This window comes from Salibacterium lacus (assembly GCF_042684865.1).
In the GTDB taxonomy this organism is placed as follows: Bacteria; Bacillota; Bacilli; order Bacillales; family Marinococcaceae; genus Salibacterium; species Salibacterium lacus.
The window spans coordinates 275,165-501,593 of the sequence record NZ_JBHUML010000002.1; the positions used below are offsets into that span (position 1 = coordinate 275,165).

The following is a 226,429-nucleotide window of genomic DNA, read 5'->3' on the forward strand; positions in this document are numbered from 1 at the left end:
GATAGTGAAGTCATCGGACGCGGTGTAGCACCAGCGGTCGGGGATGAAATCGCAGTCAGAACCGGGGTGAGATAATGAGAGTAGAATTAAACGGAACAACCGTAGAAAATTATCGCACCGGTTCTCTCCGGTTGCCGGATGAAATCAACAGCCGTCCGGGTGGAAGTATCACCTTCATCCGCAACGACGAGAATTTCACGGTACGGGGCGGGGAATTGATAGCCGTCTATGACGAGGATGAGGCCCTTGTCTACTCCGGTTACATCTCCCGTCCACGCCGCCGTCCGGCGTTGCATGGTGTAACGGCAGAAATCACCTGTCAATTGCTCGATCAAAACGCCAATCTCGACCGGCGGACAGTCGCTGAAACGTATGTGGAGTGGCTCGGTAGTGACATTGTGCAGGATATCCATACCCGATATTTGGCAGATGAGGGTATCACCATCGGAGAAATTGACATCCCGTATGACAACACTGTCCAAAAGGCGGTGTTCAACTATGTGTCAGTGATGAATTCCTTCGATGACCTCGGCGACCTTTTAGGCGCCAATTGGTGGGTGACGCCGAACAAAGAACTGTACTTTGTCTCCCGTGACAACATGAAAGCACCGTGGAGCGTGGACGAAGAAACGCCGTATCAGGGGCTGGAAATTGAAACAGACTTGAAATCCTACCGAAACCGGCAGTATCTGCGAGCGGGGCAGGATCAAACCGACCTCCAAACGGAGCAATTTAAAGGAGATGGCGAAACACAGACTTTTACAGTCGGGTATGAATTGGCGCTGGAACCTACCATCAAAGTAAACGGTGTAGAAAAAGAGGTAGGCATCAAAGATGTGGAAGAAGGCAAGCCCTGGTACTGGAACAAAAACAAAGACAAAGTCGTACAGGAAAAAGACAACACACCTTTGTCATCCAGCGACACGCTCACGGTGGACTATGTGGGGTACTATCCTATCATCGTAGTAGCAGAGGATGCCGAAGCGATTAGCGATATGAAGGAGAAGCAGGGCGGAACAGGCATCTACGAGAGCGTGGAGGAAAACAACAACATTGACGACTCCGACCTTGCTCTCGATTTCGCACAAGGGAAACTTAGAAAATTTGCACGTATTAATACAAAAGTGCGATTCCGAACGTTTGAGCGCGGACTGAAAGCTGGTCAAATCATCCCTATTCATCTCCCCATTGAGGATTTGGACGGGGATTTTTTAATCACCAAAGTCAATGTGACGTCAAAGTCAGATGAATTTATTGCCTATGACGTGGAATGCGTGGATGGTGAAGACGTCGGAGGTTGGGAGAAATTCTTTAAAGACTTAGCCCAGCAGAATAAGACGTTTGTGATACGTGAAAATGAAGTGTTAGTCCGATTGGCGACCATGAGCGAAAAGTGCGGATGGGGCGAGGATATAGGATACACTTATTATGCTTGTCGATTCCCTAGCACGTCATTGTATCCAGCGAACGACTTTTATCCATGTTAGTGAGGTGATGTTATGGATTCAGGCTGGAAAGGAACATTTGAAGTGCAAATCATGCGAGGCGACAAAATGGAAGTTGAACGATTCCCGAACCTTATCACGGACGCATGGCTGAATACATTACGGGATGCCAGCCTCGGTGATATAAGTAATTTAGAAATCAAATATATTGCTCTAGGCGCTGACGGTGGAAGTACACTCACTTTGGAAGAAAGCAATACGAAACTCGGTGACGAGCAATTCCGCAAAGAGTTTACGAAAATTGAGACAACCGGAACGGGAGAAATCAAGCGCACGGTAAACATCAACAGCGCAGAAGCCAATTTCCATATTAAAGAGATTGGGATATTTGCAGGGAGTGACGCAACAAGCTCGTCTGATACAGGTATTATGGTGGCTAGAGTGTTCTATGACCGCAACAAGGACGAACTGGAAAGCATTAATATCGTCAGAACAGATACAGTAGGGAGGTTATAAAATGGCTTATACGAAAACAACATTTCAGAATCAAGGCCCTCCTGCGATTAGTGCGGAGGAGTTAAACAAATTTGGACAAGGAATTGAAGAAGCACAATACGAAGCTGAACAAAGAATTCCTGTTATAGGAAGTTATACAGGGGACGGCAGTGCCGGTCGGTCAATAGTGGTAGGATTCCGTCCAAAGTTCTTGTATATTGTAAACACTAGTATCGCTTGGGGTTGGGTTGCGATTGATGGAGCAGGAGAGTTTCTTGTTCACGAGGCTTCCGGAGGGCATGCTTACGGGAATAACATCAACCTTACATCTAACGGGTTTGATGTCTACTCAGAAAATATAGATGCTAATAACAACGGTGATGTTTATTATTATTGTGCGATAGCGTAAAAGAAGGAGGTGATTTAATCAATGATAATTAAAAGCAACAAAAGTTTTGAACTTAATTCAGCTTTTCCTGATTCAGATTGGTATAATGAAGGGAATTATATTATAGATGAAACGAATCAAGAAAATCAAGATTTGATACAGAAAATAAAAGAACATGCTCCGTACATGGATTTAATTTTAGAAAATGACGAAATAATTGATATTAAACCAACCGAAAAACCAATCAAACCGGTTAAAAATCGTAAAATAAAAGAACTATCTTCAAAATGTAAAGAATCAATCGTCTATAACTTTGTAGCTTCAAATGGAAACGGATACCGTCTAACGATTGAAGACCAGCTAAACATGCAAGGACAAAAAAGTGAGTTAGACGATGACGGAACGATAGAAGAAGTTGATTGGATGACCATAGACGACAGTAATGTCACGCACACAAGGGATGAATGGCTAACCATTTATAAGGAAGCCTTTCAGCACAAAAACGACAGCATCTTCAAAAATAAGCAATTACGCGATCAAGTGAGAGTGTGTGAAACAAAGGAAGAAGTAGAGGCGGTGGAATGGTAATGGAAGTTATTTTCTCTCGAAACACTTCCTTGTTGTCACGTTTAATTCAACGATTCACCGGTGGTAAATGGAGTCACAACGCTATCAAAATAGACGACTATCATATCTTAGATTCTCGGTTTCCGAAAGGCGTACAGATACGACACTTTGACCTAAAAGATTACGAGGTTGTAAAGGTTATGGGAAATGCCGACACGGCGATAAAGCATATTGAGAAGCGTTATGATGTGCTGAAATTCTTGTGGTACGGAATCCGGTATGGCGACAAGCCTTGGAACAACCCAAGTCAGATGATATGCAGTGAGTTGATTGCAGAGGCGGCTCATGACAGTAACTTAAAAGGCAAAACGCCAAACGAACAATATAAATATCTCATTAGTGAAGCGTACTCCAGCGAGTAGGCTTATTTTTATGTAGAGAGATAGGAAGGGGGCTAACCTTGGATGAAATGCAGAAACAGAAGGAGATGGAGGAAATGAAAGAATTTCTGAACATGCTCACGGAGGTGAAAGTCTCACTAGCGGAACTCAATGGCAAGGTCGATCAGATTACAAACATGAAAGAAACTGTGGAAGAAACAGCCAAGGTTGCCCAAGAAGTGCAGTACAAAGCCGCAGGAAATGAGAAAGACATTTCAGACCTGAAAACGAAAGTGGACGAGAAAGCGTCCAGGCATGAGGTGCAGCGTGTCATTAAAGAGCGTGAGAATTGGCTCCGCAATCTCCCGGCGTGGGTGGCATCTATCATAGCTTTTGCGGCGCTCTTTCTACAATTTCTGATTCCATAACTAAAGGAGAGATAACATGGCAACCGTACAAGACTTGAGAGAGCAGACACCGAAACGGTCCGGCCGCCGCAGCGTATCAGCCATCAAAAGAATAGTCCGACACCATTCAGCGTCTCCGGGCGGTGATTTTTTTACGTTTTGGAAGAATACTTGGAGCAAGTTCACCCCGTCATGGCAGACCGGAGGATACCACGAAGTCATACTCCGAGACGGCACCGTGCAGGTCTGCTACCGGCCGACGATGGTCACCAATGGCGTGGGCGGTAACAACAGCTACACGTACCACATCTGCCTGGTCGGGAATGGTTCTTTCACGGACGCCCAGGAGAAAGCATGGGATGAGCGTGCCCGCTATGCAATGGAACGTTTTGATCTTGATATCAGCGACATTAGAGGTCACAACGAGATGCCGGATACAGCCACTAGCTGTCCAGGAATCGACATGGAGAAGGTACGCCGGGCGCTCCGGTCTGGCCAGTCACTCGGCGGCGACAAATCATCTTCTGCAGATCTGCTCACCAATGGCGACCAGGGCGATGACGTGAGAAAGCTCCAACGGGATTTGATGGCCGCTGGCGAACAGCTGCCGCGCTATGGCGCTGATGGTGATTACGGATCCGAGACAGAAGATGCCGTCAAAGCATTTCAGGCGCGACACGGACTGACGGTTGACGGCAAGGCTGGGGAAAAGACGCTGGCTAAATTGGCAGACGTGCTGGACAGTGAATCAGAGACGTCAGGCAGTACAGAAAACGTACCGCATGACTCACATGAGGAAGCATGGACGTGGGCACAGGAACAAGGCCTCCTGAACGGCGAAAAGCCGCAGGAACCAATCACGAGAGAACAGATGGCTACGGTGATGAAACGATATTCTGGAGAGGATGATGAAAATGAAGCGTAAAGATATTAAGAAGTTGGCCGCACCTATCGGGTTGATTGTAGGTGCATTGGCATTTAGCTTTTTCGGAGCCGATCAGACCACGGTGAAAGAGGGAGTCGAGACGATCATTATTGCCGCTACCGGTTTGGCTGCCGCATTTATGAATCCCGATAAAAAGGAAGAACAGCCGAGTGAGGGTGAAGGGGACTATGAATCGAAGCAGCAGAAGGATGTGAGCATATGAATAGCTACATTTATTCTTACCACATCCTATCCACCGGAGAGCGCAGCAGGTATGGCATTCCAGCATCCAGTCAGGAAGATGCCGACGCTCGTATCCGCGAGGCGATTGCAGACATCGAATTCACGGAGCCGGAGGACGTACAGGGCATCACGCTCGATCGCACCATCACAGAAGATGAGAGTTTTTTCGAGTGTGAGGGCTGTACGTAACGGGGCAGGGCATCCCTGCTCCTACATAAAAATACAGACCGCCCATCTGGACGGCCTGCTATCTTACCCATGTACGCTTCCCCTCCTTAGTATACCGCATTATGCTACAATAGCAACAGGAGGGATAGCATGTACTTTGCACTCATTGCGCCAGCCGGGCACATTACATACTGCCACGGAATCGAACAGGCCACGCGGCTTATACTGGTCGGATATCGCATACTTGGCAGCGGCGATAACATCAGGGAATTGACCCGGTGGTTTGCTGATTAATTACAATGGAAGAAATTCGATGTTTCTTTGACCACATGAACGACCACGCCATGAGCCACCATAAGAAGAATCGATACACTCCCAAAAAATCATGAAAACCTTGAGAACCAGCCTTTTTAACCTTTAATTAGATTCTCCAAACCACGTTTGATTCATGCAAAAATAAATTTGAAGTGTATGGTTACTGCTCTTCCTGCAGTGCAGGAGCTAAGGTGTAATGCTGGATTTTGGCAGAGTGCCGGCTGATTGTCCGGGCATACTAAGATTGCTCTTTCTTTTCATTTGTTCGAAAAGAGCTGATTATGAAGAGCAGGGAGGGGCAGCAGCATGGACGAAGGTCGCCCGAGCCAGCAGGACACTCAGACGATGGCAGCACAGGAAAGAGAAAAGGGTCCTGATGATGTAGAAATCGCTGAGGACGATTATACAATGGAAACAGCTTCTGAAGTAGCTTCCCCGGGTATTGGAAGCCGGTCCAATCTGAGCGGTACAGAACGGGAAGAACAGGAACAGTACGAAACGATGGAAGCCGATATTACGGATCATTCGATTGGGAAGGGTCTGGGCGTGACAGCCCTTATCCTGAGTATCTGTTCTTTGTTTTTCCTCCCGGTTTTCACCGGCGGCGCCGGAATCATACTCGGCATCTTTGCTGTCAGAAGAGAGGCGGCAGCTTTAGGATGGTGGGCTGCCGGTCTCGGTGCTTTTTCCATCGCCGTGACGGTATTGTTTGCTCCATTGTTTTAACGACAGGTGCCTCTGGTGCTTATAAACACAAAAAAGCTGTTCCGATGCATGCATCGGAACAGCTTTTTAATATGGTGCTGCATGCTTGTTATACTTGTGTTTCCTGGGCCGCATAATGCTCTTCAGCAATTTTATCGACTTCTTTTTTCAATTCGTCCACCATGGTTTCCTCAGGGACCTTACGGATGATTTCGCCGTGGCGGAACAGGAGGCCTTCTCCTTTAGCACCGGCGATACCTATATCAGCTTCCCGGGCTTCTCCGGGACCGTTTACTGCACAGCCCAGTACGGCAACTTTCACAGGCGCTTTGATGGTGGAAATGTATTCTTCCACATCGTTTGCGATACTGATCAAGTCAATTTCGATACGTCCGCAAGTCGGGCACGAAATCAGTGTTGCAGCGTTTGAAGCCAGCCCGAATGTTTTTAGAAGTTCCCGGCCTACTTTTACTTCTTCGACAGGGTCGGCACTAAGCGAAATACGAAGCGTACTGCCGATACCTTTACTCAGGATGGCCCCGAGACCGGCTGAACTCTTAACAGAACCGGCAAACTGTGTGCCTGATTCGGTGATGCCGAGGTGAAGCGGATAGGAAAACGCCTGAGCTGCTTTTTCGTAAGCTTCAATAGCCAAATGAACATCGGACGCCTTCATGGAAACGACAATGTCATGAAAATCCAGTTCTTCGAGGATTTTGATATGATGAAGGGCGCTTTCCACCATGCCGTCTGCTGTCGGATATCCGTATTTCTCCAGGATATGGCGTTCAAGGGAACCGGCATTCACGCCGATTCGGATCGGTATCTGTTTGGCTTTTGCTGCTTTGACAACTTCTTCTACTTTTTCACGGGTGCCGATGTTCCCCGGATTAATCCGTATTTTGTCGGCGCCGCCTTCAATGGCCATCAGTGCCATGCGGTAATCGAAGTGAATGTCCACAACGAGAGGGATGTTGATCTGCTTTTTGATTTCCGGTATAGCTTCTGCTGCCGGAATATCAGGGCAGGCGACACGGACAATCTGGCAGCCCGCTTCTTCGAGGCGGTGAATTTCATTTACAGTTGCTTCAACGTCATCCGTTTTTGTTGTTGTCATGCTTTGTACTACTACCTGGTCGTTTCCCCCGATTACGAGGTTTCCGACTTTGACCTGTCTTGTTTCTGTGCGATGGGTGATTTGGCTCATGAATCCATTCGCCCCTTTTTCCTAAAGTATATGTCATTTTGAGTATCGGTCTTCCATCATTCATTTTAATCAGGATCAATATTCATTCTATCAGCGTTTTGAGCGATTTGGCAAGCAAAGGGGTTCAAGTAAGCTCATTCCTGCTTCCGGCTGTAAAGGGGGAATTCATAGGGCCTGTTCACCTGCATACGATCCGGGGAAATGCCGTCATTTAATTGTTTGAAATCACGGGTTATTATGTCGACAGAAGCGGGAAGCACTCCATCGTGCAGTTTTTTTGTGATGGAAAGTAAGGTCTGCCCGGATTCGACTGTAACTTCTACAGCATGTCCGTCGTCTATATTATCTGAAGGTGCAGGCTTGTCCTTCCCGGAACCTGTCAGAGTGCCTTCTGTTAAATCATAATAAACAGAAACGGAGAGTAAAATAAAAAGAATAAAGAACAATGTTTTTTTCATGATTATGCTCCTCCGGGTAGACGATAAAATGATTTAGTGTAATGATATGCATAAGAAATTCCGTTCAGAACGATAGTGAACAATCTATCCAAATAATAAAGGAGAATGGTATATGAAAAGGGTGAACATACGAATCGTGTCAGCTTTGGCAGCACTTATGCTGGTACTAACACCAATGTCTGTTTCAGCTGCCGAAGGGGATGTTATCGTTACTCTCGGAGAGGATTTAAGCGAGCAGCAGCGCAATTCGCTTCTGGAGGAAATGCAGGTTGATGACAGTGCGGAAATCATTACGGTATCCAATGAAGAAGAATACGAATACCTGGGAGAATATCTCGGAGACGAAATCGGAAGCAATGCCCTTTCATCTTCGAAAATAACCATCGCTTCGGAAGGGGATGGAATAAGTGTAGAGACAAATAACATCACCAAGGTGAGCGAAGGAATGTACGCCAATGCCCTTGTTACCGCAGGAGTGGAAGACGCAGAGGTATATGTTACAGCACCGACTGCTGTATCCGGAACCGCGGGATTAACCGGGTTGATTAAGGCGTATGAAACGCAGACCGGAACCAATATTTCCGAAGAGCAAAAACAGGTAGCTAACGAAGAGATGGTTAAAACCTCGGAACTCGGGGAAAGCATTGGAACCGAAGAGGCCACGGAGCTTATTACACGGATTAAAGAAGAAATCAGCAATCAAAATATTGAAACCGAAGAAGATCTGCGCAATCTAATTGAACAGGTGGCAGGTGACTTGGGAGTATCATTGACAGAAGAAGAAATGAACGGTCTCGTCTCTTTGTTTGAGCGCATGCAGAATCTCAATATTGACTGGGATCAGGTTCAGAGTCAGATATCGGATATCCGAAATAATCTTGATGAATTCTTGAACCGCGAAGACACGCAGTCTTTCATCTCAAGTTTTCTTGACTTCATCAACCAATTGATCGACTCGCTGAGCGGGTGGTTCGGAGGAAATGAAGAAAACGCATCCTGACATCCAACGTGATGAGTTTGGGACAAAAGCACATGATGCGGCAGATAACACGAATGTTCCGGGTCACTAATCAAAAGCTGTATAGCAGCGGAGCCAAAATGCTTTGACTCCTGCTCAGAACAGCACGAGTCACGGGGACCCCGCAGGATNNCCGCCCTTGTGCTCTGGAGTAAAAGCAAAGCATTTTGGCGTAGCGGCTTGTCTCAGCAACGAAAAATACCGAACGATTTTTTGAAATCGTTCGGTATTTTTCTATCTTATAGAAGTTTTGTCTCAGACTCTTTTTTATCATTGAACTTTTACTTTATGAGTGAAAAATACGGCAGAAAAAGGTAGAATGGAATTGAAACGGTTTAACTGATGAAACGTATAATAGACATCAAGCGATTCCGCAGTTTGGACTTTTTGCTCAAAAAAGGAGCTGATGAATATGGATTGGATGCAGTTACCCAGTATAGGGTTTCTTGTCGTTTTTTTAGGAACTCTTTTCTTGATGGGGGAAATGCTCGTTAAAGCCAAAGGGTTATTCGCCATCCTCGGCGTCGCATTTATGAGTTTGTTTTTCACCTTTCATATTGACGGCGGGGGCAGCATGTGGATTATCATCCTTTATCTTCTCGGTGTAGCATTAATTATTCTGGACGGGAAAGTAATCAGTGACGGCACTATTGCCCTGTTTGGGGCTCTGCTCATGGGACTCGGCCTTGCTGTACCGACTCCGTCTATAACATATGGCATTTTGGTCGTGTTTGGTTATATTGCCGGGTTGTTCTCTTCAGGACTGTTTTTGAAAGTGTTCTCCAGCCGTAACCTGTGGTCGAAAATCACGCTGAAAGACCAGCTTGGAAGTGAACAGGGATACAATTCGATGAACGATTCCTATAAAGAGCTGGAAGGAAAACCGGCTAAAACGTTAACGCCGTTCCGCCCGACGGGAACGATTATTGTAGCAGGCAGGCATTATAGTGCAACAAGTGGAGATCAATGGCTTGATGCAGATGAAGCGGTCACGGTTGCGGCTGTGGACGGTACCAAAATTTTGGTACGCCGCCGGGAAGAATATGAAAAAGACAGCGAATGAGAGGTTTTCTCATTGCTGTCTCTTTTTTTTAGGCACGGGCAGTCTGCTGTAAACGACAGCCAGCCATACAAAGGCGGTGAACCAATAAAGGATATTCTGCTGATAATCCGGAAAACGGCCGGGAAGCAGGTTAATGATGGTCAACAAAATCGTCGGCATCGTCACGGCGTAGGCGGAGATAATCCAGATCTGACGGTAGGGAAGCGGCACAGGAGACCGTCTGCGGATAATAAGACCGTATACCGAGAGAAAGCAGATGCCGATGAATTTAAGTGCCGTGTTGAATAGATACATTAACAGTATCGTCACCGGAATGAACAAAAAGAGAAGCCCGTCCGCCCCTTGGATCAATGAGGTCATATCTTTTTTGGGTATCGTGAACCCTTCGGCCATTCTATAGGCAAAAGAACGCTGTTCCATGCTGGTGTTAATGACAAACTCATTTTCCAAAAAAGCAGTAACCTTATCCTGTTCTTTTATATGCGTCACTTCGCTTTGGGAGAGAGTGCCGCCGGGATCAAATACGATACGCCTGCTGTGATCATCCGTTATGTCAACAAAAGAAGAATCACCGGCCTGAATGTCTCCGCCGCTGATGGTGAAATCCGGCATACTGTCGTGAGTGAGGGCTGATTCCAGCTGATTAATTCCTCCTGTTATGGACAAAGTAAGAGTGATGGCAGCTGGTATACTTGCTGCTATCATGAGAAAAAAAATGTAACCGATTGTTCTGCCGATTCCCTTGAAACGAAAACGGCCGATATAGACAACCGAATAAAGACTTTTAATAAATGTTTGAAGGATCGTCATGATGTCCTCCTTTCTTTCCACCTGTCTCATTTTATCTTAGTCCGTACATTCTAAAAACAAATAATATAGATTTCTTTACAATTCTTAATAAAATCTTTACAAAAACTAAATGACATTAACGAAAAAATAAAGTAAAATACAAAAGGTTTGTCAGTAAAAGGGGATTTTTAATTTATATAACTGAAGGGATGAGAATGATTGGAAATTGATATTCAGACGATCATTTTTACGTTTTTAGGTGGTCTTGGAATCTTCTTGTTCGGTATTAAATTTATGGGGGACGGTCTTCAGAAAACAGCCGGCGACCGGTTAAGGGAAATACTGGACAGGTTTACAAGCAATCCACTGATGGGTGTTCTTGCAGGAATTATTGTGACCATACTAATTCAAACAAGTTCCGGCACGACGGTGCTTACAGTCGGTCTGGTCAATGCAGGATTTATGACCCTCCATCAGGCTATAGGTGTCATAATGGGCGCCAACATCGGGACAACGGCGACGGCTTTTATCATCGGCCTGGACATTGAAGCTTATGCACTACCGATTATGTTTGTCGGTACCGTCATGATATTTTTCCTGAAGAATAAAAAAGCCAATAATATCGGCCAGATCTTCTTTGGTTTTGGTGCTATTTTTTACGGTTTAAAATTAATGGGAGACGGCGTAGCGCCGCTTGAAGGATTGGAGTCATTCCAGAACCTGACGGTGAACATGAGTAACAACCCGATACTCGGCGTTATAATCGGTATTGGATTTACTGTGGCGGTGCAAAGTTCTTCGGCTTCCATTGGATTGCTGCAGGAACTGTATCAACAGGGAACCATTATGCTTGATGCGGTGATGCCTGTTCTTTTCGGTGACAATATCGGTACAACAATCACAGCAGTATTTGCGGCTATCGGCGCGTCCGTTGCAGCGAAACGAGCCGCCTTTGTACACGTTATTTTCAATTTACTCGGAACGACAATTATACTTATTCTGCTCGCGCCGTATACATTGTTTATGGAGAACATGCAGGAGTGGTTGAATCTCAATGAGCGGATGACAATAGCATTTGCGCATGGCATATTCAACGTTTCAAACACGCTGCTGCAGCTGCCGTTTGTCGGACTTCTTGCCATTCTAGTAACGAAGCTCATTCCAGGAAACGATACGGAGATTGAATATAAAGCCCGTCATCTGGACACCAGCTTTATTGAGCGTTCACCGGGTATTGCGCTGGGGCAGGCCAAATCAGAAACGCTGCGGATGGCTGAATTTGCCGAAAAAGGGCTGACAGAATCTCTGCAGTATCTGAAAACGAAACAAAAACGTCATTCGGAACTAACCATACAATTTGAAGAAGCAATCAATAATCTTGATAAAAATATAACGAATTATCTTGTCCTGGTATCAGAGAAATCTCTTTCTGATGAAAACTCAAGAATGCATTCCCTGCTCATGGACACAGTGCGCGATATTGAGCGCATCGGCGATCACATGGAGAATATGGTGGAATTGGTGGATTATCAGCTCACCAATAAAGTGACGTTATCCGAAGAGGCGCATAAAGATTTGGATGAAATGTTCAACCTCACAATAAACACGCTCCAACATGCGATTAAAACACTTGAAAATGATGATGTGGAAGAAGCTAAAGAAGTCGTGAAACAGGAAGAAGAAATCGACAAACTGGAACGTAAGCTTCGTAAAAAGCATATTCTCAGGCTGAATGAAGGAAAATGCTCTGGTTCGGCAGGGATCGTTTTCGTCGATATTCTAAGTAACCTGGAACGAATCGGCGATCATTCGGTCAATATTGCTGAAGCTGTCCTTGAGGAACAGGAAGAATCATAAAACGAAAAGAAAGCTTGAACAAAAATGATTAGAAGATAAAACATTTCCGGACGATTCAAAAAAGAATCGTCCGGAAATATTGATTTAAAAGGATAAAAAATCATCTTGACCCGCAGGTTGCAGCGTGATATGATAATTACTGTCGCTGTGAAGAATGCGGACGAGATGGTACATATTCCACAGTAGCTCAGTGGTAGAGCTATCGGCTGTTAACCGATCGGTCGCAGGTTCGAATCCTGCCTGTGGAGCCATGAGGCGGTGTAGCTCAGATGGCTAGAGCGTACGGTTCATACCCGTGAGGTCGGGGGTTCGATCCCCTCCACCGCTACCAATTAAATTTAATATGATGAACATCAAAAGCATTTCCATGTTTCATATGGCGGTTGTGGCGAAGTGGTTAACGCACCGGATTGTGGCTCCGGCATGCATGGGTTCGACTCCCATCAATCGCCCCATTCTTTTAATGAATCGGCAAGGCATGCGGACCCTTAGCTCAGTTGGTTAGAGCAAACGGCTCATAACCGTTTGGTCGTAGGTTCGAGTCCTACAGGGTCCACCACCTTTATCTTTTCCGCTTGGGAACGGACGCTTTTTTTGTTTACATGGAGGAATACCCAAGTACGGCTGAAGGGGACGGTCTCGAAAACCGTTAGGGGCTTTGCGGCCCGCGAGGGTTCGAATCCCTCTTCCTCCGCCATATTTAAATCAACTGTAAAAAACATGTTTACCCGTGCCGCCGGGGTGGTATAGTACGAATGGTGTTCAAAGGAGCACCATTCGTTTTTGTTGAAAAGACAAAATGAATTTGGTAACGTTAGAATTGTCGGACAGATATTCAAGGTTGCACGTCTGAATGCCGTTGCATGAAGACTGCGTGACAACACGAATCAGCAGACACATAAATTTTTGAAGGAGGAGTTGCATTATGGCTAACCATCAACTACCAGAACTACCTTACGCTTTTGACGCTCTTGAACCTCACATTGATGAAGAAACAATGAAAATTCATCATGGGAAACACCACAATACTTATGTGACGAAGCTGAATGGTGCGCTTGAAGGTCATGACGACCTGGCAGACAAGGATGTTAATGAACTGATCAGTGATTTGAATGCTCTACCTGACAGCATCCGTACCGCGGTAAGAAACAATGGCGGCGGTCATTCCAACCATACTCTATTCTGGCAGATCCTCAGCCCGAACGGCGGCGGTGAACCGGAAGGAGAACTTGCAGACGCTATTAAGAACAAGTGGGGAAGCTTTGAAGCATTCCAGGAGGAATTCAAAAATACCGCACTCGGTCGTTTTGGTTCCGGCTGGGCCTGGCTCGTTGTTAACAATGGTGAACTTGAAGTGCAGAATACACTGAACCAGGATTCACCAATCATGGAAGGTAAAACACCGATTCTTGGAATCGATGTTTGGGAACACGCTTATTACCTGAAGTATCAGAACCGTCGTCCGGAATATGTAGACGCGTTCTGGAACCTTGTTAACTGGGATGAAGTAGCGAAACGCTATAAAGAAGCTAAATAATAAGTGAACCACATGGCTGTCCTTATAAAAGGGGCAGCCTTTTTTTGGCTTCTCCCTGGGAGACAATTTCAGCCCAATCTTCGTTATGCAGAGTGCTTTTCAGAATAAACGGATAAGACGTCCCGCACCGCCTTATTTATTGAATAGGCTGCCGCCGCCCGCGGCACAATACAGAGAAGGGCGGTGGGGACATGTTACGTTCGATTACAAAAATGTTTTTAGGAAATGTTCCGGTAACCAAAAATTTATTGATGCTTCTTGTCATCGGAGGATTATATGCTGTATCCATTGCGCTGTCCAATACATTCGTCAATATTTATTTATGGAAGCAGTCCGGGGAAATCCGTGACATAGCACTATATCAGCTGGCTTCTGTCTTGTTACAGCCGCCGGCTTTTCTTCTGGCCGGCTATATAGCAAAAAAAGCAGATAGAATCTACACGCTGCGGGCCGGTGTATTTATTTTAACGGCTTTTTTTCTTGCCGTACTGATGGCTGGAAAAAATGTTGAAGACCTTCTTCTTTTTCTCGGGGCACTTCTCGGTATTGGATTTGGGTTTTACTGGCTTGGATACAATGTGCTCACATTTGAAATAACAGAACCGGAGACAAGAGATTTCTTTAATGGGTTTTCCGGGTTGTTAACATCTTTTGCCGGCATGATCGGTCCTTTAAGCGCAGGTTTTGTCATTACCTGGCTGCCTGAATCACGAGGGTATCAGGTGATATTTTTTCTTTCCTTCTTCCTGTTTATGATGGCTGTCCTGCTCAGCATGAAAATGAAACACAGGCATGCAAAAGGTCCGGTATACTTTAAAAAGGCAGCTGGAGAAATAAGAAAAAATAAAGACTGGAGAAAAATCCTGTACGCTCATTTTATGCAGGGGAGCCGGGAAGGTATTTTCGTGTTCATCATTATTTTGTGGGTGTACACAGCGACCAACAGCGAACTTGCTCTGGGAACATACGGCTTTGTGACATCTGCTGTATCGTTTCTTGGTTACTTTCTGGTGGGAAGGTTTCTCAAACCGGTTTTCCGAAAACATGCCATTTTCATCGGTGGCGGATTACTCGTTGTCTCAGTGTTTATTATTGTGTTTCACCCTGTTTTTCCGTTGTTGATAACGTATGGAATTGTGATCTCGGCGGCTTATCCGTTGATGCTGGTTCCCTACGTATCGCTCACATATGATGTGCTTGGAAAGGCTGCTGATGCCGGCGCACTTCGCATAGAATATCTGGTTACAAAAGAGTGGTTTATTAACAGCGGGCGGGCTTTTTCCATCATTTTGTTCCTGGTCGGGACCGCTTTGCTTCCTGATCGTATTATTATTCCGGTACTCATGGTAATAGCAGGAGCCGGACACTTTGCGGCTGCGTGGTGTATCAAAAATATTGATACGTCCTTTATTGTTGACAGGAAAAAAGTGAATAGCGGCATGCCGGAAAATGGAGGAGGAGACTCGGTGACATGAGTTCTCCTCTTCTTTTTACCCGCGTCAAAGTGTGCTAAAATGTAGTAATGTACAGAACGGTTACATAAGAAAAGGGAGAGGAATACAGGTGGGAAAAACGAAATCAGGAAACAGACACGTCCCTTTCCGCTTAAATCTGTTATTTTTTGCGGTATTTCTTTTATTTTCACTGCTTATTTTCAGGCTCGGTTATATTCAGATTGTGCAGGGTGATCAATTTGAAACTGATCTGGAGGAGTCTTCTTCAGAGCAGCAGGCCCGCATCGATGCCCCGCGCGGTTTAATGTACGACCGGAACGGAAATATCGTCGTGGATAACGAATTGGCGCTTTCTCTCACATACACGAATAAACAGTCCGTCTCGACGGACGAAAGACTTGAAATAGCAGATGCGCTCGTTGACCTCATTTCCATTGAAACAGATGAAAACGAAACCCTGAATGATAAAATCGACAAACGGACAAAACAGGATTACTGGATTGCCACGCACCCGGAAGAAGCCAAAAATTTAGTAACAGATGAAGAGCAAGCGCAAGCCGAGGAGGAAGAAGACGAGAACGCGCTGTATGACCTTCAGTTGAGCCGTATCAGCGAAGAACAGTTATCGTCTCTGGATTCCGAACTGAAACAAGTGTATATCTGGGGACAGATGGTCAGCGGTTATTATGATACCCCGTACCGTATTAAAAAAGACCTTTCCCGCAACGAAGCCCATCAAATCAGTGAACGGCTGGATGCTCTTCCGGGAGTCAATATTTTACGTGATGCCCAGCGTCAGTATTTGTATGATGATGCATTTCCTGATTATTTCGGCAACATCGGTTCTATCCCACGTGAGCAGCTGGATCAGTACCTTGCTAAAGGATACGCGCGCACAGACGAAGTGGGAACAAGCTTTCTGGAACAGCAGTATGAAAATGATCTACGCGGGAAGAAAGGCACCGTAACGAATGGGAATTCAACGAACGGACGACGGGGAAATGATCTTGTCCTCTCGATTGATATGGCGTTGCAGCAGGAAGTGGATACGATTTTGCAGGAAGAAGTAGGTTCGCTCTCCGGCGGTTTTATTAACAACCCCAACGCATACATCGTGATGATGGAGCCGGAAACGGGAGAAATTCTGACGGCGTCGGGCTATCAGGATCAATTAGGTATCACCTCAAAATCCTATGAAATGGGATCTACGGTGAAACCGGCAACGGTTATGACCGGTCTTGAAACCGGTGCAGTTACGCCGCAGACGACGATTGTCGATCGGCCGCTGGATCTTGCAGGAGCAGAACCTATCAGCTCTGTTTATAATATGGGTCCGGTTAATTATTACGATGCCATCGTTCAATCTTCCAACATTTATATGTCGTATGTAGCGATGAATATGGCTGGATACAGCCCCGGGACCGGTCAGAGTTGGAGCAGCTCAAATTACAAACAGGCGTATGCCACGCTCCGCTATTACTATTCCCAGTTTGGACTCGGAGCGGAAACCGGTATTGATTTACCGTCAGAATCGACGGGGATTACTGGTCCGACTAACACTCCGGGGAGACTGCTGTATTTAAGTTTCGGTCAGTTTGATACGTATACACCGCTGCAGCTTGCCCAGTATGTATCAACAGTTGCAAACGACGGATATCGTATGCAGCCGCGTCTCGTGAAAGGAATCAGACAGCCCAACCCGGATAAACAGAAACTCGGCGCGGTAAAAAAACAATTTGAACCCAACATTATGAATAAGCTGGATATTGATAACAGCTATATTGACAGGGTCCAGGAAGCCATGAGAGGCGTTGTAAATCAGAGCAGAGGTTCCGCACACTCGGAATTTAACGGCGCGGAGTATGCAGCAGCAGGCAAGACTGGGACCGCTGAAGTTACGGTTCGGCAGCGGAGTACGGGAAATTCGATAGACGGTATTAACCAGGCCTTTATTTCCTACGCGCCGTATGATAACCCGGAAGTGACAGCGGCTGTAGTAGTGCCGGGACTTTATGAGAGTTCGGACGTTGCAAAGGTTATCGGAAGAAGAGCACTCGACGCTTATTTCAATCTGAAGGAAAATCCTCAGGCTCCTGCGTCCGAAGAAACGCAGGAGGAAAGCGAAACAAACAATGAATAATAAAAACGGCAGTATCCCGAAAAAAACACGGGAACTGCCGTTTTTTAAGTTGTAATTTGATTAATTATTTCCTGAGCGCTCATTGTACTGTTTACCTTGTATTGTCCAGGTCTGATTGATGATGCCCGGCCGCTGCTTTGCAGTTTCTGCTGAAAAGCAGACGCTTCCTCCACCATCTCCAGCTGCTGTAAAAGGGAAGCCACGTCACCACTTGTCATTCCCGGTTCGATATGTAGGATGGCCGTTATTTCGTTTGTTTCCTCCTCTTCCGGCGGGGTGTTTTCTTCCTGGATGGTACTGTATTCTTCCTCCGTCATAACGACGTAACCATCCGATTCCAGGGAGGCAATGTGCTCCTCTGTGTTCCATGTGCCGGAACTTGTTTGTTCTTCAGCCTGTTCTGTGCTTTGGGCTGAGCTTTCCGTTTCGTTCTGACCGGGCTGAAGGAGAAAATAGGCAGCAGCTATGCAGCAGGCAGCCCCGAACCATCCAATAGAAAAAATCTGCATGCTTTTTCGATTCAACGTTGTCCCTCCTTATCACGCATTTCGGACAGCAGCTGCTGCACTTCATCAGGTTTTAATTCCATAACGGCTGCAATATCTTCGATACTCCTGTTCTGCTGATACAATTGATAGGCTTCGCTCACCAGTTCTTCTTTGGAATGACGCCGCATCGAAGGAGCAGAAGCCGACAATAGTTCTTCTTCGAGAATGCGGAGCCGCTGTTTCACCTGATATATATCTCCCATTACCTGCAGAGACCTCTGTTCCACCTCGTCGTTTCGCTCTTTTTGTTTATCTCCCGCTAAAAACGAAAGGCCGAACAGACACACACTGAGTAGAATGGAAGAGAGAATAATCCATTCCATAAGCTTCCTCCTTTCTATGAATCATGTGAGTCACATTATACATGCTTGACTTCGTAACGAGAATGCTTTCCCCTGATTCTGCTATTTTCTTCACATAGACGCTTGATACGTTTCGTATTATTTGGTAACATAAATAGGTATGAATAGAGATTAACAGTTGAGGAGGGAGAACCATGCGTGTACAAGTAACAATGGCCTGCACCGAAACAGGTGATCGTAACTACATTACGACAAAAAATAAACGAAAAAATCCGGAACGCATTGAACTGAAAAAATTCAGTCCGCGTCTAAATAAGCACACCCTGCACAGGGAAACCAAGTAAGCAGTTGGAGAGATTATCTCCTCTGCTTTTTTCTGTATAAAGGAGTGTTGCAGTATCAAAGGTCTTTGTTTTTGAAGGGAGTCACTTGTAAAGGTGGAAGAATGGTGGACCAAAAAAAAGAGATCCGGCGGCATATCAGAGACCAGTTCCAACATACAGCGCCTGCAAAACGATACCGGGAGAGAAATTACATATATCAGCAGCTTTTTCGTTCTTCTTTATGGAAGGAGTCTGCCGTCATTGCACTTACAATGTCGACGAGAAATGAAATTGACACAATGCCTGTTATTAAACAAGCCTGGCAGGAAGGTAAGCAGACGGTCGTACCGAGAGCGGATCCGGCAGAAGAATCCATGACGTTTTATCATATCTCATCATTTCAGAAAACAAGACAGGAATTCGCGGGAATATGGGAACCGGAGCCGGATCCTGAAGCCTTCGTTCCACCCTCTTCTTTTGATTTCATTATTGTCCCGGGCATGGCGTTTGATAAAGAAAAATACCGTATTGGATTCGGCGGAGGATACTATGACCGTTTTCTTCAGACCGTCGATGCACCGACTTGTGCCTTGTTGTATTCTTTCCAGTTATTTGATCGCATTCCTCACGAACCCCACGATATTCCACTCGATTTTCTCTGCACCTGGGAGGGAATATTGTAGTGCACGGACACATAAAACAGCCGCTGATGCAGAGAATAGAGAAAAAGGAGTGGCTGAATCATGACAGGAAGCACAAAACTCATTCTCGTGCTGCTGGTTGTTTTGTTACTGACCTGCATGCCGAAATCGTTCATGCGTGGACTCCGTAGAACAGCTGTCGCAGCAGTACTGCAGATTCCCTTTCTGCGACGTGCATTGCTTGGTGCCTTTTTACACTAAAAAGGGACACACAAAACATTCAGCTTATGAAGAAAACCCTCGCTGCAGTGAGGGTTTTCTGTGTATAGGACAGGATGATACAAAAGTCGTCTGTTTTTCCACAGCACATAATGGTTCGATAAGAAAACGCTGTACTGCTATAATGAAGAGGAGTGGAGGGAATATAATGTACTGGAATACGATATGTTTTGATCTGGATAACACACTCTTCAGTCACGAAGATGCGTTTGAACAAGCAGTACAACATACGTTTTATACCATGTATCAAACAAACAGAACCGGGGACCCATTTGCAGAAGTTGATGTAAAGGACTGGTTCCGGACGTTCAAATATCACTCGGATCTATTTTGGGATTATTACGAACAAAACGATTGGACGCATGATGAATACCGCCGAAAAAGGTTTGACGAAACGATGGAAGCCTTCTCCCTGCCCTGCCAAAAAGGAGATGCAGAACGATTCCATGAACAGTATGAGAAAGTAGTCGCTGATTTCTGCGTTCCTTTTGAAGGAGTATATCACTTGCTGGATCGTCTTCAAAAAGAAGGAATCCGTCTTGGGATTATAACGAATGGAAGAAAGGTAACCCAGCGGGAAAAATGGAAAAAGCTGCATCTCGATACCTATATTCCGGAACCTCACCTCATTGTCTCCGAAGAAGCGGCTGTGGAAAAGCCGAAAAGAGAAATGTTTGATTATGCTCTTCAGCAGCTTCCCGGCGAAACGGCTGGATGCGTGTTCATCGGTGATTCCTGGGAACTGGACGTAAAGGGAGCTGTTCAGGCTGGCTGGGATGCGGTATTTCTTAACACGAGAGGGGAGCAGAGAACGACAGATGATTCACCTGCTGCAGAGCATGAGTCTTTTCAGGAAACCGCTCATTACCTGCTGCGCACCCTCCGTTTGAAAGGATGAACTGTAGTGGAGCCGATGCATCGATATTGGAAACTGATTCATCATCTGGTTATAAAAGAAGATGCGAGAATTATTGAAATCAGTAGAGACAAAAAACAAATATGGCTTGAAACAGGGAAAAACAAACAAAAAGCAATCGTCCGTCTTGCCAGGATTGAACACGACTGGATGAATCAGGTCGAAAGAGATGTCAAAGAGGCGGGACAGGAGTATGAACGTATTAAACGGATGATTCTTGGACGAAACATCCCCTTTTATAGTATTTATGTAACCTCATATCCGCCTGCTGATCTGACCGGTCCTTTGAACAGTTACCTGAACACGCAGAACAGCGGCCGGTTTTATCTTCTTTGCCGGGATCCATCCGGCCGTATTGCTGAATCGGAAGAACAGGTGCTCAATGACCTTGGAGCCCGTCTATCCTGGGAGCCCGCATTAGAAGATGAGTATTCCCACGAGGAGTGGGGCAGGTATTACAGAGCCATGGTAAAAGAAAAACAGGAGAAGCTGGAGAACGAAGACCGATCTCTTCTTCTTTTTACAAAACCGAGAGCGGTCTTCTTTTTTCTTGCTGCCATCGTTTCTGTGTTTACATGGATGGAGCAGACCGGAGAAAGCACCAACCTCGTTACGCTCATTGAATTCGGTGCAAAGTATAACCCGGCACTTCTTGAGGGAGAGTGGTGGCGGATTATCACATCTATGTTTTTACACATCGGGATCTTTCATTTAGTTATGAACTCCCTGGCTCTCTTTTACATCGGTGGAGCGGTGGAGCGGATGTACGGAACGATCCGCTTTATCATTATTTACATGACGGCCGGAGTATTTGGTTCCCTTGCAAGTTTTGCGTTTAATGATCAGGTGTCAGCCGGCGCATCCGGTGCGATATTTGGCTGCTTCGGGGCGCTGTTGTATTTTGGTATGATCCACCGTGCCCTGTTCTTTCGTACGATGGGACTGAATGTCCTTTTTATTCTGGGTCTTAACCTTGTCTTTGGTTTTGTCGTTCCCGCGGTTGATAACGGAGCACACATCGGCGGTCTGGCCGGAGGTTTTCTGGCATCTGCGCTGGTACACCTCCCAAAACACAGCCGCACCTTAACCCAGCTTCCTTTTTTACTGGTTATCCCGGGACTGGCTGCAGGGCTTTTATGGTACGGTATCGTGAACGAAGACAGCCAGGGTTCTTCGATGGTTGAAGTCCAGCTGGCCCAGCAGTATCTGGAACGAGATAATGTGGAAGAAGCAAGGCAGATTTTAAACGATGCTGAAAACGGGGACAACAATGCTTATGTTCCGTTTGTTCTCGGGAACACTTACATGGCCGAAAACCAATACAGGCAGGCAGTGTCGCGTTTTCAGGAAGCTGTCTCCATCAATGAGGAGCTTGCCGAGGGCCATTATAATCTCGCTATTGCCTATTCAGAGCTTGGCCAGTGGGAAGAGGCAGAACAGTCTTTGAACAGATCCAGAGAGCTTGGTATTGAAAACCAGTCGGACGACGTGGACGTGGAAAGCATCGAAGACAGAGTACAGGCAAATCTTCCTTAGGTGCTGCTGTAATGAATATAGAGGGACAACGTTTTCCGTTTTTTATCCCAGCTCAGGAAGGGCATAACCTTTTTTCTTTGTTTCTGCTGTGATGCAGTTACGTCTACTATCGTGTGGTAAACGTCCTGCCACGCCTTTTCTGCGGTGTCTGGAGACAGCCCGCTGACAGAAGGAGTCATGTATTTTTTCCAATCGGTCAGCGGAAACAACCGGAAAGACTCCGGCAGATCGGCACTATCTTTAATGAATCGTTTCACGTGCTGTTGCTGCTGTCTGATAATGGTGTCCATCATCTTACCCGTTCTTTTTTCCTCTTTGGAGTCCGCAATGGAAAAGGAATGTAAATCCGAAATCGGGGTGTCAAGCACATACAAAGAGTTACTGCTCCAGTCATAGGTATAGACTGGGGCATTTTTCATACCGTAAAACCCGGTGAGGTCGTATCTGCCTGAATCTTCAGAAGCAGTCTGTTTAAGCACAGTAATATCACTCTCGTTTTCCGACCACGCGGCGGCGCTGTCTTTGACGTATCCATCTTCCATTAAAATAATCTGTGCCTGCTGTTTGTCAGCCGGTACTTTGGTTTCAAGTGTTCCTTTGGATTCCAGTACATATTCATCGTTATCCAGTGTGTGGTGGATGGTAATTGTTCCTGCGTTTTTACTGAAATGATGATCCGGACGTTCGTAGTGTAGTTCCTCGTGCTTTTTGAAGAGAGAGGCATGCGTTTCAGACGCACCCGGTATCAGGAAAAGAACAAGGAAAACGCAGATCCATTTTTTCATATGGGCATGCTCCTGACTATCGGAGAAAGTAAACGGCAGCCGTTCCATGCAGGAACAGCTGTTGTTTTTTAGTATCTGCAGAAATGGAAAGCTTCATTCCCTGTTTTTGTGCATGAATACCTCTTCTGTCGGAGACAATGACCGTTAAGGGGGGATAACGATGACCGATCACAGCATTCCAGTGTCCCGCAGGATCGCTGAAAACAAATCCTATTTGGCTTCGGAACTGGCAGTTGAACAAAATTTCGATATTATTGAGCTGGAACTGGAGTACAACGGCATTGAAATGGCGTTGTACATGGTGGACGGATTTGTAAAAGATCAGGCGATGACACAAATTCAGCGTGAACTGGATCATCTTCCATCATCCAGGCAGAAAAGCAGGGTTATCCAATCGTTAATTACCTCAAGAATTCCCTATGTGGAGCTGGATACAAGTAAAGATCTGAATGAAGTCGTGAATCAGGTATTATCCGGTCCTGCAGCCCTCGTCGTGGACGGCGAAGAAGAAGTTATATTAATAGACACCAGGGAATACCCGGTCCGGTCACTTGAGGAACCGCAGACCGAACAGGTTGTCCGGGGGGCTAAAGATGGTTTTGTCGAGACCATCATTTTTAATACAGCGTTAACGAGAAGACGAATACGCGACCGCAATATGCGGATGGAATACCAAAGAGTCGGAAAAAGATCGCTCACAGACGTGTGTGTCAGCTACATTGCTGATATTGCTGATGAAAAAATGGTGGACCGTATCCGAAAAGGCGTTCAGGACATATCCAGTGACGGGCTTCCGATGGCGGACAAGACAGTGGAAGAGTATCTGTTTGGTCAGTATGTCAATCCCTATCCCCTCGTACGCTACACCGAAAGGCCTGACACAGCTGCGGTACATCTGCTCGAAGGACACGTACTGATTTATGTGGACGGTTCTCCAACGGTAATGATCGTGCCGTGTACGTTTTGGCACCATCTTCAGCACGCAGAAGAATACAGGCAGAAACCAATTGTTGGTACGATGCACCGCCTCGTCCGTTATATCTCCGTTTTTGTATCCCTTTTTCTCCTGCCGCTGTGGTTCCTGTTTGCCGCAGATCTTTTAAGCCCTCCGGAATATATTGATTACCTCGGAGTGGAAAAAGAGGGAAAAGTCCCGCTTATTTCACAGTTCATCATTGCCGAAGTGGGAATTGAAATGCTGCGGATGGCAGCGATTCACACACCTTCGGCATTAGCTACGGCGCTTGGTATCATTGCAGCTATATTAATCGGACAGATTTCTATTGAAGTCGGCCTGTTTTCTTATGAAGTCGTGTTATATCTTGCTGTAGCAGCGATTGGGTCGTATGCTACACCGAGTTATGAATTAAGTCTGGCGAATCGGATCTGGCGTTTTTTGTTTCTTTTGGCTGCGGGGGTTTTTGGAGCACCCGGCTTCACGGCCGCGGTCACCGTCTGGTTTTTATTTCTCGTTACGCTGCGGCCGGCCGGTGTCCCGTACCTTTGGCCGCTGCTCCCATTTTCCGCAGCTGATTTAGGCGATATTTTTAAACGGAAACCGATCCCTTTGAAAAAAAAGAGACCATCCGTTACCGGCAAAGGGGATCCGGATAGAACGGCCGGGGGATAACAGAAGAGTCCCGGTTTTGGCGGAATGGACCGGAAAAGGTGGACATAAGATAGAGATAAAAGTTGTCCAGGGGAGGGTCCTATGTTTATTTCGCTGTTGGAATTAACTGCGGTGGGTATGGCTTTTGGTGCTGCAGCGATGTATAATCTACACCACCAGAAGCGGATAATGATGCTGATTTTTCTGTTATTTGTCTGTACATTTTATATAGGTCTGCTTACAGCAGGGTTTTCCTGGCTTCGGGCTGCTGAAGCAGCTTTTCTTTTTGACGTGCTTCGTTTTTTGACAGCTGCCTCGGCGGCTGTATGTGGATGCATGTTTTACCTGCCTTATTACGGTTTTTTTCATGCCCGCTCGGGATATTTGTGGCTGGCGCTGACGATGCTTTTTATGTATACAGGCTGGCATGCGGGGCACTGGGCTTCCTCTTTTGTGACAGGAATGCTTTTGATGTTTTTATTTGCAGCAGCCTATGTGGCCGGTAACACGGTGCAGAGTATTCTTCATTTTAAAATGAGGGGGCGGTTTTTCGTTCCGTATATTCCGTTTGCAGGTCTGCTTTTCTTTTCTTTGATTATGTTGCTATAATAGACATATGAATACGGACTTTCAAACTCTCGCAGATATTAGAAAATGGCTGATACAGTTTCGCACCGTCATATATACCAAAGACCGCCGTATGGACCTTGAACTTCTCGAAGAAGAAGTGAAAGGGGCGCACGAAGCTGGATTGATGGACAATAAGGATTATACGAACGCGCTGATGATCATTAGAAAAGAACGTAACCAACTGGACTAATGGGAGACAGGAAGGATGGGGAGTTTGGCATATGAAAGAAAAATATCTTCTCGGTATCGACGTCGGAGGAACATCAGTAAAAATCGGTCTTTTCACAGAAAGTGGACAACAGAAGGAAAAGTGGTCGATTGCAACCAATAAAGACAATAACGGAGAACATGTTCTGGAAGATATCGCCCGATCCATCTTGAGAAAATGGAAGGAACACGGGGTGACTGCAGCAGATATGAAAGGCGCCGGAATCGGAGTACCGGGTTTTGTTGATGTAAAAAAAGGGATGATTCATTTCGCAGTAAACATCGGCTGGATTGATTATCCTGTCACTTCCATCCTGTCGGATCTGCTTGAGATTCCGGTCGCTCTTGATAATGATGCGAATCTTGCAGCCGCGGGTGAATACTGGCAGGGAGCGGGAAATGATGCTGTCGATGTTCTGCTTTTAACACTTGGAACCGGAGTCGGCGGTGGTGTCATCGTAAATGGCGATATTTTGCATGGCGTGTCGGATATGGCAGGAGAGATTGGTCATGTAACAGTCATCCCTGAAAACGGTGCCCCCTGTAACTGCAAAAAGACGGGCTGCCTTGAAACCGTATCGTCCGCGACCGGCATGGTTCGTATGGCAGAAGAAGCAGCAGAAAAAAATCCGGATTCCATGTTATACATAAAGAAGCAGCAGGAACCGTTAACAGCTCAACTTCTTTTTGAATGTGCAGCTGCCGGAGATCAGACGGCAGATGCTGTTATCGATTTGTCCATGCACTACCTCGGAATGGCAGCCGGCAATGCAGCTAACGTCCTCAATCCTCAGAAGATTGTTATAGGAGGCGGCGTCTCGGCTGCCGGAGAGCAGCTTTTAACACCTCTGCGTTCTCATTACGCTGTACATGCTCTGCCAAAAGTGGCGGAGCATACAGCCTTTGCTGCCGCCGAACTGGGAAATGATGCAGGAATAATAGGTGCTGCATGGCTGGCCAAGCATAAAGCGGCAGCCGGCACTCTATGACTCTATGAAACAAAAGCGAAAAAAACATAAAGCATTGAAGGAGAAGATGGAATGACTGATTACCGCACAGAAAAGGATTTCCTTGGAGAGAAAATGGTCCCGGGCGAGGCTTATTACGGTATACAGACCATCCGCGCAAAAGAAAACTTTCCAATTACAAATTATCCGCCGCATCCCGAGCTGATTAAAGGGTTCGGTTATGTAAAAAAAGGGGCTGCCATGGCAAACAGGGATGCGGGAATGTTGAACCGCAATATTGCTGGTGCGGTTATTGAAGCATCAGAGGAAGTCATTGAAGGGAAATTTAATGACCAGTTTATTGTCGATGCTATCCAAGGGGGGGCAGGCACTTCTTTCAACATGAACGCCAACGAGGTCATCGCCAACCGTGCGATTGAAATACTCGGGGGTCAAAAAGGACATTATCTCATGGTCAGCCCGAACACTCATGTTAATATGGGTCAGTCCACCAATGATTCCTTTCCGACGGCCATACATATTGCATGTCTCCATCTGGCCAAAGGACTGACAACAGCCCTGGATCATCTTCTCCAGACCCTGAAGCAAAAAGAAACAGAATTCGATGATGTGATCAAAATGGGGCGCACCCATTTACAGGATGCGGTTCCAATCCGTCTCGGCCAGGAATTCAGCGCATACCGCCGGGTACTGGCACGGGATTTGAAGAGAATCAGGCAGTCTGTCGATCACCTTTATGAAATCAACATGGGAGCAACAGCTGTGGGAACCGGACTGAATGCCAATACAGACTATATTTCAAAAGTTCCCCAGTACTTATCGGAACTGACCGGTTTCCCGTTTTACAGCGCCGAAAATCTTGTGGACGCAACGCAGAATACAGACGCTTATACAGAATTATCCGCTGCTTTGAAAGTACATGCCATCAATTTGTCGAAAATGTCAAATGACCTCCGTCTTATGAGTTCCGGACCGCGCACCGGGCTGAACGAAATTAACCTCCCGTCCCGACAGCCCGGATCTTCGATTATGCCGGGAAAAGTAAATCCTGTCATGTGTGAAGTTATCAACCAGGTCTCCTTTCAGGTGATTGGCAATGATCACACGATAAGCCTTGCTTCAGAAGCCGGACAGCTGGAGCTGAATGTCATGGAACCGGTACTCGTATTCAATCTGCTGCAGTCCTTGTCTGTTCTTCAGAACGGGCTGAATGTCTTTCGTGAACACGGTGTCAGCGGAATCACGGCCAACATAGAGCACTGCCGCAGCCTTGTCGAGAGAAGTGTCGGCATCATAACCGCCATTAATCCGCATGTTGGGTATGAAACAGCGTCGCGTATTGCCAAAGAAGCGATTGACACCGGCAGAAGCGTCCGGGAAATCTGTTTGGAACGTGATATCTTAAATGAAGAAGAGCTGGATAAAATCCTGGATTCCAAAGAAATGACGAACCCGGGTATTGCTGGATCAGAGTTTCTGTAGCCAAGCCGGGAGCTTCAACAAATATGTTCCGGTTCAGAAGGGAAAGGGAAAAGAATGTTCAAAGGAAATAAACTCGTTGTCCTCCTGCCGATTACGTTAATGATTTTTCTCTTCATAGGCGGCGGGTTTTACATCAATCAGGCAGAAGAAGTGACAAATGAAAATCTTTCAGAAGAAGTACAGTGGGAAAGCACGCTGGAACCAGGCGGGAACGGCGCCAGCCTGACAGCCTCGTGGGAATGGGGGCATATGCCGAGTGACGGACTTCACGGAACGGACTATATCGGAATCACGTTTCTAAAAGACAATGGGGATCCTGTGAGCGGAAGCCAGGTGGAGAACGCAGAACTTCTCCTTCATCTAAATGATGGAAATGAAAGGAAATTAGAGCCCGAAGCCACGTCAGACGGAGTTCTATTTGCTGTACCTAATAAGATGGAAGAGAATCAGACAATTGGCAGCAGCGGAACGATAAACGTTCGTACGAACTCAAACCTGCAGAATAAACGGGTGGTTATCAGCTACCTTCATACATGGGAAGAACACGGTGGTCTGGAAACATCGAATACCCGCTTTTTTGATCCTTCTTTTCACGGAGATAACAGCAATTCATTCTACTGGGTGATTGAAAACTTTGTCGAACATAATTCAGATGCAGCAGAAAAGGAATCTTCATGAAAGGATTATCGTATCAAAACGGAGTTATTTTTATCGGAAGAGAACACGCCGGGTGGGCGGAATGGAACAAGGACGGACCGGCAGCAGCTGTGATTCCTTTGACCTTTTCTTCCATTACGAATATGCTGCTGCATGTTTTTCGTGCCATGCCTTTGTGGTATAGGAGTATTGGTGCCCTGCTTATGTGTTCCGTTATTGTGCCGTTTGTTTTGCAGTTCTTCATCGAAGCTGCAGTTCCGGGCCTGCCTTTCTACGGCTTATTGTACTTTCTGATGGGAACCCATTTCTTTTTTCCAAAGGAACTGCGTCAATTTCACGGAGCGGAGCATAAGATTTTCAGTTTTAAGGGGATCAAAAAAGGGCGGAATTTGTACCGCATCAGAAGATCCTTCATCACAAACCGTTACTGTTCAACAAACACAGTGGTTCTTTACTTTTTATTGACTGCGGTCGGGTTTTTGGTAACACTGCCAGGGCTTTCATGGATGACGGGACTTGCAGCTGCATCCTACACGGCCTTTCCGTTATCTATGGTACTGCACCGAATCATACAGCTTCCTTCCATGAAGAGCATCCGATATCCGGTACTGTTCCTCTCATACATGGTGCAGCGCCGTATTTCTTGCGCGGAACCGGACCGCCGTCATCTCCGGACCGCACTGGAAGCTTACAGGGCACTGGCAGAGAAGGAATTTCCGCACGTACTGGAAGAGAAAAAACCTGATCCACCAAAGGAGGTTGATCAAATGGCAATCGTAGATATCACAGTTGTCCCCGTAGGAACAGCGTCAACCAGCATCAGTGAAGATGTTGCTGCCATGCAGCAGGTGCTTGATAACCATTCGGAAAAAATTAATTCTCAACTCACGCCTATGGGAACGGTTCTGGAAGGGAAACTGGAAGATCTCTTATCCATTGTAAAAGAACTCCATGAGATTCCGTTTCAGCGTGGTGCCGCTCGTGTATCCACCAACATCCGGATTGATGACCGGCGCGACGCAGAAAATCACAATATAACGGAAAAACTGACATCGGTGGAAAATAAACAGTAAAATACTTCAGAATGCGCCGAATGAATGGGAAGCAGAAGTGTCTTCTGAATGAAGGCAGCTGCATCCCGCTCCATAGAAAGTGCAGGAACCGGACGCAGCGATTGGACCACAGCACAGGTCTGACAATATAAACGTTTTGTAAAGGAAAGATACAGCATAACAAATCCGGACGATGCCGCATTCCATATCGGAATGAAAGAACGTCGTCCGGATTTTTGTATCTATGTCTTTTTTTATATGAATCATAAGCATGGAATAGAACAAAATGTATGTAAATGGCTGGGATGGCAGGGTTCGAACCTGCGAATCACGGAATCAAAATCCGATGCCTTACCGCTTGGCTACATCCCAGTGTCAATCATTAGGATAAGCAGAACAGTGAAATACTATGCAAAAATTTTTTTGAGAAAAAGAAGGGATTTTGTAAAACATGCAGAATAATAATATTATGTTAATAAAAAGGAAGGTGACAATTTGGACAATATGGAACAGGAAAGCCGGCGTTTAATCGAGCAGGCCCTGCACCTGCATGCTACCGATATTCATCTGCAGCCGGGCAGGAAAAAAACAAGTTTATTCTTCCGGATTCACGGACGCTTACGCCCGGTCAGCAGTATGAGTATACGATATGCTGAACGATTGACCGCTCATTTCAAATTCCGGGCGGGCATGGACATAGGGGAACAAAGGCGTCCGCAGAATGGATCGCTGTTACTTAAAAACACAAGTCCCCCGGTAAATCTCCGCTTCTCCACATTGCCGGCATTCCAACGGGAAAGTCTGGCGGTCCGGCTGCTTCCGCAGCATGAATTTTTCCAACTCTCCTCTATATCTTATACCTCCCGAGTAACATCCTATTTCTCTTCTCTTTTAGAACAAAGACAAGGTATGCTGATTTTGACCGGACCAACCGGTTCGGGGAAAACGACAACGCTGTATGCATTTTTACATGAACTGGCCGGACGCGGGGCCCGAATCGTCAGTGTGGAAGATCCGGTGGAAATACAGGATGAGTCGTTTATTCAGACGGAAGTCAATGAAAAAGCCGGCTTGACGTACCGGGAACTGCTGAAGTCTTCTCTCCGCCATGATCCTGATGTTTTGATGATTGGTGAAATCCGCGATGAGCATACCGCTGCCATGGCTGTGCGGGCGGCTTTGACCGGCCATCTGGTGTTGACGACCATGCATGCAGGAACGGCACAGGGGGCCGTGCAGCGGCTGCAGGATTTAGGGTGCCTCTCCACTGATTTAAAAGAAATTCTTCTCTGCGTCACGTCCCAGGAACTTGCACCACGTTATTGTCCTCTGTGCAAAAGTCAGCCCTGCTCCATTTACTGCACCCATTACAGGCACACCTCCCGCACCGCTCTTTTTGACATATTAGCAGCAGACGAACTGCATCAATGCCTGAGCGGGCACGCGTCCTCCGTGACAATCTCCAGGAACAACCAAAGGGTCAAAGGTTACAGCCTGGGTCTGTTTCAGCCGGAATACAGAAAGGAGCCGGCTTATGTTTGAAAGGCGCGGGTGGGCGAAAGAAGCCAGATCTGATTTTTTAATGAAAACCGGCACATTACTCGAGCAGGGTTATCCTCTTGACCAGGCGCTCCAGCTTATCTCGTGGGAACAACCATACAATATAAAAGAAAAAGTACTGCAGATGAGTGAAGAACTGCGAACAGGCACCGGTTTTCATGAAGTGCTCCACCGGCACGAATTTCCCGCAGATGTGGCGGCGTACGTTTTCTTTTCGGAACAAGGAGGTTTTCTCTCCGACGGACTGAAAGGAGCAGGGGAGCTGTATCAAAAAAGAATAAAAATCCGGGGTTCGATGCAGAAACTTCTGCGCTATCCTGTTGTGTTAATGTGGATCCTTTTTATGATTGCTGTTGTTATGGTGAATTATTTGTTTCCCTCATTCCGCCTGCTTTTTCAGTCGCTGGATATGGATTTTCCGGTGCTTACCCGGATGATGCTGCAGCTGTTTCAGTACGCGCCGTATGCTGCGGCCATGCTGCTGCCACTTATGTTGACGGGTTTCATCTATTACATGCGCCGTTTCCGGCATTTTACACCTCAGCGCCAATACGCCTCTTTGTACCGCCTTCCATGGATAAGTTCCTACCTGAAACTTTTTCTTACCTATTATTTTTCTCTTCAGTTCAGCAGCATGCTGAAAGGAGGTGTTTCGATATACGAAGTCTGTCTTGTGTTTGAAAAACAGCACCATTTTCCCTTTTTCCAAATGGAAGGAAGCCGATTGAAACAAAAGCTCAAGGAAGGGAAAACATTGTATACCGCTGTGGAGGAATCCGGCTGGTACCGCGGTGACATGAAATATGTCATTCAGCACGGCCAGGTTTCCGGGAGATTGGCAGAAGATCTCGCATTTTACGGGGAACGGATGCTTGAAGTCCTTGAGGAACGGATAAATAAAACGGTAATGATACTGCAGCCGGTCCTGTTTCTGATTATAGGGATGATTATTCTGGGGATGTTCCTGTCCGTGTTTCTTCCCATGTTTCAATTAATGAGTTCCATGCAGTAATGTAAAACATTCATTAGCAGGGGCCGATTACTCCTGCTGATGATTCACCGGAGTATCGGCAGCCATCATTTTCCGTTCACAGAAGTGAAAATGTGAAAGCCGCTTACTACGGAATCATACAAAGAAAGAAGGAAAAAGAATGCTTCGTTCCCTGACCATCGTTTCTCCGCTGCCATTTGAATCAAAAATCGTCGAACTGGAGAAACGGCTGCAAGCACTTGAAAGCAATAAGGAAGAAGATATCATGACTCTGCTTCGTGTCCTGAATACCAAAACGACAGAAAGAAGGGGAAATGCATGAGAAAACATATCCGAAATGAGTCCGCTTTTACAATGATAGAGATGATGGTGGTTCTTCTCATTATAACCGTTCTTCTACTCATTGCCGTACCGAATATGGTGAAAAATAACGACGTGGCACAGTCGAAAGGATGTGATGCGACGGTCAATCTCCTGGAAGCCCAGGCAGGCGCATACAGGGTCGAACATGAAACCCCGGCATCATCGCTTGCTGATTTAAAAGAAGGAGGATACGTGGAAACCATCACATGTCCTGACCAGACGGCGCTTACGTTGAATGAGGACGGTACTGTGACGAAAGCAGAGCAGTGAAGGATGTCGTATCGGCAGAACAGGGACACACGTTCGTGGAAATGATCCTTGTACTGGCTGTCCTTTCCATAATGACAGCCGTTCCTGTTCTGCACCTCCATACGATGCATGATAAAAAACAGGTTGACTATTTTCTGGAAGTGCTTGAGGAAGATTTACGCACGGCTCAGCAGCTGGCCTATGCCGATCAGGAATGGATTTATTTTCAGGATACAAAAGAGTCTTATTACATGAGGAAAGGCTCGTATTGGGAAGCCCCTCTTCAAACGCGGGAGCTTCCTGAAGGGGTATCGTTCCAGCGCAGTACTATGACATTTGATGATATCGGCTTTAAAAGCAATGGAAACGCAAGAAAGGCCGGAACAGTGTTTATACAGACTCCGCATACAAGTTATAAACTTGTCGTCCTGGTTGGAAAAGGGAGGGTCTACATTGAACAAAGATGAAAAGGGTTTTACTTTAATGGAGGCCGTAACAGCTTTAGCGGTCCTTTCGCTGTTCTCGCTTATTTTCCTTCCGGTTTATCAACGCAGCATGGAGGAACAAAAAACGGTAAATGAAGAAAGAACGGCTCTTTATCTTTTGGAAAAAGAGGCGCTTACATCCACTTATTATCGACCGGGTGTCGAGACAGGAGACCGGGAGGGGATGTATAAATGGTCCAGGCATTCAACGCCATCCGGCACGAATCTCTGTCTGCAATGGGAGGGAACAAATGGCCGTTTTTATGAAAAATGCCTGTTCTTTCTTTCGTAATCAAAGCGGCATGACACTTATTGAAGTGCTTTTATCACTCAGTATCCTGTTCATCTGCTCGGCAGTGATTGTGCAGGTTCTGCCGTTGTGGGAAAAACGGGAGACCACCTCCAACCAGGAAATACAGATCTTTTTTCAGCAGCTCCAGGAGGATATGAATTATGCTTATGAACTGGAGACAAAAGAAAACGGCCTGATGCTTAAAGAACACCGAAATGAGCGGCAGTATAGTCTTTCCAACGGGCGGATTATCCGTAGAACAAATGGAACCGGCTACGAAATCGTCCTTCAGAATGTGAAAGGCTTCTCAGCTGAAGCTGCCCCATACGGAGCCGAGGTATCCGTTGTAGACAGGCAGGGGAGGACGTGGCAGGGGGTTATTGGGAAAAGACCGCTGACAGAAAAGGAGCATGTGTATTGGGTGAAAAGGGAACCGTAATGCCGATTCTTCTGATTATCTGTTTTCTGTTTTCGTCTTTATTATTTGTTGAAGCGGCGGTTTTTGTTAACGAGAAGCAGAGTGTGTCTAAAGAAGAACAGGTGCTTCAGCTGGAATGGCTCCTGCGGAATGGGGAACAAAAGTGGAGAAGCGAAAAAGAAAATGGGGCGGAAAACGAAAATCAGACGTATCGTTTTCCGGGTGGATATGTAAAATGGCAGGAGGTAGTGCTTTCCGATGCACGTATCCATCTGACATTCAAGGCGGTTACAGCGGACGGACACGAAAGGACGCGCTCTTATTATATTGAACCGCGCCAAAAAGAAACAGAATAAAACAGCCGCAGACCGGTTATCCTTAAAAAGAATATTCATGCATAAAGCACAAAGCAGAAAGGGAGGAAGTCTGTGACACCTAACCCATTTTTAAAGTATCTCATCATGGAAGCGGTCGAAGCATTGGAAACGAGAATCGGCAGTGGAAAAAAAGAGAAAATACGGCATGGTTTCCGGCCGGAGCGTATTGGATTCCGGTGGTTTGGACTTCTTCCGCTTTCGTTTAAAGTGGCGTGGCAGAAACGGAGAAAACCATAAGTGCCGTTCACACAAGAGCAGGAAAAACGTTTACAACGATTACATCCCTCGTATATAATATGGTTAGTTATCATCATCCGAATGTTTTAGGATTCTGACAGGGGGGGAAGAATATGGACCGCATGTACCGAATGCTTGGGTTTTGGACAGCTGTATTCGCTGTATTGTTTTTTGTAGGTGATATGTTCAATATGGCCGTGCTGTTTTTTGCTCAAACAGCTTTCTTTGTAGCACTGGGATACATGAAATTGACGGAGCGGATGTACATTTACATTTTTGGAGCCTATTTGACATTATTTTTTGTCAGCTTCACGTATTACTCAACCTTTATCATGAATCCGGGCTTTCACTAGATACAACGGAGAGGTCCGGAATGTACATACCGGTAACGAGGAGAAGCTGCCCGTGGGATAGGGCAGCTTCTTTTTGAACTATAACGGGTTGTATGAAGCGCCGTGTATTTACGGGGGGGCAGGACGCTCTGTGCTTTTCTTCTTAACGGTGCCTCCCGGTTGTTAAAAACCATTCAGGAACGGGTTGCTGTCCATTTCCGCGCCGATCGTTGTCCATGGACCGTGACCGCAGGCAACATAAGTTTCTTCCGGCAGTTCAAGCATTTTATCATGCAGGACATTCAGCAGCTGTGAATGATCTCCCCCCGGCAGATCCGTCCGGCCAATAGCCCCGGCGAACAGCACGTCGCCGGAAAAAACGGTCTGTACGGGTTCGCAATAAAAGGAAACACTGCCCGGCGAATGTCCGGGGGTTTCCATTATTTCAAAAGAAAACGGACCGGCTGTAAGAGTGCCTTCTTCTGTGATCAGATGATCCGCTTTTGAAGCAGACACCCCGCCGTTCAGAAAAAGGGAGGACCCGTTTTTCTCCGGGTCTGTCAGCCAATCCGCTTCTTTTGTATGAACGTATACCGGAATGTCATATGTGTTCCGAACTGAATCAACAGCGCCGATATGGTCAAAATGCGCGTGTGTTAAAAGCACAGCTCGCGGTTGCAGCCCGAGGGAACGGATTTTACCGTGAAGCACCTCTTCATCTCCGCCGGGGTCAAAAACAACCGCTTCTCCTTTGTCATTATACAGCAGATAGCAGTTAGTCTGAATGGGTCCTAAAGGTATGGTCTCCCAGTTCATGCTCTCATCCTCCATTTTTAATCTTTTATTTGGGGGTATTTTAACATAATTCGGTGGAAAAAAGCTTAAATTAATGGATGCATGTCTTTAGGAAAAAAGGTATAATAAAATCAACATGAATGTAGAAATGAGACTTATTCGATACCTCGGTTATCGAACAGAAGGGGGATTTTTCATGGCTTTTGGAATTACCATGCTCGTTGTTGCCATCCTCTGTGGTGTCGCAACCGTCCGTGAAATAAAAAGAAGGAACTTTTTGGGATTCGGATTCGCCGGATTGTCTCTGCTTGTATTCGGATGGTTCTCCATCATGACAATTTTTATAAGCGGAGCCCCGTCAAGCTGACTGATGGACAAAGGCTGGTATATTAAACTTTTGAAGAACAACAAAACGCTTCCGGTTATCATTTCAGATAATTGGAAGCGTTTTGTTTGTTCTGCCCATGCGGGGATTGATATCCATCTTTATAGGGACTAAAAGGAGGATTGGGACAAATAAAACAGACCGCTGTTGCTGATATCTATGTGCACCGATGGATGATACCTGCTGCGTATATCGTCTTTTTCCTTTTCATAATCCTCCCAGGTAGAGGATACAGCTTGATTGTAGGCATGAAGCAGCGCCAGCTCTTCAAGCATCTTTTTTTCCGCTTTTTCGGCCCAGTCATCAGGGTGATCATCGACAAAGCGGCGTGCTTCATTCTTAATCCGCCGGAGGCCGCTTTCCACCTGAATAAGCGAAGCCATCGGAAAGGAGTGATCTGCAATGATAGGTTCAAGACTTAGCGGCTGCAGGTTTTCCATCATATTATAAACGAGCTGCCCGTGTATGAGCTGCAATCCGTAAGACATGATTTTATCTTTGCGTTGGTGGGAAACAAAGGAGAATTTTACATTAACAACGAGCCAGGGGTAAAGGGGAGCCGGAGTCTGCTGCGTTTCGTGATGTTCATAGAGTAGACACCATATCCCTTTGCTTCGGGCGGATTCAAAAATTTGATGCAGCCTCGGCGTCCCGACGTGCAGCCATTCTCCTTTTTCCGAGCGTTCTTTTGGTTGTTCCGTGAAAAACGTGAGCGTCATCGGTTCCGGTGTTCCTCCTGTTTTTTTAACGTAATGCCAGTAAAAAGGCCGGTTCATCAACTCCCGGTCCAGCGCTTCTGTCAATTTGATCTGGATGGAGTGATTGGAGCGGTGCAGAATAGAAGCCCCGTTCGTTTCAAAATACCGGTGAATATACTGCAGCAGATCCTCCCCCAAAGTGGTTACCCTCCTTTTTGTCCGGATTCATTTTCCATAAGTGCATAGAGATGGTTCAGCTTCACTTCCATTTCACGTTCGGATTCCGAGTGCTGCATCGTGTCGGTGATATACTGCTCCATTTCTTCGCCGAAATCAGAATCCAAAATGGTGTCCAATGTACCAATTACATTTTCAAACAAGTGAATTTTTTCGTACAGTAACGCAAGAACATGTTCTTCAATGGTCTGCCGGACAGCCATGTTGTAAATCTGCACGTCTTTTTCCTGTCCTAACCGGTGAAGCCGGCCGATCCGCTGTTCGAGCCGCATCGGATTCCAGGGAAGGTCATAGTTGATGATGGTACTGCTGAATTGAAGATTGATTCCTTCACCGCCGGCCTCTGTGGCAATCATTACTTTGGCGCGGTCCCGGAAAATCATCTGCATCCATTCTTTTTTGCTGTGCCCGAAACCACCCCGGAAAGGAACCGATAGTATACCGTATTGCTTGAAAAACCATTGCAGATAAAGCTGGGTCGAGCGGTACTCGGTGAAAAGAACCACTTTATCCTCTGTACTCTGGATAATGTCGAGTGCTCTTTGAGCCTTGCTGTTGGTGTCAATGTTCTGAATGTTTTCCAGAAGACTGGTGAACGTCTCTTCAGAAAGCTCTTCTTTTTCGTACATGTTCGCAAGCGTTCCATATGCCGCTTCTTTACTGCTGCAGGATTCCCGCAACAGCGTTACCGAAGTGAAACCATGAAACGGTTCTCCGTTTGCTGACGACAGGTTTTTCAGGGAATCGTAGAAATCCTGTTCCTGCGGGGTCAACGAAATATAAACGGAATGAACCTTCCGTTTCGTCCATGATATTTCCGTTTCTTCCCTTCGGTTTCTTACCATCACCTGCTGTACAATATGCTTCACTTCCTGTTCTCCTTTTTCTTTGAACAGCCGCTTAAATTCTTGCTGACTGCCGAGGAGACCAGGCTTTAATAGATGAATTAAATGAAAAAGTTCGGCGGGATTGTTCTGCACCGGGGTTGCCGTCAGCATAAGACAAAATGTTTTTTTTACGAGTCTTGCAAATTCATAGTTTTTGGTTTTGGGATTCTTTAACTTATGAGCTTCATCGAAAATAACCATATCATAGTCCTGATTAAGTACGATATCGCGGTGCGGGGGCTGTTTGGCTGTATCGATGGAGGCAATCACCACGTCCGCTTCCTCCCATACATATGTTTTTTGCTGCACAGCAGCAGGAATCAGGAATTTGCTCTGCATTTCCTGTGCCCATTGTCCGGTTAACGAAGCGGGCACGAGAATCAACGCCTTTTTAACAAGACCCCTCACCATGTATTCCTTTAAGATCAGTCCTGCTTCAATGGTTTTACCGAGACCGACTTCATCGGCAAGAATCGCTCTGCCATCCATCTCTTCCAGTACCCGTTTCGCTGTTTGTTCCTGATGTGGATAAAGGTCCACTCCCGTAATATGACGCAGGCACAGCAATCCGTCAAAGTCGGGTACCGCCTTCCACTGTTCAGCCTCATAGGCAAGCTGAAACTGCTCCCAGGAAGAAAGCTGTTCCGTTGTCCGGATAGTATGAGGAAACAACTCCCAATCCGGATGAAAGTTTAGTTCCGCCGTCATAATATTCGTTCTCCTTTTTTGGAACATCGTTAAGGGTAGTTATGTTCAAACGGAAGTAATTTTATGCATCGCACAGTATAGAGGAGAGGGATATACAAAAAAACGAGTCTGGGACAAAACGAAAACAGGCGCAGGAAAACACGAGTGTCCTGCGGCGTTGTACAGGAGCCGCTTGGCAGCGGAGTCAAAAGGCGCCGGCTCCTTCTTTTTCCTGCTGAACGCAGCGTAGATTTGTTCTCGGGTGACGTTTACAGGGGCACGAAACCCTCTAAAGTGCTTTGTGAATCATGCCTGATGACGTTTGGAGGGATACCGTATACATTAAAGTGCCTCAGGCGGCAGGCCGAACGACGTTTACGGGGACGCACAACCTCTAAAGTGCCTTCGGACCATTTCCAAGAATGTCCGTCCACCCAGCCTGAACGACACATACAAACTCCTCCATGTTCTACAAACCACCGTACACCGCCTCTGTCCTTATGCTATGGAGGGAAAGCGAAGGATGCCGGCACTAGCGGTGTATGTTAAAAACAAAGAATGCCGGACGATTATTTTAAATCGTCCGGCATTCTTTGTGTTTTTAAAGCTTTTGTTCCAGACTCTTTTTAATGATGCTGCACTATTTTTTCTGCTTGATCTTTCCCGTCCATTTTTTGAACCCTTTTTTTAACTGATAAATATCACTGTTTCCGGCTTTTTTACGAATAATACGGGCGGCCTGGCGGCTTCGTGCACCCGATTGACAGTATAAATAGACAGGCTGATCCTCCCTGATTTCGTTAATACGCTGCTTCAGCTGGGACAGCGGTAGATTACGGGCGCCCAGAATATGACCGCCATTGTATTCACGAGGTTCCCGGACATCAAGCAGCTGTGCTTTCCGGTATCCTTTAATAAACTCTTCCTGTGTCAATTCTGTTAAGAATCCCGGTTTTTTGAAGCGCCGGAACAGAAGTACGATCAGGACAACAAGCAAAATTCCCCATAAGGTCCATGTTAACGTCATTCCCACTCCTCCTTTACATGTACAAGACTACAAGGTGTATTATAATAAGGATTGCGTGTGTAAGCAAAGTTTAATTCTTTCAAAGCCGGGAAACTTTTGATTCATCCCTGAAATTGTTACACTATTTATACAGAAGTGAAAAGTTTCCAGAGAAAGCGGGGGAGAACATGACAAAAGAAACATGGTACTTCATAGACTCCGGCAGCTGCCCTCCGGCATGGAACATGGCAATGGATGAGATGTTGATGCAGTGGCACAGTGAAGGCAGTATTCCACCTGTTGTCCGGTTTTACGGCTGGGATCCGGCTACACTGTCTGTCGGTTATTTTCAAAAAGTACATAAAGATATTGATTTCGACGCTGTTCAAAAACACGGACTTGGCTTTGTAAGACGTCCAACGGGAGGCCGTGGTGTTCTGCATGATAAAGAATTGACCTACAGTGTAATCGTGTCCGAAGATCATCCCGAAATGCCGGAGACCGTTACGGAAGCGTACCGCGTAATCTCTGAAGGCATTCTGGAAGGGTTCAGGAAACTTGGACTCCATGCTGAATTTTCCATCCCGCGTACGAAGGAAGAGGAAGAGTCTCTGAAAAACCCGAGGTCGGCTGTCTGTTTTGATGCGCCGTCGTGGTATGAACTCGTGGTGGAAGGAAGAAAAATAGCCGGAAGCGCCCAGACGAGACAGAAGGGTGTCATTTTGCAGCACGGTTCGATTCTTCTCGAACTCGAAGAAGACAAACTGTTTGATCTGTTCAAGTATTCAAGTGACAGAGTAAGAGAACGGATGCAGAAAGGGTTTAAAAAGAAAGCTGCTGCCATTAATGAGCTGACCAGCGCAAAGGTAACGATGGAACAGGTTTCAAAGGCTTTTCATGAAGGATTTGCCGACGGATTGAACGTGAACTGGGAGCCTTACACGTTAACCGAACAGCAGGAGAAACTTGTGCGTGATTTGGCCGCTGAAAAGTATGACACCGATGAGTGGAATTACCGGCGCTGAGAAAGGGAAGAACATAGAAGCTGAAAAAAACCGGTTTCTCAGAGGAGGAAGCCGGTTTTTTTCGTAAGTGAAAATTAAGAGAGCTTCCTTTCCTGAAAAGACTGTTGCAGCTGATCGGTCAGGGAGCGGGACGGCAGTGTTTTTTCCATCGTACCTGATACGTGGTTGACGGGAACGATCTCATGACTGGTGCTGGCAATAAACAATTCATCTGCGTCCTGGAGGTCTTCGAGTGTAAAAGCTGTTTCTTCGAAGGGAATCCCCTTTTCGATGCAAAGTTTTTGAATAAACTGCCTTGTGATTCCTTTTAGAATATAGTTATCTGCAGGATGGGTATAAATGACCCCGTTTTGCACCATAAAAACGTTTGTGGAAGAGCCTTCTGTTACCGTATGACCGCGGTGAAGAAGCGCTTCATGGCATCCATTGTCCTCCGCGCTTCGTTTGGCCATGACATTGCCGAGCAGGTTTATCGTTTTAATATCACAACGAAGCCACCGGATATCTTCGACAGCCCAAAGCGTGATTCCCTCTTCCTGCAGATGGGAGGGAACGTCTTCTTCTTTTGTGAATGCGGTGATGACAGGTATCATATCTCTTGAATAGAGGTGATTTCGTTCCTGTACTCCTCTTGTCATCTGCAGGTAAATGATTCCGTTATGCACGTGGTTGGCTTCAATAAGAGTCAGCATATCCTGCATGATGTGTTCCAGGGGTTTAGGAAAAGGAAGATCCAGTTCAGCGGCGCTTCTTGCAAAACGTTCGAAATGTTCATCCCATAAAAAAGGTTTTCCGTCATACAGGCGGATGACTTCATAAATCCCGTCCCCAAAATAATACCCCCGGTCCTGCAGGTGCACCCCGGCTTCTTCCTGCGGGGTTAATTGATCATGTGCCCATACATACTGCATCATTATGTCCTCCTGTTTCAAGTGTTCGTATGCATCAACTGTAACACATATTGCTGCAGAAGAAAGAAGGCGGCGCATCCTGTTTTTTTCTTTCTTCCAATCCCGGCTTTGTCCTTGGCTCTACGTTGCTGTATACTGAGAGGGAAACGTAATGATCCATGTAAATGTTTTGGACGTATTGGAGGAACATTCATGCCTACACCAAGTATGGAAGATTACCTGGAACGTATATATAAATTGATGGAAGAAAAAGGGTACGCGAGAGTGTCGGATATCGCTGAAGCTCTGGAAGTGCATCCCTCTTCTGTGACGAAGATGGTCCAGAAACTGGACAAGAAAGAGTACCTTGTGTATGAAAAATACAGGGGGCTTGTACTCACGGCTAAAGGAAAAAAAGTCGGAAAACGGCTTGTTTACCGGCATGAACTGCTGGAAGATTTCCTTCACTTGATCGGCGTGGATGAAACCTTTATTTATAATGATGTGGAAGGCATTGAACATCATTTAAGCTGGGAGGCAATCGATCGTATCGGCGACGTTGTGCAGTATTTCCAGGAGAAGGAAGAAAGAGTGCAGATCCTGAAAGAAGTCCAGCGGAATAACGAACCCTGATGCTGTATCCCGGGTTCAACCGTGAAGCACCGCTGTGTTTTGTTCTTTTCACAATTATCGTTCAGAGCCCATACGATATCATCACAAGTATGAGTATAAAGGGTGAACGGTATGAACATAGACGGTGTGTTTGCCGGCGGTGGAGTAAAGGCTTTTGCTTTTATCGGAGCGCTTCAGGAACTTGAAAAAAAGAGGTATACCTTTGAGCGTACAGCAGGAACCAGTGCGGGAGCTTTAATGGCAGCCCTGATCCAGGCGGGATACACGTCCAAAGAACTACGGTCCGTCTTTATGCCGCTGCAAAGCTCTACCATTGTGGAAGAGACGTTTCTCAACGAACGTTTCCCATGGATTTCCTGGATTTCGGTGTACTGGAGAATGGGGCTCTATAAAGGCGATAAACTCGAGAAATGGATTTATGAACTGCTTGCCGCTAAACGCATTTATACGTTTCAGGATCTTCCTGAAGGTTCATTAAAACTTATCGCCTCGGATCTGACAGAGGGACGTCTCCTGATACTGCCGGATGATCTTCCGAAATACGGAGTTGATCCCAAACGTTTTCCGGTGGCACTCGCGGTCAAAATGAGCTGCACGCTTCCTTATATTTTTCAACCTGTTAAATGGAGGACGAAAAAAAGAAACGTCCACATTATTGTGGACGGCGGAATTCTCAGCAATTTTCCTCTTTGGCTCTTCCGGGATGAACAGACCGGCCAGTGCCGGAGACCTGTGATTGGTTTTCAGCTGTCTCCTTCCCTTCAGGATGAACAGCCGTCTCCTAAAATCAAGAATGCACTCCGCCTTTATCAGTCCCTGTTTTCCACGATGCGAAAGGCGCATGATCTGCGGTATATCTCCAGACAGCAGGCTGAAAATATCGTATTTCTGCCGGTGGAGAATATTAAAAGCACTCAGTTTGATCTCGATGTTCTTCAGAAAAAAGAGTTGATTCAAATCGGTAAAACGGAAACGAAACGATTTCTGAACCGAAAATTCCCTCCTGTTGATTAAATCATCACTCCAATGTCTGAAATTTTCCGGATTGTTGATTTAATCCCAGCCGCACGGACAAAAAGGGGAGGAAAAGGGTGATCCATAAACCAACCGCCGCAGCGTGAAGAAAGAACAGCACGGAAACGGACGGTAAAAGACGACCCGCTGCAATAATTAATAACAGACCGGCTCCTCCAATAACAGCGGTTATCATTTTTTTATAGGCCGCAGTGGTGACAGTCATCCGGCATTTCAGCCTCTCCACGCTGTACCCCGCGCCTGAACCGAGAAGAAGCCCTGCATAAAGAGCACCGTCCGGAAACAGGAGAAGGAGAGAAGAGGGGAACACGAGAGAAAACGAGAACAGAAACGGTTCCGGCATGCTTCCAATCCAGTCCATCGATCTGTACACCACATAAACGATGAATGCTCCGATAAGTCCTCCCATAAAAATATCTTCCGGAGTATGAGAAGTGTAAAGGACAGTTATTCCTACGGCAATCAGAATCATACCAAAGGAAATCCAGGTAAATCGTCTGTCTCTGAACTCGAATAGAAGATATCCCCAGAAAGCGACGGCAGTCTGAACCTGTTTGGCGGGAAATGTAAACCCGCCGCTTCCGTTATCTGGAACAGGAAGAAACATCTGCTTAATGAGACCATGGAAATAAATGCTGAGCGCCAGCACGATAAGAAGTCTGCCCCCTGCCGGCTTATCCATTGTCCAGTATAAAAGGGCAGCTATGATTACCAAGAACCAATCCTCTGTAACGACTGTCCACCCCATAAACATCCTCTCCCCCTTTTTGCACCTCTGCTTCCCAATACGTTACGTTGAAAGATAACGGGATGTCATTTGTCATAAACAAAAAACCAGGCTCCGTTTAAAAAAGAGCCCGATTTTTCTTCCTGTTTTTCCTGCCTTCAATAACGGTTAAGTTATGGTCCTTCCGGCGTCTGCCTGCTGTGCGGGGAGAACCTTTTTGCGATGATTTATTTTTATTCTGCTGTTTGACCGCTTTTTGATATTTTTTGTATGAGGCTGCGTCTCTGCCGCTTCCGGCTTTTGGACCTGCTGTTTTTTGAAACTGGTTCACCGATGACCGCTTCATAAGCACTCTGGTAAACAATAAATACAGACCGGCGGCAACTGCTGTACCGACCAGGATGTACATCAGGAATCCGAATGGATCGGTAACAAGCTGATAACCGAGCCCGATAACCGCAAGGCCGAAAATAACAAGAAGGAAAGGATTTACTGGAAACCTGGACATGACATCACCTCCAAAGGGTAATCTTTCAACAGAATGATACCGTTCATACGTGCAGGAACAGGAGACCATTGTCCGTCCTCAAATCGTTTGAACATTCTTATTACTTCCATTTTACACGATACATCCTTTTTCCTCCACAATAGACTGTGAAATAAACAGAAATGTATCTGATAGAAGATAAATCTTATTATCTTACCATTCCCTTTTCTGAAGAAAATACACATAAAATTTAACGAATGTTCCGGTACCACCGTATGAAAGCACGAAGGTTCCACCATAATAACAAGTAGGAGGTGGAGCAGTGAACGAAGAATGGATCTACAATCAGAAAGCAGCTGGAATTGGATTTTTCGGTGGACTGATATGGGGCCTGGTTGGATATGCGGCCTATCTACTGAATTTCACGGAGATGGGCCCTGCAATGGCTGTCCAGCCATGGGCGCTGCCGGAATGGAAAGACACCTACCTCGGTCATTTTGCCGGAATAGCAGTTATTGCGCTGCTTTCGGTATGTACAGCTTTTTTGTACCGTATTCTTTTTCAGAAGTGGGAGTCCATCTGGCTTGGTGCTGTTTACGGTGCTGCATTGTGGGTGATTGTTTTTTATTTTCTTCATCCCCTGTTTCCGGGTAAAGATCATATTACATCGATGAGCCTTACCGATCTTGTAACAACAATTTGTCTGTACGTGACGTACGGTGTGTTTATCGGATACTCGATATCGTATGAATACAAAGTCATACAGCATCATCAGGCTTAAACTATTCAAAAAAAGGGGCTTATGATACACTGAAAGGTAACGGTTCGGAGAAGTCGGGAGGGAACACGATGATAAATAGAATAGAACATGTAAGAGAACAGCTGCGCGGCCGGGGAGCTGATGCCATTATTATTGACAGCCCTGCCAACCGTCGCTATGTAAGTGGATTTACAGGCACAGCAGGGGCAGTATTAATCACACAACAGAAAGCTTACTTTATTACGGATTTCCGGTATATAGAACAGGCTGAAGCACAATGTCCCGGCTTTGAAGTAGTACGGCACACCTCTTCTGTTTATGAAAAAGCAGGAGAACTGCTCAAAAATGAACAGGCTGCCACGCTTGTCTTTGAAAAAGACAACGTCAGCTACGCCGGCTACGAGTCACTGCAGCAGCACACAAAAGCAGAGCTGAAGCCGCTGAGTGGTCTGTTGGAAGAAATCCGGCTTATCAAAAGTGAAGAGGAACTAAACGTGCTGCAGCAGGCTGTTGATATAGCAGACCGGGCATTTGAGCACATCACGTCATACATAAAGCCGGGTGTGAAAGAAATAGATGTCAGCAATGAGCTTGAATTTTTTATGCGTCGTGAAGGAGCGGTTTCTTCTTCTTTTGATATTATTGCTGCATCAGGGACGAGAAGCGCCCTTCCCCACGGGACAGCATCAGAAAAAGCGATGCAGAGCGGCGAACTTTTGACGCTCGATTTCGGCGCTTATTTTCAAGGATACTGTTCCGATATTACACGCACGGTAGCGGTAGGGGAACCTCCAAGCAGGCTTCGGGAAATTTATCAGGTGGTGTATGAAGCACAGTTGAAAGCCCTCGAGGAAATCAAGCCCGGGATGACAGGAGCTGAAGCTGATGCAGTGGCAAGAGATCATATCGTGAAACAGGGATACGGAGAGTATTTCGGACATGGTCTGGGACACGGGCTTGGCCTGGAAGTACATGAAGGACCAAGACTTTCTCCAAAGTCCGGCAAAGTACTTGAACCAGGTATGGTTGTGACGGTGGAACCCGGTGTTTACGTGCCGGAAATCGGCGGTACACGAATTGAAGACGACATCGTAATGACAGAATATGGAAACAAAACATTGTCGAACTCCCCGAAGGAGTTAATGATTCTGGGACAGTAAATCGTGAATACGCTGTACATGTGTTATAGTGGAAAAGAAAAATTGATTTGGCAGAGATGGAGGAACGAAATATGGTTTCAGTAAATGATTTGAAAACAGGATTAACAGTGGAAGTCGAAGACGATATCTGGACGGTTGTAGACTTTCAGCACGTGAAACCGGGGAAAGGTGCTGCGTTTGTGAGAACAAAATTACGCAGTCTCCGCAGTGGTAACATTCAGGAAAAAACGTTCCGGGCCGGAGAGAAAATCAACCGGGCTCATATTGAAAACAGGAATATGCAGTATCTCTATTCCAGCGGCGATGCCCATACCTTTATGGATATGGAGAGCTTTGACCAGATGGAATTGACGAGTGACCAGATTCAATATGAATTAAACTTTCTGAAAGAAAACATGGAAGTGAAAATCATGTCGTATGGAACCGAAACGCTCGGAGTGGAACTGCCGAACAACGTGGAACTTGAGGTGTCCGAAACAGAACCGGGCATCAAAGGCGATACCGCTTCCGGCGGATCCAAACCGGCCGTGCTTGAAACAGGATATAAAGTACAGGTTCCCTTCTTTGTTAACGAAGGAGACAGACTGGTCATTGACACAAGAAAAGGGGAATATGTATCCCGGGCGTAATAGAACGGCTCGGAAAAACCTTATTACTAAGATTAAAAGTTCCGGACGATTTATAAATCGTCCGGAACTTTTTTTGTATCAATCTGTTTTTATAATCACAGCTTCTGTGTGAGTGTAACGATTTATATAGGATATTTTGTACTGGTTCTAGCGGTCTGTTCTGTGAATATGATGTATAAAAAGCCCTGGAGGACAACCATGGAACAGATCTTCTCCCTTCTCCCGGTTCACCTGCACGTGCCGCTTGCTTGGATTTCCGGTAAAGACGATGTAGAAGAAATAAGACTGCGGATCCACCAGCCGGTCGAAGTAACGACGGCGTATGGCACAACTTTTCTGAGTGATCGAAACGGACGCTTCTATGTCATGACAGAAGAAGACATGGAATATACATTACACCAGCTGAGCGAATATTCCCTGTATGCTTTCCAGGAAGAGATGAAGCAGGGATACATCACGACAAAAGGAGGGCACCGGGTCGGTATTGGCGGCCAGGTGGTGCGGGAGAATGGTATCATTCAGTCGATCAAACATGTCCGCTACTTCAATATTAGAAAAGCCGCCCATCATCAGGGGGCAGCCCGCCCCTACATTAAACAGCTGTTGAAGCCCCCGTGCGGCCATACCCTTGTGTACGGACCTCCACAAGCCGGTAAGACAACATTTCTGCGGGATTTGGCGCATTCGGCCAGTGAAGGAGTGTCAAAGTGGAATATTCCATCAAGAAAAGTTGGAATAGTGGATGAACGTTCGGAACTTGCCGCCTGTTATCACGGTACCCCTTCCTTTCCAGTTGGAAAACGCACCGATGTGCTGGATGCATGTCCAAAAGCCGAAGGGATGATGATGATGATCCGTTCCATGAGCCCGGAGATTATCGTGGTGGATGAAATCGGCAGGCAGGAAGATGCAGATGCTGTCATGGAGGCCGTGCACGCCGGGGCATCTGTTTTCTGCAGTGCCCATGCAGGCTCGTTTCAGGAGCTGAAGCAGAGACCGGTGCTTAAAGAGCTGCTGGACGCCCGCGTGTTTCATAACGTACTTCAGCTTCAACGAAGGAATGGACAAGTCCGTGCCGTGATGGTACATGACAACTGAAGAACAGGAGGGATAACGATGAGCTGGCTCGGAGCGGCATTGATTCTCACGGCCTGTACGTGGGCCGGGTTTGAATTTGCAAAACAACTGACAGAACGTCCCCGCCAGCTCAGGCAGTTAAGAACGGCACTTCAAAGTTTTGAAGCAGAAATCATGTACGGTATGAACCCGCTTCCGGATGCAAGCCAAAAAATAAGCAGTCAGCTTCCTGCTCCTGTTTCGTTTTTGTTCCGCCACTTTGCTGGTTATCTGAAACAAGGGGAACGAAATGTAGATGAAGCATGGGCGAAAAGTCTGGATCATGTATGGCCCCTTACAGCCCTTGCTTTCCGGGAAAAAGAGATTCTCCGTCAGTTTGGTACCACCCTCGGAAGACACGAAAAGATGCAGCAGCAGAAACAAATCAGGCTTGCGATGATTCATTTGGAAAAAGAAGAACAGGAAGCAAAGGAAAAAGAAAAAAGATATGAAAAGATGGCAAAATCGCTGGGATTTTTATCCGGACTTCTGATCATTGTCATGTTTATATAGCGGGTGGTTTTACTGCAGGAAGGAGGGACAATGGTGGCCTACGATGTAAATACAATTTTTCAGATTGCCGGGATCGGCATCATTGTGGCAATGATTCATACGGTGCTCAAACAAATGGGGAAAGAAGACTGGGCCCATTGGGTCACTCTCATCGGCTTTGTGGTCGTCCTTTATATGGTCGCTTCCATCATCGATGAACTATTCCAGAAAATAAAGAGTGTTTTTCTGTTTCAGGGATAGGAGGCGGTCCCCGTGGAGATCATTCAGATCGTCGGTTTCGGATTAATTGCTGTATTTTTAATTATTATCGTGCGGGAACAAAATCCGGCACTTGCCTCGGCCATTGCCCTTGCAGCAGGCGGCATGATTTTTTTGTTTGTGACGGTTCCGCTGCAGTCGGCGGTGGAGCTCATTGCCACACTTTCCGGACAAGCCGGCATCAATCAGATGTACATCCAGACATTATTGAAAATCATCGGTATTGCCTATCTTGCGGAATTTGGAGCCCATCTGGCAAGAGACGCAGAACTGGAATCCATTGCAGCTAAAATTGAACTGGCCGGCAAGATGCTTATTATTATGCTGGCGGTACCGATTTTTCAGGTATTGATTGAAACGGTGATGTCCCTGCTTCCAGGCGGCGTCTAAGGATGTGAATGATATGAAAGTACGGGCTGTACTTTTTCTATGTCTCCTTTTTTCTCTGTTTCTGCCTGCTGAATCCATTGCAGTCACAGGTGTAGAAGAAGGCCGGGAAGAGATGCAGGAGATGAAGCAGAACCAAATGGAAAATGTAAATATATCAGACATCAAACAGTATTGGGAGAACATTAATAATGAGTATGGTTCCTTTCTTCCTGAATCGCAGAAAGGATCGTTGAAAGAGTTTATCACAGGGGAAAAACAGTTCGCTCCAAAAGAATGGGGTACCGCCTTTTTGAAGTACATTTTCCATGAAGTGACCGCTAATGGAAAGCTGATGGGCACGCTTCTTATCCTGGCCGTGTTAAGTGCGGTGCTTAAAGCTGTTCAGAATGCATTCGAAACAGAAGTAGTAAATAAAGCAGCATACGCTGTCGTTTTTCTCGTTTTTATTGTTATTGCTTTGAATAGTTTCTATCTCGCCATGGATTACGTGAAAGAAACGGTCGGAGGCATGGTCCATTTCATGATTGCCCTTCTCCCTTTGATGCTTGCGCTGCTCGCCACAAGTGGAGCGGCAGCTTCTTCGGCTCTTTTTCATCCGCTGGTTGTTTTTCTTGTACAGTCGAGCGGCATGTTGATTGAGAACATTATTCTGCCGCTGCTGTTTTTTTCCGCTGTGTTAAGTATTGTGAGCAGTTTGAATGAGCACATCAAACTGACAAAACTGGCGGAGCTGCTGCGTAGGACAGCGATGGGAATTCTGGCTGTTTTTTTTACAATTTTTCTCGGAGTGATATCGGTTCAGGGAGCTACAGCCGCTGTAACAGACGGTGTTGCGATCCGGACTGCCAAGTTTATTGCAGGAAATTTTGTACCGGTCATAGGAAGGGTGTTTACTGATGCTGCTGATACGGCTCTTGGTGCCTCCGTTCTTCTAAAAAACACCGTTGGTCTTGCCGGTCTTGCTATATTGTTTCTTATCTGCGCGTTTCCTGCCATCAAAGTGCTTGTTATCAGTTTCATATTCCATTTCACTGCAGCGCTGGTACAGCCGCTTGGTGACGGTCCGCTGCTGGAGGCACTATCAGTTCTTGGAAAAACGGTGCTGTCGATGTTTGCTGCTCTGGCAGCCGTATCCTTTATGTTTTTTCTGGCACTGACATTAATTATTGTGTCGGGAAACATATCTTTGATGGTGAGGTGAGGACTTGGAAATTTTTCAAGAGTGGATGAGTCATTTGATTATTTTTCTGCTGGCTGCGTTTGTGCTTGAACTGCTGCTGCCTTCTTCCTCCTTTCAAAAATACGCAAGACTCGTATTATCCTTTATTCTGATGCTTCTGATCATTGAACCGCTTATGAACCTGGCTTCCATTGATGCAGAACAGGAGCTGGAAAAAGCGCTTGGAGAGTGGCGGAATGAATCGTTTCCAGAGCTGTCGATGGAATCAGAAATCAACCAGCAGAAAAATGAAATAGAATCGGGACAAGATGCATATATTTCAAAACAGGTGTCCCGGCGGCTCCAACAAGAGTCGCAGGAAGAAATCCAGGATAGGTGGGGATGGGAGGTGGAAAGTATATCGGCAGAATCCATGGAGGATAACAAAGCGGCGTCGTTTTCCGTTCACGTTGCTCTGCGTAAAGTAGAAAAAGGGGAAGAAGACAGCAGCGTGGTGGATCCGGTTCGTATTGAGCTGGATAAAGAGAATCCATCTCAAGATAATAGGAACGGGGATATAGATGAAATCCGGACGTACCTGTCCGATACTTGGGGGATTCCAGAAGAACAGGTGGAGATTTCAATAACGGAGGAGGGGGAGAGTGCCGGATAACAAAACCATCACCCCCGTGAAAAAACTAAAAGAATGGCTTAAGCCGGGGAAGGATGCTTCTTCCAAAAAGTCTTTCCCATTATATCTTGGTGTACTTTTGCTTGCCGGCATTATTTTCATGGCAGCGGGGGCCTTTCATGATGAAAAAGAACAGCCGGAACCACCGGCGCAGGAACCAAAAGAGACAGAGAAAATAAGAGAGGAAGGGTCCACGGGGCCGGGGTTAAGGGAAGTAGAAAAAGAAATGCAGAAACGATTGAAAAGCATGCTGGAAAACATATCCGGTGTAGAGAAGGCAACGGTTATGCTGAATCTGGAAGGGACCGAAAAGAAAGTGTATGAAAAGGACCGCACACTCAATCAGCACACGACAAATGAAGAAGATCCTGAAGGCGGGACAAGAGTTCAGGAAGAAGGAACAACAGAAGAACAGACGGTGATTGTACAGCAGGACGGTGAAGAAACACCGCTGCTTTTGTATAAAGAGAAACCTGAAGCAAAAGGGGTGCTTGTCGTTGCTGACGGAGTGGAAGATCTGAAAGTAAAGGAATGGGTGGTCGAAGCCGTAACGAGAGTTCTGGACATTGCACCTCATAAAGTGTCTGTCTTACCGGAGGACCAAATGGAAGGAGAATGAAAATGGTATTAAAAAAGCAGACAGTATGGCTGATGACAATGGTCAGCTTAACGATTGTGCTGGCAGTTTATTATGTTACCTCACCAGAAGAAACAGCCCGTGACAACGAACAGGAGGTTGGACAGGGAGAGGAAGAGGCAGCTTCTGTGATGGAAGAAGAAGAGTTGTCTGAATGGCTCTCGGATGAAGAAATGGAAACAACCGTCGAAGAGACAGAACCCGCCGCCGGTGAAGAATCCAACCAGAAGGGGCAGGTTTCAGAAGAAACAACGGACAACCTTTTCAGTGAATTCCGTATGGAAAGAGATGAATCAAGAAGCCGTCTGCGGGAAGAATATACAGAAACGATTGCTTCAGAAGATTATTCCGCAGCAGAGAAAAGTGAGGCATACGAAAAAAGAGAACAACTTCAGGAACAGCAGCACCGCGAGAGCACGCTGGAAAACTTAATACAGGCAGAAGGGTACGCGGAAGCCGTTGTTATCCCAAGGGAAGAACATACCCGGATTGTTGTTGCGGCAGAATCGCTGTCGAAAACCGAAGCGGCGGATTTGAACCGGATTGCTCATGAACAGCTGGGGACCGAAGACGTGGTTATCGGCCACCAGACGGCGCAGAATTGAAGATCAAAAAACCTGCATTTCCATCCCCCCGCGTGGATGGCTGCAGGTTTTTCTTTTTGTACAGGGAATGGAGGATATAATGAAAAAACAGCGCCGTCATGATATAATTTATAAGGATAGAGTTATACAGGAACAGTAATGAAAATGAGGAGAGATTATTCATGGAATGGGCGGATTTAACGGAAGGCGCCAAAGCGGTGCTGGAACAGACGAGAAATATGAAAAACGATCAAATACAGATCGTTGAATTTGAAGTCGGATTTGAAAATAATTATGGAGAAGGCGGCAATCAGTATACCGTCTCCATCCAGGAAGACGATTACGACAACCTAAAGAGATTTACAAAAGAAAATGAATACGGGGACAAATACCACATGGCCCGTAACAAAAATATCGTAAAAATCATTCTGCTTGAAAATGATCAAATCCCCGATAATTTATCGGAATTCCCGGTGTTCCGCCAGTATAAATTTGATTATCTCCAGAAGAATGAAGAAGCACAAACTGAGGAAGAGCACCGGGATGAAAACAAGGAGGATCAACAGTAACAGCAGGTTACTCTGAAGCTGAAAAAAGATCCGGAGGTGAATGGTGTGAGTGAATACCGGACTATAGATCTTGAAGAGGAAAAAAATGAACTGGGTAAGATTGAAATATCCCCTGAGGTGATTGAAGTAATCGCCGGCCTTGCAGCTTCGGAAGTGGACGGAGTACACGCACTTCGAGGTAACTTTGCAACAGATGTAGCCGAGCGCCTCGGCAGAAAGAATCACGGGAAAGGCGTTAAAGTGGAACTTCTGGAAGAAGGAGTAAAACTTGATATTTCCCTGCAGCTTCAATACGGCGTTTCTGTTCCGGAGGTGGCTGCTGAAGTTCAGACAAATATTCAACAGGCGCTTCAGACTATGACCTCCATTACAGTTGAAGCCATCAATGTGCATGTGCTTGGTATTCAGCTGGAGCTGCAGCATGAAACAGAACAGCAGGTATGAGAAGGCACGGATAAAAAGAAGGAGTCAACGAAATGAATCGACGTTTAGCAAGACTGAGGGCGGTCCAGGTGTTATTTCAGATAGACCTCACAGACGCAGAGTGGGAGCAGGCACTGGACAATACCCTTGAGGACGATGAGACAGCTGATGATTATCTTCTGGAAGTACTGCAGGGGACGCTGCAGCATATTACAGCAATTGACGAAACGATTAAGCAGCATCTAGAGAACTGGACACTGGACCGGGTGGGAAATGTCGATAGAGCAGTGCTTCGTGAAGGGGTACAAGAAATGAAGTATATGGACGATATTCCGCTGCACGTCAGTGTCAATGAAGCTGTGGAAATTTCGAAGGCTTTCGGTGGAGAAGAATCAGGGAAATTCGTAAACGGTGTGTTATCAAGCATTTTGAAAAGCTACGAATCATGAAGGAGGAACACCCATGACAGCAGAATTAATAAGTGGTAAAGAAGTGGCGGCCGATCTCCGCAGCCGGATTAAGGATAAAGTCCAGTCCCTCGCTGACACTGTCGTACCGGGTCTGGCAGTGATTCTTGTCGGTGATAATCCAGCATCCAGATCTTATGTAAGGGGAAAGGAAAAAGCTTCTGCCGAAGCAGGGATATATTCTGAACTGACAGAAATGGCTGATGATGTTCCGGAAGAGACACTTTTAAACAAAGTACAGGAGTATAACAATAATCCCGATATTCACGGCATTCTCGTACAGCTTCCGCTCCCGGAGCATATCTCGGAGAAAAAGGTGATTGAAACCATCTCACCGGAAAAGGATGTCGATGGTTTCCACCCGGTCAACATAGGACGTATGATGACAGGCCAGGATGCTTTTCTTCCCTGTACTCCTTACGGCATCATGCAGATGCTGCATTACAAAAACATTTCGGTTGAAGGAAAGCATGCTGTGGTTATCGGGCGCAGCAACATCGTCGGAAAACCCATCGGCCAGATGCTGTTAAATGAACATGCTACTGTTACATACTGCCATTCCAGAACGGCGGACCTGAAACAATTCAGCAGAGAAGCTGATATCATCATAGCCGCCGCCGGCAAAGCAGAGTTTATTACACAGGATTATATTAAAGAAGGGGCCGTCGTTATTGACGTGGGCATGAATAGAAAAGATGACGGTTACCTGTGCGGAGATGCCGATTTTGACGATTTGAAAGAAAAAGCATCTTTTATTACCCCGGTTCCGGGTGGTGTCGGACCGATGACCATCACCATGCTCCTTTACAATACGCTGCAGTCGGCTGAGAAGCATACTTCAGGTGAACAGTAAAGATGAATCTGGACGAGCAGTGGCTGACGGTCTCTCAACTTACCACCCGGATAAAGAAGACTATTGAAATGAATGACCATCTGCAGCAGGTGTGGCTCCGGGCTGAGATTTCCAATTTTAAAAAGCACAGCCGCGGTCACATGTATTTCACCTTAAAAGACGAAAAAGCTAAAATCTCAGCGGTGATGTTTGCAGGAAACAATCGGAAATTGAATTTTGTTCCGGAAAACGGAATGAAGGTACTGCTCCAGGGGCACATTTCTGTTTATGAACCATTTGGACAGTACCAGCTTTATGTCCGGGAAATGGAACCTGATGGAATCGGACAGCTTTATATCAGATATGAACAACTGAAAAAAAGCCTTGAGGAAGAAGGACTTTTTTCAGAAGAACGAAAGAAACCGCTTCCTGCCGTTCCGAAAGAGATAGCCGTTATCACTTCCCCGACGGGAGCAGCGGTGAAAGATATCATGACGACATTAAAACGAAGGTTTCCGCCCGCGCGCATTACTCTTTTTCCGGTCCTCGTCCAGGGCCGGGAAGCTCCTGATTCCATTGTACATGCGATGGATCAGGCAGAGAAGATGGGGATGTTTGATGTCATACTGTTCGGCAGAGGTGGCGGCTCGATCGAAGAACTGTGGGCTTTTAATGAGGAAATAACAGCGCGGAAGATTGCATCATTGTCGACGCCGGCTGTATCGGCGGTTGGTCATGAAACAGACTTCACCATTGCTGATTTCACAGCAGACATGCGGGCTGCTACACCGACAGCGGCGGCAGAGCTTGCCGTGCCGGTGCTTTCTGATCTGTTATCCGATTTGTCCCAGTTAAAATCAAGACTGGTGCGGGCGCTGCAGGCGGACACAAACCAAAAGAGAGAGCATCTGAAACGTTTGAACCGGTCTTATGCTTTCCGGTATCCCTCTCACCTGTTACAGCAGAAAGAACAGGAACTTGACCGGATAATCGAGAGAATCAACAAGAGTCTTGAGAACCACCGAAAAAACAGGGAAGTATCGCTGCAGTCTCTGACAAAAAGGCTCCACCGCCGGCATCCGCACCAGCTTCTTGAAAAAGAGACGGACAGGCTGTCCTCTCTCAAGACCCGTACAGATAAAGCGGCGGCCCGGGTGGTGCAGAATAAGCGGGGACAGTTTCAGCACGTTCTTCAGAAACTGCGTATACTCAATCCTCTTGATATTATGGATAGAGGATATCATGTAGCATATACAGAAACAGGAAGCCTTTTGTCGTCTGTTTCCCAATTGAAAAGCGGAGATGATATGACAGTGTATCTTCGTGACGGACAAATCGAAGCAGAAGTAAAACAGGTAACAGATGTTACGCTGATGGACAAAATGAATAACAACAACGGGGAAGGAGGCAGTAGACGTGAGTGAAGAAGAACAGCAGGAAGAAATGTCGTTTGAACAGGCGATGGAGAAACTCGAAAAAATCGTAGAAAAACTCGAAGAAGGAGATGTTCCTCTTGAAAAGGCGATAACCATGTATCAGGAAGGGATGTCTCTGTCGAACACATGCCATGAAAAGCTGCAGAAAGTAGAGAATCAGATGGACCGCATTGTAGAAGAAGACGGGGAGATAAAGCCTCTTTCCGCCGAGGAGGAAACAGAGTGACGCTGACTGAGTTAAAACAATTCATGGATATCCACAAAAAAGAAATTGATGAGCGGATGCCTTCTTACATTGAAACGATGAAAGGTCCGCAGACACTGAAGGAAGCCATGACTTATTCCATTCAGGCGGGCGGGAAAAGAGTGCGTCCGCTTTTAATGCTGGCAGCGGTATCTGCTTTTCGTTCTGTGGAAGAACAGGACTATCAGGCAGCCTGCAGTGTGGAAATGGTCCATACATATTCTCTTATCCATGATGATCTTCCGGCTATGGATGACGATGATTACAGGCGCGGCATGCCCACAAACCATAAAGTATACGGGGAAGCCTTTGCAGTACTTTCCGGAGACGGTCTTTTGTCTAAGGCTTTTGAAATGATCAGCACACTTACACATATAAATGATAACCGGAAAGTGAGGATGGTGATGGAGCTTGCGCAAAGCTCGGGTCTTGAAGGAATGACCGGCGGACAGGCAGCTGATCTGGAAGGGGAGAACAAGACACTTGAATTAAAAGATCTTGAATACATTCATGATCATAAAACAGGTGCGCTTCTTACCTATGCTGTTACAGCAGGGGCCGTGCTTGGTAATGCTCCGGAAGAAGATATCAAGAAATTGAAGCAGTTCTCCAGGGAACTCGGTCTCGTTTTTCAGATCAGGGATGATATTCTTGATATAGAAGGAGACCAAAATGAAATGGGGAAAGCACCGGGCAGCGATGAAGGAAGCAACAAAAGCACGTACCCAAGTCTGCTCACTATGAACGGGGCAAAAGAAAAACTCGTTTTTCACGCAGAGAAAGCGAAATCATTTCTTCCGGGATCTTCTTCCTATTCCTCCCTTCTGAAAGATTTTGTCGATTATGTGGCAGAGCGCGCACACTGATAGAATCATTTGTGCCTGCTTTTGGTTTCATGGTATAATAAAGTCAACAAAACTGGATGGTGCAGTATTCTAGTCGATTCTCCATTCTCGAGGGCGGGCCTAAAAATCCGCTGAAGGGCACATCGATGAAGTTCCTGGTTTTGGCTCGAGGCGCCCAGCCTTGGGTCGATGCTGGGAGTAAAGGCGTAAGGGCGATCCACAACGGCATGTGGGCGTGAACCCTTTCGCCGCGGAGGCCTTTTGTTACAAAAGGTAAGACCTGCAGTGCGGGCCAAGGGAAGGTTTGCTTGCAGCGTAGCCTGCCTTGAGTGGAGCAGCGGGGAAGAAGGTCGATAGGAAGATAATAACGCTTGGCCGGCGGTTATCTTCCTATTTTCTGAAACCTGCTCTGCAAAAGAGGCTAAGAGAGTGGCACGGAATTGCCGGGGAAAACTCCTAGACTGTTCCGAATGGACGGTTGGAGTGGATTGCAGTGTGTTCTAAGTGGCAATCCAGTCTGATGTGCGGTAACGCCATCAACCGGTCTTTAAAGGGAAACCGCCGGAACGGCGACGTTCCGGCAGACCGGTGGGAAAACCTACTGGACCTAAGACACAATGTTTACGCTTCATACCGACCATCCGGTTTTTACATACCTTTAGTATAACCAAGGTTGTCAAAAAATATCAGGTGATAGGTGAAAATGAAAAGTGTTTGGAAAGATTCAATACGATGGAGTGGTTTAATTGCCGTTATCACGCTGGTGTTAGCGGCTATTTTTTCAATGGTGTCCACGGCGTTTCTGTCCGGAGTCGGATGGGCCGTCGGCATGTTAATCGTTTTTGTCATCATAATGACCGGCGTGTTTTTTGACATGATTGGTGTGGCAGCTACAGCTGCCTCAGAGAAACCATTTCATGCTATGGCTGCCAAAAAAATACCGGGGGCTTATCATGCCATGCTCGTAACGAGGAATGCTGATAAAGTGGCCAACTTCTGCGCTGATGTTGTTGGAGACATTTCCGGGGTAGTCAGCGGAACGGCGGCTTCTGCTGTTGTCCTGCAGCTCACGTTTGCAGCGGGTTCCGGGGACGGCAGTACGCTGCAGTTCGTTCTTAACGTTATTTTTACAGCCGTGGTGGCGGCGCTTACAGTGAGCGGTAAAGCTCTCGGCAAGACGTTTGCGATTACAAAATCAACGGCTATCGTATACAAGGTCGGTAAAATCATCTATGTTGGTGAAGATAAATTAAAAATAAAGATATTTAAAAAGAAAGAACGAAGTATGAAAAACACTTAACACTCCGAAAGTGAGGGTTCACTTGATGGACGTAAACACGATAAAGGACCCGGCATTCATCAAAGACTGCAGCCGGCGTGAACTGCAGGAACTGGCCGGGGATATACGGAACTTCCTTATTGAGCAGCTCTCTGTGACTGGAGGCCATCTGGGGCCGAACCTTGGGGTTGTGGAATTGACACTCACCCTGCACGCTCTCTATCAAAGCCCGAAAGATAAACTGGTATGGGATGTCGGTCACCAGACCTATGTTCATAAGGTTCTCACCGGCAGAGCCCCGTATTTTGATACACTGCGGAAATACCAGGGCTTGTGCGGTTTCCCTAAACGAAATGAAAGCATTCACGATATCTGGGAAACCGGTCATGCTTCTACATCTTTGTCGGCGGCGATGGGTATGGCCGCGGCCAGAGACATTAAAGGGACAGATGAGCAGGTGGCGGCGATTATTGGTGACGGGGCGCTTACCGGTGGTATGGCGCTTGAGGCATTGAATAATATCGGTCATCAGCAGACGAACATGACCATTATATTAAACGATAACGAAATGTCCATCGCACCGAACGTTGGAGCTCTCCACAGCATTCTCGGACGTCTGCGGACAATGGGAAGGTATCAGAAAGTAAAAGATGATCTGGAATACCTCATTAAAAAAATCCCGGCTTTTGGAGGAAGACTTGCTTCAACAGCGGAACGGCTGAAAGACAGCCTGAAATACCTTCTAGTATCCGGTATGTTCTTTGAGGAACTCGGCTTTACATATCTGGGTCCTGTGGATGGTCATGATTTTGATGACTTGAACTCCAACATTAAGTATGCCCGGGACACGAACGGTCCTGTCATTGTTCACGTCCTGACGAAAAAAGGAAAAGGATACGGGCCGGCGGAAAATGACGCCAAAGGGACCTGGCACGGGCTCGGACCTTATAAAATCGAATCAGGTGAAGTGGTTAAAAAGCCCGGACCTCCTGCTTACAGTGCTGTTTTCAGCAGCACCCTGCAGCGCATTGCCTCCGAGGACACAAGAGTGGTTGCACTCACAGCTGCCATGCCGGGAGGTACGAAACTGGATCAGTTCGGGGAAGCATTCCCGGACCGCATGTTTGATGTCGGCATCGCCGAACAACATGCTGTAACGATGGCGGGCGGACTTGCAACGCAGGGCATGAAGCCGGTATTCGCTGTATATTCCACGTTTTTGCAGCGCGGGTATGATCAGCTGGTTCATGACATATGCCGGCAGAACCTGAACGTATTTTTTGGTATCGACCGGGCCGGCCTTGTCGGTGCAGACGGGGAAACGCACCAGGGAGTATTTGATATTGCTTACCTTCGAAGCCTCCCGAATATGAAGATTTTGATGCCCAAAGATGAAAACGAACTGCAGCATATGATTTACACCGCATACCGCTGGGATGACGGTCCGATTGCAGTACGCTATCCCCGCGGTAACGGGTATGGTGTGAGCATGGATGATGAGCTGAAACAACTGGAAATAGGAAGATGGGAGACGCTGCGGGAAGGAAAAGATGCTGTCATTCTTTCCTTTGGAACGATGCTTCCTGCAGCTTCAAAAGCAGCGGAACAGCTTGCAGAGGAAAACATTTCCGTCCGGGTTGTAAATGCATGTTCGGCCAAACCACTCGATAACGATATGCTGATACAGATATATGAAGAGGATATTCCGGTGCTCACACTTGAAGAAGCAGCACTGAAAGGAAGTTTTGGAAGTGCTGTGCTTGAACATGTTCACGACCATGGTCACCATGGCATGATTGTGGAAAGAATGGGTGTCCCGGACTGGTATATTGAACACGGAAGTGTCCCGGAACTTTATGAAGAAATTGGACTGACTGCCGAAGAAGTGCAGAAAAAGGTACGGGCTCTTCTTCCGCAGAAGCAGAAAAGAGCGTGAGGCATGAAAAAAGAAAGAATTGACACCCTGCTGGTGGAACAGGGGTTTCTCGATTCACGCGAACAGGCAAAACGCGCTGTGATGGCCGGCATCGTGCTCGCTGACGAGGAACCGGTCGATAAACCGGGCACAAAAGTGAGCCGGACAGCAGTACTGCGTCTAAAAGGCAGTACCCAGCCCTACGTGAGCCGCGGCGGCCTGAAACTGGAAAAAGCACTCGATGTCTTCCAGATTGATATGGAAGACAGAGTGTTTCTGGATGTCGGAGCGTCAACAGGAGGTTTTACGGACTGCGCGCTGCAGCGTGGAGCCTCCTCTGTTTACGCAGTGGATTCCGGGACCAACCAGCTTGCCTGGAAGATTCGCAATGATGAGAAAGTAAAAGTCATGGAAAAGTACAATTTCCGGTATGCCGACCCGCATGACTTTCAGCCGCGCCCGGACCGCGCGGCTGCTGATGTATCCTTCATCTCCCTGAAACACCTTCTTCCTCCGCTTTCTTCCATCCTTGCTGAAGACAGCAGGCTGAGTCTTCTCGTTAAGCCTCAGTTTGAAGCCGGGAGAGAGCAGGTTGGAAAAAAGGGCATTGTCCGGGATCCCGCCGTTCACAAGAACGTGCTGCATGACATTACAACATGTGCAGAAGCAGAGGGCTTTCATCCTGTATCGCTTGATTATTCACCGGTAACAGGCGGAGACGGCAATATTGAGTATCTGCTGTATCTGGAGTGGCACCCCCGTAACCTTCCACAAACTCATGCAACCCGGGATATACCCCGTATAGTAGAGCAGGCTCATACCTCCTACGCTCAGTGAGTTTATGTTTCTGTCCATTTTTAGTATTAATTTTTAATCATGTTATTGTATAAATATAAAAAATTGGTTATGATAAACCTGCATATTAAAAATGGACAGGCGGGGATTTTATAATGAACAAAGGGCAACGACATATTAAAATCAGGGAATTCATTTCCGAATACGATATTGAAACCCAGGATGAACTGGTCGACCGGCTGAAAAGAGGCGGTTACAATGTTACGCAGGCAACCATTTCACGGGATATCAAGGAACTGCACCTTGTGAAAGTGCCGACTGCCGACGGACGGTATAAGTACAGCCTGCCGGCGGATCAACGTTTCAATCCGCTTCAGAAGCTGAAAAGAGCCATGATCGACAGCTTTATCGGTATCGATCAAACCGAAAATCTGATTGTGATGAAAACTCTTCCCGGCAATGCCAATGCTGTAGCTGCTCTCATAGACAACCTGGACTGGGAGGAAATCATGGGAACCATCTGCGGAGATGACACGATTTTGATTATCTGCAGGGAAAAAGATCAGACGAGCGAAATGATCGACCGGTTTTTGGATATGCTTTAATCTCATTTGGATCGAGGTGCTGTCATGCTCGAAGAGGTCACGATAAAAAATTTCGCCATCATTGAAGAATTAACCGTTCGATTTACGGACGGGCTGACGGTCCTTACCGGAGAAACAGGTGCCGGTAAATCCATTATTATTGATGCCATCGGTCTGCTGATCGGCGGACGGGGATCTGTGGATTATGTGCGCCACGGAGAGGAAAGAGCCGAAATGGAAGGACTGTTTCATGTTAATTCTTCGCATCCTGCGCGGGAAGTACTGGAACAAACCGGTATTGAAATGGAAGAAGACATGCTCATTCTGCGCAGAGACATCACAAATAAAGGCAAAAGCATCTGCAGAATAAATGGAAAACTGGTGACGCTTGCCGTCCTCAGGCAGGTCGGGCAGTCTTTGGTTGATATCCACGGACAGCACGAGCACCAGGATCTGATGCAGCCGGAAAAACATCTTTCTGTTCTGGATCGTTATGCCGGAAAAAAAATCAGTGATACATATAATGATTATCTCCAAAGGTACCGCAGATTCACAAAGCTGAAAAACGACTGGAAAAAATGGCAGGAAAATGATCAGGAAACGGCCAACCGGCTGGATTTTATTCGGTATCAACTTGATGAAATCGAAAAAGCGGAGCTGGTTCCAGGTGAAGATGATGAACTTGAAAAAGAAAAGTACATGCTCTCCAACGGAGAAAAGCTCTATACTCAGCTTGGCCACGCCTACGAAAGTCTTTACGGTGAGGGCAGAGGTATGGACTGGGCAGGACTTGCCGTCACCCACGCCGAAGAAGCAGCGTCGATTGATGATGACATGCAGCCGATTCTTGAATCATTACAGACAACGTATTATACGCTGGAGGAAGCTACGTTTTCTCTCCGGGAAAAAATGGATGCCATTTCATTTGATCCCGAGCGGCTGAATGAAATTGAAGCCAGACTTGAAGAGCTGAAAAAGCTGAAACGTAAATACGGTGACAGTGTCACCGACATTCTTGCTTTTGCATCAAGACTTGAAGAAGAAATCGAGTCGTTGTCCAATAAAGAAGAAAAGCTAGGGGAAATGGAAAAAGAAATGCATGAAACTGCGCTTGATCTGCAGGTTGAAGCTGATACACTCACCGATTTGAGAAAGCAAGCAGGAGAAAAGCTGGCAGAAGACGTGAAACAGCAGCTTCAGGATCTGTTTATGGAAAACGCGGATATGCAGGTGCGCGTTACACCAGCTTCCAGCGGTGTATCTTATGAATGGGAGCAGGGTGTTTCTGTTTTTAATGAAAACGGCCAGGATAACGTGGAATTTTTGATGGCGGCCAATACCGGTGAGCCATTGAAGCCTCTGTCCAAAACAGCTTCAGGCGGGGAATTGTCCAGAATTATGCTCGCTTTAAAAACCATACTGTCCGGATATCAAAATGTAATGAGCATCATTTTTGATGAAGTGGATACGGGTGTGAGCGGACGCGTCGCCCAGGCCATCGCTGAAAAAATATACAACGTATCGACTGGTGCGCAGGTGTTGTGCATCTCCCATCTTCCTCAGGTCGCCGCTATGGCGGATACGAATTTGTATATCGAAAAGCAGGAGCAGAAGGACCGTGTAACAACAAATATAAAACCACTTGAAGACCTGCAGAAAACGGATGAAATTGCCAGGATGATTTCCGGAGTGGAAGTGACCGAATTGACAAGAGACAATGCCAATGAACTGCTGTCAATGGCGGAAAAAATCAAAACCAATTCATGAAAAGCCCACCTTTTTTGGTCGGCTTTTTTGTTTATCCTCCTTATAAATCAAGTTCAAAGAGGCAACATTAGAACTACTGCAGAACAACAAAAGCGGGGATGAGGAGGATAACGATATGGATTGGGGGAGAAGAGCGGCAGGACTTTTTTTATTGGCTCTGTTTGCAGGGCTGCTCATGAACGATTCGGTGCAGTCTTATTTAAAAATACCAAATCATATTACAACATTTGAAAAAGCGGCTGATTATATAGAAAATACAGGAAAGATGAACGGCGAGGAGTGGAACGTTACAGATATAACTCCATCTTCGGCAGCCGTACAGGCAGGCAGCCTGCCCGCGAAACGGACGAAGATAAATAAAATTCCCGAGCTGCAAGTAATACCCGGCGGTCATTCCATCGGGGTGAAGCTGCAGTCCAAGGGAGTAATGATTATAGGTTTTCATAATATTTCGTCTAATGAAAAACGTTTTTCGCCGGCAGAAGAAGCCGGATTAAAAGCCGGCGATCAAATTATTGAAATCGATGGAGAAAGAGTGCAGCATCTCGAGGATGTTGTCAGAATGGTGGAAAGCAAAGACGAAAACAAAATCAAAGTGAAAGTGAAACGGGAAGAGGGAACTATTGAAAGAAACATTCCTCTGCATGAAGGAAAGAACGGAAGGGTGATGGGTGCCTATATCCGAAACGCTGCTTCAGGAATCGGCACGTTAAGTTTTTATGAACCGGAAGATGGTAAATTCGGTGCTTTGGGACATGTCATAGCTGACGCTGATACCAATAAACCCATTTCGGTCGATAACGGAGCTGTTATGAAATCAAACGTAACTTCCATTGAACGGGGAAGTGACGGAAAACCGGGTGAAAAACAGGCGTCACTTTCCGAAGAGGAACCGCTTGGCACCGTAACAAAAAATACGTCATTTGGCGTGTTCGGCACCTTAAGCCCGGATAAAATCGATCATCGCGCGCCTATGCCGGTAGCGTTTGCCGATGAAGTAAAAACCGGTCCCGCACAGATATTGACTGTGTTGGAAGGGGACAAAGTGGAGGCTTTTGATATCGAAATTGTGCAGTCCATGCCGCAGATGAAAGCAGCTTCAAAGGGTATGGTTATCAAAGTCAAGGACGAGGAACTGATGGAAAAAACAGGAGGGATCATTCAGGGAATGAGCGGCAGTCCTATCATTCAGGAAGGCAAAATCGCCGGGGCTGTCACTCATGTGTTTGTAAATGACTCCTCTTCCGGTTATGCGTGCCACATCGAATGGATGCTCGAAGAAGCGGGAATAGATACATTTCAGGAGAAGCGCAATAAAGCTGCATGATAAAAAGAGGCGGGCTGACGACCCCGCTTTTTTTTATGCGTATTTCATCCTTCCCAAGCTGATTTTTAAGTATTGAAAAGTATGGTATTCTGAACATATAAAGATTATTCGACAAAAACACCCTGCAATTTATGTCAAACGTCGAATAAAGTCGCAAATGAAAGAAAAAAGGAGATAACACTTTCTAATCAATTTTTTTAAAGAAATTTGAAAAAAATGAAGGGTTATCGGTATTGTTGTTGAAATACATTACTGAGAGTGAAACCTTGTAATTAAAAATGAGGAGGTACAGCCAGTGAGTAGTAACATTAAAGTGTGTGTGGCTGACGATAACAGAGAATTGGTCGGCCTGCTGAATGAGTACATCGGCGCTCAAACAGACATGGAAGTGACAGGATACGCGTACAATGGCCAGGAGTGTCTGAAAATCGTAGAGGACTCCAGTCCGGATGTGCTCGTCCTTGATATTATTATGCCTCATCTCGACGGTCTTGCTGTTCTTGAGAAGTTGTATACGGCTTCGGCTCCCATGCCTAAAATTATTATGCTGACGGCCTTTGGTCAGGAAGAAGTGACGAAAAAGGCAGTGAACCTTGGTGCCTCTTATTACGTACTCAAGCCTTTTGATATGGAAACCTTGATCTCCAATATCAGGGAAGTCAGTCAGGAGCAGATGTCTTCTTTTGTACCGAACAGCAGTGTTATCAGGGAAACACAGGAAAAACCGAGCACGCTCAATTTAAGCCAGAGCATTACGAACATTATTCATGAAATTGGCGTTCCTGCCCATATTAAAGGGTACATGTATCTGCGCGAAGCGATTACTATGGTCTATAATGACATTGATCTGCTCGGTTCCATTACGAAAGTGCTGTATCCGGATATTGCCAAAAAATACGACACCACGTCAAGCAGAGTGGAGCGCGCCATCCGACATGCGATTGAGGTAGCATGGAGCCGCGGCAATGTGGACTCCATTTCCCGGATGTTCGGTTACACCGTCAACGTCTCCAAAGCCAAACCCACCAACAGTGAGTTTATTGCGATGGTGGCTGACAAATTACGGCTTGAGCATATGGTGAGTTGAACGGCACTCTGAATTCACATTGTAAAACCCCTTCTATTTACTGATTACCGGTGAATAGAAGGGGTTTTTGTGGTTTTATTGTATTTATTTTATCTTAATCCTGGATATAGGTCTGGAACAAAGCAGCCAGTCTGTCATTGATTGGTCTCATCTGTTCAATCCGCTCTTTTTCCGGATTATATTGAATCGTGTAATGTTCTCCATTATAGGAACTGACATACATGTCAAAACCGTGTCTGGATTCCATGTACTGAAACAATGTTTTCCCTCCTTCTCGTGTCCGTTGTGTCTAACGTGGCATCTTTCTCCCGCTTTTATGCATGTTCGGTCCTGTTTTATGTCCATACTAGAAGAAGGAGGCGAAAAAGGTGGATAAATGGACAGGAAGAGCGAAGTATCATGAACGGACCAAACAGCTTGTGAAGACGATAACCCCGGGAGATATTGCTGTTCTATCCCATGAAGATATTGATGCTTCCGCGGCGGACAGTTTAATACATGCCAAAGCTGGGGCAGTACTGAATATGAAAGCATCCATGAGCGGCAGTATCCCCCAGGATGGCGTGCAGCGTCTGCTGGAGGGCAATATTCCCGTTTTTGATATACAGACAAAAGGAGTCGGTCCGTGTCTTCATGAGAGAGACATCGAAATCATCGAAAACAGACTGTTTCTCCCGTACAGCGGCAGGTTTTTGGAAATGGCGGTTCTTACGCGTTATACGGGAAAACGGCTGGTGGATCTTCAGAGACAAGCGGAAGCAAAACGGGAACATTTACTGGCATCTTTCATCGAGAACAGCCTCGCCTGCGCCCAAAACGAACTGACTTCATTCCTGGAGCATTGGCATGATTGGGGAAGTGGCAGTTCCCTTTCCGGCAGAGACGTATGTATTGTGATCCGGGGGGCGGATTATATGAAAGATCTCGAATATGCTAAAAAAAATATCCTGCCGGCAGATATGTGCCGGATTGCGGTGGACGGAGCGGCTGATGGCATGAGGGAAATCGGGCTCTGCCCTGATTATATAATTGGGGACATGGATTCTGTCAGCAGGGAGTCTCTGCAGTGCGGCGCGCGTCTTTTTGTGCATCAGGGACCGCGGGGAAAGACGCCTGGTTTTGATCAGATCAACCGCTGTAATCTGGAGGCGGAGACGATCCGGTTCATTGGATTAAGCGAAGACGCCGCTGCTGCATTTGCCTTAAAGGAAGGGGCCTCGAGAATTTACATGGTGGGAGGACATCGTGATATGGAAGAGTACTGTTGCAAAGGAAGAAAAGGGATGGGCTCTTCTTTGTTAATGCGTATGCTTGCCGGGAGCCGTTTCATTGATCTAAAAGGGATCCACCATGCGGGAAGGAGCCGGTATGATAAGTGGTGGAAGATAAATGAAAAATGGAGAAGCCGGTATCGCTTTCCCATCAAGGGAAAAGCAGCGTTCCGCCGAGTGGAAGGAGGAAGTTCAAAGTCATGAATGTCAGTGTCATTATACCTGCTTTTAACGAAGAACAACACATTCGCAAAACGATTCATGCTGTCCGGCAGGGGGGATGGGCCGGTGAAATTATCGGCGTCAACGACGGCAGCAGGGACCGGACCGGGCGGGTTCTGGAACATACATGCGACACTGCCATATCGTTTATAAAAAATCACGGAAAAACCGCAGCGGCAAAAGCGGGATGGATGGCAGCCAGAGGAGATGTGATCGTCACATTGGACGCAGACCTGAGGGAAAGTGCGGTGTACGGCATGGCGCTGCTTGAGCCTTTGTACCTCGGAACAGCCGATTTGGTGATTGGAACAGCTCACTCGCAGAAACAAAGAGGAATGGGCATGCTGAAAAAAAGGGTGCAGTATGTCCTGAAAGAACGGTGCGGCCTTTCCCTGAACATGCCATTGTCCGGACAGCGGGCTTTTTTCCGGAAACATCTCGATCTGTTTCAACACCTTCAGGCCGAGCGTTTTGGGTTGGAAACGATGATGAATCTTCATGCACATGAGACAGGATTGTTGATTCAGGAGGTAGAGGCTCCTTTCCTTCATCAGGGAAAGGGCATAGGTCTTAACGGCTTTTTACACCGGGGAAGGCAGTGGCTGGAGGTGGAACGTTGTTTGAGGAAATACGGACGCTCGCCCTCTTCTCCTCGATAATAGTTCTATACTCGACAGCGGTCTCCCGGTTGTTCCATTGGAAGCAATGGAACGTTAAAAATTACCGTGGAAAAACAATTCCTTTTTCAGCTGGTGCTTTTCTTTTTTTGTTCATATGGATGTATGTGGTGATGTATGAGCGGACGCCGGAGGCCGGGGTATTTCTTATGTACACTGCTGCTGTAGGTGCAGCGGGCTGGCTCGATGATAGAAAGGGGGAAGTGTATCCAAAAGGAATCCGGGGGCATGTTCGATTCTTCAAGCATAAAAAAAAGCCTACTACCGGTATTATGAAAATAGTTATAACATTAGCAGCAGCTGTTGTGGCAGCAGTTTTTACCGGGGAATCCCCGATTGAGATGATGGCTGCTTTCATGCTGTTTGTTCTTTCTCCCCATGTTTGTAATCTGCTTGATACAAGACCGCTCCGGGTATGGAAATGGTCAGCCTGTCATGGGGCGTTGTATCTGTTGTTCACAGGCGGAAGCTTTACAATGCCGCTTACTGCCGCAGGGGTGGGATTTATCGGAATTGCAGCGTGGGCCGTGCTGGAAGGGACAGAACGCACTCTTCTTGGGGACAACGGAGCAGCGGCGGCAGGGGCGGTGCTTGCCTGGACAGCCGTCCTAATACTTCCTCTTTGGACTCAGCTGTCCATTGTTATGGTCTATGTTCTTCTTACGGTACTTTCAGAATATATTTCCTTCCACCGTGTTATCTCTCGTTTTCCGCTGCTCGCCTCGTTGGATCAGGCCGGTAGAAAAAAATGAAGAATACCGGGCTATTTTGATCCCGCTCTGCGGCGGATGCCTGGTTTATTTCTTTTACGGTCCCGGTGCAGCACAAAGCCGGAAATAAACCAGATACCAAATACAAGAAGCAGGGCACCGGCGGTGAACTGCAGCCATAGAAATGGGAACGGGGGCTGCTGAATCTGAAACAATGTATCTCTCATCAATTTTATACCGAGCACGGATAAAAAACCTGGTATAACGAGTATAAGCAAAGCAATGATGCGCATGGGCATTCTCCTTGTTTGAATTCAGGTGGCGCTTCCTTAAAAGGGCAGGATGCCTATGGTGGAGACACCCACCTTGTTTTCAAATTTATTGTAAGGGATGAACAGCGGCGGTGCAAGTTTTAAATACCTGTACATGAAAGAAACATAAAATGTTAAAATGAAGCATTGATGAAGATGTTTTCCCGGATTGCTGGAAGAACTCTCGCTAAATATGCTACAGTTTTTACGTAGATACATGTAAAAATAGAGGAGGACCCAATTTGCCCAAAGAATATGACCTGGTCATTATAGGAGCTGGTACAGGTGGTTATACAGCGGCCGTCAAAGCAGCAAAGGAAGGCTTGAAAACGGCTGTTGTTGAGAAGGATCGGGAGGGAGGAACCTGTCTGCATCAGGGATGTATTCCAAGCAAAACCCTGCTCAAAAGTGCAGAAATGTACAGGGAAATGCAGGAAAGTGCGCAGTACGGCATTTCCACTTCTGATGTCACCCTTGAATTCGACAAGGTCCAGAGCCGGAAAGACAGTGTAGTCGAACAGCTGCACCGGGGTGTTAAAAGTCTGATGAACAAAGACAGCATCGATATTTATAGAGGAACCGGACGTATATTGGGACCTTCCATTTTTTCGCCGAGAGCAGGGACGATATCGGTGGAAATGAATGACGAGCAGGAAAATGCCATGCTGCTGCCGAAACATGTTATGATTGCCACAGGTTCCAGGCCCAGACAGCTCCCCGGTTTGGAAGCCGATGGAACAACTATTCTGACTTCTGACCATGCCCTTCAGCTTCATAAACTTCCGGCTTCCATAATTATTGTCGGTGGGGGCGTGATCGGTGTTGAGTTTGCTTCCATGATGTCAGACTTCGGTGTAGAAGTGACGGTGATGGAGAATACATCCCGGCTGCTCCCGAACGAAGACCAGGACGTAGCGAAGGAAATGGAAAAGACCCTGAAAAACAGAGGGGTTCATATTTATACGGACAGCCATGTGCTGGAAAAGAAACACTCGGATGCAGATTCGGTCACACTGCACGCAGAACAAAATGGCCGGCAGTTCGAACTCACTGCCGAAAAAACGTTATTATGTATTGGCCGGCGCGCAAACATAGAAGATATCGGGATTGAAAACACGGACATCGAGACGGAAAATGGGGTTGTCGTGACAGACGGCACAGGACGGACGAAAGAAACACACATATATGCCGTCGGCGACGTCCGGGGAGGCATGCTTGCCCATACAGCATCCAAAGAAGGAATCAACGCGGTGGATCATATGCTTATGCGCACGCCCGAACCGCTGGATCCTGCACGGGTTCCAAGATGCACATACAGCCGCCCGGAAACAGCTTCCATTGGATGGACCCAGGAACAAGCGGAGAACAAATATGATTCCGTAAACGTTTCACGTGTACCGTTTCAGGCATTGGGACGCGCCGTTGTGCACGGGCATACGGATGGATTTGTTAAATTTGTCGTCAATGGAGACAATGATGACCTTCTCGGTGTTCATATGATCGGCAGTGGTGTAACAGAGTTAATATCCGAAGCTTCTCTTGCTATGCTGGTGGATGCGGCGAATACAGAACTGACTGAAACGATACACCCCCATCCGTCTCTTTCGGAAATATTCGGCGAAGCAGCACTTGCTGTGGAAAACAAAGCCATACATTTTTAATCAAAGAAAACAGGAGGTAGTTCATATGTCCTCACCAACATATGAAAGACTTGGTTTATCAAAGAACCAGGTGCTTTCCATGTATGAAACGATGCTTCTTGCGAGAAAAATTGACGAAAGGATGTGGCTCTTAAACAGAGCCGGTAAAATTCCTTTTGTCGTTTCGTGCCAGGGACAGGAAGGAGCCCAGGTGGGTGCTGCGATGGCACTTGAAACCGAAAAAGATTATATCCTTCCCTATTACCGGGATCTTGGATTGGTGCTTCATTTCGGCATGACGCCCGTGGATATTATGATGCAGGGATTTGCCAAAGGTCCGGATCCCAACTCAGGCGGCAGGCAGATGCCCGGCCATTTTGGACAAAAAGAAAACAGGATTGTCAGCGGCTCCTCGCCGGTAACAACCCAGCTCCCGCATGCCGCCGGATTCGGTCTCGCTGCCAAGATGGAAAAAAAAGATTTTGTTACGATGGTAAGTTTTGGAGAAGGATCGGCCAGTCAGGGAGATTTCCACGAAGGAGCCAATTTCGCAGGGATACATAACTTACCGGTCATTTTTTTCTGTGAAAACAATAAATATGCGATTTCTGTGCCGATGGAGAAACAGTCCGGCAGTGAATACGTTTCAGATCGGGCCGCAGGATATGGTATGCCCGGTGTGACGGTGGACGGTAATGATCCGCTTGCCGTCTATGAAGCGGTGAAACAGGCGGCGGACCGTGCCAGAAACGGGGAGGGGCCGACACTCATCGAAACCCTTACTTATCGTCTCACTCCGCACTCGAGTGATGATGACGACAGCTTTTACCGCTCGAAGGAAGAAATCGAGCAGGCGAAAAAAGAAGACGCTGTCCATACTTTTTCTGCCTATCTGAAAGAAAATGGCGTGTTAACAGACGCCGCAGAACAGGATATGCTGGAACGTATCAAGCATAAAGTGGACGAGGCGACAGACCGGGCGGAAGAGGCCCCTTACGGCAATCCGGAGAGTTTGTTTGATTATGTATACGCAGAACAGGACGGTGAGCGTACATGGCAGTGATGACCTATATTGAAGCTGTAACAGCAGCCATGCGCGAAGAAATGATAAGAGATGAAAAAGTATTTGTGCTCGGAGAGGACGTTGGTGCCCGAGGCGGTGTTTTCGGGGCAACAAAAGGTCTTTTTGAAACATTCGGGGAAGAAAGGGTTATTGATACACCGCTGGCGGAATCTGCGATTGCAGGTGTCGGTATCGGCGCGGCCATGTATGGCATGAAGCCAATCGCTGAGATGCAGTTTGCGGATTTCATGCTGCCGGCTGTCAATCAGATTATTTCTGAAGCAGCAAAAACACGTTATCGTTCCAACAACGACTGGAGCTCTCCAATCACCGTGCGGGCTCCTTACGGCGGGGGCGTACACGGCGCGTTGTATCACTCGCAGTCACTGGAGTCATTGTTTAATCATGTACCGGGGCTTAAAATCGTTATGCCTTCCACGCCGTATGACGTTAAAGGACTGCTGAAAGCGGCAGTCCGGGACCCGGATCCGGTTCTGTTTTTTGAACACAAACGGGCCTACCGTTTAATTAAAGGAGAGGTGCCGGAAGAGGACTATACGCTGCCAATCGGTAAAGCCGATGTAAAAAAAGAAGGAAGCGATGTAACAGTAATCAGTTACGGGCTCTGTCTTCAGTTTTCCCTGCAGGCAGCGGAAAAGTTGGAAGAGGAAGGGATTTCCACCCACATTCTTGACCTCCGCACCGTGTACCCGCTTGACCGGGAAGCGGTTATCGAAGCTGCTTCCAAAACCGGAAAAGTACTGCTCGTAACAGAAGATAATAAAGAAGGAAGTCTGATGGGTGAAGTGGCCGCTGTCATTGGTGAACACTGCCTGTTTGACCTGGATGCGCCGGTGCAGCGTCTGGCAGGTCCCGATGTACCGTCCATGCCTTACGCTCCGCCGTTGGAAAAGCACTTTATGATGAACCCGGAGAAAGTGGAAGCAGCTATCCGGGATTTAGCGGAGTTTTAGGAGGAGAGGCACATGTCTGAACAAATTAAAATGCCCCAGCTCGGGGAAAGTGTAACAGAAGGAACTATTACGAGGTGGCTCGTTCAACCTGGTGACCGGGTTGATAAGTATGACCCTATTGCAGATGTGACAACAGATAAAGTGAATGCAGAAGTACCCTCCTCGTTCGCAGGCATCATTGAGGAGCTTGTGGCGGGTGAAGATGAAACAGTTCAGGTGGGAGACTTGATCTGTTATATCCAAACGGCAGATAAAGGTACAAATACAGAGAACGAGGAGCAGCAGGAAGCTTCCGGAGAGTCCGAACCCAAACAAGCAGAAGAAAGCACGGAAGAACCGATGAAAACCCGGTATTCTCCGGCTGTCATGCGGCTGGCACAGGAGAACGGCATTGATTTGACCCAGCTGAAAGGGTCAGGCCGTGAAGGCCGTATCACCCGCAAAGATGTAGAAAAACACATAGCTGCTGGTCCAGCTCCAGCTCCAGAGCCGGAGAAGCCAAAAGAAGATCCTGCCCGTTATCCGACGTATAAAACAAAACCACCTGAAGAAATGGAAGCATTGTCCGAAGATAAAGAAATTCCTCTTACTCAAATGAGAAAAGCAATTGCTTCCAACATGGTTAAAAGTAAAGAAGAAATTCCGCATGGATGGACGATGGTGGAAGTTGATGTTTCCAACATTGTCGCTTACCGGGATCGTATTAAAGATGAATTCAAAGAAAAAGAGGGTTTTTCTCTTACATTTATGCCCTTTTTCATGAAAGCGATCGTGGAAGCTCTCAAAGAGTTTCCGGAAGTGAATTCGGTTTGGGGCGGCGACAAAATCATTCATAAAAAAGACATTAACATTTCCATTGCCGTTGCGGCGGAAGATTCCCTGTACGTTCCGGTCATTAAAAATGCGGACGAAAAGAGCATCAAGGGACTTGGAAAAGAAGTACACTCCCTGGCCAAAAAAGCGCGGCTCGGCCAATTGAAACAAGAGGAGATGCAGGAAGGCACGTTTACAATAAACAATACGGGGTCATTTGGATCGGTGCAGTCCATGCCGATTGTAAACCACCCTCAGGCTGCCATCCTGTCGATTGAATCCATCATCAAAAAACCTGTCGTTGTTCAGGATGATATGGTAGCCATCCGAAGCATGGTCAATCTCTGTCTTTCCCTCGACCACCGCATTCTTGACGGTTTGATCTGCGGACGCTTCCTTGCCCGGATTAAAGAAAAACTTGAAGGGTTTCAACTGGACCGGGAGCACATTTATTAAGAATCATTTCGAAACCTTCAAGCTCTGTTGCTTGTACTGTTTTAAGCTTTTGAGCTACAATAATAGTGAATCATTTTAGAAATGAAAGGATGATACACATGGATTTTAATTTCTATGTCAACGATATCGTGGGGCCTGCAAGACAGGAAATGGAAGATGCCGGTTATCAACCGCTCGGTACCCCGGAAGAAGTGGAAACCACTTTGTCACAGGACGGAACGACACTTGTTATGGTTAACTCTGTCTGTGGTTGTGCCGGAGGAATTGCACGTCCTGCAGCGGCTTACATGAAAAATTATGAGAAGCAGCCGGACCGTTTCGTGACGGTATTTGCCGGACAGGATAAAGAAGCAACGGATACGGCGAGATCTTATTTTACCGGATATGCCCCGTCTTCTCCTTCCTTTGCGCTGATTAAGGATGGAGAAATCAAGCGCATGGTGGAACGTCACGAAATCGAAGGGCACGAGCCGATCGAAGTCGTCCAGCAGCTTGAAAAAGCACTGGATGAACATTGCTGATGAAAGCAAGAGGGAGCTGTATCAAAAGGTACAGCTCCTTTTTTTGATAAAGAGAATGTGTGGCTGCCATTGAAAATAAGCGGAGTAGTGTCCACGAGTCATCGTTTGGTGGATACTATGCCGCTGAAATCAGGAATTAGAAGGGGCCGGTGGAAATCAAAGGACACGAATGGGCGGCAGTGTAGTTTTAGTGTCCACCAATACTACTTACACGATGCAGGCTGTTTGGCGGATTAGTGTCCATGGACCTGCTTTTTGTGAAGGCTTTCTCAGCAGGTGCAGCGAAGGAGATATCTTGCTCTTTGATGTGGTGGTGTGGTACTATTACCATGTCTTGATTATACATAAAGGGCGGAGTAACTATGAACGAGCTGTACAAAAAGATTCAGGAATACTTGAATATGGACACCGAAATTGGTTTTGAAGAATTTCGTGATTATTATCAAAACGTTATACAGTACCTTGATCATGAACAACAGGAACCGGATGAAACGGAGATATGGCAGTCGCTTTTTGTAGCGGAAAGTATTATGTCCAATGCAGAAAACCGTGCGAAAACCGTTAAGAACAATGCCGAACGGAAAAAATACAGGAAGATGAATGAACGGATGAACCTGTATGCGGGCCACTTCACCAAAAAGCTTAATCAGCTTGGGTATACCCAGGACGATATTGAATACCACTTTGATGATATGCTTGACGATGGAGTACATAAATAAGAAGTCTTCCTAAAGAAAAGACTTCTTATGATTCATTAATTTCCCTTGACGTTTCATCCACCCTTCGTTACAATGGAATTTGTCTTGTTAATGAGACACAAGCAATGCGCCTATGGTGAAAGGGATATCACTCGAGATTCCGGTTCTCGCATTCCAGGTTCGAATCCTGGTAGGCGCACCAATAATAATTTTTACATAGGATGAAACGCTGCACATGGGAATGTGCAGTTTTTTTATGAAATGACAAAATGACACAATAAAAGGAGTTCCTATGACTGGGTGGAAGATAGGTTATCGAACAGTAAAGACTTCCGTCGGCGCTGCCCTGTCTATATTCATTGCGCAGCTGTTGTCCCTTGAGTTTTACGTCTCTGCCGGGATTATCACTATACTGTGTATTTCGGTTACGAAAAAAGAGTCGATGAGGGATTCCTGGGAACGGTTTGTGGCTTGTCTGATCGGCATCGTCTTTGCGGCCGTGCTGTTTGAAGGATTTGGGTACCACTTTGTCTCCGTCGCCATCCTGTTTCTGCTTTTTATTCCGACAGCGGTTGCCCTTGGAGTCAGGCGCGGCGTAGTGACGAGTGCTGTGATCATTCTTCATTTATATACGTTTGAAAACATTTCCACTTCCATCATTGTAAATGAGATGCTGCTGATTGTTATCGGTATAGGAATTGCCCTTATTATGAACATGTATATGCCGAGCAGGGAGAATGATCTGATCTGGAAACAGGTGCATCTTGAAGATTGTTTCCGTGAAATATGGCGGGAGTTTGCCGTTTATTTGAAGGATGGGGAGGTCAGCTGGGACGGGAAGGAAATCGCAGAAGCTGCTTCCATTATTGAAGAAGCCAAAGGTATGGCACTGAATAATATTGAAAATCATTTTTTGCGCAACGATGATTACTTCTATCATTATTTTAAAATGCGGGAAAAGCAGTTTGATGTCATCAAACGAATCCTCCCTTTTATTTCTTCTCTGGACCGCACCGTCATACAGGGGAAAAAAATGGCTCTATTTCTGCAGGAGCTTAGTGAAGGCGTATCCCCCGGTAATACCGCAGAATATTTTCTCAATCAGCTTCATGCTTTAAAAGAAGAAATACAGGAGATGGAACTGCCGAAAACCCGTGAAGAGTTCGAAGTCCGTTCCTCTTTGTTTTACATCCTGAATGAACTTGAATCGTACCTGCTTGTAAAAAAACGGTTTAAGCCTGATTCTACGCGCACCCGCTCCGTTTCGGGAAAACGGTTGAATAGAGACCGCAAAAAGAGACAGGCTAGGTAAAAAAGCTGGTTACCCGCCAGGTTGAAGGTGTGGCTGACATGACAGGAGGACGTACACTGCTCGTTATGCTTGTAGTATCTGTGTTATGGCCGTTAAACCCGGTTCCAGAGCCCGGTGATCCGTATATCATTATTAATAAAAGCTCCAATAAGCTGGCATTTATTGATGGCGGAAGCATTGTGAAAGAATATCCGGTTGCGACAGGGAAAAAAGAGGAACTTACTCCGGAAGGGGAATTCACGATTACAGTGAAAGCTGTGCGCCCGTATTACAGAAAGCAGGACATACAGGGAGGAGATCCTGATAATCCGCTTGGAAGCAGATGGATAGGGTTTGATGCAGAAAACACGAATGGACGGGTATACGGCATCCATGGAACCAACCGTTCCTCATCCATCGGCGGTTATGTATCCAATGGCTGCGTGCGTATGCATAATGATGATGTGAATGAATTATTTGAGAAAGTCGAAAACGGAGTGAAAGTGTGGATTGAAAGCAGCCCGGAATCAATGGGGGATGCTGCAAAAAAACGAGGGGTGCTTTTTGACAGAAAACCACTCTATCTGAATGAGGATTTAAAAAAAATGTAAACGGCCCGGGAACCCGGACCGTTTTGTCATTCGGGACGGTTTAAAAGAAACTTGCGGCGCCGGTGAGCACAGTCCCGAGGACTAATGTTATAATCATAATGTAAATAATGATGCTCTGGAATTTCTTAGGCATTTAAATCCCTCCACAGACGAACTCTTTCTTTGTATTGTACTTAATGCCGCAATAAACCTCAACCATGAATTCGATGGAAGAAATCAATGCCACAGGAGATGAAAGCAATGATCAATGAAGAGAGACTGACCAACGAAATGCTGGAACTGGTCCGGATTGATTCAGAGACCGGGTATGAACAGGAAATCGCCGGACATCTGAAACAGCGGTTCGAATCGCTTGGATGTATCGTGGAAGAAGACGGTGCTGCCGGGGTGACCGGCCACGGCGCGGGCAACTTAATTTGTACGTGGCCTGCAGAAAAGATTCACGCAGAAGCGGATATGATTTATTTTACGAGCCACATGGACACGGTAACACCGGGTCAAAACGTCCAGCCTGTACTGGAAGACGGGGTTATGAAAAGCGATGGTACGACGGTACTGGGGGCCGATGACAAAGCAGGCCTTGCTGTCATGCTTGAAACCATCCGGTCCATACAGGAGGAAAATAAACCGCACGGTCCGGTCCAGTTTGTTATTACTGTTGGGGAAGAATCAGGTCTCAAAGGAGCCAAAGCGCTGGACACGTCTTTGCTGCGGGCAAAGATGGGATATGCGCTGGATAGTGATGGAAGTGTCGGCCATATAGTAACCAGCGCCCCGTACCAAAGTAAGCTGGAGATTAAAGTCAATGGCAGAAAGGCTCACGCCGGTCTTGCCCCGGAGAAAGGAATTTCTGCCATCACAGCAGCTGCCAGAGCTGTCAGCAGAATGCCGCTTGGACGTATAGATGAAGAAACAACCGCCAATATCGGAAGTTTTGAAGGAGGCGGACCGACGAATGTCGTCTGTGACGAAGTATCGATTGTCGCCGAAGCTCGTTCTTTATCGGAAGAAAAGCTGAATACCCAGGTCGAACAGATGAAATCGGCTGTTCAGAATGCTGCACAAAGTATGGGAACAACCTCGGAAGTGCAGGATACCTTGATGTACAGCGGGTATAAATTGGATGAGGAGGACCGGGTGGTCGCGCTGGCCTTCAAAGCAGCGGAAACGATTGGTCTGGAACCAAAAATGCTTCAGAGCGGTGGAGGTAGTGACGCCAACATTATAAGCGGGTACGGGATACCGACCGTTAATCTTGCCGTTGGGTATGAACATATTCATACGACGGATGAAAAAATCCCTGTATCCGAGCTGCAGAAACTTGCCGAACTGGTAACCACCATTATAGAGCAGGCTGCTTCTGAGGACCGTTAACCGGTGACGGAGAGTCTTTTTTTATAGACGGCGGATTTGTGTTGTGGACCCAGCCTGCACGATAGGCTGCTTTACACCGGCTGAAGGAGGCTGGAAATGGAGGAAAAATCCTGGAAAGGGAAAATTGTGTTTCATGTGGATATGAATAGTTTCTACGCGAGTGTGGAGCAGACCTATGACCCTTCGCTTCGCGGCAGACCGCTTGCTATCGCGGGAAACCCCAGGGAGCGCAGAGGGATTGTTGTGACAGCCAGCTACGAAGCCAGAAAATACGGTGTAAAAACAACCATGCCTGTATGGGAAGCCTTAAAAAAATGTCCGGAGCTTCTACTGAGGAAACCGGACTTTGACAAATACAGAAAGGCGTCGGCCGGGATATTTGAGCTGCTTGAAGAGTATACGGACATGGTGGAGCCTGTTTCGATAGATGAAGGTTATATGGATGTGACAGAAGCTTTCCAAAAGAGAGATGTTACAGGACTGGCTGTGGAAATACAGAATAGACTGCAGAGGGAGCTGGGTCTGCCTGCAAGCATAGGAATAGCTCCATGCCGGTTTCTTGCGAAAATGGCCAGTGATATGCAAAAACCGCTCGGCATTACGGTTCTGAGAAAACGGGATCTTCCACGGAAATTGTGGCCGCTCCCGGTGGAAGAAATGCACGGCGTAGGGAACAAGACCGCTGAAAAAATGAGAAGGATGCAGATTACGACCATTGGTCAACTTGCTTCCACGTCCAAGGACTCTTTGAAGGACCGGTTTGGCGTGAATGGAGGGAAACTTCATGAGCGTGCAAATGGAATTGATCCGCGCGATATTAATCCGGAGGCGGCCAATGAAGTCAAGAGCGTAGGAAAATCAACAACAACAGCCTATGATGTTACACAAAGACAGATGCTTCTGGATATTTTGAAAGATTTGTCCTCCAAAATGGCAGAACGAATGAAACGAAAACAGGTGTGTTCCAGCAACATCCAAATCACGATCCGATATAACAATAGAACGACAATAACAAGAAGCAGAAAACTTTTGAATCCGCTGTGGAATGAAGAAGATATCTATCATGAAGCTACAGCCCTTCTGGATAAATACTGGGACCATCATCCGGTCAGACTGCTTGGAATTACGGGGCTCGATGTCATTCCACTGGATCAGGCGTACAAACAGCTGGATCTGTTCACGTACGAACAGGAGATACAAAAAGAAAAACTTCACCGTACGATGACCGGTCTTGAAGAAAAGTATGGCTCCCGGGTCATTTCAAAAGGATTCCCGCAGCGAAATGAAAAATAAAGGCAGAACTCCCGGAAAATACAGCGGACAGATTTTCCGGGAATTTTTAATGCCGTTGTTTATTAAAGAGAACGGTGATGTGAGCCGATATAACAGGGAGACACAGAAAACGGGGGTGAAAGGATGCAGACACCTGTTTATTCATTTTCAGGTCAAGGCAGAAGTGGAGCAGACCGGATGCAGGAAGGAGGCGTCTACCGGGGCCGTGTTCTCGAACAAAACAGCAAAGGCGGGGCTCTGTTAGATCTGCAGGGAACGAAAATAAAGGCATCCTTTCAGGGCGGGATGCCGGCGAAAAACCAGGTGGCATTCCAGGTTACAGGGAATAAAGAAGGGGCACTTCAGGTACGGGCTTTACAGGAAGAAAGAGGCGGGAGCACCGTTTCTCTGAAGACGTCCGGTCTTTTAAAGAAAGTGGGAGTGCAGGATCCATCAGATGGAATGACAAAAGCGGCCAAAGTGATGCTGCAGTCCGGCTCCCCTCTGACAAAAGACAGCGCCGCGTCTGTACAGCGTTTCATGGACGAGGCAGACGGAAGCCTTGAACAGAAATTAAACACAATCAAAGCTGCGGCTGGAAAACAGGTGGACATGACACCGGCGAATCTCCAGCGCATCCATGACGGTCTGCACAGCAGCAGGCAGACTTCGGATTTTATGAATGAATGGACTTCTTCAAAGACGGGATCGGCCGCGGATGTTCCGCAGCTGGAAAAAACCGTGCAGCGCGCCTTACAGGCAGCCTCCGCTTCCCAGCATAAAGATATTCGTGAAGCAGCCGCCGCCATCAAGCAGAAGCTGCAGCAGGGCGGGTCCCTGGATCAGGCTGTACAGGCGGTAAAAAGCAATCTTCTTTCTCATCCGGATCTTTCAGAGGAAACAGCCGGCGTGCTGAAAAAAACTATACAGGAAGCGGAGTTCCTGGCCGGAACCGGACAAAAGAGGCTGATGCAGGCTCTTCAACATGTTTTTTCAGAGAAACAGGGGATGGATTCGGAGTCTGCTCAGCTGCTGCGGCATATGCAGCCCCTCCTTTCTTCCACGGTACCGGGGCAGGAGAATCAAGAGCTGCAGCAAATGCTTCAGCAATCCGGTGTCAAAGGAAACGATATGAGTCGTATTGTAAAGCTTACAGACCAGCTGATGCAGCTGGAGGAATCAGGACGGGGCCGAATCATGAATGCGATAGATCAGGGGGTGGCTGCTGGTGCAGGCACATCGAGTAATCAGACGTCCGCTTCCACAGGAATGCCGCCGGCCTCACCGGGGGAAGCGGTCGCTTTTTCTCAAGGGGCCTCCGCAGAACGCCCGTCATCTGTTCCATTTGAAACGAAACCAATGCTGGAAACAACCACCACCAACCGTATGGTGAAAGCAACCGATGAATTTCAGCAGATGCAAAAGAACACGATCAAACAGCTGGAACAAACCGGAAAGATGCTGGAACAGAACAGGCAGACAGCACCTCAGGCTAAACAGGTACTGGAAGCAGCCATTCACAAACTGGACCGTTCCATTCTTCGAAGTGACTTCACGTTGTTTACTGATATGAAAACGGAACGAAATATGCTTCAGGCAAGCGCCCGGCTTACAGAAGCAAAACAGCTTCTATCGAATGGGAAGTTTCAGTCGGCGTGGAAAGTTGTTGATGAAGTTCGCCAGTCGGTTCAATCCATGGAATTCAATGCCTCGGAGCAGAAAGTCAAGCAAATGATTACGCGGGAAGAAACAGCTGCTCGAAACACGGGAATGCAGCGGGCTGTGCAGTATACGGCGGATCAGGCACGCGCAGCTATGCAGGAACCGTCCTCGCGTCAGGTGTTTGAGCTTGTCCGTTCACTCGGCCTTAACCGCGAGCAGGAACTAGGACAAATGCTTACGACATCCGGCAGTCAGCAGCATCAGAACAAAGCCGCGCAGCAGAATATGAAAGACGCTTTGCTGCAGCTGATGAAGCATGAGAATGACGGAAGCAGCCTGCAGCAAAAGGCGGGCCAGACTCTATCTAATCTGACAGGCCAGCAGCTGATGAGCAAAACCGATCAGGGAAACAATATGCAGCAGCTGCTATTCAATCTTCCTGTCCCGTTGAAAGAAAACATGGAGGATCTGCAGGTATACGTGCAGGCGCGCCAGGACGAGGGGGAAATGGATTGGGAGAACTGCAACCTCTATTTCCTTATTGAAACGGCTTCGCTTGGTGAAACAGGAATCATGCTTCAAGCTTCTGACAGACAGCTTGCCATAACATTAAAAAATGACGATCCTGATTTTGAAAAAACAATGGCTCCGCTTGTCGAACAGGCCACCGAATCCATAAACGAAATAGGTTACAATATTCAGGATATCCGTTATCAGCCAATGTCCAGGCCTGGAGAAGAGCAGGCGGAGACTGTGAATCACAACGATATAACGGAAGAACGCCCGGAACCAGCGGAGCACCCATTTGAAACAATGAAAGGATTCGATTATAAAATATGAATCATACCGGTTACTTTAATCACGTTCAACGGAAACTGCAGAATGGTCCTTCTGCTGCCGTCATTAAATATGAAGACGGTCAGGCTCCACGTGTGACTGCGAGGGGCTCAGGAGAAGCAGCCAGGCATATTCTTTCCCTGGCAGAAGAGAACGACATTTATCTGCAGGAAGACCCAGGGCTGCTTGAAAGCCTGCTCGACATGGATCTTGGCGAAAATGTACCGCCGCAGCTTTACTCTGTTATTGCTGAAGTACTGATACTTATTGAAGAAATGGAAAGAAAATATTAAATCCTTTCTGCCATGATGCCGGTTGTGTTATTTGAAACGGCAGATATGGTAGAATACTCATAGAATGCCATGAAGGTCGTGATAAAATGGATATCCAAAAAATTATGCAGACAGGGACAGCTCCTCCCTCCAAAAAAACAAAAGAATCTCCGAAACCAGGTGTCCAGTTTTCTGAAGTGATGAACAACCGCCGAAATGAGAAGGCGTACGAACGCTTTACTAAAATGATCCAGGACATTGATGACCAGGGCAAAGCTCTGGCGGAGTCGCGGACAGTAGATGAACTGAAAAAATATAAAAAACTCGTAAAAGATTTTATGGAGTCTGTGGAGCAGGGACTGCATCTTGAAGAAAAACATGGTTTTAACCGCCGCGGACGTACGAAAGTATATAAAATCGTCGAAGAAGTTGATCAAAAGTTGATGGATTTAACAAATTCGGTGATGGATCAGCAGAAGTCCAGTATTGATATCCTCGATAAAGTCGGTGAGATTAAAGGGCTTCTTGTAAATATGTATGTGTAAAACAGCGCAGTGGTTTACGACGCAATAACGATGCAGCAGCGTTTTCGACGCCTCAATGAAGGCTCGGATGCGCTTTTCTTATAGCTGTTTGAAGGGTTCCAGGCGCCGTATCGTTATACATGCTCTGCCTTTTTGATTGCATGGACGGGCGGATGCGTTATAATAAGGATAAATGAGGTGCCATAAACAATGAGTGTAAACGTATTATTTTTATGTCTTGGCAATATCTGCCGGTCTCCGATGGCGGAGGCCGTCTTTCGTGATAAAGTGACAAAGGCCGGACTGGAAGATGAAATGGTAATTGATTCCGCCGGTGTCGGGCACTGGCATATAGGAAAACCACCGCATGAAGGAACGCGGAATTTGCTGGAGCGCCACGGCATCCCGTCAGAAAATATAAAAGCAAGACAGCTGACAGAGGACGATGCGGCAGCATTTGATTACATTATTGCGATGGATGACAAGAACATGAATGCTCTTTTGGAAGAAACAAAGGCCTGCCGGAAAAAAATGCTCGATTTTCACCCGGACAGGCAGGGGGAAGATGTCCCGGATCCTTATATGACCGGCGGCTTTGAGGAAGTCTATGACTTGATACATAGAAGTTGTGACGGGCTGCTTGAATGGATCCGAAAGAGGGAAAATATATGAAAGAGCTTATGCAGAAAACTCTCCGGGAGGCAGGAGAACAGGCAGAAATAAAAAACTACAGACAGTTGTCAGGGGGAAGCATCAGTCAGGCCTATCTTGTTGAAACCGCAGATACCTCTTATTTTATAAAGTGGCATGAGGAAGCACCGCTCGATTTTTTCCGTCAGGAAGCGCTCGGTCTTCAATTTCTTCAGGAAGCAAAAGCCCTTGCTGTTCCGAAAGTATATACGTGGGGGAAACATTTTATCGTCATGGAGGCTGTGACCGGGACGTCGTCTTCGCAGACGGAAGAGGAGCTTGGACGGGGGATTGCAGCACTCCATGCTGTAGAAGGGTCCATATTCGGTCTTGAAGAAGATAACTTTATCGGCGAGCTCCCCCAGATTAACAGCTGGGAGGGCTCATGGCTTCCGTTTTTAAGGAATAAACGGCTTCTTCCGCAGATTGAACTGGGCCGTTCCCTTGGACGTCTTCAGTCCAAACGCTCGGAGAAAGCGTACCGGCTTTTAGACCATCTGGATGAGTGGGTTCCGGATCATAACCGGCCGGTGAAAGTGCACGGGGATTTGTGGGGCGGCAACTGGCTGCCCGGCAGACAGGGTCATCCTGTTTTAATTGACCCGGCCGTCTGGTACGGAGATCCCGAATTTGAACTGGCCTTCACTCATTTGTTCGGAGGCTTCTCCAATACAATGTACCGGGCCTATGAAGAGTTCCACCGGCCTGACCCTCTGTTTGAAGAACGAAAACCGATCTATCAGCTGTATTATCTGCTCGTCCATCTGAATATTTTCGGCGAAAGCTATGGAAGCGCAGTCGATGCTGTATTAAATCGGTATACCAGATTTTAATAGGTTTTTTATGGATGAAGACAGTATAAGAGGATGTAAACCAAAGAAGGAATCCGGACGACGGCCCTCCATTGTAATCTGGATTGCGGCTGCTGCCCAGTTTTTTGTATTGTCTTTGACCTTTTCGTCATCTGGCTGCTTCTACAAGGGAGCCCACCTGTATTATTTCCTTTTGTTCACATATTCCTGTCCCGCTCATACCATGCCAGAGAAGGAGAATTGGGCAGAAAGGGGTTATGGATATGTGCGGGATAACCGGATGGCTCTGTTTTAACAGGGATATGAGACAACACAGGAACGAACTGGAGAAAATGACAAATACCCTCCGTTTCAGGGGGCCGGATGATGAACAGACATACTTGTCCAGTCATATTGGGTTTGGACATACGCGCCTGATCATTATTGATCCGGAAGGCGGCCGCCAGCCAATGGCTGAACTTATCAACGACCGCCGTTTTGTCATTGTATATAACGGAGAACTTTATAACACTGACGAGGTGCGGCGGGAACTGCAGACACGAGGGCATTCGTTTTCCTCTCATTCGGACACTTCTGTTGTTCTGCACTCTTACGCGGAGTGGGGAGAGTCGTGTGTAGACAGATTAAACGGCATATTCGCCTTTGCTGTATGGAATGAAACCGAAGAAACATTATTTCTTGTGAGGGACCGGCTCGGCGTGAAGCCATTATTCTACACCGAAACAAAAAATGGTTTTATTTTCGGTTCGGAGATCAAAGCTCTTCTTGCCCATCCAGACGTCGAAGGAGCTGTTGATGAACGGGGACTTCTGGAACTGTTCAGCCTTGGACCTTCCCGGACGCCCGGCTGCGGTGTTTATAAAAATATTTATGAAGTGAAACCCGCGCATACAGTGGCCGTTTCCAGGCAGGGAACGAAAACCACCCGCTACTGGAATGTACAGAGTCTGCCACACAGGGATTCCATTGAGAATACGGCAGAAGCGGTTCGGCACTATCTTCATCAGGCTGCTGTCAAACAACTTGTATCTGATAAGCCGATCAGCACTTTTTTATCCGGGGGCCTTGATTCCAGTGCGTTAACCGCCTTTGCCGCCATGCATCATGAAGATGCACTTCAGACATTCTCCATCGACTATGAAGATAATGATAAATACTTTAAGGCGGATATGTTTCAGCCGGACAGTGACAGTTATTACATTAATCAGATGACAGAAACATTCAAAACTGCACACCATTACGAGGTACTGCCGGTGGATACTCTCGCTGAAAAGCTGGAAGAAGCTGTGTATGCGAGAGATTTACCCGGGATGGCTGACATCGATTCTTCCCTGTTATGGTTTTGCGGAAGGATTAAAAAGCAAGCATCCGCCGCTTTATCAGGGGAGTGTGCAGATGAAATATTCGGGGGATATCCGTGGTTTTACAAACGCGAACTTATGGAACGCGAAGGCTTTCCATGGATGGATTCCCTCCATGAACGGCAGTCTCTGCTCCATCCGGCCTGGCGGAAAAAGTTCGATCTAAAGGAATATGCTTATCAACGTTATAAGGAAACAATCGAGGAAACCCCGCTTTCAGGAGAGGAAGACAACGTGGAAAAGGCGCATAAGGAAATGTCCTGGCTGAACATGCAGTGGTTCATGCAGACTCTTCTTGAAAGAAAAGACCGGATGAGTATGAGAACCGGTCTTGAAGTGAGAGTTCCATTTGCCGACCATGAACTTGTACAGTATGTATGGAATATCCCGGCAGACTGGAAAAGACTTGGTGATACAGAAAAGGGTATACTGCGTAAAGCGCTTGAGCCTGTTCTGCCCGAAGATGTATTGTACCGGAAAAAAAACCCGTATCCCAAGACCCACAACCCCCGGTACGCCGAATTGATGACCTCTCAGTTAAATGAGGTTCTTCAAGACAAGGACGCCCCGCTCCATGAACTGATTGATCCTGACCGGCTGAAAGAACTTGTCTTTTCGGGAGGCTCCACGCTTTCCCGCCCGTGGTTCGGACAGCTCATGAAAGGACCACAGCTGCTCGCGTATTTTTGTCAGGTCAATACGTGGCTCAAAACGTATGATATCAAAATAAAATAAGAAAATGCATGACAACGGTTGAAAAGGGAAGGCCTGCGGGTCTTCTCTTATTTGAAACAAAATATTGGACGAACAGAAGGGGAACCTGTATAAATGAATCATTACGTATTGCCCTCTTTGACTGTTGTGATATAAGATAAAAATGCAGCATTAAAAGCTTATGTCAGCCAAAACGAATGAAAAGAGGGGAATTCATCCTCAGAAAGAGGTGAGAACCCATGTTAAAAAGGTTTTTTCGACATAACGATACAAAGACCGCTGTGATTACAGCTCCGGTCACAGGAACTTACATCGACCTCAAGGATGTCCCCGATCCTACTTTTTCCGAGAAAATGATGGGGGATGGCTTTGCGGTGGAACCGAAAGAGGGCAGACTCTCTTCTCCGGTGAAAGGGAGGGTCCTTCAGGTATTTCCGACTCATCAGGCTGTGGGCATTAAATCGGAGGAAGGATTGGATATTCTGCTTCACATCGGTCTGGAGACAGTGGATAGACATGGGGAAGGTTTTCATGTCTATGTACGGGAAGGACAGTTCGTGGAAACAGGCGACCCCCTTATCGATTTTTCCCTGGAACAAGTCGGAAAGAGGGCGAAAAGTGCAGTCACTCCGCTTATTTTGACGGAAAGTTCACAGATTGCTGCGATGGAATACAAAGAAGTAACCGAAGTGACAGCTGGTGAGACACAAGTGATAAGCGTGACAGTGAAATAAACAAGGGTTATTCCGGCTGAAGCTGGTATGACGTAAATGGAGAGGTCGACATGATCGTGCAGAAAGTCTTAAACCATAATGCAGCAGTGGTAATGGATAACGAGGAAGAGAAGGTTGCCATAGGTTCCGGTATAGCCTTTCAGAAAAAAAGGCATGATGCCATCGATCCGGAAAAGATCGAGAAACTTTTCGTGCTCTCCCGGAACCAGGATTCGACGTTCACTGACCTTCTTGAGAAGGCCGGCGATTGGGAAACCGGTATCATTCAGGATTTGGTATACTGGATGGAACAACATCTTGGTATTTATCTTGACAATCATTCCTATGCTCTTCTGTTTGATCATTTGATTCATCTGCTGAAACGTCTTTCAGAAGGCTCCCATATAGTAAATTATCTTCTGGAGGAAATCCAGACTTTATATCCGGATGCATTCCGTGCGGCGGAAAAAGCGGCCCGGAGGCTTGCCTGGAAGTCCGGATACTCGATTTCCTACGATGAAACAGGGTTTCTGGCGCTGCACCTGTATGCCGCTGACCGGAATAAAGCAACACCCGCGGGTGTGAGAGAACGCACCGCTATGCTGCACCGCATGATGACGGTGATGGAAGCATCCTTAAATACGATGTTTCCGCGGCGTACACTGGCATATGAAGGTCTTGTCAATCACCTGAACGTAGCCATTCAGACCGCTGAACATCAGGAAGAGCTTATGAAAGCACCGCCGGATATGGTGAACATGATGAAAGATAAATATCCGGCAAGTTGTGAGGCTGCCCGCCAGGCTGTACTGGTTCTGAAAGAGGAGAAGAAACTGACCATCCCTGAAGATGAAAGTGTGTACATAGCGATGCATCTGCAAAGGCTCTTGAACAAGAAAAGCTGATAAACCGGGCCTGGTTAAAAGCGGAAGGTGCCTGTAGGAGATAGTCAAGGAAACGTTCATATGCTATACTTGTGGTTATGATTTGACAAGTATCATCTGTTGAACACAGTACGCCAAGGGAGGGATGCTTTGTGGTTTCTCAAGTGAAACTATATGACACAACACTGCGCGACGGCACGCAGGGGGAAGGAATCAGCTTGTCGGTGGACGATAAACTGAAAATAGCCCGGAAACTGGATCAACTCGGTGTGAAATACATTGAAGGCGGATGGCCGGGAAGCAATCCAAAAGATATGAATTTTTTTGAAGAGGCCAAAAAGTTATCGCTTGAATCAGCAGTCGTTACTGCTTTTGGCAGTACGAGAAAACCCGGGGTGACAGCGGAGAACGATCCCAATCTTCAAAAAATACTGGAAAGTGAAGTGGAAGCAGTAGCAATATTTGGTAAATCGTGGGACTTCCACGTCGAGAAAGCACTGCAGACCTCTCTCGATGAGAACATCTCCATGATTTATGATTCCGTCCGTTTTCTGAAGGAAAAGGGGATGGAAGTCATATTTGATGCGGAACATTTTTTTGACGGGTATAAACATAATCGGGACTATGCCCTCAAGGCGCTCACGGCGGCTGAAGAAGCAGGGGCCGACTGTCTTGTTCTCTGTGACACAAATGGAGGGTCTCTGCCGTCGGAAATCGCCGGTATTTTGGACGTCGTACATGCCTGTACTACTATTCCCACAGGGATTCACTGTCATAATGATGGTGAGCTCGCAGTAGCCAATACTCTGGAAGCTGTAAAAGCAGGAGCCGAACATGTTCAGGGGACCATTAATGGATACGGGGAGCGCTGCGGCAATGCCAATCTTATTTCCATTATTCCGAACCTTCAGTTGAAAATGGGAATTCCCTGTCTTAATGATGAGAAAATATCCCAGCTGACAGAAACAGCTGTATATGTTCATGAGCTTGCCAACCAGACACCGCCGGACAGTCAGCCTTTCACCGGAAAAAGCGCTTTCGCCCATAAAGGCGGCATGCATGTCAGTGCCGTATTGAAACATCCTGAAACCTATGAACATATCGAACCTGAAACAATTGGTAATGAACGGAGAGTTCTTGTCTCTGAGCTGTCCGGGCAGAGCAATCTGATGTTTAAGGCAGAAGAACTCGGTATCCCGCTGGATAAAACAGACCCTGCTGTGAAAGATATCATGGAAAAAATGAAACAGATGGAGCATAAAGGCTACCAGTATGAAGCAGCGGAAGCATCGTTTGAGCTTTTAATACGAAATGGACTCGGTGAGAATCATGATTACTTCCACCTTGATCATTTCAAGATTATTGCTGAAAAAGAGAAGGAAGGCGCCATCAGTACAGAAGCGCTCGTTAAAATGGATATAAACGGAGAAAAAGTGATGACAGCTGCTGAAGGGAACGGCCCTGTCAATGCGCTCGATTTTGCACTCCGCAAAACGATAGGAGAATTTTATCCGCTTGTGCACGAAATGTATCTGTCAGACTATAAAGTCCGCGTGCTTGACGAAGCGGAAGCAACAGCTTCGACCGTCCGCGTATTGATCGAGTCTTCGGACGGAAAAGAAACGTGGAGCACTATTGGTGTTTCCGGAAACCTTGTGGAAGCGAGCTGGCAGGCACTTGTCGACAGTATCCGTTTTTATTTTATGAAACATTCCGACCGGCTGCAAAAGCTCGACGCACAGCCGGTACACCCGGGCCCCGGGCTGCAGAACCATTGATGGAAACAAACGAAAAACAGGATAGGTCTGGGAATGATTCCAGAAGAAAGATCCCGAATGACGAGACGCATTCGGGATCTTTCTTCGCAGATCTTAATAAACGCTGCTGCCTGTTACACCTCAGCCTGCCGGTGTGGACGGAATGTTGTCAATGAAAGTGATGGTAACAATGGCCAGCGCAAAGCAGTACAGGGCAAAATAGAGCAGCCTTCCGCTGTTGAGAAAGTTAATCAACCAGACGATGCCGATCCAGGATGTGACAAAGGAAGCCACAAAGGCAATCGCAAGCGGCACTGTACCTATGGAAGCCATTCCTCCGGCCGTTAAGTCTTCAAACGCAAGCACAGAGGATCCTGCAATAACCGGGATAGATAGTAAAAACGAATAACGGACCGCTGTTTTACGGTTCAGTCCGGCGTACAAAGCAGCAATCAAGGTACTGCCTGAACGGGAAATGCCCGGAATGACGGCGATCGTCTGGGCAAGTCCAACAATAATACTGTCCATAAATGTCATTTCTGTTTCTGTACGGGTCCCTATTTCATGGACTCTTTCAATCAGAATGAGAAAGACACCGGTCAATGTTAGAGCAGCAGCTATAAAAAGCGGTGTCTTCATTGTGCCGGCCAGGGCGTCTTCCAGAAAAATACCGAGAACCCCGGTGATGAAAGTGGCTGTTATAATGTAGAGACCGAAGAAAAATTCAGGTTTGTCCCCGGAACGCCGCTTCCTTATGTAACGAAAAAAAGTCCGGGTCAACTGGATGCAGTCGCGCCGGAAATACAGCACTACTGCAACGATGGAACCAAAATGGAGAATGACTTCAAATGACAGGCCGGAAAACGTGCGGCCAAAAAGAAACTGGGCAATAATGATATGGGCGGTGCTTGATATAGGGAGGAATTCTGAAATTCCCTGTACGATACCAAAAATAAGTGCTTCAAGTACACTCATAGATTCCACTCCTTACAGTTTACATTCCCGAAATAATCCATTGTTAGTTTAGCAGAACATCATGAAACAGGAAAGGTAAAATTAAATGGGAGTCAATCGTCAAATCCCAGTCACATTCCTATGATAGGAAAATGAAAGGAATGCTAGTAAAATAGAGTCGGGGATTGGCACTAAGATAGAAATGGAGGCTGACGAAGCGATGCTGCAGCGTAAATATATGACCATGCTTGTTCTCGGGGTCGCTGTTTTGGCGGTTGTCTACGTGTTGTTTTCCAGTATTTCTTTTCAAAAAGTCGGTGCTGAGGTCGGCAATGCAGCCCCGCGTTTTGAACTTCCAATGTATGATGGAAAAGAGGGCAGTTTGTCCGAATATGAAGGGGATGTCATTGTTTTAAATATGTGGGCGTCCTGGTGCAAGCCTTGTACTGAAGAAATCCCGGCCCTGATGGAATTTCAGGAAACGTACCGTGATCAGGGTGTGACCGTTCTCACAGTCAATATGAATTCATTTGAGCGGAGTCAGGATGATCCAAGAAAATTCGTTGACACCTATAATATGAGTCGTTCTCCGGCCATGATTGACCAAGAAGGGGAAGTGGCGGAACTGTATAATGTCCAGCGGCTTCCGACAACGTATATTATTGGACGTGACCGCACTGTTGTGGACAAAACCGTCGGACAGGTGGCATTGGATGATCTCGAGAAACTGGTGGAAAATGAACTGTAGCCGCTCCGGAAAATGATGGGAATATACAGCAGGGCACCACGTATAGTAATACCGGGGTGATGCATTTTGTACAAGGCACTCACGGTAAAGGTGACGGAGGTTCTGGAACAAAACGCAGATTACCAGAAGTTGAAAACAGATGGTGGATCGGGCAGAGCCTATTTGTATTTATGTTCCTTCCCCCCTGTCAAGAAGGGGGAATACGTAAAAGTCAACACAACAGCAGGGGTGCTTCGTCTTGGCACGGGTGGATGGGATATTGTCCTGTCCACCCGGCATGACAACTATATACTCCCGGGACGCGGCCATATTATGAAAGCACGCTACACCCCGTTTCAGCACAGTGTACACTCCGTTGATGACCCGCATCACCCGGATCACCATGTTTTTCAGCAGCCGTTTTCCCTGAAACGGTTTCCAGTCCTTCTTGCTGAACTTCACAGTATGCTGCCGATTCTTCTTGGTGCCGTTTCGATGGAGAATGAAAAACTCCACATTGGGGTGGTACTTTCGGATGAAGCATCTCTTGCCGCCGGGCTGAGTGATCATATGACGGAGTGGAAAAAACGCAGTAATATATGGGTGGTGACAGCAGGCCAGGCTTTCGGAGGCAAAGTGGAGGCGGTTAATGTAGTGAACGCGATGCAGTGGCTCACCCTCAAAAAAAGAGTCGATCTGCTGATTCTGTCTGTGGGGCCCGGTACGACAGGAACCAATACACCGTACGGATTCAGCGGTATGGCACTGGCCGAATGGGCCAACCTGACTGGTTCCCTGGAAGGCATGCCTTTCTGGGTCCCCCGTCTTTCGTTTCATGCAACGAGGAAACGCCATTACGGGCTGAGCTATCATACGATCACACCCCTCCATTCTTTTACGTATGCCTCTTCCACTCTTGTTCTTCCGAGTATGGAAAAACAAAAATGGGCGTACGTAAAACAGCAGCTTCACCCGCTGCATGAGAAGAAACATGTGACCATTGCTGAAGAGGGTATCAACAGTTGGTACGAAACCTGGCTTGAGTGGTACCAAGCAAACGGAAAACCGCTCATTTCCATGGGGGCCGGTGTCACCAGCGACCCCGATTTTATAAAGGGAGTTCTGGCGCCGCTTGCTTACATTTTACGAAAACAGGAGGCAAACAAAGATGGATTATGAAGAGAAAACGCTACATAAGGAATCGATTTATAACGGGAAGATTATAGATGTCTGCGTCCATGAGGTGCAGCTTCCGGACGGCCGCACAGGCAAACGCGAAGTAGTGAACCATCCCGGTGCGGTGGCCGTGATAGCACGTACACCTTCCGATAAAATCATTTTGGTGCGGCAGTACCGGAAAGCATTGGAGAAAGAACTGTTTGAAATACCTGCTGGTAAACTGGAGCCGGGGGAAGATCCTGAAATGTCCGCTTCCAGAGAACTGGAAGAAGAAACGGGGTATCGCGCACAAGGGTTGAAAAAAACAGCCTCTTTCTATACCTCACCCGGATTTGCGGATGAAATCATTCATCTTTATGAAGCGGAGCAGGTGACCAGAGGACAGACATCGACCGATGAGGATGAGTTTGTAGAATTGGTGGAAGTGTCACTGGAAGAAGCACAGGAGTTAATCAGGGAAGAAAAAATTCATGATGCCAAAACAATGTACGCTGTGCAGCATCTCATGCTCAGCCGGCGGTGAATAATAGAATGGGTAATAGAAGAGTCTCCCTCGTCATAGAGTAAGACAGGTCCGAAAAGCAGGGAGGCTCTTTCTTTTATGATAGAATCGGTGCATCTTTATTTCCGCAGGCATTGGATGGAATATCGTTCCCTGTACTGGTTTTCCATCGTATTGCTTTTTATGGGCGTTATGTTCGGCGCTATTCTCGTAAACAGCCTTACCATGGAGCTTAAAAATGATTTGAATGGCTTTGTCAGCCAATTCTTTTCCCAGTTTCAGGAAGGGGCGGACATGGCTCCACACCACATATTCCTTCAGAGTCTGTCCCGTCATGCCGGATATTTGATGCTCATGTGGGTGCTCGGGTTATCTGTGGCCGGTGTTCCTTTTATTTTGATTCTCTTATTTTTAAAAGGGGTGGTATCCGGCTTTACGATCGGTTTTCTCGTGCAGCAGATGGGAAGCGGAGGGTTTTTTCTCGCCTTCACGTCTATCTTTTTGCAGAATATGATTATCATACCTTCCTATATTATTATGGCGGTGGTTTCGATCAGTATTTCATTAAGCATGATTAAACACCTTTTCCAGCGGAAAAAATCAGTGCATGTACCCCGGGTGCTGTTGAAATCGGCAGCAGCGGCGGGTTGTCTGCTTATTGGTATATGTGGTGCGGCGGCTGTAGAAGGGTACATTTCCCCCGTTTTAATAAAAAGTGTGTTGAGCTGGATTAAATGATAATTATTATCATTTAATAATTAATATAAAGTAATTTCTGTTATCATTATCAATTGACACCTTTCTCAAAAATCCCTATAATTTATTATAGTTGATGTTAGAGGGAGGCTCATGATGGAACAGCGCATTGATCGGATCAAAAAACAACTCCATTCTCAAAGTTATAAGCTCACACCGCAGCGGGAAGCGACAGTCCGTGTACTTCTGGAAAATGAGAAAGACCACTTAAGTGCCGAAGACGTCTATCTGCTCGTGAAAGAAAAAGCCCCTGAGATTGGTCTTGCCACCGTATACCGCACATTGGAACTACTCAATGAGCTGGAAGTTGTCGATAAAATTAATTTTGGCGACGGCGTATCAAGGTATGACCTGCGTAAAGAGGGCGCCGACCATTTTCATCACCATCTCGTCTGTATTGAATGCGGATCGGTTGATGAAATTCAGGAAGATCTTCTGGGCGATGTGGAGAAAGTAGTGGAGTCGAACTGGAATTTTAAAATCAAGGATCACCGTCTTACCTTTCACGGCGTGTGCCACCGCTGTCTTGAACAGGAAAAAAAAGACGAAGAACATACCGGCAAAGAAACCAACGAAGCATGATAAAAACCTTTTCACCGGGAAGAGGTTTTTATTTTTTTAGGTATAATCTTTCTTTCATTCAGAGAAGATGTTTTTTAGATTGAAAGAAAGGAAGATTATAATTGGGAAAAACCTTGTCACACATCATGGAGGCTTTTAAAATTTTTATTGTTTTCAGTGCGTGTCTTCTCACCTTCTATTATGGTATTATATGGTTAAGTGAAACATATGAAGGGGATGATCGGCTCCGGAAAACGGAAACGGACGCCAGACAGGTATGGAACGGTGATGCTTTTCTGCCGGTCTGTAACCAGGAAAAGGATGGGAATGCAGTTGAAGACGGATCTACTCGATTTTATTCATTACTGTCAGGTGGAAAAGGGACTTGCGGAGAATACCCTCCGCTCTTATGAAAGGGATCTCGGGCAGTACATTGATTATCTGACGGAGCATAACATCACGCATGTACAGAATATCGAACGTTCCTGGATCGTTGAATTTCTGCATCATTTAAAAGAAAATGGACGTTCATCGTCCACCATCGCCAGAACCATTTCTTCCATCCGGGCTTTTCATCAGTTTCTGCTTCGGGAACAGAGAACAGTAAAGGATCCTTCTGAGCTTATTGAACTTCCTAAAAGCGGAAAAAAACTTCCGGACGTATTATCCACAGCAGACATAGAAGCTCTTTTGAACCAGGCGGGAGGGACAACCTCCTTTGCCAGACGGAATAAGGCGATGCTTGAACTGATGTATGCCACGGGGCTCCGGGTCAGTGAACTGTGCAGCCTGGAAACCGGGGATATTCATCTGCAGATGGGCTTTGTACACTGTCTTGGAAAAGGAAATAAAGAACGTATCATTCCACTTGGCAAAACGGCCGCCGATGCCGTTGAAGAATACGTGCAAAGAGCGAGACCGGCTTTAATGAAGAAGAAAAGGCATGATGTGCTGTTTGTGAACCATCATGGAAACAAGCTCTCCAGGCAGGGTTTCTGGAAAATACTTAAAGAATCGGCAGCGAAAGCGGGGGTCCAGAAGTCACTGACTCCTCACACCCTGCGCCATTCCTTTGCGACCCATCTTCTTGAGAATGGCGCAGATCTGAGAGCTGTGCAGGAGATGCTGGGGCATGCAGATATTTCTGCTACACAGATTTACACGCATGTCTCCAACAGGAAACTAAAAGACGTTTATCTGCACTACCACCCCAGAGCATAAAGAAAGAAGGAGAGGAAGGAACATGAACATGACACACGATTCATTTCAAAGAATATTTCTCATTGTGATGGATTCCGTTGGTATAGGAGAGGCGCCGGATGCTGCTGAGTACGGGGATTCTGGAGCGGATACGCTCGGCCACACTGCTGAGCACTGTAACGGACTCCGGATGCCGGCGATGGAACAGCTTGGACTTGGAAACATTAAAAGGGCGGAAGGCATTCATCCGGTAGCCCGTTCCGCAGCTTCTTACGGAATAATGCAGGAAGCTTCCAACAGTAAAGATACCATGACCGGTCACTGGGAAATCATGGGCCTTCACATCAGTGAACCGTTCCGCACGTTTCTGGACGGTTTCCCGGATGAATTGATTCAACAGCTTGAAGAAGTATCAGAAAGAAGCGTTATTGGAAATAAAGTAGCTTCCGGTACGGAAATCATTAAAGAACTCGGGGAAGAACATATGGAAACCGGTGCGTTGATTGTGTATACGTCTGCGGACTCGGTTCTTCAGATTGCAGCACACGAAGAAATAGTGCCGGTGGAAGAACTGCACCGTATCTGTGAAAAAGCAAGAGAACTCACATATGAAGCCCCTTATATGATCGGCCGGGTGATTGCAAGACCTTTCACCGGCAGTCCGGGTGAGTTTGAACGCACATCCAACCGCCATGATTATGCGCTGAAACCGTTTGGCCGGACGGTGATGAATGAATTGAAAGATGCCGGTCTGGACAGCATTGCCATCGGTAAAATAAGTGATATTTATGATGGAGAAGGGATTACAAAAGCGGTACGGACAGATTCCAATGCGGACGGAATGGACAAGATTACTGAGTCTGCAAAAGAAGACTTTCATGGTATCAGCTTTTTAAACCTGGTCGATTTCGATGCCAAATTTGGACACCGCCGCGATCCAGAAGGTTACGGCCGGGCACTCGAGGAATATGACTCCCGTCTTCCGGCGCTCCTTGACGAGATGAGAGAAGATGATCTGCTTATTATTACAGCGGACCACGGCAACGATCCGGTGCACCACGGTACCGATCATACCCGCGAAATTGTACCGCTTATTGCCTATACCAAACGGGCGGCATACGGAGATGATCTGGGACGCCGGATGACGTTTGCCGACATCGGGGCCACCATCGCCGACAACTTCCGGATTACGCTGCCGGAACACGGAAACAGTTTCTTACATCAGATACATGAATCAGGAGGGCAAAAATGACAACGAAACACCTTTTGGAAGAATCTTCAAACTATATCCGGCAACAGCTGGACATCACTCCCAAAACGGGGCTTATTCTCGGGTCGGGACTCGGTGTTCTGGCTGAGGAAATAGAAGACGCGGTAAAAATTCCTTACGAAGACATTCCAGGGTTCCCTGTCTCAACCGTAGAGGGGCATGCCGGACAGCTGGTTGCCGGTACACTGCAGGGCCGAGAAGTCATTGCTATGCAGGGCCGTTTTCATTATTACGAAGGTTATACTCTTCAGGACGTAACGTTCCCTGTACGCGTGATGCGCAGTGCCGGCGTAGAGAATCTGCTTGTCACCAACGCCGCAGGCAGTGTTAATGAAGCGTTCTCTCCCGGGAATTTGATGATCATTAAAGATCATCTGAACCTGCTCGGTGATAACCCGCTCATCGGAAAAAATGATGAATCCATCGGACCGCGGTTTCCCGATTTATCGTCGGCTTATTCGCCGGCCCTGATAGACACGGCGAAATCCGCCGCTTCCTCCCTGGGAATTACGCTGCAGGAAGGCGTATATGCTGCCAATACAGGGCCCGCATACGAAACACCGGCTGAGGTGAAAATGATTCGGACACTGGGTGCGGATGCAGTCGGCATGTCCACCGTTCCCGAGGTCATCTCAGCAAACCACGCGGGCATGAAGGTTCTTGGCATTTCGTGCCTCTCCAATATGGCAGCAGGCATACTGGACCAGCCGCTCAGTCATAGTGAAGTGATCGAAACGACTGAAAAGGTACGGGGAGATTTTCTGCAGCTGATGAAAGAAATCATAGGACGACTCGAAAAAGGAGACGAATAAAATGGAAGAACTGGCCAAAAAGACAGATGAAGCCGCCGCCTATTTAAAAGAAACGATCGATGTCGAACCCGGAATTGGTTTAATACTCGGCTCCGGACTCGGCGATCTGGCTGAAGAAATAGAAGGTGCGGTAAAAGTCGAGTATGAAGACATTCCCCATTTTCCGGTTTCCACAGTTGAAGGGCATGCCGGCCGTCTCGTAACAGGAACGCTTCAGGGTCAGAAAGTGATTGCTATGCAGGGACGCTTTCACTACTACGAAGGATATTCCATGCAGGAAGTGACGTTTCCGGTCCGTGTTATGAAAGCGCTCGGCGCCCAGTCACTGATTGTGACCAACGCATGCGGGGCCATGAACCCTTCATTCAGACCCGGCGATTTGATGGTTATTGAAGACCATATCAACCAAACTGGTGCGAATCCGCTTCTCGGTCCAAATGATGACAGTCTCGGCCCGCGGTTTCCGGATATGAGCCAGGCTTACGACAGCGGGTGGAAGCAGACAGCTGTGAAAGCCGCCGAAAGTCTTGGATTCTCTCTCCAGAAAGGAGTATATACCGGCATTTCCGGCCCTTCCTTTATGACAGCTGCTGAACTTATTATGCTGCGCCGCCTGGGCGGTGACGTAGTGGGTATGTCCACCGTTCCGGAAGTGATCACAGCAAATCACGCCGGACTGAACGTGCTTGGTATATCCTGCATTACAGATATGGCTGTAGGGGAGGAAATCGAAGGGGTATCCCATGAAGAAGTAATGGAGACCGCGTCCCGGACGAAACCCCGCTTCATTTCTCTCGTCAAGGAAATTCTGGCTTCACAGCCCTCCACATAACGAAAGAAAGGAACGGTGCTCACGATGAGAATGGTCGATATCATTTCCAAAAAAAGAGACGGATTTGAGCTGTCCGAAGAAGAAATCGCCTGGTTTATTCAAGCCTACAGCAAAGGGGATATTCCTGATTATCAGGCATCCGCTTTTGCGATGGCCGTTTTTTTCCAGGGGATGACCCAGCAGGAAGCAGCAGCCCTCACCATAGAAATGGCTGGGTCGGGAGATCAGCTTGATTTATCGGCAATTGAGGGAATAAAAGTGGACAAGCATTCAACAGGCGGAGTAGGAGACAAAACGACGTTGATTCTGGGGCCTCTCGTGGCGGCACTCGATATTCCCGTTGCCAAAATGTCAGGGAGAGGACTTGGTCATACCGGAGGGACCATTGATAAGCTGGAAGCGTTTGAAGGATTTCGGACGGAGATGGACCAGGAGGAATTTGTTCATCTCGTCAATAAAAATAAGCTCGCTGTCGCCGGGCAGAGCGGAAATCTGACTCCCGCCGACAAAAAATTATACGCGCTCCGGGACGTCACTGGAACTGTGAATTCTATACCGCTGATAGCCAGCTCTGTGATGAGCAAAAAAATCGCCGCCGGCGCTGATGCCATCGTGCTGGATGTGAAAACAGGATCCGGAGCATTTATGGAACATCTCGAAGAAGCAAAAAAACTGGCACGAGCCATGGTGGATATCGGAAATTCACTGAACCGCAGAACGATGGCTGTCATTTCCAATATGGATCAGCCGCTTGGCCATTTTGTCGGCAATGCCCTTGAAGTGAAAGAAGCGGTCGACACCCTGCGTGGAAACGGACCGGAGGATCTGCACGAGTTAAGTGTTACTCTGGCGTCACACATGGCGGTACTAGGCGGAAAAGCTTCCGATGAAAAAGAAGGACGGGCACTTGTGGAGAATGTACTGAACGACGGGTCCGCGCTTGAAAAAATGAAACAGTTCGTAGAGAGCCAGGGCGGGACTTGCGCACCGGTGGATAACCCTGATTTGTTCCCTGCCGCGCAGAAACTAGTGGAGGTGCCGGCTGCGGAGTCAGGATACGTGAGCCGGATGCAGGCGGCGCGGATCGGTCAGGCTGCGATGATGCTCGGAGCAGGACGTGCAGCCAAGGATGACGTGATTGACTATGCGGCAGGTATTGAACTGAAAGCAAAAATCGGTGATTATGTTGCTCAGGGGGATACGCTTGCGGTCATGCATGTCAATCGGGACGATACCAAAGCAGTGTCCAATATGATTCAAGAGGCTTACAGTTTTTCCCCAAGCGAAGTGGAAAAACCGGAATTGATATACGACTCCATCTAGGCAGCAGCCTATTTAGATCTTCAGGATGATTATCCTGAAGATTTTTTTGTATATACGAAGAAATCATTGGAAATACTAAAACTGAAAACGGAATCGGGAGGTGACTGGTTTTGGGAAGAATAAGAAAGGTCAAACTAATGGAAATCGCGGTAGCGGCTGTTGTCATTCTTCTTGGAAGCGGTGAAGCAAAAGCGCAGTTCCAGGATGCAGCAGAAGACGCTGTTTCGGCTTACGTAATGGACGCAGAAACGGGTCAGGTGCTTTATCAAAAAAATGAAACAGAAGAGCTGCCGCCGGCCAGCATGACAAAAATCATGACGATGCTTTTAATTATGGAAGCCCTGGAGGAAAAAGAAATACAGCTTGATGATAAAGTGCGTACCAGTGAGAGGGCTGCTTCGATGGGTGGATCGCAGATTTTTCTCGAAGAAGGGGAGGTCATGACGGTCGAGGAGATGCTGAAAGGGATTGCAGTTGGTTCAGCAAACGATGCATCAGTGGCAATGGCAGAACATATTTCCGGATCGGAAGGCGTGTTTATTGAAAAGATGAATCAAAAAGCAAAGAGCCTGGACCTGGAACATACGAGTTTTAAAAACACGACAGGACTGCCGGCAGAAAAGCATTACACATCGGCGCAGGATCTGGCCGCAATCAGCCGTGAACTGCTGCAGCACGAAAAAATTCTCGAGTACACCGGATTGTATGAAGATTACTTAAGAAAGGGTGCGGATAATGAATTCTGGCTCGTCAATACGAACAGACTTGTCCGTCACTATGACGGGGTGGATGGACTGAAAACCGGTTACACAAAAGAAGCCAGGTACAATCTCACCGCTACGGCAGAAAAGAACGGGATGAGAATCATTACAGTACTGATGGGGGCGGATTCTCCGAAAGAAAGGAATCAGATCACTGCATCGCTCCTTGATCATGCTTTTCAACACCATGAATATCATGAACTTGCCAGTGAAGGGGACACCGTAACGTCAGTGCGTGTGGAAAAAGGGAAGAAGGCGCAGGCGGAAGTGGTGCTTGAAAAAGACGCAGGTGTTGTTCTCCACAAGGGCCGGGATGCCGGAAATATTACGGAAAAGATAAAGACTAAAAAGGTTGTGACTGCACCTGCTTCTTCAGGAGAACAGGTAGGAACCATCCGGTATTATAATGAAAACGACCTTTTATCCGAAGCGGTACTTATCTTGAAAGAGGATATTGAACCGGCAGGCTGGCCGGAGTTGTTTGGGCGCTCCCTGCAGCGGATGATGGGAAATGCGTCCTGATGGGGTTTTTTAACGAAATGACACTAGTTTTGTCATGCGTGAAGGAAAAGCACCGTCCCTTCGAGAACAGAGCACTGAACCATTTTAATTACGCGGACTGGAGGGGAAGAACATGAGTCTTACTGTTAACCTGGAGCAGCTCGGTGATGTAATGTGCATCCGGCTGAGAGGGGAACTGGACCACCACGCATCAAGAGAATTACGTGGACAGGTGGAAGAGCATATGGAACAGTTCCGGCCGCTCCATATTGTACTGAACCTGGAGGAACTTACATTTATGGACAGCTCAGGAATCGGGGTCATTCTTGGGCGGTACAAACAGATTCGAAAATTGGGAGGCGAAATGGTGGTATGTTCCATATCAGCACCGGTGAAGCGCTTATTTGAATTGTCCGGCTTGTTTAAAATTCTGCGGCTGGAGCACAGGGAGACGGACGCATTACGTATATTGGGGGTAGCCTGAGGATGAAAAATGAGATGAAACTGGAATTCTCCGCGTTGAGTGAAAATGAAGCATTCGCAAGAGTGAGCGTAGGTGCTTTCGCTGCACAGCTGGATCCGGATATGAATGAACTGACTGAATTGAAAACGGTCGTATCAGAGGCGGTGACAAACTCCATCCTCCATGGATATGACGAGAATCCAGCCGGCACCATCTGCGTCATGGTAAAAATTGATGCAGACTCGATGGAAATCACCATCAAAGACGATGGCACCGGTATCGAAAATGTCGAGCAGGCGAAAGAACCTCTATTTACAACGAAACCGGATATGGAACGTTCCGGCATGGGATTTACTATTATGGAGAACTTCATGGATGAGGTCGAAATTATTTCAGAGCCTGGAACCGGGACGACAGTTTACCTGAAAAAAAGGTTGGCCGGCGCCCGGACACTCTGCAATTAAGGGGAATGGGCATGAACACTAAACTGGAAAAACAAAAGCCTCTTCAGGATGATGAAATCAGGGCATTGATTCAAAAAAGTCATGATGGAAACAAAGAGGCAAGAGACGAGATTGTTCATCACAATACGAGACTCGTCTGGTCTGTCGTGCAGCGTTTCATCAACCGTGGATATGATCCGGAAGATTTATTTCAAATCGGTGTGATAGGGTTAATAAAATCAGTTGATAAATTTGATCTTTCGTATGACGTGAAGTTTTCCACGTATGCGGTGCCGATGATTATCGGCGAAATCCAGCGGTTCATCCGTGATGACGGCACGGTAAAAGTAAGCCGTTCTCTGAAAGAACTGAACAACCGTGTCCGCAAGGCAAAAGAAGAGCTGACAAAGGAAATGGGACGAGCCCCGGGGTTGAATGAGATCGCTGAGAAACTCGATGTACCTGCTGAGGAAATTGTGTTTGCGACCGAGGCAGCGCGCTCTCTTTCCTCGCTTCATGAAACCATCTATGAGAACGACGGTGATCCTATTACACTGATTGATCAAATTGCGGATCAAAAGGATAACAGGTGGTTTGATCAGCTTGCCGTGAAAGAGGTTGTAGAACAGCTTGAAGAGCGGGAACGGGTGATTGTATACCTTCGTTACTATAAAGATAATACACAGTCCGAAGTCGCCCGGCGGCTCGGCATATCACAAGTGCAGGTATCAAGACTTGAAAAGCGGATACTTGATAAAATGAAAAGCCAGTTATCGGAATGATGACTGGTTTTTTTGTATAGCATAATCCCGGTGCTGTCATACTAAGCCAAAGGAGAGAGTGGAGATGGCAAATCGTGTGTATCTGCAGTTTTTTTCACCAGGTTCAGTACTTCCCGGGGATCAACTGTACGTGAAGGATGTTGCGCTTGTTGAAGGAGATAAAGAGCTTGTGTCAGGAATTCTGGATATTAAAGTGTATGAGGTAACATCTCGGGATAAACACCATATCGTTGTCGATGGATTGACTGTACTGCAGCATATTCATTCGGTCTATCCGGATCTTGAGGTGAATGTTCTTGGAAGACCCCAGGTCGTGGTCGACATCCGCACCGGGCGCAGACAGAAAAAGTTGATTTCGGTACTGCTCGTATGGTTTCTGTTGTTTACCGGAGCGGCTCTTGCCATTATGAACTTTCATGAAGATGTAAGTATGCTGGCTGTTCATCAGACCATCTATCAGTTGATTACCGGAGAGCACCTGGAGCAGCCTCTGCTTCTGCAGATTCCTTATTCCTTCGGGCTTGGCCTTGGAATGATTTTGTTTTTTAATCGTCTTTTTAAAAAGCGGCTGAATGAAGAGCCGAGCCCACTGGAAATAGAAATGTTTCAATATCGTCAGGACATGGAAGAATACGCCGCGGAATCCAAGTCGGACCGGAGTTCAACATGGCCGTCGAAGTCCTGATTATTATTTTTGTAGGTTTAAGCGGCGGACTGGCGGTAGGGAGCGGTTTTGTTGCTTTTATTTCTGTTCTTGGAATCATACCAAGACTTGTGCAGATCACCGGCACTAAAAAGGCTGTCTGGCTGTATGAACTTGCGGTGACCGGCGGCGGGGTTTTTGGAACTATTGCCGTCCTTCATCCGATTCGTTTTTCACTTCCAGTTTTTTTTACGGTGCCTGTTGGTCTTGCCGCCGGGATTTTTGTCGGCATGCTGGCTGCGGCGTTGACAGAAGTATTGAATGTGTTCCCTATTCTTGCTAAAAGGGTTGGAATGGAAAATGACGTAATGAGTTTAGTGATGGCCATCGTTTTTGGTAAAACGGCGGGATCATTATTTCACTGGCTTGTTTATGTATCGCTCTCATTCTAATATATAGAGGAGTTTCTAACATGCGTAGAGGAAAATGGATATTCCGGAACAAACCGGATGCGATGGACTTGGAGAAGCAGGGAATCCCTCCGGAAGACACTGAAGCGTCAGACATCTCCCCCCGTATCGAAGAAAATGAAGAAATCTTAAAAGAAAGAGTCGGTATAGGAACCAGTTTTGATACGGGCATCCGAAGACTGCACATATTGGACAGGGAAATCCAGATTTATTATGTGAACGGTCTCGTTGATATGGAGGCGCTGACCGAACTTTTAAAAGAACTCATGAAAGTGGAGGCAAGAGACCGGAAAACGCCTTATGTCCGCGAAGCGGTGGAAAACCATCTAACAGAAGTGCAGGTTGATTATAAAGACAACCTTGAAGATTGTATAGTAGAAATGCTTTCGGGTCTTGTGTTCATTCTCATAGATGGGGAAGAGAGGGCCCTGGTCGTCGATGTGCGTAATTATCCCGGAAGGAGTCCGAAAGAACCGGATAATGAAAAAGTCGTGCGCGGAGCACGGGACGGCTACACAGAAAATATTATCGAAAATACAGGGTTAACGAGAAGAAGGGTGAGAGATGAAAGACTCCGCCATGAAATTCTGAGAGTCGGCGTACGTTCGAAAACCGATATCTGTATTTCTTATATTGAAGATATTGCCGACCCTGACATGGTTAATATCATAAAAGATGAACTGAAAGCAATTAACGTAGACGGTCTTACAATGGCCGATAAAGTAGTGGAGGAGTATATTGTCGACCAGGGGGCCAATCCGATGCCTCTTGTCCGTTATACGGAGCGGCCGGATGTTGCTGCGGTTCATTTATTTGAAGGACATGTCGTCATTATTGTAGATGCTTCTCCAAGCGTTATCATCACACCAACTACCTTTTTCCATCATGTGCAGCACGCCGAAGAATACCGGCAGGCACCATTTATCGGCACCTATCTAAGATGGATCCGCTTTTTCGGCATGTTTGCTTCTCTTTTTATACTTCCATTGTGGCTGCTTGTCGTACTCGAACCGCAGCTGCTGCCGGATCAGCTGAACTATATCGGTCCCACGGAAGATTCGAATGTGTCGGAATTTATGCAGATTGTTATCGCCGAAATCGGTATAGAATTAATGAGGATGGCAGCCATTCATACCCCTTCCCCGCTTGCAACAGCCCTTGGCCTCGTTGCAGCCTTGTTGATTGGGGAAATAGCGATAGAAGTCGGGCTGTTCACCTCTGAAGTTATTTTATATGTTGCGCTTGGGGCGATTGGAACATTTGCTACACCAAGCTATGAGCTTGGGATTGCATTGAAAATATTCCGCTTTATCCTTTTGATTGCGGTTGTTTCTTTTCAGGCTGTAGGATTTGTTATCACAACTACTGTTCTGTTCCTGTTCCTTGCCTCGATCCGGTCATTAAACAAACCGTATCTGTGGCCGTTTCTGCCGTTTGACGGTAAGGCGCTTTGGCAGGTTCTTGTGCGCACAACCGTTCCTAATCTGCGCCGGCGCCCGGGCATCGTGAATCCGCAGGATAAAATCCGGCAGCCTCCAAAAGCATGACGGGCAGGAGAACAGTTTTTCTTTTTCTCCTTCTTAAATGATGCTAAAATGTAATCATTCATTGATGCGTAGAAGGAGAGAACGAGTCATGTATCTACACGGAACCAGTCGGATTAATAAAAACGGGCGGCTTGAAATCGGCGGGGTGGATACGACCCGGCTTGCAGGTGAGTACGGCACGCCTGTTTATGTATATGATGTTGCGTTGATGAGAGAGAGGGCAAAAGGGTTTCAGCAGGAATTTGAAAAGGCGGACGTTCCTTATCAGGTCGCCTATGCAAGCAAAGCATTCAGCTGCATAGCTATGGTACAGCTGGCCGCGGAGCTTGGGTTAAGTCTTGATGTGGTATCTGCCGGTGAAATGATAACAGCGGCGAAAGCGGACTTTCCGATGGAGCGGGCGCATCTGCATGGAAACAATAAAAGTGATGATGAAATAGCTCTCGCGTTGGAACTCGGCGTCGGCTGCATCGTTGTCGATAATTTTCACGAATTATCAATGATTCAAGAGCAGGCACGGGATAATAATCAGACAGTTCAGGTGCTGCTCCGTACAACACCAGGAGTTGAAGCCCACACCCACGAATATATATCCACCGGCCAGGAAGATTCGAAGTTCGGGTTCGATCTGCAGAGTGGACAGGCTGATCAAGCGATTGAAATACTGCAGGCCGACCCTTTTATAAACCTCCGGGGAATCCACTGCCATATTGGTTCCCAGATTTTTGATACAGACGGTTTCGTTTTGACGGTGGAAAAACTGTTCGCTGAATTTAAACGCTGGAGGGACGAGTATAATTTTATTCCCGAAGTATTTAACGCTGGTGGAGGATTTGGAATCCGTTATGTTGAGGGAGACGAACCGCTTGCACCGGAGAATTACGTCAAAGACCTTATTCTTGCCGTCAAAAAAGAAGCAGCTGATGCAGATATGGCTCTTCCGGAAATATGGATTGAGCCTGGACGTTCCATCAGCGGTGATGCTGGTACGACTCTTTATACAGTAGGATCAAAAAAGAACATTCCCGGTGTGCGTAACTATTTATCGGTAGACGGGGGAATGACAGATAATATCCGGCCGGCACTTTACAATGCAGAATACGAAGGAATCCTGGCCAATCGTGCCGACGAAGAAGCGCCGGGTCGTACAGCTGTAGCGGGCAAATGCTGCGAGAGCGGGGATATGCTGATGTGGGATCTTCCTCTTCCGGATGCAGAGCCTGGAGACATTCTTGCGGTTTTCTGTACAGGAGCTTACGGGTTTGCCATGGCGAGCAACTACAATCGTTTCACCCGTCCCCCGGTTGTATTCGTTGAGGACGGAGAATCCGACCTTGTCGTGCAGAGAGAATCAATCGAAGATCTTTTGAAAAACGATCTCCCCCTCCGTCTGAAAGAAAAAATATAACAGTATGTTTGAACCGCTCTGAGAAGAGCGGTTCAAATAGTTGACGGGTATGTTTCAAGGAAGATAAAATCAATATATAAATATGGAACGGTTTGGTTACATTGTAACCACTTCGGGGTGGGGTGAAATTCCCAGCCGGCGGTGATGAAGCATCCTTGCTTTTTAGTCCGCGACCCGCAGAGGCTCTGGCCCGGCGGTGGACTCGGTGAAAATCCGAGACCGACAGTGAAAGTCTGGATGGGAGAAGAAAAGCCGTGTTCAGAGCCGGAACGTATCCGGAAAGTTTGGTGTGTGCGTGATGCAGTAACACGCCTGCGTTAAGCAGACCGATTCGTTGAAGGCTTATAAATGAACAATGCTTATTTTCGTATGTTTTAACCACCCTGGAGACGTATACCGTTTTCAGGGTTTTTTATTTTAAAAGAAAAGAGGCAGTCGGTATGACGGATGAAGAATATATGGATCTTGCTCTTCACTTGGCGGAAAGCACAAAAGGGCAGACCTCGCCGAATCCATCTGTCGGTGCTGTGGTTGTAAAAAACGGAACGACAGCCGGAATGGGCGCGCACCTGAAGGCTGGAGAGGCGCACGCAGAAATTCATGCACTAAAGGCAGCAGGTAACCATGCAGTAGGGGCAGCAATGTATGTAACTCTCGAGCCGTGTTCACATACCGGTAAAACTCCGCCCTGTGTGGAGGCCATTATAAACAGCGGCATCCGCCGGGTGGTCATCGCTGCACTGGATCCAAATCCTGAAGTGAGCGGGAGTGGAGTGGAAAGACTGAAGGAAGCCGGTATTGAGGTGTCCATCGGCACAGGAAAAGAGCGTGCGGAGTGGCTGAACCGGTATTTCATGCATTTTATGAAAACCGGACTTCCATATGTCACGCTGAAAACAGCTGTATCTCTGGACGGCAAAACGGCTTCGGCCACCGGTGAAAGCCAGTGGATTACGGGAACGGAATCCAGGAAGGACAGCCACCGCCTGCGGCATGAACATGACGGGATTCTGGCAGGGATCGGAACCGTGCTTCATGATGACCCCTCATTGACGGCGAGGGCTGTGGAGGGGGGATTACAACCCCTGCGTGTGGTGCTGGACCGTCATCTGCGTATACCGCTTGAGGCGTCCATGCTGCAGGATAATATGGCTCCGGTATGGATATTCTGCGGGTCAGAGGCATCCCTTGAAAAAAAACGGAATCTGGCACAGACCGGTGCCGTCATTTATCAGGCGGCAGAGGCTGACGTACAGCTCGAAGAAGTATTGACTGTTCTCGGAAACGAAAACATCCTCTCTGTATTTGTCGAAGGAGGATCTGAAATCCATGGCAGATTTGTCGAAGAAGAACGATTTCAGGAGTTTGTTTCCTATACTGCACCTGTCCTGATTGGTGGCCGTCTGGCACCGACAGCGGCCGGCGGGGGAGGCATTGCTCATTTGAATGATGCGCCGCGTCTTGAAGTGCACTCGGTGGAACAACTCGGTGAAGACATAAAAGTAACAGCAGTCCGGAAGGGGAATGAATAATGTTTACTGGTATTGTGGAAGAAACAGCCGTTGTCCGAAGTATTCATAAAGCCTCGGATACAATGGTACTCACGCTGCAGGCCCCGAAAATAACAGAAGATATGAAAACAGGAGACAGTATTTCCGTAAACGGTGTCTGTCTGACCGTGACCGGTTTCACCGGAAATACATTTACTGTGGACGTGATGCCGGAAACAATGTATGCATCCAGCCTGAGTATCCTGGAAGAAGGGGCGCGGGTGAATGTGGAGCGGGCGATGCAGGCTTGTGATAGATTCGGCGGCCATTTTGTCAGCGGTCATGTTGATGCTGCCGGGAAAGTGGAAAATGTTTCCCCTTGCGAAAATGCCTATTACGTAGACATTTCCATGCCGTCTGCCATTCTTCCTTTTATGAGTGAAAAAGGATCGGTCGCTGTCGACGGTATCAGTCTGACGATATTTGATGTGAATGATGACAAAGACACCATCACACTTTCTCTTATCCCCCATACGTGGCAGGAAACAACCATGAGTGATAAACGGCTGGGAGATCCAGTCAACGTTGAAGCTGACATGTTGATGAAGTACACAGAAAGACTCTTGTCCGCCAGGTTTGGTGAAAATATAAGCAATCCGGATAAAAAGGCATAAAAGACAACGATGTTATATCCTCCTGAAGCAGGATATGAAGAGAAAAAGAGGGTGAATGTGATGGCAGAAGCAAATTGGTTTGATCCGATTGAAGAAGCTATTTATGAGTTGATGCAGGGACGCACGGTCATCGTTTGTGATGATGAAGACCGGGAAAATGAGGGAGACTTTGTGGCGCTTGCCGACCGGATCACACCAGAATCCATAAATTTTATGATTACGTACGGCAGAGGGCTGGTCTGCACACCGATTACTGAAGAGCGTGCCCATGAACTTGAACTGCAGCCGATGGTCGATCAGAACACAGACCCGCACGGCACGGCGTTTACTGTTAGTGTTGACCATGAATCTGCGAAAACAGGGATATCAGCAGGAGAGCGTGCCCAAACCATCCGGGAGCTGATGAATCCGCGAAGTAAAAGCCGGCATTTTAAACGTCCGGGTCATGTATTCCCGCTCATTGCTAAAAAAGGCGGAGTGCTGCGGCGCGCAGGACACACAGAAGCAGCAGTGGATTTGGCCGCTTTATCAGGAGCCGAACAGGCGGGAGTAATTTGCGAAGTAATCAGGGAAGACGGAGAGATGGCAAGGGTTCCTGAACTGCGTGAAATCGCAGATGAACATGACCTTAAGATGATCACGATAAAAGATTTGATTCAGTACCGTCACAAAAAAGATAAACTTGTGCAAAAGGAAGCAGATATCAAACTCCCTACCGATTTCGGAGATTTCCGGGCTGTCGGCTATACATCTGTCGTGGATGATAAAGAAAGCATTGCTCTTATTAAAGGACAGCTCATTCCCGGCGAACCGACGCTTGTGAGAGTGCATTCCGAATGCCTGACCGGAGATGTTTTTGGTTCCCACCGCTGTGACTGCGGGCCTCAGCTTCACGCAGCACTTCAGCAGATTGAAAAAGAAGGAAGGGGCGTCCTTCTTTATATGAGGCAGGAAGGCCGCGGGATCGGACTGATCAACAAAATGAAAGCTTATGAACTGCAGGAAGAAGGATATGATACCGTGGAAGCGAATGAAAAGCTCGGTTTCAAACCCGATCTGCGGGATTATGGAATTGGTGCCCAGATTCTGCGCGACCTCGGCATATCCAGTATGCGCCTGCTCACGAATAATCCGCGTAAAATCACCGGATTGAACGGATACGGACTTGAAGTGTCGGAACGGGTTGCCCTTGAGATGCCTCACCATAAAGATAATGAAAACTACATGCGTACAAAATATTCGAAGCTGGGGCATATGCTCCATCTATAAAAGGAGAGACAACATTGGGACAGATATATGAAGGAAATGTAAACGGAACAAATTTGAAGATCGGTATAGTGGTGGGCCGCTTTAACGATTTTATCACCGAAAAGCTTCTGGAAGGTGCGAAAGGCACTTTGAAAAGGCATGGGACAGCAGAGGAAAATGTTGATATTGCCTGGGTTCCGGGAGCATTTGAAATCCCGTTTGCCGCACAGAAAATGGCAGCCGCCGGGAAGTACGATGCTATTATCACACTCGGTACCGTTATCAAAGGATCGACCCCGCATTTTGATTACGTCTGTGCCGAGTCGGCTAAAGGAATAAGCCGGGTTTCTCTTGATTACAATCTTCCTGTCATTTTCGGTATTTTGACGACGAATACTATTGAAGAAGCGGTGGAACGCGCCGGAACGAAGGCAGGAAATAAAGGAGCAGACGCTGCAGTATCCGCTGTGGAGATGGGTAACCTTGATAAAAACCTTTAAGATGGGGAAACTATAATCGAGATGACCGAAACATGGCGGAAACCGCCATGTTTTCTCTTGGATGAGGGAAAACGGCAGAAGGATGGGAAAATGAAGATGCAGCCTCCGGATTTTACAGGCCGGACGAAGCCTGCGCAGAAAAGCGGATACGTCTTGAGCCGGCCTGTACTACGGTGTTTTCCCCCGAAATTCCGTTATAAAAGGGCAGTTTGTTCTTTTCTTAAGACACAGTTGGCATAACGATTGCAATTGTGTTACATTTGGGCGGTAGTTAATGCCTTAGGTGCATAGGCTGGATAGGAAAGAAAATCATGCATTCAACTTAAAAGATCCGGTTTCTCTCTTTTCAAAAGAAGAAGATGAAGTATAATGAGAGAGAAGAAACATACTCTCTCTAATAAGGGATGATGTCAATGTTTATCAAGTTCAAGTCAGCGTATAAAAAAATCGCGATGGGTCTCCTGTCTTATATGCCGGAAGAAAAAGAAGTCAAGAAACTACAGGAAACGATGCAGTATTATGAGAACGAGGAAAACTGGCAGCTTTATCTGTGGAAAGAGCAGGAAGACATTATCGGTGTGATGGGACTGTATTTCCATGAAAACGGTTCCGCCGAACTGAAGCATATCTGCGTTAATCCTTCTTACAGAGAAGAAGGAATCGGAATGAAAATGGTTCTGACCATGAGAGACCGCCTTGAAGGGGATCTCACCGGCTGTGTGGAGACTGAAGAGTTTCTCGACACATGTGAAGAGAAAGTACCCCGGGACGAAAAAGGGAAGACGGAAGAAGCAAGTGGATAAATCCAGTTACACAGCTGTTCCGGAAGTAATCCGGAGCGGCTTTTTATATGTTTCGTTTTTGATGCAGACGTTTTTCGGGCTCTGCTGTTTGATGCCGCAGGATATGCCGGTGGACAAGCTGTTTATCTGACATGTCGCTTGGATGCTGCCACGGTATCCCGCGCCGTTTGCATTCAGCGGTGCATTGTTTTATAAGTTCGGGGTCAATAAGCGGCAGGTTCATATCCCTGAACGGCCGGCGGTACGTTGTATCGGAAAGATGTTTTTCCAGAAGATGGAGGAGTTTGTTTGCATCTATACCCAGATCAAACAGCCGATTTTTGTTTTCACCAATGATGCGGCGGGCACCTGCCCAGATTTTGAAAGCACCATTTTCATTGCCGCGCCGGTGGTGATAGAGCCCTACAGCTGTCTGAATAAGTCCAACCCAGACGCTGGATCGATTTTCAAAGTCATGTTCTTTCCAGTACTCTTCCAATATTTCATGGCATTCAAAGTAATCACGATAGGCGTGAAACTGAACCAGAAATTGAATGTAGGCTTCCGGATACATAACGTACCATCCTTTGGCATGAAGTTTTTGTTTACAACATTATATCACGATGAATGGAATTTCTTCATTCTAAAGTTGCAATGCCTGAAAGAGAAGGGATATGGTATAATGAATGCTAGTATGACGGGAAAGGATTCAACTTATGGAACGATACAGTGTACAGATTGATACTTTTCAGGGTCCTCTGGATCTGCTGCTTCATCTGATTCAGCAGGCGGAAGTTGATATTTACAATATTCCGGTGGCGGAAATCACCGAGCAGTATCTGCATTATGTGCAGGCGATGCAGGAGCTTGAACTTGACATTGCAAGTGAGTACCTGGTGATGGCTGCTACGCTTCTGGAAATAAAAAGCCAGATGCTCCTTCCCGGTGAAGATGATCCGGGCGAAGAGGCATTTATGGAAGAAGAAGACCCAAGGCAGGAACTGATGAGCCGGCTGGTTGAATATAAAAAATACAAAGAGGCAGCGGTGGAACTCCGCGAAAAAGAACAGGAAGGAGCCGGACGGTATGCAAAAGGATCTTCTATGGATGATGAAGCCATCGAGGAGAAATATGCTGCGGCCGTGCCGGAAAATCTGTCTTTGTTTGATATGCTCGATGCCTACCAGAAGCTGAAAGAGCGTGTTCGTTACCACGCTCCGAAAGAAACGAAAATTAAAAATGAAGAAGTGACAATTGAAGACAGAATGACGTCGATCCTTTCATTTCTTGAAAAAAAACAAAACGGCAGTACGTTTATTGAACTATTCCCTTCCGGAGAACGATCCCATATGGTTGTCTCCTTTCTTGCCGTTTTGGAATTAATGAAACACAAGCAGATTACATGCGTGCAGGAAGAGAATTTTGAAGAGATCATGGTATACCAGACAGAGGAGGAGCTCGTCGGTGAATGAAGAAAATTATCAGCATATACTCCAGGGGCTGCTGTATGTATGCGGGGACGAAGGACTCGAAATTCAGGACGCTGCCGGGGTTCTTGACCTGACGGAACAGGAAACGGAGCAGCAGCTGCTTGTATTACAGCAGTCCATGAAAGAAGACACACCGGCTCTGCAGGTGCAGCGTTTTGGCAGCCGCTTTCAGCTTGTGACGGCGGACAGCATTGCTCCCTACATTGAAAAACTGGCGGAGGGGCCCAGGCAGGCAAAATTATCCCAGGCTGCCCTGGAGACGCTTGCCATTATTTCCTATAATCAACCGATTACGCGGATAGAAATTGATGATATCCGCGGAGTCAAGTCCGAACGAGCTGTTCAAACACTCATACATAAAGCACTTGTTCAGGAAAGCGGGCGCGCCCAGGCTCCGGGCCGGCCGATTCTTTATAAAACAACAGAACGGTTTCTGGAGCATTTTAACATTTCCTCACTGGAGGAACTGCCTGCGCTTGGAGCAGAACCGGAAGAGCCTTCTACAGAAGAGGCGGATCTGTTCTTTAAAGAACTCGAAGAAGAGAACTAGTAAGTTCCGGATTCATCGTACAAAACGATATAAAGGGGATATTCCCCGCTCCATTCCGCATAAAGAACCCGGTTGATATCCGGGATATTTCTTGTCTGAAGGCGCTCGAGAATGTCGCGCTTTGAAATGTTGGATTCTGTAATATTGTCTTCCACCCATTCCCCATCCAGTATGACCGCGAGCGGAAGACGCGGCGGCGGCCCGGGATCTGCCTGCAGATCTGTTTTGAGGGCGGAGGCGGCGTGAGGTTTTTTCAGCACATTAACCGTTCCATTTGCCTCTAGAATGGCATAATGCACATCCTGCATCGAAAATATATCCTTATCTCTGAGTAAATGCTGCAGCTGATTTAAATCCAGCCTGTTTTTGCGGAGTACACTATAATCCAGCTGCCCCTCCCGGATAACGATAGCCGGTTTTCCCTCCAGCATGCTTCTGGTTTCCTTTTTTTTCTGAGTAATGCTTTCCACAACCCCTACAAGTACCGCCCATAACACGACGGCATAGAGGATATAATGAAGGCCGATTTCGTTATCGTATATCGCATTTCCGACCAATTCCCCCATCACAATCGAGGAGATGAAATCAAACGGCGTTAATTGATTGATCTGTGTTTTACCGAGTACTTTCGTGATCACCAAAAGAGCGACGAAACCAATTGTTAATTCCACTGTCAGCTGTAAGAAATGAACCTCCATGGCGTCCTCCCATAAGCTGGATGCTTTTTCTCCCTGATTAGTCTGCCCTTATGGAAAGAAAAATACGCTCCGCTTAATGAAAGTGGCGAAGTATATCATCCATCTTCTCCAAAAGATCGCGGGAGGCGGCCTGAATGTCTTCTGCTTCCCCGTACCCGCTGTTTGATGGGTCCTTTCGGAAAACAGTCCGGATCCGTCCGTTTTCGGTCTGCCAGTACGTTTTTACGTACGTTTGGTAGGAAAGAAACAAGTGAATCATTTTTCCCGCCCGCTCCGGACCGAACAATAACTCCAGGTATTCCTCTGTATATCCGGAGGACTGCGGGGTATGATGAAGAGCCTGCGGATGCGGGCCTTTTGTCTGTTTATACACGGTATTGCGGATATCCAACGCTTTCATGTGCAGATGATGCCGTACTTCCTCTTTTTCCTGCTCCTGTTCTTTTTCTTTGTACGTTTCCTGCATGCCTTCAAGACGAACGGTTAACTCCCTTTGACTCTGCTCCAGTCTTTTTATTCTCCTCCATTGTACAAACAAAACCGAAAACGCACAGACCATAAAAAACGAAAACAGCAGTATCCATTGCGGTGTCACACATAATCACCTCTTTCTTCTCTTTGCCTGACTATGTACATAAAAACGGATGGTCTATTTCATACTATAAAGGCACGATGTCATGGAAGGAAGAGAAAAATGAAAAAGTTCGTCTGCCAAGTCATGAAACCGGCTCTTTTTACAGCAGTTCTTGTCTTACCTGCTACAGGGTGCGGGGATCATGAAGAGTCGTCTTTAACCAATACGGCCGCCATTTCAAATGATCCGGAAACACTGCTTGAAGACATGGAGGAGGTGACCTCCGCTCAAGCAGTGATGGAGGGTGAAAATCTGTACGCAGGAGTGACAGTAACCCAGTGGTCCAGGCTGCGGCTTGACTCCATCCGGAAAAAAGGACATTCTCTTTTGAAAAAACATTATCCGGAAAAAACCGTTCACTTCTCGACAGATTACAAAGTGTGGCTCGAATTACATGCATTCAAAGAAGAGCTGCAAAAGAAATCTTTATCCGCGAAGAAGCGTAAAAAAAGATTAACCGGCATTGAAGATCATATGAAAGGATAAAAGGTGCTGCGGATGAGTGACAAAACAGAACCTAAACAAAACCAAACCTATCAAACATTTGCAAAACAGTCGGAACCCTCTTTACCAATTGTTTTCAACTGTGTCAAAGCGTTTTTAATCGGTGGAGTGCTCTGTACGTTCGGGCAGGGGATACGCTCCTTATTTATTCATTTTTTTGATTTTAATGAACAGACAGCGGCAGACCCAACCATTGCTGTCTTGATTTTTCTTTCCGTTCTTTTGACTGGACTGGGGGTATATGACAAGATTGCGCAGTTCGCCGGAGCAGGCACTGCGGTACCGGTGACCGGATTTGCCAACTCTATGGCGAGTGCCGCCATGGAATACCGGACAGAGGGTCTGGTGCTTGGAGTGGGGTCCAACATGTTCAAACTGGCCGGTTCTGTAATTGTATTCGGGACGGTGGCAGCATTTATTATCGCTCTTATCAAAACGATATGGATTCAGATGACGGGGGGATCATTATGATTCAGGGGAGCCGCACGTGGGTGTTTCCTGGCCGCCCCATTATCGCAGCTACAGGTGTTGTCGGGGGTCCGTTTGAAGCAAAAGGCAGTCTGGCACGGGATTTTGACCAACTGTTTGATGATATCTGGATGGCGGAGTCGTCCTTTGAGAATGCTCAGAAAAAATTAATGGAAGAAGCCTCACGCACGGCTATAGCAAAAGCCGCCAAAAATCCCGAAGATATACAATTTGTTCTGGCGGGGGATTTGATTAATCAGATGACTGCAACTAATTTCGCGTGCCGGAGTCTTGGCATTCCATATCTGGGGTTGTTTGGAGCATGCTCCACGTCGATGGAAGGTCTTGCGCTGGCGTCGCTTCTGATTGAACACAAAGAAGCAGATTACGTACTCACCGGTTCAGCCAGTCATAACGCTGCGGTGGAAAAACAGTTTCGCTATCCAACCGAATACGGGGCGCAGAAACCTCCAACAGCTCAGTGGACAGCTACTGCAGCAGGTGTCGCTGTAATCGGAAGGGGAGAAGAAGGAACGTCGGTAAGTTCAGCTACGATTGGGAAAGTCATCGACCGCGGGCTGACGGATCCCTATAACATGGGGGCTGCGATGGCTCCTGCAGCAGCGGATACAATTGAAGCACATTTCACTGATCTAAATCGTGATCCCTCATACTATGACTATATCATCACCGGAGATCTTGGACGAATCGGTCTTCCAATTATGAAGGAACTTCTTCGTCAACGCGGCATTATGGTGACAGATGATCAGTGTATCGACTGCGGCGTCATGCTTTACAAGGAAGAACAGCATGTACAGGCGGGGGCGAGTGGCTCCGGGTGCTCCGCTTCTGTTGTGTATGGAAATATTTTGAACCGAATGCAGGATGGGGAGATAACCCGGGTCCTGGTTGCGGCGACAGGGGCACTGTTAAGCCCTCTGACGAGCCGGCAGAATGAATCTATACCATGCATTGCCCATGCTGCAGCTATTGAACAGAAAGGAGGAAAAGGACAGCCATGATGTATGTCTGGGCTTTCATCGTAGGCGGAATAATATGTGTGATTGGCCAGCTTTTGATGGATGCAGCAAAATTAACACCGGCCCACACGATGACTGTTCTTGTTGTGTCGGGAGCTGTGCTGGATGGTATCGGATTATATGAACCGCTTGTTGATTTTGCAGGGGCCGGCGCTACGGTTCCAATAACAAGTTTTGGGAATTCACTTGTACACGGAGCGATGGCCGAAGCAGAACAAAATGGTATAATCGGGGTGATCACCGGAATTTTTGAAGTGACAAGCGCCGGCATTTCAGCTGCAGTTATTTTCTCGTTTGCCGCTGCACTTCTTTTTAAGCCGAAAGGATAGCCAGCTCTTTTGAAAAGGTTGTACATCTTTCATATTCTTCTATTCATAATACCCTGCATCCGGAATAGATATGATTATAAGAAATGGACAAGGAAGATGGGATGGATATGAAATGGTGTACAGTAGCCGTCCTGTTTTTTCTGTTAGGGATTTTTCCTCTAACAGCAGCGGCGGAACATACGAGTGGAGTCGATACGTCAGCGGAAGCGGCAGTACTTATGGAACAGCAGAGCGGCAGGGTTTTATTTGATGAAAGTGCCAATGAGAAGAAAAGTATCGCAAGTATAACGAAAATCATGACCGCTGTATTGGCTGTGGAGTCGGGAAAATGGGAGCAGACAGCAGAAATCAGTAATCATGCCTCCGGCGTAGAAGGGTCCTCGCTTTATCTGAAACCGGGTGAGAACATGACACTGAAAGATTTAACGACGGGTTTGATGCTGCGTTCAGGAAATGACGCGGCGGTGGCAGTGGCGGAATTTGTCGGCGGCAGTACAGAAGGATTCGTCTATATGATGAATGAGAAGGCCCGTGATATCGGAATGGAAAATACCAGGTTCGCAAATCCTCACGGTCTTGACGAGGACGGGGCTCATTACTCAACGGCATATGATATGGCGCTTCTTATGAGATATGCCATGCAGAAGGAACGCTTCAGGGAAGTAACCGGTCTTAAAACGTACCAAGCACCGCAGCAGCAAGAGGGAAAACGTATCTGGCAGAACAAAAATAAACTTCTCACTTCCATGTATAAGTATACAACAGGCGGAAAGACAGGCTATACAAGGAAAGCGGGCCGTACACTCGTTTCCAGCGCAGAAAAAAATGATATGGAGTTGATTGCGGTCACACTGGACGCCCCTTCCGATTGGAAGGACCATATTTCCATGTTTGAATGGGGATTTTCCACTTTTAAGCTTATTCAGCTTGCAAGTGCCCGCGAAACGATAAACAGCGAAAACAATGAGAAGGGGAGACTGTTTCTGCCGAGGGATTTTCATTATCCATTGACAGAAGAAGAAAGCGGTGACGTGTCACGATCGATCTCGTTATCGGACCGGGACAACCGTTACCCTAAAGGAATATCGGCGGCGGGAAAAATAACATGGATGCTTAAAAGCCGCCCCATTCACAGTATGCCCGTGTTTGTTGACCAGCCTCAGGAAAGCGGGCCGGGTTGGTTCCCTGCATTTCGTGCATGTATAGAGATGTTCATGGGAGGGCGGTAAACGGTGGTACATTACATCTGGATGTTTCTTCTTGGCGCCGGAATTATAACGGCTATGTTTAACGGGAGAATGGAAGAAGTATCGGAAGCGTTGTTCAAAGGGGCCGAAGACGCGGTTACACTTTGTTTTGGGTTGGTTAGTGTCATGGTGTTCTGGCTCGGTATCATGAATGTGGCCAGAAACAGCGGGCTGCTTGATCAATTTACAACCTGGCTCCGGCCGGCTGTAGTACGGTTGTTCCCTGATATACCCCCTGATCATCCTGCCATGGGTTACATTCTTTCCAATATGACGGCCAACCTGATGGGACTTGGCAACGCTGCAACCCCGATGGGAATCAAAGCAGTAAAAGAAATGAAAAAGCTTAATGACGACAGAGACGAAGCGAGCCGTTCGATGATTACATTTATGGCATTGAATACGGCAGGACTTACGTTGATACCGACCACCGTCATTGCGGTGAGAATGAACTATGGTTCGTCGGAACCCGCCGAAATAGTCGGCGCGGCGATACTGGCTACCGGCTGTTCCACAGCTTGTGCGCTTGTCATCGATCGGTTTTTTCATCTCCGGCGCACCCGTAAAGGAAAGGGGTAAACATGGGCTGGATGAATACGGTATCCATCTGGGTGGTACCGATGCTTCTCTTTGCTGTTATTCTTCACGCGGCAGTGAAGCGGGTGCCGGCATATGATGCTTTTGTGGAAGGCGGAAAAGATGGTTTTCAAATGGCTGTTTCTTTGATTCCCTACCTTGTCGGGATGCTTACCGCGGTGTCGGTATTCCGGGCGTCCGGTGCGATGGATCTTGTCATTCAAGCGATAGCACCGGTTTTGGCATTGGCGGGGATACCGGCTGACATTGCACCGCTTGCCATGATACGCCCGATTTCCGGAACGGGTGCGCTCGGGATGATGAGTTCGCTGTTTGACGAATATGGTCCGGATTCGTTTATCGGGCGTCTCGCCTCCACGATGCAGGGGAGCACCGATACGACATTGTATGTCATCACCATTTATTTCGGCGCAGCAGGAGTGAAGCATATCGGCGATGCGCTGAAAGTCGGATTGGCTGCGGATGCCGCCGGCGTCGCAGCATCTGTATTTATCGTCAGCGTAATATTTTTATAATAACGGATCTTCCGCGTGGGCGGAAGATTTTTTAGATACGATGGAAAACCTCAGAACTGCGGCACTTGTGAAACGCGGTTTAGATGGGTAAGATGGAACGTGAGGTGAAAAAGATGGAAAGACTACAGAAAGTTATAGCAGACGCAGGAGTAACATCCCGCAGAAAAGCAGAAAAGTTGATGGAGGAAGGAAGAGTAAAAGTAAATGGAAGCGTAGTAAAAGAACTGGGTACAAAAGTAACTCCGAACAAAGACACCGTGGAAGTCGATCACGTACCGATTGACCGGGAGGAGCCTGTTTATTATTTGTTGTACAAACCCAAACAGGTTATTTCAGCAGTCAGTGACGATAAAAACCGGAGTGTCGTAACGGACTTTTTTGAAGAGGAAACAAGACGGATTTTTCCGGTCGGCCGTCTGGATTATGATACGTCCGGCCTGCTTCTCATGACCAATGACGGAGAGTTTGCCAACCAATTGATGCACCCGAAGAATAAGGTATTTAAAACCTACGTTGCAAAAGTCCAGGGGAAACCTTCCAAAGAATCCCTGCATCGTTTACAGACAGGCATCGAGCTTGAAGGTAGAAAGACCGCACCCGCCAAAGTTAAAGTCAAATCGTCGAATAAAAAAACGAATTCATCGATTGTAGAAATCAGCATACATGAGGGAAGGAACCACCAGGTGCGTAAAATGTTTGAAGAGATTGACCATCCCGTTATGAAGTTGAAACGGGAGAAATACGGTCCGCTGACTCTTGAAAACCTGCGTCCCGGAGAGAAAAGAAAGCTGAAGCCGATAGAAGTGAAACAGCTGAAAGAGGCTGCTGTCACATAAGTGTCATAATCAGCTCCTTATACAATAACCAATGACAGCGTTATAATGAGCACAGAGTGCACAGCACGGTAATCGGGAAGATCGAGGTGTTTTCATGGAGAAAGTGACATGCGGCGAATGCGGCCATTTGAATCCTTACGGCACACATCTCTGTGAATCCTGCGGCAAACCGCTGGATGAAAAGGATAAACAGGCATCAATGGTGGACATGCGTTATGAAGGGGTGGCCAGACGCTCGCAGACTTACAACAAAACGGCAATTGATAAAATATGGAATTTTTTCTCCTCTGTTAAAATTGGAGTTACAATTATTATCTTGACGTTGATTGCCTCTTCTGTTGGAACGATATTTCCTCAGGAAATGTACATACCCGGAAATGTGGATCCGGCACAGCACTACGAAGAAGAATACGGGATGGCGGGACTTATATATTATACTCTCGGTTTTCATAATCTTTACGGATCCTGGTGGTATATGGCTCTTATTGCAGGACTCGGCATTTCTCTTATTATAGCAAGCCTGGACCGGGTCGTGCCGTTATACCGCGCCCTGAAAAAACAGAAGACATCACGAAATGAAGGGTTTCTGAAAAGGCAGCGTCTTTTCAGCGTCAGCGAAACGGAACATGCAGACGATATGCTGGAACAATCAAAAGATTATCTGCGCAGGAAACGCTATAATGTAAAAGTGGAAAATGGAAGCCTGCTGGCTGAAAAAAACCGTTTTGCCAGATGGGGGCCCTACATTAACCATATTGGTCTTATTCTTTTCTTAACAGGTGCCATGCTGCGCTTTTTCCCCGGCATGTATGTGGATGAATTGATCTGGGTAAGAGAAGGGGAAACGGAGGCTGTTGCAGGTACCGAACGCCAGTATTATGTGGAGAATAAAAAGTTTTCTATCGAAACATATGATGAAAACAATGAAACATTCGCCCCGGCCCTGGAACGTGCCGGCGGGGACCAGATTAAAACCTACAAGACCGATGCCGTTCTTTACGAAAGCAGCGGTGGAACGGTTGGAACAGAACCGGAACTGACAGAAGTCAAAACAGATAGTATCGAGGTGAATCATCCGCTTCGTTTTGATGATTATGCTCTTTATCAATATGACTATAAGCTGAATGAACTGAACGTCATGTCGTTATCCATGAACGACCGGGAAAGCGGGGAAACCATCGGAACCATCGATATTGATCTTTTTGACCCCCAGGGAGAATATGACCTTGGCAACGGGTACCGGGTCGTTATCGAATCATACTTCCCTAATTTCGAATTTGATGAAAACGGGGAGCCTTCCACCATATCTGATATTCCGGACAATCCCGCTTTTATCTTCCGGATGTTTTCACCTGAGCACCCGGATGAAGGAGAATACAGCTTTGTCGCGATCCGGAGCAATGAAGATATATTTGGTGAAAATACGTATGAGATGTCTTTTGAAGGTGTTGAAACGAAAAACGTGACAGCGCTCAAAGTTCGCAAAGACCACACACTTCCGTTTTTAATCGCCGGAGGAAGTATTTTCATGATCGGTCTGATCCAGGGCTCCTATTGGTCGCACCGACGCATTTGGCTGCGCAGGTTTGGAAATGAACTGTGGGCGGCCGGTCATACGAATAAACACTGGGCATCGTTGAAAAAAGATTTTCAGTCGCTGTCCGACAAAACCGGTTTGACGGTGCCGGAGGATAAGCAGGCAAAGAAAGCAATGGAGGAACAAACCTCCGATGGAAGGGATGACAATAATGGTCGAAGTTAGTTCAAACTTGTTATTTGCCGCTTTTTTTCTTTACCTGGCAGCAACCATTTGTTTTGCCGTCAGCGTAACAGGAAGAAAATGGCGGGATAAACAAGGAGAGGTTACAGGCAACCGTCTCGGAACAATTGGTTACGCTGCGGCATGGATTGGTTTTGTGCTGCAGGCCGGCTATTTTTTCACGAGATGGGCTGCAGCCGGCCACGTGCCGGTCAGCAATATGTTCGAATACACGACATTTCTCGGAATGGCTCTGACGATAGCATTTCTTATTTTGTACGGTATCTACAGGACCGCCGTCCTCGGCATGTTCACGATGCCGATTGTTATGCTGATCATTGCTTTTGCCTCGGTGTTTCCGACGGAAGTGGAGCCGCTTATCCCAGCCCTGCAGAGTAATTGGCTCAAAATCCATGTTACGACGACAGCGCTTGGTCAGGGGCTTCTATCGATTGGATTTGCCGCCGGACTTATCTATCTTGTACGAACACTTGATTTTACAAAACGGGATAAAAAAGTATTCTGGCTGGAGATGATAATGTACAGTCTTACCAGTCTCGTCAGTTTCATTTTAGTCCGCTATATTTTTCGTTTATTTAACTATGAAGCCGCCTTTACGTATGTAAATGAAAATGGCGAACAGGCGGAAATGGTGTACCAGCTTCCGGCACTGCTCGGCCCAAATGAAGCAAGTCTGCAGACTCAGGGTGCACTGGAGCCCCTGATAACCATGCCGACCTGGATACGAAGCGATGATGCCAATACCGTCGTTTGGTCCCTTGCTGCCGGTTTTATTCTTTACATGCTCCTGAGGTTGATTCTGCGCCGGCCGATCGGAGGCGCCCTGCAGCCGTTTTTGAAAAACATTAATCCGGAAACGGTGGATGAAGTCAGTTACCGGGCGATTGCCATCGGTTTTCCGGTTTTTACACTGGGCGGCCTGATTTTTGCTATGATCTGGGCACAGATAGCCTGGACCCGTTTCTGGGGCTGGGACCCCAAGGAAGTGTGGGCATTGATCACCTTCTTATTTTATGCAGCATATCTGCATCTACGGCTCTCCAGAGGCTGGCACGGGGAGCCTTCCGCCTGGCTTTGTGTCATAGGTTTTGTTATTATCATGTTTAACCTGGTATTTGTTAACCTTGTTATCGCAGGACTTCATTCTTATGCGTGACGCAGCTGGCTGCTGCCGGCTGATGCAGCACCTTATACAAACTGCTCTGCAGGAGGTACAATGTAATGGATAAAGAATCAAAAGTACTTGTCGTGGATGATGAAGACCGTATCCGCCGGCTTCTGAAAATGTATCTGGAACGGGAAGAATTTATTGTAGAAGAGGCGGAAAATGGAGAAGAAGCTTTGGACATGGCAGTTCATAACGACTATGACGTCATTCTGCTGGATTTAATGCTTCCGGGCATGGACGGAGAGGAAGTATGCCGTGAACTCCGCAAATCCAAAGCAACTCCTATTATTATGCTTACCGCTAAAGGTGAAGAAAGCAACCGGGTGCAGGGCTTTGAAGTCGGAACCGATGACTATATCGTCAAACCGTTCAGTCCAAGAGAAGTGGTGCTTCGGGTAAAAGCAATTCTGCGCCGGGCTTCGGCCACGAAATTTCTGCAGACGGAAACGCAGACAAAAGATGTACTGGTGTTTCCTCATCTGACGATTGATAATGACGCCCACCGGGTTACGGTGAACGAAGAAGTCATCAGCCTGACCCCGAAAGAATACGAACTGCTTCTTTATCTTGCGCAGGCTCCGGATAAAGTCTTTTCAAGAGAGCAGCTTCTTAAAGATGTATGGGATTATGACTTTTTCGGAGATCTTCGGACCGTTGATACGCATGTGAAACGTCTCCGTGAAAAACTGAGCCGTGTGTCGGAGGAGGCTGCTGATATGATCTCCACCGTATGGGGTGTTGGATATAAGTTCGAGGCCGCAGCGGGCGAATGATCTGGCGCAGTGTTGTTGGAAAACTGTGGGGTACGATTCTGCTCCTTGTATCAGCAGTACTGGTGTTGTTAACGGTACTGCTGCTTCAGTTTTTTGAAAGATTTCATATTACAGAAGCAGAAGAACAGTTAACCAATCATGCCAACGTTATGGTATCGCTGCTGGAAAGGTACAGTGATCCCGAAGGTGCACTTAATACCGTGGAGCACATGGCGGATTCCTACAATTCATCTGTAGTTATTATACAGAATGGAGACCAGTGGGAGTATCCCGATAAGGAAGCCGGAGTAAACCTTCCTGTTTCTCTTTTTGAAAATGAACCAAGACTGGCACCGGTACAGCGTGAGAGGGAGACCGTTACCACGCACGGGAATTTCTCTGCGCAGGAAAATGGAGAGCAGAGACAGCAGGAAATATTTGTTGTTGGTGTGCCTTTTGTCTCAACGGAGGGAGAAGAAGGTTCTCTTTATCTGTATCAGTCGCTTGACATCATTGAGGATACGACCGGCGAAACGAAGCAGATTATTCTGCTTTCCGCCGGTATTGCCATTATCCTGACGACTATTTTCGCCTTCTTTTTGTCATCACGAATTACGGCTCCGCTCCGGAAAATGAGGGAACTTGCCCTGAATGTATCCAAAGGTGACTTTGAAACGAAAGTACCGATTATGACAAATGACGAAATCGGCCAGCTCGGAAATGCGTTCAACAAAATGAGACGTGAATTGAACCGCAATATTATGGCACTTAATCAGGAGAAAGAACAACTGAGCCGGATTCTGACCAGTATGGCCGACGGTGTTATTACGGTGGACCGGAAAGGGTCCATTGCCCTTACGAACCCGCCGGCTCATTATTTCCTGCAGTCCTATCACTACGAAACCGGAGCGCCCGACCCGCAGGACCGCCTGCCAAAAGAAGTGAAAAAACTGTTCCAGAAGGTTGTGACGCTTGAAGAGGAACAGTGGATAGAAATGGATGTGCAGGGCAGAAGTTACGTTGTCTTAATGACCCCGCTTTATGATGAAGAATTTGTCCGCGGCGTCGTTGCGGTCATTCGGGATATGACAGAAGAGCGCCGGCACGATAAACTCCGAAAAGATTTTATTGCCAATGTCTCGCATGAACTCCGTACCCCGATTTCCATGCTTCAGGGCTACAGTGAAGCAATTGTCGATGATGTTGCCGGCAGTGAAGAAGAAAAACAGGAAATCGGGCGCATCATTTATGATGAATCCATGCGGATGGGCCGGCTTGTTAATGAACTGCTGGATCTGGCCAGAATGGAAGCCGGCTATACACAGCTTGAAAGACAATGGGTCGACGTTGAAGCATTTGCAGACAAGGTGTTTAAAAAGTTTCAGGGACCGGCCCGTGATGCGGACGTGAACATGCAGCTTGATAAACGGCTTGATCTCGAATATGCCTGGTTTGACCCAGACCGGGTGGAACAGGTCATGACCAATCTGATTCATAATGCCATCCGCCACACTGGTGATAACGGGGAAGTCCAGGTGGTGGTCAGAACAGACGCTTCTGAGATGAGCGTGGATATCCAGGATACAGGCTCGGGCATCCAGGAAGAAGATCTCCCCTATGTATTTGAACGTTTCTATAAAGCTGATAAAGCAAGAACCCGCAGCAACGGCGGTACAGGGCTGGGTCTTTCCATAGCGAAAAACATTGTCGAAGCCCACGACGGGGAGATTTCTGCAAGAAGCCGGACGGATAAAGGGACCATTTTCCGATTTACGATCCCCGCTTCAGCAGAGGAAGAATAGAAAGGCAGTGTTAGGAGGACAAGTGTGAAGGCTTGGTTTGAAGAACATTTTCAAGAAGATTATCTGAAAGTATATGATCACCGGGATGAAGAGAAAGCAGCTGCTGAGCTGCATGATATTATGAATTATATCCCACTGGAACCAGGTATGAAAGCCATCGATCTATGCTGTGGCAACGGTCGTCATGCCCGCTATATGGCGGGAAAAGGCGTTCATGTTACCGCGCTGGATCTTTCTCCGGTTCTTTTGAAAAAAGCCATCGATCTCACCTCGGGTCTTCCGGTACAGTACATGCGCGGAGATGTCCGGCATATCTCTATTAAACAGGAATTTGACGCTGCTTTTAATCTGTTTACCAGTTTCGGTTACTTTGTGGAGGATTATGAGAATGAACTGGTCATGGTCCGAGCGTCGGAAGCCTTAAAAGACAATGGATGGTTCTGCATGGATTACCTGAACCCGGTCCACACGGCTGCCAACCTCGTTCCCTATGACTCTACGGAAAAGAATGGTTTCACTGTAACCCAGAAACGTTTTATCGAAAACGGGTTTATACACAAAAAGATCTCGATTGAAGAGGGCGGTTCCCGGCGGGAGTACCGGGAACGTGTGAAAATGTACGACAACGACGCATTAAAACAGATGCTGCACCGGAATGGGTTTGACATCGAATATGTATTCGGCGATTACGATGCTTCTCCCTTTGAGGAACAGTCATCGCCGCGTCAGATTTTTATCTGCCGGAAACGTCCTTCTCAATAAAAGCGAATCTATCGATATTCTCCCTGAATTCTTTAATACGAAATGAGACAAAAAACAAAATACCGATGTGAAAAGGTCATTTCTCTGTAAAAGAAATGTTAAAAGGGAAACCGGTGCAACTCCGGTACGGTCCCGCCACTGTAAGCATGACAAGCTGCAGCTGAAGAATCCACTGTTGAATGGAACGGGAAGGAAGCTGCGGATGATGTGAGTCAGGAGACCTGCCTTTTCATACGGTGCAAAACCTTCGAGGAAAGGGACCGCCGGTTATACATGCAGCCCGTCCGACGTGTGCTGTTTTGCAGCCGTTTATGCGCTCTCCCTGAAAATCAGGGAGAGCTTTTTTATGAAAAAAACAGGAACAGAAGGGGGTACAGCATTGAAACAACATATCCTGCCGGTGCTCTGTCTAGTGAGCATTGTGATGATTCCGGGATGCAATTCCGGGGAGGACACGGAAGATACACAAAATAACAAGGAAAATCAAAATACAGAACAAAAAGAATCAGCCTCCGGAAATGATGCTTTTCCTGTTGAGATCAACGATGCCGCAGATGGAACCGTAACGATGGAAGAAGAACCCGGGCGAATCATCAGTATGATACCAAGCAACACCGAAATCGCCTTTGCACTGGGTCTGGAGGAAGAGATTGTCGGTGTCTCGGATCACGCTGATTATCCAAAAGAAGCAGCGGAAAAGGAAAAAATCGGCGGACTCCAATTCAATGTAGAAAAAATAATATCCCTTGAGCCGGATCTGGTGCTGGCCCATGCCTCGTCCCTACAGCAGGCCAAAGAGGGTCTGCAGCAGATGGAAGAGGAAGGGATAAAAGTTCTTGTGGTCAATGAAGCAACGTCCTTCGAAGAAACATACAAATCCATTCATACGATAGGCCGGGCCGCCGGTGCAAATGCGGAAGCTGATGAAATTGTTTCCTCCATGAAAGAGGATGTGAAAAATCTAAGGGAACAGGCATCACAGATATCAGAGGAAGAAAAGAAAACGGTTTGGATGGAGATTCAGCCTCCGCCTGATCTCTATACGACCGGAAGTGGTACCTTCCAGCACAACATGCTCCAGCTTATTCATGCAGAAAATGCTGCCGGCGGTGAAGAGGGCTGGCTCCCGTACACTTCAGAAGATGCAGTGAAACAGAATCCTCAAGTGATTATTACAACATACGGGCAATCGATGGACGGTGACCCGGCAGCACAAATTAAGAACCGGGGCGGATGGAGCAATGTTTCTGCCGTTGAAAGTGGTGACATCTATAATGTGAACAGTAATCTGGTCAGCCGTCCCGGCCCCCGTCTGGCAGATGGGGCGGAGGAACTGGCGGAGCTGATTTATCCTGATGTTTTCGCAGAATAAAGCCTGGATCAGTATTGGAATCGGTGTATTGTTTGCGGGGCTCAGTCTGATGATCGGTGTTTCTGTTGGGAGTGTTTTCATCCCTCTTCCGGTAAGTACTAAAATAATATGGCATGTCATATCCGGGATGGATATGCCGGCCTCGATCCCAGCCGCCGATGTATCCATCATTACAAATATAAGGCTGCCAAGAGTGGTACTGGCCGCTCTTGTAGGTGCTTCTCTTTCGGCGGCGGGGGCAGCATTTCAGGGACTGCTTCGAAATCCTCTGGCGGATCCTTATACACTTGGTGTTTCCTCCGGATCGGCATTGGGCGCGGTAGTTGTCCTTTATACCGGACTTACCATTCCGCTTCTGGGGACGTTTACGCTGCCTGCTGTAAGTATTGTCTCAGGTTTTGTTACCCTGCTTTTTATTCTGACGTTCGTCCGCTGGATCGAGCAGCAGATGAGAACTGAGACCATTATCCTGGCAGGCATTATTGTCAGCTCGTTTCTGGGAGCTTTTTTGTCGCTTATTATTGCTTTAACAGGAAATGAACTGCGGCAAATCATCAGCTGGCTGATGGGGAGCGTTTCCATGAGGGGATGGGAATATGCCGCCCTTCTGGTTCCGTTCTTTTTGAGCGGCACTATCCTTTTGTTTATGAATGTGCGGGAACTGAACGCTCTCGTATTCGGAGAAGAGACAGCCCGAACCTTGGGAGTAAGCCCGGAGAAAAGCAGAATCACTGTTCTTGCCGGGGCGTCTCTTCTAACCGGCGCGGCGGTGGCAGTGTCCGGTACGATTGGCTTTGTCGGATTGGTTGTCCCTCATCTGGTACGCCTGTTGACCGGACCCGACCACCGGCTGCTGCTCCCGCTCTCTATTCTCAGCGGCGCAGGGTTTCTCGTGTTAACGGATTTGGCGGCGCGGACGATCATTGCACCGACGGAACTTCCAATCGGTGTAATTACGGCTGCAACGGGGGCCCCTGTGTTTGGCTTTCTTCTCTATCATCAACGGCGCCGGCCGAAAAGAAGGTGACATCATGCTTGAAGTAGAACAGCTCAGTGGCGGTTATCCTGGTATTCAGGTGCTTCGTAACATTCATTTCAAGGCAGAGCCGGGGGAGTTTGTCGGTGTTATCGGCCCAAATGGAAGCGGCAAGTCCACACTTTTAAAAATGTTGTACCGAGAACTTCGTCCCGGGACAGGAACGATATCCCTTAACGGAACATCTCTTGATTCGCTGACCCAAAAACAAATAGCCGCACAGCTCGCTGTTCTTCCACAGCAGGAAGAAGAAGCATTTTCCTATACTGTGTCTGAAGTGGTTGAGCTGGGCCGCTATCCATATCAAAAAGGCTGGTTCGGCCGGAGCAGCCGGGAAGACCGGTACGTTGTAGAAGAAGCGATGCGGCAGACGGACGTGGATCATGCAGCGCATCGAACACTGGACCAATTAAGCGGAGGAGAAAAACAGCGGGTGTTTCTGGCGAGAGCAATGGCACAGGAACCTGATTACCTGCTGCTTGATGAACCGACGAATCATCTGGATGTCGCGTATCAGGTGTATCTGCTCGATACATTGAAACAATGGGCTGCCGAAAAGCAGATGACGGTGATTGCAGCGATTCATGATTTGAATCTGGCTGCTTTATACAGTGACAGGCTTCTTCTATTGAATAAAGGGAACCAGGAGCTGTTTGACCAGCCTTCCATTGTTCTGAAAAAACAGCTGCTCCAGCGTGTGTATGGTACGGCCCTGTCCCGGATATCCCACCCGTCCGTGGCCCGGCAGCAGTTGATGCTCGAGCCTGCCCATCTTACAGGAGACACTATTCATGGACCGCTTGAAAACCTGCAGAAAAAAGAAATAAATGATCAATTGTATGTAACGTCTGCTTTGAACTGGAAGACACTGTCATCTGCAGAGGAAGGAGGCGGTTTCAACTGGGCACGGACCTTTTCTCTTGCTGATTTGTCCAGTTCCTGTCTCCGCGTCGAAGAGGACACGGATGGCTGCATCAAGGTTTATACAGCTGTTCTCAATAAAGACACCGGTGATGATCCAAAACGGCCGAACCACAGGCAGGTTTTTGTTTGTATTCTGCTGTTTATCGATTCTGAATTAAATGAGGGTGAAATGGCCGGCGTTCTAGCCTCTGCAGCAGAGGCAAAAGGCGGAGCAGCAGCAGATGCTGCGCGCAGCGAAGAGATTACATTGTGGAAAGGACCGGTAACTGTCGCGGTTTCAGGGCAGGAATCCTCCATTGAGACACAAGAGGAGATCCGGCGGCGGAGTGCCCGTCTCGTATATGACAAACTCAAGTAAAACAGTACGCACTCTCAGTATCTGTTTATAAAGAGAAGGAAGGTGTGGTCCAGGGGATGAGATTGTATACAAGAAGCGGAGACCAGGGAAAAACGAGGGTCATAGGCGGAACAAGAGATAAAGATGATATCAGAATTGAGGCATATGGAACATGCGATGAACTAAACGCTTGTACTGCCAAAGCAGCAGCGGTTCTGGATGATGCTCTGTTTCCGGATATCGCAGGCGAGCTGAGACGGATTCAACATGAATTGTTCGACTGCGGGAGCGATCTTTCCAGCATAAAGGAAGACGCGGAATGGAAAATGGGTTGTGAGTCCATCACTTATCTGGAACGACGGATAGATATTTACACCGAAGAAGCTCCGGCCCTCCAACGTTTTATCCTGCCGGGAGGAACCACGGCTTCTGCCGAACTTCATATCTGCCGTACGGTCGCAAGACGTGCGGAAAGGCAGATTACAACACTTGCAAAAATGGAAACTATCAATGAAGAAGTGCAGAGATATATCAACCGCTTATCCGACTATTTTTTTGCAGCAGCGCGAATCGTTAATCACCGGTTGGACATTGCTGATATTGAATATAAACGAAGTGCTGTTGTCTTCCGCGAAGGGCATAACAAAGAATAATGCAGCTGGACTCTCCTCTATTTCAAAGGAGAGTCTTTTATTATGGCATCTGCAAGGTGATGAAGCCCTCTGCATAGAAATGCGGCTGTCGTATCATCCTAATTGGCAGTAATCCAAAGGGAGAGACAGCCGGAATGTATTTTTTGAAAAGAAAACGTTCATACGAGGAAGCTCCGGTTCCCCGTCATCCGGAAGATTGGCTGTTCCAGCTTGCCCAAAAAAGCCGGGATGTTGTGGAAGAAAAGATACAGACACCGTTTGGTACGGTGGACTTGTATTACGTGAAAGACTTGATAAATACAGAACGCCTTCATAAAGATGTGCTGCAGCCTTTAAAACAGGAACCCTGGATGTCCTATCAGGATATCGAACAGCATGTGTATATTGATGTTGTTGAGAAAACAAGCGAAATTTCCAAACTGAACGAGAGCCTGTTTACAGGCGGGGTCGTGTTGAAACTATCTTCAGAGCAGGGCATGCTTGTGCTGGCGGTCCCGACTGATGTGAAGAGGAATATAACAATTCCTGAAACGGAATTCAGTGTGGTAGGCCCGCGCGAGGCGTTTGTAGAAACGCTGCAGACCAATATATTTTTAGTACGAAAACGTCTACCGGTCGAAGACTTTATCGTGAAAACAATAAAGGTCGGGCGTTTGTCCAAAACAAAGACGTCTGTCTTTTATATAGAGTCCATTGCAGATAAAGAAAACGTGAATACGATGCTTCAGCGGCTGCATGAGGTGGACTACGATGAGGTACTGGGCTCCAATTCCCTTGCTCAGATGATACAGGACCATTCGTTTACCGTCTTTCCTGCTTTTGTTAACACAGAACGGCCGGATCGTACCGCGGCAGCCCTTGCGGAAGGTAAAGTCGTATTCATGTGTGATGGTTCACCGGAGGCTGTTATTGCCCCGTCTACACTGGTGGAGTTCTTCACTTCCCTGGAAGATTATTATCTTCCCTGGTATACAGCATCCTTTGTGAGAATCCTGCGGCTCGTGTCCGTTATATTTTCTATTATTGCAACACCGGTTTATGTAGCTGTGCTGACGTTTCACTATGAAATGATTCCAAAAGATTTGTTATCCACCCTGATTGCTTCCAGAAGCAATATTCCATTTCCGCCTTTGATCGAAGCGGTTTTTCTCGAATTCACTATAGAACTGCTCCGTGAAGCAGGGGCCAGACTGCCTACAAAGGTAGGGCAGACAATTGGGATTGTCGGAGGTATTGTGATTGGGCAGGCTTCTGTGCAGGCGGGTCTGACAAGTAATGTTCTGTTAATCATTGTTGCTCTTGCAGCGCTCGCTTCCTTTACAGCCCCTGTTTATCAAATGGGGAACACGGTGCGTATTATCCGGTTTCCCTTTTTAATTGGGGCTGCATCAATGGGTGGAATAGGTATAGCACTCAGCTTTGTATTTGTCATTGCGCATCTCATCCGCCTGGAATCACTGGGCCGGCCGTATTTTGCACCGTTTTTCCCCTTGAGATTGATGGATTGGAAAGATACATTTATTCGTCTTCCTTTTAACTTTTTATATAAACGCCCCCATCAGACGAGAGCTTCCTATCGAAAAAAACTTCCGGCAGAAAAGATCACAAAGAAAAAGGATATAGATGAATAAACGAGAAGGAACAGGCGGTTGGATAAAATGGATGTGAAAGAACAGTTTCAGGTACCGGCAGTGATGGCTTTCTTTTTGATTCATGCGATGCAGGTGGGTATCGGAGTTCTTGGTTATCAGCGGGTGATTGCAAAAGCGAGCGGCCATGATAGCTGGATTGCGGTTATTCTGGCGGGTTTAACGATTTCGGGTCTGATATGGCTTATTTATTATCTTTTGAAGAGCACGGATACAGACATTGTAGGTATTCACCGCTGTCTATTCGGCCGATGGATCGGCGGGCTGTGCAGCTTGGTATTCATCCTGTACCTATTTATTCTTGGTATGGTCGTTCTGCGTACGTATATAGAAATTGTTCAGGTCTGGGTGTTTGAAGATCTTCCGACATGGGTGCTGACCATTCTGGCTGCTTATTTTCTTTATTATGTTATCAGCGGCGGTTTCCGCACAGTAACCGGGCTGTGTGTGGCTGGTGTTTTTATTCCTTCTGTCCTGTTTTTTATTCTTTTGATGCCGCTGCAGTACGGCACGTTCATTAATCTGCTTCCGGTTTTGGATACACAAGTTAAGAATCTGTTTCTTGGAGCCAGGGAGGCGACGCTCAGTTTTTTGGGATTTGAAATGCTTCTGCTCTTCTATCCTTTTTTGAAAGAAGCCCGGTCCTCACAAAAATGGGCGCATCTGGGGCATTGGACCAGCGTGTTTGTGTATACAGTGTTGATGGTGGTAACCCTTGCGTTTTTCAGTGAGGATCAGCTGCGAATAACAATCTGGCCGACGCTGAGCTTATTTAAAATTATCGAATTTCCATTTATAGAGAGGTTCGAATATCTCGGTATTTCATTATGGTTCATCATCGTCGTCCCTAATATTGCGCTTACTTTCTGGGCTGCCAGCCGGGGCATGAAACAGGTTTTCTCCATGAAACAACGGAATGCGGTTATGGCACTCTTAATTATCACCGTTTTTGTTCTTCCCTTTATTGAAAACCGTGAGAATATAGAATGGTTCAACACGCTGGTATCAAAAATTGGTTTCTGGATTGTGCTGGCTTATATTCCTTTTTTGTCTCTTTGTCAATTCGTGCGGTGTTTTTTTAGGAACAGAAAGGATAGATCACATGAAAAGCCGAATTAGACTTCTTGTTGTCTGTCTGCAGTTCGCCGTGTTGTCCGGCTGTCTTCAAACGCAGGTCATTGACGATATATCATTAATTCAAACGGTTTCGTTTGATAAAGAAGATGATGACAACATTCATTATACGGTGTCGTACCCCTTTTTTCTGGAACAGGGAAAAGAAAGCAAAATCGGTATTGAACAACGCTCGATCATATCGGAAACTCCGGAAGAGGCACGCAGCCAATTAAATACAAAGACTGATAAACCACTGCGCTACGGGCAGCTCAGGGTCGTTTTATTTGGACAGGATATTGCTGAGGAAGGCGTGGAGCAGTACGCGAGGTCCTTTTATCGTAATCCAAGAATAGGAAACCGTATCTTTCTGGCAGTGTCCGATGGTACAGCCGGCAATGCCCTTCGCTTTGAAGAAGGTTCTAAGGAAAGAATCGGGATGTACTTTTCCAACATGATTGAACATAACATGAATTTTGAAAACATCCCGGAATCCAATATGCATCTATTTTTATTTAACCTGTACAACGACGGAAAAGATGCTTTTCTGCCAATGGTTAAAAGAGAGAAACAGGAGCTGCATTTGACCGGTGTCGGTCTGTTTGATGGAGAGCGGATGACAGCGTCACTCAATATGAAAGAAACATTTATTTTAAAACTGTTGTTATCAGGAAGCAGAAACGGAACGAGCCAGTTTCCTATTTCGGAGCAGGGGAACAAGGTCTATGTTGTCATCGAAAATATTTTCACCGACCTTGATTTCCGCGACATTTCAAAAACAGCACAGCAGCCGGCGTATGAAGTGAATCTTGACATGAAGGGGGAAGTAACTGACCACACCGGAGATTTTAATCTATCAAATAAAAAAGACATCGGAACTATAGAATCCAAGGTGCAAAAGCAGATAAAGACAGAAGCAGCAGATCTGATACAACGGTTTCAGGACACAAATATTGATCCTCTTGGTTTTGGGGAAAAATACAGGAGCACAACGAGGAATTGGAATCCAGAAAAATGGAAAGAATCGATGTATCCAAAGATGGATGTGCAGGTCAAAGTGAATTTGGAGATTCTGCAGTCCGGTGCCATTGAGTAAAACTTGTCATAAAGAGAGACAAGCTTTCATATGCTTATAGTGGCAAAATACTTCACATCAAATAAATGGAGGTTATCCATACCATGTCATATGTACAACGGTTTGTGCTGGTTGGTTTCTTTTCGCTGTTTCTTCTCCTGTTATTCTTTTTTATCGGAGCTTCTTCAATGTATGCGCAAGAAGAAAAAGATTACATATGGCCGCTTGAGGGCGGGACAGTGACCGATACGTTCGGATCAAGACAAGGTAACCACGATGGTATTGATATCGCTGCTGAAACCGGAACCAATGTGAAAGCAGCTGCTGACGGAGAAATTATCCGTTCCGATTATTCATCTACGTACGGGCATGTTGTGATGATGCAGCATAAGAGCGATGCAGAAACGGTATATGCCCATTTATCAAAACGAACGGTAAAAGACGGAGAAAAAGTAAAACAGGGGGAAACAGTCGGACAAGTTGGAAACACAGGCCGGTCCCGTGGGCCTCATCTTCACTTTGAACTGCATTTTGGAGAATGGAACCCGGAAAAAACGTACGCAGCTGATCCTCTTCCTGTTTTGCAGCAGGACAACCATGCTTATGCAGCGACAGCAAGTAATGACCGAACCGCAGAAATAGCGGGAATGATGAAAAATGCAGATGATAAAAATGAAACGGAATCATTCACTCACACCATTGAAAAAGGCGATACCCTGTGGGACTTGGCCCGTACCTACGGCACAACGGTAGAAACCCTGCAGAATATAAACGATATCGAAGGATCTTTAATTTATCCGGATCAGGAGATACTAATAGCCTGAATATAAAGAAACACATGCGTCTTCGGCGGGGAAATATGATAGAATAAGCTCAGTATGTTGAGAATATTAGCAGCAAAGGAAGCATGAACAGATGAGCAGCTCCAATCCCCCGAAAGACTTTGATCTGAATACGTCTTTTTTACTGTGGCTCAATCAGCAGGAACATAAACAAAATAACGAAGAATGGATGCTGGACGCCTTTTTATTTTTTCTGATCAAGTTTTCCCGACATGAAAGAATACGACTGGATAATCACTATTTTCTTCATCAACGATTCTGGAAGGGAATGGAAGATTCACTGAAGTATAAACTGATGAGCAGACGAAAGAAACCAAAAGACATCGTGCTGTATCAGTTTATGGAAAACGTAGCCTTGGTGGAAGGCTGGATAAGAAAAGAAGAAACTTATGCAGTCGTCACCGAACATGGAAGGAAATTCCTTTCTTTATCGAGAAAAAATCAGTGGAACCGAATTCTCGGCTACATCTGGCCGGATCCCTGAAAAAGAGTTCAAGCTGAAAATCCCCCCCTGGACGTTTCCATCCAGGGAGGGCAGCGGGAGTATTTCATTCTGTGTCTTGTTACACTTCGATTTTGTCCGCTTGTTTAATTTCTTCAATGGAAGTTAAATGTTTTACAACTTCTTCTCCTGCCTCTTTATCGACGGCGAGCATCATGATCGCATCTCCACCTTCTTCTCTCCGGCCGACCTGCATCGTAGCAATATTCACGTCATGTTCGCCGAGAAGCTGTCCCATTTTTCCAATAACACCGGGTCTGTCTGCATGCTGGATGTAAATCAGGTGGCCGGTGGGATAGAAATCCACATTAAAGTCATTAATCCGGACGATTCGTGGTCCATACTCTTTAACGTATGTGCCGTAAATCGTGAAGTAGCGGTTCTCCCCGTGAACGGTGGCCTGCATTAGATTAGAGTAGCCAAGCGCGTTTGTATGATGCTTTTCGCCATATGTGATACCGCGTTCTTTTGCGATGACAGACGCATTGACGTCATTAACAGGCGCGTCAATTCTTGACTGAAGGAAACCTGCTACAAGAGAACGTGTTAAAACAGAAGTTTCCAGTTCTGTGACTTCCCCGCTGTAATGCACATCTATGTCCTGTACCGGAGTTTTCATGCTCTGAGAAAGAATATATCCCATCTTTTTGGAAAGTTCATAGTATGGCTGCAGTCTTTCGAATTTTTCTTTCGACATCGTCGGAAGATTGATTGAATTTAAAGCGGGTGTGCCGTTTAGAAACTGGAGCACTTCATCTGATACCTGCTCTGCTACATTCAGCTGTGCTTCTTTTGTGGAGGCGGCGATATGAGGGGTCGTAATGACCTGATTCAGTCCGACAAGCTTGTTGTTCTGGGCCGGCTCTTCCTCAAACACATCCAGAGCCGCACCTCCGATATGGCCGTTTTCAAGATATTCATAAAGGGCTTCTTCATCAATGATACCTCCGCGGGCACAATTAATGAGAAGAACACCGGGTTTGGTTTTTCCGAGATTGTCCCGGTTCAGCATTCCTTTTGTATCTTTTGTCAGCGGGGTGTGAACGGTAATGATATCCGACTTTTCGAGTACCTCATCGAGTGTGCCGATTTCAACGCCGAGCTTTCCTGCCCGCTCTTCGGTCAAGAACGGATCATACACGAGTAGTGATAAATCAAACCCCCTTGCACGTTTCGCAATCTCGGATCCAATCCGGCCGAAACCAACGACACCAAGGGTTTTGCCGCGCAGTTCCACACCCTGGAATGCTTTGCGGTTCCACTCCCCGTTTTGAATCGAAGCATCTGCCTGAGGAATATTTCTGGCAAGAGACATGATCATGGCAAAGGTATGTTCTGCAGTAGATATCGTATTGCCATCCGGGGCGTTAATAACAACAATGCCTCTTTTTGTTGCTGCATCTACATCGATATTATCGACGCCGACCCCTGCCCGGGCGATGATTTTAAGGTTACTCATCTGATCCATAATCTCCGGGGTTACTGTCGTTCCACTGCGCACGAGAAGTGCGTCGTACGTATCCTGATCCTCCACGTCTTTTACATTCTGCTGGATACATTCAATATGATCCTGCCCGAGGAGGGGGGCCAGACCTTCCTTGCTCATCGCATCCGACACGAGAATTCGTGCCTTTGTTTTCGTTTCCTCTGTTGCTTCTTTTTCTGCTGCAGGCTGCTGCATCATCTCTCTCCACTCCTTTACCTGTAATCAAATCATGGCTTCACAGTTAAACAAAGGTCCGGGAAAACCTATAAAAAAAACTCCCTGCCCACACGAATAAATTCGCAAGGGGCGGAAGTTTCCGCGGTGCCACCCTTTTTCAAGTATTGCTCATACTTCTCAGGGAGCCAAAGCTCCAAGGTAACGGATTATCCGTCCGCTTTTACTTTTGTTCAAAGCGGCTGCTCAGAAGTGCTCTCGGAAAAAAGGCCATACCGGTTCCCAGCTGATCCGGCTCTCTGGAATGGACCTGTAATTCGTCGTTCTTCGTCCCGGCATTATGCTGTAACTGTGTACTCATGAAGGACAAGTGTCCTTCATTTATTGATTGTAAATGTATCATAGCAGGGTGGGAAAGTCAATATACTTCAGATAAATGGTGCGCTGCTTCGGGAGGGAGGAATGATATGATCGAGTATAACGTGAAGCAGGGGGACACTCTGCGTAAAATAGCGGTTCGTTTTCAGGTAACAACAGTACAGTTGTGTTATAGAAACAACATGTCACCGGAGGCCTGCCTGGAACCAGGTACGACACTCTTCGTACCAGATGCAGTACCAACAGATCAACCACGGGGTGAGACCCACTCAGGTTGTCTTCATGAATACGGATGGAGGGAACTCGAAGAAGACAGACAGAGCCTTCCGTCGTCGATCTTTTCGGAGCAGATCGGAATTTCTGTCCTTGGAAAACCAATCTGGCTGTTTCGTGCAGGAAATGGTCCGAAAAAAATATTTTTTTCGGGTGCTTGGCATGGAAATGAATGGCTGAATACGTGGCTTTTGATGTCGTTTCTTCATGTGTTTATCTCGAAGGAAGAGTCAAAAGAGCGTTGGTACGGGGTGGATCCTGGAGCCATTCTTCAGGAAGTGACTCTGTATGCCGTACCGCTTGTTAACCCGGATGGGGTGGAACTCGTTCAGGAAGGGGCGCATGTACTGGGCAAAGAGAAAAAGAATGACGTAATGCAGATCAACGGCGGGATGCATGATTTCCGGCACTGGTCCGCCAACGCACGCGGAGTGGACTTGAATCATCAGTGGCCGGCAGGGTGGAAAGAAGAAGCAGCAGGTTCTCCTGATCGTCCATTTCCAAGACATTACGGAGGAGAGGCGCCGTTGACCGAGCCCGAGGCAAAAGCTGTATATCAGCTCAGCATGCAGGAAGAATTTTCACATATACTCGCTCTGCATTCCCAGGGAGAAGAGGTGTACTGGGGTTATAGTGGATTGGAACCCCCGGAGAGCGCCGAATTGGGAAATCGGCTGGCAGCGGCAGGGTCCTTTCGACCGGTGGCTGATGCAGGCAGCAGCGCCGGATATAAGGATTGGTTTATTAAAACATTCCGCAGACCCGGTTTCACCATTGAAACAGGAATGGGGGTGAACCCGCTTCCTCCCGAAGCATCCGCAAGAATCTGGATTACAGGAGTACCGCTTCTGCTGGAAAGCCTGACATTTCCCGATTTCACGAAGAAAAGCCGGGATATCACGAGCGCTGAATAGCAAAAAACGCCTCCGAGTATCAAAAATGATAGTCGGAGGCGTTTTGTTTGAGGGAAGTTATTAAGATTGTTTTCATTTGCAGGGAGATTATCCCTGCCTTGGTTCGTTATTATTTGTTGTAACGTTCGATACATTCGTCTACTAATGTTGCAGCGGCTGCAGCGTCTTCCCACTTGCCGATTTCTGTCTTTTTGTTTTCTAGATCTTTGTATGTCTTGAAAAAGTGGGAGATTTCATCAAGTTTGTGACTTGGGATATCTTCGATGGACTGGATGTTGTCGAATCTCGGGTCTTCAACAGGAACACCGAGCAGTTTCTCATCTTCTTCGCCGTCATCGACCATCTGGAGATAACCAATCACCCGTGCATCGATTGCGCATCCAGGGAATGTCGGATTTGTAGCCAGAACGAGGATATCAAGCGGATCGTCATCGAGCGCCAGTGTGTTATCGATGTAGCCATATTCTGCAGGGTAAAACATCGGGGAGAAAAGGACACGGTCCAATTTATAATGGCCTTTATCCTTGTCAAATTCGTATTTGTTCTGGCTTCCGGTCGGAATTTCAATAATCGCTTCTACTTCTCGGTTCTCTGTACTCATGAGAGAGCCTCCTTTGGTATGTAATGGTTCCGTAAAAAATTATAGCAGGTAAAAGAAAAAAATAAAACAAACACCTGATCTCCTGCCGGAGCAGAAGAGAAGGCATTGTTTATTTTACGTGTTCAAGGCACCGTGAAAAGGAGAAGAAGATACTTTGATGGAATCAGAAGGGCAGCCTTCAAAGGCGTCCAAAAGATCATCTTCCAGAGCATCCGAAACAGGGGAAGTGCCGGTATTTTCATCCAGTATGACTTCAGCAAGTCCTTCTTCATCGTAATCAAATACATCCGGGGCTTGAGCACCACAGGCCCCGCAGGCGATACACGTATCTTTGTCGACAATGGTATAGCGGGACATAACCGTCCCCCCTTTAAAAAGTCTGGTCCACTTCTGACCGGCCGCGAAGCGGCATTGTTATCCATGCCATTCTATTTTACATTCTAAGCTTTCATGGTAAACTTTTCAACAGAGCAGAAAACGGCCGCGCCCGGCTTTTTAAAAGGGGGCGTTTACGTGTCTTTTCGGGGAGGAGGTAAACTCGTGCAGGCTTTATCCTTCCGGAGGCAGATGTTTTTATTACTTGCCGAACGAATGAATCAAGAGCGTTCCATTCAGGCGCTTTATCATATTTTAACAGGAAAAAAATCGTCCCAGACGATACAGGATATTAAATGGTATAATGTTACTTATTTTTTCCGTATGTTTCCGTACTGGAAAGAAACAGAATTTGAAAATGATACAAATGATCTGCAGTATCACCGGTATATTGCTTCACATAATAACCGGGTTCTGATTACAGAACAGGGAAGAAGCCAAAATGATAATTTCCGTACAAGTTACAGCTGGCCTCCGATTTACAATGGGTGGCTGTATGGAAAAAGTGCAGCTGTTTTCTGGAAACGAACAGCCCTTTTTGTCCAGTGCCTTTCCCAGACGCTGGCCGGTAACCGCCGCTTTCTCCCGGTCTTTGAAGACATTTCTGTGCAGCACTGGCTGAAAAAAAACTGGCCCAAAACGATAGAAGAAAAACAGCAGACGGCTTCGGTTTTGTTCGATGAGCTGCGTGAACTGCTTGGTGAGCTGGATGAGCGCGATGCCTTTCTCATCATGAACCGGCTGACAGGGTATCATTTGACAGGGCAGACGTGGACCCAATTATCAACCCGTCTGCAGATGAGCGAAGACGAATGCCATTTTCGTTTTCTGGGTTCCGTTCATTTTCTTCTGGAACATGCAGACAGGTCGGCTGTACTCCGCCGGGCCGCTTCGGGTCTTGAAGTCTGGGACGTGCTGACAGAAACGACGAAAAAAACGCTGCACTATATGAACGAGGGGTGGGGGATGGAACGCATCGCCCGGGTGCGGAATCTGAAAAGGAGCACCATTGAAGATCATGTTGTTGAGATTGCTTCTGAACAAACCGGCTTCCCGATCGGCGATTACGTGGCGAAAGAAGATCAAAACCTTATTCTTCATCATGCATCTGCATTAGAGACGAAGAGACTGAAAGTGTTAAAAGAAGCTGCACAGCCCAAGGAGCTGGACTATTTTTCGATACGACTAACACTCGCTTTTTACGGGAGAGACAATCATGGACAAGCTTAAATCATTTCTGGAAAAGCATTTTGGACATACAGCATTTAAAGAAGGGCAGCGGGAGATTATTGAAGCGGTGATACACGGGGAAGATGTGTTTGCTATGCTTGCCACAGGGTCCGGCAAGTCTCTTTGTTATCAGCTGCCGGCTTTATGGAAAAAAGGAACCGCGGTTATTGTTTCTCCTCTCCTTTCTTTAATGGAGAACCAGGTGCAGGAGCTCAAGCAGAACGGCATCCGCCAGGTGGCGGCTTACAACAGCTTTCTTCGTCCACAGGAAAAAGAGCATATTCTCCGTCATCTGGCTGATTATAAAATTGTTTATATTTCTCCGGAAAGCCTGCAGCATCCGGAGTTTGCGTCCCGCCTGGAAAAGCTTGATGTTTCTCTTCTGGCTGTCGATGAAGCCCACTGCATTTCACAGTGGGGGCATGAATTCCGGACAGATTATCTGAGAATTAAAGAAATCAGGCGTCTTGCCGGGAATCCTCCCTGCATTGCACTGACGGCAACAGCCTCCGCCGATGCAAAAGAAGATATTATCGAAAAACTGGAGCTGACTAATCCGCTGATACACTGCGATTCGGTGGACCGGGCGAATATATACATCGATGTGAGGAAAAAGAAAAATGAAGAAGAAAAGCGTGAAACACTGCGCGAAGAATGTTCCCGTCTTCCGCTGCCCGGCATGATTTACGTGAACAGCCGCCTTAAAGCAGAAGAACTGGCAGCTTTCATCAGAGAGGAAAATGGACTGAAAACATCAGCTTATCACGGGGGGATGAGCAATGAAGACCGGCGTCTCGTACAGCAGCAGTTTCTCAGCGATGAAATAGATATTATCTGCTGTACCAACGCGTTTGGGATGGGGATCAATAAACCCAACATCCGTTTTGTTATCCACTATCATTATTCCAAAGATATGGAGTCCTTCATGCAGGAAATCGGCAGAGCAGGCCGGGACGGCAGACAAAGTCTTTCTCTTGTCCTGCATGACGCGGCTGACGGCATGCTCCCGAGAAGAATGCTTGAGCACGAATTTCCTTCCGGGGAAGAAATCAGGATGGTAAGCCAGGACCCGGACAGGCCGGAATCGACAACAAGCCGGTTTCTTATGGAAAAATACGGGGTGGAAGAAGTTCATGCCCGCTTTCTCCAGTTTTATATTCACAAATGGCAGCAGACGGCACGCACGCAGACGCTAGAAGACTTTATTTCGTCTGTTGTACAAAGGCGTATGGAATGGAAACTTCAGAAACTTAATCAGAAAGAATACTGGCTTCATCAGACAGGCAGCTGCCGCAGAACAGCACTTCTTAAAGTGTTTGATGAACATAATAAAAACACCGTGACCCCGTGCTGTGACGTTTGCGGGGAATACACGATGCATGTGGAGCATCAGAGAAAGATGCAGGAACCGGAATTGTCGTGGGAAGAAAGGCTGAAATGGATTCTACACCAGTAGCCTGGAAGAAAGGGAGAAGTTCTGTGTCCTCAAAACATAACGATCAGGCGGAGAGTCTCCGCAGAAAAAACAGAGAATACCGGGAGCTGGAGGAAAAAGAATCCACTTTTCTCCCGCCCCGAAGTGAAACCCATTCAAAAGCGTCGAAAAAAATGAAATGGAAAATACGTTTCCCTGCGGCGCGGATGCTGCTCGTTATTTTCCTGATTATCGTTGTGCTGGCCGTTCTGACTCCGCTGTGGATTGATTTATAGCGCTTTTATCCAAGGCGGATGCGCTTTTGGAATCTGTGAGCGGCGAGGATAAGACAAGTCCTGCAAAACACAGCACCACACCTGCCCCCATAAGAAGAAAGGGGACAAAGAGTTGTTTTTTTTGCAGCAGGAAAAATAATAATAGAAAGAATCCTGCTCCGAAACATGCAGTCCCTGTCATAAATATCGTTAAATCCATGTACAACAGCCTCCGTTACATCATTTTTGTACATCCATTATACTAGAACCGCTCACAAGAAAGCTATGTCTTTCTTTAAGACGGAAGGCTGCTCAAAAAAGAAAGGTAGATCATCGAATGACCTTTATTAAATATGTGACGGCATGTGCCGGTGCCTGCTTACTGTGGATGTTGTTTAATGCCGGGAGGACAAATGTTGTCCAGGAAGAGCTGGTTGTACCGTCGCTCCCGGCGCCGTTTGCAGGAAAACGTGTGTTTTTCATTTCCGATATCCACAGGCGCTCTGTTCCGGAGTCTCTCACCAGGAAAGCCCAACAAGCGGATCTGGTTATCATCGGGGGAGATCTGCTCGAAAAAGGCGTGCCTTATTCAAGGATCCGCCGTAACCTTAGACGTCTGAAACAAATCGGGCCTGTGCTCTTTGTGTGGGGGAATAATGATATCGAAAAAAATACGGGGCATCTGCTTCAGCTGTTTGAAGAAGAAGGTGTAACAGTACTGGAAAACAGCACTTATACCTGGCAGATCGGCGGAAGTGTTGTTCGTGTCGCAGGAGCAGGAGACAGAAGACTAAGCGTAGATCCCCTGCTCCTGCAGCATACAGCGGATACGGAGCCGCTGTTTCTCGCCATTCATGATCCTGCTGCTATTTGGCATATTAAAGACAGAAGCCGTATTGATGCAGCGCTGTCCGGTCATACCCACGGCGGTCAGATACGTATTGGAAACCTCAGCCCCGGCGAACCCGCTGGATGGAAATATCGATTTGGTTTCCCGCTTTTGATAAGCAGCGGTTTCGGTACGACAAAACTACCGATGCGTCTCGGTGCACCGGTTGAGACGCACCTCATCAAACTGAAATCCCGGTCCTGACAAATAATATATTTTGCCCCCGGTCTTTTCGGCATCTCTTCTCACTCCTTTCCCGGCGTTTGAATAAGATGACGGCAGAAAGCTCTGTTATGTTGGAAACGAGGGAAGAACAGGGGGAGAAAAATGGAATTATATACATTGCCGGAAGACCGGCTCATGATTCGTCTGCACGAAGAGGACCGTTTTTACAGCGAGGGGAATTCGGTTGAATGCTGGTCTTCGAAGCAATCAGAAATGTTGTTTGCGGTGCTGTTTCAAATCATTTGCGATCATTTCAATATCGGGGAAGATGCACAGCTGCATGCAGAAATCAGCAGGTCATGGGATGACGTCCTGCTCTTTATCGTTGAATGCCTGGATGAGGAAGGCCGGAAGCTTAAAATCAGCGGTTCCCCTGCCCGGAAGTCAGAACTTTTATTTCGGTTTGCAGCCAGAGAGGATCTTATTTTTTTGTCAAAGCAGGCACGGTCCATTGCTTTAACAGGCGGCACGCTGATTTTCTTTTATCCTTTCAGCTATCTGCTGTTTGAAGACGTTCCCGTTTCTGCTGCCAAAGATCTGGAAATGCTTATGGAAGAATACGGGGAACGATCCTGTCTGGACGCTGCCTCCATTCGTCAAAGAGGTACTGTGCTGCAGGAGAGGAATGCTCTTTCATTTCTCGCCGATGGATAGAGAAGGAATATATACTCAAGGAGTAATAACAATGAATACGGAAAATGTAATTATAATCGGCGCAGGTCCATGCGGGCTTGCGGCCGGCATCGCTTTACAGAGGCAGGGTTATGACCCGCTGATAATAGAAAAAAGGAACGTGGTCCACGCCATTTCGCATTACCCGCTTCATCAAACATTTTTCAGTTCAAGTGAAAAGCTGGAAATCGGAGGATATCCATTTCCCTCTACCGAACGGAAACCAAAACGTCATGAAGCGCTCGTCTATTACCGCCAGGTTGCAGCAAAAAGCGGGCTCCGCATTCATTCTTATGAACAGGTGGAGAATGTAGAGAAAGAATCCGGATATTTTGCGGTGGAAACAAAGCCCTGGAATCAACCAAAAACCTCGTATCATGCAAAAAAAATCGTAGTGGCGACCGGTTATTTTGATCATCCCAACATCATGAACATTCCTGGAGAGGACTACCCTCATGTTTTTCACTATTTCAGGGAAAGCCACCCCTATTTCCAGAAAAAAGTAACGGTCATAGGGGGCAAAAACTCCGCTGTGGACACAGCTCTTGCTCTTGAGTCAGCAGGAGCGTTTGTTACGGTGTTGTACCGGGGGAGTGAATTTTCAAACGCTGTCAAACCTTGGATTCTCCCTGACTTTTACTCGCTGGTACGTCATAAAAAAGTGGACATGGTCTATGAAGCACAAGTACAGGAGATTACTCCGGCTCATGTGTGGTATGAAAAAAATGGACAATCCTGCAGTGTGCCGTCTGATTTTGTGTTTGCGATGACGGGGTACCACCCTGATCATTCTTTTCTCGAGAACATGGGGGTGGAAGTGGAGGCTGATACCGGGCGCCCCGTTTACGATCCCATGACGATGGAAACAAACGAGCCGGGCATTTATATTGCCGGCGTACTTGCTGCGGGAAACGATGCCAATGAGATATTCATTGAAAACGGGCGCCACCACGGAGACCGTATTGCATCATCCATCAAGAAAAGCAGCTGTACAGATTCTTAAAATTCTTCAAAACATTGTCTGAGTTCCTCCCGGGAGGAGCAGCATTCAAGAGCCGCCATCAACATCAGTCTTGCTTTCGGGCCGCTCCAGCCGCCGGTGAACACGACGCCGGCTTCCTTTAATCTGCGGCCGCCTCCTTCATAGCTGTACACGTCCTCGACGGTACCGCCTGGACACCGCGATGTAAGAACGACCGGGACGCCCCGTTCGAGCAGAGTATAAACAGGCGCGGTAATAGAGGGAGGGATGTTTCCTATTCCCATCCCCTCCAGTACAATACCGTCCAGGGGAAAAGAAGAAAGGTGTTCGACTACTTCCGGTTCCATTCCGGTATACGTTTTGAGAAGTGGTACTTTTTTATCCATCGATCCAGCAGGAAACACATGCCTGTGCACAGGGCGGTGATTCAAATGGATACGGTTATTGACGAAACGGCCGATTGGACCGGTTTCGGGGCTCTGAAAGGCCGCTGCGTTGGAAGAGTGCATTTTCATAACATCCGCTGCGGCGTGAATTTCTTCATTCATCACGACAAGTACTCCTGCTCCGCGCGCCTGATCGTCGGCTGCTGTATGTACGGCGGCAGCAAGGTTAAGCGGTCCGTCCGGACTCAGATCGCTGTCTGACCTCATCGCGCCCGTGATGACCACAGGGACGTCCCTGTTATGAAAAAGGTCAAGCAAAAAGGCGGTTTCTTCCATCGTGTCGGTACCGTGAGTAATCACAACCCCGTCGGCTTGAAAACGATGAATCCGGTCCTGCATCCCGTGATATAAAGAGACCATGCGGCCGGGCGTCATGTGAGGAGAAGGCAGCTGCAGAAGTTCCTCCGAAATAATGTGGTACGTATCCGTACCCGGGATCATGGACTGCTGCAGTGGATTCACCTCCCCGGTCGTAATTCCGCCGGTTTCGGTATCTTTTTGCATGGCGATCGTGCCGCCGGTATGTAGAATAACAATGGTTTTCATATACATATCATTCCTTTCGCTGGTCCTGCAATGTAATCCTATCATAAGCTCTCTTTTCCCGTCTGAAAATACCGTGTTAAGATAAAAGAATGAGAGGGGTTGGGAACGAAAGTGATTGCGCTTATAACAGCCGCTCTGGCCCCGGCCATTGCGCTTCTCAGTTACTTTTATCTCCGCAATGAATATGAACCTAATACACTGATCCAGGTTATAAGAGCGTTTGTTATAGGCGCACTGCTTGTATTTCCCATCATGGTGCTTCAATATGCTCTGGAAGCGGAGTCGCTTCTTACCCTGGACTGGGTAAAGGCTTTTGGCAGTGCTGCTGCAATGGAAGAATTTTTTAAATGGTTCCTGCTTTATTCTGCCGTTTACCGGTTTGTACCGTTTCAGACGAGGTATGACGGCATATTGTACGGCGCAGCATTGTCTTTGGGATTTGCATCTGCTGAAAACATCATGTACTTAATGGCTCTTGGTATTGACTCAGCACTCGGACGTGCCTTCCTTCCTGTGTCCAGCCATGCCCTTTTCGGCGTTGTAATGGGGTATTACATGGGAAGTGCCAAAAAGCAGGAGAATCGCCGGCATTTGTTGTGGATGCTGCTTTCCATTATTGTACCGATTGCCCTGCACGGTTTGTATGATTACATTTTACTGACTATTCACGAAAATGTAGTATATATTATTGTCCCGTTTATGTTTTTTTTATGGTGGTTTGCGTTATCGCGTACGAAAAAGGCAGATGGAAAAACAGCATAGAAAGGGTGCGGAAAATATGGCGGTTGATACACGTTACCGCGTTATTGTGCGCTGTCCCGGATGCGGGGAGAAGTATGTACTCCGCGGGAGGACGAACAAAAAAGGAGAACTTGAAACAGGATTCAAGCAATGCGTTTGCGGTAATGAATCCAATCTCCGCATAGATGTAACCCCTGAATAATATTGTTTATTGCAAAACCCGTCGTTATCGTGTACGGTTTTAATAACAACAATGTCATACAGATTCTTATCGAGAGAGATGGAGGGACAGGCCCGAAGATATCTCAGCAGCCTGCCGGGAATCCGGTCAGGTGCTAAATCCAACAGGGAAAGCTACCTGAGCAGATGAGAAGAAGTAAGTATCCATTATGGAAAAAGGTCTTCTTCTTATCCGGGAGAAGACCTTTCTTTATTTTTACATATAATTTTCTGGAAAAGGTGTGAAACAAAATGAGCAGCCGTCATCATGTAGAAACCAGTCTTGTACAAATAGGCAATAATACCGATGAAAAGACAGGGGCGGTGAATCCGCCCGTATATTTTTCAACCGCTTACCGCCACCGTGGTATCGGGCAGTCGACCGGTTATGATTATTCAAGGACGGGCAACCCGACCCGGGATATCCTTGAACGGTCGATAGCTGAACTTGAGGGAGGAGCACAGGGCTTTGCTTTCAGCTCCGGTATGGCTGCTATCCAGACGCTATTTTCCATGTTTTCGTACGGTGATGAAGTCCTGGCTTCCCAGGATATATACGGGGGTACCTACAGGCTTTTTGAAGAAGGATGGACACGCTGGGGCGTGAAAGTTCAGTATGGTGATCCACGATTCATGGAGGATTTTGCTTCGTTGATAAATGAAAATACACGGGCCCTGTTTATTGAAACCCCGACCAATCCACTGATGCAGGAAGCGGACCTTGAAGCATTATCTGCTCTGGCCGGTGAGTACAATCTTCTTCTCATTGTGGATAATACGTTTTATACGCCGCTTTTGCAGCAACCTCTGCAGGAAGGAGCAGACATCGTCGTTCACAGCGCTTCGAAATACCTGGGCGGCCATAATGACGTCATTGCAGGTCTTGTTGTCACCAAAGATGAAAAAACAGGAAACACCATTGGAGACTTTCAGAACGGGATGGGAACCATACTTTCACCGATGGATTCCTGGCTGCTTATGAGAGGCATGAAGACTCTTTCGCTCAGGATGCAAAGACATACAGAAAATGCCAGGGCTGTTGCTGCATTTCTTGAGAACCATGAAAAGATCAAAGACGTACTTTATCCGGGACAGGGCGGGATGCTTTCTTTCCGGATCGAGCATGAAGATTGGGTGGATCCGCTTCTGAAGAATCTGCAGGTGATTACGTTCGCGGAGAGTCTGGGCGGTGTGGAAAGTTTTATTACGTATCCGGCAACGCAGACGCATGCAGATATGCCTGAAGAAGTAAGGACGGCAAATGGAGTGTGCAACAGGCTTCTGCGCTTTTCCGTAGGAATTGAACATGCGGATGATTTAATCACCGATCTCGATCAGGCTCTGAACAACCTTTCCTGATCATGGAGCGGGAAGAAAGGATGGACGTGGAGTGAATATTGTCAGCGAGTTAAAGCAAAGAGTGCTGGTAGGGGACGGAGCGATGGGCACCTACCTTTATGACAAGGGATACAATGGTTCATTTGAGTCACTGAATGTGACGGAACCGGATGTTATTCAGCACGTTCATCAGGAATATGTGGATGCCGGAGCGGACATTATCCAGTCGAATACGTACGCTGCCAATGACGTAAAACTAAAAAAATATTCACTTGATCATGAAGTGGAAAGCATTAACCGGCAGGGAATGCGTATGGCAAAAGAAGCTGCCGGTTCCCGTGCTTTTGCAGCAGCTACTGTAGGTGGAATAACCGGTGTGCAGCCGCTTGATATTACCCGGGATACCATTCTTGAATCTTACTTGAGGCAGATCCAGACTCTGGTTGAAGAACAGCCGGACGTCTTCATGCTGGAAACATTTTATGATGGGCAGGAGCTTTTGGAAACGGTCCGGCTGCTGCGGAGTATGACAGACGTGCCGATTATTGCCCAGGCTGCTCTCGGGGAAGTTGGTGTTATGCATGGAGGTATCCCGGTCACTGAGGTATTTCAGGAACTGAAAAAAGCCGGTGCTGAGGTGGCTGGATTGAACTGCAGGATGGGTCCGTATCATTTGGTAAAATCGTTTGAACATGTTCCATTAATGGAACATATCTATTTTTCCGCTTATCCCAACGCCAGTCTCCCTAATCTTGATGACGGCCGCTTCGTGTATCAGTCCAACCCGGAATATTTTTATCAGCGGGCGCTTGATCTGAAAAATGAAGGTGTCAATATTATCGGAGGATGCTGCGGCACGACCCCGGATCATATTGCCTGGACGGCAGAGGCGGTAAAAAACACGACTCCAATCACAGAGAAGGAAGCTGCACCGGAACCTGCCCGGGAAATTCCGGCTGCGTCACGAATCCATCCGCCGAAACAGCGGCTTGATGTAGTCAATCGTGACAGACCTTCGGTGATGGTAGAGCTCGATCCTCCGAAAAAACTGGCTACGGAAAAGTTTATACGCGGCGCAGAAGCGCTCTATGAGGCAGGAGCAGATGCGGTAACAATGGCCGATAACTCCCTTGCTAGTCCGAGGATTGATAATATGGCAATGGCGGCCGCTGTGCAGAACAGAACAAAAGCACGTCCGCTTTTGCATCTTGCGTGCCGGGACCGGAATCTGATCGGCCTGCAGTCTCATCTGCTTGGTCTGCATACGATGGGAATTCAGGACATCCTGGCTGTAACCGGAGACCCGTCAAAAGTCGGCGACTTTCCAGGTGCAACATCCGTATATGATATGAATTCCACTAAGCTGATTTCCTTGATAAAGGAAATGAATGAAGGCCGGTCGTACTCCGGAACGTCTCTTGGTGAACAAACATCATTCACTGTCGCTGCTGCTTTTAATCCTAATGTCAGGAATCTGCATAAAGCAGCGCAGCGATTGGAAAAAAAGATCGAAGCCGGAGCGGATTATTTTATGACGCAGCCGGTGTATGAAAATGAACAGTTTGAAAACATATACGAGGAAGTAAAGCATTTTTCGACTCCCATCTATATAGGAATTATGCCGCTTGTCAGCAGCAGAAATGCTGAATTTCTTCACAATGAAGTGCCTGGAATCCAGCTGACAGAGGAAATCAGAGCAAGAATGGCAGCATGCGCGCAAGATCGAGAAGCGGCGCAGGCAGAAGGAATCGCCATTTCCAAAGAACTGATCGACGAGTCCCTGAAGTATTTTCACGGAGTATATTTAATAACTCCATTCCTGCGTTTTGATATTACCGCAGAATTAACAGCCTACGTACGCGGAAAAAATAATAAAACATAAAAAAGCTCCAGCAGCTGTAAGAACGACTCCTTCTGTTATAACAGAGGGAGTTTTTTAATAGTAAAGGACGAAGGAAAAATCGGAGGTTGAGTTTGAATGGAAGTAAACCTCCCCATGTAGTGGAAAAGGTGTCTGCGAAAATGGTGAAGAAACAATTTTATAAAATACGTGATTCACACGTCGGATAGGGATGTATAAAAAGTGCAGGTGGGAAGAAAATAACCATAACCGGCATGAAGTGACAGCAAAGAAGGGGGTTCAGCATAGAAATGACTAACAAAAAAGCCCGGAAACGGATAGCGGGAATAATGCTTGTCGGTATCATTTTGACGGCCTTTCCCGTCCGACAGGCAGAAGCGTTTTCCGACCAGATTGTTCAAAAAGGTGCCTCCGGTGATGATGTAGTGGAACTTCAGTCAAGACTTCAGTATAACGGTTTTTATGAAGGCACGATAGATGGTGTGTTTGGATGGGGCACGTACTGGTCGGTAAGAAATTATCAAGATGAATTTGGAATGGATGTTGATGGAATGGTCGGTCCGGACATGAAAGCAATGCTTGAGAAATCAACCAAGTACAATGAAGCATTTGTTAAAAAGGCGCTTGAAGAGGGGAGAGACTTCACGCATTACGGAGGCACTCCCGATGAAATCGAAAAAGGACCCAAAGGAAATGCAGAGGGCGGCAAGAAACAAGAGCAGCCCCGGAAAAAAGAAGAAAACGGCGGACCCCAGCAAAATCAGCGGAATACGCAGAGAAACGGCCAGGCAGGTAAAGACCGGAATAACCAGAAGGGAGACAGCAGTAATGGGGGCAGTGTGGACGAAAATCAATCCAATCGGGCTGATATTCAAAAAGCCATGAACGTTCCTGACGGTTATTCTGAAAATGATATTCAAATTATGTCCAATGCCGTTTACGGTGAAGCGCGAGGCGAACCTTATGTAGGGCAGGTCGCTGTAGCAGCGGTTATTATCAACCGTATGGAGAGTTCTTCTTTTCCCAATACTGCGTCCGGGGTCATTTTTGAACCGAGGGCTTTCACGGCTGTAGCAGATGGTCAGATTTATATGGAGCCAAATGAGCAGGCCCGCAAGGCTGTGTTGGATGCTGTTAACGGTCAGGATCCTTCCGGAGGGGCGATTTATTATTACAACCCGGTCACAGCTACCTCGGACTGGATTTTCGGGCGGGAAACGATAAAAACAATAGGCAAGCACAAGTTCAGTAAATAATGGAGGTGAAATACGGTGGTACGTAACATTATTATAGGAGTTCTGGGACTGGCTTTAATCGGTACCGGATTTTGGGGGGCCGGCCAGGCAGAACAGAATGAAGCACTCCGAATCGAAAACGAGAATAACTATCAGCGCGCCTTTCACGATTTGACTTTTCATTTAGATGAACTTCAGGATAAAGTCGGTACAACGCTTGCGATGAACTCAAAGAATCAGCTGTCAGGTTCGCTGGCCGAGGTGTGGAGAATTTCTGAGATGGCACGCAGTGAATTAGGGCAGCTTCCAATTGGTATGATGGCCCTTCATGATACAGAAGAACTGCTTAATAAAATAGGTGATTTCAGTTATGAGACAACGATGCGGGACCTTGGTCAAGCCCCGTTGTCCAACAAGGAATATGATAAACTTCAGCGGTATTATGAGCAGTCCGGCGAGATTAAAAATGACCTGCGCAAATTACAGGCTTCTTCCCTTAAAAACCAGCTGAAATGGACCAAAGCGGAAGAGACGATGGCAGAAAACGGAAGTCCAATGGATAATTCCATTGCAAATGGTTTTCAGTCGATTGACAACAAGGCAAAAGGATTCAGAGAATCAGGCGCTGCTCCTGATGATCCGATCGATCCTGCTGCTGATAAGCAGATAGCTGAGAAAGTAGAAGGGAAACCACTCAACAAAGAACAGGCTGCAAAAAAAGCAAAACAGTTTCTACACATTCCGGATTCCATGAAAGTGGAAATATCAGAGCTTGAGCCGGGCTCAGCATACGAAGGGTATACGATGACGATGGAAGAACCGGAAGGCGAAGATATTATTTACATGGACATGACAAAAAAAGGCGGGCATCCTCTCTGGTTCTTACAGGCAAGGCCGGTCGATGAGCAGGAGATCAGCTTGAACAAAGCCTCACAGAAAGCTCTCGCGTTTCTGGAACGGAATGGTTTTAAGAATATGGAAATGATTGAAGGGAATCAGTATGATACCATTGGCGCTTTTCAGTTCGCACCGGTCATCAATGGGGTGAAGATTTATCCGGAGACAGTTTATGTGGAGGCTGCACTTGATGACGGGGAAATTGTCGGCTTTAAGGGAGCTGAACATCTTATCAATAAAAAAGAACGCGGCGCCCTGAGCCCGGCAATAACCGAAGAGGAAGCCGAAGAGAAAATAAATCCAAAGGTTGAAGTGAAAGAACGACAGAAGGCGGTTATTGAGACGGAAGACGGTGATGACGTATTCTGCTACGAGTTTTTTGGGACCATTAATAATGACACGTATACCATTTATATTAATGCCGGCAATGGCAAAGAAGAAAAAGTGGAAAAAATGAAGCACGCTGAACCGGTATATGATACCATGTAAGAGAAATATGGGAATCATTTAAAGAAGAAGCTTGAATGCTTCTTCTTTTCCCGTTATTACTAGAAGCGCCGTGACAGGGAGGGGAATATATGATACATATCGGTGATACCATCCATCTTGAACTCGAAGAGGTACATGCGTCTCTGGAGCGGGGCCGTTCGGAAGTCAAAACCTACCGTTGTAAACTGATTGATTATGATAACGGCCTTTTTGTTGTGGATCCACCTGTTAATGCAGAAACCGGACGAACCGGTTTTTTTATGGAAGGGGTGGAGCTCAATGCCTGGTTTATTGGAAAAGATGAAGCAGTATATACATTTGAAACAGAAGTGAAGGGAAGAAAAAAGGGACAGGTAAGATCCATTCTGTTGACCGATCCCGGAAAAGACCATTACATCAGAGTTCAACGCAGAAATTATGTCAGAATTAATACAGCCCTTGATGCGGCTGTACATCCACAGAAATCAGAGGCTGTCCCGTTTGTTTCTTCCACAATCGATATCAGTGGAGGAGGTATGGCTCTCCTTTTGCCGCCCGGACACGGACTCAATCAGGAGGATATCATCAACGCATGGGTTATACTGCACACGCTGGAGGGCAGTATGCACTACCTGCATCTCTCCTGTAGTGTCGTACGGATTATGGAGGCACAAGGTGCGGCCAAAGATAGATGCTCTCTGCGGTTTAATAATATCAGTGATGGAGACAGACAGCTGATTATCAAGTACTGTTTCGAACAGCAGCTTGAGGCACGAAAACACACAAACAGCCGGAATCATTAGATTTGTTCAACGCTTTATGATATGATAATCTAAGAATGTTACCACCAGCAATGGTACTATCCATTGTGCACAGCAAAGAAGTACATATTGTAACATCGAGGTGCTCTATGAACAAAATCAATATCGCAATTGACGGTCCTGCCGGGGCCGGGAAAAGTACAGTGGCCAGAACCGCAGCCTCACAATTACAATATGTCTACATCGACACCGGTGCGATGTATCGGGCGTTAACCTGGAATGTTATTCATCATAACGTGGATATCAAGGATGAAGAAGGCATATCCGCGTTATTAAAAAAGACAGATATTGAACTGTTTCCATCGCCGGACGGTAACAGGGTATTCGTAGACGGAGAGGAAGTAACCTCTGCGATCCGTTCCAATGATGTAACTGCTGCCGTGTCGGATGTTTCGGCCCACGAAGAAGTGCGCAGACAGATGGTAAAAAAACAGCAGGAACTGGCACAGAACCGTGGAGCTGTTCTTGACGGTCGTGACATCGGTACTACAGTTCTTCCGGACGCGGAGTTGAAAGTTTTTCTATCCGCCTCCGTTGAAGAACGGGCCAGACGGCGTCATCTTGAGAATGTGGAAAAGGGGATATCTTCTGACCTTCAGATGATGATGAAAGACATTCAGATCCGGGATGAAAAAGACGCGGGCAGAGACATTTCTCCACTCGTCCAGGCTGATGACGCTGTCATGGTTGACACGACAGACTTGTCCGCTGAAGAGGCGGCGGCAGAGATATGCGAACTGGCCGGGGAAAGGATTCATGAGGTATGAGCCTTTACCGTATTGGGAGAGCATTATTCCGCACGTTTTTTTCTCTGTTTATGAGAGTCCGCGTTATAGGCCGGGAAAACATTCCGGAAACTGGTCCTGTGCTTTTATGCTCGAACCACATCAGTAATCTTGACCCTACCCTGCTTGGATCATTTATGTCACGCCCCATGACCTTTATGGCGAAGGAGGAGCTGTTTGAAAAAAAACCGGTAAATGCTGTTCTGACAAGAGTTGGAGCATTTCCGGTGAAACGTGGAAGCAGTGACCGCCGGGCGCTTAAGAAAGGGCTTGGACTTCTTGATGAAGGACATGTTTTGTGTCTTTTTCCTGAGGGTACAAGAAGTACGACAGGGGAAATCAGAAGCGGGCTTGCAGGTTCAGGCTTTTTTGCCCTGCGTTCGAAAGCCTCTGTCGTTCCTGTTGTCATCGTCGGGTCATATAAGCTTTTCGGCCGGGTAACAATCATTTACGGGCCGCCGGTGGATATGGACTCTGTGCGTGAGAGAAAGGCGGATGCTGCGGAAACCACAGAGATGATCATGGACCAGATCCGTGGTCTGAAAAAAGAACATATGGAACAAAGCAGGTGATAACCTGCGTTAACACAGGAACAAATTCTTTCTACCGGAAGAATTTAAAAATATTTAGTTTGAAGTTCCCTGAGGACAGTGAAGGAGGCAGAAGTCAATGGTTGACGAAATGAATAATGAAATGGCCGGAATGAATGAACTGCATGTTGGTGATATCGTAAACGCGAAAATCACCAAAGTGGAAGAAAAACAGGCTTATGCGGATGCAGGTTATAAAGTCGATGCTGTTATTCCGATAAGTGAGTTGTCCAGTCTTCACGTGGAAAAAGTGGATGACATCCTGCAGGAGGATGATGAACTGGAATGCAAGGTGACAAAAGTTGAAGATGATGAACTTGTTCTTTCCCGCCGTGCAGCACTCGCTGATAAAGCCTGGGGAGAACTCCAGGAGCAATTTAATAATGGCGACATTATCGAAGCAGAAGTAGCGGAAGTAGTAAAAGGTGGTCTGGTTGTTGATCTCGGCGTCCGTGGATTTATCCCTGCTTCTCTTGTGGAACGCCACTTTGTGGAGGACTTCAGCGACTATAAAGGCCGCACCCTGCGCCTGAAAATAGCTGAAATTGATCCGGAAGACAACAAGCTCATTCTCTCCCAGCGGGCGGTGCTGGATGAAGAAGCTGATCAACAGAAGAAAGAGCTTCTGGAAAATCTTCAGGTTGGAGATGTTGTAAAAGGCACCGTGCAGCGTCTTACTGATTTTGGCGCTTTTGTAGATATCGGCGGCGTGGACGGTCTGGTTCACATTTCCCAGATGGCCCATCACAGAGTGGAATCACCTGGAGAAATCGTGAATGAGGGCGACGGAATTGATGTCAAGATTCTTGCAGTGGATTCGGAAAGCGAGCGGGTTTCCCTTTCCATTAAAGAGACCCTTCCCGGGCCATGGACAACAATTGACGGCCAGATGGAAGCAGGCGACATTATCGAAGGACAGGTTAAACGTCTCGTATCCTTCGGAGCTTTTGTTGAAGTTGCTCCCGGCGTGGAAGGTCTTGTCCACATTTCCCAAATCGCCAACCGCCATATCGGAACACCAAGTGAAGTGCTGGAAGAAGGTCAGGCGGTTAACGTGAAAATACTGGATATTAATCCGGCTGAACAACGTATCTCCCTCAGTATACGGGAACTTGAAAGAGAAGATACTCCTAATCAAAAAGTTCAGGAAGAGTATGAAGCACCGGAGGAAGATCATGCCGGATTCTCCCTGGGAGATATGATTGGAGACCAGCTTAAAAAGTATAAAGAATAGGAGCCGGGTAGCGTGACAAGGTCTGAACGAAAAAAGGATCACATTCAATACGCCTTATCTACAGGAATGCCTTCCTGGAACAGTCTGGATGACATCCGTTTCGTTCATAACAGCTTACCTGAAACTTCTTTGTCGGAAATCGATGTATCTGTAATGATCGGCGGACTTTCTTTAAGTTCGCCGTTTATTATTAATGCGATGACCGGCGGTGGTGGGTCAGAGACAGAATACATTAATCGTTCTCTGGCCCTGGCTGCTGCCGAAACAGGTGCAGCGATGGCAGTGGGATCGCAGATGGGAGCTGTAAAAGATGAACGGGAGCGGTACACGTTTGAAACGGTGCGTGCTAATCATCCAAACGGCCGTGTGTTCGCCAATCTGGGCAGTGAACTGACACCGGAGCAGGCAGTGAAAGCTGTGGAGATGCTTGAAGCCGATGCTCTTCAAATCCATCTGAATGTTATTCAGGAGCTTGTGATGCCTGAAGGTGACCGTGACTTCAGAGGGGCTTTGGATCGTATACAGCAAACCGTCCAGGCACTCGACATCCCGGTCATTGTAAAAGAAACGGGATTTGGGATGAGCGCAGAGAACATAAAAGCATTGGAATACACCGGGGCAGCGATTGTGGATGTAGGCGGTCACGGAGGCACTAATTTCTCTCGGATTGAAAACCAGCGGCGAAAACAGCACCTCTCTTTTTTTGATGAATGGGGTATTCCTACAGCCTCGTCGATTGCAGAAGCAGTCTCCGCTCGAAATACCCTTTCCATAACAGCGTCCGGAGGAATCCGGAACGGGGTGGAAGCAGCGAAATCGATTGCCCTCGGTGCGGACGCAGCTGCTTTGGCAGGTACAGTTCTATCAGCACTGCAAAATGGAAGTCAAAAGCAGGCCGAAGCATTTCTGCATCAATGCATGGACGAGTTGAAAATGGTAATGACCGCCACAGGAGCCTCCACCATCTCCGAATTGAAAAGGGTGCCAATTGTTATTGAAGGAAGAACAAATGAATGGCTCACGGAACGAGGTATTGACACAACCGCCTACAGCCGGCGGACAATACACAGGTAAATGTTTTTTCCGGTTTGAAAAGCGCTCAGTATGGTTATGCTGGTGAAAAAAAGGAAAAATAATGAATAGTATTCTATGTTTACTCATTCTATGGTACATATGGATGATACAGACGTTTTTTGCCGTGAAAAATAAATACAGAACCACGTCTGCCGCTTTTGTGCTGCTTACCATTGTTCTTTTCCCTGTGGAGTGGCAGACAGCTTCTATCGTCATTCACCCAGCCTTTTTGCTTCTGTATGGCGGCGGGCTGCTCATTTTTCCTCTCATACCGTCCGATAGAAAAAGGAAAGTTTTTTATTTTTCCGCAGCTTTTGCTTTTTTATTTGCTGCGGTAAGAATGGCGGAATGGTATGAACCCGTCGTATTTCTTTTCGGACACTCCGTCACCTATCTTTCTATTTTTTCAGTCCTTTTTTTGGTATTCGGGAATTCTCTCCATGAGCGTGTGTCCATAGCTGTGACGGCTTGTTCTTCCGGAGAGATTCTCAGCCGGATTCACCTCAGCAGGTTAACAGAAGACGTTATACTTGGAGATCCTTCGCTGATAAAAATCATTCTTTTTCTGATTCTTGTGATTCATATTTATGATGCGGCAACAAAAGGGGCCAATATCCTGAAACGTAATGAAAACGTAACGATATCCAGTTTGCCCCGGTAAGTCTGCATCTGCTACAATAAATAAGCTGTTTATGCAGTTATTATAAGGGATAGTCCTACTTTTTTCCATCTGCAGGGTCTTTAAGTAAAGAATGAAAAATGAAGAGAAAACAAAGTAACATAATGTGAACGATAAGAAAGGAAAGAGCACAATGTCCAAACCCGTAGTTGCAATCGTCGGCCGGCCGAATGTCGGTAAGTCCACCATTTTTAACCGAATGGCAGGGGAAAGACTGGCGATTGTGGAGGATGTTCCTGGTGTGACCAGGGACCGAGTGTACAGCAAAGCAGAATGGGTGAATCAGGAGTTTAATATTATTGATACAGGCGGAATTGATGTCGGCGGAGGATCGTTATTTCAGCAGATGCGCCATCAGGCGGAAATCGCGTTGGAAGAAGCGGATGTCATTGTATTTCTGGTCAATGGCCGGGACGGGGTGACAGGAGCAGACGAAGAAGTAGCCTCCCTTTTGTTCCGGACGGATAAACCGGTCGTCGTAGGTGTGAACAAGATTGATAACCTCGAGATGCAGATGGACATTTACGATTTCTACCGCCTTGGATTTGGTGAAGTCTATCCTGTATCAGGATCGCACGGCCTTGGACTGGGAGATATGCTGGATGCGGTTGTACGCCAATTTCCCGCCGTTGAAGGCGATGACTACGAAGAAGATACGATTAGAATGGCAGTCATAGGACGGCCGAATGTCGGTAAATCTTCGCTGGTTAATGCTGTGCTGGGAGAAGAACGCGTCATAGTCAGTGATATGCCTGGAACGACAAGGGATGCTGTCGATACAGTATTTGAACGAGACGGGCAGGAGTATGCCGTTATGGATACGGCCGGTATGCGAAAACGGGGGAAAGTGTATGAAAATACCGAAAAATACAGTGTCATGAGAGCTCTCCGTGCGATTGAGCGGTCGGATGTCGTCTTGATGGTCATCGACGGAGAAGAAGGGATTCTCGAGCAGGACAAAAAAATAGCCGGATACGCTGAAGACGCCGGAAGAGCCATCGTGATGGTCGTAAACAAATGGGACGCCGTTGAAAAAGATGATAAAACCATGTCCCGTTTCACCGACGATATTCGTGAGGGATTTCAGTTTCTGCCGTATGCGCCGGTTCTTTTTCTTTCAGCCGTTACAAAACAGCGCATGCAGCACCTGCTGCCCGTGGTGAAAGAAGCAGCCGACAATCATAACCTGCGGGTGCCGACCAATGTGCTCAATGATGTCATTGTTGATGCTGTCATTATGAATCCGACACCGACTGATGGAGTCAGACGCCTGCGTATCAATTATGCAACCCAGGTTGCGGTTGGACCGCCGACCATCGTTTTATTTGTTAATGACCCTGATCTTCTTCATTTTTCGTATCACCGCTATTTGGAGAACAGGCTGAGAGAAGCCTTTCATTTTGAAGGCACCCCGATAAAGATTATCGCAAGAAAGAAAAGCGATTAGCCGGTATTATTTTCTCATTTAAAGGAGAATTCAAGTGGAACTTATTTTTTCAATTGTGATCGCTTATCTTCTAGGTTCGATCAGTTTCAGTTATGTTATCGCGTGGAACGTAAAAAAAATAGATATCCGCCAGCACGGGAGTGGTAATGCGGGTGCGACAAACATACTGAGGGTGCTTGGAAAAGGTCCAGCCATTACGGTTCTTTCTCTTGATGTGTTAAAAGGAGTGGCCGCGGTCTGGATAGCACGACTGCTTGAGATAACAGACTTTTTTCCAGTGTGGACAGCGTTTGGTGAAGTGGAGGGAATGGCTTCGGCACTTGCCGGCGCGGCCGCGATTGCCGGTCACAACTGGCCTGTTTACTATGGTTTTAAAGGCGGAAAAGGAGTGGCTGCCACCATTGGTGTTGTAGCAAGCCTCGTATTCTTCCCGGCGGTTTACGTTGGGATCGCAGCTATACTGTCGATTGTGTTTACACGGTACGTATCTCTGGGGTCTCTCATTTTTGCTGTTGTTACTCCTGTAGTGATTATCCTGACTAATTTCCATTATGATCATCCGTCTCCCTATTTCTATCTGACAGCCGTCATCGGTGTGCTGGCGGTCTGGAAACACCGCAGCAATATTAAACGGCTGATAAAAGGAAACGAACATAAGATAGGCAGTAAAGTATCCTGATAAGAAAGGCGGGCAAATATGGCGGAGAAGGTTGCAGTCATTGGAGCGGGAAGCTGGGGAACAGCTTTGGCGTCCGTTCTTGCTGATAACGGGCAGGACGTCCACTTATGGACCAGAAGAGAAGATCAAGCTGAAGAAATCAATCAACATCACACAAATGAGCAATATCTTCCCGGATTTCATCTGCCCGGCACGGTGAAGGGTTTCACCGATCTTCGAACATGCACGGAGGATGCCGGTTATATTCTGCTTGTTGTGCCGGCTAAAGCGGTCCGGGAGATGATGAAAGATCTACGTTCGTTTCTTTCGCAAGATACAGTACTGATTCATGCTTCCAAAGGAATCGAGCCCGGCACATCCAAACGGATTTCTGAAGTAATGGAAGAAGAACTGAGCGGCACTGCCTCGAATCATATTGCCGTGCTCTCCGGACCGAGTCACGCGGAGGAAGTGTGTGATAAGCAGCCGACGACCGTAACCGTTTCTTCCAGTCATAAGCTGTCCGCAGAAAAGGTCCAGGGGCTTTTCATGAATAACTATTTCCGCGTTTACACGAACCAGGATATCATCGGGGTCGAAATCGGAGGCGCTTTAAAAAATATCATTGCGCTCGGAATTGGAATGACTGACGGACTTGGTTTTGGAGATAACGCCAAGGCTGCGTTTATGACACGGGGCCTTGCTGAAATTTCGCGGCTGGGGGTGACGCTTGGAGCAAGCCCTCTGACGTTTAATGGTCTCTCCGGTCTCGGAGATTTGATTGTCACCTGTTTCAGCCGCCACAGCCGGAACCGCAGCGCTGGAGAAAAGTTAGGCCGCGGTGCTTATCTTGATGACGTGCTGGAAGAGATGGGGATGGTTGTTGAAGGCGTTCGGACAACGAAAGCGGTTCACGGACTCGCTGACGCTCAGAACGTGGAAATGCCGATTACAGAAGCTTTATATGACGTTCTGTTTGAAGGAAAAAAACCAGAAGAATCCGTCCGTCAGTTGATGGCCAGAGAACGTAAACATGAAGAAGAAAACATGTCCCTGCTGCTTGATCCTGATTTTCAGGAAAAATGGAACAATTCAGGTCAAGGCCCGGGGGCAGACAGGTAATGAAAAGCACGTCTCTTTCCTGCCCCGCATAGAATGGGGTGAATCGTGAGAAAGGGAGGCTGCTGTATGAAGCACAGTGATTCAATGTTTGATAACATCGAAAAAAATACGAACGTGAAGCAGGAAGATATCATGAAGCTTGTCCAATCGCTGCAGGGAGCCGATTTCCAGGATGAGAAAACAGTCCGTAAAGTGATCAGGGACGTTGGTGCTCTTGCCGGCAAATCCGTATCCGCCCGGAAAGAAGATGAGTTGGTGAAGGCTGTCATGAATAATGATATCCCACTCGACCTGGCTTCTTTAAGTAAATGGTTTCAGTCCAGTCGTTAAAAACAGAAATTTTCTTTCCGTTTCAGAGGCGAATGCTCATTCCAACAGATCCGTTCATGAATACAGTAAACAGAGTAGAAGGAAGGCTGTGCTGAAAAAGGGAAGAATATAGCTGGAACCAGCCGTACTCCGCCCCGGTACCGGCTGGTTTTTCATGATTTTGTCACCGCACAGCTCTCCACCATTGTGCCATAGGCCGATATCGTTGTGTTATAATATGGTCTGGAAAAAGGAGGACAGGGTAATGACGGCGTTACAAAGTATGTGGGTTGCGTTTTTCGGGATTTTTTTAATGTTTGCTTCCGCAGCGTTATCTGTTTTATCCCATAAATTATCCGGATTCTTACGGTTTCTTGTTTTAACTGTGTCTTTTATATTTCTTGTTACGGCTGGATTAATTGTACTCGTTACTGTCATAAGAGGACCTCTTGCGGAGTAGATACAAAAGCTGTTACAGGACAACCCTGACGACAGAGAGGTGAAAGCTATTGAAGCGGTATATCCCGCTGATTGGCGCAATGGCAGCTGCAGTGCTGCTGTTATCGGGATGTCTGTTTCCCCAGGATGAGCGTGCGGAGAATCAGGTTCCTTATGAATCCCAGCTGCAATCAGTGCAGCAGGCGGTTGAACAATATCAAAAAGATACGGGTGTTCTGCCTATCCGAACGGTCGAAGCGGACACGCCCATCTATCAGAAATACCAGATTTCATTCAACGAATTAATACCACGTTATATGCAGCAGCCGCCGGGAAATTCTTTTGAAAACGGTGGGAAGTACCGGTATGTTATTATTACCCCCGAAGAAGAACCGACGGTGAAAGTCATTGATTTAAGCATTATGGATGAAGTGCAGAAGCTGCAGCGGGCGGTCAACAGTTATATCGACAGCAATGAGTATGCTCCAATAAAGGAACCTGTGGGCCCCGGAGTATTTGAAATAGATAATGAGCGTCTCGATTACAGCGGCGAAATGAAAGTGGAAAGCCCTTATCATGCTGATACATCGCTGCCTATGCTGATTAATGCTCAAGGAGAAGTGCGGATTGATTATGCAATAGACCTGAATATCGCCCTGCAGGAATATGAACATCAGCTGCAATCCGGAGATGATATCAGAACCATTCTGGCCCGTCATTCGCCTATTGTACCAGCTTACTCTGTCCCGTATACGATTAATGAAAACGGGGACCCGGTTTTCAAGGAAAAAAATGAATAGAACAGTGCTTCACAGCATCCTTCGGGGTGCTTTTTTTTATGCTGCGGGTTTACGCCTTCCTTCCCTGTTCGTTCTATATTCTACAGCGGTTCTGTACATAAACAAGGCATAACTTATTGTATTCATCATAGATATATATTGTCATACATGTAAGACCGGTATCGGAATTTTATTGAACAGGAGGGGATCCAGTGGAAAAAGTGGATATCTTCAAGGATATCGCAGAACGGACCGGAGGAGATATATATTTAGGAGTTGTCGGCGCCGTCCGTACCGGTAAATCCACGTTTATTAAAAAATTCATGGAGCTGGTTGTGCTTCCCAATATGGGAAGTGAAGTCGATAAAACAAGGGCCACGGATGAACTGCCGCAAAGCGCAGCCGGACGTACAATTATGACGACAGAACCGAAGTTTGTGCCCAATAATGCTGTCTCGCTTGAAGTGGAAGAAGGCCTGGAAGTGAATGTACGGCTCGTTGATTGTGTCGGGTATACGGTGGAAGGGGCAAAAGGGTATGAGGATGAAAACGGCCCCCGTATGATTAATACCCCGTGGTACGAAGATCCAATTCCATTTCAGGAAGCAGCTGAAATCGGTACACGGAAAGTTATTCAGGAACATTCAACACTTGGAGTAGTGATTACAACAGACGGAACAATTGGAGACATCCCCCGTGATGATTATGTGGAAGCCGAAGACAGGGTCATGGAGGAACTCAATGAAGTAGGAAAGCCTTATATCATGGTGATTAACTCTGTACAGCCGCACCATCCACAAACAGAGGCCCTTCGGCAGGAATTGATGGAAGAACATGATGTTCCGGTACTGGCTCTAAGCATAGAAAGTATGACAGAGCACGATATTCACAACGTATTAAGGGAAGTGCTTTTTGAATTCCCGGTTCATGAAGTGAACGTAAATCTGCCGAGCTGGGTGATGGTGCTTCGGGACAATCACTGGCTTCGTGAGGAATATGAACAATCCGTGCGCAACACGGTAAAAGACATTAAGAGGCTTCGGGATGTAGACAGAGTGGTCCAGCAGTTTGCGGGAAACTTTGAATTCATAGAAGAAGCAGGGCTGGCAGGCATTGAAATGGGACGCGGCGTTGCTGAAATTGATCTGTATGCGCCGGAGCACTTGTACGACCAGATATTAAAAGAAGTCGTCGGGGTGGAAATCAGAGGCAAAGACCATCTGCTCCATTTGATGCAGGATTTTTCTCATGCCAAACAAGAGTATGATCAAGTGAGCGAAGCATTGAAAATGGTGAAACAAACAGGGTACGGCATCGCAGCTCCTGCTTTAACCGACATGAGCCTTGATGAACCGGAAATTATTAAACAGGGATCGCGTTTTGGAGTGAGACTGAAAGCGGTGGCGCCGTCCATTCATATGATTAAAGTGGACGTTGAATCTGAATTTGCTCCGATTATCGGGACGGAAAAGCAGAGTGAAGAACTTGTCCGTTATCTCATGCAGGACTTTGAAGAGAATCCATTGTCCATCTGGAATTCGGACATTTTCGGGCGCTCCCTTAACTCTATAGTGCGCGAAGGAATACAGGCTAAATTGTCTTTAATGCCGGAAAATGCCCGCTACAAATTGAAAGAAACATTGGAGCGGATCATCAATGAGGGATCCGGAGGGTTGATTGCGATCATACTGTAAAAGATGCGGTATGAGAGTGAAACGGCTGCATGATTGGTAAAAAGTGGACTGCAGAAAAGCTGATGGCTCGTTAAGGGGCTTTGTACATTTCCAAGCCCTGGGCAACATGCTTCCGACTATCTTTTATGATAATCGGGAGCATTTTTTATCGTGTTGAAACTTACTGTCTCATATAATTTACATAATATTATTATTGTAAATAAAAATCTTGATTCTTTGCTTTCTACATACCCTTATGCTAAAATTTTTCAAAGGTCATATTAAGTGGAGACAGGGGGAAAAAGGGAGTGTCTGACGTTAATCACGATAAAATAGAGAAAGCAGTTTATTCCATTTTGGAGGCCGTCGGGGAAAATCCAGACCGGGATGGTCTTCTGGATACCCCGAAAAGGGTAGCCAGAATGTACGAGGAAGTCTTTCAGGGTTTGTCGCAGGATCCGGCTGAACACCTTCAAACCGTATTTGGAGAAGAACATGAAGAGCTCGTTCTTGTGAGAGATATTCCGTTCTACTCGATGTGTGAGCATCATCTTGTTCCATTCTACGGAAAAGCCCATGTCGGTTACATACCAAAAGAAGGACAGGTTACTGGGTTAAGTAAACTGGCAAGAACAGTGGAAACAGTGGCGAAAAGACCGCAGCTGCAGGAAAGAATTACATCCACGGTAGCCGACAGTATTCTGGAAACACTGACACCCCATGGTGTAATTGTCGTAGTGGAAGCTGAGCATATGTGTATGACCATGCGCGGAATCCAGAAACCGGGTACCGAAACGGTCACATCAGCGGTCCGGGGATCATTTGAAAATGATGAAGCATCAAGGGCGGAAGTGCTGACACTTATTAACCGTTCATAACAGAGGAGGGAAGAACATGGCGTCTGATGATTTTTGTGTTATTAAGGCCGAAGAAGACGGAGTACATGTTATCGGCTTGACCCGGGGAACCGACACCAGATTCCATCACTCGGAGAAGCTGGACCGGGGTGAAGTAATGATTGCCCAGTTTACTGAACACACCTCCGCGGTGAAAGTCAGAGGAAAAGCTGTGATTCAGACTAGTCACGGCGAGTTGAGAACAGAAGAATAGCACGGCGGAAATTTTTAATAGATCGGGGGCCTCTCACGTATGAAAGAGCTGTATGAAAATGCAGAGGTGCAGAAAATTGAACACGAATTTAAGCAGCTGACAAGTCATCCATATTTAAAAGAATATATCGAAGAGGCCGGTATCGAATATGATTATATTTTGTTTATGATGGAGCTGCTCTCGGATTCTTCTCTTTCTGCAGATGCACAAAGAGAACAGATATTATCGGCTCTTTTGGTTCAGGCGGCCTTTATCACCCATGAAAAGGTGGAAACCGGAAGTCAGGAAGTACTTCTCGATAAAAAGCCCCGACAGCTGACCGTTCTGGCCGGTGATTTTTTCAGCAGCCTGTACCACAGCATGCTTGATAGAGATGTTCATGCCAAGGTAATACCAGTGTTCAGTGATGCTATTCAAAAAATCAACGAAGAAAAAATGAGCCTTCATTTCTGTGAAAATGAAAGCGAAGAAGTGCTTCTTTCCCGGATGGCGTTAGTGGAAGGTGCTTTTTTAAATAATATTGCTTCGTTTTATCAGAAGCCGGAGACCGGTTCGCTCGCCGAAACTTTTTTTCTGTTAAAGCGGCTTGTTCATGAACGGAAACCAAAAGAAACCTATGATCTTTCGGCGCCGGCGGAGTCCATCCATGCGTTTTTGGAAGGCGGAAGAGAACGGCTCGGTCCGTGGCCGGCACAAAGTGTTGAAAAGTGGTTGACCCGTCATATCGCGAGGCTGCAAAAAGAGCTGTATCAAAAACTACATACAACAACCTCCGTCAAAAACGAGCTGCTCTTTAGTGTGCTGACAACATGGTCCCGCGATTTTATAAAAGCAGAGATGAAGTAACGGGGGCAGGGATTCCATGAATAGAACAAAAGAAGAACGAGTACATGAAGTATTTGAAACCATACACCATAAATACGACCTGATGAACTCGGTAATAAGCTTTCGTCTTCATAAATCGTGGAGAAAAAAAACGATGGGGGCGCTGAATGTGAAACAAGGTGCTGTAGTACTGGATCTTTGCTGTGGTACAGCGGAATGGACGATGGATCTTGCAGAAGCAGCTGGAAGTTCCGGCAGTGTGACAGGAGTTGATTTCAGCGCCGGTATGCTTCAAACCGGGCAGGAAAAGATAGAGCAAAAAGGACTTTCCCAGGTTGAACTGCTTCAGGCGAATGTGATGGATCTGCCATTTCCCGATGAATCGTTCGATTATGTTACGATTGGTTTTGGACTGCGTAACGCTGCGGATTATCCAACGGTGCTGCGCGAAATGTACAGAGTCCTTAAAAAAGGAGGACAGGCGGTCTGTCTTGAGACATCGACTCCTGAAAACAGCTGTTTCAAGCGGCTGTATTCCATATATTTCAGCTATATGATGCCTTATCTCGGGAAACTTGTTGCCGGAAATTACGAGGAATATTCCTGGCTTCAGGAATCAACCGCCGCCTTTCCTGACAAGAATCTCCTTACGCTCATGTTTGCAGACGCGGGATTCCGTAAAGTGGATGTGACATCGTTTGCGATGGGAACCGCTGCCGCCCATTCGGCATGGAAAAGCGGCTGAAGTATTGGAAAGGAAGTACATAAATGAAAAAAATAAAAATCATACTTGAAATGATCAAATTTGAGCATACCGTATTCGCCCTTCCGTTTGCTTTTCTCGGGGCGGTACTTGGAAGTTTAATGGTGGAAGGGACATGGCCTTCCATTATGGAATGGGTATGGATCACCCTTGCCATGGTGGGGGCGAGAAGTGCTGCCATGACGATGAACCGTGTGATTGATGCCCGCATCGACAAACGGAACCCGCGCACAGCAGGGCGCGCGATCCCGGCCGGGTTGATTTCCATGACTCAAAGCATCCTGTTTACCGCCGCTTCCCTGCTCGTTTTATTGATCGCGGCCTTTCAGCTTAATATGTTGTCGGTTTATCTTCTTCCGGCTGCTGTATTCTTTTTAACATTTTATTCTTACACAAAGCGGTTCACCTGGCTTTGTCACGTCTTTCTCGGTGTGACGATAGCCATCGCCCCGCTCGGAGGATGGGTCGGTGCAACCGGGACTCTTCGTCCGGAAGCATTACTGCTTTTTCTTGCTGTAGCATTCTGGATTGCGGGCTTTGATGTTATTTACGCCACCCAGGATAAAGAGCATGATGACGAAGAAGGCATTTATTCGATTCCTTCCCGGTTCGGCGTTCCAAAAGCTTTGATGACAGCCAGACTTTTTCACTGCATTAGTTTTCTTGCGTTACTCACTCTGCATTTTCTTTCTCCGCTTTCCTGGGTCTATCTGGCAGGAGTTCTGATTGCCGGGCTTGTGATGACATATGAACACTCTATTGTGAAACCCAATGACCTGTCCAGAGTGGGAGTTGCCTTCTTTCCGATGAATGGCGTCATCAGCTTTGTTATGCTGTTTTTCACAATTGGGGACATGCTGTTATGACTGTAAAAACATTTACTGTAGCGATCACCGGTGCCAGTGGAGCGGTGTACGGCATCCGTGTCACAGAAGAACTGCTGAGGCAGGGACACTACATTCATTTTTTGGTAAGCGAGGCAGGATGGCAGGTTTTCCGCGAAGAACTGCTCCTTGATACGACGGATCGAGAGGAATGTGTGCGGCAGCTGTTTGCCGGATACGAAAATGATCAATGGATGATGCACGAACTGCAGGATTTCAAGGCTCCAATCGCAAGCGGTTCTCATCACACCGATGGAATGATCGTCTCCCCGTGCTCCATGGGAACATTGTCCAAAATTGCAAACGGCGTATCTGGAAATTTAATTGAGAGGGCGGCGGATGTGCAGCTCAAGGAGAAGCGTCCGCTCCTTCTTGTGCCAAGAGAGACGCCGCTGCACGGTATTCATCTTGAAAACCTGTCAAAAGCAGAGAGAAACGGAGCTCTGATTGTACCGGCCATGCCGGGTTTTTATCATCTTCCAGAGACAAAAGACGACCTGATTAATTTTGTAGCCGGCAAAATTCTGGACAGTCTTGGTGTGAATCACGCTTTATTTACGAGATGGGGGCAGAAAAAGTGAGCATTAGAATCGGTGAAATCTCCTATACCAATATTATTCCTGCTTTTCATTTTCTTGATAAAAGGGAACTGGAAAGCCGGGGATGCTTATTTTACCCAAAGGTACCTGCCGAGCTGAATGCGGGTATAAAAGAGGGGTCGATTGATGCAGCAGGTATTTCCTCCTTTGCCTACGGGGAGAATGCTGATGATCTGGAGCTGCTTCCGGACTTATCCGTTTCTTCCTATGGAAAAGTAGGTTCCATTCTCTTTTTTTCGAAAAAAGAGATTGATAAGCTTGAAGGAAGTTCGATTGCTTTAACCTCTTCGAGCGCGACCTCTGTCCACCTGCTGAAAATTATTCTCGCAGAATTTTATGGTTTAACACGTATTGATTATGAGACGATGTATCCTGATCCGGAATCAATGAAAATGGAACATGATGCCTTTTTATTAATAGGAGATGATGCGATCCGTGAATCATGGAAGCCGGATCAATCTTTATTCTGCTATGATCTGGGTGAGCTGTGGTACCAACATACCGGACTCCCGATGACGTATGCAGTGTTTGCTATCAGGAACGCGGCTGCCGAAAACGACCAGAACATGATAAAAACTCTTTTCAAAGCCTTTCATTACAGCAAAGCTCTTTCACTGCACAGCTGCTTTGAACAGATGGTGCAGGAGGTGCAGCAGGAACATGGCGGAAGCCTTTTATTCTGGGATGACTACTTCCGCGGGCTGCATTATGATTTTCGGGAAAAAGAAAAAGAAGGACTGCTTTATTATTTTGAACTTCTGTACAAATACGGTTTTTTGAAGAACCCCGTAAACCATATTCAGTTATGGGCAGCTGGAAACGAGGTGCAATACTTATTTTGAAGGTGAATATCATGAAGTTGGCCGATCTGTACATGTTTCTCAAACCGGATATAAAAAAAATAGAATCAGAACTTGAACGTGCTGTGGAAGCTGATCATCCGGTACTTCAGGAAGCGTCTTTGCACCTCCTTCATTCAGGAGGAAAGCGGATCCGGCCGGTATTTGTGCTGCTTAGCGCAAAATTTGGACAGTACGAGATTGACCGGGTTAAATATATTGCTGCAGCTCTTGAGTTGATTCATATGGCATCTCTCGTTCACGATGATGTCATCGATGATGCGGATCTGCGCCGGGGCAGTAAAACGATTAAGGCGAGATGGGACAACCGGGTGGCGATGTACACAGGGGATTACATTTTTGCAAAAGCGATTGAAAAAGCTTCGTTTTTTGAGAATGAAACGATTCACCGGGTGATTTCCAATGCGATGATGGAAATGTGTCTGGGAGAAATAGAGCAGATACGTGATCAATATAACTGGGATCAGAACTTCAAAACCTATCTGCGCCGCATCAAGCGTAAAACCGCGCTTTTGATAGCAGTAAGCTGTCAGCTGGGGGCCATCAGTGCAGGAGCGTCACGTGAAGATCAAAATCGTCTCTATTATTATGGATATAACGTTGGCATGTCCTATCAGATCATTGATGATATCCTTGATTTTACGGGGACGGAAAAAGAACTGGGTAAACCGGCCGGAGGCGATCTCCGTCAGGGAAACGTAACCCTCCCGGCTTTGTATGCGATGCATCATGACTCGTTCTGCCGGGAAGAAATCAACCATATTATCGGAACATCAGGGGATGATCCCGGAGATATTTCTCCGCTTCTGGATATGATCAACCACTCCGGCGGCATTGAATATTCCAAAACCCTCAGTAGACAGTATTTGGAGAAGGCATTTCGTTCCCTGGACGGTCTGGAGGATATTTCAGCCAAAAAATCCCTTCTGGATATTGCCTCTTATATCGGAAGCCGGAACAGCTGAAGACCTTATGTAATAGAAGTTGCTAACGCTTTCAGTGTTTGATATAATCAGACGGGTTCAGAAAACGATTACATAAGAAAGAGGGATGAAGATGGAACAGTCGTTTATTATGGTGAAACCGGACGGCGTACAGCGGAATCTTGTCGGGGACATCGTGCAGCGCTTTGAAAACAAGGGCTACACCCTGGCAGCAGCAAAGTTAATGACCATCCCGGGAGAAATGGCGGAAAAACATTATGATGAATTAAAGGACAAGCCGTTTTTTGACAGCCTGATATCGTTTATCACGTCCGGCCCCGTGTTTGCGATGGTCTGGGAAGGGGAGAACGTCATCGCCGAAGCCCGCAAAATGATGGGGACAACCAACCCCGCCGAAGCTGCTCCTGGTACCATCCGCGGTGATTACGCCGTACAGGTCGGAATGAACGTCATTCATGGATCTGATTCCCAGGAAAGCGCAGCACGTGAAATTGACCTGTTTTTTGACAAAAGCGAAATCCAGTCTTACGAGAAGAATGTTACAGATTGGGTATAAAAATTTACAGAGGAGCACCTTTTTATGTGAAAAGGTGTTCTTTTTTTTGTAAGAAAGACAGGAGCAGGCTCTTTTTTGCGGACTATTCACCTACTGTATGTCATGATACAATAACAGCATGATTCAGAAAGTGAAAGAGGGCACCTATATGAGTGAAAATGAAGAGAAAATCCGTACCGGAACAGAATCGGATTACGAGCGCTTTAAGAGGGATGTGAAAACAAAAACAGGGATTGATTTGTCGCTTTATAAAGAAGCGCAGATGAAGCGGCGTCTGACGTCGTTTTATGAGAAACGTGGATATCAAAGCTTCTATGATTTTTTTAACAGAGGCATCAGTAAAGATGAATCTGTGCTGGAAAAGTTCCTGGAGCGCATGACGATAAATGTATCTGAATTTTACCGTAATTCAAAACGCTGGGAGGTCCTGAGCGATGTTATTCTGCCCCGCCTTTTGAAACAGTCTTCGCACCTGAAAGTATGGTCGGCTGCCTGTTCAACAGGAGAAGAGCCTTATACGATGTCGATAATGCTGAAAGAAAGCAGTGCGGTGAAGGATTACAGCATTACAGCTACCGATATTGATGATGTCATCTTAAAACGGGCGGAAACAGGATTCTACACGGAAAGGGCGCTGAAAGAGCTTTCCAAGCCAGTGATTAACCGGTATTTTCATCAGGAGGAAACAGGCTGCCGCATCACAGATGATGTTAAACGTAACGTAACGTTCCAAAAGCATAATCTGCTTGCTGATACATATGAAACCGGCTTTGATATCATCATATGCCGCAATGTTCTGATATATTTCACCGACGAGGCGAAACGGGAGATTTACAGGAAATTTAACAGAGCGCTGAAACCAGGCGGCATTCTTTTTGTCGGAAGCACAGAGCAGATCTTCAACCCGGAACAGTTCGGATTTGCAACCGAAGATACATTTTTTTATAAGAAAACAAAAGACATTTAAAAGCATGAAACGTGTGTTTATTTCCCGACACAAGCGTCTGTAAATATGTTATCATTTAATGCATAAAAGCACGAAAGAGAGAATACGGAAGAAGGAGTGGAATGCGGACATGAGATACTTAACAGCTGGAGAATCGCACGGTCCCCAGTTAACAACGATTGTCGAAGGCGTGCCGGCGGGTATGGAGCTTTTGGAAGAAGATATAAACAAAGAACTCCGGCGCCGCCAGGGTGGTTACGGCCGCGGCCGGCGCATGCAGATTGAAAAGGACAAGGTACAGTTTATGAGCGGCGTTCGTCACGGACGTACGACGGGAGCCCCTATTACGATGGTAGTGGAAAACAAAGACTATCAGTCCTGGACAGGTATTATGGGAACGGCTCCTTTATCCGAGGAGGAAGAGCAGAACGTAAAACGCCGGATCAGCCGTCCGAGACCCGGACACGCTGACTTGAACGGCGCTGTTAAATACGGACACCGTGACCTCCGCAATGTACTTGAACGTTCCTCGGCCCGGGAGACGACATCCCGCGTATGCGCGGGAGCTCTTGCCAAAAAAGTCCTTCATACGCTCGGAATGGATGTTGGAGGACAGGTCCTTGAAATCGGGGGGATCGAAGCGGAAAATGTAGAATACGAAAACATGCTGGATCTCAAGGAACGGTCGGAAGCCTCCCCGGTGCGCTGTCTTGATCAGGAAGTGGAAGAAAAAATGAAACAGGCGATTGATGATGCGAAAGCAAACGGTGATTCCATCGGCGGTGTCGTGCAGACTGTAATCAGTGGAGTGCCGGTTGGAATGGGGAGCCACGTTCAATATGACAGAAAGCTCGATTCCAAAATAGCAGGAGCAGTCGTCAGCATTAACGCGTTTAAAGGCGTTGAGGTCGGCATCGGTTTTGATGCAGCAGGCATGCCGGGAAGCCAGGTGCATGACGAGATAGCCTGGGATGCCGGCACCGGTTATTACCGCAAAACGAATAACCTGGGTGGATTTGAAGGTGGAATGACCAATGGTATGCCGGTCATCATCCAAGGGGTCATGAAACCTATTCCGACATTGTATAAACCTCTGCAGAGCGTTGATATTGAGACGAAGGAACCTTTCAACGCAAGCATCGAACGTTCGGACAGCTGCGCCGTGCCGGCAGCCTCGGTTGTGATGGAGAACGTCATTTCATTTGAAGTAGCCGCTGCCGTTCTGGATATGTTCGGTTCCGACAGAGTGGACGCTGTAAAGCAGGCGGTAGAGCAGCATAAAGAATGGGCGAGGGATTTTTAGTGGAGCAGTTGATTATTGATACGTCAAGCAGGGAGTACCCGGTATATATAGGAGAAGGCCTGCTTCACCGAAGTGCAGACCTTCTGGCCTCTGTACTTGAAGGAAAGAGCCGGGCGCTGATCATCAGTGATTCCAATACAGCACCGCTTTATGCAGAAACAGTGCTTTCTTCACTGGAACCGCTGCTTCCGGTTCAACTTCACACGCTAGAGGCAGGAGAACACTCCAAATCGCTGGAAGGGTACGAGCAGGTAATGACAGCCTGTATCAATGCCCGCCTCGACCGGCATTCTGTCATTGTGGCTCTTGGCGGCGGAATGGTTGGTGATCTGGCAGGGTTTGCTGCTGCTACATATATGAGAGGAATATCCTTTGTGCAGATACCTACAACCCTGCTTGCCCAGGACAGCAGTGTGGGAGGAAAGACAGGCATTAACCATCCTCTCGGAAAAAATCTTATCGGAGCATTTCATCAGCCCGAAGCCGTGTTGTATGACACAGATACGCTTGCTTCTCTTCCTGACAAGGAATGGCGTTCCGGGTTTGCCGAGATGATTAAGCATGGCGTCATTAAAGACCCGGATCTCCTGGCCCGCCTCAGGATGGATGTTCAAAACACGGAGGATATGAAAAAAGGCTCCCTGAAACAGTTTCTGAAACAATCCATGACCGTTAAAGCAGATATAGTCAAAGAAGATGAACGCGAAGCAGGGGTGCGCGCATTTCTTAATTTCGGTCACACGCTCGGCCACGCTCTGGAAAAAGCATCGGGTTACAAAGACTTAACCCACGGGGAAGCTGTGGCAGCAGGAATGATTTTTGCGATGAAGGTAAGCAATTATCTTCAGTATTCAGAGTGGGATACCGCGGCGGAGACCGCGTGGTTTAAAACACTCGGGTACCCGGTGGAAGCACCGGCTGCTTTTGAACCGGCTGCACTCGTTGAAACGATGAAAAGTGATAAAAAAGCACGAGCCGGTGAATTGACGTTCGTACTGGCTGCCTCCCCGGGGAAACCATTTCTTGCAAATGTGGAGGAACGCGATATCCTTCATCTGCTGTCGGAAATGAAAAAGGGGGAATACTGAGATGATTAGAGGAGTACGCGGAGCGACGACGGTGAAGAAAAATACCGAAGAACAGATTGTAAGCAGCACAAAACGACTTTTGGAAAAAATGATCAAGGAAAACAATATTTCCTCTGAGAAGGTCTCCCACATATGGTTTACGGTAACGGAGGACCTCGATGCGGCGTTTCCGGCAAAAGCGACAAGATTAATTGATGGGTGGCAGTTTGTACCGGTCATGTGTGCCCGGGAAATTCCGGTTCCGGACAGTCTGCCGCTCTGTATACGGGTGATGATGACGGCAGAGACCGAAGCTGTGCAGCAGGAAGTCAATCATGTTTACTTAAATGACGCAGTCAGCCTTCGTCCGGATTTAGAGTTGACAAAACGAAAAGGCACCCGGTAAGATGAAAGTAGATTAGAATAGCCAGTACATGAGAAGAGTAGAGCAGAGAGTGATGAGAATAGCAGAGATGAGCGCAGCAGAGCATGGATTGGATACGTGTGCCTGAAACAGCGCTGTTTCAGGCTTTTTAAATGATTATACCCTTCCCCGTCTATATGCAGCGGCGGTTTCCGTGTGAGCCGCCTCACGCGCTTTACTCCTGCCCGCTCTCTTCTTCCAATACGTAAAGAGGTGAGCACATGTCCGAGACATCATTTTCAACATTTTGTAAACAGGCACAAAACTACAGTATGATTCCCTATGTCCGTACATTTTTTACCGATACTCTGACCCCGATAGAAGTGTTTCAGAAGTTTCAGGAAGAAGCGGTCTTTCTGCTGGAAAGTAAAGATGAAGCTTCCCCGTGGTCCAGGTATTCTTTTATTGGACTGCATCCTCAATTTACCATTACGGACCACGGTGGCAGCTATGCGTTTGCTGATGAAAAAGGAGCGCTCCTGAAGGAAAACACTTCGCTTTCGGTTCTCTTTGACGAAGCAATCCAGTATCTTGCGCCCGCTCCGCCGGAAGTTGATATTCCTTTTCTGGGCGGTGCTGTTGGTGTCATTCCGTATGACAGCATCGAAGATTTTGAACCCGATCTTCAAAGGGAAGAAGACGATCCCCGGGAAGATCATGTCACCCTGCAGTTTTGTGAAACGATTATAGCCATGGATCATGAAAACAGGGAACTGACATTTATCCATTACAACAAAGATACAGATGTTTCCCTGTCCGAAAGATATGACCATGCGGCTGCCGGGGTGAAGCAGCTTTTGGATGTTTTGACAACAGGGGGCCGGACGACCGGCTCTCTTCAGGATCCCCTTGGGAAAAAGGCCGAAGCTGATTTTTCAAAGGTATACTCGTACTACCCGAAAGAAAAATTCGAACAGGATGTCGAACGCATCAAAGAATATATAAATGCAGGCGACATTTTTCAGGCTGTTCTGTCCCAGCGCTTTGAGCGGACAGTATCCGTTGAAGCTTTTGATATCTACCGGGCACTCCGGATGATCAATCCTTCCCCGTACTTGTTTTATTTGAAGCTTGGGGAAAAAGAAGTGGTCGGCAGCTCACCGGAAAGACTTGTTCAGGTGCAGGACCGCCGTATTGAAATCCATCCTATCGCCGGAACAAGAAAGAGGGGGCGTTCCGTGGAAGAGGATGAAGAATTGACCCGCGAGCTCCTTCAGGACGAGAAGGAACGCGCCGAACATTACATGCTTGTTGATCTGGCCAGAAATGACGCGGGAAGAGTTGCAGAGTACGGATCGGTACAAACGCCGGTCCTGCTGGATATAGGGAAGTTTTCCCATGTTATGCACATCATTTCCAAAGTAACCGGGGAGCTCAAAAAAGAAATAACGCCTATTGAAGCGCTGCAGGCGTCTTTTCCCGCAGGAACCGTTTCAGGAGCGCCGAAATTCCGTGCGATGGAAATACTCAAAAGTCTGGAGCCGCACCGCCGCGGCATTTATTCGGGTGCAGTCTGTTATCTCGGGTATGACGGCAATATTGATTCCTGTATTTCCATCCGAACCATGGTTGTTGAAAACGGCAAAGCAAAGATACAGGCTGGTGCAGGCATTGTAGCGGATTCTGTGCCAGAAAAAGAGTACGAGGAAACACAGAATAAAGCAGCAGCTCTGCTTAGGGCGGTTGAAGCGGCAGAAGCGGTTTTTTCGGAAAAGGGGGACAATCATCATGTTTAAAGAGATATTAAAGACATGTATGGAAGGCAAAAGCCTATCGGAGAAACAGGCAGAAGAAGCAATGGACGAAATTATGGAAGGTCGGGCTACAGAAAGTCAGATCGCAAGCCTTTTAACGGTGCTTCGCTACCGCGGGGAAACAGTGGAGGAAATGACCGGCTTTGCAGCTTCTATGCGGAGTCATGTCATACCGATGAAGCATGAGGAAGAATACGTTATAGATACGTGCGGCACCGGAGGCGATATGAGCTCCACTTACAATATATCGACAGCATCCGCCATCGGCTTATCTTCGCTGGGTGTTCCTGTAGCCAAGCACGGAAATCGGTCGGTATCTTCAAAAAGCGGCAGTGCCGACGTTCTGGAAGCCCTCGGGATCCCTGTGCAGACGACCCCGGAAACAGCGGCAGAGTCATTGCGGCGGCACCATCTGGCATTTTTGTTTGCTCCTTTATACCATACATCGATGAAGCATGCCGTCACACCGAGAAAAGAAATCGGATTCCGAACTATTTTTAACCTCCTTGGACCACTCACGAACCCGGCCGGAGCGCGTGCCCAGGTCATCGGGGTGTTCGACAAAGACTACGGTAGAAAAATGGCAGAAGTATTAAACAGACTTGGTGCTGAGCGGGCGCTTTTTGTGACAGGCAGTGACGGAATGGATGAAATTACGACCGCCGGCATAACGTATGCAGCGGAACTGCGGGACGGTGAAGTGAAAGAATATACCGTTAGTCCTGAAGATTTCGGACTCCGCACGTCACCGGTTAAAGACGCACAAGTGCAGAATGTACAGGAAAGTGCTGCACTCATTCGATCTGTACTAAAAGGCGGAAAGTACGGGGCTTCCAGAGATATTCTGCTCATGAATATGGCAGCGGGTCTTTATACAGCAGGTCAGTGCCGTACGCTTGAAGAAGGGGCTGTGCTTGCTGCAGAAGTGATCGATAACGGCACGGTCATGCAGCACTTGAATAATCTGCAGCAGAGCGGGGTGGATGCAAATCATGCTTCATCGAATTCTTGATACCAAAAGAGATGAACTAAAGACACTGACGATGCCGGAGGAGGCACCGGTTACGAAATATTCCCTGACAAAAGCATTGAGGGCGGATCCAGATGCGGTGCAGGTCATTGCCGAGGTGAAAAAAGCATCGCCGTCAAAAGGTTTGATTCGTTCTCCGTTTGATCCCGCGGATATTGCCCGCCAGTATGAAAAAGGCGGCGCGGCAGCCCTTTCCGTATTAACCGATGAAACATATTTTCAGGGAAGCAGGGATTATTTAACAGAAGTGAAGCATAAAACCGGATTGCCCGTCCTCCGCAAAGATTTTATGATAGAGGAAGTACAGATTGAAGAAAGCAGACGAATGGGGGCGGATGCCGTACTGCTGATTGCAGCCGCCCTTGAGCCGAAAAAGCTTCATGATTTGTATCATGCGGCTGTGGAAAAGGGAATGGAAGTCCTAGTGGAATGCCATTCTCTGGAGGAGCTGGAGGCTGTGCTCGGGTTGTTTAAGCCGATGCTCATAGGTATTAACAACAGGGATTTGACAACATTTGAAACATCTCTTGACGTAACGAAGGAACTGAGCCCCCGGATTCCCCCGGAAAGCCTGCTGGTTAGTGAAAGCGGCATTTACACACCTGAAGATATGGCCTTTGTACAGAACACAGGGGCCCGGGCCGTTCTCGTAGGGGAGTCTCTGATGCGTCAGGACAATGTGGAAACCGCATTGAAAAAGCTGAGAGGAGTGATCTGAAATGACAGCACCGAAGCTGAAACTCTGCGGTCTGCACTCTCTGGAAGATGTTATCGCGGTCTCGGAATCAAGTGCTGATTTTGCCGGCTTTGTGATGGCAGAGAGCCGCCGGCGGGTCACTCCTGAATCCGTAAAAAAATGGCTCGACGCGTGCCCGCTCCCCGGGAAGAAAATTGCCGTGTTATTTGTCAACGAAAAAGCAGCCGAAATAGAACGGGTGGTGGAAATACTGGACCCGGATATTATTCAGTTTCACGGGGATGAACCCCTTCATCATCTTGAACATATCAAACAATCCACCGGAAAAGAAATCTGGAAGGCTGTGCCTCATGAAGAACAGACCCTGGAGAAAATGGAGCAGTACACCGGAACGGCCGACGGCTTCATTATAGATGCAAAAGTGAAGGGAGCGCGGGGCGGTACCGGACAGCGGTTTGACTGGTCTCACATCCCCCGTTATGTTTCATTTGGAAAAGACCGCGGCCTCCCTTTATTGATTGCAGGTGGAGTGACACCCAAAAACGCAGGCGAACTGCTTTCCTTTCAACCGTGGGGTGTCGACGTATCGAGCGGTATAGAAAAAGAAGGAAAAAAAGATAAATCCCTTGTGATGGAAATGGAAAAGAGGTTGAACAGCAATGAAAACCATGTATCCCGATGAAAAAGGAAGATATGGAAATTTCGGCGGTAAATTTGTGCCGGAGACGTTGATGTATGCCCTGGAGGAATTGGAGAAAGCGCTGGACGAGGCGATGGAAGATCCATCGTTTATGGATGAATACCACCAGACACTCCGTGAGTATGCAGGAAGACCGACAGCTCTGACGTACGCGGAACGAATCACACATTATCTCGGAGGTGCTTCGGTCTATCTGAAACGAGAAGATCTCCTGCACACCGGGGCGCATAAACTGAACAATGCCATCGGACAGGCTCTGCTTGCCAGGAGAATGGGAAAGAAAAAAATTGTTGCCGAAACAGGTGCCGGACAGCACGGTGTTGCAACGGCTACGGTATGTGCTGCCATGGGCCTTGAGTGCAAAGTGTTCATGGGGGAGGAAGACACACGCAGACAGGAGCTGAATGTCTTTCGGATGGAACTGCTTGGAGCGGAAGTCGTACCGGTGCACTCCGGAAGTAAAACATTAAAGGATGCCACCAATGACGCGATACGGTACTGGGTGGCAAACGTGGAAGATACATTTTATCTCATTGGTTCCGTTGTCGGCCCTCACCCCTATCCGAGAATGGTACGGGATTTTCAGAGAATTATAGGGGACGAAACAAGAGAACAGACAGTGCAGAAAACAGGCTCCCTTCCGGACGCTGTCTTCGCCTGTGTAGGCGGGGGCAGTAATGCGATCGGAATGTTCCACCCTTTTCTTGATGACGATGTAAAGCTTTACGGTGCTGAAGCGGCCGGAGAGGGCATGCACACCGATAAACATGCAGCCACGATTAACAAAGGAACAAAAGGTGTTATTCATGGTTCGCTCACGTATTTGATTCAGGATGAGAACGGTCAGATTATAGAACCATATTCCATTTCGGCAGGTCTTGATTATCCCGGTATAGGACCCGAGCATGCTCATTTAGCCGAATCAGGACGTGTGACCTATGAAGGTGTAACGGATAAAGAAGCACTGGATGCATTAACCCTTTTAACAAAAAAAGAAGGAATTCTTCCCGCCGTGGAATCAGCGCACGCCCTGCACCTTGCTTTTCAGCAGGCAGAGCAGATGTCAAAGGATCAATCCATCGTGATCTGTCTCTCGGGCCGAGGCGATAAAGACGTGCATTCCATTAAGGAATTCATGGAAAAGGAGACCCAATGATGGAGAAAACCAGAGTGCAAAAAGCAGCGGAACAGACAGAATACCCGCTCTTCATTCCTTTTATCATGGCAGGCGACCCTGATCCGGAAACGACCATTGATCTCGCTCTGAAGCTTGAGGAAGCCGGCGCACATATCCTTGAACTCGGTATTCCGTATTCCGATCCGCTCGCTGACGGGCCGCTTCTGCAGCGGTCCGCCTCCCGCGCCTTGCACAACGATATGAGTCTGCGGCGTGCTGTTGAGCTGATTCCGGTTATGCGGCAGAGGGGTCTGACCATTCCCGTAATCGCTTTTACTTATTACAATCCTGTACTGCAGATGGGGGAGCAGCACTTTTTTGATGAATTAAAAGAAAACGGCGGCGACGGTGTTTTAATACCTGATCTTCCTTACGAAGAAAGCAGAGAAATCCATAACATGGCCGCCGCACACGAACTTGTAAACATAACGCTTGTTGCGCCGACATCCGGAGACCGTATTGAAAAACTCGCCGGGGAAGCAGAAGGGTTTCTGTACTGCGTATCGAGTCTGGGCGTGACAGGGACGAGAGACAGTTTTCCTCCGGAAGCTTACTCCTTTATTGAAAAAGTGAAAAAGAACAGCAGTGTTCCGGTCGCAGCTGGGTTCGGAATATCCAATCCAGCCCAGGTTCAAAGCCTGGAGGGTGTATGTGACGGTGTTATTGTAGGAAGCGCAATTATGAAAAAAGTGGAGGAGAACCTGGAACATTTCAAGAATCCGGAAGAGAGATCAAGAGCACTTGATGCGGTAAAATCGTTTGTGTCCTCTCTCATTTCGTCGTAAGATAGAGAAAGAAGATTTTGTGAAATGATGAAAGGTGCAGATGACGATGAAGGTAAAAACACAAATTATCGGTATGGAGCCTTACAAACCAGGCAAACCGATGGAAGAGGTAAAGCAGGAACTTGGTCTTTCTGAAGTGCATAAACTGGCATCCAATGAAAACCCACATGGTCCTTCCCCGGCTGCGGCTGATGCTGCGGCCGACGCTGCCGGCCATCCGGAAATTTACCCGGACGGCTACGCGGCAGAGCTCCGCTCGGCAGTAGCTGTGCATCTGAATATAGATCCGTCGCAGCTTATTTTCGGTGCGGGATCCGATGAAGTTATTCTGATGTTGTGCCGTGCGCTTTTAACACCGGAAACAAACACAGTGATGGCAGCGCCCACATTTTCCCAATACAAACATAATGCTGTTGTGGAAGGGGCTGAAATAAGAGAAGTTCCTCTGAAAAACGGGTATCATGATCTTCCGGCGATGCTCGAACGGGTGGATGAACACACCCGGATCATTTGGGTGTGCAATCCTAATAATCCTACAGGTACGTATACAACGAAAGAGGAATTCGAATCTTTCATAGAGCAGGTGCCGTCGGATGTCCTCGTCGTTTCCGACGAAGCCTACATTGAATACGTTACAGCGCCTGACTATCCGGACACTCTTTCTTTATTGGAGGACTACCCGAATCTTATGGTACTCCGTACTTTTTCAAAAGCATACGGGCTGGCTTCGTTCCGGGTCGGGTACGGTGCAGGTTCAAAAGAACTCGTACAGGCACTTGACCCAATCCGGCCTCCATTTAATACGACAACGATCGCGCAGAAAGCAGCTGCAGCCGCTTTGCAAGATCAGGACTATGTAGAAAGCTGCCGGAGAGAGAACAGGGAAGCGCTGGATGAATTTGAACGTTTCTGCGAATCACACGGTCTGTCCTATCTTCCGTCCCAGACGAACTTTCTGCTGATGGATACCGGCATTCCAGGAAACACAATGTTTGATTCGCTGCTGAGAAAAGGGTTTATCGTTCGTTCCGGCGAGCCCCTCGGCTTCCCTGATTCCATACGGGTGACTGCGGGAACAAAAGAACAGAATCGATTATTCCTGAAGGCTTTGGAAGAAAGTTTGAACGAAAACAGCGCCTTGTCTGAACAGTAATGTTGAACGGCCGCTCTGCCAGTGCGCAGAGCGTCTGTTTTGTGTGCAGGGAATCAGACACACAGGTAAGAAGGAGGAACAAGCAGTGCCAAGGAACATTTGTGTAGTAGGGATGGGGCTGATAGGCGGTTCCATTGCCTTGTCCATTAAAAATGAACACGATGTACATATTACCGGAGTCGATATTGACGAAAATCAGCTGAGGCTTGCGCGTTCGCTGGGTGTCATTGATGAGGATACGACCGATATTTCCACGGCGGCAGCAGATGCAGAACTGATTATTCTTGCTGTACCTGTAACAAAAACGGAAGTAATGATAGAACAACTGCTCGGTATACCCCTGCGGCAGGGGGCCATTGTTACAGATGTTGGAAGCACGAAAAAAAGGATTGTGGAAAAAGCCGATATGCTGCATGAAAAAGGGGTTGAATTTGTCGGAGGCCACCCGATGGCAGGGTCGCATAAAAGCGGCGTCCAGGCTGCCAAGGCACATTTATTTGAAAATGCCTTTTATGTACTGACCCCGGTTCAGGGTACTTCTGCTTCTACTATTGTGCAGCTGCAGGATTGGCTCAAGGGAACCCGTGCTCAATTTCTGGAACTGACAGCGGATCAGCATGATGAGCTGGCCGGGCTGATCAGCCATTTTCCGCATATTATTGCAGCAGGTCTTGTGCAGCAGGTAAAAAATACTCATAAAGACGACTCTCTGGTAACAAGAATGGCAGCAGGAGGCTTCCGTGATATCACACGGATCGCTTCGGCCAGTCCGGTTATGTGGCGGGATATTCTACTTCATAATAAACAGGTGATGCTTGATCTTATGAACCAGTGGAAAGCCCAGATGGAATCCGTAGAGGCTATGCTTGAAGAAGAAGACAGTGACGGCATACTTGAATATTTCGGATCCGCCAAGTCGTTTCGGGATGGACTTCCCGCCAAAGAACAGGGAGTACTTCCTTCCCACTATGATCTTTTTGTGGATGTACCGGACCATCCCGGTGTCATATCCGACGTCACCGGCATGCTTGCTGAAAGCGGGATCAGCATTATCAATATCAGAATCATTGAAACGAGAGAGGATATTATGGGCGTCCTGCAGCTGACGTTCCGTTCCGATCAGGAAAGGCTTGAAGGAAAAAACCGGCTCGAACAAGCCTTTTATGAAACATATATTATGAACTAGAGAACCTGCAGAGAAGGAAGCGTACAGCTGACGTTTCCTTCCAGGTTTTTTGGAGATACTTGACAAAAAGGTGAAAAAAGTTATAATAGGGTAAGTGTATGGTTTCTCTCCACTCCTATCCATACTAAAAATGGAATAACTTTTTGTTAACCCGGTATGTAAGCGTTTACGTACCGGGTCTTTTTGTTATGCCGCCGTTTCTCCTTTCTGTATCTTCCCTTCTGTCCCTGGGTTGTCCTGCATATAATGCTTCACATAAGAGGAGGGGAAGCAGAATGAACTACTGGCTGATGTCGGCAGAGGAACCGGGATGCAAAAAAGTGTGTAATGTGAAGGTTCAGAACCAGTCGTTTACCGGACACTGGCCGAACCGCCGTGAAAGGGTGATGAGAATGGAGGCCGGGGAGTTTTTTATTACCCCGGCAGAAACAGCTTTGGGAGGAAGTGTATACTCCTTTTTTGGAAAAGAGGCGGATAAGAAATGGACGAACATGATCTGTAGAGGAATCACGACAGTTCTTCTCCTGATGCCGGTTAAATCACGACGTGAATTGGAAGAACACGGGAGAAACATTCAGCGTGAACTCGCCCCGCCGGTTGATTATATGCTCGTCCCATCCATTCCTTCGAACAGACTCACTTCTACATTTATTCAAGGAGTGATTCTAAACAAATACCCGCTCATTGAAGTTACATTTTCCTCGTATAATGACTGCAAAAACGTAGCCTGGGACTGGATCCGTCAGGCTGTCGGTCCTTCGACTCTCAGCTTTATGTTTCGTTTCCCTCCCCCTGAAACGTTAAAAGAGAACCGCCTGAAAACAGAATGGGAAAATGGTTTGGCTGCTGAATTCCCGGTTCTTCCACTGAAATCAGGGCCGGTACTGAATAAAAAAGAACTTCAGTTTTGCGGCCTGTACCCTAAAAAGGGCTCTGTCGTTAGAGGTGATGCGGATTATCTGTTATACTATAAATCAGAACAGGCGGGAAGAACCCGGAAAGAGGCATTGATTTCGGACAGAAATCCGGATATTGTCGTCATGAGAGGGCACGTCCTGAAAGCGGGGAGTGTCTGCACGTCGACCGCTCCATCCGGAAACTGCTGCGCTGGAATTTTCCCGGGGCGGCTGCGTTCTATTGATTACGCGTAACGAGCAAAGGGGTAGTGGATTGAAGTATAGTCTCGAACAAATCATGGAGTTTATTCAACAGGGTGACACCGAAAGAGGACTGGAACTTCTCAGTGAATTTGAAAAAGAAGCCGATCATCAACAGAAGTATGATCTTGTGCAGCTTTACAATGAACTGGGAAGACCGGATAAAGCAGAACCGCTCGTTCAGGAGCTTATTCAGAATTATCCTGATGAAGGAGAGCTGTTGACCACTGCGGCAGAGACAGCTATTGATATGGACAAGGAAGACGAAGCAATTGAATGGCTTCTGGAAGTGGGCAGGAAAGATGAAGCTTTTCTTCAGGCTCAAATGCTTCTGGCGGATTTATATCAGCTGCAGGGTCTGAATGAGGTCGCAGAATCAAAATTGAAGGCGGCGCTGCAGGAAGCGCCTGAGGAACCTATATTACTGGCGGGGCTTGGAGATTATTATCTGGATCAGGGTGATTTCTCAAAAAGTATACCATATCTGAAGCAGGCGGAGCGGCAGGGATTTGAATTTCCTGAAGGGAGCCTTGATCTGCGGCTCGCCGAAGCCTACAGCTCCACAGGTGCTTTTGAAGACGCATTGTCTTATTATGAAAGAGGTATCAAAGAAAAGCAGGAGCCGCAGGCACTGTTTGGCTACGGGTACACAGCCCTTCAGATAAGTGATTATCAGACCGCCACAAAACAGCTGGAAGAGCTGAAAGCGATGGATCCAGAGTTTGTGACGCTGTACCCTTATCTGGTACGGGCTTACGAAGGACTGGAAAATTTCGACCAGGCGTTACAGACAGCAGAAGACGGTCTTTCTGTTGATGAGTTTAATGATCAGTTGTTTCTTGAAGCAGGGAAACTGAATATGGCTCTTGATGATCAGGCTTCCGCTGAAAAAAGGCTGCGGGAAGCTCTGTCGCTCAACCCCGCGAACAGGGATGCAGCATTTGCAATGCTTGAATTGTGGCTTACACAGGAAGACTATGAGTCCATGATGGACCTGATTTCCTACCTGAAAGAAATCAAAGAAGATGATCCAAAGCTGGACTGGTACCTCGGCAAAGCGGAGTGGGAAACTGAAGACTTCGACAAAGCGGTGGAAACCTATCAGGGAATTCAACAGGAGTACACGGAGAATGAAACATTTCTCGAAGATTACGGGCGTCTGCTTCTGGAACTTGGATACAGAGAGGAAGCACTGCGTTATTTCCGCAGTGTGCTGTCACTGGATCCAGCCAACACACAGATTCAGGAATTGGTGACAGACCTTGAGGACAGCGGAATGTAGCAAGTCTCCGGTTCTCCCCGCCGTCTGCCCTTGTAAGGAGAGGACGGGGAGGCGGTCCTTCATGTTCCGGAACAGAAAGGAGAATAGTGATGAGATGGTCGACCGAAGACATTCCTTCGTTTGTGAAAGAAAGGCAGTACGTGGACACTGTGCTGCTTCCGCTTCTGCCGGTCGAATTTGGTGACGGCATACGTCAGAGCGCAGCAATGACCGAATTCATAACCGTCATGACAGCGGAACTGGAAAAACAGTTCAGAGGCCGCATTCTGCTGGCTCCGTCTTATACATATCTGGCAGCGGAGGAAGAAAGCAGACCGCCGGCAGAAGAACTGAACAAATGGATAGAATCCATGAAAAAGGAAAAACTAAAACATATTATTCTGCTGACAGCTGATTCGTCCTGGAAGAAATCAGAACATGAACTGGATGCCTTTTTGATATGGATGCCGCTTGTTCCACTTGAAAATCTGGATGCTTCCTATAAGAAGCAGGTTATATCAGAACAGATCAAACAACTTCTTCCTGTCGTTATGGATAAATGGAAAGAAGAAGGGAACAACTGAAATTCCTGCATAATTGGTTCTACAAAAGATTGACAGGCTGTTGTCCGCTGGGCTATCATGAGTATGTCCTAGTTTTGTAACGTGTGTGTAAACAATATCCGGGAGGACGGATATACAATAGGGGGGGATACTGGTGAGTGATGAGCAGAATCACAATGTTTCAAGAAGGCAGTTTTTAACCTATACTCTTACCGGTGTGGGCGGCTTCATGGCTGCAGGCATCATACTGCCGATGGCACGGTTTGCCATTGATCCTGTTCTACAGGCTGAGTCTCAAGGGGACATGAAAGCGGTAACCGATGTGTCAGAGTTGACAGATACTCCGCAGCGGTTTGATTTTTCCTACGATCAGGAAGATGCCTGGGTAACATCAGAAGTGACAGAAACCGCGTTTATTTACCAAAGCGGAGAGGAAATTGTGGCACTTTCCAATACCTGTACGCATTTGGGGTGTAAAGTAAGCTGGGGGTCAAGTTCCGACCATCCCAATCAATTCTACTGCCCCTGCCACGGAGGACGTTATGAGAAAGATGGTACCAACATCGAAGGGACTCCGCCGACAGAACCCCTTCACAGATACGAAGTGGAAGTACGTGAAGGAACGGTCTATGTTGGTAAGGCAGAACCACAAGTTTAGGAGGGGCATCATTTATGTTGCAGCGAGTATATGATTGGGTGGATGAACGCCTGGATATTACTCCGATGTGGCGGGATATTGCTGACCATGAAGTGCCTGAACACGTCAATCCGGCACACCATTTCTCAGCCTTTGTCTACTGCTTCGGCGGTTTGACATTTTTTATCACTGTCATTCAGATTTTGTCCGGCATGTTTTTAACCATGTATTATGTTCCTGATATTGTCAACGCTCACGAATCTGTGAAGTACCTTCAGGGGGACGTGGCATTCGGCACGATTGTAAGGGGAATGCACCACTGGGGGGCGAGCCTTGTAATCGTCATGATATTCCTACATACACTGCGTGTGTTTTTTACAGGAGCGTATAAAAAACCGAGAGAACTGAACTGGGTAGTTGGTGTTCTCATATTTTTTGTTATGCTTGGACTTGGTTTTACGGGATATCTGCTTCCGTGGGATATGAAAGCCTACTTCGCAACTGTTGTAGGACTGCAGATTGCAGAAAGCGTTCCTTTAGTAGGAACATTGACAAAGACACTGCTTGCCGGAGATCCGGAAATCATCGGGGCGCAGACCTTGACCCGGTTTTTCGCGATTCACGTGTTTTTCCTTCCGGGGGCACTGCTGGGTCTGATGGCGGCACACTTCATTATGATCCGGAAACAGGGAATATCCGGACCGTTATAAAAGTCCGCAGCAGAACTTATATGTTTGAGAATCGAAGGAGGGAAACCGATGCATCGTGGAAAGGGCATGAAATTTGTCGGGGATTCACGTATACCGGCCGGGCGCAAGCCGAATATTCCAAAAGACTATTCGGAGTTTCCCGGAAAGACAGAGGCATTCTGGCCGAACTTTCTTTTGAAAGAATGGCTGGTTGGAGCAGTATTTCTGATCGGTTATCTTTGTCTTACGGTAGCACACCCTTCCCCGCTTGAAAGGGTTGCCGACCCGACTGATTCCGGTTATATCCCGCTGCCGGACTGGTACTTTCTGTTTTTATATCAGTTGTTAAAGTATGAATACGCAGCCGGTGACTTTACCGTAATCGGGGCTGTCGTTATTCCGGGTCTTGCATTCGGCGCTCTTTTGCTTGCACCGTGGCTGGACACAGGACCGGAGCGGAAAGCTTCAAGAAGACCGATTGCTTCAGGATTAATGATTCTCGGCACGCTGGCGACTGTATTCCTTACATGGGAATCAGTGGAACACCATGACTGGGAAGCAGCAGCCGATCAGGGTGAAATGCTTGATCAAGAAGAACAGCAGGCGATGTCGCAGGTGGATACGGAAGCGGCGGGGTATCAGATATACTCCGATCAGGGCTGTATCAGCTGTCACGGAGACCAGCTGCAGGGATCGGGATCAGCCGGTCCGTCCCTTTATAACACACAGTATGATGCGGCTACTGTGCAGGACATCGCTGTGAATGGTATCGGTGAAATGCCGGCCGGTCAGTTTGAGGGAAGTGATGAAGATCTTCAGACGCTTGCTGAATACATTTCATCCGGCGGAAATCCCGGCAGCGGCGGCAGTGAATCCGGGGAATCTCCTCAGGAAGGATCCGGTGGTGAATCATCCGGGGAAGAGTCTTCAGGAGAAGGATCACAAGGTGAAAACAGCGGAGGCGGATAATTTATTCGCTGTTTACGGCTGCCCCATCTGTCGGGGCAGCCTTTTTTACGAGAGATAAATAATGGTGGTGTTTAAAAATGGGGATAATACCACGACTTCTGGGCATGCCGCAGGTACTTGCGGTTCTATTAATCGTGAACCTGCTGGGAACCATCTATGGATACTGGTGGTATAAGGTGCAGCTGGTAGAAACTCCTCCGGTTTTTCTGATTTTTGTTCCGGATAGTCCGACGGCCAGCCTTTTTTTCTGCGGTGTTCTTGTTTTTTTTCTTTTTAAAAAAAACAATGGACTTCTTGAAGCCCTGGCCGCTGTCACCCTGCTGAAATACGGAACATGGGCGGCAGTTATGAATATTGCAGCCGGAGCAGCAGGCGGGGATCTGATCTGGTCGCATTACATGTTAATCGTCTCCCACGGAGCCATGGCGCTGCAGGCTCTCTTGTTTATGCCTTATTACCGGATAAAGGTCTGGCATTTGGCAGCTGCGGCAGTCTGGACGGTACATAATGATATCATTGATTACGTGTACGGCATGTACCCGTGGGTTTCTTCTGTATTAACCGATGATATTATGCATATAGGGTATTTCACTTTCTGGCTGAGCTTAATTTCCGTAAGTGTTGTATATGTGTTCAGCGTAAAGCGCCGTCAGTATTTAAACCTATAGAAAACGGCTGAATACTCATAAGGACCCGTATTTTGATATAAAAAGTCAAAAGAGCCCCCTCCGGTCTACTCTTGTCCATCTCTTCATACAATGGACCATGAGAAGGAGGGGGTTTTTGTGACGTCCAACATACCAGGGAGGCAGGCGGTATGGATTGTCAGCGCCGCGGCTGTTATCCTCATGTTTTTTCATACACACCACCTGCAGGCAGAAACAGATGCCGCGCTCCCGCTCGAAAAGGTGGATGATAAAGCAGCCGTCATGTATGACCTGGCTGAAAATGGCGATTTTGAAGAGGCAAAAGCTGTACATTCCTGGATTGCCGGCCGTCTTCCTGAGGTATCATTTGATGACTATGATATGAATACTGCCCAGCTTACTGCACTGCTTCGGTCTTTTGACAGCGCCGGGGAGGCACTTGTGGACGCAGATATGAAAGAAGCAAAACGTGTCCAGTTCATTCTGGCATTCCGTCTTTCGGTGGATGCAGCAGTGACGACATCCAATCCGATATGGAAAGAATATGCCCGTACTCTTTCAGAACGACTGGAACCGTTGAAAGAAAATCTGAAGCAGGGAAATACCCAGGATGCCGAGCAATTATTTCATGAGTGGCAGGCCGGATTTGAAATCATTCGTTCTGCGATGTATACATCGGAAAAGGAACAAGATTACATGCCGCTTGTGTCCTATATCCGATACCTGGACAGTCTGAACTGGGAAGACAATGAGGAGATTCCTCGTATAGAAACGCTCCAGCGGTTTATGACGGATGTCATAGAGAAACATAAGAATGATGGAGCGGATCCTTCCCTGTGGGCGGTCATTTTCTCGATAGGGAGTATCCTTTTCGCTTCGCTGACGTATACCGGATGGAAAAAATATAAAGGGGAAAAACAGCATGACCGTATGCGGGATAAATAAGGCGTCACAGAACCGTCAAAGCTGCGGAATTGGTTTTATTGACTTTCTTTGACGTTTTAAATAAAATAAGGATAGTAACTAATTGTGGAGGGATTGCAATGAGTATTATATCAATGCTCGTATACCTTGTCATCATCATGGCGATTCCGCTCATGGCTCAGGCTAAAGTGAAAAGAGCGTTTAAAAAATATTCAAAAATATCCAACTCCTCCGGAATGACCGGAGCGGAAGTGGCCCGGAAGATCCTGCACGAAAATGGTATTTTCGACGTCGGAGTGGAGCCCGTGAAAGGACAGCTCTCCGACCATTATGATCCGAGAAAGAAGACGGTCCGGTTGTCTGAAGATAATTATTACGGGACGAGCGTTGCCGGTCAGGCTGTCGCTTCCCACGAAGTCGGGCATGCCATTCAGGATGCACAGGACTACGCTTTCCTGAAGTTTCGAAGCGCTCTTGCCCCTGCAGCCAGCACCGGCTCAAACTTGTCGTTCATTTTCATTATTGCCGGTGTTCTGCTGTCGATTTCCAATTTATTGCTTGTTGGTATCGTGTTCATGTCGGCGGCGGTGTTGTTCCAGCTCATCACCCTGCCGGTGGAGTTTAATGCAAGCAGCAGGGCGATGGATCAGATAGTGTCGACCGGTATCATCCGGAGTAACGAGGAAAAAGAGACGAAAAAGGTCCTCAACGCCGCGGCATTGACCTATGTTGCTGCAGCGCTGGTAGCGCTCCTGGAACTCGGTCGTTTTATCGCCATGTATTTCTTCATGGACGAGTGACCCGGAAAAAAGGATATTGCTTAAGGGAATGCCTGGAGAGAACCGGCATTCCCTTTTTGTTTCCTACGGATCAATCGGCTTTTTGTTTTGATCCAGTGTAAACCCTTCTCCCGCTACATCCTGAACTTCGTTAATTGTCACAAACGCAGCCGGGTCGGCATGTTCGACCAGGTTTTTCAGCCGGACCAGTTCGTTTCGGGCCACCACGCAGTACAGCACTTCCTTTTCACTCCCGGTGAACGAGCCTCTGCCCTGGAACAAAGTGGCACCGCGGTTCATTTCTTTTAATACCAAATCTGCGATAGCTTGCGGATGCTCCGAAATGATAAAAGCCGCTTTAGCTGAATAAGCCCCCTGTTGGATAAAGTCAATGACTTTGGCGGCAGTGAAGACGGCAACGAGCGTGTACATCGCCTCTCTGTAGTCCAGATAAATCAAAGAAGAAGTAATGACCGCCGCATCAAACATAAAAAGGGTCCGGCCCATGCTCCAGCCGAGGTATTTCACCCCGAGTTTGGCAATAATATCCGACCCGCCGGTTGTCCCCCCGAAGCGGAAGACCAAACCGAGACCACTGCCGATGAACACACCTGAAAACAGGGCGGCCAGCGTCATGTCTTCCTGCAGACTGAAATCAAGAAGAGGAAACAGCTGAAACAGCCATAAGAAGAACGAAAGTCCGACGGTTCCAATGATGGTGTAAATAAAGACGGTTCTCCCAAGGATTTTCCAACCGACCAGAAAAAAAGGAAGGTTCAATACAATGTTGGAGACGGCCGGGTCGATATTCATTAACGAATAAAGAATCAGTGTAATGCCGGTGAATCCTCCATCCGCCAGATTATTCTGCATGTTAAAATAGACGAGTCCGAAAGCCATTACAGCGGAGCCGAGAACGATAAAAACGATGTTTTTGATATGCTGTGTCATGGAATTACTCCTTTTTCTGCCGGACATTTGAACCCAGTATATTATAATGAATAGAACAGTACGGCACAAGGATCCCGGTGATTGTCAAACGAATAGGAATTCGATACGATAAAAGAGAAGGAGAGGGATGGACCATGGATTCAAAACGGATGCAGGATATGCAGCAGGAAGTCGAAAAGCATATCGGACAGTATAAAGAAGGGTATTTCAGCCCACTTGCCATGATGGCCCGGTTATCCGAAGAAACAGGAGAATTGGCAAGAGAGATTAACCATTATTATGGAGAAAAACCAAAGAAGGAATCAGAACAGGACAAGCCGCTTGAACAGGAAATGGGAGACATTCTATTTGTCCTCATCTGTTTTGCCAACTCTTTACATATCGATCTGGACGAAGCGTTTGACCTGGTAATGGATAAATTCCGGACGAGAGATGCCGGCCGGTGGACAATGAAAGAAGAAGGAGAGAAATAACATGACAAGTATTATTATTGCCGGACCACGTGGAAAAATGGGAAAAGAGGCCGTGCACCTCGTGCATGAAACCGAAGAATTTGAACTGGCAGCTGTTGTGGACTCCAGAAATGCCGGAAAAAAACTGCGCGACCTTGCCGGTATGCCGGATGAACCGGCTCTTGTTTATGACGATATGCAGACGTGCCTCGAAGAAACAGAGGCCGACGTTCTTATTGATCTGACGACCCCGGAAGCCGGAAAAAAACATCTGGAACTGGCACTTGATTATTATGTACGGCCGGTTGTGGGTACGACCGGTTTCACCGATGAAGACATACAGCGGTTAAGACAAAAATCAGAAGAAAAAGAAATGGGAGCTGTTATTGCCCCGAATTTTGCGGTCGGCGCTATTTTAATGATGAAACTATCGCAGATGGCTGCCCGTTATTTCTCTGATGTTGAAATTATTGAAATGCATCATGACAATAAACTGGATGCTCCCTCCGGTACAGCTGCCAAAACAGCGGGCATGATTAATGAAGTCCGCCCCCCGAAACGACAGGGCCATCCGGATGAAAAAGAGCAGCAGAGCGGTGCGCGCGGAGCTGAAACGGATGGAATGCGGATTCACAGTGTGCGTCTTCCGGGACTTGTTGCGCATCAGGAAGTGCTTTTCGGAGGGGCCGGACAGTCGCTCAAAATACGTCACGATTCCTACAACCGGCAGTCTTTTATGCCTGGTGTTAAACTGGCGGTGGAGAGTGTCCTGCAGGTAAAGACACTCGTCTACGGGCTCGAAAATCTAATGGAATAGAGGTGCCTTCCGTTGAATATTGCTTTAATTGCGCATGATAAAAAGAAAGAAGACATGATTCGGTTTGTGCAGGCGTATGAACCGGTGTTACGAAATCACCAGCTGCATGCCACCGGTACAACGGGTTCCCGCATTGAAGCAGAAACCGGCCTTCACGTTCATAAGCATTTGTCGGGTCCTCTTGGCGGGGATCAGCAGATTGGAGCGCTCATTGCCGAGAACAATATGGACCTGATTCTGTTTCTTAGAGATCCATTGACGGCCCAGCCGCATGAACCGGACATCACGGCGCTTCTCCGGCTGTGTGACGTGCATACCATACCGCTTGCGACAAATATGGCGACAGCTGAAGTGCTCGTGAAAGGTCTGGATCATGGTATGCTTGATTTTCGAAATGTACAGCGGCGCAGAGAGGACGCGGATTATGAGTAGGAAAAGACTGCTTTGTATCGGCGCTCATCCGGACGATGTGGAAATTGGTATGGGAGCAGCAGCAGCGAATCATGCTGCAGCAGGCGATATCGTGTATATATGCTCTTTAACGAAAGGAGAATTGTCCTCCAACGGAACGGTGGAAACAAGGCAGCAGGAAGCCGCAGACTCCGCCGCTGTTCTGAAAGTCTCCGGGCGGTATCAGCTTGACTTTCCCGATAGAGCAATCACGAAAACACATGAACAGTATAACGTCCTGATTGAGACGATTCGGGAAGTGAAACCTGATGTTGTGTTTGCTCCATATTATGAAGACCGCCACCCTGATCATTCGGCATGCAGTGTGGTGGTGAGGGAGGCATTGTTTGATGCAGGGATTCTTAAATTTCCTGAAGTGACCGGCTCCCCTCATAAAACAACAGCTTTTTATTACTATTTTATCAACGGAATCGGGCTTCCCGACTTTTACGTTGACACAGCGGCGTGGCAGCAGCATAAAGAAAAGGCTCTTTCCTGCTTTCAAAGCCAGTTTGTAAAAACTCGAGGCAGTATATCCACACCATTGACGGAAGGCTATGTCGAGAGCGTGCGGGCAAGAGACGCGGTTTTTGGGAAGCAGGCCGGAGCGGATTATGCTGAAGGGTTCAAAACTGCTTCGCCGCTCGTTTTATCCTGCATCCCGTAAAGGAGAACACTATGGCGTTTAAAATTGGTATCACATGTTACCCGACCGTCGGCGGTTCGGGTGTCGTGGCGACAGAGCTTGGAAAACTACTGGCAGAAAGAGGACATGAGGTTCACTTTATTTCAACGAGCCTTCCGTTCCGTCTGAATCACACAAATCCTAATATTTATTATCACGAGGTGGAAGTGAATCAATACGAAGTGTTTCAGTATCCTCCGTATTCCCTGACACTGGCGAGCAAGATGGCCGAGGTTGTAAAAAGAGAAGGGCTCGATATTCTGCATGTTCATTATGCCGTGCCCCACGCTGTGTGTGCACTCCTGGCAAAAGATATGATTGACGACGATGTCCAGGTGGTAACGACCCTGCACGGCACCGATATTACAGTGCTTGGACACGATCCATCGTTAAAAGATATTATTCGATATGCCATCAACAAATCCGATAAGGTGACGGCGGTGTCACAATCTCTCGCTCAGGAAACAAAACACATGCTGCAGACATCAAAGCCAATTGAAACAATCTATAATTTTATAGATGAACGGGTATACAGTGACGAAAACCCTCCGGAGGATCTCCGGCTTTCCTATGGTATAAAAAAGGAGGACCGGGTCGTTATTCATATATCCAACTTCCGGCCGGTCAAACGGACGGTGGATGTTGTGAAAGCTTTTGCTGCTATGCATTCCCGCGTGTCGTCTGTATTACTGATGATCGGAGATGGTCCGGAGAAACAGGCAACCTGCCAGACAGCAGAAGACCTTGGCATTGCAGAGCGGGTGATGTTTCTTGGCAGTCAAAAACAGGTCGCGGATTTTCTGAATATCTCGGACGTCATGCTGCTTCTTTCTGAAAAGGAAAGCTTTGGGCTTGCCGCACTGGAAGCAATGGCGTGCGGAGTACCGGTGATCGGCACAGACGCAGGCGGTATACCGGAAGTTATTGCTGACAGGAAAACAGGCTTTATCACAGCGGTTGGGGACCCGGAGAAAGCCGGAGCTGCAGGAGCAAAACTGCTGGAAGACTCTTCACTGTACGACATGATGTCCCGAAACAGTAAACAAAGGGCAGCGGAAGTGTTTGGATCAGAAAGCATCGTCCGGCAGTATGAAACGCTCTATGAAGAGAGCGGATTTTCCCGGATAGCGCAGAAAAACTGAAGGTGGAAGCGATATGTACCTGAAAGGTTCAGCCTGGAGTGCGGCACTGGAAACTCTTGAATTTTTGGAAAAAAACAAGGTTAAAGGGTATGTCACAGGAGGAGCTGTACGTGATACGATGCTTTCGCGTGAAATCAGGGATATTGATATCGTACTGGAAGCATCGCCTGATATGGTCCTGCACCTGTTCCCGCAGGCAGTACAGCCTTCTTCGTCTTTTCCTGTATTTATCGTTCCCCGGCACGGCTGCGTGTTTGAAATTACGACGTTCCATCCAGATCAGCAGTCGCTTCGGATGAACCTTGAGCGTCGGGATTTTACGATGAATGCAATGGCCGTGGATAGAAGAGGAAATCTTATTGACCCATGCGGCGGGCAGAGCGATATAAACAGGCAGCTGATCCGTTCTGTTTATCCTCCGCTGGATCGTATGAAAGAGGATCCGCTCCGGAGACTGCGGGCGTTCCGATTTGTTTCTGAATTCGACTTCAGTCTGGAAGAATCAACCTGGCAGGCAGTATGCGCGGATGAATGCGGTCTTCAGAATACAGCAGAAGAACGCATTCAGCGGGAAATTGAAAAAATGCTCGAAGGCAGGGCGGGATCGAGAGCTTTAGAGCTGCTGCTTGCTTCCGGTATCGTGAACGATTTTCCCGTTTCCATCAAGCCGCGTTACATCTTAACAAATCACAAATCCCCGGAACTGGCGGATTTTTCAACAATGGAAGAAAAGTGGGTGGTATTTTTCTTCCTGTTGTACAGCGAAAAAGCAGGTCAGTTTGTAAACAGATGGCCCATGAAAAAAAGTCTCCGAACCCGTATCCGCCACATCATCCATGTTTGTACCGCCAATCCGGACGGGGTGAACTGGGACACAGAAATGGTTTACCAAAACGGTTGGAGAACTGCCATCCAGATTGAAACGGTCAGTCAATGGCTGACAGGTGTCCCAAACAGCAGAAGACTGGAACATATCATAAATCTTGCGCACTCACTCCCCATCACGTCCAGGAATGACCTGAAAGTAGATGGAGCCGATATTGTCAGGCAGCATCCCGGTCTGCCGGGAAGGTGGATTGGTCATCTTCTGACTTATCTGGAAGAAGAAGTGCTGCAAGGACGTACTGCCAACAAACGGGAGGAATTACTATCCCTTGTAAAGGAGAAACTGTCACATGAGAGATAAGCTGCTGCAGGTGCTTGAAGATACAGCGGATGTCTATGTTTCCGGTCAGGAGATCAGCCGACAGCTTGGCATTTCACGGACCGCCGTCTGGAAGCATATGGAGGAATTAAGGAAGACCGGCTATGAAATTGAAGCGGTTCCCCGGAAAGGATACCGTTTAACCCACACCCCCAACTTGGTGAGTGCTGATGAAATCAAAGCACGACTCCATACGAAAACACTCGGTCAGAAGCTGGTGTACAAAGAGGAGGTCTCTTCTACTCAGGAAGAAGCACATAAACTGGCGGGAAAAAATGAACCGGATGGAACAGTAGTCGCTGCTGATAAACAGTTTCAAGGAAAAGGGAGATTGGACAGGCCCTGGGTCTCTGCTTCTGGAACGGGACTTTGGTTCAGTATTATACTGCGCCCTGATATACGGCCCCAGTATGCCCCGCAGTTGACGCTGCTGGCAGCCGTCGCTGTAACAGAAGGCATCACCAACGCCTCCGGACTGCATCCCCGTATCAAATGGCCGAATGATATTTTATTGAACGGGAAAAAAACAGCCGGCATTCTGACCGAGATGCAGTCGGATCCGGACCGCGTTCAAGCTGTAATCATCGGTATAGGGTTGAATATTAATCACAAGATAGATGATTTTCCGCCTGAACTGCAGTCTAAGGCGACATCCCTGGCGCTTGAGAATAAGGGTACTGCGTTCCACCGTGCTGATATTACGGCTTCTGTTCTGAGAAGTCTGGAGTATTGGTATGAGATGTATCTGACAGACGGGTTTGGGGCAGTGCGCAGACGCTGGGAAGAACTTGCCGATACAGTCGGAGGCCATGTCCGGGCTGTGAGCCGGTTAAAAACAGTGGAAGGGTACGCCGAAGGAATCACAGATGACGGCGTTCTTCTGATCAAACAGGAAGACGGAACGATAGAGAAAATTTACAGTGCTGATATTGACTGAAGCTTGAATATGATATACTTATGATGCCCGTAGAGACGAAACGGCCGGGGTGAAACCTATGACGAGAAAATATGTCGTTATTGATACGGAAACGACAGGAAACGCTCCTAAAAAAGGAGATAAAATTATTCAGATAGGAGCGGCTCTTATCGAAGACGGCCGAATAGAGAAGGTATGGTCTTCGTTTATCCAGCCGCATTCTTCCATTCCTCTCTTTATTCAGCAGCTGACCGGCATTTCATCCGAAGACGTGAAAACAGCTCCGGAGTTTGCCGAGATAGCTCCAATGCTGCAGGAGTGGCTGGAAGACTCTTATTTTGTTGCTCATAATGTTCCCTTTGATCTTCAATTTATTAATAGTGAATTTCAGCAGGCGGGGTTCCCGCCTTTTCAGGGAAGTGCACTGGATACAGTGGAGCTGTCCCGCATTCTTTTTCCGTCTGCTCCCGGGTATCAGTTGTCCAGACTAACCGAGTGGCTCGGCATTACCCACAGTCGTCCTCATCAGGCTGACAGCGACGCATGGGTGACCGCTTCTTTACTGCTTCAGCTGCTGAATAAACTGAGCAGCCTGCCGGAAACGACGGGGAAATGGCTTCATTCACTCGCATCACATCTTGAAAGTGATGTATCGTCTCTGATGAGAGAGCCTGAAATGAAACAGCATAACGTTGTTGATTCCAATGTCCCGTGGATGGAATATAAAGGGCTCGTTTTTAAAAAGCCGGAGCAGGATAACATGGACCGAGGTGAAATCCAAGGCCGTAATGGAGAAGAAGACACATTTTTTTCTTCAAACGGAGCTCTCGCTGCCGCCGGCAGGGAAACCTTTGAGTACAGAGAAGGGCAGGCAGACATGGCACGCAAAGTGGGTCGTGTTCTGAGTGAACGCCGACACCTTTTGGTCGAAGCCGGGCCTGGTATCGGCAAAACACTGGCTTATCTCGTGCCGGCCCTTTATTTCAGTAAGCGCACCAGACAGTGTGTGCTTGTTTCTACGAACACCATCGCGCTGCAGGAACAGCTGATGCAAAAAGAACTGCCTTTACTGAGACAAGCTGTTCCGTTTTCCTTTTCGATGATTCTTTTAAAAGGAAAAAGCCACTATCTCTCCCTGCGCCGGTTTCGTCAGGCAATCGGGACACCGGCCGGGTCTTATGAGGAAGTCCTTACCATCGCGCAGATACTGGTCTGGATTCTTGAAACAGATACCGGCGATGTGGAAGAGATTAATATTCCGGGAGGCACAGGCAATGTGTTTTGGGAAAAAGTATGCACGGATGACTTGGATAAACGGGGGCATTTTCCATCATGGGAAGCGCTCGATTACTATCCGCGCGCCGTTCAACAGGCCGGACAGGCTGATATTGTAATCACCAACCACGCACTGCTCTTCACAGACATGAAAAACGGAGGAGGGCTGCTTCCATCCCATCAACATGTCGTTATCGATGAAGCTCATCATCTGGATGAACTGGCTTCCCGGCACTTAGGCGTGGAAATCAGTTATTTTCATTTGAATCAGGCTCTGAACCGGCTTGGTGTACTGGAAGACACGGGACTATTTCAACGCCTTTTCGTCCTTGAGCAGGAAAAAGCGCGGGCGTACTCCATGGCCTGGTTTCAAAAACGTCAGGATTATTTCACGCTATTAAAGTATGAAGTAGATGAATTGTTCCGGATGGTACATGAATTTTGTCTCCATCAGTCCGAGCCCGGGCATACGGATGTCGGACGGCTTTCGCTGCGATATTTTCCGGAGCATATGCACCATCCTTCGTGGTTTGGAATACAGGAAGCATTAGAGCGGGTTCTTGCTGTTTTTTCAGAAGAAATACATGAGCTTAAGGCTTTCAGTGCCAAATTTTCCTCCCGCGTTCACCCGGATGCAGACGGGAACGGACTGCTTCAGGATTTTTCTTCGGCCCTTGAGGAAGCGGTCTCCCTGTTTGATTATCTTCATTCTTTATTTATGATAGAAGATTCCAATCATGTGTACTGGATGGAAGTGGAAAAGAAAGGGGCAGCCAATGCGGCCTACCTTTACCGGAGACCGGTCAACGTGTCGGATCTGCTGGCCGATCAATTATTTGCGGAGAAAGACAGTGTCATTATGACTTCTGCTTCCCTTACATTGAAAGGTTCCTTTTCCCACGTCATTACAAAATGGGGACTGGAGGATTTTGTGCCTGATACGATGCAGCTTTTCAGTCCATTTCCGGTGCATGAGCAGGCAAAACTGCTCGTGCCGCGTAATATGCCTTCTGTGAAAAAACGGTCGTTTATTACGGAGATGGCTGAATTTATTTTTCACACCGCACATATTACCGAAGGGAAAATGCTGGTGCTTTTCACATCGTTTGATATGCTGCGGCGGACATACGATCAGCTGAAGCAGTGGGATGATGACAATCAGTTTTCTTTTATCGCTCAAGGCGTGAAAAGCGGCAGCCGTTCACGCCTGATGAAAATGTTTAAGCAGCAGGAGCAGGCCGTACTGCTCGGAACGAATTCCTTCTGGGAAGGAATTGACCTGCCCGGGGAGGATCTGAGTTGTCTTATCATTGCAAGACTTCCATTTCCGCCTCCGGATGAGCCGATGACCCAGGCGAGAATGGAAGCCGCAGAAAAGAACGGTTTGTCCTCTTTCAAAAATGTATCCCTTCCCCAGGCTGTACTGCGGTTTAAGCAGGGTTTTGGAAGACTGATCCGGCACAGGGAAGATAAAGGAATTGTTGTTGTGCTCGATGAAAGAATGATGACAGCCGATTACGGACAAACCTTTCTGGAATCCATTCCAAAGCTGCCGGTGGCCCATCAGCCCGTCGATCATCTGTTGGATGACATAGCTTCATTTTTTTATGACTGACAGGAGGTGTGTGTGTTGCAGCACTTCATCATTGAACATATTCATCTGCTTCCGGATGGGAACAGAGAATCCGTACAGAGAAATTGTTACATGGAAATCAAAAAGGGGATAATTACGGAAATAAAGTCGATGCCGGTGCCAAATGACAAGCCTCATTCCATCCCGCGCGTACAGGGGAGAGGCAGATGGGTGCTGCCGGGGATGTACAATACACATATGCATACCCCCATGACGCTGTTGAGAGGAACAGCCGATGATGTTCCTCTTAAACAATGGCTTGAAAAAGAAATATGGCCCCGGGAAGCCAAGCTGGAGCGGAGTATGGTACAGGCCGGTACGGATCTTGCCCTGGCCGAAATGATTCGTTCAGGGACGGTGGCTTTTCTGGATATGTACCATCTTCATATGGATCATGTCTTTGAACGAACGTACGATACCGGAATGAAGGCCGTTTTGAGCCGTGGTATGATAGGACTCGGTGACCGGGCGGCCTGGCCGGCCAAGCGTAACGAAGCGGTGGAACTTGCGCTTTCCTGGAACAAGAGAGGGGAAGGAAGAATAAAAGGCATGCTCTTCCCCCATGCCCCTTATACGTGTCCTCCCGAATTCATGACTCAGATCACAGCTGCCGCACAGGACCATAACCTGATGATCGGCACACATGCAGCAGAAACAGCCGGAGAAGTGCAGGATTACAAAGCGGAATATGGACGTACACCGGCCGTCCACCTGGACGAGCTCGGCTTTTACGAGCAGCAGGCGGTACTGACTCATGCCGTTCACGTCTCCGAAGAGGAAACAGCCCTTTTAAAAAAGAAGGGCGCCTTCATTTCCCATAACCCGATGAGCAATGCCAAATTAGGTTCAGGCACGGCTCCGGTTGGACGCTTTCTTGAAGCCGGTATCCCTGTTACTCTTGGAACGGACAGCTCCGCTTCCAATAATAATCTGGATATGTTTCAGGAAATGAGAATGGCCGCTCTTCTTCAGAAAGGAATTCAAATGGATGCCGGCGCAGTCAGGGCAGAAGATATTTTCCGGATGGCAGCTTCCAATGGGGCAAAACTCCTCGGTTTTGATGGAGATGGACTGCTTCAGCCCGGCGGTCCTGCCGATTTTATTATGCTGGATGGTGATCAGCCCCACCTGCAGCCGGATGATCACATGGCATCTCATGTGGTGTATGCCGCTTCGGGTCAGGACGTTACGGATGTATTTGTCGATGGGAACCAGCTCATGAAGGACAGGGAACTCCTAACAATCGACGAAGAGCGGGTATTATACAATGCCCGGTACTGGCATAAAAAACTGGAGCAGAAATGATGATACTATGACAGGACAGAAAGGAAGTCCTTTATGAAGCGCCGGCTTCTCCTTACAGGATTAGCACTCATACTGACGGCAGGTCTCTTTTATCTTGGGTATACGATTATACGTTCTCCGCTTGCCGAAACGCTGGACGAAGCAGAGAATATCGTCCTTGCTGAAGACCATGTCGAATCGGTGCAGGAATCCTTCTACTACCACGGAAATGAAACGGTGCACAGCGTCTCTGCCGAATTATCGAACGGTTCAAAAGAATGGTTTTTTCTGAAGGAAGGCAGTATTATTCTGCGCCTGCCGGCAGAAGACAGCATATCGTCCTCCGAAGCAGAAGAAATCGTTCTCAACCGCTTCAACAGGCAGCATGTCCGCAGCATAAAGCCGGGTCTGGAAAATGGCAACCCGCTCTATGAAGTGACGTTTGAAGATGACAATTCCCTTTATTATTACTATTTGTCGATGGAAAACGGGGACTATATCAAACGGTACAGCATTCAGAAATCCGGGTGAAATGCTGCTGGAAGGGAACGCTCAAAAAGTGGGAATTACCCTGCACCGGGCAGATACTGCTTGAATTTGGACAAGGTTTTTATTACACTTACGATAACCTGTTTTGTAACGTAACGAGGAGGAATAGAGAATATGGAACTATCTAAAAGAGTTTCGGCACTCAGTCCGTCTTCCACGCTGGCCATCACGGCAAAAGCCAAACAATTGAAAGCCGGGGGACATGATGTTATAGGTCTTGGTGCCGGGGAACCTGATTTTAACACGCCGTCATACATAATAGAAGCTGCGGCAGCATCCATGAGGGACGGGTATACAAAATACACACCGTCCGGCGGGATGCCGGAATTGAAAAAGGCTGTGGCCGATAAATTTGAAAAGGACCAGCAGCTGACATACAGGGAAGATGAAATTATCATAGGCAACGGGGCGAAACACATTTTATATACGTTGTTTCAGGCTCTTCTGGATGAAGGAGATGAGGTCATTATCCCGGCTCCCTACTGGGTGAGCTATCCGGAACAGGTGAAACTGGCCGGAGGCGTTCCGGTGTTTGTTAAAGGCGCCGAAGACAACCATTTTAAGATCACGGCAGAGCAGTTGGAAGATCACGTCTCTTCTTCCACGAAAGCGGTCATTATTAACTCACCCGGCAATCCAACAGGAAGCATGTATTCAAAAGAAGAACTGATGGAGCTGGGACAGACCGCTTTGAAACACAATCTGCTTATCGTTTCCGATGAAATCTATGAAAAATTGATTTACGGAGATGCTTCCCATGTTTCGGTGGCCCAGCTTTCGCCGGAGCTGAAAGAACAGACCGTGCTTGTTAACGGGGTCTCCAAATCCCACTCGATGACAGGGTGGCGGATTGGTTATGCCGCGGGGAACCGCAGCCTTATAAAAGCAATGACCAATCTGGCGAGTCACTCGACATCCAATCCGGCTTCAAGCTCCCAGTTCGGGGCACTTGCCGCCTACACGGACGATGACGGGTCTGTGGAAACAATGAGACAGGCATTTGAAGAAAGACTGAATACTGTATATGATAAACTAATAGATATACCGGGTGTTTCGTGTGTGAAACCCGAGGGAGCCTTTTATCTGTTTCCGAACGTAAAAGAGGCTGCCGGTAAAGCCGGATATGAAACCGTGGATGACTGGGTGGAGGCGCTTCTTGAGGAAGAAAAAGTGGCGGTTGTTCCCGGAAGCGGCTTCGGTTCTCCGGACAATATCCGACTTTCCTATGCGACCTCACTTGACTTACTGGAACAGGCACTGGAGCGGATAAAAGCTTTCATTGAAAAAAAGAACGCTGAATCGTAAAGCAGAACACGCTGTATAAGACAGGCTTACCATTTTGCTCTGCCCCCTGATTCCGGGGGGTTTTTCTTTGACAGGAGATAAGAATAAAAGCCGGACGGTCCGCGAAAGGGGGAAGGACATATGAATCAGGAACAGGCGCTTCATTTACTACGGTACGGGAGCACCCCGGTTTCCAATCTTCTTTTTGATTATTATGCCGGAATCGGTCTCAACGAAAAAGAAATGATGATGCTGCTGCATATTCACCGGTTTATAGAAGACCATCATCCTTTTCCAACCCCGGGCGAGTTGTCTGAACGGATGGCGATAACAGATGATGAGTGTTCGAATCTACTTCGTACCCTGATAAACAATGGGTTTTTGGATATGCACAAAAAAGAAGATGACAATCAGGTCATGTATGAAACTTTTTCTCTCGAACCGTTATTCCGCCGGATTGTCGAAGCTTTCTACCGCCCCGCTGAGGACACCCGGGCCGAAGCCGATGAAGAAGGCGGACTCTACGAACTGTTTGAGCAGGAATTTGCCAGACCGCTTTCGCCGATGGAATATGAAACGATCAGTGTGTGGATGGATCAGGATAAATACAGTGCCGAGCTGATCAAAGCGGCTCTCCACGAATCGGTGTTGTCGGGGAAACTGAATCTGCGGTATATCGACCGGATTTTATTTGAATGGTATAAAAATGGTATTCGGACGAAACAGGAAGCAAAAACCCACAGTGAAAAGTTTCGTAAATCGACTTCTTCCACGGGAACAGCTTCAAAAGAAAAACTTCCTCATTATCCGAATATTAACTGGCTGGATGAACCATAAAAGGGCGGATGAACGATGCTGACAAAAAAACAGATACATGAAGTTCTGGAAACCATCAAAGAAATGTACCCGGAAGCCGAATGTGAGCTGCATCATTCCAATGCTTTTGAACTGCTCATTGCTGTCGTACTGTCGGCGCAGTGCACCGATGCACTGGTGAATAAGGTCACACCGGGACTGTTTAAAAAATATAAAGAGCCGCAGGATTATCTGGAGGTATCCCAGGAGGAACTGGAACAGGATATACGATCCATCGGACTTTACCGGAACAAGGCAAAAAATATTAAAAAATTATCCGCCTCGCTTCTGGAACAGTTTGAAGGGGAAGTTCCCCGTTCAAGGGAGGAATTGATGAGTCTTGCCGGTGTCGGCAGAAAAACAGCCAACGTGGTGGCATCTGTTGCTTTTAAGACACCTGCGATTGCTGTAGACACGCATGTGGAGAGAGTCTCAAAGCGTCTTGGCATCTGCCGCTGGAAAGATAATGTGCGGGAAGTGGAAGAAACGCTGATGAAAAAGGTACCCAAAGAGGAATGGGCTGATACGCACCACCGTCTTATTTTTTTTGGCAGATACCACTGCCGGGCAAGAGACCCGCAGTGCGCGTCGTGTCCGCTCCTGCATTTATGCCGGGAAGGACAGAAACGAATGAAACGGGGGGAGATCCAGCATGCATGATAAACTGATGATCCCCACCCGTCTTGCTGCAGCACCTTTTTATCATCAATACACTGTGGAAGCGTCTTTTCTTCAGGAAAAAGGAGCTCCGTTCCGAGAAGAAATTTTATGGGAAAACGGCTGCATGGATGAGGCTCCGTGGGATAATCCCCTGACTTTTGTTCCCACATTGTTCGAGGAGTGGGAAGAGCGTCTGAACGTTCTTGATACGTGTTACGCTAAACGGGATACCGTCTCCGCTGAACCTGTCATGATAGAACAAACAGCAGCGCTGCTGTCTGTTCTGTCATGGATGAACAGATGCCGGGTGCCGGGAGCGGATCCGGATGTCTTTGCCGCCGCTTGTGCAGATATGAGAAGGATGCCTTCCAACGTCGGCGGAAGGCTTTCTTTTATTGTAAGCAGACCATCTCATCATCACAGTTTCATGCAGCTTCGCAGTCTGTTTGTGGAGAGCAGAAAGCAGTTTACTCTTGTAAAGATTGAAGAAAAAAAATAAACGGTTCGTTTCACACAACACGGAGGGAAAATCATGCCGGACGTACAAATCAAAGATGCTGGTTCACTTTTGAATCTCCCTTTTTCTGAAGAGGATGAAAAGCGGCTGAAGGCCTTGTCTTCCAAGAGACAGAATCCTGCCTTTGAAGTCGCCTTCTGCGGTCATTTTTCGGCGGGAAAGTCGACGCTTTTGAACAACCTGCTGGGCAGGGAGCTGCTGCCTTCGAGCCCGATCCCGACAAGTGCCAATATTATATCGATTCAATACGGAGAAGCCGGTCTCGCTGTTACAACCGGGGACGGGACACAACGGCACTGGAAAGACGAAATCCCGTGGGATCAAGTGAAATCGTGGGGAATGAATGGGGAAGAAATAAAAAACATTGATATTCATATCCCGCTCCCGTTTTTATCATCTTCCACACGGCTGCTTGATACGCCGGGAGTCGATTCCACGGATCCGAATCATCAGCTCGTTACGGTGGACCAGCTTTATACTGCCGACTGCATTGTTTATGTTACTGATTATAATCACGTGCAGTCCGAAACGAATCTCCGGTTCTTAAAGGATATGAGCAGGGAGAATAAACCTATTATTCTCGTTGTGAACCAAATTGATAAGCATAACGAAGATGAAGTACGTTTGACATCGTTTAAAAACGGGCTTCATACGACGCTTTCCAGAGCAGGAATACAGCCGATGGAAATATTTTTCACATCGATGAAAGTACCTGATCACCCTTTCAACGAAGCCGCTTCTTTAGCTTCTTTTTTAAAGCCGCTCCTTTTTTACGGGGATACCCTTTCTTCCCGCAGTCTGCCGATGCTGGAGTCCGGTGCGGTAAAGCAGTTAATAGAACAGCTGAAAGAGCAAAAAGAAGAAGCATACGAGACGTGGCAGGAAAACCTGTTCTCACGCGGCATCGATCCACACGAAGCAGAAAAGGCCGAAAACAGGGAAGAGGATATTCATCAAGTGGAGCAGGAAAAGAAAGCTGCCGTACAATCGCTCTACGATGAACGCAATCAGCTGTTGAAAGATGTGACCCTGTTTCCGTACACGACAACCGAAAAAGTCAGACACTGGCTGGAAAGCTGTCACCGCCAATTTAGAAAAGGGTGGCTCTTCTCCCGGAAAAAAACCGAAGAGGAACGCGCTGCACGAAAGCAGGCCGTTCTGGAAGAATTGAATGAAAAGGTGAAAACCGAGCTGCTCTTTCACATAAAAAATATACTCCTCGGTGAAGCTGTGTCCTATATGGAGGATCCCGCCGCTTTTGAAAAAGAGGTACAGGAATGGAGTTTTACCGTGGACGGGGATCTTCTGGATCGGTTTGTGCCGACTTCAGAATTTGACCGTCAATTTGTGTATACGTTCACGGAAAAAACAGCGGATGCCGTCGCTAAACAGCTGAAAACAGAAACAGAACCTTTTTTTCAGGCATACGAAGAAGCTTTAAACGCTCAGTTTAATGAAAAGAAAGCTGCATTACAGGAAAAACAGGAGCATGCGGGAGATTGGAGCCGAGAGCTCCGGGAGTGGGAAGAGACGGCGGAGTATTTTGAGAGAAAAATCGAGGAATGCCGGGATTATCTGAAAATACACGACAGCGGCCTGGATTTTTGGCAGCTGCTTCGCGACACTTCTAAAGAAGATTATCCGGAAGGGGGAGTTCCCGATATTGTTGTTACAGAAGAGGAGAGCCCCGTTGAGGCATCGGATGAGCTGGAAGAATCGGAAGAGCAGCCCGTTGTTTCTGCGCCTGAATTCGATGATTCTTTCGTTGAACCGCTCCGCCGCTATCTTCATCAATACGGGGAACGTCCCTTGTTTGAACAGGAGAAGAAAAAGCTGACGCGGCTTCTGGAGCAATATGACAACAATACGGTTACCATTTCTCTTTTTGGAGCTTTCAGCGCAGGCAAATCAAGCTTTATTAATGCCATGATTGGCGCCCATGTTCTGCCTGCTGCCCCGAACCCGACGACATCAGCTGTAAACCGCATTCAAAAAAGCACGGGAGAATACCCTCACGGAACCGTGGTGCTGGATACGAAAGCAGAATCGGTCCTGGAACAGGAGATACAGGCCGTATCCCGGGAGCTTGGCACGGAATTGAATCTCGCAACTCTCCAAAACTGGAAGAAACCAAACCAGAACCGATTAACGTCCTATCAGCGGACCTATGCTGATTACTTATTCACTCTGCAGCAGAGTCTGAAAAAAAGGACGGTCCAGCCGGGAGAGCGCATCGAAACAGAAATAAGGGAGCTCCATGACTGGGTCGGGAAGGAAGAGTACGCCTGTCTTATTCAACAGGCTTCCATTTATTATGACTGCGCCTGGACCGAAAAGGGTCTGGTATTTGTTGATACACCGGGCGTTCACTCGGTACACGGCCGTCACACGAATGTTGCCTTTGAACAGATGATTCATTCCAGTGCTGTGTTGTATGTTACGTACTACAATCATGCCTTTTCCAAAGCGGATGAAGTGTTTTTACAGCAAATGGCAGGAGTTAATGAGCAATTTGATTCCAACCGGCTTTATTTTATTATTAATGCGTCGGATCTTGCCGATTCGAAAGCAGAATTGAATGTAGTCAGAGAGCATGTGCAGGGACAGCTTTTTCAAAATGGATTGGACCATCCGGAGATATTCGCGCTTTCAAGCAAAGATGCGCTTGCCCGCAAACAAAACGAAGCCTCCGCAGACCAGGAGAGGGCGTTTGCTGCATTTGAACATTATTTTGAGACCGTGACGATGGACACGTTAAAAGCCGACCATCTGCACCACCTGTATCAATACGGAATGCACATGTATCGTCTCCTGCAGTCCCTCCTTGATGACGTCACGGACAGCGGAGAACATCCAGAACAACTCATGAACCGTCGTCTGCAGTCAGTGGATACGTTCAAACAGCAGATAAAGTCTCTTCAGTTCGATGAACTGCTCCCATCGCTTCGCCACGAGCTGCAGCAGCGATGTTCCTATCTGCAGGAGCGGGTGAAACTGATGGTGCTCGACTACTTTCCTGAAGTTGTCAATCCGGCCGTTCTTGATGGCTCTTCCAAACGGGAGCAGAAATCAAAGCTTGAGGGAGCGCTGCAGGAAATGGAAGGGCTCGCCCGAACTTTTTTGGAACGAGAGATGCAGACGATTATTTTCAGGCTGCAGGAACAAAGCAGAAAAGGCATGGATCAAGAGAACCAACGCTTTGCAGCCGAAGCTGTTCCAGAGGATGTTACGGTGGAACCACCGGATTCAACAAACCTGCAGATGTTAACCGGGGAGGATAATGTGTCTTTCAGAATGAACGTGCAGAGCGGATCCTTTCTTAATTACTATCAGTCCGGGAAAGAATTTTTCGGGAACCGGGGGGTGCAGAAACTAAAAGAGGATTTCGCAGAATCTCTCCGGATGGAAGCCGGGAAGGAAGTTGCGTCGTTGGAAGAACGACTGCACCGGCAGCTGCATGAACATCTTCAGGCACAGGCTGAAACCTGCAGAAGCTATTTTCAGAATGAGGCTGAGCAGGAGAAAGAGCGGATTCACTGGCACTTTGATCCTTCGAAAAAACCGGAACTTGAAGAAGAGGCTTCCTTTTTACAAAAATATCTTCGTTAATATGATCATTGCAGTAAGTGTCTGCTGTTTTCTGCCTATACGGATGTTAAACAAACAATGATCTTATTTTAAACGCTTCCGACGATCAACATGATGGTCGGAAGCGTTTTTTGATGCTTCCTATGTAAAAATCCGAACGATGCGGCATTTTTGTATGGAATGCCGGGTCATCGTTCGGATTTTTATTGATCTATATTCTTTTACTGCAGCCTTCGACTTTAATTCGTCGACTCGTCATCATCGGTGCCGGATGAGTCTGAATCACTGCTGTCATCCGTACTGCCGTTATCGGAGGAATTGGATTGTACTTCACTGTCGTCGTTGCTGTCACTTGATCCGTCGCTGCTGTCATTCTCCGAATCGCTGGTGTTGTTACTGGAGTCATTATTGCTGCCGTCATTGTTATCGTTGTTTTCCTCGTTATCATTACTGTCCTCGTTATTACCGGATTCCTCGTCATTTGACTGATCGTTATTTGATTCATCACTGTTGGAGGAATCGTTGTCTTCAGAGTTGTCTGTCTCCCCGCTGCTGCCGTTCTGTCCGTCTTCGCCGTCTTCATTTTCATTGTTGTCGTCTTCGTCGTCCGCGTCTTCATCCATGTCTTCGTCGTTTTCGGGGACATTCACCTGAACCTCTGAAGAGGAACTGGATTGATTCGGTCCTTCCTCATTTATCACGGTAACCCGGAAGCCGTGGGTTGTGCCTTTTTGCGGAGATGACAGAGTATAGCTTAAGCCGGACTGGGTGGTGAGTGATTCGTATGAGCCGTCCTCTGTCCTGTGTTCCACCTCAAAAGCGCGGCCGTCCAGCTCATTTTGATCATAATCCCAGCTTACCTGGATCTCATCATCTTCTTCATTGTAGGACGCATTCAATCCGGAAATGGTTTCAGGCTCTGCGAATTCATCTGAAATATTCTCCGGACCGGTACCTTCTACGAACAGTTCGGTGATGATTTCACTTTGCGGAGTGTATTGACTGGCTCGTTGGCCGGTACTCCGTTCTATATCAATCTCATTGACGGAATCCGGCTTTTGAAAGTCCGGGGTATCCGTACCTTCTGATACATGGGACATAATGAGCCGGAATACTTCCTTGGCAATGTTGCTTTCGCTGCCGATCAGGTGATTCTCGCCCCGGTCGGAGCTGAAACCGGTCCAGACGGCTGCCGTATAACGCGGGGTGTAGCCTGCGAACCACACGTCCGGATCGCCCTCGTGCGGAATGCCGTACTGCTCATGTTCAGAATCAGTAAAGTTGGTCGTTCCTGTCTTACCGGCGAGCGGCAGACCTGAAATGTCAGCTCCGGTTCCGGTTCCTTCATCTACAACGTCTTGCAGCATATCTGTGATCATGTACGCAGTGTAATCCTGCATAGCCTGGCGGGATTCATGTTCCATCGTGATTTCCCGTCCGTCCCGGAATTCGATGCGGCGTACCGCATGAGGTTCCGAATACGTTCCTTCATTACCAAAGGCTGCGTATGCTCCGGCCATGTCCAAGCTTGAAAGTCTCTTCGTTCCGCCAAGAGCAGAAGCCGGGTAAATCGTGTCCAGAGGCAACCCAAGACCACGGGCGAATTCACCGGCTTGTTCCAGTCCGGTTTCCTGCAGCGCTTTGACGGCCGGAACGTTAATGGAGTTCACCAGTGCCTCTCTCATGCTCACTGACCCTCTATACCCTCCGGAATAGTTTCGTATTTGATCATCGCCATCTTCGGTATAGGTGTGCGGTTCATCGACAAGCTGGTGGTACGTGGACCACTGATTGTATTCAATTGCCGGACCGTAATCCAGAATCGGTTTAATGGTAGAACCGGGTTGACCGCTGCCGTTACTGGCAAAATTAAATCCTTTAGCAACATCCTGACTCTGCCGGTTGCCGACCATTGCTTTAATAGCACCGGTTTCGGTATCCATTAATGTGAACCCAACCTGGAACTGGTCACTGCTTGGATAGTTATCGATGTGCTGGTTCGTATTAATAACTTCTTCGGCATACTTCTGGGCATCAGGATCAAGCGTGGTATAGATTTTCAACCCGGCAGAATAAAGCTCATTGGAAGAGATACCTTCCACATCTTCCATCTCATTCTGAACGTGGGTGATAAACGAATCATATACCAATCCTTCCTTGGTCGGATTATAATCGAGCTGATCATTAATATTAACGGATTCGGCCTGCTCCGCTTCTTCACTGGAAATGAAATCATTTTCCTGCATCAGACCGATAATCATGTTTCTCCGTTCTTTGGCGGTTTCCGGATTCTGAATGGGCTCATAATGGTTCGGTCTTCTCGGAATAGCCGCAAGAAGCGCAGCGTCTTCGATGGTTAATTCATCAATATCTTTATTAAAATACACATCCGATGCTTCACCGATACCGTAAGCCCCTTGTTCAAAATAGATCATGTTCAAGTACATCTCAAGGATCTGCTGCTTGGAATACTGCTGCTCCAGCCGGATGGCAAGGTACTGCTCCTGAACTTTCCTTGTAATCGTCTTATCCGGTGACAAAAAGGCGTTCTTTACGACCTGCTGTGTAATGGTGCTGGCACCTTCCGCACCAAAACCTTCGGATACGTTTGCGGCCAGTGCACCGAACACACGAATAATATCAATCCCGAAGTGATCATAAAATCGTGTATCCTCTACAGCAATAAACGCTGATTTGGCATGTTCCGGCAGGTTATTAATATCTATGAGATCGCGGTTCTGTCCGGCCTGAAGCCTGGTCACCTGCTCGCCGTTCTGGTCATATATCTCGGCTGCTTCGGAGAGAACGAGTTCTTCGGGATCAAGGTCGGGTGCATTGCTGATCATAAAACCCGCTGCGATACCTCCTCCGAGTACGAGCAGCATTCCAGTGATAAATATAGCAAGAATTATTTTCTTAAAGACAGAGCGTTTGCCTGATGTTTTCTTTTTTTTGCCCGAGGTCTGCTGTGCCCGGCGTTTTTCCTGTCTCGAGCGGTAATCCTGGCTCATGGTTTGTTTTCTTCCTTTCTCTTAAGATGTTTCATTTTGGCATGGGTTTATCACAAAATTAGTCGGCCCATGCTCCAAAACGTTACATTATGAAAAATAAATACGATCGATGATGTCAAGGTAATCTATACGCGGGCTGTATTGAAGAGGGATCAGATGACCGTTTTCCCTGATATCCGGCAGAGGTATGGATTTTCGTTCCTTCTGTCCAAAATACCACTCTATGAAACGGGCGGCATCGTATAAATACGTCTCTTCAAGAAGCGTGAAACGAATGATTAAAAACGCAATGCCCTCGTGGCGGAGCACTTCACTCATATGGTCCATCTGGTGGGCATGGATGTTGCCAAAAGGAAAAGAAGTTTTATTTCGTGTTTCTTTTGCTTCAAAATCAATATAACGGCCGCGGTAAATACCGTTATAATCTGTCGTCGACGGCTGTTTAAAATAAGCTTCGGTAATTTTTGCAGCACTTCGTTTCGGATAGTCAACATGCACAATCTGCACAGGGGTGGGTTTCTTATGAATAACAGCTCTTCCGGTAGACCGGTAATACTGGTTGGTATCATTAAGATCCTGCTCCAGTGTCATCCCCCGGTTTCCAAAGAAAGAAGGGGAAGAAGATGTGTGCTGCCGGCGGGAACCGGTGTACTTTTTCCCGCCGGGGTATCGAAAGGCCATAATACCACCTGCTTTGCTGTATTTCATTTCTCCATCATAGCATATACCTGCCATGGAAAGAACCATCTTTCTTCACACAAAAGGGGAAAGTAGACAATGATGGGGAGACTCATGTTATGATAATACAGTAAGGGAGAGTGAAAGAATCAATGAATGAGAAGCCGGTTAATCTTGGTTTTGGCAATATGATGCCGCCTGAACGAATCATATCCATTGTCAGCTCGGACTCCGCCCCTACGAAACGTTTGATTCAGGAAGCCCGGGATAGAAAAATGCTGATTGATGTAACAAACGGTAGAAAAACAAGGAGTATTATCCTTGCAGATAGCGACCACGTTCTGCTTTCCGCTATTCAGCCTGAAACGGTGGCACAGCGGTTAAATGAGAATGAAAGTGGTAGTTAGCGCGAAGCTTCGGTTTATACCGGAGCTTTTTTTGTAGATTTCAGGCTGATTTATACCTCCTTTTTCGAATAAGCACTAGTTCTGTCAGTTCGGCAGGGTTTCTTTTTTCAAAGAAGAAAGAAAGAGACAGGAAAAAGGAGGAATGCAAAATGACAGAACAGTACTGCAAAACCAAAGACATTGCGCTGCGCTTGGAGATTTCACCGGCAACCGTTTTAAAATGGGTAAAAAAATACCATATCCCTTACACTGTTAACGCGAGTGGCCACTACTGCTTCTCTGAAGATACTGTTCCCGAATTTCTGAAAATCAAAAATCAGCATCAGCAGGACGGATATCATGCATCGGAACACAGTGAGCACATCAGCCGTACGGTTATGCTGGAACGCCTGGCGCAGACAGAAGAAAATGTTCAGATACTGGAACGGATGATTATGAATAAAGCAGACGATATTGTGACTTTTCAAATGATGGAGCAGCGCAGGAGAATAGAAGCATTGATGAAAAAAATGGACAAGCTTGAAAAACAAATGGAGGAGCAGAGTCCGAAGCCGCGCCGGAAACAGGAAGAGGCGGCCGGTATTCCTTATTCAAACCATACGCCGGCAGGACTCTTTCAGTTTGAATGACTGTTTCCTCGTGGTACGATATGGAGAAGAGGAGGGGACGGATATGCAGCAGGAACAAAAACAAGACCTTCATACGAAAATACAAAGGTTAAAAAAATATAATGAAGAATCGCTTCAGAATTTCACAACCATAGCACAGAATCCGGAGTATACACCCGATTTCTATGAAGAGGTCAAACCGTTTGCCGACCGGATGAAAGAGACGGCTGATGCCTGGAAACCACTTGCGGAACAATGGATTATAGAAGAAAAACCGACTTATTTTTACTTGAAGCAGATTGATGATACCCATGAGAATATGTGTATCTCTTCGATTCGGTCTTTTCAGTCCGATACGAAAAAGAAACGGTTTCGGGAGATGATTCAGTCGATTGATTATATTTTAACCGGAATGGAAGAACAGCTTCATTTATAGGCCAAAAAAGGCGGGATAACAGTGAAGTATATTGTAGAACCTGAATGGGTGGAAAAGGTGCGGAGCAGACTGGATGTGCGTATTGTAGACTGCCGTTTTCAGCTGGGAAAGCCCGAGGCAGGAAAACAGGCATATCAAAATGAGCATATACCGGGTGCTGTCCATATGGATCTGGAAAAAGACTTGAGTGCAGCGGAGGAATCCTATGGAGGAAGACATCCGCTTCCGGATATGGATCAATTCTCTGAGGCGTTATCAGAAGCAGGAATAGATCAGGACACCATGGTCATTGCTTATGATGACCAGGGAGGAGCCATGGCTGCGCGGTTCTGGTGGATGATGATGTACGCTGGACACGCACGGACATTTGTCATGGACCGGCCGTTTTCGTTATGGAAGCAGGAAGGATACCCTGTTGAAAGCCGGGAGCCTGAATGGAAAAGAAGAGAATTTACTGCCGGTATCCAGCCTCAGATGCTGGCATCCGTAGAAGAAATCAAATTAGCGCTTCATGAAGAATCAAGCCGGATCATCGACGGACGCGATGAAAAACGCTACCGCGGAGAAACGGAGCCGGTGGATCATACGGCCGGGCATATTCCGGGCGCAGAACATTATTTCTGGAAGGGTGTACTGAATGAAAATCAAATCTGGAAACGTCCGGAAGAACTGAAAAGCCACTTTTATCAGCTTCCGGAAGAGGAGAAGATTTACTCTTACTGCGGCTCCGGTGTGACAGCATGCGTAAACGTACTTGCACTTAAAGAAGCAGGGTACGAAAATCCACGGCTTTATGCCGGAAGCTGGAGTGACTGGATTTCCTACGGGGATCTGCCGGTGGAAAAAGATTAGTGCTGCTGTTGTCTTATCGGCCGGCTTCTTGGAAGGCGCCATCCATAGTGCACAGACAGCATCCTGGCAATAACAATCAAGGCGAGGATGGTTATGTATCCCGGCATGGAGGAAATCCAGCCCATGCCGATACCGATACCGGCGGGAACCGTCCAGGCGATGTAAATTTCATGGCGCAGAAACAGTGGTTTTCTGCCGGCCAGCACATCGCGGATCATTCCGCCGCCGGTACCCGTTAACGCGGCCGCGGCTATGGAAGCACTGAGCGGCAGGTTCATTTCAGAGGCGTAAATGGCCCCCTGCACAGCAAAAGATCCCAGGCCGATGGCATCAAACATAAGACCCCATTTTCTCCACGTTTCAAATAAAAAACGCGGCAGCAAAAAGGCAATCGTCATAATAATAAAAGCGGTAAGAAACAAAGCTTCCTGTTCCCACAGATTAGTGACCGGAACCCCAATCAAAAGGTTCCGCACAGCTCCGCCGCCAAAAGCTGTCACGAACCCGAGAATATAAATCCCCATTAAATCATATTCTTCATCCATTGCAGCAAAAACACCACTTAACGCAAAAGCGGTAGTGCCGATAATATTGAGAATGTCCCACGTCACCCGGGACCGCCTCCTTTGTTAACAAAAATTCCCGGCCCTATCAGGCCGGGATATTCAAAATCGTCCGGATTTGAATATAGCATACAGGAGCCATACAAACATAACAAATGAAATAATGAAACTGACTTCGATGACCGGCAGAGTGACGAGTGGAGAAGAGGAATCGCCGAACGTGGACCCGACAATCAGACCGACCATGATGATACTGAACGCAAGCAGTATAATACTGAAAGAAAGGCGGTTGCTGATCCGGTCCAGCTTATTCAAAAAGATATTCATCTTCGGTACTTTCATCTCAATACCGACGTGGCTTTTGTTCAATTTGGCGAGGGCATCGCGGAACTCTCTTGGGATATCGAGGAGATAATCCCGCTGCCGCACGCCTTCGTTCCACCAGTCTTTGGCGATGTTTTTAGGATTTATCTGCTCCATCGCCAGTTTCTTGCCGTACGGTTCCGCTATTTCAACAATGCTGAGATCCGGGTCAAGATGTTCGATGATGCTTTCGAACGTAATTAATGCTTTGGCCAGCATCGTATATTCTTTGTAAATCTGAATCTCGTACCGGTGGGAGGTGGCAAAAATATCATTGATCGCCTCGCCGAACCGGATATCCTGAAAAGATCTTTCGTAGTATTTGGAAAGCAGATAATAGACATCTTCGGCAAACTGATCGTGATCAATCGTATCCGGAATATCGGCCATTTCGTATATGGCCGCAGCCACCTCATCCGGTTTTTTCCGGGTCATGGCAATAATATAATTGATGAACTGGCGGCGCATTTCTTTATTGAGCCTGCCGATCTGCCCGAAATCAATCAGCCCTGCTGTTTCATAGCCGGTGAAGACAATATTTCCGGGGTGGGGATCACTGTGAAAAAATCCGTCCACCATGACCTGGTGAAAGAAAGCGTCCGTGAGGGAACGCGCGATTTCTTTTTTGTTAAACTGTTTATCGGTATGCTCCAGTTCGGAAAACTTTGTACCGTCCAGAAAAGAAATGGTAAGCACACGGCGGCTCGAATAAGATTCGAACACCTCTGGAATGTCAAGAGCCGGGAACTGTTCCATGTTGGTTTTCATTTTCTCCGTGTTACGCGCTTCGACGTAGTAATCCACTTCATCCCGTATAGCATCTACATATTCCTCGATAACGTCCTGTAACTGATAATAGCTTGCCCACTGAAAACGCTGGGTAAATAGTTTGGCAAGGTCTCTCAGTATATCAATGTCTTTCTCTATGGTTTCCTTAATATGCGGACGTGATACCTTGACCGCCACGTCTGTTCCATCGTGGAGTCTGGCTTTGTATACCTGGCCGATGGAGGCCGCAGCAATCGGTTCGTCGGAAAATGATGCGAACAAATCCTCTGCGCGGTGTCCAAGGTCGTGTTCCATAATCTGCTGTGCCTTTTCAAACGGAAAAGGAGAGACTTCATCCTGCAGTTTCTGCAGCTCCTCTATGATGGACGGAGGAAAGATATCTTCTCTCGTGCTGATCATCTGACCAAGTTTTATAAAAGTAGGTCCAAGTTCTTCCAGTACTCTGCGGATCCGCTGTCCTATCGAGTGCATGTTAACATCATCCGGATTGGAAGCCATGCGTTTTGGAAGGGATAAAATGTGAAACAGCCCCACTTCCTGCAGGATATATCCGAAACCGTGCCGGGCAAGAGTAGCTGCTATCTTTCTGTAGCGGTTCGCGTGTTTAAGACCTCGTGATATTTCCATGTAACAATTCCTTTCCAGGAATATAAAACCTTAAATCGGCTTTTTGATCCATCCGTTCAGCTTTCGTTATTATCCGATCCGTTATCTTTATACTGTTCAAGCTTCTCTTCCAGCTCATGAAGTTTGGCTTCAATCCGTTCAATGTCGGTGTCCGAGGCAAGTCCAAGGTCCCGGAAGGCATCTCTTGCTTTATCTTTTGAGCGCCCGCTCCAGTCCGACTCCATATGTTTCCCGCGTTCGATCAGTTCCTCTTTCCACTGCTCGGCTTCCCGAGGTGTAATTCTGCCGCGCGTAACCAGGTCGTCAATATAAGTCTGGACTTTTTCTTTTCCGTAGGAAGCAGCGCCGAGACCGAGAAAAAATCCTTTTTTCAGCATATCATTCATCATATTTTCCTCCTGTATCATTTTTAGCGGTTCCGTTGTGTTTGCCGGTATGATTTTTTACAATAGAAAAGAACGTCCTGAAAAAGGCTTACCTGAAAATAGAATACTCTATTCAGACAAGCCTGCAGGGAAATATAAATAAAGTTCTTACCCGTTGTCGCGGAGCATGGAATAAATGAAAAATACGAGGACGACAACCGATATGACGGACAGTCCTGCTATTAAACTGTTGTCCGCGTCGTTCCAGGCATTTACCGAGGATGCTGATGCAGCCGCCGGCATAGTGAAGATAATCAGGGCAAGAAGCACTGCACTGAGTCTTTTCATAAGAAAGGCCTCCTTCACGCATTGATTTTTATGTACATTGGTTAAAACACTTTGTCCCAGTATATCATTATCATACATGGTAAAGCAGAGGGAAAACAATAGAAATACCTCCTTTTATTATATCCGCGAAGAAATTATTTATCAATCCACATACGGATATCTTCACGTTCATTTCAAGTGGACAGAACAGTCGTTAGGGTGGACGTATCATGTTACAATAAAAAACGTGTATGGAAGAAGTATAATGTAAAATGTATCCGGAAATGGAACGACAGGAAAGGAAAATGAGAAATGCCAGGGATTCATATAGAAGATATCATTATAGCTAATCAAACACTAAAGGATGTAGTAACACATACACCACTGCAGAAAAATCAGGTTCTTTCCGAACGATATGGTGCCAATGTGTATTTAAAAAGAGAAGATCTGCAGGTGGTGCGCTCCTTTAAAATACGAGGAGCTTACTATCTTATGCAGAGCTTATCTGAAGAAACACTGAAAAACGGTGTGGTATGCGCGAGTGCAGGCAACCACGCCCAGGGTGTTGCCTATTCGTGCAAAGCCCTGAAAGTTAAAGGGAAAATCTTCATGCCGACGACGACACCGAAACAGAAAATAGGGCAGGTTAAATTATTCGGAAAAGAATATGTCGACGTCGTTATTACCGGTGATACGTTTGATGATTCGTATCAGGAAGCGATGGCATGCAAAGAGGAAAACGATATGGCTTTTATCCATCCGTTCAATAATGAAAAGATTATTGCCGGACAAGGTACGGTAGGTATGGAAATCATGAATGATATTGAAGAACCGATTGACTATTTGTTCTGCACGATCGGCGGGGGCGGACTCATTTCAGGCATTGGAACGTACGTTAAATCGATCTCACCTGAAACAAAAGTAATCGGCACTGAACCCGGTGGAGCGCCGGGCATGAAAGAATCCATTGCCAAAAATGGAGTGGTGGAGCTTCAGGACATGGACAAGTTTGTGGACGGTGCGGCAGTGAAACGGGTCGGTGACATACCATATGAAGTATGCCGCGGTCTGCTTGATGATATTTCTCTCGTTCCGGAAGGGAAAATCTGTTCAACGATTCTTGAATTATACAACGAAAATGCTCTGGTGGCTGAACCTGCCGGGGCTATGCCGATTTCAGCACTCGATTTTTATAAGGAAGAAATTAAAGGAAAGACTGTCGTATGTGTTGTGAGCGGCGGCAATAATGATATCGGCCGTATGGAGGAAATGCGGGAGAAATCACTCCGCTACGAAGGGCTGCAGCATTACTTTCTCATCAACTTTCCGCAGCGTGCCGGTGCCTTGCGCGAATTTCTTCATGAAGTGCTCGGCCCCGATGATGATATTACGCGGTTTGAATACACGAAGAAAAACAACAAATCAACCGGACCGGCCCTTGTTGGTATTGAACTGGCGGACCCCGGTGATTATGACCAGCTTGTTAAGCAGCTGGAAAAGAAAAATTTCCAGTATAACGAAATCAACAAAGAAGAAAGTCTTTTTCATTTTCTTATTTAGGGGCTGCTGAATGACTTCCTGAATCCTTGATAAAAGGGTTATTGTTTGAGGAAGATTCCTTATCACTCGTTTCTATTTCAGGAATACGTCGGGGACAAAGAAGCATCCGCTGCAGGCGGACGTTTTCACTCCAGAGCACAAGGCGGGCATCGGTTCGCCGGGGCTCACCGTGTCTTCTATGCCGCAGGCAGCGCCGCCTTCCACTCCTGCCCTGCCACGTGCAAGGGTTTTGGGAGCATGTCCTGAAATTTCCTTGCATTTATGTACAAAATAAGAGCTCAAAGTCTTTGCAGTGTCAGCAAACTTTGTTGATTCAGCAACCACTATTTAACTGAGGCGGAAGAAATGGAAGGAGGGCAGAATCTTGATTATTAATGAAGCGGAAGCTTTCTATGAATGCATCCCTCAGCATGAACATGCCCGGATTTCTGCTGAGATCATAAAACGGTGGGCGGATGAAGCTGTGAAACACGGGCCGTATTGGAATGAGCTGGTTCCGGCTGTCCGGGAACACGACCGGGCCTGGATTCCACTTGACAACGACCCGCTTACAGATGAAAAGGGCTCTCCTTATGATTTCACCAATTATCCGGAAAAACCAAAAACAGAGGCGTATCAGCGGGGCATTCTCGAAACTGACCGGATACACCGCTACTGTGGTCTTTTAGTCAGCCGGCATTATGCTTCTTTTTTTGATACGGCCCTGACAGAAACCGGGCGCAGGTTTCGTGAACAGGAAACGCAGCGGCAGCAGACGTGGCGTAAGGAGCTCCAGGAGCCGGATACAGAAGATTCTCATTTGAAGATCCTGCAGTTTTGTGATGACCTTTCACTGTATTTATGCACGAATACTCCCGGAGCTTCCAAAGACAAAGAAAACACCTGGTTCAAAAACGGGTTCCGGCAGCATTTTGCTTTTCTGAACAATGAAACGATCCAGGCGGAATTCAACGGAAAGCAAAACGTGAGCCTCGCTCCCTTTCCGATGCAGGACGCGCTTGATATAACGATCCATGGACGACAGGTTTTAAAAGAAGAAGCAGAGGAAAAAGGGTTTTCCGAAGCTTTTCAAAAAAGCGCCGCATATACAAGACATTTCTGCGTGTATGGTGAATGATAGAAGGTTAAAGAAAGGAGAATAAGATGCCCTTACATGGAAAAAGAGTGATCGCGCTTGTTGATGAAGATGTTGAGGACCTGGAACTTTGGGTGCCGGTGATGAGACTGAGGGAAGAAGGAATAGATGTCGTATTAACCGGAAAAGAAAAAGGAAAAACGTATTACGGGAAACACGGGGTGCCGGTTGAAGCAGAAGCTTCGTTTAACGCTGTTTCCGCCGCTGAATACGACGGGATTCTTGTGCCAGGCGGATGGGCGCCGGACAAACTGAGACGTTATCCGGAAGTCATTGACATGGTACGCCATATGGACAATCATCAAAAACTGATAGGTCAGATATGCCATGCCGGCTGGGTTCTTGTTTCGGCGGATATCCTTACTGATAAGAAAGTGACGAGCACCCCTGGTATCAAAGATGATATGAAAAACGCAGGAGCCGTCTGGTATGATGAGGAAGTGGTCGTCGACGGACACCTTATATCCAGCCGGCGTCCGCCGGATATTCCGGCATACTGCCGGGCGCTCGTTCAATCGCTGGAAACGTGATACACAGCAAAACGGAGGCGGATGACCCCCAAAATAGAGGAGTTATCATGAAAGAAGTTTCTGCACAGGACATCCAAGAACTAAAAAATAATGGCAGCACAGCGGCGGTCTTTTTCTACACTCCGTTATGCGGAACGTGTCAAATGGCATCGCAGATGACAGGTTATGTGGAAACTATTTTCGATGCCGCTTTCCTGCAGGCTGATATAAACACGATGCCGGGAACCGCTCAGGAAGAAGAGATCCGCAGTGTGCCCTGTCTAAAAGTATTCAGCAAGGGCAGAATAGTACGTACAATCTATGCGTTTGAATCCATCCCTTCCTTGCTGAAAAGACTGCATGGTCTGCTGCCACTGACGGAAATAAAGGAGGAACAGGACGATGAAGGAAGCGAAAACAGCTCCTGATTTTGAACTTTCAACGCTGGACGGTGAAAATCAGGTGCGCTTACATGAATGGAAGGGTAAACCGGTAATGCTTACTTTCTGGGCATCCTGGTGTCCGGATTCCCACCGTGATCTCGCAAAGAAACAGTCTTTTTATGAAAACCTGGACCAGGACAAGATTCAGTTTCTGACTGTCAATGTAACCGGCAGGGAGGGATCTGTTGACGCCCCTGCCCAATTCATGGAGGAGAATGGTTACACGTTTCCCGTGCTGCGTGATGTGAATACGAAAACGTACGATAAATACCAATGCATGGGTGTTCCGACAACGTTCATTCTTGATGAAGATCTCCGCATTATCAATCGTTTCAATGATAAGGCGGCTTTTGTTGATATTATTAAAGGAGTGGAACCCTTATTGGTCCGTTGATAAGGTAAAAAACGAAGCCCGGTTTCGACCGGACTTCGTTTTTTACGATATATTTTATGTCTTCCAGAGACGGTGCGGGAAAATAACTTGTTATGACGGCTTTCTTCCATTCTTAATGACCTGTTTCATCTGGCTGCTGTTTGGATAATCATTGGCGTCATACTGCGCGGTGACCCGGTCATTGTCATATTCCACCCGGTGAATGGAAGCTTCAAATTCACCATTTTCAATTTGAAGAAGGACGTAAGACGGCCGCGGATCGCCATCGAAAGGAAGACCTACACTCCCTGTGTTAATAAATGTTTTATCAGCTGTTGTTCTAATGTAGGGGGTGTGAATATGCCCGTAGACCACAATATCGGCGTCCGGCTCGGTGCCGAGTGTATCAAGGAGTGTTTCATCAGAAGCGTCGGCAGAAACAGCATCAAAAAGGTTATCCGGCACAGCGTGAAAAGCATGAAGCGTAACAGATTCATCATACGTATCCAGAAAGTGCTCCGGCAGCTGATCCAGATAATGAATATCATCGCTGCTCAGGCGTTCCACTGTCCAATCCTGTTCCTGGTTCATCAGCGCAAGCGCAGCGTCTGGAACTTCTCCTTTCCTGACCCCGCGTACAACCCACTGATCGGCATTACCTTTCAGCACCTTTGCAGGGGTGGAACGGACGGTTTCCAAGGCGTTTTTAGGTTCAGGACCGCGATAGCACAAATCTCCAAGAATATAGATTTGATCAATATTCTTATCCTTCAAATCATTCAGCACGGCTTTCAGCGCGCGGGCGTTACCGTGGATATCAGACAATAATGCAATATTCATAAAAGCATCCTCCTTTAAGCAAAGATTCAAAGCTTTCTTTTTCATTATACATGAGACAAAAGAGCTGTCATAACAATTTTCACAGAATACACCCAACTGGAAGAAACAATAATCTTTGTGTTAAAATTAATCATATCTATGACTGTGACGTGCAGGACTTACACATATAATATAGTAAGGTGAGGAGAGAAACGATGAACATTATATCCATAGAACCGACTCCAAGTCCCAATACGATGAAATTAATTATGGATGAATCGCTCCCGTCAGGAAAAAGCAATAACTATAAAGCGGAGAACAAAGAAGAAGCACCGGATTTTATCCGGCCGATACTTGAAATCGAGGGGATCACGGGGATTTACCATGTGTCCGATTTCATGGCTCTGGAACGTCACCCTAAAGCCGAATGGGAAGGGTTGCTCGCTCAGGTGCGCAGTGTCTTCGGAGAGGACACTGAAACAAAAGAGACGACGATGGAAATGGATAATGCATTTGGAGAAGTCCAGGTGCAGCTGCAGATGTTTAAAGATATCCCGATGCAGATCAAGGTAACATCCGGAGAGGAAGAAAAACGAAAAGGGCTTCCGGAACGCTTTCAGGAAGCTGCGTTTCAAGCTCAGACCGCAGACGATAATATTGTTATGCAGCGCCGGTGGGAAGATCACAGCCGTCGTTACGGCGACGATCTCGATGAAATAGCAGAAGAAGCAGCAGAGGAAACATCGGCTGCTTATCCCCGGGAACGTCTTCATACTCTCGTGCAGCTTTCCCTGTCCGGAGAAGAAAATGCCCGCCGGTTTGAAGATCGGTTTATTGAAGTCACATCTGAGATGCTGGATGATCCGGATTGGCGGAGCCGGTATGCCGCACTGGACAAAATGAATCCGAAGGAAACAGACCTTCCTGTCCTTGAAAAAGCACTGCATGATGAGAAGTCATCGGTTCGAAGACTTGCAGTAGTTTACATTGGTATGATTGAAAAGCCGGTAATTCTGCCGCTTTTGAGACAGGCAATGGATGATAAATCTGTTACCGTACGCCGAACGGCCGCTGACTGTTTTTCCGACTTGGGAGACCCGGCGGGTATACCTGCTATGATAGAGGCACTCAATGATAAAAACAAACTGGTGCGCTGGAGAGCAGCAATGTTTTTGTATGAAGTGGGAGATGAAACAGCAATAGAGCCGCTCCGTGAAACTGCGAACGATCCGGCATTTGAAGTAGCCCTGCAGGCCGGCCTTGCGTTGAAGAGGATTGAAGAAGGAAAGCAGGCTGAAGGTTCGGTCTGGAAACAGATGACCGAAAAAATGCAGGAAGATAGAATGAAAGAATAGATGGACCATTGAGTGAAAGAACGGATTCATCCGACTGGAAAGGGGCATGAGGACGTTATGACGAAAGAGGAATTAAAATGGCAGCTGCAGGAAAAGGGAATGAAGGAAGCCTTGGAACTGCTTGAAGAAGCGGAGCAGGGTGAATTGGCCGAACTGGAACTGGTGGAGTCCCTTGGTCTGCTTCGTGATGAACATTTGAATAACACGCTGATCGAAGTACTGCAAAACGAGGGCGTGGAAATCATTTATATCCCGGCAGAAGAATAATACTAAAAAGAGTCTGGGACAAAACCTCTATAAGATAGAAAAATGCCGAACGATTTAAGAAAAAATCGTTCGGCATTTTATGGTACATCTTCCATCACTTCATCAAAATAGGGCTCTTTCCGCGGGCACGGCTCAAAAGGAGGAAGATCGGCTAAGATCGGCACCTCCTGGCGGGCGCCGACCTGACCCGCATCCTGCGGGATCTCGGAAGAAGCCCGCCTTCTGTGGGGTCTCGAGACACGTGCTGTTCCCGCAGGAGAAGCCCTATTTTGACTACGTTTAGGATGCGTGTTACCTAAAACGTTCGTTTTTCACTGTTTAATTTTATTTTGCGCCACACTCTTTTTACTTATCAGGATTCGTGGTCTTTGGAGTAGGCGCTTGTGTATGTGGAAATACGGCGTACTCCGTTATCGGCTGTGAACTCAAAGCGGTCATACACGTAATCCTGCGCATCGGATTTAAGGACACGCTCATAATGGTGCTGAACGACCAGTGTTGAAGAAGTCGACTGGAACATTAAGAAGTTGACTCCCTTAAAGGTGGAAGTTCCTTCAGATTGCAGCAGTTCATGCAGCAGCCGGTTGTGACAGTCCATTAAATCGGATTTTGAGAAACCAAAGTTTTCAAGATCCTGCAGAAGACTTTGGC

Annotated in this window: 254 protein-coding genes, 7 tRNA genes, 3 riboswitches and 1 other annotated feature (2 of these 265 cut by a window edge); of the genes, 227 read left to right on the forward strand and 34 right to left on the reverse strand. The window is 47.1% G+C overall.

Annotated features, from left to right (window positions below; genetic code table 11):
* The 12 genes from ACFSUB_RS02085 to ACFSUB_RS02140 form a co-directional block, all read left to right on the forward strand.
* Positions 1-75, forward strand: the end of a protein-coding gene (locus tag ACFSUB_RS02085) for a phage tail protein (protein ID WP_380711531.1). The gene continues 4,107 nt to the left of window position 1, outside the view; only the last 75 of its 4,182 coding nucleotides appear in the window; its start codon lies off the left edge, out of view; its stop codon occupies positions 73-75.
* On the forward strand, positions 75-1,487 hold the full coding sequence (locus tag ACFSUB_RS02090; protein ID WP_380711532.1) for a hypothetical protein: 1,413 nt from the start codon (positions 75-77) through the stop codon (positions 1,485-1,487). The genes ACFSUB_RS02085 and ACFSUB_RS02090 overlap by 1 nt, the downstream gene beginning before the upstream one ends.
* A 12-nt stretch (positions 1,488-1,499) precedes the next feature.
* Positions 1,500-1,961 (forward strand): phage tail-collar fiber domain-containing protein, encoded by a 462-nt coding sequence (locus ACFSUB_RS02095; protein ID WP_380711533.1) that lies wholly within the window; start codon positions 1,500-1,502, stop codon positions 1,959-1,961.
* Position 1,962: 1 nt separating this feature from the next.
* The gene (locus ACFSUB_RS02100) at positions 1,963-2,349 is read left to right on the forward strand and encodes a DUF7483 domain-containing protein (RefSeq protein ID WP_380711534.1); all 387 of its coding nucleotides are present in this window, start codon (positions 1,963-1,965) and stop codon (positions 2,347-2,349) included.
* Between the two features lie 21 nt (positions 2,350-2,370).
* Positions 2,371-2,916, forward strand: coding sequence for a DUF4376 domain-containing protein (locus tag ACFSUB_RS02105; RefSeq protein WP_380711535.1), 546 nt, complete (start codon positions 2,371-2,373; stop codon positions 2,914-2,916).
* Complete coding sequence (locus ACFSUB_RS02110) at positions 2,916-3,317, forward strand: hypothetical protein (RefSeq protein WP_380711536.1); 402 nt, start codon at positions 2,916-2,918, stop codon at positions 3,315-3,317. Before ACFSUB_RS02105 ends, ACFSUB_RS02110 begins: the two co-directional genes overlap by 1 nt.
* A gap of 38 nt (positions 3,318-3,355) precedes the next feature.
* A complete protein-coding gene (locus ACFSUB_RS02115) occupies positions 3,356-3,703 on the forward strand; it encodes a hypothetical protein (protein ID WP_380711538.1) in 348 nt (115 codons plus the stop codon).
* A gap of 16 nt (positions 3,704-3,719) precedes the next feature.
* A complete protein-coding gene (locus ACFSUB_RS02120) occupies positions 3,720-4,607 on the forward strand; it encodes a peptidoglycan recognition protein family protein (protein WP_380711539.1) in 888 nt (295 codons plus the stop codon).
* Positions 4,597-4,830, forward strand: coding sequence for a hypothetical protein (locus ACFSUB_RS02125; RefSeq protein WP_380711540.1), 234 nt, complete (start codon positions 4,597-4,599; stop codon positions 4,828-4,830). The genes ACFSUB_RS02120 and ACFSUB_RS02125 overlap by 11 nt, the downstream gene beginning before the upstream one ends.
* Entirely contained in the window at positions 4,827-5,039 is a 213-nt protein-coding gene (locus tag ACFSUB_RS02130; RefSeq protein WP_380711541.1) for a hypothetical protein, read from the forward strand. The genes ACFSUB_RS02125 and ACFSUB_RS02130 overlap by 4 nt, the downstream gene beginning before the upstream one ends.
* Before the next feature lie 129 nt (positions 5,040-5,168).
* Complete coding sequence (locus tag ACFSUB_RS02135; RefSeq protein WP_380711542.1) at positions 5,169-5,312, forward strand: hypothetical protein; 144 nt, start codon at positions 5,169-5,171, stop codon at positions 5,310-5,312.
* A 327-nt stretch (positions 5,313-5,639) separates the two neighbouring features.
* Positions 5,640-6,059, forward strand: a complete 420-nt coding sequence (locus tag ACFSUB_RS02140) for a DUF4190 domain-containing protein (RefSeq protein WP_380711543.1) — start codon at positions 5,640-5,642, stop codon at positions 6,057-6,059.
* An 88-nt stretch (positions 6,060-6,147) separates the two neighbouring features.
* Here ACFSUB_RS02140 and ispG read toward each other — a convergent pair whose 3' ends face one another.
* Together ispG and ACFSUB_RS02150 are read right to left on the reverse strand one after the other, a co-directional pair.
* Positions 6,148-7,245: a flavodoxin-dependent (E)-4-hydroxy-3-methylbut-2-enyl-diphosphate synthase gene (ispG, locus tag ACFSUB_RS02145; protein WP_380711544.1), complete on the reverse strand. Its 1,098-nt coding sequence runs from the start codon at positions 7,243-7,245 to the stop codon at positions 6,148-6,150.
* Between the two features lie 134 nt (positions 7,246-7,379).
* Entirely contained in the window at positions 7,380-7,703 is a 324-nt protein-coding gene (locus ACFSUB_RS02150; protein WP_380711545.1) for a hypothetical protein, read from the reverse strand.
* A 112-nt stretch (positions 7,704-7,815) separates the two neighbouring features.
* Between ACFSUB_RS02150 and ACFSUB_RS02155 the strand changes: the two genes are divergently transcribed.
* Together ACFSUB_RS02155 and ACFSUB_RS02160 are read left to right on the forward strand one after the other, a co-directional pair.
* The gene (locus ACFSUB_RS02155) at positions 7,816-8,703 is read left to right on the forward strand and encodes a DUF1002 domain-containing protein (RefSeq protein ID WP_380711546.1); all 888 of its coding nucleotides are present in this window, start codon (positions 7,816-7,818) and stop codon (positions 8,701-8,703) included.
* Positions 8,704-9,133: 430 nt separating this feature from the next.
* Entirely contained in the window at positions 9,134-9,784 is a 651-nt protein-coding gene (locus ACFSUB_RS02160) for an NfeD family protein (RefSeq protein WP_380711547.1), read from the forward strand.
* 9 nt (positions 9,785-9,793) lie between these two features.
* On the opposite strand, the gene ACFSUB_RS02165 is transcribed toward ACFSUB_RS02160, so the two are convergent.
* Positions 9,794-10,594 carry a DUF1189 domain-containing protein gene (locus ACFSUB_RS02165; protein ID WP_380711548.1) on the reverse strand — a complete coding sequence of 267 codons (801 nt, stop codon included), beginning with the start codon at positions 10,592-10,594 and terminating at the stop codon, positions 9,794-9,796.
* Positions 10,595-10,792: 198 nt separating this feature from the next.
* On the opposite strand from ACFSUB_RS02165, the gene ACFSUB_RS02170 reads away from it, so the two are divergent.
* The 9 genes from ACFSUB_RS02170 to ACFSUB_RS02210 all read left to right on the forward strand — a co-directional run bounded on the left by ACFSUB_RS02170 (position 10,793) and on the right by ACFSUB_RS02210 (position 17,561).
* Positions 10,793-12,430 carry a Na/Pi cotransporter family protein gene (locus ACFSUB_RS02170; protein WP_380711549.1) on the forward strand — a complete coding sequence of 546 codons (1,638 nt, stop codon included), beginning with the start codon at positions 10,793-10,795 and terminating at the stop codon, positions 12,428-12,430.
* Positions 12,431-12,606: 176 nt separating this feature from the next.
* Positions 12,607-12,681, forward strand: a tRNA-Asn gene (locus tag ACFSUB_RS02175).
* Positions 12,682-12,684: 3 nt separating this feature from the next.
* Positions 12,685-12,761 (forward strand) — tRNA-Met (locus ACFSUB_RS02180).
* Positions 12,762-12,809: 48 nt separating this feature from the next.
* Positions 12,810-12,885, forward strand: a tRNA-His gene (locus ACFSUB_RS02185).
* A 27-nt stretch (positions 12,886-12,912) separates the two neighbouring features.
* Positions 12,913-12,989, forward strand: a tRNA-Ile gene (locus ACFSUB_RS02190).
* 45 nt (positions 12,990-13,034) lie between these two features.
* Positions 13,035-13,127: transfer RNA gene (locus ACFSUB_RS02195), tRNA-Ser, on the forward strand.
* A gap of 228 nt (positions 13,128-13,355) precedes the next feature.
* A complete protein-coding gene (locus tag ACFSUB_RS02200; RefSeq protein ID WP_380711550.1) occupies positions 13,356-13,967 on the forward strand; it encodes a superoxide dismutase in 612 nt (203 codons plus the stop codon).
* 191 nt (positions 13,968-14,158) lie between these two features.
* Entirely contained in the window at positions 14,159-15,442 is a 1,284-nt protein-coding gene (locus ACFSUB_RS02205) for an MFS transporter (RefSeq protein WP_380711551.1), read from the forward strand.
* Positions 15,443-15,530: 88 nt separating this feature from the next.
* Positions 15,531-17,561 (forward strand): peptidoglycan D,D-transpeptidase FtsI family protein, encoded by a 2,031-nt coding sequence (locus ACFSUB_RS02210; protein WP_380711552.1) that lies wholly within the window; start codon positions 15,531-15,533, stop codon positions 17,559-17,561.
* A 44-nt stretch (positions 17,562-17,605) separates the two neighbouring features.
* On the opposite strand, the gene ACFSUB_RS02215 is transcribed toward ACFSUB_RS02210, so the two are convergent.
* Both ACFSUB_RS02215 and ACFSUB_RS02220 read right to left on the reverse strand, forming a co-directional pair.
* Complete coding sequence (locus tag ACFSUB_RS02215) at positions 17,606-18,085, reverse strand: hypothetical protein (protein ID WP_380711553.1); 480 nt, start codon at positions 18,083-18,085, stop codon at positions 17,606-17,608.
* Entirely contained in the window at positions 18,082-18,432 is a 351-nt protein-coding gene (locus ACFSUB_RS02220; protein ID WP_380711554.1) for a hypothetical protein, read from the reverse strand. The genes ACFSUB_RS02215 and ACFSUB_RS02220 overlap by 4 nt, the downstream gene beginning before the upstream one ends.
* A gap of 173 nt (positions 18,433-18,605) precedes the next feature.
* Here ACFSUB_RS02220 and rpmG point away from each other — a divergent pair, with 173 nt between their 5' ends.
* The 5 genes from rpmG (at position 18,606) to ACFSUB_RS02245 (ending at position 22,106) form a co-directional block, all read left to right on the forward strand.
* On the forward strand, positions 18,606-18,755 hold the full coding sequence (gene rpmG, locus ACFSUB_RS02225) for a 50S ribosomal protein L33 (protein ID WP_090925779.1): 150 nt from the start codon (positions 18,606-18,608) through the stop codon (positions 18,753-18,755).
* Between the two features lie 101 nt (positions 18,756-18,856).
* A complete protein-coding gene (locus ACFSUB_RS02230; protein WP_380711555.1) occupies positions 18,857-19,417 on the forward strand; it encodes a 5-formyltetrahydrofolate cyclo-ligase in 561 nt (186 codons plus the stop codon).
* 60 nt (positions 19,418-19,477) lie between these two features.
* Entirely contained in the window at positions 19,478-19,636 is a 159-nt protein-coding gene (locus tag ACFSUB_RS02235) for a hypothetical protein (protein ID WP_380711556.1), read from the forward strand.
* A 166-nt stretch (positions 19,637-19,802) separates the two neighbouring features.
* Positions 19,803-20,552 (forward strand): HAD family hydrolase, encoded by a 750-nt coding sequence (locus tag ACFSUB_RS02240; protein ID WP_380711557.1) that lies wholly within the window; start codon positions 19,803-19,805, stop codon positions 20,550-20,552.
* A 15-nt stretch (positions 20,553-20,567) separates the two neighbouring features.
* Positions 20,568-22,106 (forward strand): rhomboid family intramembrane serine protease, encoded by a 1,539-nt coding sequence (locus tag ACFSUB_RS02245; RefSeq protein ID WP_380713153.1) that lies wholly within the window; start codon positions 20,568-20,570, stop codon positions 22,104-22,106.
* Here the strand turns inward: ACFSUB_RS02245 and ACFSUB_RS02250 are convergent.
* Positions 22,103-22,891 carry a hypothetical protein gene (locus ACFSUB_RS02250; RefSeq protein WP_380711558.1) on the reverse strand — a complete coding sequence of 263 codons (789 nt, stop codon included), beginning with the start codon at positions 22,889-22,891 and terminating at the stop codon, positions 22,103-22,105. The genes ACFSUB_RS02245 and ACFSUB_RS02250 overlap by 4 nt on opposite strands.
* Before the next feature lie 160 nt (positions 22,892-23,051).
* Between ACFSUB_RS02250 and ACFSUB_RS02255 the strand changes: the two genes are divergently transcribed.
* The 7 genes from ACFSUB_RS02255 (at position 23,052) to ACFSUB_RS02285 (ending at position 29,517) form a co-directional block, all read left to right on the forward strand.
* The gene (locus ACFSUB_RS02255) at positions 23,052-24,521 is read left to right on the forward strand and encodes a spore germination protein (RefSeq protein WP_380711559.1); all 1,470 of its coding nucleotides are present in this window, start codon (positions 23,052-23,054) and stop codon (positions 24,519-24,521) included.
* Between the two features lie 81 nt (positions 24,522-24,602).
* Positions 24,603-25,109, forward strand: coding sequence for a hypothetical protein (locus tag ACFSUB_RS02260; RefSeq protein WP_380711560.1), 507 nt, complete (start codon positions 24,603-24,605; stop codon positions 25,107-25,109).
* A gap of 7 nt (positions 25,110-25,116) precedes the next feature.
* Complete coding sequence (locus ACFSUB_RS02265; protein ID WP_380711561.1) at positions 25,117-25,320, forward strand: YqgQ family protein; 204 nt, start codon at positions 25,117-25,119, stop codon at positions 25,318-25,320.
* Positions 25,321-25,351: 31 nt separating this feature from the next.
* Positions 25,352-26,326, forward strand: coding sequence for an ROK family glucokinase (locus ACFSUB_RS02270; protein ID WP_380711562.1), 975 nt, complete (start codon positions 25,352-25,354; stop codon positions 26,324-26,326).
* Between the two features lie 51 nt (positions 26,327-26,377).
* Entirely contained in the window at positions 26,378-27,787 is a 1,410-nt protein-coding gene (aspA, locus tag ACFSUB_RS02275) for an aspartate ammonia-lyase (protein WP_380711563.1), read from the forward strand.
* A 54-nt stretch (positions 27,788-27,841) separates the two neighbouring features.
* Positions 27,842-28,465 (forward strand): hypothetical protein, encoded by a 624-nt coding sequence (locus ACFSUB_RS02280; RefSeq protein ID WP_380711564.1) that lies wholly within the window; start codon positions 27,842-27,844, stop codon positions 28,463-28,465.
* Positions 28,462-29,517 carry an MTH1187 family thiamine-binding protein gene (locus tag ACFSUB_RS02285; protein ID WP_380711565.1) on the forward strand — a complete coding sequence of 352 codons (1,056 nt, stop codon included), beginning with the start codon at positions 28,462-28,464 and terminating at the stop codon, positions 29,515-29,517. The genes ACFSUB_RS02280 and ACFSUB_RS02285 overlap by 4 nt, the downstream gene beginning before the upstream one ends.
* Positions 29,518-29,793: 276 nt before the next feature.
* On the opposite strand, the gene ACFSUB_RS02290 is transcribed toward ACFSUB_RS02285, so the two are convergent.
* A tRNA-Gln gene (locus tag ACFSUB_RS02290) sits at positions 29,794-29,868 on the reverse strand.
* Positions 29,869-30,000: 132 nt separating this feature from the next.
* Between ACFSUB_RS02290 and comGA the strand changes: the two genes are divergently transcribed.
* The 10 genes from comGA to ACFSUB_RS02340 all read left to right on the forward strand — a co-directional run bounded on the left by comGA (position 30,001) and on the right by ACFSUB_RS02340 (position 34,821).
* A complete protein-coding gene (gene comGA / locus ACFSUB_RS02295; protein ID WP_380713154.1) occupies positions 30,001-31,038 on the forward strand; it encodes a competence type IV pilus ATPase ComGA in 1,038 nt (345 codons plus the stop codon).
* Complete coding sequence (gene comGB, locus ACFSUB_RS02300; protein WP_380711566.1) at positions 31,031-32,068, forward strand: competence type IV pilus assembly protein ComGB; 1,038 nt, start codon at positions 31,031-31,033, stop codon at positions 32,066-32,068. Before comGA ends, comGB begins: the two co-directional genes overlap by 8 nt.
* A gap of 139 nt (positions 32,069-32,207) precedes the next feature.
* Positions 32,208-32,369 carry a hypothetical protein gene (locus ACFSUB_RS02305; protein WP_380711567.1) on the forward strand — a complete coding sequence of 54 codons (162 nt, stop codon included), beginning with the start codon at positions 32,208-32,210 and terminating at the stop codon, positions 32,367-32,369.
* On the forward strand, positions 32,366-32,680 hold the full coding sequence (comGC, locus tag ACFSUB_RS02310) for a competence type IV pilus major pilin ComGC (RefSeq protein WP_380711568.1): 315 nt from the start codon (positions 32,366-32,368) through the stop codon (positions 32,678-32,680). The genes ACFSUB_RS02305 and comGC overlap by 4 nt, the downstream gene beginning before the upstream one ends.
* The gene (comGD, locus tag ACFSUB_RS02315; RefSeq protein WP_380711569.1) at positions 32,677-33,126 is read left to right on the forward strand and encodes a competence type IV pilus minor pilin ComGD; all 450 of its coding nucleotides are present in this window, start codon (positions 32,677-32,679) and stop codon (positions 33,124-33,126) included. Before comGC ends, comGD begins: the two co-directional genes overlap by 4 nt.
* Positions 33,113-33,436 (forward strand): type II secretion system protein, encoded by a 324-nt coding sequence (locus ACFSUB_RS02320; RefSeq protein WP_380711570.1) that lies wholly within the window; start codon positions 33,113-33,115, stop codon positions 33,434-33,436. Before comGD ends, ACFSUB_RS02320 begins: the two co-directional genes overlap by 14 nt.
* Entirely contained in the window at positions 33,396-33,875 is a 480-nt protein-coding gene (locus ACFSUB_RS02325) for a competence type IV pilus minor pilin ComGF (RefSeq protein ID WP_380711571.1), read from the forward strand. The genes ACFSUB_RS02320 and ACFSUB_RS02325 overlap by 41 nt, the downstream gene beginning before the upstream one ends.
* Positions 33,854-34,210 (forward strand): competence type IV pilus minor pilin ComGG, encoded by a 357-nt coding sequence (comGG, locus tag ACFSUB_RS02330; RefSeq protein ID WP_380711572.1) that lies wholly within the window; start codon positions 33,854-33,856, stop codon positions 34,208-34,210. The genes ACFSUB_RS02325 and comGG overlap by 22 nt, the downstream gene beginning before the upstream one ends.
* Positions 34,211-34,282: 72 nt before the next feature.
* Positions 34,283-34,468 carry a hypothetical protein gene (locus tag ACFSUB_RS02335; protein ID WP_380711573.1) on the forward strand — a complete coding sequence of 62 codons (186 nt, stop codon included), beginning with the start codon at positions 34,283-34,285 and terminating at the stop codon, positions 34,466-34,468.
* A gap of 113 nt (positions 34,469-34,581) precedes the next feature.
* Positions 34,582-34,821 (forward strand): DUF2626 domain-containing protein, encoded by a 240-nt coding sequence (locus tag ACFSUB_RS02340; protein WP_090925799.1) that lies wholly within the window; start codon positions 34,582-34,584, stop codon positions 34,819-34,821.
* Between the two features lie 162 nt (positions 34,822-34,983).
* On the opposite strand, the gene ACFSUB_RS02345 is transcribed toward ACFSUB_RS02340, so the two are convergent.
* Complete coding sequence (locus ACFSUB_RS02345; protein ID WP_380711574.1) at positions 34,984-35,616, reverse strand: MBL fold metallo-hydrolase; 633 nt, start codon at positions 35,614-35,616, stop codon at positions 34,984-34,986.
* A 175-nt stretch (positions 35,617-35,791) separates the two neighbouring features.
* Here ACFSUB_RS02345 and ACFSUB_RS02350 point away from each other — a divergent pair, with 175 nt between their 5' ends.
* Positions 35,792-35,962, forward strand: a complete 171-nt coding sequence (locus ACFSUB_RS02350) for a DUF2759 domain-containing protein (RefSeq protein ID WP_380711575.1) — start codon at positions 35,792-35,794, stop codon at positions 35,960-35,962.
* Between the two features lie 128 nt (positions 35,963-36,090).
* Here the strand turns inward: ACFSUB_RS02350 and ACFSUB_RS02355 are convergent, their stop codons facing one another.
* From ACFSUB_RS02355 to ACFSUB_RS02365, 3 genes are all read right to left on the reverse strand, one after another.
* Positions 36,091-36,876: a YqhG family protein gene (locus ACFSUB_RS02355; protein WP_380711576.1), complete on the reverse strand. Its 786-nt coding sequence runs from the start codon at positions 36,874-36,876 to the stop codon at positions 36,091-36,093.
* 5 nt (positions 36,877-36,881) lie between these two features.
* Positions 36,882-38,510 (reverse strand): DEAD/DEAH box helicase, encoded by a 1,629-nt coding sequence (locus ACFSUB_RS02360; RefSeq protein WP_380711577.1) that lies wholly within the window; start codon positions 38,508-38,510, stop codon positions 36,882-36,884.
* Between the two features lie 619 nt (positions 38,511-39,129).
* Positions 39,130-39,516, reverse strand: coding sequence for a rhodanese-like domain-containing protein (locus tag ACFSUB_RS02365; protein WP_380711578.1), 387 nt, complete (start codon positions 39,514-39,516; stop codon positions 39,130-39,132).
* A gap of 167 nt (positions 39,517-39,683) precedes the next feature.
* Between ACFSUB_RS02365 and ACFSUB_RS02370 the strand changes: the two genes are divergently transcribed.
* Positions 39,684-40,520, forward strand: a complete 837-nt coding sequence (locus tag ACFSUB_RS02370) for a lipoate--protein ligase family protein (protein ID WP_380711579.1) — start codon at positions 39,684-39,686, stop codon at positions 40,518-40,520.
* A gap of 74 nt (positions 40,521-40,594) precedes the next feature.
* On the opposite strand, the gene dat is transcribed toward ACFSUB_RS02370, so the two are convergent.
* The gene (dat, locus tag ACFSUB_RS02375; RefSeq protein ID WP_380711580.1) at positions 40,595-41,434 is read right to left on the reverse strand and encodes a D-amino-acid transaminase; all 840 of its coding nucleotides are present in this window, start codon (positions 41,432-41,434) and stop codon (positions 40,595-40,597) included.
* Between the two features lie 189 nt (positions 41,435-41,623).
* Here dat and mntR point away from each other — a divergent pair, with 189 nt between their 5' ends.
* Both mntR and ACFSUB_RS02385 read left to right on the forward strand, forming a co-directional pair.
* Entirely contained in the window at positions 41,624-42,043 is a 420-nt protein-coding gene (mntR, locus tag ACFSUB_RS02380) for a transcriptional regulator MntR (protein WP_380711581.1), read from the forward strand.
* A gap of 111 nt (positions 42,044-42,154) precedes the next feature.
* Entirely contained in the window at positions 42,155-43,057 is a 903-nt protein-coding gene (locus ACFSUB_RS02385; RefSeq protein WP_380711582.1) for a patatin-like phospholipase family protein, read from the forward strand.
* A 4-nt stretch (positions 43,058-43,061) separates the two neighbouring features.
* Here the strand turns inward: ACFSUB_RS02385 and ACFSUB_RS02390 are convergent, their stop codons facing one another.
* Positions 43,062-43,826 (reverse strand): hypothetical protein, encoded by a 765-nt coding sequence (locus tag ACFSUB_RS02390; RefSeq protein WP_380711583.1) that lies wholly within the window; start codon positions 43,824-43,826, stop codon positions 43,062-43,064.
* 97 nt (positions 43,827-43,923) lie between these two features.
* The gene (locus tag ACFSUB_RS02395) at positions 43,924-44,313 is read right to left on the reverse strand and encodes an SA1362 family protein (protein ID WP_380711584.1); all 390 of its coding nucleotides are present in this window, start codon (positions 44,311-44,313) and stop codon (positions 43,924-43,926) included.
* A gap of 301 nt (positions 44,314-44,614) precedes the next feature.
* Here ACFSUB_RS02395 and ACFSUB_RS02400 point away from each other — a divergent pair, with 301 nt between their 5' ends.
* The 25 genes from ACFSUB_RS02400 to spo0A all read left to right on the forward strand — a co-directional run bounded on the left by ACFSUB_RS02400 (position 44,615) and on the right by spo0A (position 65,759).
* Complete coding sequence (locus ACFSUB_RS02400) at positions 44,615-45,073, forward strand: YqhR family membrane protein (protein WP_380711585.1); 459 nt, start codon at positions 44,615-44,617, stop codon at positions 45,071-45,073.
* A 71-nt stretch (positions 45,074-45,144) separates the two neighbouring features.
* Positions 45,145-46,212, forward strand: coding sequence for a M24 family metallopeptidase (locus ACFSUB_RS02405; protein ID WP_380713155.1), 1,068 nt, complete (start codon positions 45,145-45,147; stop codon positions 46,210-46,212).
* Positions 46,213-46,283: 71 nt separating this feature from the next.
* Complete coding sequence (gene efp, locus ACFSUB_RS02410; protein WP_380711587.1) at positions 46,284-46,841, forward strand: elongation factor P; 558 nt, start codon at positions 46,284-46,286, stop codon at positions 46,839-46,841.
* Positions 46,842-47,039: 198 nt separating this feature from the next.
* Positions 47,040-47,939, forward strand: a complete 900-nt coding sequence (spoIIIAA, locus tag ACFSUB_RS02415) for a stage III sporulation protein AA (protein ID WP_380711589.1) — start codon at positions 47,040-47,042, stop codon at positions 47,937-47,939.
* Positions 47,940-47,957: 18 nt separating this feature from the next.
* Positions 47,958-48,470: a stage III sporulation protein SpoIIIAB gene (gene spoIIIAB, locus ACFSUB_RS02420; RefSeq protein WP_380711590.1), complete on the forward strand. Its 513-nt coding sequence runs from the start codon at positions 47,958-47,960 to the stop codon at positions 48,468-48,470.
* A 33-nt stretch (positions 48,471-48,503) separates the two neighbouring features.
* A complete protein-coding gene (spoIIIAC, locus tag ACFSUB_RS02425; protein ID WP_026700262.1) occupies positions 48,504-48,710 on the forward strand; it encodes a stage III sporulation protein AC in 207 nt (68 codons plus the stop codon).
* A gap of 12 nt (positions 48,711-48,722) precedes the next feature.
* The gene (gene spoIIIAD / locus ACFSUB_RS02430) at positions 48,723-49,118 is read left to right on the forward strand and encodes a stage III sporulation protein AD (protein WP_090925816.1); all 396 of its coding nucleotides are present in this window, start codon (positions 48,723-48,725) and stop codon (positions 49,116-49,118) included.
* Positions 49,119-49,131: 13 nt separating this feature from the next.
* The gene (gene spoIIIAE, locus ACFSUB_RS02435; RefSeq protein ID WP_380711591.1) at positions 49,132-50,319 is read left to right on the forward strand and encodes a stage III sporulation protein AE; all 1,188 of its coding nucleotides are present in this window, start codon (positions 49,132-49,134) and stop codon (positions 50,317-50,319) included.
* A 4-nt stretch (positions 50,320-50,323) separates the two neighbouring features.
* A complete protein-coding gene (gene spoIIIAF / locus ACFSUB_RS02440; RefSeq protein ID WP_380711592.1) occupies positions 50,324-50,950 on the forward strand; it encodes a stage III sporulation protein AF in 627 nt (208 codons plus the stop codon).
* A complete protein-coding gene (spoIIIAG, locus tag ACFSUB_RS02445) occupies positions 50,940-51,587 on the forward strand; it encodes a stage III sporulation protein AG (RefSeq protein WP_380711593.1) in 648 nt (215 codons plus the stop codon). Before spoIIIAF ends, spoIIIAG begins: the two co-directional genes overlap by 11 nt.
* Entirely contained in the window at positions 51,584-52,210 is a 627-nt protein-coding gene (locus ACFSUB_RS02450; protein ID WP_380711594.1) for a SpoIIIAH-like family protein, read from the forward strand. Before spoIIIAG ends, ACFSUB_RS02450 begins: the two co-directional genes overlap by 4 nt.
* Positions 52,211-52,371: 161 nt before the next feature.
* Positions 52,372-52,758, forward strand: coding sequence for a hypothetical protein (locus tag ACFSUB_RS02455; protein ID WP_380711595.1), 387 nt, complete (start codon positions 52,372-52,374; stop codon positions 52,756-52,758).
* Positions 52,759-52,803: 45 nt separating this feature from the next.
* A complete protein-coding gene (locus tag ACFSUB_RS02460) occupies positions 52,804-53,202 on the forward strand; it encodes an Asp23/Gls24 family envelope stress response protein (protein ID WP_380711596.1) in 399 nt (132 codons plus the stop codon).
* Between the two features lie 32 nt (positions 53,203-53,234).
* Positions 53,235-53,630, forward strand: a complete 396-nt coding sequence (nusB, locus tag ACFSUB_RS02465; RefSeq protein WP_380711597.1) for a transcription antitermination factor NusB — start codon at positions 53,235-53,237, stop codon at positions 53,628-53,630.
* Between the two features lie 13 nt (positions 53,631-53,643).
* On the forward strand, positions 53,644-54,501 hold the full coding sequence (gene folD / locus ACFSUB_RS02470; protein ID WP_380711598.1) for a bifunctional methylenetetrahydrofolate dehydrogenase/methenyltetrahydrofolate cyclohydrolase FolD: 858 nt from the start codon (positions 53,644-53,646) through the stop codon (positions 54,499-54,501).
* 2 nt (positions 54,502-54,503) lie between these two features.
* Positions 54,504-55,904: an exodeoxyribonuclease VII large subunit gene (gene xseA, locus ACFSUB_RS02475; protein WP_380711599.1), complete on the forward strand. Its 1,401-nt coding sequence runs from the start codon at positions 54,504-54,506 to the stop codon at positions 55,902-55,904.
* Between the two features lie 19 nt (positions 55,905-55,923).
* Positions 55,924-56,142, forward strand: coding sequence for an exodeoxyribonuclease VII small subunit (locus ACFSUB_RS02480; RefSeq protein WP_380713156.1), 219 nt, complete (start codon positions 55,924-55,926; stop codon positions 56,140-56,142).
* The gene (locus ACFSUB_RS02485; RefSeq protein WP_380711600.1) at positions 56,139-57,026 is read left to right on the forward strand and encodes a polyprenyl synthetase family protein; all 888 of its coding nucleotides are present in this window, start codon (positions 56,139-56,141) and stop codon (positions 57,024-57,026) included. Before ACFSUB_RS02480 ends, ACFSUB_RS02485 begins: the two co-directional genes overlap by 4 nt.
* A 682-nt stretch (positions 57,027-57,708) precedes the next feature.
* Complete coding sequence (locus tag ACFSUB_RS02490; RefSeq protein WP_380711601.1) at positions 57,709-58,305, forward strand: hypothetical protein; 597 nt, start codon at positions 57,709-57,711, stop codon at positions 58,303-58,305.
* A gap of 25 nt (positions 58,306-58,330) precedes the next feature.
* Complete coding sequence (gene dxs, locus ACFSUB_RS02495; RefSeq protein WP_380713157.1) at positions 58,331-60,220, forward strand: 1-deoxy-D-xylulose-5-phosphate synthase; 1,890 nt, start codon at positions 58,331-58,333, stop codon at positions 60,218-60,220.
* Between the two features lie 3 nt (positions 60,221-60,223).
* Positions 60,224-61,036: a TlyA family RNA methyltransferase gene (locus tag ACFSUB_RS02500; protein WP_380711602.1), complete on the forward strand. Its 813-nt coding sequence runs from the start codon at positions 60,224-60,226 to the stop codon at positions 61,034-61,036.
* 113 nt (positions 61,037-61,149) lie between these two features.
* The gene (ahrC, locus tag ACFSUB_RS02505) at positions 61,150-61,599 is read left to right on the forward strand and encodes a transcriptional regulator AhrC/ArgR (RefSeq protein WP_090925830.1); all 450 of its coding nucleotides are present in this window, start codon (positions 61,150-61,152) and stop codon (positions 61,597-61,599) included.
* Positions 61,600-61,623: 24 nt separating this feature from the next.
* Positions 61,624-63,345, forward strand: coding sequence for a DNA repair protein RecN (gene recN, locus ACFSUB_RS02510; RefSeq protein WP_380711603.1), 1,722 nt, complete (start codon positions 61,624-61,626; stop codon positions 63,343-63,345).
* Between the two features lie 115 nt (positions 63,346-63,460).
* Positions 63,461-64,672, forward strand: coding sequence for a SpoIVB peptidase (spoIVB, locus tag ACFSUB_RS02515; RefSeq protein ID WP_380711604.1), 1,212 nt, complete (start codon positions 63,461-63,463; stop codon positions 64,670-64,672).
* Positions 64,673-64,967: 295 nt separating this feature from the next.
* Positions 64,968-65,759: a sporulation transcription factor Spo0A gene (gene spo0A / locus ACFSUB_RS02520; protein WP_380711605.1), complete on the forward strand. Its 792-nt coding sequence runs from the start codon at positions 64,968-64,970 to the stop codon at positions 65,757-65,759.
* A 94-nt stretch (positions 65,760-65,853) separates the two neighbouring features.
* On the opposite strand, the gene ACFSUB_RS02525 is transcribed toward spo0A, so the two are convergent.
* Positions 65,854-66,018: a hypothetical protein gene (locus tag ACFSUB_RS02525; RefSeq protein ID WP_380711606.1), complete on the reverse strand. Its 165-nt coding sequence runs from the start codon at positions 66,016-66,018 to the stop codon at positions 65,854-65,856.
* 109 nt (positions 66,019-66,127) lie between these two features.
* Here ACFSUB_RS02525 and steA point away from each other — a divergent pair, with 109 nt between their 5' ends.
* From steA to ACFSUB_RS02540, 3 genes are all read left to right on the forward strand, one after another.
* Positions 66,128-67,234: a putative cytokinetic ring protein SteA gene (gene steA / locus ACFSUB_RS02530; protein ID WP_380711607.1), complete on the forward strand. Its 1,107-nt coding sequence runs from the start codon at positions 66,128-66,130 to the stop codon at positions 67,232-67,234.
* Positions 67,231-67,911, forward strand: a complete 681-nt coding sequence (locus ACFSUB_RS02535; RefSeq protein WP_380711608.1) for a glycosyltransferase family 2 protein — start codon at positions 67,231-67,233, stop codon at positions 67,909-67,911. Before steA ends, ACFSUB_RS02535 begins: the two co-directional genes overlap by 4 nt.
* A 131-nt stretch (positions 67,912-68,042) precedes the next feature.
* Complete coding sequence (locus ACFSUB_RS02540) at positions 68,043-68,681, forward strand: hypothetical protein (protein WP_380711609.1); 639 nt, start codon at positions 68,043-68,045, stop codon at positions 68,679-68,681.
* A gap of 11 nt (positions 68,682-68,692) precedes the next feature.
* On the opposite strand, the gene ACFSUB_RS02545 is transcribed toward ACFSUB_RS02540, so the two are convergent.
* Entirely contained in the window at positions 68,693-68,932 is a 240-nt protein-coding gene (locus ACFSUB_RS02545; RefSeq protein ID WP_380711610.1) for a DUF2627 domain-containing protein, read from the reverse strand.
* Between the two features lie 260 nt (positions 68,933-69,192).
* Between ACFSUB_RS02545 and lpdA the strand changes: the two genes are divergently transcribed.
* The 9 genes from lpdA to ACFSUB_RS02590 all read left to right on the forward strand — a co-directional run bounded on the left by lpdA (position 69,193) and on the right by ACFSUB_RS02590 (position 77,017).
* On the forward strand, positions 69,193-70,611 hold the full coding sequence (gene lpdA, locus ACFSUB_RS02550) for a dihydrolipoyl dehydrogenase (RefSeq protein ID WP_380711611.1): 1,419 nt from the start codon (positions 69,193-69,195) through the stop codon (positions 70,609-70,611).
* A gap of 25 nt (positions 70,612-70,636) precedes the next feature.
* A complete protein-coding gene (locus tag ACFSUB_RS02555) occupies positions 70,637-71,653 on the forward strand; it encodes a thiamine pyrophosphate-dependent dehydrogenase E1 component subunit alpha (protein ID WP_380711613.1) in 1,017 nt (338 codons plus the stop codon).
* Entirely contained in the window at positions 71,644-72,627 is a 984-nt protein-coding gene (locus ACFSUB_RS02560) for an alpha-ketoacid dehydrogenase subunit beta (protein WP_380711614.1), read from the forward strand. Before ACFSUB_RS02555 ends, ACFSUB_RS02560 begins: the two co-directional genes overlap by 10 nt.
* Before the next feature lie 12 nt (positions 72,628-72,639).
* Positions 72,640-73,896: a dihydrolipoamide acetyltransferase family protein gene (locus ACFSUB_RS02565; protein WP_380711615.1), complete on the forward strand. Its 1,257-nt coding sequence runs from the start codon at positions 72,640-72,642 to the stop codon at positions 73,894-73,896.
* A gap of 98 nt (positions 73,897-73,994) precedes the next feature.
* Positions 73,995-74,417, forward strand: coding sequence for a BrxA/BrxB family bacilliredoxin (locus ACFSUB_RS02570; protein WP_281244669.1), 423 nt, complete (start codon positions 73,995-73,997; stop codon positions 74,415-74,417).
* Positions 74,418-74,779: 362 nt separating this feature from the next.
* Positions 74,780-75,136: a hypothetical protein gene (locus tag ACFSUB_RS02575; protein WP_380711616.1), complete on the forward strand. Its 357-nt coding sequence runs from the start codon at positions 74,780-74,782 to the stop codon at positions 75,134-75,136.
* Between the two features lie 106 nt (positions 75,137-75,242).
* Positions 75,243-75,317, forward strand: a tRNA-Arg gene (locus ACFSUB_RS02580).
* Between the two features lie 90 nt (positions 75,318-75,407).
* A complete protein-coding gene (locus ACFSUB_RS02585) occupies positions 75,408-76,427 on the forward strand; it encodes an aromatic acid exporter family protein (RefSeq protein ID WP_380711617.1) in 1,020 nt (339 codons plus the stop codon).
* A gap of 38 nt (positions 76,428-76,465) precedes the next feature.
* Entirely contained in the window at positions 76,466-77,017 is a 552-nt protein-coding gene (locus ACFSUB_RS02590; RefSeq protein WP_380711618.1) for a L,D-transpeptidase, read from the forward strand.
* Between the two features lie 40 nt (positions 77,018-77,057).
* Here ACFSUB_RS02590 and prli42 read toward each other — a convergent pair whose 3' ends face one another.
* On the reverse strand, positions 77,058-77,150 hold the full coding sequence (gene prli42 / locus ACFSUB_RS02595; RefSeq protein ID WP_177195433.1) for a stressosome-associated protein Prli42: 93 nt from the start codon (positions 77,148-77,150) through the stop codon (positions 77,058-77,060).
* A gap of 107 nt (positions 77,151-77,257) precedes the next feature.
* On the opposite strand from prli42, the gene ACFSUB_RS02600 reads away from it, so the two are divergent.
* The 11 genes from ACFSUB_RS02600 to cimA all read left to right on the forward strand — a co-directional run bounded on the left by ACFSUB_RS02600 (position 77,258) and on the right by cimA (position 89,910).
* Positions 77,258-78,391, forward strand: a complete 1,134-nt coding sequence (locus ACFSUB_RS02600) for a M20/M25/M40 family metallo-hydrolase (RefSeq protein ID WP_380711619.1) — start codon at positions 77,258-77,260, stop codon at positions 78,389-78,391.
* Between the two features lie 96 nt (positions 78,392-78,487).
* The gene (locus tag ACFSUB_RS02605) at positions 78,488-79,684 is read left to right on the forward strand and encodes a DNA polymerase IV (RefSeq protein ID WP_380711620.1); all 1,197 of its coding nucleotides are present in this window, start codon (positions 78,488-78,490) and stop codon (positions 79,682-79,684) included.
* A gap of 123 nt (positions 79,685-79,807) precedes the next feature.
* Positions 79,808-82,165, forward strand: a complete 2,358-nt coding sequence (locus tag ACFSUB_RS02610; RefSeq protein WP_380711621.1) for a hypothetical protein — start codon at positions 79,808-79,810, stop codon at positions 82,163-82,165.
* Positions 82,162-82,455 (forward strand): EscU/YscU/HrcU family type III secretion system export apparatus switch protein, encoded by a 294-nt coding sequence (locus tag ACFSUB_RS02615; RefSeq protein ID WP_380711622.1) that lies wholly within the window; start codon positions 82,162-82,164, stop codon positions 82,453-82,455. The genes ACFSUB_RS02610 and ACFSUB_RS02615 overlap by 4 nt, the downstream gene beginning before the upstream one ends.
* 86 nt (positions 82,456-82,541) lie before the next feature.
* Complete coding sequence (locus ACFSUB_RS02620; protein WP_380711623.1) at positions 82,542-82,979, forward strand: YaaR family protein; 438 nt, start codon at positions 82,542-82,544, stop codon at positions 82,977-82,979.
* 189 nt (positions 82,980-83,168) lie between these two features.
* On the forward strand, positions 83,169-83,630 hold the full coding sequence (locus tag ACFSUB_RS02625; RefSeq protein WP_380711624.1) for a low molecular weight protein-tyrosine-phosphatase: 462 nt from the start codon (positions 83,169-83,171) through the stop codon (positions 83,628-83,630).
* Positions 83,627-84,481, forward strand: coding sequence for a fructosamine kinase family protein (locus ACFSUB_RS02630; protein WP_380711625.1), 855 nt, complete (start codon positions 83,627-83,629; stop codon positions 84,479-84,481). The genes ACFSUB_RS02625 and ACFSUB_RS02630 overlap by 4 nt, the downstream gene beginning before the upstream one ends.
* 242 nt (positions 84,482-84,723) lie before the next feature.
* Entirely contained in the window at positions 84,724-86,556 is a 1,833-nt protein-coding gene (asnB, locus tag ACFSUB_RS02635) for an asparagine synthase (glutamine-hydrolyzing) (RefSeq protein WP_380711626.1), read from the forward strand.
* Between the two features lie 218 nt (positions 86,557-86,774).
* On the forward strand, positions 86,775-87,269 hold the full coding sequence (locus ACFSUB_RS02640; RefSeq protein ID WP_380711627.1) for a PTS sugar transporter subunit IIA: 495 nt from the start codon (positions 86,775-86,777) through the stop codon (positions 87,267-87,269).
* A 50-nt stretch (positions 87,270-87,319) separates the two neighbouring features.
* Positions 87,320-88,153 (forward strand): PRD domain-containing protein, encoded by an 834-nt coding sequence (locus ACFSUB_RS02645; protein ID WP_380711628.1) that lies wholly within the window; start codon positions 87,320-87,322, stop codon positions 88,151-88,153.
* A gap of 131 nt (positions 88,154-88,284) precedes the next feature.
* On the forward strand, positions 88,285-89,910 hold the full coding sequence (gene cimA / locus ACFSUB_RS02650; RefSeq protein ID WP_380711629.1) for a citramalate synthase: 1,626 nt from the start codon (positions 88,285-88,287) through the stop codon (positions 89,908-89,910).
* 120 nt (positions 89,911-90,030) lie between these two features.
* Here cimA and ACFSUB_RS02655 read toward each other — a convergent pair whose 3' ends face one another.
* Positions 90,031-90,864: an undecaprenyl-diphosphate phosphatase gene (locus ACFSUB_RS02655; RefSeq protein ID WP_380711630.1), complete on the reverse strand. Its 834-nt coding sequence runs from the start codon at positions 90,862-90,864 to the stop codon at positions 90,031-90,033.
* A 199-nt stretch (positions 90,865-91,063) separates the two neighbouring features.
* Between ACFSUB_RS02655 and ACFSUB_RS02660 the strand changes: the two genes are divergently transcribed.
* The 24 genes from ACFSUB_RS02660 (at position 91,064) to ACFSUB_RS02775 (ending at position 111,738) form a co-directional block, all read left to right on the forward strand.
* Positions 91,064-91,591, forward strand: a complete 528-nt coding sequence (locus tag ACFSUB_RS02660; RefSeq protein WP_380711631.1) for a TlpA family protein disulfide reductase — start codon at positions 91,064-91,066, stop codon at positions 91,589-91,591.
* Between the two features lie 66 nt (positions 91,592-91,657).
* Positions 91,658-92,749 carry a DUF3866 family protein gene (locus ACFSUB_RS02665; protein ID WP_380711632.1) on the forward strand — a complete coding sequence of 364 codons (1,092 nt, stop codon included), beginning with the start codon at positions 91,658-91,660 and terminating at the stop codon, positions 92,747-92,749.
* Positions 92,739-93,272 carry an NUDIX hydrolase gene (locus ACFSUB_RS02670; RefSeq protein ID WP_380711633.1) on the forward strand — a complete coding sequence of 178 codons (534 nt, stop codon included), beginning with the start codon at positions 92,739-92,741 and terminating at the stop codon, positions 93,270-93,272. Before ACFSUB_RS02665 ends, ACFSUB_RS02670 begins: the two co-directional genes overlap by 11 nt.
* A 78-nt stretch (positions 93,273-93,350) precedes the next feature.
* Positions 93,351-93,989 carry a stage II sporulation protein M gene (spoIIM, locus tag ACFSUB_RS02675; protein ID WP_380711634.1) on the forward strand — a complete coding sequence of 213 codons (639 nt, stop codon included), beginning with the start codon at positions 93,351-93,353 and terminating at the stop codon, positions 93,987-93,989.
* Positions 93,990-94,103: 114 nt separating this feature from the next.
* Positions 94,104-94,589 carry a ferric iron uptake transcriptional regulator gene (fur, locus tag ACFSUB_RS02680; RefSeq protein WP_380713158.1) on the forward strand — a complete coding sequence of 162 codons (486 nt, stop codon included), beginning with the start codon at positions 94,104-94,106 and terminating at the stop codon, positions 94,587-94,589.
* Positions 94,590-94,714: 125 nt separating this feature from the next.
* Entirely contained in the window at positions 94,715-94,981 is a 267-nt protein-coding gene (locus tag ACFSUB_RS02685; protein WP_380713159.1) for a DUF4227 family protein, read from the forward strand.
* Positions 94,902-95,789 (forward strand): site-specific tyrosine recombinase XerD, encoded by an 888-nt coding sequence (gene xerD, locus ACFSUB_RS02690; RefSeq protein WP_380713160.1) that lies wholly within the window; start codon positions 94,902-94,904, stop codon positions 95,787-95,789. The genes ACFSUB_RS02685 and xerD overlap by 80 nt, the downstream gene beginning before the upstream one ends.
* Positions 95,790-95,817: 28 nt before the next feature.
* Positions 95,818-97,020, forward strand: a complete 1,203-nt coding sequence (deoB, locus tag ACFSUB_RS02695; RefSeq protein ID WP_380713161.1) for a phosphopentomutase — start codon at positions 95,818-95,820, stop codon at positions 97,018-97,020.
* Entirely contained in the window at positions 97,017-97,850 is an 834-nt protein-coding gene (locus ACFSUB_RS02700; protein ID WP_380711635.1) for a purine-nucleoside phosphorylase, read from the forward strand. The genes deoB and ACFSUB_RS02700 overlap by 4 nt, the downstream gene beginning before the upstream one ends.
* 1 nt (position 97,851) lies before the next feature.
* Positions 97,852-98,682 (forward strand): purine-nucleoside phosphorylase, encoded by an 831-nt coding sequence (locus ACFSUB_RS02705; protein ID WP_380711636.1) that lies wholly within the window; start codon positions 97,852-97,854, stop codon positions 98,680-98,682.
* A gap of 24 nt (positions 98,683-98,706) precedes the next feature.
* Positions 98,707-100,005, forward strand: a complete 1,299-nt coding sequence (locus ACFSUB_RS02710; RefSeq protein ID WP_380711638.1) for a pyrimidine-nucleoside phosphorylase — start codon at positions 98,707-98,709, stop codon at positions 100,003-100,005.
* A 110-nt stretch (positions 100,006-100,115) separates the two neighbouring features.
* Positions 100,116-101,288: a D-alanyl-D-alanine carboxypeptidase family protein gene (locus ACFSUB_RS02715; RefSeq protein ID WP_380711639.1), complete on the forward strand. Its 1,173-nt coding sequence runs from the start codon at positions 100,116-100,118 to the stop codon at positions 101,286-101,288.
* 112 nt (positions 101,289-101,400) lie between these two features.
* Positions 101,401-101,751, forward strand: a complete 351-nt coding sequence (spoIIAA, locus tag ACFSUB_RS02720) for an anti-sigma F factor antagonist (RefSeq protein ID WP_380711641.1) — start codon at positions 101,401-101,403, stop codon at positions 101,749-101,751.
* A gap of 2 nt (positions 101,752-101,753) precedes the next feature.
* Positions 101,754-102,194 (forward strand): anti-sigma F factor, encoded by a 441-nt coding sequence (gene spoIIAB / locus ACFSUB_RS02725; RefSeq protein WP_380711642.1) that lies wholly within the window; start codon positions 101,754-101,756, stop codon positions 102,192-102,194.
* Between the two features lie 5 nt (positions 102,195-102,199).
* A complete protein-coding gene (gene sigF, locus ACFSUB_RS02730) occupies positions 102,200-102,955 on the forward strand; it encodes an RNA polymerase sporulation sigma factor SigF (protein WP_380711643.1) in 756 nt (251 codons plus the stop codon).
* A gap of 64 nt (positions 102,956-103,019) precedes the next feature.
* Complete coding sequence (locus ACFSUB_RS02735; protein WP_380711644.1) at positions 103,020-103,640, forward strand: stage V sporulation protein AA; 621 nt, start codon at positions 103,020-103,022, stop codon at positions 103,638-103,640.
* Positions 103,622-104,050: a stage V sporulation protein AB gene (locus ACFSUB_RS02740; protein ID WP_380711645.1), complete on the forward strand. Its 429-nt coding sequence runs from the start codon at positions 103,622-103,624 to the stop codon at positions 104,048-104,050. Before ACFSUB_RS02735 ends, ACFSUB_RS02740 begins: the two co-directional genes overlap by 19 nt.
* A 62-nt stretch (positions 104,051-104,112) precedes the next feature.
* On the forward strand, positions 104,113-105,615 hold the full coding sequence (locus tag ACFSUB_RS02745) for a spore germination protein (protein WP_380713162.1): 1,503 nt from the start codon (positions 104,113-104,115) through the stop codon (positions 105,613-105,615).
* An 88-nt stretch (positions 105,616-105,703) separates the two neighbouring features.
* Complete coding sequence (gene lysA / locus ACFSUB_RS02750; RefSeq protein ID WP_380711646.1) at positions 105,704-107,023, forward strand: diaminopimelate decarboxylase; 1,320 nt, start codon at positions 105,704-105,706, stop codon at positions 107,021-107,023.
* Between the two features lie 104 nt (positions 107,024-107,127).
* Positions 107,128-107,276, forward strand: a riboswitch (FMN riboswitch).
* A 187-nt stretch (positions 107,277-107,463) separates the two neighbouring features.
* The gene (gene ribD / locus ACFSUB_RS02755) at positions 107,464-108,555 is read left to right on the forward strand and encodes a bifunctional diaminohydroxyphosphoribosylaminopyrimidine deaminase/5-amino-6-(5-phosphoribosylamino)uracil reductase RibD (RefSeq protein WP_380711647.1); all 1,092 of its coding nucleotides are present in this window, start codon (positions 107,464-107,466) and stop codon (positions 108,553-108,555) included.
* Positions 108,555-109,187, forward strand: coding sequence for a riboflavin synthase (gene ribE / locus ACFSUB_RS02760; RefSeq protein WP_380711648.1), 633 nt, complete (start codon positions 108,555-108,557; stop codon positions 109,185-109,187). Before ribD ends, ribE begins: the two co-directional genes overlap by 1 nt.
* Before the next feature lie 60 nt (positions 109,188-109,247).
* Positions 109,248-110,456, forward strand: coding sequence for a bifunctional 3,4-dihydroxy-2-butanone-4-phosphate synthase/GTP cyclohydrolase II (locus ACFSUB_RS02765; RefSeq protein ID WP_380711649.1), 1,209 nt, complete (start codon positions 109,248-109,250; stop codon positions 110,454-110,456).
* Positions 110,457-110,470: 14 nt separating this feature from the next.
* On the forward strand, positions 110,471-110,935 hold the full coding sequence (gene ribH, locus ACFSUB_RS02770; protein ID WP_380711650.1) for a 6,7-dimethyl-8-ribityllumazine synthase: 465 nt from the start codon (positions 110,471-110,473) through the stop codon (positions 110,933-110,935).
* Positions 110,936-111,348: 413 nt separating this feature from the next.
* Positions 111,349-111,738 (forward strand): GNAT family N-acetyltransferase, encoded by a 390-nt coding sequence (locus ACFSUB_RS02775; RefSeq protein ID WP_380711651.1) that lies wholly within the window; start codon positions 111,349-111,351, stop codon positions 111,736-111,738.
* Positions 111,739-111,781: 43 nt separating this feature from the next.
* Here ACFSUB_RS02775 and ACFSUB_RS02780 read toward each other — a convergent pair whose 3' ends face one another.
* The gene (locus tag ACFSUB_RS02780) at positions 111,782-112,291 is read right to left on the reverse strand and encodes a DUF309 domain-containing protein (RefSeq protein ID WP_380711652.1); all 510 of its coding nucleotides are present in this window, start codon (positions 112,289-112,291) and stop codon (positions 111,782-111,784) included.
* 142 nt (positions 112,292-112,433) lie between these two features.
* Between ACFSUB_RS02780 and ACFSUB_RS02785 the strand changes: the two genes are divergently transcribed.
* The gene (locus ACFSUB_RS02785; protein ID WP_380711653.1) at positions 112,434-113,189 is read left to right on the forward strand and encodes a segregation/condensation protein A; all 756 of its coding nucleotides are present in this window, start codon (positions 112,434-112,436) and stop codon (positions 113,187-113,189) included.
* Positions 113,182-113,757, forward strand: coding sequence for an SMC-Scp complex subunit ScpB (scpB, locus tag ACFSUB_RS02790; protein ID WP_380711654.1), 576 nt, complete (start codon positions 113,182-113,184; stop codon positions 113,755-113,757). Before ACFSUB_RS02785 ends, scpB begins: the two co-directional genes overlap by 8 nt.
* On the opposite strand, the gene ACFSUB_RS02795 is transcribed toward scpB, so the two are convergent.
* Positions 113,754-114,455: a DUF421 domain-containing protein gene (locus ACFSUB_RS02795; protein ID WP_380711655.1), complete on the reverse strand. Its 702-nt coding sequence runs from the start codon at positions 114,453-114,455 to the stop codon at positions 113,754-113,756. The two genes, scpB and ACFSUB_RS02795, sit on opposite strands and share 4 nt — an antisense overlap.
* Positions 114,456-114,528: 73 nt before the next feature.
* Positions 114,529-115,050 carry a hypothetical protein gene (locus ACFSUB_RS02800; RefSeq protein ID WP_380711656.1) on the reverse strand — a complete coding sequence of 174 codons (522 nt, stop codon included), beginning with the start codon at positions 115,048-115,050 and terminating at the stop codon, positions 114,529-114,531.
* 99 nt (positions 115,051-115,149) lie between these two features.
* On the opposite strand from ACFSUB_RS02800, the gene ACFSUB_RS02805 reads away from it, so the two are divergent.
* The 22 genes from ACFSUB_RS02805 (at position 115,150) to ACFSUB_RS02910 (ending at position 136,374) form a co-directional block, all read left to right on the forward strand.
* Positions 115,150-115,575, forward strand: a complete 426-nt coding sequence (locus tag ACFSUB_RS02805) for a hypothetical protein (RefSeq protein WP_380711657.1) — start codon at positions 115,150-115,152, stop codon at positions 115,573-115,575.
* A gap of 12 nt (positions 115,576-115,587) precedes the next feature.
* Complete coding sequence (gene spoVAC / locus ACFSUB_RS02810; RefSeq protein ID WP_380711658.1) at positions 115,588-116,064, forward strand: stage V sporulation protein AC; 477 nt, start codon at positions 115,588-115,590, stop codon at positions 116,062-116,064.
* Positions 116,061-117,083, forward strand: a complete 1,023-nt coding sequence (gene spoVAD, locus ACFSUB_RS02815) for a stage V sporulation protein AD (RefSeq protein ID WP_380711659.1) — start codon at positions 116,061-116,063, stop codon at positions 117,081-117,083. Before spoVAC ends, spoVAD begins: the two co-directional genes overlap by 4 nt.
* Positions 117,080-117,430 carry a stage V sporulation protein AE gene (gene spoVAE / locus ACFSUB_RS02820; RefSeq protein WP_380711660.1) on the forward strand — a complete coding sequence of 117 codons (351 nt, stop codon included), beginning with the start codon at positions 117,080-117,082 and terminating at the stop codon, positions 117,428-117,430. Before spoVAD ends, spoVAE begins: the two co-directional genes overlap by 4 nt.
* 101 nt (positions 117,431-117,531) lie before the next feature.
* Positions 117,532-118,659 (forward strand): D-alanyl-D-alanine carboxypeptidase family protein, encoded by a 1,128-nt coding sequence (locus ACFSUB_RS02825; RefSeq protein WP_380711661.1) that lies wholly within the window; start codon positions 117,532-117,534, stop codon positions 118,657-118,659.
* Positions 118,660-118,662: 3 nt separating this feature from the next.
* Positions 118,663-119,256 (forward strand): nucleoside recognition domain-containing protein, encoded by a 594-nt coding sequence (locus tag ACFSUB_RS02830; RefSeq protein ID WP_380711662.1) that lies wholly within the window; start codon positions 118,663-118,665, stop codon positions 119,254-119,256.
* A gap of 2 nt (positions 119,257-119,258) precedes the next feature.
* Positions 119,259-119,789: a spore maturation protein gene (locus ACFSUB_RS02835; protein ID WP_380711663.1), complete on the forward strand. Its 531-nt coding sequence runs from the start codon at positions 119,259-119,261 to the stop codon at positions 119,787-119,789.
* A 113-nt stretch (positions 119,790-119,902) separates the two neighbouring features.
* Positions 119,903-120,625: a pseudouridine synthase gene (locus ACFSUB_RS02840; protein WP_380711665.1), complete on the forward strand. Its 723-nt coding sequence runs from the start codon at positions 119,903-119,905 to the stop codon at positions 120,623-120,625.
* A gap of 94 nt (positions 120,626-120,719) precedes the next feature.
* Positions 120,720-122,387 carry a cytochrome c biogenesis protein ResB gene (locus ACFSUB_RS02845; RefSeq protein WP_380711666.1) on the forward strand — a complete coding sequence of 556 codons (1,668 nt, stop codon included), beginning with the start codon at positions 120,720-120,722 and terminating at the stop codon, positions 122,385-122,387.
* Positions 122,374-123,561, forward strand: coding sequence for a c-type cytochrome biogenesis protein CcsB (gene ccsB, locus ACFSUB_RS02850; RefSeq protein ID WP_380713163.1), 1,188 nt, complete (start codon positions 122,374-122,376; stop codon positions 123,559-123,561). The genes ACFSUB_RS02845 and ccsB overlap by 14 nt, the downstream gene beginning before the upstream one ends.
* 65 nt (positions 123,562-123,626) lie before the next feature.
* A complete protein-coding gene (locus tag ACFSUB_RS02855) occupies positions 123,627-124,346 on the forward strand; it encodes a response regulator transcription factor (protein WP_380711667.1) in 720 nt (239 codons plus the stop codon).
* On the forward strand, positions 124,343-126,127 hold the full coding sequence (locus ACFSUB_RS02860; RefSeq protein ID WP_380711668.1) for an ATP-binding protein: 1,785 nt from the start codon (positions 124,343-124,345) through the stop codon (positions 126,125-126,127). Before ACFSUB_RS02855 ends, ACFSUB_RS02860 begins: the two co-directional genes overlap by 4 nt.
* A 24-nt stretch (positions 126,128-126,151) precedes the next feature.
* Positions 126,152-126,889, forward strand: coding sequence for a class I SAM-dependent methyltransferase (locus ACFSUB_RS02865; protein WP_380711669.1), 738 nt, complete (start codon positions 126,152-126,154; stop codon positions 126,887-126,889).
* Between the two features lie 56 nt (positions 126,890-126,945).
* Positions 126,946-127,132: riboswitch (cobalamin riboswitch) on the forward strand.
* Between the two features lie 103 nt (positions 127,133-127,235).
* Entirely contained in the window at positions 127,236-128,261 is a 1,026-nt protein-coding gene (locus ACFSUB_RS02870) for an ABC transporter substrate-binding protein (RefSeq protein ID WP_380711670.1), read from the forward strand.
* The gene (locus tag ACFSUB_RS02875; RefSeq protein ID WP_380711671.1) at positions 128,245-129,288 is read left to right on the forward strand and encodes a FecCD family ABC transporter permease; all 1,044 of its coding nucleotides are present in this window, start codon (positions 128,245-128,247) and stop codon (positions 129,286-129,288) included. The genes ACFSUB_RS02870 and ACFSUB_RS02875 overlap by 17 nt, the downstream gene beginning before the upstream one ends.
* Positions 129,289-129,292: 4 nt before the next feature.
* Positions 129,293-130,579 (forward strand): ABC transporter ATP-binding protein, encoded by a 1,287-nt coding sequence (locus ACFSUB_RS02880; protein WP_380711672.1) that lies wholly within the window; start codon positions 129,293-129,295, stop codon positions 130,577-130,579.
* 56 nt (positions 130,580-130,635) lie between these two features.
* Entirely contained in the window at positions 130,636-131,211 is a 576-nt protein-coding gene (locus tag ACFSUB_RS02885) for a cob(I)yrinic acid a,c-diamide adenosyltransferase (RefSeq protein ID WP_380711673.1), read from the forward strand.
* Between the two features lie 134 nt (positions 131,212-131,345).
* Entirely contained in the window at positions 131,346-132,842 is a 1,497-nt protein-coding gene (locus ACFSUB_RS02890; RefSeq protein WP_380711674.1) for a spore germination protein, read from the forward strand.
* Positions 132,843-132,869: 27 nt separating this feature from the next.
* Positions 132,870-133,979 (forward strand): GerAB/ArcD/ProY family transporter, encoded by a 1,110-nt coding sequence (locus ACFSUB_RS02895; protein WP_380713164.1) that lies wholly within the window; start codon positions 132,870-132,872, stop codon positions 133,977-133,979.
* Positions 133,963-135,069, forward strand: a complete 1,107-nt coding sequence (locus ACFSUB_RS02900; RefSeq protein ID WP_380711675.1) for a Ger(x)C family spore germination protein — start codon at positions 133,963-133,965, stop codon at positions 135,067-135,069. The genes ACFSUB_RS02895 and ACFSUB_RS02900 overlap by 17 nt, the downstream gene beginning before the upstream one ends.
* An 83-nt stretch (positions 135,070-135,152) precedes the next feature.
* Positions 135,153-135,872, forward strand: a complete 720-nt coding sequence (locus ACFSUB_RS02905; protein WP_380711676.1) for a peptidoglycan DD-metalloendopeptidase family protein — start codon at positions 135,153-135,155, stop codon at positions 135,870-135,872.
* Positions 135,873-135,963: 91 nt separating this feature from the next.
* Complete coding sequence (locus ACFSUB_RS02910; RefSeq protein WP_380711677.1) at positions 135,964-136,374, forward strand: hypothetical protein; 411 nt, start codon at positions 135,964-135,966, stop codon at positions 136,372-136,374.
* A gap of 79 nt (positions 136,375-136,453) precedes the next feature.
* Here ACFSUB_RS02910 and serA read toward each other — a convergent pair whose 3' ends face one another.
* Positions 136,454-138,076: a phosphoglycerate dehydrogenase gene (gene serA / locus ACFSUB_RS02915; protein ID WP_380711678.1), complete on the reverse strand. Its 1,623-nt coding sequence runs from the start codon at positions 138,074-138,076 to the stop codon at positions 136,454-136,456.
* 101 nt (positions 138,077-138,177) lie between these two features.
* Positions 138,178-138,395 (reverse strand) — a binding site (T-box leader).
* A gap of 124 nt (positions 138,396-138,519) precedes the next feature.
* Here serA and ACFSUB_RS02920 point away from each other — a divergent pair.
* Positions 138,520-139,617, forward strand: coding sequence for a M14 family metallopeptidase (locus ACFSUB_RS02920; protein ID WP_380711679.1), 1,098 nt, complete (start codon positions 138,520-138,522; stop codon positions 139,615-139,617).
* A gap of 109 nt (positions 139,618-139,726) precedes the next feature.
* Here ACFSUB_RS02920 and ACFSUB_RS02925 read toward each other — a convergent pair whose 3' ends face one another.
* Positions 139,727-140,218 carry an inorganic diphosphatase gene (locus ACFSUB_RS02925; protein WP_380711680.1) on the reverse strand — a complete coding sequence of 164 codons (492 nt, stop codon included), beginning with the start codon at positions 140,216-140,218 and terminating at the stop codon, positions 139,727-139,729.
* Positions 140,219-140,332: 114 nt separating this feature from the next.
* Positions 140,333-140,575 carry a ferredoxin gene (locus ACFSUB_RS02930; protein WP_380711681.1) on the reverse strand — a complete coding sequence of 81 codons (243 nt, stop codon included), beginning with the start codon at positions 140,573-140,575 and terminating at the stop codon, positions 140,333-140,335.
* Positions 140,576-140,758: 183 nt separating this feature from the next.
* Between ACFSUB_RS02930 and ACFSUB_RS02935 the strand changes: the two genes are divergently transcribed.
* The 6 genes from ACFSUB_RS02935 (at position 140,759) to ACFSUB_RS02960 (ending at position 146,301) form a co-directional block, all read left to right on the forward strand.
* A complete protein-coding gene (locus ACFSUB_RS02935) occupies positions 140,759-141,823 on the forward strand; it encodes a helix-turn-helix domain-containing protein (RefSeq protein WP_380711682.1) in 1,065 nt (354 codons plus the stop codon).
* Positions 141,810-143,279: a RecQ family ATP-dependent DNA helicase gene (locus ACFSUB_RS02940; RefSeq protein WP_380711683.1), complete on the forward strand. Its 1,470-nt coding sequence runs from the start codon at positions 141,810-141,812 to the stop codon at positions 143,277-143,279. Before ACFSUB_RS02935 ends, ACFSUB_RS02940 begins: the two co-directional genes overlap by 14 nt.
* 23 nt (positions 143,280-143,302) lie before the next feature.
* A complete protein-coding gene (locus ACFSUB_RS02945; protein WP_380711684.1) occupies positions 143,303-143,533 on the forward strand; it encodes a hypothetical protein in 231 nt (76 codons plus the stop codon).
* A 316-nt stretch (positions 143,534-143,849) separates the two neighbouring features.
* Complete coding sequence (locus tag ACFSUB_RS02950; protein WP_380711685.1) at positions 143,850-144,605, forward strand: metallophosphoesterase; 756 nt, start codon at positions 143,850-143,852, stop codon at positions 144,603-144,605.
* Between the two features lie 123 nt (positions 144,606-144,728).
* On the forward strand, positions 144,729-145,280 hold the full coding sequence (locus tag ACFSUB_RS02955; RefSeq protein ID WP_380711686.1) for a hypothetical protein: 552 nt from the start codon (positions 144,729-144,731) through the stop codon (positions 145,278-145,280).
* A 31-nt stretch (positions 145,281-145,311) separates the two neighbouring features.
* The gene (locus ACFSUB_RS02960; RefSeq protein ID WP_380711687.1) at positions 145,312-146,301 is read left to right on the forward strand and encodes a YpdA family putative bacillithiol disulfide reductase; all 990 of its coding nucleotides are present in this window, start codon (positions 145,312-145,314) and stop codon (positions 146,299-146,301) included.
* On the opposite strand, the gene ACFSUB_RS02965 is transcribed toward ACFSUB_RS02960, so the two are convergent.
* On the reverse strand, positions 146,298-147,272 hold the full coding sequence (locus tag ACFSUB_RS02965; protein WP_380711688.1) for an asparaginase: 975 nt from the start codon (positions 147,270-147,272) through the stop codon (positions 146,298-146,300). The genes ACFSUB_RS02960 and ACFSUB_RS02965 overlap by 4 nt on opposite strands.
* A gap of 99 nt (positions 147,273-147,371) precedes the next feature.
* Between ACFSUB_RS02965 and prsW the strand changes: the two genes are divergently transcribed.
* From prsW to ACFSUB_RS03210, 49 genes are all read left to right on the forward strand, one after another.
* Positions 147,372-148,034 (forward strand): glutamic-type intramembrane protease PrsW, encoded by a 663-nt coding sequence (prsW, locus tag ACFSUB_RS02970; RefSeq protein ID WP_380711689.1) that lies wholly within the window; start codon positions 147,372-147,374, stop codon positions 148,032-148,034.
* A 16-nt stretch (positions 148,035-148,050) separates the two neighbouring features.
* Positions 148,051-148,215 (forward strand): hypothetical protein, encoded by a 165-nt coding sequence (locus ACFSUB_RS02975; RefSeq protein WP_380711690.1) that lies wholly within the window; start codon positions 148,051-148,053, stop codon positions 148,213-148,215.
* Between the two features lie 63 nt (positions 148,216-148,278).
* A riboswitch (SAM riboswitch) is annotated at positions 148,279-148,386 on the forward strand.
* 98 nt (positions 148,387-148,484) lie between these two features.
* Positions 148,485-149,591 (forward strand): methionine biosynthesis PLP-dependent protein, encoded by a 1,107-nt coding sequence (locus tag ACFSUB_RS02980; protein WP_380711691.1) that lies wholly within the window; start codon positions 148,485-148,487, stop codon positions 149,589-149,591.
* Positions 149,592-149,622: 31 nt separating this feature from the next.
* Positions 149,623-151,452: a bifunctional homocysteine S-methyltransferase/methylenetetrahydrofolate reductase gene (locus ACFSUB_RS02985; RefSeq protein ID WP_380711692.1), complete on the forward strand. Its 1,830-nt coding sequence runs from the start codon at positions 149,623-149,625 to the stop codon at positions 151,450-151,452.
* A gap of 308 nt (positions 151,453-151,760) precedes the next feature.
* Positions 151,761-152,687: a spore cortex-lytic enzyme gene (gene sleB, locus ACFSUB_RS02990; protein WP_380713165.1), complete on the forward strand. Its 927-nt coding sequence runs from the start codon at positions 151,761-151,763 to the stop codon at positions 152,685-152,687.
* Positions 152,688-152,702: 15 nt separating this feature from the next.
* The gene (gene ypeB, locus ACFSUB_RS02995; protein WP_380711693.1) at positions 152,703-154,052 is read left to right on the forward strand and encodes a germination protein YpeB; all 1,350 of its coding nucleotides are present in this window, start codon (positions 152,703-152,705) and stop codon (positions 154,050-154,052) included.
* Between the two features lie 89 nt (positions 154,053-154,141).
* Positions 154,142-154,834 (forward strand): flagellar brake protein, encoded by a 693-nt coding sequence (locus ACFSUB_RS03000; protein WP_380711695.1) that lies wholly within the window; start codon positions 154,142-154,144, stop codon positions 154,832-154,834.
* Positions 154,835-154,941: 107 nt separating this feature from the next.
* A complete protein-coding gene (cmk, locus tag ACFSUB_RS03005; RefSeq protein ID WP_380711696.1) occupies positions 154,942-155,619 on the forward strand; it encodes a (d)CMP kinase in 678 nt (225 codons plus the stop codon).
* Positions 155,616-156,209 carry a lysophospholipid acyltransferase family protein gene (locus ACFSUB_RS03010; RefSeq protein ID WP_380711697.1) on the forward strand — a complete coding sequence of 198 codons (594 nt, stop codon included), beginning with the start codon at positions 155,616-155,618 and terminating at the stop codon, positions 156,207-156,209. The genes cmk and ACFSUB_RS03010 overlap by 4 nt, the downstream gene beginning before the upstream one ends.
* A 97-nt stretch (positions 156,210-156,306) precedes the next feature.
* A complete protein-coding gene (gene rpsA / locus ACFSUB_RS03015; RefSeq protein WP_380711698.1) occupies positions 156,307-157,461 on the forward strand; it encodes a 30S ribosomal protein S1 in 1,155 nt (384 codons plus the stop codon).
* Positions 157,462-157,473: 12 nt separating this feature from the next.
* Positions 157,474-158,535, forward strand: a complete 1,062-nt coding sequence (gene fni / locus ACFSUB_RS03020) for a type 2 isopentenyl-diphosphate Delta-isomerase (RefSeq protein ID WP_380711699.1) — start codon at positions 157,474-157,476, stop codon at positions 158,533-158,535.
* A 61-nt stretch (positions 158,536-158,596) separates the two neighbouring features.
* Complete coding sequence (locus ACFSUB_RS03025; protein ID WP_380711700.1) at positions 158,597-159,196, forward strand: YphA family membrane protein; 600 nt, start codon at positions 158,597-158,599, stop codon at positions 159,194-159,196.
* 151 nt (positions 159,197-159,347) lie between these two features.
* Entirely contained in the window at positions 159,348-160,661 is a 1,314-nt protein-coding gene (gene der, locus ACFSUB_RS03030; protein WP_380711701.1) for a ribosome biogenesis GTPase Der, read from the forward strand.
* Between the two features lie 34 nt (positions 160,662-160,695).
* The gene (gene plsY, locus ACFSUB_RS03035; RefSeq protein ID WP_380711702.1) at positions 160,696-161,340 is read left to right on the forward strand and encodes a glycerol-3-phosphate 1-O-acyltransferase PlsY; all 645 of its coding nucleotides are present in this window, start codon (positions 160,696-160,698) and stop codon (positions 161,338-161,340) included.
* 18 nt (positions 161,341-161,358) lie between these two features.
* Positions 161,359-162,441 carry an NAD(P)H-dependent glycerol-3-phosphate dehydrogenase gene (locus tag ACFSUB_RS03040; protein ID WP_380711704.1) on the forward strand — a complete coding sequence of 361 codons (1,083 nt, stop codon included), beginning with the start codon at positions 161,359-161,361 and terminating at the stop codon, positions 162,439-162,441.
* 66 nt (positions 162,442-162,507) lie between these two features.
* Positions 162,508-162,771, forward strand: a complete 264-nt coding sequence (locus ACFSUB_RS03045) for a stage VI sporulation protein F (RefSeq protein WP_380711705.1) — start codon at positions 162,508-162,510, stop codon at positions 162,769-162,771.
* A 262-nt stretch (positions 162,772-163,033) separates the two neighbouring features.
* Entirely contained in the window at positions 163,034-163,210 is a 177-nt protein-coding gene (locus tag ACFSUB_RS03050) for a DUF2768 family protein (RefSeq protein WP_380713166.1), read from the forward strand.
* A gap of 49 nt (positions 163,211-163,259) precedes the next feature.
* Positions 163,260-163,988 (forward strand): hypothetical protein, encoded by a 729-nt coding sequence (locus ACFSUB_RS03055; protein WP_380711706.1) that lies wholly within the window; start codon positions 163,260-163,262, stop codon positions 163,986-163,988.
* 191 nt (positions 163,989-164,179) lie between these two features.
* On the forward strand, positions 164,180-165,661 hold the full coding sequence (spoIVA, locus tag ACFSUB_RS03060) for a stage IV sporulation protein A (RefSeq protein ID WP_380711707.1): 1,482 nt from the start codon (positions 164,180-164,182) through the stop codon (positions 165,659-165,661).
* 287 nt (positions 165,662-165,948) lie between these two features.
* Positions 165,949-166,518 carry a GTP cyclohydrolase I FolE gene (gene folE / locus ACFSUB_RS03065; RefSeq protein ID WP_380711708.1) on the forward strand — a complete coding sequence of 190 codons (570 nt, stop codon included), beginning with the start codon at positions 165,949-165,951 and terminating at the stop codon, positions 166,516-166,518.
* Between the two features lie 16 nt (positions 166,519-166,534).
* Positions 166,535-166,750, forward strand: coding sequence for a trp RNA-binding attenuation protein MtrB (mtrB, locus tag ACFSUB_RS03070; RefSeq protein ID WP_380711709.1), 216 nt, complete (start codon positions 166,535-166,537; stop codon positions 166,748-166,750).
* Positions 166,751-166,789: 39 nt separating this feature from the next.
* On the forward strand, positions 166,790-167,596 hold the full coding sequence (locus tag ACFSUB_RS03075) for a heptaprenyl diphosphate synthase component 1 (protein WP_380711710.1): 807 nt from the start codon (positions 166,790-166,792) through the stop codon (positions 167,594-167,596).
* A gap of 16 nt (positions 167,597-167,612) precedes the next feature.
* Positions 167,613-168,320 (forward strand): demethylmenaquinone methyltransferase, encoded by a 708-nt coding sequence (locus ACFSUB_RS03080; protein WP_380711711.1) that lies wholly within the window; start codon positions 167,613-167,615, stop codon positions 168,318-168,320.
* A 23-nt stretch (positions 168,321-168,343) separates the two neighbouring features.
* Positions 168,344-169,204 (forward strand): UbiA-like polyprenyltransferase, encoded by an 861-nt coding sequence (locus tag ACFSUB_RS03085; RefSeq protein WP_380711712.1) that lies wholly within the window; start codon positions 168,344-168,346, stop codon positions 169,202-169,204.
* The gene (locus ACFSUB_RS03090) at positions 169,201-169,803 is read left to right on the forward strand and encodes a UbiX family flavin prenyltransferase (RefSeq protein WP_380711713.1); all 603 of its coding nucleotides are present in this window, start codon (positions 169,201-169,203) and stop codon (positions 169,801-169,803) included. Before ACFSUB_RS03085 ends, ACFSUB_RS03090 begins: the two co-directional genes overlap by 4 nt.
* Positions 169,800-170,663 (forward strand): menaquinone biosynthesis protein, encoded by an 864-nt coding sequence (locus ACFSUB_RS03095; protein WP_380711714.1) that lies wholly within the window; start codon positions 169,800-169,802, stop codon positions 170,661-170,663. The genes ACFSUB_RS03090 and ACFSUB_RS03095 overlap by 4 nt, the downstream gene beginning before the upstream one ends.
* 11 nt (positions 170,664-170,674) lie before the next feature.
* A complete protein-coding gene (gene hepT / locus ACFSUB_RS03100; RefSeq protein WP_380711715.1) occupies positions 170,675-171,646 on the forward strand; it encodes a heptaprenyl diphosphate synthase component II in 972 nt (323 codons plus the stop codon).
* A 91-nt stretch (positions 171,647-171,737) separates the two neighbouring features.
* Entirely contained in the window at positions 171,738-172,181 is a 444-nt protein-coding gene (gene ndk, locus ACFSUB_RS03105; protein WP_380711716.1) for a nucleoside-diphosphate kinase, read from the forward strand.
* 148 nt (positions 172,182-172,329) lie between these two features.
* On the forward strand, positions 172,330-173,148 hold the full coding sequence (locus tag ACFSUB_RS03110; RefSeq protein WP_380711717.1) for a CheR family methyltransferase: 819 nt from the start codon (positions 172,330-172,332) through the stop codon (positions 173,146-173,148).
* A gap of 109 nt (positions 173,149-173,257) precedes the next feature.
* A complete protein-coding gene (aroC, locus tag ACFSUB_RS03115; protein ID WP_380711718.1) occupies positions 173,258-174,430 on the forward strand; it encodes a chorismate synthase in 1,173 nt (390 codons plus the stop codon).
* Positions 174,412-175,518, forward strand: coding sequence for a 3-dehydroquinate synthase (aroB, locus tag ACFSUB_RS03120; RefSeq protein WP_380711719.1), 1,107 nt, complete (start codon positions 174,412-174,414; stop codon positions 175,516-175,518). Before aroC ends, aroB begins: the two co-directional genes overlap by 19 nt.
* A gap of 1 nt (position 175,519) precedes the next feature.
* Complete coding sequence (aroH, locus tag ACFSUB_RS03125; RefSeq protein ID WP_380711720.1) at positions 175,520-175,903, forward strand: chorismate mutase; 384 nt, start codon at positions 175,520-175,522, stop codon at positions 175,901-175,903.
* Positions 175,904-176,142: 239 nt separating this feature from the next.
* Positions 176,143-177,657, forward strand: coding sequence for an anthranilate synthase component I (trpE, locus tag ACFSUB_RS03130; protein ID WP_380711721.1), 1,515 nt, complete (start codon positions 176,143-176,145; stop codon positions 177,655-177,657).
* Entirely contained in the window at positions 177,650-178,687 is a 1,038-nt protein-coding gene (gene trpD, locus ACFSUB_RS03135; protein WP_380711722.1) for an anthranilate phosphoribosyltransferase, read from the forward strand. Before trpE ends, trpD begins: the two co-directional genes overlap by 8 nt.
* Positions 178,668-179,423 carry an indole-3-glycerol phosphate synthase TrpC gene (gene trpC / locus ACFSUB_RS03140; RefSeq protein WP_380711723.1) on the forward strand — a complete coding sequence of 252 codons (756 nt, stop codon included), beginning with the start codon at positions 178,668-178,670 and terminating at the stop codon, positions 179,421-179,423. Before trpD ends, trpC begins: the two co-directional genes overlap by 20 nt.
* Before the next feature lies 1 nt (position 179,424).
* Positions 179,425-180,084 (forward strand): phosphoribosylanthranilate isomerase, encoded by a 660-nt coding sequence (locus ACFSUB_RS03145; RefSeq protein WP_380711724.1) that lies wholly within the window; start codon positions 179,425-179,427, stop codon positions 180,082-180,084.
* Complete coding sequence (gene trpB, locus ACFSUB_RS03150) at positions 180,062-181,258, forward strand: tryptophan synthase subunit beta (RefSeq protein WP_380711725.1); 1,197 nt, start codon at positions 180,062-180,064, stop codon at positions 181,256-181,258. Before ACFSUB_RS03145 ends, trpB begins: the two co-directional genes overlap by 23 nt.
* On the forward strand, positions 181,258-182,064 hold the full coding sequence (trpA, locus tag ACFSUB_RS03155) for a tryptophan synthase subunit alpha (RefSeq protein ID WP_380713167.1): 807 nt from the start codon (positions 181,258-181,260) through the stop codon (positions 182,062-182,064). Before trpB ends, trpA begins: the two co-directional genes overlap by 1 nt.
* A gap of 46 nt (positions 182,065-182,110) precedes the next feature.
* Positions 182,111-183,217, forward strand: coding sequence for a histidinol-phosphate transaminase (gene hisC / locus ACFSUB_RS03160; protein ID WP_380711726.1), 1,107 nt, complete (start codon positions 182,111-182,113; stop codon positions 183,215-183,217).
* An 85-nt stretch (positions 183,218-183,302) separates the two neighbouring features.
* Positions 183,303-184,403, forward strand: coding sequence for a prephenate dehydrogenase (locus tag ACFSUB_RS03165; RefSeq protein ID WP_380711727.1), 1,101 nt, complete (start codon positions 183,303-183,305; stop codon positions 184,401-184,403).
* 275 nt (positions 184,404-184,678) lie between these two features.
* A complete protein-coding gene (locus ACFSUB_RS03170) occupies positions 184,679-185,554 on the forward strand; it encodes a hypothetical protein (protein WP_380711728.1) in 876 nt (291 codons plus the stop codon).
* A 19-nt stretch (positions 185,555-185,573) separates the two neighbouring features.
* Positions 185,574-186,842 carry a tetratricopeptide repeat protein gene (locus ACFSUB_RS03175; RefSeq protein WP_380711729.1) on the forward strand — a complete coding sequence of 423 codons (1,269 nt, stop codon included), beginning with the start codon at positions 185,574-185,576 and terminating at the stop codon, positions 186,840-186,842.
* A gap of 89 nt (positions 186,843-186,931) precedes the next feature.
* Positions 186,932-187,405 carry a YpiF family protein gene (locus ACFSUB_RS03180; RefSeq protein ID WP_380711730.1) on the forward strand — a complete coding sequence of 158 codons (474 nt, stop codon included), beginning with the start codon at positions 186,932-186,934 and terminating at the stop codon, positions 187,403-187,405.
* Between the two features lie 130 nt (positions 187,406-187,535).
* Positions 187,536-188,042, forward strand: a complete 507-nt coding sequence (locus ACFSUB_RS03185; protein WP_380713168.1) for a ubiquinol-cytochrome c reductase iron-sulfur subunit — start codon at positions 187,536-187,538, stop codon at positions 188,040-188,042.
* A 14-nt stretch (positions 188,043-188,056) separates the two neighbouring features.
* Positions 188,057-188,731, forward strand: a complete 675-nt coding sequence (gene qcrB / locus ACFSUB_RS03190) for a menaquinol-cytochrome c reductase cytochrome b subunit (protein WP_090926780.1) — start codon at positions 188,057-188,059, stop codon at positions 188,729-188,731.
* A 48-nt stretch (positions 188,732-188,779) separates the two neighbouring features.
* Positions 188,780-189,679, forward strand: a complete 900-nt coding sequence (locus tag ACFSUB_RS03195) for a menaquinol-cytochrome c reductase cytochrome b/c subunit (protein ID WP_380711731.1) — start codon at positions 188,780-188,782, stop codon at positions 189,677-189,679.
* A 77-nt stretch (positions 189,680-189,756) separates the two neighbouring features.
* Entirely contained in the window at positions 189,757-190,347 is a 591-nt protein-coding gene (locus tag ACFSUB_RS03200) for a DUF1405 domain-containing protein (RefSeq protein WP_380711732.1), read from the forward strand.
* Between the two features lie 117 nt (positions 190,348-190,464).
* Positions 190,465-191,271: a sporulation protein YpjB gene (locus ACFSUB_RS03205; protein WP_380711733.1), complete on the forward strand. Its 807-nt coding sequence runs from the start codon at positions 190,465-190,467 to the stop codon at positions 191,269-191,271.
* Between the two features lie 98 nt (positions 191,272-191,369).
* Positions 191,370-192,050 (forward strand): zinc metallopeptidase, encoded by a 681-nt coding sequence (locus ACFSUB_RS03210; protein ID WP_380711734.1) that lies wholly within the window; start codon positions 191,370-191,372, stop codon positions 192,048-192,050.
* 63 nt (positions 192,051-192,113) lie between these two features.
* Here the strand turns inward: ACFSUB_RS03210 and ACFSUB_RS03215 are convergent, their stop codons facing one another.
* A complete protein-coding gene (locus ACFSUB_RS03215; RefSeq protein ID WP_380711735.1) occupies positions 192,114-192,980 on the reverse strand; it encodes a YitT family protein in 867 nt (288 codons plus the stop codon).
* A 134-nt stretch (positions 192,981-193,114) separates the two neighbouring features.
* On the opposite strand from ACFSUB_RS03215, the gene ACFSUB_RS03220 reads away from it, so the two are divergent.
* The 15 genes from ACFSUB_RS03220 to ACFSUB_RS03290 all read left to right on the forward strand — a co-directional run bounded on the left by ACFSUB_RS03220 (position 193,115) and on the right by ACFSUB_RS03290 (position 210,312).
* Positions 193,115-193,453, forward strand: coding sequence for a nucleotide pyrophosphohydrolase (locus ACFSUB_RS03220; RefSeq protein WP_380711736.1), 339 nt, complete (start codon positions 193,115-193,117; stop codon positions 193,451-193,453).
* A 1-nt stretch (position 193,454) separates the two neighbouring features.
* Positions 193,455-194,249 carry a 4-hydroxy-tetrahydrodipicolinate reductase gene (gene dapB, locus ACFSUB_RS03225; RefSeq protein ID WP_380711737.1) on the forward strand — a complete coding sequence of 265 codons (795 nt, stop codon included), beginning with the start codon at positions 193,455-193,457 and terminating at the stop codon, positions 194,247-194,249.
* A gap of 12 nt (positions 194,250-194,261) precedes the next feature.
* Positions 194,262-194,681, forward strand: a complete 420-nt coding sequence (mgsA, locus tag ACFSUB_RS03230; RefSeq protein ID WP_380711738.1) for a methylglyoxal synthase — start codon at positions 194,262-194,264, stop codon at positions 194,679-194,681.
* Entirely contained in the window at positions 194,674-195,366 is a 693-nt protein-coding gene (gene bshB1 / locus ACFSUB_RS03235) for a bacillithiol biosynthesis deacetylase BshB1 (RefSeq protein ID WP_380711739.1), read from the forward strand. Before mgsA ends, bshB1 begins: the two co-directional genes overlap by 8 nt.
* Positions 195,367-195,377: 11 nt before the next feature.
* A complete protein-coding gene (gene bshA / locus ACFSUB_RS03240) occupies positions 195,378-196,526 on the forward strand; it encodes an N-acetyl-alpha-D-glucosaminyl L-malate synthase BshA (RefSeq protein ID WP_380711740.1) in 1,149 nt (382 codons plus the stop codon).
* Positions 196,527-196,539: 13 nt separating this feature from the next.
* Positions 196,540-197,712, forward strand: a complete 1,173-nt coding sequence (locus ACFSUB_RS03245) for a hypothetical protein (RefSeq protein ID WP_380711741.1) — start codon at positions 196,540-196,542, stop codon at positions 197,710-197,712.
* Positions 197,702-198,667 (forward strand): biotin--[acetyl-CoA-carboxylase] ligase, encoded by a 966-nt coding sequence (locus tag ACFSUB_RS03250; protein WP_380711742.1) that lies wholly within the window; start codon positions 197,702-197,704, stop codon positions 198,665-198,667. The genes ACFSUB_RS03245 and ACFSUB_RS03250 overlap by 11 nt, the downstream gene beginning before the upstream one ends.
* Positions 198,668-198,725: 58 nt before the next feature.
* Positions 198,726-201,536 (forward strand): ATP-dependent DNA helicase DinG, encoded by a 2,811-nt coding sequence (gene dinG / locus ACFSUB_RS03255; RefSeq protein ID WP_380711743.1) that lies wholly within the window; start codon positions 198,726-198,728, stop codon positions 201,534-201,536.
* A gap of 15 nt (positions 201,537-201,551) precedes the next feature.
* Positions 201,552-202,859, forward strand: a complete 1,308-nt coding sequence (locus tag ACFSUB_RS03260) for an amidohydrolase (RefSeq protein WP_380711744.1) — start codon at positions 201,552-201,554, stop codon at positions 202,857-202,859.
* A 33-nt stretch (positions 202,860-202,892) separates the two neighbouring features.
* Positions 202,893-203,369: a PepSY domain-containing protein gene (locus tag ACFSUB_RS03265; RefSeq protein ID WP_380711746.1), complete on the forward strand. Its 477-nt coding sequence runs from the start codon at positions 202,893-202,895 to the stop codon at positions 203,367-203,369.
* Between the two features lie 132 nt (positions 203,370-203,501).
* Entirely contained in the window at positions 203,502-204,692 is a 1,191-nt protein-coding gene (locus ACFSUB_RS03270) for a pyridoxal phosphate-dependent aminotransferase (protein WP_380711747.1), read from the forward strand.
* A 120-nt stretch (positions 204,693-204,812) separates the two neighbouring features.
* On the forward strand, positions 204,813-205,508 hold the full coding sequence (locus tag ACFSUB_RS03275) for a DnaD domain-containing protein (RefSeq protein ID WP_380711748.1): 696 nt from the start codon (positions 204,813-204,815) through the stop codon (positions 205,506-205,508).
* Between the two features lie 15 nt (positions 205,509-205,523).
* Entirely contained in the window at positions 205,524-206,186 is a 663-nt protein-coding gene (gene nth, locus ACFSUB_RS03280; protein WP_380711749.1) for an endonuclease III, read from the forward strand.
* The gene (locus ACFSUB_RS03285) at positions 206,179-206,685 is read left to right on the forward strand and encodes a YpoC family protein (protein WP_380711750.1); all 507 of its coding nucleotides are present in this window, start codon (positions 206,179-206,181) and stop codon (positions 206,683-206,685) included. The genes nth and ACFSUB_RS03285 overlap by 8 nt, the downstream gene beginning before the upstream one ends.
* A gap of 33 nt (positions 206,686-206,718) precedes the next feature.
* A complete protein-coding gene (locus ACFSUB_RS03290) occupies positions 206,719-210,312 on the forward strand; it encodes a dynamin family protein (protein ID WP_380711751.1) in 3,594 nt (1,197 codons plus the stop codon).
* Between the two features lie 218 nt (positions 210,313-210,530).
* On the opposite strand, the gene ACFSUB_RS03295 is transcribed toward ACFSUB_RS03290, so the two are convergent.
* Positions 210,531-213,302, reverse strand: a complete 2,772-nt coding sequence (locus ACFSUB_RS03295) for a transglycosylase domain-containing protein (RefSeq protein ID WP_380711752.1) — start codon at positions 213,300-213,302, stop codon at positions 210,531-210,533.
* Positions 213,303-213,389: 87 nt separating this feature from the next.
* On the reverse strand, positions 213,390-213,983 hold the full coding sequence (recU, locus tag ACFSUB_RS03300; protein ID WP_380713169.1) for a Holliday junction resolvase RecU: 594 nt from the start codon (positions 213,981-213,983) through the stop codon (positions 213,390-213,392).
* Between the two features lie 149 nt (positions 213,984-214,132).
* On the opposite strand from recU, the gene ACFSUB_RS03305 reads away from it, so the two are divergent.
* The 4 genes from ACFSUB_RS03305 to ACFSUB_RS03320 all read left to right on the forward strand — a co-directional run bounded on the left by ACFSUB_RS03305 (position 214,133) and on the right by ACFSUB_RS03320 (position 216,283).
* Positions 214,133-214,387, forward strand: a complete 255-nt coding sequence (locus tag ACFSUB_RS03305) for a DUF370 domain-containing protein (protein ID WP_380713170.1) — start codon at positions 214,133-214,135, stop codon at positions 214,385-214,387.
* 149 nt (positions 214,388-214,536) lie between these two features.
* Positions 214,537-215,016 (forward strand): hypothetical protein, encoded by a 480-nt coding sequence (locus ACFSUB_RS03310; protein ID WP_380711753.1) that lies wholly within the window; start codon positions 214,537-214,539, stop codon positions 215,014-215,016.
* 43 nt (positions 215,017-215,059) lie between these two features.
* Positions 215,060-215,431 carry a YppE family protein gene (locus ACFSUB_RS03315; RefSeq protein WP_380711754.1) on the forward strand — a complete coding sequence of 124 codons (372 nt, stop codon included), beginning with the start codon at positions 215,060-215,062 and terminating at the stop codon, positions 215,429-215,431.
* A gap of 21 nt (positions 215,432-215,452) precedes the next feature.
* Positions 215,453-216,283, forward strand: a complete 831-nt coding sequence (locus ACFSUB_RS03320; protein WP_380711756.1) for a sulfurtransferase — start codon at positions 215,453-215,455, stop codon at positions 216,281-216,283.
* On the opposite strand, the gene ACFSUB_RS03325 is transcribed toward ACFSUB_RS03320, so the two are convergent.
* From ACFSUB_RS03325 to ACFSUB_RS03340, 4 genes are all read right to left on the reverse strand, one after another.
* Entirely contained in the window at positions 216,280-216,894 is a 615-nt protein-coding gene (locus ACFSUB_RS03325; protein WP_380711757.1) for a trimeric intracellular cation channel family protein, read from the reverse strand. The two genes, ACFSUB_RS03320 and ACFSUB_RS03325, sit on opposite strands and share 4 nt — an antisense overlap.
* Before the next feature lie 54 nt (positions 216,895-216,948).
* Positions 216,949-218,625 (reverse strand): ABC1 kinase family protein, encoded by a 1,677-nt coding sequence (locus ACFSUB_RS03330; protein WP_380711758.1) that lies wholly within the window; start codon positions 218,623-218,625, stop codon positions 216,949-216,951.
* 56 nt (positions 218,626-218,681) lie between these two features.
* A complete protein-coding gene (locus ACFSUB_RS03335) occupies positions 218,682-219,014 on the reverse strand; it encodes a phasin family protein (protein WP_380711759.1) in 333 nt (110 codons plus the stop codon).
* Positions 219,015-219,158: 144 nt separating this feature from the next.
* Positions 219,159-219,338: a hypothetical protein gene (locus ACFSUB_RS03340; RefSeq protein ID WP_380711760.1), complete on the reverse strand. Its 180-nt coding sequence runs from the start codon at positions 219,336-219,338 to the stop codon at positions 219,159-219,161.
* 291 nt (positions 219,339-219,629) lie between these two features.
* Between ACFSUB_RS03340 and ilvA the strand changes: the two genes are divergently transcribed.
* The 5 genes from ilvA (at position 219,630) to ACFSUB_RS03365 (ending at position 223,358) form a co-directional block, all read left to right on the forward strand.
* Positions 219,630-220,877 carry a threonine ammonia-lyase IlvA gene (ilvA, locus tag ACFSUB_RS03345; RefSeq protein ID WP_380711761.1) on the forward strand — a complete coding sequence of 416 codons (1,248 nt, stop codon included), beginning with the start codon at positions 219,630-219,632 and terminating at the stop codon, positions 220,875-220,877.
* A gap of 364 nt (positions 220,878-221,241) precedes the next feature.
* Complete coding sequence (locus tag ACFSUB_RS03350; protein ID WP_380711762.1) at positions 221,242-221,994, forward strand: DUF3891 family protein; 753 nt, start codon at positions 221,242-221,244, stop codon at positions 221,992-221,994.
* Positions 221,995-222,020: 26 nt separating this feature from the next.
* Complete coding sequence (locus tag ACFSUB_RS03355) at positions 222,021-222,542, forward strand: type 1 glutamine amidotransferase domain-containing protein (RefSeq protein ID WP_380711763.1); 522 nt, start codon at positions 222,021-222,023, stop codon at positions 222,540-222,542.
* 47 nt (positions 222,543-222,589) lie between these two features.
* A complete protein-coding gene (locus ACFSUB_RS03360; RefSeq protein ID WP_380711764.1) occupies positions 222,590-222,949 on the forward strand; it encodes a thioredoxin family protein in 360 nt (119 codons plus the stop codon).
* Positions 222,924-223,358, forward strand: a complete 435-nt coding sequence (locus ACFSUB_RS03365) for a TlpA disulfide reductase family protein (protein ID WP_380711765.1) — start codon at positions 222,924-222,926, stop codon at positions 223,356-223,358. Before ACFSUB_RS03360 ends, ACFSUB_RS03365 begins: the two co-directional genes overlap by 26 nt.
* Positions 223,359-223,448: 90 nt before the next feature.
* Here ACFSUB_RS03365 and ACFSUB_RS03370 read toward each other — a convergent pair whose 3' ends face one another.
* A complete protein-coding gene (locus ACFSUB_RS03370) occupies positions 223,449-224,177 on the reverse strand; it encodes a metallophosphoesterase family protein (protein ID WP_380711766.1) in 729 nt (242 codons plus the stop codon).
* Positions 224,178-224,371: 194 nt separating this feature from the next.
* Between ACFSUB_RS03370 and ACFSUB_RS03375 the strand changes: the two genes are divergently transcribed.
* Both ACFSUB_RS03375 and ACFSUB_RS03380 read left to right on the forward strand, forming a co-directional pair.
* Positions 224,372-225,511: a conserved virulence factor C family protein gene (locus ACFSUB_RS03375; RefSeq protein WP_380711767.1), complete on the forward strand. Its 1,140-nt coding sequence runs from the start codon at positions 224,372-224,374 to the stop codon at positions 225,509-225,511.
* Positions 225,512-225,523: 12 nt separating this feature from the next.
* The gene (locus ACFSUB_RS03380; protein WP_380711768.1) at positions 225,524-225,778 is read left to right on the forward strand and encodes a hypothetical protein; all 255 of its coding nucleotides are present in this window, start codon (positions 225,524-225,526) and stop codon (positions 225,776-225,778) included.
* 352 nt (positions 225,779-226,130) lie between these two features.
* Here ACFSUB_RS03380 and ACFSUB_RS03385 read toward each other — a convergent pair whose 3' ends face one another.
* Positions 226,131-226,429, reverse strand: partial view of a DUF2777 family protein gene (locus tag ACFSUB_RS03385; protein ID WP_380711770.1) — the 3' end only. It continues 694 nt past the right edge of the window; only the last 299 of its 993 coding nucleotides appear in the window; the start codon falls outside the window, past its right edge; it ends in the stop codon at positions 226,131-226,133.

Bases quoted from the DNA above. Each gene is read 5' to 3' on its own strand.
- ACFSUB_RS03315 (WP_380711754.1), top strand. From the start codon at position 215,060: ATGCAGCAGGAACAAAAACAAGACCTTCATACGAAAATACAAAGGTTA.
- ACFSUB_RS03310 (WP_380711753.1), top strand. From the start codon at position 214,537: ATGACAGAACAGTACTGCAAAACCAAAGACATTGCGCTGCGCTTGGAG.
- ACFSUB_RS03340 (WP_380711760.1), bottom strand. From the start codon at position 219,338: ATGAAAAGACTCAGTGCAGTGCTTCTTGCCCTGATTATCTTCACTATG.
- ribD (WP_380711647.1), top strand. From the start codon at position 107,464: ATGACGGATGAAGAATATATGGATCTTGCTCTTCACTTGGCGGAAAGC.
- spoVAC (WP_380711658.1), top strand. From the start codon at position 115,588: ATGAGTGACAAAACAGAACCTAAACAAAACCAAACCTATCAAACATTT.
- ribE (WP_380711648.1), top strand. From the start codon at position 108,555: ATGTTTACTGGTATTGTGGAAGAAACAGCCGTTGTCCGAAGTATTCAT.
- spoIIAA (WP_380711641.1), top strand. From the start codon at position 101,401: ATGAGTCTTACTGTTAACCTGGAGCAGCTCGGTGATGTAATGTGCATC.
- ACFSUB_RS02925 (WP_380711680.1), bottom strand. From the start codon at position 140,218: ATGAGTACAGAGAACCGAGAAGTAGAAGCGATTATTGAAATTCCGACC.
- ACFSUB_RS03355 (WP_380711763.1), top strand. From the start codon at position 222,021: ATGCCCTTACATGGAAAAAGAGTGATCGCGCTTGTTGATGAAGATGTT.
- ACFSUB_RS03210 (WP_380711734.1), top strand. From the start codon at position 191,370: ATGAGTATTATATCAATGCTCGTATACCTTGTCATCATCATGGCGATT.
- ACFSUB_RS03075 (WP_380711710.1), top strand. From the start codon at position 166,790: ATGAAAGAGCTGTATGAAAATGCAGAGGTGCAGAAAATTGAACACGAA.
- prli42 (WP_177195433.1), bottom strand. From the start codon at position 77,150: ATGCCTAAGAAATTCCAGAGCATCATTATTTACATTATGATTATAACA.
- ccsB (WP_380713163.1), top strand. From the start codon at position 122,374: ATGGTCGAAGTTAGTTCAAACTTGTTATTTGCCGCTTTTTTTCTTTAC.
- dat (WP_380711580.1), bottom strand. From the start codon at position 41,434: ATGATGCAGTATGTATGGGCACATGATCAATTAACCCCGCAGGAAGAA.
- ACFSUB_RS02200 (WP_380711550.1), top strand. From the start codon at position 13,356: ATGGCTAACCATCAACTACCAGAACTACCTTACGCTTTTGACGCTCTT.
- ACFSUB_RS02220 (WP_380711554.1), bottom strand. From the start codon at position 18,432: ATGGAATGGATTATTCTCTCTTCCATTCTACTCAGTGTGTGTCTGTTC.
- ACFSUB_RS02640 (WP_380711627.1), top strand. From the start codon at position 86,775: ATGTTAAAAAGGTTTTTTCGACATAACGATACAAAGACCGCTGTGATT.
- ACFSUB_RS02230 (WP_380711555.1), top strand. From the start codon at position 18,857: ATGGTGGACCAAAAAAAAGAGATCCGGCGGCATATCAGAGACCAGTTC.
- ACFSUB_RS03180 (WP_380711730.1), top strand. From the start codon at position 186,932: ATGAGATGGTCGACCGAAGACATTCCTTCGTTTGTGAAAGAAAGGCAG.
- ACFSUB_RS02480 (WP_380713156.1), top strand. From the start codon at position 55,924: ATGTCGTTTGAACAGGCGATGGAGAAACTCGAAAAAATCGTAGAAAAA.
- ACFSUB_RS02740 (WP_380711645.1), top strand. From the start codon at position 103,622: ATGGCCGTCGAAGTCCTGATTATTATTTTTGTAGGTTTAAGCGGCGGA.
- ACFSUB_RS02880 (WP_380711672.1), top strand. From the start codon at position 129,293: ATGCTTGAAGTAGAACAGCTCAGTGGCGGTTATCCTGGTATTCAGGTG.
- ACFSUB_RS03050 (WP_380713166.1), top strand. From the start codon at position 163,034: ATGTGGGTTGCGTTTTTCGGGATTTTTTTAATGTTTGCTTCCGCAGCG.
- ACFSUB_RS02620 (WP_380711623.1), top strand. From the start codon at position 82,542: ATGGATATCCAAAAAATTATGCAGACAGGGACAGCTCCTCCCTCCAAA.
- fur (WP_380713158.1), top strand. From the start codon at position 94,104: ATGGAACAGCGCATTGATCGGATCAAAAAACAACTCCATTCTCAAAGT.
- ACFSUB_RS02235 (WP_380711556.1), top strand. From the start codon at position 19,478: ATGACAGGAAGCACAAAACTCATTCTCGTGCTGCTGGTTGTTTTGTTA.
- ACFSUB_RS02765 (WP_380711649.1), top strand. From the start codon at position 109,248: ATGGCAGAAGCAAATTGGTTTGATCCGATTGAAGAAGCTATTTATGAG.
- xseA (WP_380711599.1), top strand. From the start codon at position 54,504: ATGAATCTGGACGAGCAGTGGCTGACGGTCTCTCAACTTACCACCCGG.
- ACFSUB_RS02900 (WP_380711675.1), top strand. From the start codon at position 133,963: ATGAAAAGCCGAATTAGACTTCTTGTTGTCTGTCTGCAGTTCGCCGTG.
- ACFSUB_RS02700 (WP_380711635.1), top strand. From the start codon at position 97,017: ATGACAACGAAACACCTTTTGGAAGAATCTTCAAACTATATCCGGCAA.
- ACFSUB_RS02100 (WP_380711534.1), top strand. From the start codon at position 1,963: ATGGCTTATACGAAAACAACATTTCAGAATCAAGGCCCTCCTGCGATT.
- bshA (WP_380711740.1), top strand. From the start codon at position 195,378: ATGGCGTTTAAAATTGGTATCACATGTTACCCGACCGTCGGCGGTTCG.
- trpA (WP_380713167.1), top strand. From the start codon at position 181,258: ATGGAGAAAACCAGAGTGCAAAAAGCAGCGGAACAGACAGAATACCCG.
- ACFSUB_RS02565 (WP_380711615.1), top strand. From the start codon at position 72,640: ATGTCTGAACAAATTAAAATGCCCCAGCTCGGGGAAAGTGTAACAGAA.
- aroH (WP_380711720.1), top strand. From the start codon at position 175,520: ATGATTAGAGGAGTACGCGGAGCGACGACGGTGAAGAAAAATACCGAA.
- ACFSUB_RS02490 (WP_380711601.1), top strand. From the start codon at position 57,709: ATGAAAAGTGTTTGGAAAGATTCAATACGATGGAGTGGTTTAATTGCC.
- ACFSUB_RS02610 (WP_380711621.1), top strand. From the start codon at position 79,808: ATGCAGACACCTGTTTATTCATTTTCAGGTCAAGGCAGAAGTGGAGCA.
- ACFSUB_RS02205 (WP_380711551.1), top strand. From the start codon at position 14,159: ATGTTACGTTCGATTACAAAAATGTTTTTAGGAAATGTTCCGGTAACC.
- ACFSUB_RS03365 (WP_380711765.1), top strand. From the start codon at position 222,924: ATGAAGGAAGCGAAAACAGCTCCTGATTTTGAACTTTCAACGCTGGAC.
- ACFSUB_RS02555 (WP_380711613.1), top strand. From the start codon at position 70,637: ATGTCCTCACCAACATATGAAAGACTTGGTTTATCAAAGAACCAGGTG.
- ACFSUB_RS02655 (WP_380711630.1), bottom strand. From the start codon at position 90,864: ATGAGTGTACTTGAAGCACTTATTTTTGGTATCGTACAGGGAATTTCA.
- ACFSUB_RS02975 (WP_380711690.1), top strand. From the start codon at position 148,051: ATGGCGGTTGATACACGTTACCGCGTTATTGTGCGCTGTCCCGGATGC.
- comGC (WP_380711568.1), top strand. From the start codon at position 32,366: ATGAGAAAACATATCCGAAATGAGTCCGCTTTTACAATGATAGAGATG.
- spoIIIAB (WP_380711590.1), top strand. From the start codon at position 47,958: ATGAGCTGGCTCGGAGCGGCATTGATTCTCACGGCCTGTACGTGGGCC.
- trpC (WP_380711723.1), top strand. From the start codon at position 178,668: ATGCTTCATCGAATTCTTGATACCAAAAGAGATGAACTAAAGACACTG.
- deoB (WP_380713161.1), top strand. From the start codon at position 95,818: ATGACACACGATTCATTTCAAAGAATATTTCTCATTGTGATGGATTCC.
- mtrB (WP_380711709.1), top strand. From the start codon at position 166,535: ATGGCGTCTGATGATTTTTGTGTTATTAAGGCCGAAGAAGACGGAGTA.
- ACFSUB_RS02710 (WP_380711638.1), top strand. From the start codon at position 98,707: ATGAGAATGGTCGATATCATTTCCAAAAAAAGAGACGGATTTGAGCTG.
- folD (WP_380711598.1), top strand. From the start codon at position 53,644: ATGACAGCAGAATTAATAAGTGGTAAAGAAGTGGCGGCCGATCTCCGC.
- ACFSUB_RS02870 (WP_380711670.1), top strand. From the start codon at position 127,236: ATGAAAAAAACAGGAACAGAAGGGGGTACAGCATTGAAACAACATATC.
- spoVAE (WP_380711660.1), top strand. From the start codon at position 117,080: ATGATGTATGTCTGGGCTTTCATCGTAGGCGGAATAATATGTGTGATT.
- ACFSUB_RS02895 (WP_380713164.1), top strand. From the start codon at position 132,870: ATGGATGTGAAAGAACAGTTTCAGGTACCGGCAGTGATGGCTTTCTTT.
- ACFSUB_RS02395 (WP_380711584.1), bottom strand. From the start codon at position 44,313: ATGTCCAGGTTTCCAGTAAATCCTTTCCTTCTTGTTATTTTCGGCCTT.
- ACFSUB_RS02305 (WP_380711567.1), top strand. From the start codon at position 32,208: ATGCTTCGTTCCCTGACCATCGTTTCTCCGCTGCCATTTGAATCAAAA.
- ACFSUB_RS03270 (WP_380711747.1), top strand. From the start codon at position 203,502: ATGGAACTATCTAAAAGAGTTTCGGCACTCAGTCCGTCTTCCACGCTG.
- ACFSUB_RS02360 (WP_380711577.1), bottom strand. From the start codon at position 38,510: ATGACGGCGGAACTAAACTTTCATCCGGATTGGGAGTTGTTTCCTCAT.
- aroC (WP_380711718.1), top strand. From the start codon at position 173,258: ATGAGATACTTAACAGCTGGAGAATCGCACGGTCCCCAGTTAACAACG.
- ACFSUB_RS02345 (WP_380711574.1), bottom strand. From the start codon at position 35,616: ATGAACTGGGAGACCATACCTTTAGGACCCATTCAGACTAACTGCTAT.
- ACFSUB_RS03195 (WP_380711731.1), top strand. From the start codon at position 188,780: ATGCATCGTGGAAAGGGCATGAAATTTGTCGGGGATTCACGTATACCG.
- ACFSUB_RS02240 (WP_380711557.1), top strand. From the start codon at position 19,803: ATGTACTGGAATACGATATGTTTTGATCTGGATAACACACTCTTCAGT.
- ACFSUB_RS02670 (WP_380711633.1), top strand. From the start codon at position 92,739: ATGGATTATGAAGAGAAAACGCTACATAAGGAATCGATTTATAACGGG.
- ACFSUB_RS03285 (WP_380711750.1), top strand. From the start codon at position 206,179: ATGCATGATAAACTGATGATCCCCACCCGTCTTGCTGCAGCACCTTTT.
- ACFSUB_RS03145 (WP_380711724.1), top strand. From the start codon at position 179,425: ATGACAGCACCGAAGCTGAAACTCTGCGGTCTGCACTCTCTGGAAGAT.
- ACFSUB_RS02950 (WP_380711685.1), top strand. From the start codon at position 143,850: ATGACCTTTATTAAATATGTGACGGCATGTGCCGGTGCCTGCTTACTG.
- qcrB (WP_090926780.1), top strand. From the start codon at position 188,057: ATGTTGCAGCGAGTATATGATTGGGTGGATGAACGCCTGGATATTACT.
- der (WP_380711701.1), top strand. From the start codon at position 159,348: ATGTCCAAACCCGTAGTTGCAATCGTCGGCCGGCCGAATGTCGGTAAG.
- ACFSUB_RS02960 (WP_380711687.1), top strand. From the start codon at position 145,312: ATGAATACGGAAAATGTAATTATAATCGGCGCAGGTCCATGCGGGCTT.
- ACFSUB_RS02920 (WP_380711679.1), top strand. From the start codon at position 138,520: ATGATCGAGTATAACGTGAAGCAGGGGGACACTCTGCGTAAAATAGCG.
- ACFSUB_RS03265 (WP_380711746.1), top strand. From the start codon at position 202,893: ATGAAGCGCCGGCTTCTCCTTACAGGATTAGCACTCATACTGACGGCA.
- ACFSUB_RS02780 (WP_380711652.1), bottom strand. From the start codon at position 112,291: ATGTATCCGGAAGCCTACATTCAATTTCTGGTTCAGTTTCACGCCTAT.
- comGB (WP_380711566.1), top strand. From the start codon at position 31,031: ATGTTTGAAAGGCGCGGGTGGGCGAAAGAAGCCAGATCTGATTTTTTA.
- ACFSUB_RS03025 (WP_380711700.1), top strand. From the start codon at position 158,597: ATGAATAGTATTCTATGTTTACTCATTCTATGGTACATATGGATGATA.
- ahrC (WP_090925830.1), top strand. From the start codon at position 61,150: ATGAACAAAGGGCAACGACATATTAAAATCAGGGAATTCATTTCCGAA.
- ACFSUB_RS02860 (WP_380711668.1), top strand. From the start codon at position 124,343: ATGATCTGGCGCAGTGTTGTTGGAAAACTGTGGGGTACGATTCTGCTC.
- ACFSUB_RS03335 (WP_380711759.1), bottom strand. From the start codon at position 219,014: ATGATGAATGATATGCTGAAAAAAGGATTTTTTCTCGGTCTCGGCGCT.
- dxs (WP_380713157.1), top strand. From the start codon at position 58,331: ATGGACGTAAACACGATAAAGGACCCGGCATTCATCAAAGACTGCAGC.
- ACFSUB_RS02785 (WP_380711653.1), top strand. From the start codon at position 112,434: ATGGAACGATACAGTGTACAGATTGATACTTTTCAGGGTCCTCTGGAT.
- ACFSUB_RS02805 (WP_380711657.1), top strand. From the start codon at position 115,150: ATGAAAAAGTTCGTCTGCCAAGTCATGAAACCGGCTCTTTTTACAGCA.
- ACFSUB_RS02545 (WP_380711610.1), bottom strand. From the start codon at position 68,932: ATGCGCATCATTGCTTTGCTTATACTCGTTATACCAGGTTTTTTATCC.
- ACFSUB_RS02890 (WP_380711674.1), top strand. From the start codon at position 131,346: ATGTATTTTTTGAAAAGAAAACGTTCATACGAGGAAGCTCCGGTTCCC.
- cmk (WP_380711696.1), top strand. From the start codon at position 154,942: ATGAACAAAATCAATATCGCAATTGACGGTCCTGCCGGGGCCGGGAAA.
- trpD (WP_380711722.1), top strand. From the start codon at position 177,650: ATGTTTAAAGAGATATTAAAGACATGTATGGAAGGCAAAAGCCTATCG.
- recU (WP_380713169.1), bottom strand. From the start codon at position 213,983: ATGGCCTTTCGATACCCCGGCGGGAAAAAGTACACCGGTTCCCGCCGG.
- ACFSUB_RS02535 (WP_380711608.1), top strand. From the start codon at position 67,231: ATGAATGTCAGTGTCATTATACCTGCTTTTAACGAAGAACAACACATT.
- ACFSUB_RS02560 (WP_380711614.1), top strand. From the start codon at position 71,644: ATGGCAGTGATGACCTATATTGAAGCTGTAACAGCAGCCATGCGCGAA.
- ACFSUB_RS02585 (WP_380711617.1), top strand. From the start codon at position 75,408: ATGACTGGGTGGAAGATAGGTTATCGAACAGTAAAGACTTCCGTCGGC.
- ACFSUB_RS02540 (WP_380711609.1), top strand. From the start codon at position 68,043: ATGTATGAGCGGACGCCGGAGGCCGGGGTATTTCTTATGTACACTGCT.
- ACFSUB_RS02265 (WP_380711561.1), top strand. From the start codon at position 25,117: ATGAATACGGACTTTCAAACTCTCGCAGATATTAGAAAATGGCTGATA.
- ispG (WP_380711544.1), bottom strand. From the start codon at position 7,245: ATGAGCCAAATCACCCATCGCACAGAAACAAGACAGGTCAAAGTCGGA.
- ACFSUB_RS03330 (WP_380711758.1), bottom strand. From the start codon at position 218,625: ATGGAAATATCACGAGGTCTTAAACACGCGAACCGCTACAGAAAGATA.
- spoIIM (WP_380711634.1), top strand. From the start codon at position 93,351: ATGATAGAATCGGTGCATCTTTATTTCCGCAGGCATTGGATGGAATAT.
- lysA (WP_380711646.1), top strand. From the start codon at position 105,704: ATGTATCTACACGGAACCAGTCGGATTAATAAAAACGGGCGGCTTGAA.
- ACFSUB_RS02625 (WP_380711624.1), top strand. From the start codon at position 83,169: ATGAGTGTAAACGTATTATTTTTATGTCTTGGCAATATCTGCCGGTCT.
- rpsA (WP_380711698.1), top strand. From the start codon at position 156,307: ATGGTTGACGAAATGAATAATGAAATGGCCGGAATGAATGAACTGCAT.
- ACFSUB_RS03370 (WP_380711766.1), bottom strand. From the start codon at position 224,177: ATGAATATTGCATTATTGTCTGATATCCACGGTAACGCCCGCGCGCTG.
- ACFSUB_RS03040 (WP_380711704.1), top strand. From the start codon at position 161,359: ATGGCGGAGAAGGTTGCAGTCATTGGAGCGGGAAGCTGGGGAACAGCT.
- ACFSUB_RS02390 (WP_380711583.1), bottom strand. From the start codon at position 43,826: ATGGGGTGGACAGTCGTTACAGAGGATTGGTTCTTGGTAATCATAGCT.
- ACFSUB_RS02590 (WP_380711618.1), top strand. From the start codon at position 76,466: ATGACAGGAGGACGTACACTGCTCGTTATGCTTGTAGTATCTGTGTTA.
- ACFSUB_RS02845 (WP_380711666.1), top strand. From the start codon at position 120,720: ATGGAGAAAGTGACATGCGGCGAATGCGGCCATTTGAATCCTTACGGC.
- sigF (WP_380711643.1), top strand. From the start codon at position 102,200: ATGGGCATGAACACTAAACTGGAAAAACAAAAGCCTCTTCAGGATGAT.
- ACFSUB_RS02965 (WP_380711688.1), bottom strand. From the start codon at position 147,272: ATGAAAACCATTGTTATTCTACATACCGGCGGCACGATCGCCATGCAA.
- ACFSUB_RS02155 (WP_380711546.1), top strand. From the start codon at position 7,816: ATGAAAAGGGTGAACATACGAATCGTGTCAGCTTTGGCAGCACTTATG.
- ACFSUB_RS02245 (WP_380713153.1), top strand. From the start codon at position 20,568: ATGCATCGATATTGGAAACTGATTCATCATCTGGTTATAAAAGAAGAT.
- ACFSUB_RS03275 (WP_380711748.1), top strand. From the start codon at position 204,813: ATGAATCAGGAACAGGCGCTTCATTTACTACGGTACGGGAGCACCCCG.
- ACFSUB_RS02140 (WP_380711543.1), top strand. From the start codon at position 5,640: ATGGACGAAGGTCGCCCGAGCCAGCAGGACACTCAGACGATGGCAGCA.
- ACFSUB_RS02835 (WP_380711663.1), top strand. From the start codon at position 119,259: ATGGGCTGGATGAATACGGTATCCATCTGGGTGGTACCGATGCTTCTC.
- bshB1 (WP_380711739.1), top strand. From the start codon at position 194,674: ATGAGTAGGAAAAGACTGCTTTGTATCGGCGCTCATCCGGACGATGTG.
- ACFSUB_RS03250 (WP_380711742.1), top strand. From the start codon at position 197,702: ATGAGAGATAAGCTGCTGCAGGTGCTTGAAGATACAGCGGATGTCTAT.
- ACFSUB_RS03215 (WP_380711735.1), bottom strand. From the start codon at position 192,980: ATGACACAGCATATCAAAAACATCGTTTTTATCGTTCTCGGCTCCGCT.
- hisC (WP_380711726.1), top strand. From the start codon at position 182,111: ATGAAGGTAAAAACACAAATTATCGGTATGGAGCCTTACAAACCAGGC.
- ACFSUB_RS03295 (WP_380711752.1), bottom strand. From the start codon at position 213,302: ATGAGCCAGGATTACCGCTCGAGACAGGAAAAACGCCGGGCACAGCAG.
- ACFSUB_RS02930 (WP_380711681.1), bottom strand. From the start codon at position 140,575: ATGTCCCGCTATACCATTGTCGACAAAGATACGTGTATCGCCTGCGGG.
- ACFSUB_RS03045 (WP_380711705.1), top strand. From the start codon at position 162,508: ATGAAGCACAGTGATTCAATGTTTGATAACATCGAAAAAAATACGAAC.
- ACFSUB_RS02150 (WP_380711545.1), bottom strand. From the start codon at position 7,703: ATGAAAAAAACATTGTTCTTTATTCTTTTTATTTTACTCTCCGTTTCT.
- ACFSUB_RS03220 (WP_380711736.1), top strand. From the start codon at position 193,115: ATGGATTCAAAACGGATGCAGGATATGCAGCAGGAAGTCGAAAAGCAT.
- ACFSUB_RS02905 (WP_380711676.1), top strand. From the start codon at position 135,153: ATGTCATATGTACAACGGTTTGTGCTGGTTGGTTTCTTTTCGCTGTTT.
- ACFSUB_RS02285 (WP_380711565.1), top strand. From the start codon at position 28,462: ATGAAAGGATTATCGTATCAAAACGGAGTTATTTTTATCGGAAGAGAA.
- ACFSUB_RS02350 (WP_380711575.1), top strand. From the start codon at position 35,792: ATGGCTTTTGGAATTACCATGCTCGTTGTTGCCATCCTCTGTGGTGTC.
- ACFSUB_RS02745 (WP_380713162.1), top strand. From the start codon at position 104,113: ATGGACTTGGAGAAGCAGGGAATCCCTCCGGAAGACACTGAAGCGTCA.
- ACFSUB_RS02855 (WP_380711667.1), top strand. From the start codon at position 123,627: ATGGATAAAGAATCAAAAGTACTTGTCGTGGATGATGAAGACCGTATC.
- ACFSUB_RS03080 (WP_380711711.1), top strand. From the start codon at position 167,613: ATGAATAGAACAAAAGAAGAACGAGTACATGAAGTATTTGAAACCATA.
- comGA (WP_380713154.1), top strand. From the start codon at position 30,001: ATGGAACAGGAAAGCCGGCGTTTAATCGAGCAGGCCCTGCACCTGCAT.
- ACFSUB_RS02250 (WP_380711558.1), bottom strand. From the start codon at position 22,891: ATGAAAAAATGGATCTGCGTTTTCCTTGTTCTTTTCCTGATACCGGGT.
- ACFSUB_RS02130 (WP_380711541.1), top strand. From the start codon at position 4,827: ATGAATAGCTACATTTATTCTTACCACATCCTATCCACCGGAGAGCGC.
- spoVAD (WP_380711659.1), top strand. From the start codon at position 116,061: ATGATTCAGGGGAGCCGCACGTGGGTGTTTCCTGGCCGCCCCATTATC.
- asnB (WP_380711626.1), top strand. From the start codon at position 84,724: ATGTGCGGGATAACCGGATGGCTCTGTTTTAACAGGGATATGAGACAA.
- ACFSUB_RS02775 (WP_380711651.1), top strand. From the start codon at position 111,349: ATGTTTATCAAGTTCAAGTCAGCGTATAAAAAAATCGCGATGGGTCTC.
- ACFSUB_RS02980 (WP_380711691.1), top strand. From the start codon at position 148,485: ATGAGCAGCCGTCATCATGTAGAAACCAGTCTTGTACAAATAGGCAAT.
- serA (WP_380711678.1), bottom strand. From the start codon at position 138,076: ATGATGCAGCAGCCTGCAGCAGAAAAAGAAGCAACAGAGGAAACGAAA.
- ACFSUB_RS03090 (WP_380711713.1), top strand. From the start codon at position 169,201: ATGACTGTAAAAACATTTACTGTAGCGATCACCGGTGCCAGTGGAGCG.
- ACFSUB_RS02615 (WP_380711622.1), top strand. From the start codon at position 82,162: ATGAATCATACCGGTTACTTTAATCACGTTCAACGGAAACTGCAGAAT.
- ACFSUB_RS02875 (WP_380711671.1), top strand. From the start codon at position 128,245: ATGTTTTCGCAGAATAAAGCCTGGATCAGTATTGGAATCGGTGTATTG.
- aroB (WP_380711719.1), top strand. From the start codon at position 174,412: ATGGGCGAGGGATTTTTAGTGGAGCAGTTGATTATTGATACGTCAAGC.
- hepT (WP_380711715.1), top strand. From the start codon at position 170,675: ATGAAGTTGGCCGATCTGTACATGTTTCTCAAACCGGATATAAAAAAA.
- ACFSUB_RS03170 (WP_380711728.1), top strand. From the start codon at position 184,679: ATGAACTACTGGCTGATGTCGGCAGAGGAACCGGGATGCAAAAAAGTG.
- ACFSUB_RS02910 (WP_380711677.1), top strand. From the start codon at position 135,964: ATGAGCAGCTCCAATCCCCCGAAAGACTTTGATCTGAATACGTCTTTT.
- ACFSUB_RS03305 (WP_380713170.1), top strand. From the start codon at position 214,133: ATGAATGAGAAGCCGGTTAATCTTGGTTTTGGCAATATGATGCCGCCT.
- rpmG (WP_090925779.1), top strand. From the start codon at position 18,606: ATGCGTGTACAAGTAACAATGGCCTGCACCGAAACAGGTGATCGTAAC.
- ACFSUB_RS02685 (WP_380713159.1), top strand. From the start codon at position 94,715: ATGGAGGCTTTTAAAATTTTTATTGTTTTCAGTGCGTGTCTTCTCACC.
- ACFSUB_RS02270 (WP_380711562.1), top strand. From the start codon at position 25,352: ATGAAAGAAAAATATCTTCTCGGTATCGACGTCGGAGGAACATCAGTA.
- ACFSUB_RS02955 (WP_380711686.1), top strand. From the start codon at position 144,729: ATGGAATTATATACATTGCCGGAAGACCGGCTCATGATTCGTCTGCAC.
- spoIIIAE (WP_380711591.1), top strand. From the start codon at position 49,132: ATGAAAGTACGGGCTGTACTTTTTCTATGTCTCCTTTTTTCTCTGTTT.
- sleB (WP_380713165.1), top strand. From the start codon at position 151,761: ATGCTTGTCGGTATCATTTTGACGGCCTTTCCCGTCCGACAGGCAGAA.
- ACFSUB_RS03245 (WP_380711741.1), top strand. From the start codon at position 196,540: ATGTACCTGAAAGGTTCAGCCTGGAGTGCGGCACTGGAAACTCTTGAA.
- ACFSUB_RS02570 (WP_281244669.1), top strand. From the start codon at position 73,995: ATGGATTTTAATTTCTATGTCAACGATATCGTGGGGCCTGCAAGACAG.
- ACFSUB_RS02795 (WP_380711655.1), bottom strand. From the start codon at position 114,455: ATGGAGGTTCATTTCTTACAGCTGACAGTGGAATTAACAATTGGTTTC.
- ACFSUB_RS02280 (WP_380711564.1), top strand. From the start codon at position 27,842: ATGTTCAAAGGAAATAAACTCGTTGTCCTCCTGCCGATTACGTTAATG.
- ACFSUB_RS03375 (WP_380711767.1), top strand. From the start codon at position 224,372: ATGAACATTATATCCATAGAACCGACTCCAAGTCCCAATACGATGAAA.
- nusB (WP_380711597.1), top strand. From the start codon at position 53,235: ATGAATCGACGTTTAGCAAGACTGAGGGCGGTCCAGGTGTTATTTCAG.
- ACFSUB_RS02325 (WP_380711571.1), top strand. From the start codon at position 33,396: ATGGCCGTTTTTATGAAAAATGCCTGTTCTTTCTTTCGTAATCAAAGC.
- ACFSUB_RS02645 (WP_380711628.1), top strand. From the start codon at position 87,320: ATGATCGTGCAGAAAGTCTTAAACCATAATGCAGCAGTGGTAATGGAT.
- ACFSUB_RS02450 (WP_380711594.1), top strand. From the start codon at position 51,584: ATGAAAATGGTATTAAAAAAGCAGACAGTATGGCTGATGACAATGGTC.
- ACFSUB_RS03085 (WP_380711712.1), top strand. From the start codon at position 168,344: ATGAAAAAAATAAAAATCATACTTGAAATGATCAAATTTGAGCATACC.
- ACFSUB_RS03010 (WP_380711697.1), top strand. From the start codon at position 155,616: ATGAGCCTTTACCGTATTGGGAGAGCATTATTCCGCACGTTTTTTTCT.
- efp (WP_380711587.1), top strand. From the start codon at position 46,284: ATGGTTTCAGTAAATGATTTGAAAACAGGATTAACAGTGGAAGTCGAA.
- ACFSUB_RS02370 (WP_380711579.1), top strand. From the start codon at position 39,684: ATGACAAAAGAAACATGGTACTTCATAGACTCCGGCAGCTGCCCTCCG.
- ACFSUB_RS02365 (WP_380711578.1), bottom strand. From the start codon at position 39,516: ATGACGTTAACATGGACCTTATGGGGAATTTTGCTTGTTGTCCTGATC.
- spoIIAB (WP_380711642.1), top strand. From the start codon at position 101,754: ATGAAAAATGAGATGAAACTGGAATTCTCCGCGTTGAGTGAAAATGAA.
- ACFSUB_RS02630 (WP_380711625.1), top strand. From the start codon at position 83,627: ATGAAAGAGCTTATGCAGAAAACTCTCCGGGAGGCAGGAGAACAGGCA.
- ACFSUB_RS02125 (WP_380711540.1), top strand. From the start codon at position 4,597: ATGAAGCGTAAAGATATTAAGAAGTTGGCCGCACCTATCGGGTTGATT.
- ACFSUB_RS02105 (WP_380711535.1), top strand. From the start codon at position 2,371: ATGATAATTAAAAGCAACAAAAGTTTTGAACTTAATTCAGCTTTTCCT.
- ACFSUB_RS02455 (WP_380711595.1), top strand. From the start codon at position 52,372: ATGGAATGGGCGGATTTAACGGAAGGCGCCAAAGCGGTGCTGGAACAG.
- ACFSUB_RS02940 (WP_380711683.1), top strand. From the start codon at position 141,810: ATGGACAAGCTTAAATCATTTCTGGAAAAGCATTTTGGACATACAGCA.
- trpE (WP_380711721.1), top strand. From the start codon at position 176,143: ATGTCCGAGACATCATTTTCAACATTTTGTAAACAGGCACAAAACTAC.
- ACFSUB_RS02825 (WP_380711661.1), top strand. From the start codon at position 117,532: ATGGATATGAAATGGTGTACAGTAGCCGTCCTGTTTTTTCTGTTAGGG.
- ACFSUB_RS02120 (WP_380711539.1), top strand. From the start codon at position 3,720: ATGGCAACCGTACAAGACTTGAGAGAGCAGACACCGAAACGGTCCGGC.
- ACFSUB_RS02255 (WP_380711559.1), top strand. From the start codon at position 23,052: ATGACCGATCACAGCATTCCAGTGTCCCGCAGGATCGCTGAAAACAAA.
- ndk (WP_380711716.1), top strand. From the start codon at position 171,738: ATGGAACAGTCGTTTATTATGGTGAAACCGGACGGCGTACAGCGGAAT.
- ACFSUB_RS02095 (WP_380711533.1), top strand. From the start codon at position 1,500: ATGGATTCAGGCTGGAAAGGAACATTTGAAGTGCAAATCATGCGAGGC.
- ACFSUB_RS02735 (WP_380711644.1), top strand. From the start codon at position 103,020: ATGGCAAATCGTGTGTATCTGCAGTTTTTTTCACCAGGTTCAGTACTT.
- ACFSUB_RS02110 (WP_380711536.1), top strand. From the start codon at position 2,916: ATGGAAGTTATTTTCTCTCGAAACACTTCCTTGTTGTCACGTTTAATT.
- ACFSUB_RS02090 (WP_380711532.1), top strand. From the start codon at position 75: ATGAGAGTAGAATTAAACGGAACAACCGTAGAAAATTATCGCACCGGT.
- ACFSUB_RS02885 (WP_380711673.1), top strand. From the start codon at position 130,636: ATGAGATTGTATACAAGAAGCGGAGACCAGGGAAAAACGAGGGTCATA.
- spoIIIAA (WP_380711589.1), top strand. From the start codon at position 47,040: ATGGAACAGATCTTCTCCCTTCTCCCGGTTCACCTGCACGTGCCGCTT.
- ilvA (WP_380711761.1), top strand. From the start codon at position 219,630: ATGCCAGGGATTCATATAGAAGATATCATTATAGCTAATCAAACACTA.
- mntR (WP_380711581.1), top strand. From the start codon at position 41,624: ATGCCTACACCAAGTATGGAAGATTACCTGGAACGTATATATAAATTG.
- ACFSUB_RS02605 (WP_380711620.1), top strand. From the start codon at position 78,488: ATGGAGGAAAAATCCTGGAAAGGGAAAATTGTGTTTCATGTGGATATG.
- ACFSUB_RS02135 (WP_380711542.1), top strand. From the start codon at position 5,169: ATGTACTTTGCACTCATTGCGCCAGCCGGGCACATTACATACTGCCAC.
- ACFSUB_RS03200 (WP_380711732.1), top strand. From the start codon at position 189,757: ATGGGGATAATACCACGACTTCTGGGCATGCCGCAGGTACTTGCGGTT.
- trpB (WP_380711725.1), top strand. From the start codon at position 180,062: ATGAAAACCATGTATCCCGATGAAAAAGGAAGATATGGAAATTTCGGC.
- ACFSUB_RS02705 (WP_380711636.1), top strand. From the start codon at position 97,852: ATGGAAGAACTGGCCAAAAAGACAGATGAAGCCGCCGCCTATTTAAAA.
- spoIVB (WP_380711604.1), top strand. From the start codon at position 63,461: ATGGATTGGGGGAGAAGAGCGGCAGGACTTTTTTTATTGGCTCTGTTT.
- ACFSUB_RS02575 (WP_380711616.1), top strand. From the start codon at position 74,780: ATGAACGAGCTGTACAAAAAGATTCAGGAATACTTGAATATGGACACC.
- ACFSUB_RS02165 (WP_380711548.1), bottom strand. From the start codon at position 10,594: ATGACGATCCTTCAAACATTTATTAAAAGTCTTTATTCGGTTGTCTAT.
- nth (WP_380711749.1), top strand. From the start codon at position 205,524: ATGCTGACAAAAAAACAGATACATGAAGTTCTGGAAACCATCAAAGAA.
- ACFSUB_RS03110 (WP_380711717.1), top strand. From the start codon at position 172,330: ATGAGTGAAAATGAAGAGAAAATCCGTACCGGAACAGAATCGGATTAC.
- ACFSUB_RS02260 (WP_380711560.1), top strand. From the start codon at position 24,603: ATGTTTATTTCGCTGTTGGAATTAACTGCGGTGGGTATGGCTTTTGGT.
- ACFSUB_RS02385 (WP_380711582.1), top strand. From the start codon at position 42,155: ATGAACATAGACGGTGTGTTTGCCGGCGGTGGAGTAAAGGCTTTTGCT.
- ACFSUB_RS02840 (WP_380711665.1), top strand. From the start codon at position 119,903: ATGGAAAGACTACAGAAAGTTATAGCAGACGCAGGAGTAACATCCCGC.
- ACFSUB_RS02660 (WP_380711631.1), top strand. From the start codon at position 91,064: ATGCTGCAGCGTAAATATATGACCATGCTTGTTCTCGGGGTCGCTGTT.
- ACFSUB_RS02600 (WP_380711619.1), top strand. From the start codon at position 77,258: ATGATCAATGAAGAGAGACTGACCAACGAAATGCTGGAACTGGTCCGG.
- ACFSUB_RS02500 (WP_380711602.1), top strand. From the start codon at position 60,224: ATGAAAAAAGAAAGAATTGACACCCTGCTGGTGGAACAGGGGTTTCTC.
- ACFSUB_RS03000 (WP_380711695.1), top strand. From the start codon at position 154,142: ATGATACATATCGGTGATACCATCCATCTTGAACTCGAAGAGGTACAT.
- recN (WP_380711603.1), top strand. From the start codon at position 61,624: ATGCTCGAAGAGGTCACGATAAAAAATTTCGCCATCATTGAAGAATTA.
- ACFSUB_RS02160 (WP_380711547.1), top strand. From the start codon at position 9,134: ATGGATTGGATGCAGTTACCCAGTATAGGGTTTCTTGTCGTTTTTTTA.
- dapB (WP_380711737.1), top strand. From the start codon at position 193,455: ATGACAAGTATTATTATTGCCGGACCACGTGGAAAAATGGGAAAAGAG.
- aspA (WP_380711563.1), top strand. From the start codon at position 26,378: ATGACTGATTACCGCACAGAAAAGGATTTCCTTGGAGAGAAAATGGTC.
- ACFSUB_RS03360 (WP_380711764.1), top strand. From the start codon at position 222,590: ATGAAAGAAGTTTCTGCACAGGACATCCAAGAACTAAAAAATAATGGC.
- ACFSUB_RS02340 (WP_090925799.1), top strand. From the start codon at position 34,582: ATGGACCGCATGTACCGAATGCTTGGGTTTTGGACAGCTGTATTCGCT.
- ACFSUB_RS03290 (WP_380711751.1), top strand. From the start codon at position 206,719: ATGCCGGACGTACAAATCAAAGATGCTGGTTCACTTTTGAATCTCCCT.
- dinG (WP_380711743.1), top strand. From the start codon at position 198,726: ATGACGAGAAAATATGTCGTTATTGATACGGAAACGACAGGAAACGCT.